We start from the raw sequence: 230,686 nt of genomic DNA, 5'->3' as shown, positions 1-230,686 counted from the left end.
GAGCTAAATGTAGATGCATCTGAATCAATATCAATATATTCCATCCATAGCGAATTGTTGTTCGCCGTTCCATTATAAGGTGTATTTGCCTCGCTGGGATTTGCTTCTGATGCTCTATTTAAGATATTGTTGCCAACGAAGATGATATCACCTCGTATCTCAATATTGTCTCCAGCGAGTCTAGGGGAGAAAGGAACAACTTCTTGTGCGTACGTTCCTATTGATACAAAGAGAAAGACGAGAAAAAAAAGCGGGTAAACTCTTTTGACTCTAAATTCTGGTTTCATTTTATGCAGTTTGGTTTGGTTTAACGCGCATAATCCAAATTTGATCTTCATAAGCGTCGTTTAGTTTGGAGTAGTAAGAGACTAATGCATTCGTCCAATCTTGATGTTTCTTTAAGTAAACATACCGATAGTTATTTTCGGGATTTATGAAGTAACTGGCATTTAGACCTTTGGCATTTAGTTGTCTTACAAAGCGGTTGGCATTTTCAGGTCTTTCAAAAACATTGGCTATAATGTAAAAGCCTGAGCCTAATCCATCAATGTCGTAGGTTTTATAGTTAACTCCACCATTGTTGTTTTGAACAGGTTGATTTTGAACATTTTTTTGTAAAACACCATCATCATAGTTAGAAGCGCTTGTGGTATTGGATGCATATGCGGTATCGGTGTAAGCACCCTTGACCTTCATAACCCAGGTATCGCCAGAATATGCCCCGTTTAAGCCTGTTTTATAAGCGGTAATTGCCTCGTTTTTATTTTTGAAATCTTTTAAATAGACATAGTTAAGCCCATTTTTAGGGTTGGTAAAATAATCTGCTTCAATCCCTTCAGCACTTAGTTTGTCAATGAATTTTTGCATGTATTTGGTGCCTTTGTATACATTGGCAATCAAATAATGTCCACTTTCAACACTAGGAATTTCAAATGATTTAAAACCGTAAGATTTTTTGGATCCTGTAGAAATTTTGTCTTTTTTGGTGTTTTCTGCATAAGTTTCTTTTGGAGAGACTTTAGCAGGAGTGTTCATATCTTTTAGACTACTGATTTTTTTAGATGTATTTGAATTCGTTAATCCAGAGTTTGCGACAGTTGGTTCTTTAGTGCTATTAACAGAATTGTTCAAATCTTTCAATTTGATTACTTTTTTTGAAGCGGTGGTGTTCGTTAGTCCCGTATTGGCCAATGGAGATTTTCGTGGACTATTAATAATGTCAATACTGTCTAAGTTGGCGAAGTACATTTGCTTGGCTTTTTCTTCCAATTCTGGATTTTCGCCATTCGTCTCTCTTTTCACCATGCGCATTACGGTAGCAAACCTGCGCTCTAGATCTCCTTGTCTTGTTTTTTCAATGGAATCTTGTCTATACAATAGCTCATCAATAATGCTATTGTTTTCAGCTAATTTTTTCTCCAGCTCATTTATTTTAAGATCTTTTTCAGTAAGGGATAATTCTTCTAGAGGCACTTCATCTTCTTCATTGCTTACAAGCAAATCATTGTCTTTCTCAAGCATTACACGATCCTCGGTTAGGTTTGGTGTAAATGAATAAGCCAATGATATTTCATGGGTAACACCAAAGTTTTCAAAGGTGTTTGAAAGTCCTTTTTCAACAGTATATCCAAGTGAAATCCTTTTGTTTAGGTTAAACCCCACACCTGCTGCAGCACCGTAAAAATCATCATATCCCGCTTGCAGCCAACCTAATTTAGGGACGTCTAGAATTAAACTTCCTCCTAAAGTAATATCATTCAAAGGGTCGGTACGCACCCTGGCCAACGGCATTAGACGAGCGTTTTCAAGAATACCGGCACTATTTTTAAACTGATGGGTATATTGTAAATGACCAGTATATGTTTTTTCTCCAAACTCCGTTAGGGACTCATTGGTTTTTAGATTATAATCGAATAAATTATCTGCTAAAACACCAAAGTCAAAAGCCCCGTACGAGATATTAAAACCAGGTTGAAATGTAATCAAAGCACTATTATCTAAACCGTTCAAAAGGGGGTCGTCATCAACAGGGTTTGCTCTATTTTGGTTGAACCCACTATTGTAGTAAGAGAAGTTACCACCAAAGGTTAAGTTGCTTTTCTCACTTAACTTTACGCCGTAAGCATAGTTGGCCAATAAACCAAAGTTATCAATGAGACCTTCTCGTTGTGTATATAAACTTAACCCTACCCCACTTCTATCTCCAATACGACCACTATAACTTAAAAAATAGGTTTGATTGTTATCATTGAAAGATACCGATTGGTTTCTATGAAATAGATTAATATAGGACTTATCTTCTCGAACAGTTGAAAATGTCGGATTCAATAAAAATCTATTGAACTTTACTAAGTTTTGAGAAGGAACATCATATGCCACAAAAGGGGTTTCTTCTTGCGCAACCAATTGGTGGGCAAAAAGGATAATGACAGTTATGAATAGGTAGTTATACTTTCGCATGGTTATATTATCGAATAACAGTTATGGTACCCTGTCTAAGGGTTTTTCTAGCATTCTTGATTTTATAGTAAAATATTTGGTTCTTTTTGGTAAAAGCCACACTTGACTGCGGCCAGTTATTTTCATAACCATTCTCGTTGATTATTTCTTCTCCTTTTTCATTGTAAATGATTACGGATACCTCCGTATTTCTTGAATAGGTATTTGGAATAACCCATAAATCGTTGATACCATCACCATTCGCAGTAATAACGTTGGGTATTTCGAAATTATCACGATACGAAACGGTGAAACTTCTTGTTATTTGGCAGGCACCAACACTTGCTAAAAGCAAATAGTTTCCTTCATCTGTTAAAGTAACTGAGTCAGTGTTTGATAAAAGATTATTTCCTTCATCATACCATTCGAATGCACTGGCCCCTGTGGCCGTAACCGTTTCAGATTCTCCCTCTGGGAAAACGATAGCGTTACCGCCATCTATTTCAACAATAGAGGCATCAAAATCGGTAATTACGATTTCATTGGATTGTATAGGACATCCGTCGGAGCTAATGGAAAGCTGATAAGTTCCTGTTTCAATGGCTGCAAGTTCAGTGTCAGTTGTGGAAACGGTAACACCATCTCTTGTCCATGTATAGCTTTCGCCAGTCAAATCTGTAGTAGTGGAAATAGATACCGTCACACCGTCACATAATTGCAGATCAGTACTAGAAATTGCTAAAGTTTCATCAGAGGTTAATCTAATCCCTAAAGGATTTGAAGTAGTATTAAAAGTTGTAATGCTTCCTTCAACGGTATAGAATCCATTGTCAGAAACATCGTTTAAAGTAAGCTGGTCAGATGTAAGCCCAGGTAAATTAGTTCCATCTTTTATCCATTGATAGGTAAAAGCAGTGCGTAAAGAACTGGTCACATCAGAACGGTTTCCACCGGAATCCAGAGCGTTTATTTGAAGAACGGTTAAAGTGACATTATCGGATGAACAATCACTGTAGGTTCCTACGTAGTCAATGATTACTTCAAAGTTATTAGGAAGGACCAATGTTGTTTCTTCCGAATTCTTTGGAGGTAATGTACAAGCACCACCATTTTGAGTCACTTCGGCATAGTAAGTTCCAGCTTGATTAGCTGTAATCGACGCTGAAGTTTCACCGGTAATTGCTACACCATTTCTAAACCATTGATAGGTAGGGCTAAGTGCTGTTGTACTTACAGTAAGGTTTTGATTTTGGCCTGGCAATAAAACAAGGCTCGCATCATTACCGCGAGATACGGTATAATCTGCGGCACTAGATATTGTAATGGCATTCGATTGTTCGGCACAAATTCCAACACCTTCAATTCTTACCGAGTAATCTCCTTCAAAACCAGTAACGGAACCGTCAACCACATAAGATGAATCGTCAACAGTAGGCCCAGAAACAATGTTTGCTCCGTTGAACCATGTATATAAATAGCCCATACCGCTAATATTGGCATCAAGAGTAACAGTTTCTGTTGCGCAAAGTGTAGTTTGAGAGGGTGGGTCAATGGCCACCCCTTGTGAGGTAGCAACAACAATTTCTATAGTATTCGAAAGTGTATTGGCTGAACCCGAACATATAATTCCGTAATCTATTTCAACATAGTATAACCCAGATTCAGATACGGTCAAAGCATTTGAAGTTTCAGATAAAAGCGTCCCGCTTCGATACCAACTATACTGATAGGTATTTGCATCGGGCACATTATGGGTTTCTATACGAATGCTGCTTCCATCGCATACCTGGAGTGTTCCCCCAGGAGGAATGACACCACTCCCATCTTGGCTCACGAGAATAGGGTTATTATAACCAATAAAATACATGGAAAAAGGATCTGAGCTGGGGCTTGTAACTGAAGGACTTGTACTTCTTACCCTAAAGCGATAATTATCACCCTGCACATCTTCGGGTAGGGCAAAACTAAAATCAAAATCAAATTCAGTGTTCTTGTCCGTTGCACGATCTAGTTCTCTAGCAGAGCTAAAATTTCCATTGGCATCTGATAGTTCTAGAATAAATTCGTTGTCACCGCTGACCAAAGGTGGATTCCAGGTGAAGTTCACATAGTACTCGTTAAAACTTGCTGAGGCGCAGGCTGCAGTCCATGCAGAATTTCCAGCGAGATTAGGATTGTCTGCTGGAGTAGGTTTGTTCAACACTTGAGCTTGGGTGTTAGGTGCAAGTAGGGTGCACATAACCAGTGTTAAAAATACGCCGTAAAATGAAATAGTTTTCATAGGCATTGTTAGCTTTGGGGCCAGGCAAGAAAGATTTGGAAATTGTAGGTTTTCTAGCTTGACGGTTTTAAGATTTGTTAGCACCTAGTTTTCACTAAGTTGTATATAATAACAAATATTGCGATTATGAGTCTGCCTTAAAACTTATTGTTGTGGGGCATACCAAAACTGTTGTGAAATAACTTTATTTGTATGGAGTACCGTTGAAATACATGCATTACAACGCATTTTTGCTACATTTGCCCGATATTTCAAAGGCCATGGAAGAGACCAAAAAATCATTGAATTTTATTGAACATATTGTCGAAGAAGATTTGGCAAATGACTATTCAAAGGATAGTTTACGATTTAGATTTCCGCCTGAACCAAATGGGTATTTGCACCTTGGTCATGCTAGTTCTATTTGCTTAAATTTTGGATTGGGAGAAAGCTATGACGCCCCTGTAAACTTAAGGTTTGATGATACCAACCCTGAAAAGGAGGAAAAGGAATATGTGGATGCCATTAAGCGTGATGTTGAGTGGATGGGCTATAAATGGGACAAAGAATGTTATGCTTCCGATTATTTCCAAGAGCTCTATGATTGGGCGGTAATGCTCATCAAAGAGGGCAAGGCGTATGTAGATAGTCAATCTTCAGAAGAAATGGCCGATCAAAAGGGAACGCCAACAAGGCCGGGGACTGCAGGACCATATCGAAATCAGTCTGTTGAAGAGAATTTAGACCTTTTTGAACGAATGAAAAATGGCGAATTTGAAGAGGGCAAATATGTTTTAAGAGCTAAAATTGATATGGCTTCATCAAATATGTTAATGCGTGATCCAATCTTATATCGGGTGTTGCACAAGGCACACCATCGTACAAATACCGATTGGTGTATTTACCCCATGTATGATTGGACCCATGGTCAAAGTGATTATTTAGAGCAGGTGTCCCATTCGCTTTGCACCTTAGAATTTTTACCTCATAGAGAATTGTACGATTGGTGTTTAGACCAATTGGTATCAAAGGATAAACTAAGACCTAAACAACGAGAGTTCGCTCGAAGAAATTTAAGCCATACCATTGTTAGTAAGCGTAAGTTGCTAAAACTGGTAGAAGAAGGTGTTGTCAACTCTTGGGATGATCCTCGTATGCCAACTATTTCTGGATTAAGAAGAAGGGGCTATACCCCTGAGTCTATTCGAAACTTTGCTGATACCGTAGGTATTGCCAAAAGAGAAAATCTGGTGGATGTTTCTTTGCTTGAATTCCATGTTAGAGAGCATTTAAATAAAATTACGCCAAGGGTTATGGCTGTTTTAAATCCTTTGAAGTTGGTGATTACCAATTATCCTGAAGGAAGAGAAGAATGGCTAGATGCTGAAAATAGCCCGGAAGATGAGTCGCTTGGCTCTAGAAAAGTTCCTTTTTCTAGCGAACTTTATATAGAACAAGAAGACTTTAGAGAAGAGGCAAATAAAAAATTCTTTCGTTTAAAATTAGGTAAAGAAGTACGCTTAAAAAATGGTTATATCATTAAAGCGGAAAGCTGTACGAAGGATAAAGACGGTAATATAATAGAAGTGCAATGTACATATGACCCTAAAAGTAAAAGTGGTAGTGGAACTGAAGAAAGTTTGCGAAAAGTAAAAGGCACCCTGCACTGGGTTTCCATCAAGCATGCCATAGAAGCAGAAGTGAGAGTATATGACAGGTTATTTACAGACGAAAACCCCGATGGTCATAATGACCGTGATTTTATGGAATTTGTAAACCCAGATTCTTTAAAGGTAATTACTGGATATTTAGAGCCAAGTTTAAAAGATGTAAAACCAGGAGAGCGTTTTCAATTTCAGCGCTTGGGATATTTTAATGTGGATACTGATACTACTTCTGAAAAATTGGTTTTCAACCGGACAGTAACCCTAAGGGACACTTGGGCAAAACTTCAACAGAAAAACTAGCATAAATATTTCTTATTACAAGCAGCACAAACAATTGTTTTTGATAATACACAACAAATCGGATAACTAAAGTTTCTGGGGTTTTTGAAAACTTTAGACCTAACAGTATATTTTACTTTTCAAAAAAGGCTTAGAGGTCTTTAAAACACGTTCCGGTTTAATAATAAAAGAAAAACCCCGATGAACTAATTTCAGCGGGGTTTTTACTGCTTTTTGTTTATAAATATCTAGTCATTGTTTTTTTTTGGAACATTAGTTTTCTTCATGGACTCCCCTATCATATTGCTTGCGGTGAAGGAGGCTACCATATTGTTCAACATATCACTGCCGGCCTGCGGGGAATTAGGCAATAGAATTAAATTGGTGTTGGTCTCTTCTCCGATGGATTGCAGCGTATCATAGTGCTGCGTAACCACAATTAAAGCAGACGCCTCTTGTGAATTAATCCCTACCTTATTTAATACTTCAACAGACTCTTCAAGGCCTCTTGCAATTTCACGTCTTTGGTCTGCAATACCTTGCCCTTGTAAACGCTTACTTTCAGCCTCGGCCTTTGCTTTTTCAACAATAAGAATACGAGCAGCATCACCTTCAAACTGCGCAGCAATTTTTTCACGTTCTGAAGCATTAATTCTATTCATAGCTTCTTTTACTTGAGCATCGGGATCGATGTCAGTTACTAGGGTTTTAATAATATCATAGCCGTACTCAAGCATAGCATCTTGTAACTCACCTTTTACGGCGATTGCAATGTCGTCTTTTTTGACAAAAACGTCATCTAATTTCATTTTAGGCACTTCCGCACGCACAACATCAAAAACATAAGAGGTGATTTGATCATGAGGATATTCTAATTGATAAAAAGCATCATAGACCTTATTTTTAATAACAACGTATTGCACTGATACTTTCAATTTTACGAAAACGTCATCTAGTGTTTTAGTCTCTATGATGACATCTAATTGTTGAATTTTAAGCCCAACTCTTGCAGCAATACGTTGCACAAAAGGAATCTTAAATTGAATACCTGATTGTCTTACACTGGTAAATTTTCCAAAGGTTTCAATAATAACAGCTGTTTGCTGTTTGACAATAAATACCCCGGAGAGTATGGTGATAATGACAAAAAATATAATCGGAATCCAAATATAAGTGCCCATAATAATAGTGTTTTAAGTTTAAGTGTTTAAAATACAAAAGACAGTAATAGATAAGTAGTATTTAGCTAAGAATTGTTACAGTTGTCATTTTTGAAGGTATTTTTATGAAAATTAGAATGAATACAATTTGGTTAAAAAATAATCACCTTTCTTCTGAATTACGCAACCAACAACGCTTGAGAGTACCTATAGGTAAACTCCTCATCATGAAAGACTCGTTTTGCGTTTTTTCTTTAATCTTAGTTTTGGTTACTGCTGGTTGTGAAGATTGCAACGATTGTAAAGATTTAGTAACCAAGAATATTTTGGTGTTAGACGAGAACGGCGAGAATCTTTTGTTTGGGCAAAACGCTATTTATAATCCGCAAGTCGCGACCCTTACGGTAAATAGTGAGTCGCAGTTGTTATTGATTAATGAGGAAGCGCAAACATTGCAGTTTTTTTTTGGAAGATGATATTGTAGAATACACCTTACTATTGAACGAAAACACTACGAACACTATTTCCTTTGATTTATCTGAAAGGAAAAGTGAACGTTGTTGTGGCACACAAACCTTTTCCACTAGTACCAGTTTAAACGGAGCTATAGTTGACAACAGCGATACAATCATTATTGTCAAGTAGTTATCCTTTTTTAGGAAACCTTGGTCCTTGTGGGAAAACTCATGCGTTTATGGTATATTTAAAGAAGTAAAAGAACGCTTCTAAATACCATCCAAAATGAAAAAAATTACCACTTCCATTTTCTTTTGTCTTCTTCTTTGTTTTTCGTTTAATTTAAAGTCGCAGTATCAAGGGTCCGCAAAGCAAACCACGATAGACACTAGCTTTTATCAAGGCCTTAAATGGCGCAACATAGGTCCAAAGCGTGGGGGTCGATCATTAGGTGCCGCAGGCAGTCCCAGTCGACCGAATGAATATTATTTTGGGGCTACTGGTGGCGGGTTATGGAAAACTGTGGATGGCGGCAATGAATGGAAACCAGTTACGGATGGCCAAGTTACAAGCTCATCTGTCGGTGCAGTCGCGGTGGCAGAGACCAATCCTGATATTGTTTATATCGGTATGGGCGAAGTGCAACTAAGAGGAAGTATCACACAAGGCGACGGTGTTTATAAATCTACCGATGCTGGTAAAACTTGGAAACATCTAGGCCTTAAGGAAACACAGGCGGTTTCAAGAATACGAATTCATCCTACAAATCCTGATGTAGTATATGTGGCGGCTTTGGGCCATCCATATGGAGATAATGAAGAACGTGGTGTTTTCAAAAGCACAAATGGAGGAGAAACATGGGATAAAGTATTGTATGTAGGTCCAGAAGCGGGTGCTGTAGATTTGATTATTGACCGTAACAATCCTGAAGTGCTTTATGCAACGACTTGGCAGGTTCAACGTAAAGCTTGGAAAATGTGGGGCGGTGGCGGCCAAAGCAAATTGTGGAAATCCATGGATGGTGGTGATAACTGGATAGATTTAACGGCAAATGCAGGAATGCCAGAAGGCCCGATTGGTAAAATTGGGGTAGCAGTTTCCCCTGCCGATTCCAATAGGGTTTGGGCAATCGTTGAAGCCAATGAAGGCGGCGTGTTTCGTTCTGATGATGCAGGCAAAACATGGGAACGTACCAATGACGAGCGTAAATTGAGACAACGCGCTTTTTACTACTCAAGAATTTATGCCGACCCATTAGATAAAGAAACGGTATATGGATTGAATACAAGAATGTATATGTCAAGCGATGGTGGCAAAACTTTTGATTCTATTATTCAAACCCCACATGGCGATAACCACGATCTATGGATAGACCCAAACAATCCCAAGCGAATGATTAACTCCAATGATGGGGGTGGAAATGTGACTATAAATGGTGGCAAAACTTGGACGGAACAAGATTTTGTCACAACACAGTTCTATCATGTGATGGCCACTAACGATGTGCCGTATCACGTAGCGGGCGCACAACAAGACAACAGTACATTGGCCATGCCAAGCGATGGTTGGGGGCATATGCTAGCTAGGGGACCCAATAAAGGATGGTACTATGCCGTTGGGGGTGGAGAGAGCGGCTGGATTACGCAGCATCCAGAGGATTTAGATATATTTTATGCAGGAAGCCAGGGCGCCTTATTGACTCGCTATGATCGAAGCAATGGACAATCTAGGGATATTCAAGTATACCCAAGGTTCTTTTCTGGCGAACCGGCCGATGCTTTACCTGAGCGTTGGCAATGGACGTTTCCCATTATGTTTGCTCCGCAAGATTCAAAGGTGATGTACACCTGCTCACAGCATGTTTGGAAAACAACCAATGATGGTCAGACCTGGGAAATGATAAGCCCTGATTTGACCTATGCTGACCCTAGTACTTTAGGCAAGACGGGAGGAGTCATTACTATGGATATGAATGGACCAGAAATTTATGCAACGGTTTTTGCCTTGGCGCCTTCTTTTCATGATATCAATACCATTTGGGCAGGTTCCGATGATGGTAAAATACATATTACTCGAGATGGAGGCCAGAATTGGGAGGACATTACCCCAGCCGATTTACCTAAATTCTCTAGGGTAAGTATTATTGATGAATCTCAACATCGTCCGGGCACGCTATATGTTGCCGCAAATAGATATCAAGTTGATGATAGACAGCCCTATGTGTTTAAGACCCATGATTACGGAAAAACTTGGACTAAAATTATCAACGGAATTGCTGATGGGCACTTTGCTAGGGCGGTTCGAGAAGACCCCGTTAGACAAGGACTTTTGTTTTTAGCAACGGAGCACGGAGTTTATTTTTCTGCCAATGATGGGGAACAATGGCAGAGCTTGCAATTAAAATTACCGGATACGCCAATCAGAGATTTAGTGGTAAAAGATAATGATGTGGTTTTAGGTTCGCACGGACGAGGGTTTTGGATATTAGACGACATTCAACCTTTACGACAATATACCGACGCTATGAAAGACCAAACTGCGGTACTTTTTAAACCAGCAGACGCCATTCGTGGGATTCAAGATGCCAGTATTCAATACTACTTAAAAGAGCAATTGGACACCATTACTTTTGAAATATTGGATGCAAATGATAAAGTCATCAATACCTTTACGGGAAGCAAACCAAAGTATAAAGTAGATAAGAATATTCCTTGGTGGAGACGTGGAGGTTCTTCTAAACCAACCACAGCGCAAGGCATCAATACGTTCACTTGGGATCTGCGTTATCGAGGAGCAACGGAATTTGAAGGCATGATTATTTGGAGCGCCCGCCCAACAAGAGGGCCAAAAGCGCCTTTGGGAGATTATAAAGTTCGTATGAGAACTGAAGGATATGAGAAAACCTATCCCTTCTCGGTATTGATAGACCCCAATTTAAAGGGCATTACCAAAGAAGATTTAGACAAACAATTTGCTTTGGCCAATAAGATTATGCAGAAGACCACTGCTGCCAATGAGGCGGTTATTCAAATACGAGAAATAAAAAGCGCTATTAAAGCCGGTCAAGAAAAGATTCCAGCGAACACCTTTAATAATAAGATAGCCCCATTTTTAAAGGACATTAGCGCCGTAGAAGAGGAGCTTTACCAGGTGAAAAATCAATCAGGACAGGATCCATTGAACTTTCCTATTAAGTTGAATAACAGATTGGCCTCACTTAGGCGCAGCTTGGAAAGTGGCGATGCGAAACCAACCGATGGGGCGTATAAGGTTTTTAAAGAGCTATCAGCAGAATTGGAAACTCATTTAGGCAATCTCAGTGCGGTTTTAAAGAAAGATTTACCTGAGGTGAATACGATTTTAGAAGCTAATGGAGTCGCCACTGTAAAACTCTGAAATTTAGGTTTTACTAAGCATTTATAGTTGGCTTGAACATATAGCAGATATATGATCAATGATGATATACAGTTGTTAGCAGCAATCGAATAAAAAGAAATGAAAATAATATTAGCGAGAACAGTAACAATAATATTTTTTGTTCTCGCAATGATACATTTTTATTGGGCACTTGGCGGTCAATGGGGATTTGAAAGCACCTTGCCTAGCAATGAACAAGGAATTAAAGTACTCGATCCAAAAACGATTGACAGCATAATGGTTGGATCAATACTACTTCTGTTTGGAATCCTTTACTTGTTTTCGTTGACACTATTGAAAAACAAAATTTTAAATTTAATTCGAAATAATGGGCTTTGGACTATTCCAATAATTTTTATAATTAGAGCTATTGGTGATTTTAAGTACGTCGGTTTTTTTAAACAAATTAAAGGAACAGCATTTGCAAATTTGGACACAACTTTTTATTCACCTTTATGCCTAATTATTGGGTTAATGGGTATTTTACTTATCAAAATAAAAAATAAAAAGGCTAACGATATATGAACCCATTGACTCTCATAGAAGAAAATACCAAGTAATGAATTTGACACCGAAAGATGGTTTCCCATACTATTTTGAATTAGCAAAGAACAATTCAGTACAGTTTATATTCAAGGAAATTACAACTATAGAGACTTTGCAAAATATTAGTGAAGAAAAAGCAAGATTTCGCTATAGACCTGATAAATGGAATATCAAGCAAGTAGTCGGACATATTACAGACCACGAAAGGATTAAAATGTATAGAGCTTTTCAATTGAGCAGAAATGAAAGCGTGGAACTTTGGGGATATGATCAAGAATCATTGGTAAAGAACGGTAGATTTAATGAACTAACAATAAAGTCTTTATTGACTGACTTTTTTAATGTTAGACAATCATCAATTAGTTTTATTGATACTTTATCCGAACATCAATTAAATATAAAAGGCATGGCTCGACAATTTGAGATAACCCTTGAAGAATTTCTTAGGTCGATTGTTGGGCACGAAAAACACCACATAAAGATAATCCAAGAAAAATATCAATTGGAATAAATTACGAGAGCTAGAAAGGTGTATGAAGTAATGCTCCCTTTTGATCCCAATCCTCATATACTAGCAGTTAAGCTTCATTATAACCAAATACTACCAATGATAAAATTCTTTAGAAAAATTAGACAAAAACTACTATCTGAAAATAAATTCAGTAAATATCTGATTTATGCAATTGGCGAAATTTTGCTTGTTTTAATAGGAATTCTTTTAGCTTTTCAAGCAAATCAATGGAAGGAAGATAAAGCCGAGCAAGAATTAGAAATCAAATTAATTACAGAAATCCAAAATGGATTAAAAAATGACTTAATTGACGTAGAAGTCAACCATGAATTTCATAAAAAAATACTTAAAAATCAATACAAAGTTATTGACTGGCTGCAAAACGATTTAGAATTTCATGATTCTATAACATATCAATTTTCAATGGCGACAAAAAGGACTTCCTTTCTAGTTTCAAAAGCACCTTTTGAATCATTGAAAGAATTTGGACTAAATAGAGTATCAAATGATTCCATAAAACATAAAGTAATTAGACTGTATGATGTTTTATATCCCACTTATGAAAGAGTAGTTTCACATTACTATAATCATGACGATAAACTTCTTGATGCTGGCATTAATTATTTTTATGGATGGGATATGTCACCAACAGTTTATGCTACAAAACCCAGGAATATTCCGCAATTAAAAAACGACCATGTCGTTTTAATGCGATTTAAAAACCTGACAAATTTTAATATTTTTTTGATTGGCGTAAACGCTCAAATGGAAAGATTGATAACTGAAATTATTGATTTAATTCAATTAGAATTGAATGAATAATAACAATAGCTATAATTGATTGTGGTTTTTTGCCACATCGAAATAAAAGCTTAAATCAAACGCCTGGGTTCCGATGGAATCATAACCTAGACGGTTATCCGCATTATAATTATAAAGCCTAAATCATCTTAACTATGGAACTTAAATTAAAGAAACCAATATTGCGATTAGTTGTTATCTTTCATATCGTAATTGGGTTAAGCGCTATTAATGCTCAAGAACATGTCGACCCTTTTAAATCTGATACTATGGAAATAGCCTTTATCATGTTTGATGATTATGAGACTTTGGATGTCTTCGGCCCAGCAGAAATTTTCGGTCGCCTAGTCGATAAATACAATCTTACTTTTTATTCGCTTAAGGGAGGGGTAATAACCAATAGACATGGGGTTCCGATTATGACCCAGAAACTTGCAACAATCAAGAGCCAACCAAATATTATTTTGGTGCCCGGGGGAATGGGCACTCGAAAAGAAGTTGATAATACTGAGCTTTTGACTGCCATAAGAGAACTTTCTCTAGCCAGTGATTATGTGCTTTCGGTTTGTACAGGAAGCGCGCTTCTTGCCAAATCAGGGCTTTTAGATGGAAAACAAGCTACCTCAAATAAAAGAGCTTTTTCATGGGCCTCATCTCAAAGCGCGAACGTAGACTGGGACAAAAAAGCGAGATGGAAAGTAGACGGAAAGTATTACACATCTTCAGGTGTTAGCGCTGGTATGGATATGTCACTAGGCTTTATTTCTGACAGGCATGGGATTGATTTTGCCAGAAAAGTTGCGAAAGAAATTGAATATAACTGGATTGAAGAAAAGGATAACGATAATTTTATTGCGGAATAGATAACGATAAAATAAAATTTTAGCTGGCATTTATCCTAATTCAGAAATAGCCTTCTCAATCCGTTCCAAACAAGCTTCTTTCCCTATCATTGCTAGAATATCAAAGAGGTGAGGCCCTTTTAAGTCCCCTACAATGACCAAACGCAATGGCCCCATCACTTTACCAAAAGAGAGTTCATTTTCAGTAATCCAAGCCTTGATTTTGGTTTCAAGATTGGTTGAGCTAAAGTCTTCTGTATTGTTAATGATTTCTGCAACTTTTTGCAGATAAGCAGGAGTTTCTTCTTTCCACTGTTTTTTAACCGGTTTTTCAGCGTAGCTTTTTGGGGCCTCAAAGAAGTAGCTGCTCAGCTCCCAAAAATCAGATACAAAATCTGCTCGTTCTTTAATTAGTCCAACCACTCGCGCAACGTAATTGTCATTCCGAACGGAGAGAGGAATCTGCTTATCGTCTAGCACCGACTGAAACAAACCAGCTAATTCTTCATCTGTTTTTGATTGTAGATATTGATGGTTGTACCATTTGGTTTTTTCTGGGTCAAAACGAGCGCCAGATTTATTTACGCGTTCCAGACTGAAAGCCTTGATAAGCTCTTCTAATGAAAATAGTTCTTGTTCAGTTCCTGGGTTCCAGCCTAGCATAGCCAAAAAGTTGACTACGGCTTCCGGGAAATAGCCCGCCTCACGATACCCTTCCGATTCAGTCCAAGACAACGGAAAAACCGGGAATCCACCTTTTTCACCATCACGTTTGCTCAATTTCCCTTTTCCAGTAGGTTTCATGATTAAGGGTAAATGTGCGAATTGGGGGGTATCCCATCCAAAGGCATCATACAACAAATAATGCAATGCTAATGATGGCAGCCATTCCTCTCCACGGATTACATGCGAGATTTGCATCAAATGGTCATCTACAATATTCGCCAAGTGGTAGGTAGGCATACCATCACTTTTAAAAAGAATTTTGTCATCGAGAACATTGGTGTCAATTTCAATAAAGCCACGGATGAGGTCCTGAAGTTTCAACTTTTCATCTTGTGGAGATTTGAAGCGTATGACATAAGGGTCTCCTGAGGCTATTTTTTCTTTTCTTTCTTTATTAGAAAGTGATAGCGAATTATCCAGTTTTAATCGATTGTGCCAGTTGTAAATAAAAGTCTTGCCCTTGACTTCATAATCTTTGCGGTGAAAATCCAATTTCTCAGGCGTATCAAAAGCATAATAAGCCTTGCCCTTTTCAATAAGCTCCAAAGCATATTTTTCATACAGATGTTTCCGTTCGCTTTGTCGGTATGGGCCGAAGCCTCCATCTTTTTCCACACCTTCATCAAATGGAATTCTGCACCAATTCAATGCTTCCACAATATAGGCCTCCGCACCTTCAACATATCGATTTTGATCGGTATCTTCAATTCGCAAAACGAAATCGCCACCGTTTTTTTTTGCAAACAAATAGTTGAACAAAGCGGTGCGAACCCCACCAATATGAAGCGGCCCTGTTGGACTGGGTGCAAAACGGACTCTAACTTTTTGACTCATTGCTTAAAATTGAGCAACAAAGATAGTATTTGTGTTAGGCATATAGAAACCGATTAAAGGGGGCTATATGGCGTTTTTAACAAAATGTTTTCTATAATTTTTGGTGCTTCGGGCTATCTTGGTTGTAAATCAATAGATGTTGAGCAGTTTTGAGACCATTTTAGGTAAGTTAAACGCCTTTACCAGAAAGTATTATTCTAAGCTTCTAGTAAAGGGCGTATTGCTATTCTTAACCTTAGGGTTATTGTTTTTCTTAACCATAACCACAGTTGAATATTTTTTATGGCTAGGAACAACTGCAAGGTTGGCACTGCTTTTAGCCTTTATTCTGATAGAGCTCTTTTTGTTTTATCGCTACATTTTGGTTCCCTTATTTTATTTGTTTAGGGTTAAAAATGGGATTACAAATCGCCAAGCTTCACTTTTAATAGGCAAACATTTTTCGAATGTTGATGATAAGTTGGTCAACCTTCTGGATTTGGCAGAAAACAACAAAGAATCTGGTTTATTGTTGGCTGCAATTGAACAGCGTTCGGAAGAGATGAAACCCATTCCGTTTGCAAAGGCGGTTGATTTTAAAGAGAATTTGAAATATGCAAAGTATGTCTTGGTACCGATTTTAGTTGTTGGTGCACTATGGGTTTCTGGCGACATTTCAGAATTTTTTGGCTCATATAACAGGGTGATTAATTATGATGTGGCTTATGAGCCACCTGCCCCGTTTTCATTTGTCTTGCTGAATGAAGATTTAAACCTTCTTGAAGATCAAACCCTCACATTAGAACTAAATACGGAAGGAAAAATTAAGCCTGAGGATATTTCTATTGTAATCGATGGCGGAGAATTGTTGATGCAAAAAAGTAAGGGAGTATTTTTGTACAAGTTTCAACCGCCTTTAGAATCTACAGCGTTTTATTTTACCGCCAATGGTTTTGATTCTAGAACGTATAGCCTAAATGTAGGCAAGGTTCCTGCGATTCAGGGTTTTGAAATGGTATTGAACTACCCTAGGTATTTAGGGAAGCAAAATGAGCGTCTTAAAGGTACAGGAAATACCACAGTACCCGAAGGCACTCGTGTTTCATGGAACATCAAAGGAGTTCATACAGATGCGATAGATTTTGTAGCCAATGACACGGTTATTGGCTTTGTCAAGAACACCGACGAATTTGTTTTTTCAAAGTCAATTTATAACAATTTGAATTATGAATTGGCAACAAGCAATGATAATGTCAATAATTACGAAACCTTGGGTTATCAAATAGATGTGGTGAAAGATGCGTATCCGACCCTTAAGGTTGAGCAAACTTTAGATTCATTAGATCCTAATCTTTCTTATTATTCAGGAATAGCTTCTGATGACATTAAGCTATCTAAAATAAGAATGGTTTATTATCCCAAGGGAAACCCAGATGACTTCATAAACTTGTTGTTGGTGGTCACCAATAATACTATAGAACAGTTTTATTACACCTTTCCCTCAGGAGTGGAATTGGAAACGGGTAAGGACTATGAACTGTATTTTGAAGCTTTCGACAATGATGGTTTACGAAATGGAAAATCGGTGAAAAGCCAAGTGTTCAGCATTTCTGTTTTAGATGATAACCAGTTGAAAGAGAAAGAGTTAGATGCGCAACAGTCCATTCTTCAGAATTTAGATAAGTCTTTGGAAAATTTTAAGGAGCAAAAAGAAGCGTTAAAAGAAATTAACGATAAACAGAAGGAAAATACCAATCTAGAGTTTAATGACCAGAACCAAATCAAAGATTTTTTGCAAAAACAAGAACAGCAAGAATCTATGATGGAAAAGTTTAGTAAGCAACTTAAAGATAACCTTAATAAAAGGGGTAAGAATGATGAATTGAATCTACTCTTACAAGAACGTTTAGAACGCCAGGAAAAGGAAGCTTCAAAGAATAAAAAACTTCTTGAAGAGCTCAATAAGATTGCTGATAAAATAGAAAAAGAAGAATTAAAAAAGAAACTTGAGGAACTAGGCAAAAAGCAAAGTAATAGCGAACGTAGTTTAGAACAGTTGTTGGAGCTGACCAAAAGGTATTATGTTACCGAAAAGGCTTCGCAACTTTCAAAGGAGTTAGAAAAATTATCTGAAGAGCAGAAGGCACTTTCCGAAGAAGAAGAATCTAAAAATGAACAGGAAAAATTGAATAATGAATTTAATGAATTGTCAAAGGAGCTAGATGAACTTAAAAAAGATAATCAAGATTTAAAAAAGCCTTTGGATTTAGATCTTAGTCCCCAAAAGCAAGATGGGGTAAAGCAAGATCAGAAAGATGCTTTAGAGCAAATAAACAAGCAGAAAGGTTTGCAAGAACCTTCGGAGGATAACGAAAGGCAAGAAGCTGGTAATAGAGCTAAGCAAAAACAAAAATCTGCAGCTCAGAAAATGAAAGAGATGAGCGAGAGCTTGCAGCAAAGTGCTTCGTCATCTGGAGGTGGTTCAACGATTACTGAAGATGCCGAAATGCTTCGGCAAATCTTAGATAATTTAATAACATTCTCTTTTAAACAAGAAAACCTTTTTGATAAGATTCAAGAGTCTGATGGAGAAATAGAACAATTTTCGACGACGGTTCGAGAGCAAAAAGAACTAAGAGGTTTGTTTGAGCATGTAGATGATAGCCTTTTTGCATTATCACTACGTAGGGCAGAACTCTCAGAATTTGTCAATGAACAGATTACCGAAGTATATTATAATATAGACAAGTCATTAGAAAGTATTGCGGACAATCAGATCTATCAGGGTGCGTCGTATCAACAATATGTATTAACTGCTTCAAATAGTTTGGCGGACTTTCTAGCTAATTTATTGGATAATATGCAACAAAGCATGCAGCCAGGACAGGGACAAGGTCAAGGAGACGGGTTTCAATTGCCGGATATTATTGAAGGGCAAGAATCTTTGCAAGAAAGGATGGAACAAGCTGGCAAAAAAGGAGAAATTGGTCAAAAGGGGCAACTGGGAAAAGAGGGTAAAGAAGGCCAAGGGCAGAAAGGCAAAGACGGTAAGGAGGGCAAGAATGGTAAATCTGGAGAAGATGGAAATTCTGGAAGTGAAGGCAAGAATGAAGACGGGCAAAGTGGCGGAACAGCTGGCGAAAAAAGTGGGGAAGGCCAGAACGTCAATGCTAAAGGAGGCAAAGGGAATGGACCTTCTGAGGTAGAATTAAAAGAGCTGTATGAAATATATAAAGAACAACAAGTAATTCGACAGAAGTTGGAGGAGCAGTTAAAGAACATTCTTAGGAAGGACAAACAAGATTTAGCTAAAAAACTGGTCCGTCAAATGGAAAATTTCGAAAATGAGTTATTGGAAAATGGTATCACGCAGCGAACAATAAGCAAGATGAATACCATTCAACAACAGCTGCTAAAATTAGAAAATGCAGCTTTAAAACAGGGGAAGAAAAAAGAAAGGGAAAGCAAGACAAATAACAATCAATTTCAGAACCCTATAACTACAAAACCTTCATTGCTTGAGAACAAAAGCAACACTATTGAAATTTTAAATCGACAAGCGTTACCTTTGCGCCAAAATTACCAAAAGAAGGTGAAGCGATATTTCGAAAATGAAGATTGAATTTCATTACGAGACTGATTTTAAGCTTGATGTTGAAGAAGGTTATTCCGATTGGATAAGTAGAATTATTGCAAAGGAGAAGGCTGTTCTTGGCGAGCTTAATTATATTTTTTGTAATGATACGTATTTGCTCAATGTGAATGAGCAGTATTTAGGTCATGACACATTCACGGATATTATCACTTTTGATTATGTAGAAGGTAATACAATTTCTGGTGATATTTTCATCTCCATCGAAAGGGTAATTGAAAATGCAGCTAAGTACGAAGTTGGGTTTGCAGTCGAACTTCAGAGGGTTATGAGCCACGGTGTTTTGCATCTTTTAGGATACAATGATAAAGCCGAAGAGGAGCAGACCTTAATGAAAAGTAAAGAGAACGAAATGATGGAATTGTTCCACGTGGAACAATAGGAAGTTATGTTTGAAAAGGAATACGATGTTATAGTAGTTGGAGGTGGTCATGCAGGAGCAGAAGCAGTTGCAGCAGCGGCCAATATGGGCTCCAAAACGCTTTTAGTAACCATGAATCTACAGACTATAGGACAGATGTCTTGTAACCCTGCAATGGGTGGGATCGCAAAAGGTCAAATAGTGCGCGAAATTGATGCACTGGGTGGTTATAGTGGAATTATAACCGACAAATCTGCGATACAGTTTAAGATGCTGAATAAATCTAAGGGACCTGCAATGTGGAGCCCAAGAGCGCAGAATGATAGAATGCGGTTTGCAGAAGAATGGCGCTTGGCATTGGAACGTACACCAAATGCAGATTTTTATCAAGAGATGGTTTCTGGATTATTGGTTGATGATAACGTGGTGGTTGGTGTAAGAACTTCTTTAGGAATTGATATAAGGGCAAAAGCGGTTGTATTGACCAACGGCACTTTTTTAAATGGCTTAATTCATATTGGTGAAAAACAATTTGGCGGAGGTCGTGCAGGTGAAAAGGCAGCTACAGGCATAACAGAACAGCTCACGGATTTTGGCTTCGACAGCGGACGTATGAAGACTGGAACTCCACCTAGGGTAGATGGTAGATCTCTTGATTATTCTAAAATGATTGTGCAGCCCGGAGATGTAAATCCTGAGAAGTTCTCTTATTTAGATACTCAAAAACTAAAAGAACAACGGGATTGTCATATGACACATACGAGTGCTTTGGTGCATGATGTTTTGCGGGAAGGTTTTGACCGTTCTCCAATGTTCAATGGAAGGATAAAAAGTATAGGTCCAAGGTATTGTCCTTCAATAGAAGATAAGATTAATAGGTTTGCTGATAAAGATGCGCATCAGATTTTCGTTGAACCAGAAGGGTGGCATACGGTTGAAGTCTATGTGAATGGATTCTCAACTTCATTGCCAGAAGATGTTCAGTACAAAGCATTAAAATCTGTAGTAGGGTTTGAAAATGTAAAGTTCTTCAGGCCAGGGTATGCTATCGAATATGATTATTTTCCACCAACACAATTAAAGCACACTTTAGAAACAAAGCTAGTTGAGAACTTATATTTTGCTGGTCAAATAAACGGAACTACGGGTTATGAAGAAGCTGCTTCTCAAGGCTTGATGGCGGGCATAAATGCACATTTAAAAATAAATGAGGCAGCACCTTTTGTCTTAAAAAGAGATGAGGCATATATTGGGGTTTTGATAGATGATTTGATTACAAAAGGCACAGAGGAACCTTATCGTATGTTTACTTCTCGTGCCGAATATCGAACCTTGCTACGTCAAGATAATGCTGATTTAAGATTGACTCCTAGAAGTTATGAATTAGGATTAGCAAGCAAAAAACGTTTGGATCGGATGGAGGAAAAACTAAAAAACTCAGATAAGTTTGTTGAGTTTTTTAGGAATACAAGTTATACTCCTGAAGAGATGAATCCTATTTTAGATGAAGTTTCATCGGCAAGCGTAAAACAATCTGATAAAATGTTCAAGGTCTTTTCAAGACCAAAAGTAACCATGGAGCACATGCTCAGATTAGATGCTGTTTCTGCTTTTGTCAATGACAATAATTTAGACACTGAGGTTTTAGAGCAAACAGAAATCCAGGTGAAATATTCCGGATATATTGCCAAGGAGAAAAACAATGCCGATAAGCTTTTAAGGCTTGAGAATATTAAAATTCCAGATGGTTTTGATTATTCTAAATTGAAATCATTGTCTTATGAGGCAAGGGAAAAGCTTGAACATATTCGCCCTGTTACTATTTCTCAAGCTTCTCGAATTAGCGGAGTATCTCCTTCCGATATAAGTGTATTGCTCGTGTTTCTGGGAAGATAAAATTCTCTTTGTTCCACGTGGAACATTTTTTTGGCTTAGTTTTTGATTCTGATATTTCCGACTAAATCAAAACCAAAAATGAGAAAATTCTTCTGTATTTTTTTAGGATTGCTGTTTCTTCATTCTTGCATCCCCATAAGGATAGCCCCGAACATTTCAGATTATAAAGTTGTAAGAGGCAAACGTTTTAAAAGAGGGCTTCCTAAGAAAACCACTTTTATTTTTGAAGACCCTAAAGAGGCGAATCAGTTTTATGAGTATGTGAACATAAAATATGACCTTGAAGATTATTATGTGGATGTACAAGTTCCTTTTAAAGTAGGAGAAAAAGAGTTTTTCTTTTCTTTTTATGAGGTTGAGAAACAAAATAAAGCAGTCAATTTGATTCCATTGGTTTTTGATGTGGCAGCAAATGCGACTTTACAAAATGAAGATTTTGAAACTTATGCTGCCAATGAAGACACAACCATATTAAGAAATGGGCAATGGTATATTGCTGTAGAAGTTTTTAGTGATGAAGAAAAAGATTGCTTGCATGAAGATTCAGATTCAAGGGATATAGTTTTGCCGTATCTTCGGGCATTGAAAAACGAATACCTTTCTACCCATAATTACAATGAAGTTGTATTTAAAAACTAAGGACTTTTCTATTTCTAATGAGGTTTTTGAATTGTATTATGATGAGGCTTTTGACATGCTCATCACAAAACCAAAGCCTAAAAGCCTAAAATCATATTATCAGAGCGAAGTCTATATATCGCACACCGATTCTAAAAAGTCTATAGTTGACAAACTGTATCACCTTGTTAAAAATTACAGTTTAAGAAAGAAGCTAAACCTAATCGAATCATTTTATAGTGCCGAAAAAACAGTTTTGGATATTGGTGCGGGCACTGCAGATTTTTTAGTTGTTGCTAAAAATGCGGGTTGGAAAACTACTGGAATTGAACCCAATGAATTGGCAAAACAAAAAGCCTCGGAAAAAGGAATACAACTTTTGCCATCATTAAAAGAAGTAGAAGGAGAAAAATATGATGTAATAACCTTATGGCATGTATTGGAACATCTTGCAGATTTAGAAGGAGATATAGAACGTATTTGTCAATTGTTGAATGAAAATGGAACTTTGGTTATTGCAGTTCCTAATTTTAAATCATATGATGCCCTACATTATGGAAAGTTTTGGGCAGCTTATGATGTGCCACGCCACCTTTGGCATTTTTCGAAAACAGCTATAGAAAAACTTTTTCAAAAGAATCATATGAAATTGGTTTCGATTAAACCAATGCTGTTTGATTCTTTTTATGTTTCGCTATTATCAGAAAAATATAAAAAAGGCAGCCAAAATATTTTCAAAGCGTTTTTGACTGGACTAAAATCTAATTTAAGGGCAAAAAAAACAAAAGAATACTCTTCTCATATCTATATCCTTAAAAAAAGCAATTAACTAAGCTTATTGCTATTTTCATGACACAGGATATATAAAGCCTTACAAAGTTTTCAAAACGGTCTTAAACCGCTTTATACCGATTATGTTTTTATAATCAAAATGCATGGTTGTTTTTAACAACAATAGTTTTTTTCTATGATAAGCTTGAGTTAATTAAAATTCAAACTTTATTATATATGTAACAGCTTTTTATATTTTTGCCGCACGTAAAAAACGAAAAGATGAAAAAGTTAGTACTGGTTGTTACTGTTCTGTTTTTAGCTTCATGCCAACAAGATAAAATAGGATACGTTGATAACCTTAAAATGATGGAGGGCTATCAAGAGAAAGTTGATGTTGAAGCCAAATTCAATGAAAAGCGTGATGCCCTGGCCAAAAAGAGCGATAGTATTTCTCAAGCTTTTCAGATAGAGTACCAAGCCTTACAGGCAAAACGTCAATCTCAGGCAAAAGCTCAAGAAGAATTAGGTCTCCTACAACAGAAAAGTCAGTTTATAGGGCAGCAATTGCAACAAGAGCAGCAGCAGCTTCAACAAACCGGTCAAACAGAATTGGATAGTGTTGTAAGTAAGGTAAAAAGACAGATTAGAGCATATGGTAAAGCAAATGGCTATACCTATATTCTTGGAGGAGGAGATGGCGGTAGCGTACTTTATGGTGATGATGCTAAGGATTTGACCTCAGAAGTTCTTAAAATACTAAACGATAGCTATAAAAAATAGTCATCTAAATATCTTAAGAAATGAAGCCTTGGTTTAAAAACTAAGGCTTTTTTATTGCAACAAAAACAATAGAAAAACACTGGGAATCAAATAGATAACTATAGTTTTGGCTCCTTCATAATCTTTTGCGATTCGCTGGCCAAAGAACAACATCAGTAGTGCCAAACATGATACCAATCCGCCATAAAAGGCGAAAGACTTGTCGTCAAACAGAAGCAGATGCACTACCCCTATGAGCGATAAAACCCCTGCCGAGATTTCCACTACGGTCACCACGCCTAACAAAGGAGCTACGATGTTTTTAAAAGCAGACTTTGAGAAATGGCCTGTCAACCAAGAAAGGTTGCCTTTCCAGTCCTTTATTTTGTCAATTCCGCTTTGTAAAAATGTGATTATCAAAAAGATAAGTAAAATAGTTTCTATGGCATTCTCGTAAAAGTGTAAGTGCATTTTATATAGTTTTAGGCGGCCTTCGTATGCAAGAGGCGGGTTAGTTTTATGGATAGGTCCGTAAAGATGATTTTAGAGTTTCCATTACGCTCTACATGAAAAATAGCTTCTTCCAGCTCTTTGGTAATATCAAGAATATTGTTTTCATGAACAAAAGGAGCAAACTTTTTCAAGTCAAAACCGTCGACATGAATTTTGGCATAGACCAATTCCTCTGCTTTAAAGTTTAGCAATAAAGCCTGTCTGATGATTGAGATACAATAACTAAGAAACTTTTTTTGAACTTCACGGCCATTTTTTGCCACTTCTTCGCTCCAAGATAGTAGGTCATGAATAGCAGCTTTATTGCCTTTGGCCTTAAACGCGCTTCGCACCCATTGCACAAACCATTTTTCAAAAACCAAATCTTCAGAGTCATTGCTCATTAAATCCAAAGCTTTATTGAAGTTACCATTGGCCTCATGTGCAATACGGTTGGCTTCCGCCTTATCCATTCCTTTTTTAATCAAGCCCTCAACGATTACCTCTTCGGCTAAGGGGGGGAAATGCAGGATTTGACATCGTGACTTTATGGTAGTGATGATTTGCTCTTCATCTTCGGTAAGCAATAGTAATGCGGTCTTTTCTGGTGGCTCTTCTATGAGCTTGAGCAGTTTGTTAGATGCGGCAATATTCATTTTCTCCGCCATCCAAATGATAAAAACCTTATAACCGCCCTCATATGATTTAAGCGCTAATTTCTTGACAATATCTTGTGATTCGTCGACACCAATTTGTCCTTGTTTTTTTTCAATACCAATGGACCTGTACCAATCAAAGAGATTGCCGTAGGGCTGTTCTTTAACAAACTTTCGCCAATCGGCTAAGTAGTTGTCACTAACAGCATGACTTTTTACTTTATCTGAATTAGATACTGGGAAAGCAAAATGCAGATCGGGATGGGTTAAAGAGGCGCATTTGGCATTACAAACTTGGTTTTCACCCTCATTTTCTCCACTAGTGTTTTGACAAAGTATATATTGGGCGTATGCAATAGCTGTGGGTAAAACCCCAATTCCCTCTTGACCCACAAAAAGCTGTGCATGCGGAATACGCCCGGCATCTGCACTGGTAGTTAAATGTTTTTTAATATGATGGAGGCCTAAAACCGAATTGAACAACATAAATCAAATATACACTATTTAAAAAACCACAAAATGATTAAAATTTAGCGTTTTACTAACTTCTTTAGAGCGCTTGAAATCTTTACTTTTGGCATTCAAACCGAGTAACCTATGAAAACACTTGAAGATTTCTATTTTGAAGACAAAAAAGCATTAATACGAGTTGATTTTAATGTGCCCTTGGATGCTGAGTTCAATGTAACCGATACCAGTCGTATTGAAGCGGCAAGACCAACTATTCTAAAAGTGTTGGAAGATGGTGGCAGCGCGGTTTTAATGAGCCACTTGGGCAGGCCCAAAGGAACTTTTAACGATGACATGTCTCTAAAACACATTTGTAATACCGTATCAGATGTCATTGGGGTACAGGTAAAATTTGTAGAAGATTGTATAGGTGAAAAAGTTGAAGAGGCGGTTGCCAACCTTCAAAGTGGGGAGATTTTACTCTTGGAAAATCTGCGTTTTTATAGTGAAGAAACCAGTGGCGACAGTGGCTTTGCAGAGCAGCTTTCAAAATTTGGAGACATCTATGTGAACGATGCCTTTGGTACGGCACACAGGGCACATGCTTCCACAACCATTGTGGCAAACTATTTCCCTGAAAGCAAATGTTTTGGCTATCTTTTGGCCAAAGAAATCAAAGCTATTGAAAAAGTAATGCGGACTGGTGAAAAGCCGGTGACCGCAATTTTAGGGGGTGCCAAAGTTTCTTCAAAAATCACCATTATAGAAAACATTTTAGATAAAGTTGACCATTTGATTATTGGCGGCGGAATGACCTATACGTTCGTAAAAGCAAAAGGAGGCCAGGTCGGCGATTCAATTTGTGAAGACGATAAAATGGAATTGGCATTGGATATTTTAAAGCAAGCCGAGGCTAAAGGTGTGGAGGTACATATTCCCATTGATGTTTTAGCTGCCGATGACTTTAACAATAACGCAAATACACAAACAGTTGCTGTAGATAGTATACCTGATGGTTGGCAAGGCTTGGATGCTGGTCCGGCTACCTTGGCACACTTTAAAGAGGTCATTTTAAAATCAAAGACCATTCTTTGGAATGGGCCGGTTGGTGTTTTTGAGATGGAGAGTTTTGCCAATGGCACCATTGCTGTTGGTCACGCTATTGATGAGGCGACCCAAAACGGAGCTTTTTCACTGGTTGGTGGTGGTGATTCTGTTGCTGCGGTAAAACAATTTGGTTTTCAAGATAAGGTAAGTTATGTTTCTACCGGTGGTGGAGCCATGTTAGAGAGCTTAGAGGGCAAAACCTTACCAGGTATCGCTGCAATATTAGGCTAGTAAAGACGTTATCGATTAACGGACTTTATCCTAATTTTTTATGGTTTTAACCCAAATCCTTTATTTTCTAAAGAAAAAACTGCATTTTCGTTAGTCCCAAACCCAATTCATGACCAAAATGAAACAATTACATCTTCAATTTTGGGCTACGACGCTGTTTTTCACTGCAAGTGTTCTCCATGCCCAACAGATTGATACCATTGCCACAAAAAAGGCAGATACGGTTAGCACCGGTATTTCAAACGCTACTTTGAATAGCAATGCCATTGAAGACACGGCATTGAACATTCCAGCAATTGAAAACAAAAAAGAAGAAGAAAAGCTTCAAGACCTCGTTGAAGCTTATCAATACGATAGCTTGTGGCTGGCCGAGCTTCATAAAAACGCGTCGCTTTTTGATGAAATGTATGCTGAAGTCAGTGAATTAGAAGTTGATAAAAACTACGTTTTTGACTTGCCAACGGATACCCTAAAAGCAAGGCTTAAGCTGCTGAATGAAAAAACACCTTTTAATATTTCATACAATTCTTCATTAGAAAGTGTCATTAAATCCTTTTTGACTAGAAAACGCGATTTAATGCAAAGGATGTTGACCACCAGTCAATTTTACTTTCCGTTATTTGAGCAAGAATTGGATAATTATGATGTTCCCCTAGAGGTAAAGTTCTTGTCAATTGTGGAGTCGGCATTAAACCCAAAAGCGAGGTCACGAGTTGGGGCAACAGGGCTTTGGCAGTTTATGTTCGCTACAGGCAAAATGTACGGGTTAAATGTAAGCAGTTATGTTGACGAACGCAGCGACCCTATAGCTTCCACAACGGCAGCTGCAAAATATTTAAAAAAACTTCATGATATTTTTGATGATTGGGATTTGGCATTAGCTGCCTATAACTCAGGTCCTGGAAATGTAAACAAGGCAATCAGACGTTCTGGAGGATATAAGAACTATTGGAACATAAGACGAAACCTACCCCGCGAAACGGCAGGTTATGTGCCTGCGTTTTTAGCGACTATGTACATTTTTGAATATGCCGAGGAACATGGTTTAAAGAGAATCAAAGTTGAAAGGCCTTATTTTGAAACAGATACCATTCATGTTAAAGAGCTTATCACTTTTGACCAAATTTCAAAATTAGTTGATATATCGGTTGAAGAACTTGAAGTTCTGAATCCTGCCTACAAATTGAACATCATTCCTAAAATGAAGGATAAAAAATATGCCCTTCGATTGCCAATAAAGCATATTGGTCAGTTCGTAAATAATGAAGAGGCTATTTATGCTTTTGCGAAAAAGCAGCTCGATTCCATTGAAAAACCATTACCTCGATTGGTGAACAGTAACGATAGAATTCGTTATAGAGTTAAAAGTGGGGATTATTTGGGCAAAATAGCCGAACGATATGGGGTTGGGGTCAGTCAGATAAAAAATTGGAATGGACTTCGAAGCAACAACCTTAGAATAGGGCAACGATTAAGTATTTATCCCAGAAAATCGGTTCCTTCTGTAGCATCGGTTAAAAAGACGGCAAAACCTAAACCGAAAGCACAGTTACCAAAAGACCCGTCAAAGGTTCATGTGGTAAAGTCGGGGGATTCCCTTTGGACCATTTCGAGAAAATACCCAGGAATTACGATTGAAAATTTAAGAGAGTGGAACGGAATTAGCGGTAGAAACCTTAAACCGGGGGATAAGCTTCGTTTGTGCAATTGCTCTTCGTAAAGCTTCTATTTTACAGAATTTTTTAGTGTATTTCTCATTCCCTAACCAAAAAGGGTCTTCTGCTCATTGTAGTGCATTTTGTTTCTATAAATTGATTATTTTAGAACCATATGCAAAAGATAGTAATAGTACTAGTTTTGGCCTTTTTAGCCTTGAGTTCTTGTAAGCAGAGTTCTAAATCAGAAAGATTTCTTCCACCATCGACTGGCGGGGTTAATTCTTTGATGGTGGTGATGGACAATGAGCTATGGAAAGGAGCTATAGGCGACAAGGTTAGAGAGCATTTTGCCGCAAGGGTGTTGGCCGTTCCACAAAGTGAGGCTATTTTATCGCTGGTTCAGATACCTCCACAAGTATTTAGAGGGGCCACCAAAAATTCTAGATCGGTACTCTATATAGCTGAAGATTCGATTTCTATAGGACACATTAAAACAGACTTATATGCGACTCCTCAAAAGGTGGCAGTGGTCAAAGGCAGAAATTATGCAGAATTGGTAGCCAATATTGATTTGGTAGCTCCAAAAGCCATAGAAGCTTTTAGAAATAATGAAATCAATGAAGCTCAACGCAGGTTTAAAAAATCGCTAAACAAAGAACAAGACCTCAATGAAGAGTTTGGCATTTCGCTAAATGTACCTTCTGTTTACAGTGTTGGAAAACATGAAGAGAATTTCGTTTGGATGGATAGGCAAATCCTTAAAGGTAATATGAATATCATCGCGTACGAAATGCCTTGGGATAGCTTTACAACAGATTCAACCTTTGTAAGAGATATAGTGAAAATGAGAGATTCGGTAGGCAAAAAATACATTCCTGGACCTGATGTACCTGGAAAGCGAACCTATATGATTACAGAGAAAGCATTCGCCCCTTATGTTTTTCCGGCCGAGATAAGCGGACGAAAAGCCGCAGAAGTAAGAGGCATATGGGAAATTAGCGGGTATCCAATGGCAGGTCCGTTTTTAACCTATATCATCAATGATGAACCAAATAACAGAAAATTGGTTTTAGAAGGATTTATTTTTGCGCCATCTGCAAATAAGAGAGATGATCTTTTAGAGCTTGAGGCTATTTTGAAAACAATTAGATTTGAATAGAAAGATTCTTTTCCAATAACAAAAAGCCCGACTGTAAAACAGTCGGGCTTTTTAATTCTTATTTCAATAAGAGTTACATACTCACAATAACAAACTCTGAACGTCGATTTTGTTGGTGTTTGCTCTTTTCGCACTTTACACCATCGGCACAGTCGTTAATAAGGTATTGTTCCCCGTAACCAACAGCACTATAAATCTTTGATTCATCTATTCCTTTAGAAAGTAGATAGTCTTTTGTTGCTTTTGCCCTTTTATCAGAAAGCGTTCTGTTATATGCTTTTGAACCACTTGCATCGGTATGCGACTCAATTTTTATGACCATGTTTGGATATTGATCCCATATTTTGACCAATTTGTCCAATTCTGTTTTGGCATCTTCTCGAATTGAATATCCATTAAAGTTAAAGTAGATGTTATCCGTTTTTAGCATTTTGACACCATTATCTGAGATAATCATTTCATCCAACCTCTTTAAGTTCACATCAACGGAGACGATATCGTCATTGCCTGTGGTAACAGGTTTAATATCTTCTTGGAATTCATCTGTTTTTGTAGCAATAGTATACGTGCTATTTCTCGGCATATCTTCAAAAACAAATCGACCTTCACTATCACTCTGAACTTCTTTTAATGGTTCGTTATTAGCACCTAAAAGGGTTACAGAAGCATTTGGCATTGGCTTTTCTGTAATTAGCTCTTTAACTATCCCAACAATACTAGTGTTTTCCTTAATTTCTTCCTCTTCTTCAACAGGAGTTTCTTTAAAAGCATAGATGTCGTCATCGCCTTTACCACCTTTTCTATTCGATGCGAAATATCCATTCATTCCGGTATCATCTGCAATATAAGAGAAGTCATCCCTATTGCTATTAATAGGCTGGCCCATGTTCACTGCAATTTCAAAGGTATTATTGGCATATCCTGACTGATAAATATCTAAGCCACCAAGACCAAGCTCCCTATCAGATGAAAAGAACAATTTGTTATCAGTTACAAAAGGAAACATTTCACGCTTACTAGTGTTAACAGCTTTGCCTAAATTTCGAGGTTCAGAATATTTGCTATTTGCTAAAATATCCACAACGTAAATATCTGTTGCGCCAAAACCGCCGGGCATATCAGAAACAAATAAAAGTCTCTTACCATCTGGGCTCATGGCTGGATGACCGGTAGAATACTCTTCGCTGTTAAAAGGTAATTCTACAGGTTCAGTCCATTCACCATCAACCAAATCGGAGCGATATAGTTTTAAATGGCTAATACCGTTTTTGGCACGCTTTAATTTTTTACCATAATTATTCCTTGTTAAAAAGATGGTTTTATTATCTGGTGTAAAAGTAACCGCAGCTTCGTGGTATTTTGAATTTACTTTCTTCGAGAATTTTTTAACATTACGCAGGCTTTCTTTTTTCTCTCCTACTTCACCAACATATAGATCCAGAAAGGGTTGGTCGTTCCATTTATACCTTCTGGTATTTAAAAAAGCGGAGTCCTTCGCAGATGCAAAGACCAATTGATTTTCATTATGGAACATTGGTGAAAAATCTGAATACTTTGAATTGGCATCCAGGTTTTTAATTTCTATATTTTGCATCATTTCTTCCGCAAGTTGTTTAGCTTGCTTTCTCTTTGATAGCTGCCCTTCCGTAGTAATGTTCTTTTCATTAAAGATGCGAAGAATTCTTTTTGCTCTATTGTAACGCCCTGTGCCTTTTAGGGTATGTGCATACCTAAAATAATCAGAATCGGAGACATCATCTTTATATATATCAAAAAGTTTACTGTACCAGAAATGGGCCTTTTCCATGTTCGAATTAAAGTAATGTGCGTCCCCAGCACGCTGTAACAAGTCTTTTGAAAAACCACTAACATTCTTTTTGAGGCCGATGTCATAAAGCTCAGCAGCCTCGGAATACCACATTTTATCAAAATAGCCATTGGCCTTATTTATCAATTTTTCAACATAAGAGGCTCGTTCTTTGCCCTTTAGTCTTTTTTTAGATAAAGCCTTGAGCTCATTGATTTCTGAAGTTTTAGAATTGGTGTAGGCATTGTTTTCTATACCAGGTTCTATTTCTTCTTCAAATTGAATTGAGGTTAACGTTTGAGATTTTAATCCGAAAAACGAAAAACAAGCTAAAAGGAATACTATTTTTTTCATAACCTAGGGAGGTTAAATTTGTAGTGCTCTTTGTTTTATGGCAAAGAACAACGTTAGATTTAGTTCGCGGTTGTTTTACAACTTAAAACCAAATGTAAACCAATAGAAAAAGGCGACTAATTTTTTGTTGTGAATGATGCTCATTACGAAGTAAATAGCGAAAAGAAGTAGTTGTGTTAAAAATAGCTTAATGAAAGAAGCAGATAAAAAGAGGCAAAAAAAAGGATTTAAGCCTTAGGCTCACTGCCATCTTCTAATTTTTCATCTTCTTTTGAGGCGTCTTTAAACTCTTTGATTCCGCTACCAAGACCACGCATTAATTCAGGAATTTTTTTACCCCCAAAAAGAAGAAGAACTATAACAACGATTAAAGCAATTTGCCATGGACCAACAAGACCTAGAAATATATATAAAGATGTCATATCATGAACAATTTTAATGAAATGTAAAAGTAGTAAAAAAACACGCAAGTGTTCGGCTTACTAAAAACGTAATTACATAAAATAAATTGTTGTTAGTTAAGCCAGAATGTACTTTTGCTAAATGTTTCACAAATTAATTTAACCAGTTGGCATTTTAAAATCTAAGATTATATTTGTTGTATATGGCTAAAAAACCAAAAAAGGGAAAGGAAATCAAGAAAAAGCTGCTGCACAAGTATCGCCTAGTGATACTTAATGAAAACACTTTTGAAGAAAAGATTTCTTTTAAACTTAGCAGACTTAACGTTTTTGTCACTGGCACGCTCTTTATTATTGTTTTAATTGGCTTTACCACTTTATTGATCGCCTTTAGCCCGCTTCGAGAATATATTCCTGGGTATTCTTCTACAAGATTGAAAAGACAGGCCACCGAACTTACGTATAAAACAGATTCTTTAGTTACTGTTTTAAATTATACCAATAAGTATTTAGAAAATGTGCGATTGGTTTTACGTGGTGATATCGAGAACAATGAAATGAATAGAGATTCCCTTTTTGAGCGCTATAAACTAGATCCTTCAAATATAAACTTGGCACCAATACAAGAAGACTTGCAACTTCGAGAGGAGGTTGAATTAGAAGATAAGTATAATTTATTTGAGCGTACTTCTGAGAACTTGGGCAATATATTGTTTTCTCCTGTTAGCGGTACCATCTCACAAGGTTATGATTTAGAAAAAAAGCATTTTGCTGTTGACGTGGTTGCACCACAAGACTCACCTGTGAAATCTGTTGCGGACGGGATCGCTATTTTTTCTGAATGGACAGCAGGCACGGGTTATGTTATTATTATCGAACATAAAGATGATTTGATTTCGGTTTATAAACACAATGGTTCTCTTAGTAAAGCTCAAGGTGAAATAGTAAAGGCTGGAGAGGTAATCGCATCTGTTGGAAATACGGGTGAGCTTACAACAGGGCCCCATTTACATTTTGAGCTTTGGGTAAAGGGAAAACCTGTTAACCCACAAGACTTTATTGACTTTAACTAGTTTCAATGTCCTTAAAATCCTTCGCAGCAAAGCTATTTGCTAAACAAATCTCAAAAAAAAATGCAGTTTGGATTACCAATCCGATACAAGCGCAGCAAAACGTTTTCCATTTTTTGATAAAAAATGGTAGGAAAACGTTATTTGGGCAAGATCATGATTTTGATTGCATTTCATCATATGAAGATTTTGTTGCAAAAGTGCCAATACGCGATTATGAAGCCCTTAAGGGATATGTAGAACAAATAGTAAATGGAAAAGAAAATGTGCTTTGGCCGGGCAAACCAACATACTTTGCAAAAACCTCGGGAACGACCTCAGGTGCCAAGTATATTCCCATAACAAAAGAATCCATTAAGAATCAAGTCGAGGCTTCTAGAAATGCCATCTTGAACTATATTCATGAAACGGGCAATGCTGATTTTGTAGATGGAAAAATGATTTTCTTGCAGGGAAGCCCAATTCTTAAAGAAAAGAATGGCATAAAGCTTGGCAGGCTTTCAGGCATATCAGCACACTATGTGCCCAACTATTTACAGAAAAACCGTTTGCCAAGTTGGGAAACCAATTGTATCGAAGATTGGGAAACCAAGGTCAATGAGATTGTAAGGGAAACTGAGCACGAGAATATGACCGTTATTGCAGGCATACCGTCTTGGGTTCAAATGTATTTTGAGAAACTTCAAGAAAAAAACAAAAAGAAGGTAGGCGAACTTTTTGAAGATTTTCAACTTTTCATTTATGGCGGGGTCAATTACGAACCTTATCGTGCTAAATTCGAAAACCTGATTGGGCGTAAAGTGGATAGTATTGAACTTTTCCCCGCAAGCGAAGGCTTCTTTGCTTATCAAGAAAGGCAACATGAGAAAGGGATGCTTTTACTTTTAGATGCAGGTATTTTTTATGAGTTCATTAAAGCGGATGAATTTTTTGATGAAAATCCGCAAAGACTTACCATAAAAGACGTTAAAGTAAATGTCAACTATGCGATGATTATTAGTACCAATGCGGGTTTGTGGGGATATAACCTTGGAGATACCGTTCAGTTTATTTCATTGAAACCGTTTAAAGTAATCGTTTCAGGTCGCATTAAACACTTTATTTCAGCATTTGGCGAACACGTTATTGCTAAAGAAGTAGAAGAAGCAATGCGTTTGGCCATTGAGGCAACAGATGCAATGGTAAACGAATTTACTGTTGCTCCACAAACAAATCCCGATAGTGGCTTGCCCTATCACGAATGGTTCATAGAATTTGAAAGAGAACCCGATGACGAAGAAAAATTTATTACTGTCTTGGATCAAGCCATGCAAGACCAGAATAGCTATTACTACGACCTAATTGTTGGCAGTATCTTACAAAAGCTTAATGTTACTAAGATTGTGCAGAACGGATTTCTAGAATATATGAAATCACTCGGAAAATTAGGAGGTCAAAATAAAATTCAACGACTTTGCAATGACAGAAAACTAGCCGACGGTCTTCAGAAACATAAACTTAATCCAAAAGGTTAGAGCATTAAGTTTGGCTAATTGGTGTATTTTTGCATGGAAAATCATACATGGCCAGTAAAATTAAAGAAACTACCCGAGCGCAGGAATCAACAAATGCTATAGAACGACTTTACGTAACCATGAGACATTTGTTGAACAGGGGTTTTTATAAACCTTCTGGAGTTTCGGGGAATGCCCTTAGAAGCGCCCTTTTGGTGCTCCGCCCAGAGATTTATGGTAGTGTTGCTGAAGAAAAAAGCGAACTTAATGGACTAATATATGTTCTCGAAAGATTACCTGAAGGAATAGAAGAGTGTCGCTTTATAAACCTGACCTCTGATGAAGGGTTTTCTAAATCACACTTAAAACCAATAATCCCTCCAAAACGACGACGAAATTGCTATCGTATTGATGATGAGCAAATGAATATTGAGATTACCAGAGGCAGGTCTGATATTTACGACATCCTAACTCATCTAACCTTTTTATTCATTGAATCCACCAAAATTTGTGAGAAGGTATTTTTTGAAGAAACCCAAACCACTTTAAGGGATTGGGACAAATTAGAAGCTTATATAAAAAATGAAGACCCTTCTGATGCGGAACGTGAGGTCGCTCTGATTCATACAGCAAATATTCTAGGCCGTTCTTTTGAAGAGGTAGTAGAAATACATGAAAAATTATCAACTCAGAAAGTAGAAGATCGCTTTTTGAAAATTATTTTTTGGCTAGGCAAATTGGCGATTGAAGAAGAAACTACCGGTAGCAAAAGGACAATTACATTTAGTCCTCTGCTCCGCGAGAGACTTGGTCATCACATTCATGGTGAACGCTGGGCTCAGATCATTAAGGAAACCTTGGCGAAACATGACCTACTTGAAAGACCTATTCATATTATAAGTGCCAATATGCATAGTGTTATGAATTCTTTGTTTGCTAAAGTTGCATTGAAAAAAGAACTTCAAAACTTAAATGCTTTAGAGATTTATGAATCATTGAGTTTGACGGAAAATGAAAACCTGAGAAACAAGGTTATCAATTTTGCCAAAAAGAATGGAATGATTTATATAGATGATAAATCAGGGGCGAATATTGACGTTCAGATTTTTGACATGGCCAAAGTTGAAAAAGGAGGATGTTGTTATGATTTTAAAACGGACTTACAGACAGTAGAAAAACCCGTTATATTTGTAATGGATTACGCATTTGGCGAGCAAGCCTATGAAACCATTGACGAGCTGCTCAGGCCATACAAAAGTAAAAATGAAGCTATTTTTCTGAATGTGGATTCATTATCTATCATGGGCAAAGCAGGTATATTAGAAGGGGGCAAAGGGGATTTAATGATTCCTTTGGCGCATATTTTTGAAGGAACAGCCGATAATTACCCTTTTAAAAATGAATTGTGCACAAAAGACTTTGAAGGATATGACCTAAAAGTTTTGGAAGGTACCATGGTGACAGTATTGGGAACATCACTTCAAAATAAAGATATTTTACAATTCTTCTATGATTCCACCTGGAATGTTATTGGATTGGAGATGGAAGGAGTACACTATCAGAAAGCAATCCAATCTGCATCAAAAGTTAGAAAAAGCATTAAGAATGATGTTAAAGTAAGATATGCATATTATGCGTCTGACAACCCATTAAAAACAGGTAGCACTTTAGCTTCTGGTGGTTTGGGTACAACAGGAGTAAAACCAACATATTTAATTACAGATAAAATTTTAGAACAAATATTTGACCAACTATGACAGATAATCAAACAAACAATACTAATTCCGATGAAATAGATTTGGGACAGTTGTTTCAATTGATTGGGAGGGGTTTCAACAAACTTTTTAATTTTATTCTTAAGCTGTTTTTATATTTTAAGAAAAACGCCTTAATTCTCTTAATTCTTATTGTTGTTGGTGCTGCAATAGGATTTGGCTTAAGTCAGATAATTACTAAAAAGTTGAAAACGGAGGTTATTGTAAAACCTCAAATGGAAAGCAAAAACTATTTGTATGATGTCATTAACGAAGTTCAATCAAACATAAGGGCCAAAAACTTAGATTTTTTTAGAAGTATCGGGATTGAAATGGACAATTTAGATGGGCTAAAAGTTGAAATTGCACCTATAGATGATGGTAAGGTTAGTTCTGAAAGTGAAATGAAGTTTTTAGAACTTTTGCAGAGCTTTGAAAATACGGATGCTGTTACTGATATTGTTCGAGCAGAATTACAGAATAAAAGCTCATTTAATCATAGGATAACATTCTTTTATAAAAATGCTGAAAATGGGAAAATTTTTGCGCAAAAAGTTATGGAGTACATTAATTCAAACGATTATTTTGGCGGCCTAATTGAAATTTATCGTGAAAATGCCCAAACCAGAATTACAGAAAACAAAGCATTACTAAAACAGGTCGACGAATTAATATCTAATTATTCAAAACAGATGGCACAGAAAGGTGTTTTGTCTGGGTCAGAACGAATAGTATTAGACAATCAAGAGCGCATTAATATTACTGGATTATTTACACTTAAAAACAATCTGATTAAAGATATTGAAGCAAAAAAAATAGAATTAAAACAAAGGACAGAAGCAATTAAACTCTTAAATTTTGGTAGATCACAAGAGGTCCAAAAATCGGTTTTTGGAAAAACCATAGTCTTAATCCCTTTAACTTTATTGGCTGGGTTTTTTATAGCCTCGGTTTTAATCTTTCTAAATAAAAAGTCCAAGGAAATATAGTATTTCATTGAAAATCAAGCAAAAGACTAGGATTATAACAAACTTCATATGTTAAAAAGGAAGAACCTTATCGTTTTTGGCACCCGCCCTGAGGCTATAAAGATGGCACCATTGGTCATGGAGTTTCTAAAACACCCAGATGATTTTGTAACCAAGGTATGCGTAACAGCGCAGCACAGGGAAATGCTTGATCAGGTATTGTCTTTTTTTGAGATAAAGCCCGATTACGATTTGGATTTAATGAAACCCAATCAAAATCTTTATAGCTTGACTGCTGATATCATAATTGGATTAAAACCGATACTGGAAGAGTTCGAGCCAGATTATATTTATGTTCATGGTGATACAACCACAACTATGGCAACCAGTATAGCGGGTTTTTATTCAAAATCTATAGTTTGTCATGTTGAAGCTGGGTTAAGAACCAATAATATGAAATCTCCTTTTCCTGAAGAGATGAACAGGTGTGTTACCGGAGTTCTATCGACTATTCATTTCTCTCCAACAAAGACGTCGAAAAAAAATTTAGTATTAGAAAATAAACCAGAAGCTTCAATTGTAGTTACAGGCAATACCGTTATTGATGCTTTAAAATACAGTGTTAATAAAGTAAAATCAGTAGATTTTGCAGATAATGAAATAAATCAACTCGAAGGCATACTAAATAAGAATAGAAGAATAGTTTTAGTTACAGGTCATAGAAGGGAAAATCATGGGCAAGGATTTATTAATATTTGTAAAGCACTTAAAAAAATCGCCCTTGACAATGAAGATGTTCAAATAATTTACCCAGTTCATCTTAACCCAAATGTGCAAAAACCAGTTTACAATCTTTTAAAAGAAATAGAAAACATCACCCTGATAGCACCTATTTCGTACCCTGCATTTGTTTGGTTAATGGAAAAATCCTATATGATAATAACAGATAGTGGGGGCGTTCAGGAAGAGGCACCAAGTTTGGGAAAACCTGTTTTGGTCATGAGGGATACTACTGAAAGACCCGAGGCCGTGGAAGCTGGAACTGTAATATTGGTAGGAACTAATCAGACAAAAATTGTTGAGGAAACCCAAAAGCTTTTAGATAATTATGAATGGTATAATCAAATGAAAAGACTTCATAATCCATATGGAGACGGTAAAGCTTGTAACAGAATTGTTGAACACATTTTAAAAGATGAGAATGAGCGATAAACCAAGGGTTGTTATGATAGGCTTAGGTTATATTGGCCTTCCCACTGCTGCGTTAATTGCAAAAAGCAAAACTCAAGTCCATGGGGTGGATATTAATCAAACAGTTGTTGATACCATAAATAGAGGTGAAATACATATTGTTGAACCTGAATTGGATGAAGCAGTTTCTGAAGCTGTAAAAGAGGGCTATTTAAAAGCTTCGACAAAACCCGTTGAAGCCAACACTTATCTTATAGTTGTTCCAACCCCATTTAAAGACAAAAATGAACCTGATATTTCATTTGTTGAAGCGGCAACAAGGGGTATTATCCCACTTTTAAAAGAAGGTGATCTTTATATTATTGAATCAACTTCACCGATTGGAACTACCGAAAAAATGATGGGACTCATTTATGAAACACGCCCAGAACTAAAAGGAAAATTGTTTATTGCTTATTGTCCAGAAAGGGTTTTACCGGGTAATGTAATGTACGAACTAGTGCATAATGACCGTGTTATTGGTGGCATTGATGATAATTCTACAGAAAAAGCTATAGCTTTTTATGAAGAATTCATTGAAGGTGATTTACATAAGACTAATGCACGAACAGCTGAAATGTGCAAACTTGTTGAAAATTCTTCTAGAGACGTACAAATAGCTTTTGCCAATGAGTTATCATTAATTTGTGATAAGGCTCATATTAATGTTTGGGAGCTTATTGAGTTGGCAAATAAGCACCCCCGAGTAAATATATTACAACCAGGGTGTGGTGTTGGAGGTCATTGTATTGCTGTAGACCCATATTTTATAGTTGCTGATTATCCTATGGAATCAAAAATTATTGGAACAGCTCGAGAAATCAACAACTATAAATCCTTCTGGTGTGCTGAAAAGGTTAAAACAGCAAAATTGCAATTTGAGATTAAGCATGGTAGGAAACCTAAAATAGCTTTAATGGGATTAGCTTTTAAACCAAACATCGATGATCTTCGAGAATCCCCAGCTAAATATATAGCCCAAAAAGTTCTACAAAACGCTAATGATGAGGAATATTATATAGTCGAACCTAATATAGAGAACCATAAAGTTTTTAAATTGACCTACTATCAGGAAGCTATAGATAACGCTGACATCATAGCGTTTTTAGTGGCTCATGACCAATTTAAAAATTTAGAATTATCAAGAGAAAAAGTTGTTTTAGATTTTTGTGGTGTATTGAATTTATCTTAAAAAGTTATTTAAAAATCATAGGGCAAAAAGAATTAGACGGCGATAGTGAATATGAATTATTTTTTCTAGAAATCTTAATATAGCTTTATTAGAGGAGTTTGACCTAAAACCTTGAAAAGAAATGGTTAGTTATAAAGTTAAGAACCTAATTCTTGTAAGAAAAAAGAGTATAACTTATTAAACCAATCTTTATGTAAGTAATATTGAAGAAGATTATGATGAACTCTAAACAAGCGTCAGTAGATTATTAGTGTAGAAATAAATCTTAATGATTAAAACGATAAAGTCACTCTCATTACTTTCAATGGGTTCTCTAATTAGTAGTGGGAGTACGTTCCTAATTTTTACAATATTAGCAAGACAAATAGGACCAGCTGCGTTTGGAATTTTTTCTTCCGCTTTGGCGACAACAAAAATATTTTCTCTAATCTCAGGATTTGGGATTGCACAAGTTTGGTTAAAGCTTTTTGGTAAAGAGGGATGGGGCGGTATTAGATGGGTTAAACCATCATTATATTTTGTCTTAATTTCAATTATTTTTGTTTCCTTGGTTATATTGTTTTTAAACCTCTTCAATTTTAATGATGATACAACCAAAAACTTACTTTTATTATTTATTTTTTTCATTTATGGCAATGTATCTGTACAGCTTATTTCATCAAAACTTCAACTAGAAGAAAAGTACAATCAAGTGGCTTTTTGGCAGCTCCTGCCAAATTTATCTAGACTAATTTTAGTCGTTGCTGGCTTTTATTTGTTCGATATCTCTTTAAGCGTTATTGATATTGGAATCATATATGCTTTTATTGGAATGGTTTTAACAATAATAGGGGTTAAACAATTATTTAATATGGGCAGGGGTAGGTTTGAATTAAAAGGGCATGGTCTTAAAAGAAATATAAAAGAATTAAAACCAACCATAAAAGAAGTTGTTAGTGAAGCATGGCCTTTTGGAATGGCCACCATTTTTGCATTTATATATATTCAGAGCGACATCATTATGGTCAAATATATGTCTGGAGATATCGAAGCAGGTTATTACAATGTTTCTTATGTAGTTCTTTCAGCATTATTAATTATTCCGACTATTTTATTTTCCAAGTTTCTAATGCCTAAATATCATAGATGGGCCAATTACTCTAGGGAAAAATTTTATAGGGCTTATAAACTTGGAAACTTGACTATGATTTTAGCTGGATTTTCTATTATGTTGATTTTATTGTTTTTCTCTCACATATTTATTTCAATTATTTTTGGAGAAGAATATGAATCTTCAATTCAGTTAATGAAAATATTATCATTAACATTACCGATCTCTTTTGTTGCCTATAGCCTGGGAGCAACACTTGTTACTAAACAGCACATGAAATTAAAGGTGTTGTTAATGGGTACAGTTGCTATTTTTAATATAGTATTGAATATATTTTTGATATCATACTATGATGCTATGGGTGCGGCTATAGCTACTGTCATTAGTAATTTATTACTCTTAACCTTGTATTATTTCGCTGTTAAAAAAAGAGTTTTTAGAAAAACACTAAAAGAATGAATGTTATTTGGAGAAAGATTAGACCATTAATTAGGGGTGGTTATAGGATTTTCAATGGGTTTAATGGATTTATGTATGATTTTAAAAGATTTTTATTTTATGGTGGTTGGGTTGAGAACCTTAGCGATAAGGAAACTCGAAATTATAATTCTGTAATGGCTTACCATGGCTTAGAAAAAAGTTTAAGTTATAAAAAAAGAAACCCAACGTCCGGGTGGAAAAACGCAGAACGGGTATTTGCAAGACTTAAGATAGCTAACTCAATTGGTGAATATGGGTATCATGATAAGGCTGCTAAACAGGTTTTACAGAAGTTTTTAGACCTTCCGCCAAATAAAGACTTGGCTAAATCAAAAGAGATGCGTTTAGCAATGAATAAGATGGATTTTGAATCTAAAGAGGAACATGGCGCATTAGTATATCCAGAAACTAGCTTTAGAAAGGGTATTCTGAACAAACCAGAAGACTTCTTTTTTTCAAGATACTCTTTAAGAGAATTTAATGGAAAAGTTGTTAGTGATGAATATGTAAATAGGGCAATTAGGCTGGCAATGAAAACACCATCCGTATGTAATAGACAGGCTTGGCATATTTTTCACACAAGCGATAAGGATACAATTCAAAAAGCATTACACTATCAGAATGGTAATAAACCATTTGGTGTTAATGCACCAAACTTATTGATAATTTCTACAGATTTAAAAGCTTTTTTTGCAGGGGCAGAACATTATCAGCATTGGATTGAAGGTGGTCTTATTTCTATGTCCATAATGTACGCTTTGCACTCTTTGGGAATAGCTTCATGCCCTTTAAATTGGAGTCAAACACCTAAAATGGACAAAGCATTAAGAAAAGTTGTTAATATTAAGCCTAATCAAACTGTTATTATGATGATGATGGTAGGATACCCAGATGATGTTAACAAGGTATGTAGTTCAACAAGAAGACCGTTAGATGAGGTGCTAAGTAAATTAGAATTAAAATGAAAATAGGATTAATAACAATACATAACGTTACAAACTATGGGGCCATTTTACAGGCTTATGCCACCATTCAAGCTCTTTCTAAATATGGGGATGTTACTGTGATTAATTATCAAAAGAATCATTTGTCTCACCACATGGACCTTTTTAGGTTTAAAAAGTCCATTCGTGGAATCAAGATGCTGGGACATGATGTTTTAAACTTTTCGTCGCGTTCCAAAATGCTATCTAAGTTCAATAAATTTATAAAACAGAATATGGTTCTTAGCGAAAAAGTTAAGCGAGAGGAACTTCTAAATAAAATTGATATGGGTTTTGATCTTTATATCTGCGGTAGTGATCAAATATGGAATCCTGAAATTGTAAGTTCTAAAAACATATTAGACCCAATATTTTTTCTATCATTTGCGCCTAAAGGTAGTAAAAAAATATCATATGCCTCTAGTATTGGCCACCACCAATTTACAAATAGTGAAAAACCTAAGGTTAAAGAATGGCTAGAGGATTTCAATAAAATTTCAATAAGAGAAGCGGATGGACGACAAAAGTTACTGGAAATCTTACCCGATAAAAAAGTACAACAAGTTTTAGACCCTACTTTATTGTTTTCTAAAGAAGAGTGGCTGCAAAAACTTAATATTCCAGTTAAACAACCAAAAGAAAAATATATCCTTGTTTATTCTGTGCCGCGAACAGAACTCATAAGAAAGGCTATATTGTTTTTCTCTAAGAAATTAAATTATAAAGTTTATTCAATCGATAAGGGCTTAATTCCAATGCAAAAAGTTGATAATCAAATTAATAAGGCGGGACCTAAGGATTATATAGAACTTTTTGCTAATGCAAGTTTCGTAATTACCGATTCTTTTCATGGATTGTGTTTTTCAATTAATTTTGAAAAACCTTTTGCGGCAATCTCCTCGAAAAAAGTTGGAAATAGGCAAGAAAATTTATTAGAATTAATGAAGATTGATGATAGACTTATGCGCAATGAAAAAGACTTTTATAAACTCAATACTAATCTTGAAAATGTTGAAGGGCAAAGAAATATTTTGAGAGGTCTTAGAGAAAATTCACTTAATTATTTAGAATCATCAATAATCAGTTAAGAGGAGATATCCGCTTTCACTAAATATTCTAATTTCTTTTTTAAATTGTTAGCTACAGTACTCTGGCTATACTCTTGTGCTGTTTTTAGAGCTGATTGACAAATTCTGAGTCTTTCTTCTTGGCTCATGTCGATATATTTCTTTATTTCCTTTACTAATGCTTCAGAATCTTTGGGAGGAAATAAAAACCCGTTAACGTTATGCCTAATGTAAGTTGAAGGGCCAGCGATATTAGAGGCTATAACGGGTGTACCACATGCCATGGCTTCAATTCCTGTAAGCCCTAAGCTCTCAGCTTCACGATACGTAGGGAATATATATAAATCTATACTATTATAGATATTAATCAATTCATTCTGAGGGACAAATCCTAAAAAATCTATCTCTTTTTTTAGGTTGTCTTTTTTTATTTTAGAGAGAATCTCATTTTCACTCTCTCCTTTTCCAACAATTATAGCTTTAATTTTAATCTTATCCCTTTTTAAAATTAAGATTGAATTTAGAAATATTCTCCATCCCTTATCTTCAGTAAGCCTCGAAACAAAACCTAGGGTAAGAGTTCTATCTCTGTCTTTTTTTAATGGAAGAGTATGAAATTTTTGCAAATCAACGCCGCCAGATGGACTAACAAATACCCTATTTTTGGATATGAAAGGATAGAGGCTTAGCACTTTTTCCTTAAAATATATCGTTGGAACTACAAGCAAATCTATTCTAAGAAGAATTATTTTTGCAGCTATATTTAGAAGTTTTTGATTTTTTAAGCCAATGATATCACTTCCATGGACATTAATCACAAGAGGTCTTCTTTTGAGCATGATAAGAGGCAATAGGATTGGAATGTGATGAGTTAAATAATGTAAATAAATTAAGTCATATTTAAAGCCAAAAAATATTTGGATTATTTTTAAATAATGAACAAGATATTTGAATAACTTTTTTAATGGAGATTTGGTTTTCCCTCTTATTAGCACAGAACGACTAAAGTCAACTTCTTGTTTTTCTAATTCTAATCTAAAGTTTTTAACGAATATGCCAAATAATGGATCATTATCGGATGGAAACATGTTAGAAATAAGGAAAAGGCGCATGGTTTTCTCTAAAAAATAAGTTTATTCGTCTTAAAAGTTAATGTCTTTTTTTAAAGACAAGGAAGTTAATGCTTTATTTATAGACAATCATCCTTTATTCTTTTTTAGATTATTACTAAAATACCCTAATAGTAGGAATAGGTAATACACATGATTTTCTCAAAAAAGGCTTTATTGTCTAAATAACATCCATTATTAGTAGCTTTGGACACATTTAAAAATGGTTGACCCTGTTGAAAATTAGATTGTACTCATTAGATAGAATAATTCTATTCCTTTTAAGTTATATCGTACTTATTGATATGATTAATGGGTTTGTCATATTAAATTATGGAAAGCTACCCATTAGCCAGTTGTTTAAGCTAGTTCTAATATTTTTGATTTTTTTAAGGTTGTTAAAATCAAAAGACATATATTTTATTGCTGTTTTATTAATTGTATTTCAGATTGGACCCCTATCTGGTTTTATGAAAACAGGAGACTTTTCGGCCCTTTTTAATGACATAATTGTTTCTGCTAAGTGGTTCAATGTACCGCTAAGTTTTTTTTACTTTAAAAACCTATTTCAGGGGCGTTATTTTCCCGACCTTAATAAAAAGATAAAACTTATAATATCAAGATCTTTTGGGCTCATTGTATTTAATATTTTTTTAGGAGCACTTGGTTTTGGGATGGCTTTTTACAATCATGGCTTTAACAACCCAATAGGAACGAAAGGATATATATATGCTGGAAATGAATTAACCATCTTGACTTTGGCTTTAGCCTTTATAATAGGGATTTACGTTTGGCAGAAAAAAAACTATAAAATGTATGGTGCGTTTTTCCTTTTTTTTCTCACACTATCTTTTTTCATTACTTCCAAAACCATTATTGGAGGAACAATATTAGTTTTTATGATTCCGCTGATTTGCTCAATTAAATATAGCATAAAAAAGAAATGGATTAATTTGATTTGGATAGCTGGTTTTTTTGGTATTCCAGTGCTAAGTGTTTTGATGTATGTTGGAATTACAGAATCTGGTATTATTGATAAATTGGAAAATTCCTTACTGCGTAATGACAACAACATAATTACTGTTATTCTCTCAAATAGAAATAATTTCATCGAAAAAGGATGGGATGCGTATAAGAACTTCCCTTTTGAGGGAAAATTATTTGGGTATGGGCAAAATTATCATCTCGAGTTATCTGGTCATTTAGCAGAAATTGATTTTTTATCATTATTGTTTGCCTCAGGAATTTTTGGCTTAGTAACATTACTTCTTACTATTTTTTATTGGCACATGAATGCTAGAAACTTAAAACGTAATAAAAATGGATACCATTACGCAAAATTTATATTAGTATTTCTTTGGTTTCTTATAGTGGTGGCAAACTTATCTGGACATATTTTTGGCTCCGGGATAGCGGGCTTTTTCATTGGGCTATCTCTATCACTCATGTTTTTTAAGACTAATAATAGGTTAGATGCGTAAATATTTCAGCCTTGAAAAAACAACATATTACTGTCTTTTTCTAGCCGTAATATTTCTTCCTTTAAAGACTTCATTTAGTAATCTTTGGGTCATAATTTTAATCTGTATTAGTGTAGGGTCATTGTTAACAGGGAAACGAATAAACAGAGTTCTTATTCAGAGACCAATATTATTTTTAGGATCAACAGTTGTTTTATTTCTACCATTTATTATTGGCACACTTTATTCACCATACTTAGATAAGGCAATGCTACAAATAGGCAAATGTATTTTTTATTTATTGTTGCCTATTTTATTGTTGAGAACAGATATATCTAAAATTAAAACCTTAGAATGGGCAACAAAAGGGCTGGTGTTTGGATCGGGCATTAGCATGCTTTATTTGCTATCAATTAATACCTACAGATTTATTTATGCAAATTTGCCGTTGCTTAAGCTGTTAAGCTATGATTATGTAGGAATGAAATTTATAGAACCTCTGGGCAGCATGCATCCTATCTACCTTGGAAGTTATTTTTTATTAATGCTAACTTTATTATGGAGAACTACGTATAATCTTAAAAAAGGAGTAAAAATAGGCTTAACCATGTTAGTAGCCTTGAGTTTATTGTTCTTAAATTCAAGGGTTATTTTTTTCATAGGAATACTATTACTTATTTTTTCGGCTTTCAAATACTTATCAGTTCAGAAAAGCATGATAGCTTTAGGTATCATTTTATTATTCACTTTATTTGGGAGTTTTTTTTTAAAGAACACATATGTTTATAATAAGCTTGTTAATGGGACCAGATGGGAACTTAATGATAATGTTGCAAGTACAAATACTAGTTCTAATATAACAGCAGATTCAAGAATGTCAAGATGGTTAGTGAGTATTAATTTAATAGAACAAAGACCTATTTTTGGCTATGGCTGTGGCTCAGCGAGATTATTATTGAACCAAGAATATAAAGTAAGAGCTATGCGAACTTCCCTTTCTAACAAGTATGATTCGCATAACCAATACTTAGGTTATAGTATCGAATTTGGGTTATTTGGGTTAAGTTTTTTGTTAATATATATAGGGTTCAATTTATATTTATCTTTTAGGATAGATGATTTTCAACTTACTGCTTTTATAATAATTATCGCCATAATATGTTTATTTGAAAATTATCTTATTAGAAACATGGGTATTAATTTCGTGGCACTTTTTGGAACAATCTTTTTAATTAACAATAACAAAAATGATTAGAAAGTTTTTTTATTTTATTTATATAATCTTATTGAAGGATACCCCGGAAGATTATAGGCCTTACGCTTTGTTTTTTCCAAGATTAAGAAATTGGATGGTTAAAAGGTATCTAAAAAAATCAGGAAAGAAAATAAGGGTAAAGAAAGGAGCTGAAATCTCTTTAAACTCTACTATTGGCAATAACACAGAATTAGGAACAAGATGTATGATACAAGCCAATGTATATATCGGGGATGATGTTATTATGGGGCCAGACGTCAAAATATACTCAAGAAATCATAAGTATAGCAATTTGGAAATACCAATAAGATTGCAAGGCAAAGATTATTTTAAAACCTTTATAGGCAATGATGTTTGGTTAGGGGCAAATGTCATAGTTACTGCAGGGTGTAAAGTTGGGAATCACGTCATAGTCGCCGCTGGAGCGGTAATTACTAAGGATATTCCTGATTTTGCAGTCGTAGGCGGTGTTCCTGCCAAAGTAATAAAATTTCGGAATGAGCAATAGGGTTTCTTTGATTTATTTACTTGGAGCTGGAAGAAGTGGTACAACCTTGCTTGCAACTGTCTTGAACAACCATCCAAAAATCAAGACATTAGGGGAGATGCATCAGTTTTTTGAGCATTTAGAGCATAGTAGACCCTGTTCTTGTGGCGTTCCGCTTAATGTGTGCGATAATTGGTCTCCAATTATCGAAGAGCTAGGTTATACTAAAAAGGATGTAGTTGATATAATTAAACTAACCAAGAAAAAGCAAAAACATAAGAACATTCTAACCTTATTGTTATTTAATAAAAGTCAACCAGAGTATATCAAAATTCAAAATTCAATTTTTGAAAAGATAAATAATAAGCTAGGGGACAAATGGCTTTTAGATTCATCAAAATATATAGCCCGTTATTTAATGCTAAAACAGAGCGAAATCAATAAAATAAAGGGAATTTATATGGTAAGGGATGTTAGAGGAGTAATAAACTCCTTTTCAAAAAAAGTGCAGACCACCAAAACACCAGTATCTACAATTGTATATTATTATTTAATCAATTTCTTTGGTCAGATAGTTTGTTGGTTAGATAAAGATGTTATTAAAGTGAAATATGAGAATTTCACTGAGAATACGGAAGAAACATTAGTTGAAATTTACAATCATATCTTTGATTTAGATTTACAGGGATATCAATTAGAAGAAACATATGAAATTCCGCACATTGTTGGGGGTAATAGATTAAAAAGTAGTGGCAAAATAAGAATAAAAATAGATGATAAATGGAAAAAGAATATATCTAGGCCAAAACAAATAATTTACTATATTTTATCTTTCCCGTTAATGATTTTTAATAGGTATAAAGTTTAATAATGAATATTTTTATTACACTGGATTATGAGCTTTTTTTTGGAAAAAATAGTGGTTCCTGTGAGAAATGCATTATTGAGCCAACTAATGCTCTACTAAAAATAGTTGATCTTTATCAAATAAAATTTACATGTTTTGTTGACGCAGGTTATTTAGTAAGATTGAATAACCAAAAAGATGAATTTCCGCAATTGGCTAAAGACTGGAATAGAATAACCGACCAAATAAAATATTTATCAGCAAATGGTCATGGTATAGAACTACATGTCCATCCACATTGGGAAGATTCTTTTTTCAATGGAAAAGAATGGATTTTTGATACATCACGTTATAAACTTTCAGATTTTAGTGAAGAGAAAATATTAGATATTATAACAAGATATAATTCTATCCTAAAGGAAATTACAGATATAGCGCCAGTTGCGTTTAGGGCAGGTGGTTGGTGTGCGCAACCTTTTAAGAAAATAAAAAAGGCGTTAGAAGCTAATAATATATTTATAGATAGCACCGTTTATCCGAATGGTTTATACAAATCAGAACATCAGTTTTTTGATTTCAGCCGTGTTTCTCAATTTTCAACACAATATCGGTTTTCTGAAGACTTAACTGTTGAAGATCCCAATGGAAAGTTTACAGAAATACCTATTAGTTCAATTAAGGTTAACCCATGGTTTTTTTGGCGTTTTGTAATTATAAAAATATTCAAGAAAAAAAAGCACATTCCTTATGGTAATGGAAACGCAATATCCTTGTCAAAAAAACAGATAATACGGTTGTTGAGTAAATCTTCATATAGTGTTGTCTCAATAGATGGTTTTAAGGCAAGTTATATACTCCGAGCATTTAAAAAATATCAAAAGAATACTGATAAAGATGGTAATTTTGTTTTGATAGGCCATCCTAAATCATTTACTCCTTACTCCCTTTATAAAGTAAAGCAATTTATAAAAACCTCAGCAAAAATTAATAATTATACAACATATAGAGAATTATTTAAAAACTGATTTTAATTAGTCTTAAAAGCTGCGGTCACGCCTTGGTTGAAAAATTATTTTCACTTACATTAAGAAATGGACAAGATAAAAATAGTTGGTAGTTATATTCATAATCTTAACATGCAAGAGACTTTGAAGGTAGTTGAGGATTCTATTTCTCAAGGTAATCATCTCCATCATGTAGTTGTAAATGCGGGTAAGATTGTAGAAATGCAAAAAGACGTTCAGCTAAAACAAAGTGTGAACAATAGTGATTTAATAAATGCTGATGGACAAGCTGTAGTTTGGGCTTCCAGAGTACTTGGTAAGCCGTTAAAAGAAAGAGTTGCTGGAATAGATTTAATGGAAAACTTGGTGGAATTAGCCCATCAAAAACAATATAAGATCTTTTTCTTTGGAGCTAAGGAAGATGTCCTTACTAAGGTTGTCGAGAATTACTCTGAAAAATATTCCCCAAATATTATTGCTGGTTATAGAAACGGCTATTTCAATAAACATGATGAAGAACAAATAGCAGTTGATATTTCTAATAGCGGGGCAAATATTTTATTTGTTGCTATTAGTTCGCCAACAAAAGAGAATTTTTTGTATCAAAATAAGGCAATACTAAAGAAAGTGAATTTTATCATGGGTGTTGGAGGAAGTTTTGATGTTGTGTCTGGAAAAGTCAAAAGAGCTCCTCTTTGGATGCAAAATGCGGGCTTGGAGTGGTTTTATAGATTTATTCAAGAACCCAAACGAATGTGGAAGCGCTATCTAGTTGGAAACAGTAAGTTTATTTTTTTATTGATTAAAGAGAAGTTAGGCTTTTAATATCTTTACTCAATCTAACCTCTAGAATGTTTTTTAAACAACATCGATATTCAAACCTAATTACCCCTGTTTCATACGGAATAGATTTAAGTATCATAAATCTTTTTCTTTATGCACTTCCTATTAATTTTCAGACCCCTTACCTGATTCATACATACATATCTCTATGTTGGATAGTTTTATCGACCAAAAACGAATTTTATGGAATATATCGTTTTACCAAAGTGGCATATATTTTACGTCTTATATTTACCCAATTCGTCTTTTTCTTCTTGATACTTTATGCTTTTATTGGGTTCTTTAAGCAGCCTGTGATAAGTAGACTTGCCCTTGGCCAGTATTTCATTTATGTATTCATTGCTATTTCATTTATTAAGTTTTTGAGTTATTTATTGTTGATGGAATATCGGGAACGTGTCAAAGGTAATTTGCGTAACGTAGTGGTTATAGGAGAGAACAAAAAAACGAATCAATTGGTTACTGTTTTTAAAGAAAGAAGTGAGTTTGGATATAGTTTTTTGAGGCAGTTTTCTCCTAAAAAAGAAAATTTCGATTTAGAAAATTGCTTTCGGTTTATCATTGATAATATGGTGGATGAAATTTATTGCTCCATTTCTGAGCTAAAAAATGATGAATTGACACAATTTATAAATTTTGCCGACAACAATTTGAAAACCCTAAAGTTCATTCCTGATAATAAGAATGTCTTTTCAAAAAAATTGAAGTTTGAGTATTACGATTATATACCCGTACTCTCATTACGAGATATTCCACTTCATAATCCTATTAACTCTTTCTTGAAAAGAAGTTTTGATGTTTTATTCTCACTAGTGATAATTTTAGGTCTTTTGTCTTGGTTAACGCCAATATTGGCAATTTTTATTTCATTAGAATCTAAAGGACCTGTCTTTTTTAGACAAAGGCGAAATGGGGTTGACAATAGAGAGTTTTATTGTTACAAGTTTCGATCAATGGCTCCAAATAATGATGCAGACAATTTTCAAGCCACCAAAAATGATATGCGTGTCACTCGGTTAGGTAAGATTTTAAGAAGAACAAGTATTGATGAACTGCCGCAATTTTACAATGTGCTTTTTGGCACGATGTCTGTTGTTGGGCCAAGGCCTCATATGGTCAAACATACTAATGAGTATTCTGACAAGGTTGACAAATATATGGTGAGGCATTTTGTAAAACCGGGCATTACTGGTCTTGCCCAGGTTAGGGGTTATAGGGGCGAAATAGAGTATAATGCTGATATTTTAAATCGTATTAAGTTCGACATATTTTATATTGAGAACTGGTCATTGTTCTTGGATATCAAAATAATTTTTCAAACCGTTCTTAATGCAATAAAAGGAGAGGCTAAAGCATACTAAAAAATGAAAAGAACCCTAATAACCGGCGCAGCAGGCTTTTTGGGATCACATCTTTGTGATCGATTTATAGCAGAAGGTCATTATGTTGTTGGAATGGATAACTTAATTACCGGAGATTTTAAGAATATTGGACATCTTTTTGAAAATGAGAATTTTGAATTTTCGCATCATGATGTGACTAAATTTGTTCATACCCCTAGCGACTTAGACTATATTCTTCACTTTGCCTCGCCTGCAAGCCCTATTGATTACTTAAAGATTCCTATTCAAACCTTAAAAGTTGGGTCGTTGGGGACTCTTAATTTGCTTGGCTTAGCAAAAGAAAAGAATGCTAGAATTTTAGTAGCTTCTACTTCCGAAGTTTATGGGAATCCCTTGGTACATCCCCAAAATGAAGAATATTATGGTAATGTGAGTCCTATTGGTCCTAGGGGCGTTTATGATGAGGCAAAAAGGTTTATGGAGTCAATTACCATGGCTTATCACCGCCATCACGGATTAGAAACACGTATTGTCCGTATTTTCAATACCTATGGCTCTAGAATGCGATTAAATGATGGCCGTGTAGTTCCTGCTTTTATGGGTCAGGCATTACGCGGTGAAGACTTAACTGTTTTTGGAGATGGCTCGCAAACAAGATCGTTCACTTATATTGATGATCAAGTTGAGGGAATTTTTAGATTGCTTATGAGTGATTATGTAGAACCAGTAAACATTGGTAATCCCGATGAAACGACAATCAAGGAATTTGCAGAGGAAATAATCAAACTCACGGGAACCGATCAAAAGATTATCTATAAACCATTGCCACAAGATGACCCTTTGCAAAGACAACCTGATATTACTCGTGCTAAAGAAATATTGGGGTGGCAACCAAAAGTACACCGCTCTGAAGGGCTTAAGAAAGTCTTTGAATATTTTAAATCTTTATCCTCGGAAGAATTACAAAAAAAAGAACATCGTAATTTTTCAAAAAATTCGTGACGTAAGAATTTTTCAAATCCTATTTTTGCCAAAATTTAGATAATGAACATCCTTATTTTAGGTTCTGGTGGTCGGGAACATGCACTAGCTTGGAAAATAGCCCAAAGTCCTATTCTGAATAACCTTTTTGTTGCTCCAGGCAATGCAGGGACTGACGAAATTGCAGAAAACATTCTCATTTCAGTAAATGATTTTGATTCGATAAAGAAAGTAGTGCTAACTAAGAGTGTGGATATGGTTCTTGTTGGTCCTGAAGACCCTTTGGTAAATGGAATCCATGATTTCTTTTTGAATGATAAGGAGTTAGAAGATATTTTGGTCGTTGGCCCTCAAAAGCTTGCAGCAACCCTCGAGGGGAGTAAAGAGTTTGCAAAAGAATTCATGATGCGCCACAATATTCCTACTGCCGCCTATCAAAGTTTTGGGAAAGATGATTTAGAAAAGGGATATCGCTTTTTAGAGTCATTGACACCTCCTTACGTACTCAAAGCAGATGGACTTGCAGCCGGAAAAGGCGTACTGATTTTAAATAATTTAAATGAGGCAAAAGAGGAACTCAAAACGATGTTGGTCGATGCCAAGTTTGGCGCAGCTAGTGCAAAAGTGGTTATAGAAGAGTTTTTAGATGGAATCGAGCTGAGCTGCTTTGTTTTGACCGACGGCACAAACTATAAAATATTACCAGAGGCAAAAGACTATAAGCGCATCGGAGAAGGTGATACTGGCCTAAATACTGGCGGTATGGGGGCTATTTCACCGGTTCCCTTTGCGGATAGGGCCTTTATGGACAAAGTAGAAGAGCGTATTGTAAAACCAACTATAGAGGGCTTAAAAAAGGATGATATTCCTTATGTTGGGTTTATATTCATCGGATTAATTAAAGTTGCAGGTGAACCTAAGGTAATCGAGTATAATGTTCGTATGGGTGATCCTGAAACCGAGGTGGTGATTCCTCGTATCAAAAATGATTTGGTTACGGTTTTTGAAAGCTTAAAAAACCAATCTTTGAACGAAATAAATTTAGAAATAGACGACGACAGGGCAGCGGTTACCGTGATGACAGTTTCAGGGGGCTACCCAGAAACCTACGAAAAAGGAAAAGAAATTACAGGTCTTGAAAACACCAACGATTCAATACTATTTCACGCAGGTACGACTAAAAAAGAGGATAAAGTGGTAACCAATGGAGGTCGCGTTATAGCAGTAACATCCTACGGGGAGAGTTTCAAAGAGGCCTTGTCGACTTCATATAAAAGTCTGAATCAATTTGATTTTGAAGGGAGATACTATCGAAAAGATATTGGATTCGATTTATAAAACAAAAAACTTAAAGGGACGAGACTATAAATAAGAATGTGAAGTAATGCTCTTATCTTCTTCGCTATTATCATTAAAGATTTTCAATTGGCCCATCCAATAAACAAAAGCCACTAAACCAATAATCATAAACAACCAGTTCACCATATTTGAAGACCACCAGCTTTCCATAAACCTAAGTAAATCAAAGGGTGCGAAAAGAACATTTACAAATAAGTCTTCTATACCGTAAAAAAATGCTTTCATCTTAGCTATATTTATATTGCAAAAATACGAAAAGCATAAATGATTTCAAGTTTTTTTAGTAAAACAAAACCTATTAACTATTTAGTCATTTTAGGCTTTTGCATATTGATTTATGTAATTCTTATATTGGTTTCATCACAAGACTTATTTGAGAACAATCTCTTTCCGCAAAAATCCACTAGCCTTTTCTTTATATTACTGACGTTTTTTGCAATAAACCCAACACTTAAAGCCGATAAACTAGCCGAATTAAGCTCATTTACCATGCTTTTTTATGCCATGCTACTAGCTGTATTTTTACCGGCTTTGCTCAGTGATAAAGCTATCGTTAGCAATTTTTTGATTTTGATGGCATCGGATAAAGTTTTAGCATTAAAATTTGATAAACGTGTTATCTATAAGATTTTTGAAGCTTCCTTATTTGTTTTTTTGTCCAGTATTTTGGTGGAATGGACTTTAGTGTTTTTAATTCCAATTTTTTTTGGTATTTATATCTATTCAGCAGCTCAGCTCAGAAATTGGTTGATGCCGTTTGCGGCATTAGTGGTTTTCATAATGGGTGTTATGGCGTATATGGCTCTCTTTAATGATTGGAGTTTTGTTGAAAACCATTATACCTTTACAATAAACACCAGTTTTGACTACGGCACATACATAAACATTGTTTGTTATTTGATTCTGACCTTGACAATCATCTTCATAACCTTAGTAAAACTTGGCAATCGCGGTATTGGCCGTATACTTTCCTTGCGTATCCTGTTAGCTTATTTTGTAGCCGCATTTTTGGTAATTTTCTTATCAAGAGAGTACGGTCGCTATGTAGTTTTATATACTTTTTTCCCCACCTCTGTTTTTTTGACCAATTATTTTGAGACGATTAGAAACAAAAGATTTAAGGAGGCTTTACTTAGCATTCTTATAATTGGTTCTTTGGTTATATCAGTTTTCCACCTGACTCAATAATGTATCTTTGCAAAAAATTCAATCATAATGTTCAGTACGACAGCGAATAAGATTTTTCAAGAAACCATTGAGGTATATCATATTGTTGATAGCGTTGATCAAACCTTTCAGAATCCTTACGATAAAAACAGTATAGAACATCTTTTATACCGCAAAAATTGGATTGACACGGTACAATGGCACTATGAAGATATTATTAGGGACCCAAATATCGACCCTACTAATGCACTGGCCTTAAAGCGAAAAATAGATGCTAGCAACCAAGATAGAACAGATCTTGTGGAATATGTAGATAGTTATTTTTTAGAAAAATATCGAGATGTTGAAATTGCAGATAATGCAGGAATTAATACAGAAAGCCCTGCATGGGCCATTGATCGTTTATCTATTTTGGCCTTGAAAATTTACCACATGCAAGAAGAGGTTGACCGAAAAGATGCAACACAAAGCCATATAGAAGCCTGTTCAAAAAAGTTGAGTATTCTCCTAGAACAGCGAAAAGACCTATCTACTGCTATTGATATTCTTCTTGACGATATTGCGACTGGCAAAAAGTATATGAAAGTCTATAAGCAAATGAAGATGTATAACGATGATGAATTAAACCCAGTTTTGCGTGGGCAAAAAGGCTAATATTAATCACATTTTGATTATCCGCCTGTCTGCAATGGGCGATGTAGCTATGCTGGTTCCATGTGTTTTGGCACTTACCGAAAAGTATCCATTGCTTAATATCACCATTCTTACCAGAGAAAGATTTATGCCCATTTTTGAGAATATTCCTAGGGTTTCTTTTTTTTCTGCTGAGGTAAAAACTAAACATAAAGGGATATTGGGTTTGTACCGTTTATATAAACAGTTATCTGCTTTACAAATAGATGCTGTAGCGGATACTCACAATGTATTACGCAGTTCTATTTTAAAACTTTTTTTTAAGGTTAGGGGTATTCTATTTGTTCAGGTCAATAAAGGCAGAAAAGAAAAAAAATTACTTGTTCAAGAGAAAGACAAAGTTTTCAAACCTTTAAAGACCACTCACCAACGCTATGCTGATGTTTTTAAGAGACTCGGTTTTCCTATCACCCTTTTGAACGATAATGTATTGGTAAAAGTAGCTTTGCCGAAACGGATTTTACCCTTGGTAAATGAGTCGGAAAGCTTAGTGGCCATCGCCCCTTTTGCAGCTTATAAAAGTAAAATGTACCCTTTGATATTAATGGAAGAAGTAATCAAAAAGATATCTCAGTATTCAAATGTCAAGATACTATTGTTAGGTGGAGGTAAAAAAGAAGTAGAAATCTTAGACAAGATAGCTGAAAAGCTTGGAGACAATGTTGTCAATGTGTCTGGCAGATTGTCTTTTGAACAAGAGCTTGCCCTTATTTCGAATTTAAGGGTAATGTTGTCCATGGACAGTGGTAATGGTCATTTGGCCGCTAACTACGGTATACCTGTGATTACACTTTGGGGAGTTACCCATCCCTATGCCGGGTTTGCACCTTTTGGTCAATCTGAAGAGAATTCTCTTTGTGCAGATAGAAGTCAATATCCTTTAATTCCAACTTCAGTATATGGGAATAAATTTCCTGCAGGATATGATAAAGCAATGGAGAGCATTAGTCCAGATGATGTTTATCAAAAAGTGGTTAGTGTACTGGAGAAAAATGATTAAGCTGTTATTTTTTGTGATATTGAATGAAAATAGTAGCGCAATTGTTGTAAGAACTGTTGACTTAAAGTTCTTGTATTACCCTCTACCATTAAGGTTCTAATGCCAAAATAAGACGAAATAACGTGATTTGCGGCACTTTCACAATCAATATGATGGTTTACATAACCATCTAACTGTCCTTTTCTAAGTAGTGTGCCCAAGTTAATCTCCCATATTTTTAAAATATCCAATAGATATTTATTAATTCTAGGATTTCGGTTATTGAATTCGTTCATGAAGTTAGATAGCATAAAACCATAATCAGTCGTGCTTTTTGTAACCTTGTCCATTTCATTTTCAAACATGTCAAGTATCAGAGAAAAGGGGTTTTGTTTGTACGAAACAGGCTCAATCAACAGGTCTAGGGTACGCTGTAATATTAAGTTCTGGGCGATACTGATGAAAAAATCTTCTTTTGATTGAAAATGATATTTGAAAACTGCTTCAGTAGTTGATAGGTCTTTGAGAATATCGGTAAGTGAGGTATTGTAATAGCCTTTCTTATAAAAAAGCTCAAGGCCTTTTGCTCTCATAAGATGGAGCATTTTACTATTTTCTAAATTGATTTCCATAAGATTTGGTTTCTATGAATTCGTATACTAAGTAGGTTTGTTTTACAAAGTTCAGAATTACGAATTGTAGGATAAATCTTATGGGTTTATCGGTATTTAAAATCGATGTGAGGTCATAAAAAAGACGATTTAATGAAAATTCACAAATGACCGTTTCAGATTACCGATAAAAATTGTTTTTAAACGAAGGCTTAGATTATTTAGCCAATTGATTTCTAAAAGAGCTCAAAGTTAAAATGAAACCTTTTGGTTTGAAATTAGAAAGATTTCAATTAATTTAAGGATACACTTGAAATTCATATACCTATGACATTTTTGGAGTTTTATAATATTGTTTTAGGGCAAAATAAGACTGACAGAGACTTGTCTTTTCCAGTAGAAAAGGTATTCTTTCAAAAAGGGCATGTTATTACGGCCTATGAAGAAGTTGAACATTCAGTATATTTCATCAATAAAGGAATAATAGAGTTGAGTATCAAAAGCTATATGACAGAGAAAGTTATAGACTTTTTTTTTGACAATGAAATGGTTGCTAGCTTAACTTCATTTCTTCAACAGACCCATAGTGATGTAAAATTGACTGCTTTGACGAATTGCGAGTTGGAAATGGTCAAATATGAACATTTGGATAAGGCTTATGAGCATGATTTGGACATTAACCAGTTCGGAAGAAAAATCATGGAAGGAGCATATATTCGAAAATCAAACAGGGAAAAAGCCTTACTTACCAAAACAGCAGAAGAGATTTATGCAGAAATGTTCAAAACGCATCCAAACTACATTTCTCAAATACCAGTTAATAAAATTGCCAAATATCTAGGGATTCACCCCGAGAGCTTGAGCAGAATACGTAAAAAATTAAATTCCTAACATAGGTCAAGTCCATTTTTTAGTAAAAGATTTTATGCACAACTAGTTTTGCACCAAAATTTTAAACTAAAAAATTATGGAAAATTTCATCAATCAATTGCCCTCGCCATGGGCAATACTATCAGACCCTATTTCTTTAATCGTGTATGTCATTTTTGGAGGATTGTTTCTTTGGGAAACACTGGTTCCAGCTAGGCAATTACCTAAAATACGCTATTGGAAACTAAAAGGGTTACTTTTCTTTCTGGCATATATGCTGCTAACCACCTATATTCCGTTATTGTGGGATGGTTTTCTGGCACCTTATCAAATTATGGATTTAAGCTCTTTAAGTGTACCATTACAGGTGGTCTTAGGTGTTATTTTATTCGAATTGGTACAATACGGATGGCATATAAGCATGCATAAATCTGATTTTCTTTTTAGGGTATCGCATCAGATGCACCACAGTGCCGAACGATTGGATGTGCCCAGTACTTTTATGTTCAGTATAAATGATATGATTGGGCTTTCTTTTGTAGGATCATTAAGTTTTACCCTGCTTATGGGGCTATCACCACAAGCGATTACCATCATTATCCTAGGCTTAACCTTCTTAGGGATTTTTCAACATGCGAATATTAAAACACCAAGGTGGCTGGGTTATATTGTTCAAAGACCTGAAAGCCATTCGCTGCACCATGCGAAAGGAGTACATCGGTATAATTATACCGATTTGCCTATAATCGATATGATTTTTGGGACGTTTAAAAACCCAAAATATTTTGAAAAAGAGACAGGATATTATTTGGGAGCCTCCGAAAAATTTTTAGATATGTTACGTTTTAAAGACGTGACCAAGAAATCTTAATACCTTTAAAGAATGAAACCGCTCAGAATTACTATGGGCGGTTTTTTAATATTTAGCAACAACCCCCGCCATCATAATGAAAGGTAGATTCGCTGATAAAAATATCTTCTCTTCCTAAAGAAGCAAGTGCCCCAGCGGTTTTGTCACAAACGGCCAAAGGTTGATTTTTCAATAAGACATGTCCCTTTTTATCATCTAAGTAATCTTCATGACCATAGTAGATAGCTGCTTTTCCAGTAAAAACACAAGGCCCATCTTCTGGCATGGGGTCTTTAATGGCAGCAACTTCGATAGATTCAATATAGATTAATTCTTCTGTTGGATATGCCCCAGGTGCTAAAACGCGATAAGGCTTTCTGGCTCGAATTTCGATAGTTCCGAAACCAACATCAGTTAAAGCTTTTATGTATTGTTTTATGGGTAAACTTCCGCTTAAACACAATGCTCGTAACCTATCATCGTTTTTTAGGGTCTCATTCATTTCTTGCTCACAGGTTGGATCGCTCATAACCAATTTACCATGTGGCTTTAAGACACGGTACATTTCTTCAATGGCACGCTTTAAGTCTTCTTCTTTAAAAATATTGAACAAGCAGTTCTGTGCAGCCACGTCAATACTGTTGTCTTCAACAGGAAGGTTTAAAGCATCTCCTTTTTTAAGATCAACAAATTCTGATTTAAACCAGTCATTTTCCTCCTCTGCTATTTTAAAGTTTTTTCTGCTAGCTTCCAGCATTTCGTCAACCACATCTACTCCGACAACACCCCCTTTTTGACGGTTGAAATAAGAGAACTGCAATAATTCCATACCGCCACCAACGCCTACATAAAGCATTTTAGGATTATTGGACAAATCTCTCGCATGAACGGTGCTTCCACAGCCATAGTTCATCTCTTGCATGATTCTCGGAATTTTAAGTCCTGGCAATTCCCAAATAGGATTTGTAGTACAGCATAATCCAACATCTGGGGTTAACGCCGCTTCTTTATATAAATCGTTTGTTGCTTCTAAATAACTCATAATCTTTTTCTTAAATTTTTGTCATGTCTAGCGCAGTCGAGCAGACATGACTCACTTTCTATTTTATGCTACCGTCCCTTGACAACTACTGCCTGCGCCAGCTGTACAGCCGTAACAATGTTGGGATATAATAATATTTCTGTCGTTTAATAAATCTTCATTATAATCTTTAATATGCTTCACTTTGCTCGCTACTTTTAAATCGAGCATTTGGTTAAAATCGCAATCGTACAACCAGCCGTCCCAACTAATCGAAATAGTGTTGGTGCACATAACATTTGCCACAGCAGCAGGATTATAGGCTTCAACCAAAGCATACATATAATCCTCATAATTTTCTGATGCAATTAAGTAATCCAAAAATCGGGCGATAGGTAGATTGGTAATGGCAAATAGATTGTGAAACTGAATGCCAAAATCTTCATCCAGAGCCTTTTTAAAATCTTTTTCCATAGCAGCTTGGTCTCCTGGTAAATATGCTCCAGAAGGATTGTAAACTAAGTCCAATCGTAAATTATTACCTGGCATACCATAACCTCTAGCATTGAGTTCTTGTAGCGCTTTAATCGATTTGTCAAAAACACCATCACCTCGTTGTTTGTCTGTTTTGCCACGGGTATAGTGCGGCATGGAGGAAATAACATGAACATTGTGTTTTTTAAAGAAATCAGGGAGGTCGTAATATTTCTTGTTCGCTCTTATAATCGTAAGGTTAGAACGCACGATAAAGTCTTTGATTCCTGCTTTAGCAGCTTCCTCGACGAACCAACGAAAATCAGGATTCATTTCTGGTGCTCCTCCAGTTAAGTCTAATGTATACGCTCCAGTATTTTTAATGACTTCTAGGCAAAGTTGCATGGTCTCACGGGTCATAATTTCCTTACGGTCCGGCCCGGCATCAACATGGCAATGCTCGCAGACTTGGTTGCACATGTACCCTACATTTATCTGTAAAATTTCAAGTTTTTTTGGCCGAAGTGGAAAATGACCAATTTCAGCAATCTTATCCTTAAAATAGGGCAGCTCACCATCTGCGAAAATACCGCCATCCAATATCTGCAGTTGCTTATTGCTTGCTGCCAAATCATTATCTCGTGCCTTAAGAGATTTTTGCATTGGCTTCTTTTTAGGTAAAATACTTTCCATTACATTGATAGTTTATTGTACTTGTTCATCATCTGTACGCCATGTACTAGGGTAGCCCCACTCTCTATAGCCGCACCCGCGTGAACGGCTTCCATCATTTCTTCTTTTGTAATGCCCTTTTGCAGACCGTCTTTTGTATAGGCATCTATGCAATAGGGGCATTTAACCACATGGGCCACTGCCAATGCGATTAAAGATTTTTCTCTAGCACTTAGTGCGCCTTCTTCGAAAACCTTACCGTAATAGTCAAAGAATTTTGTTCCGAGCTCTTCACTCCATTCCGTAATTTTTCCAAATTTTCTTAAATCGGCTGGGTCGTAGTATGAATTTGCCATGTTTATGTAGTTATATGTTTTTTGAAATTACTCTATTTAGTACGCTAATTGATGATAGCGCAAATACTATTGCATCACTTTAAAAGAGACCTAGAGTCATCAATAAACCGAATTGCAATGTTTAATGAAATGAAATAGAATAAGGAGAACCCTTATTAAAGAAATTAAATTGAATTAGTAAGCTACAAAATGGATTGCTCTCCGAAAAATAGCTAGTCAGATTTGTAGTGAGTCTAGCAAAAATTAACTGTAACGAAATAGAGACAGACTTAATAAAATTCAAAAGGATGCCAACATCTTTTTTTGTGTCAATATCATGTAAAAGAGGAAGTTGATAAATACAGGAATTATTGCCTGCTAATAATTGCGAAATCTTTTGGAACAAGCTAAACCTTTGCCAAGGCAGTCTAATAAAGAGCTCAGGGCTAAAGTCTTGTTTTTGAAGGCCCATCAAATAAAAACCTCCATCCGTTGTAGGTCCAAGCACCGTTTTACCATGAAGTAATTGGGTGTTGGCTTGTAGTAAATGTTGTGTTTTAAGTTGTGGGCTATCATTACCAATAGTAATAACATTGTCAAAGCCCATATCATAAATCTCTTGAATGGCATTAACAAAACGCTCTCCAAAAGAGTTTCCGGTTTGTTCTTTCTCACTAAAATGAAAATAGGGCAATCCGGAGTGTTGAACTTTGCTCAAAGTTTCGCGGTTAAGCACCTGAAAAAGCTCTGGGTTTTTACTAAACTTTTTATGCAATAGTTCTTCTGCGGCAGATTGCGCGAAAATTAGAATTGCAGTTGCTTTGTTCTGAGTGTTCAATTACTCCATTTAAAGGTTACCTAAACTTACGATAAAATAGTTGAATGGGTTTGGTCGAAAACAAAGTTAAAAGATTACTGAATCCTATGAAAAATTAACAAACAGTGTAATTTTACCACAAAATTTGAAAATGAAGGGTTTTAGTGTTCCAAACGATAAAATAGGTCTGGTACTTTCTGGAGGGGGAATCAGGGGAATGGCGCACATTGGGTTAATTAAAGCACTTCAAGAACGTAATATTGAACCTACACAAATTGCTGGAAGCAGCGTTGGCGCTTTAGTTGGTGCGCTTTACGCCAATGGCAATAGTACTGATGATATGTTGAATTTTTTTAAGGAAACTCCAATTTTTCAATATAGTTTTTTTGCTATAGGAAAACCCGGACTCATTGATACCGCCAAATATTACCCCCTTTTTAAGAAGTATTTTGTTCAAGATAGTTTCGAAGCCTTAAGCAAAAAAATGTATGTTGTAGCAACTGATCTACTGAAAGGAGAGGAAGTATTATTTGCCTCCGGGGAATTGATTTACCCCCTTTTAGCTTCGGCGGCATTGACTCCTGTTTTTAGCCCTATTGAAATTAACAAAACACTTTATGCGGATGGTGGTATTATGAACAATTTTCCAAAAGAGTATTTAGACGATACTTGTGATTATATTATCGGCAGTAATGTTTCCATCGCCGAAGAACTTAAGAAGAAAGACCTGAATAATGTCCTACAATTGGCAGGAAGGGTGACCGGTTTAATGATTTATGCTTCAAACAAAGAGAAATTATCGCAATGCAATTTGTCCATCGAACCCAAAGAGTTAGAGGCCGTAGGGATGCTTGATAAAAAAGGGATTAAAAAGGCGTACACCCTTGGGTATGATTATGGCAGCAAGGCTTTAGACAAAATAATGTTATAAACGGTGTTCTAATTTTCAAAATACCTTGATGGCGAAGTTCCCATTAAGTTCTTAAATGATTTATTGAAAGTTGTCTTCGAGTTAAAGCCTGCTTCTTGTTCGAGAACAAAAATTATTCGAATTAACATTTTGATTTTAATGATTCTTTTAAGCCGAACCTAAAAAGGGAAGTAAATTATCTTTGTAATTGTTTCCGATAGGAATCTCTCTTCGACCTATCTCGACATCATTTTTGGTGTACGCTGTGATTTTTTGACTATTTACGATATAAGAACGGTGCAAACGAATAAACCGATTATCCAAGCGCTTTTCAAAATTTGAAATGCTTTCTTTTATAGTGAGTGTATCTTCCTTTAAGTGAATTTTAATATAATCTTTAAAACTCTCTATATACAGAACACTATCAAAAACCACTTTGATTTGCTTTTTGGCCTTGTTCACAAACAAGAATTCACCACAATTGGAACCAGTGGAAAATGTTTCATTGGTCTTGGAGGGGTATTGTAGCTTTAGAAACTTCTGGATTGCAGAAAAAAAACGTTCAAAAAAAATAGGTTTTAATAAGTAGTCCAAAGCATTTAGTTCAAACCCATCCACAGCATAATCTCGGTAAGCCGTCGTAAAGATAACAGGAGGTTTATAGGCTAAATTTTTAAAGAAATCCGTACCTTTTAATAAAGGCATTTCAATATCTAAAAACAATAAGTCGATTTTGTGATTGCTTAAAATATTGCTAGCATCAATAGCGCTTGCGCAAGAAGCTACCAACTCAAAACCAGGTATTTTTTCAAGATAGCCTTCAAGTAATTCTCTGGCCAACGGTTCATCATCAATAATAATACATTGGTAACTCATCCCATGGCCAGTTTTAAGTTGGCGGAAAACGAATTTTTGCCGTTCTCTATAATAAGGTCATATGTTTTTGGATATAGTAGTTCTAATTGTTTTTTAACATTCTGAAGTCCTATGGATTCTTTTTCGATCGTATTTTCAGAACTAGTCGGCTTTGTATTCTCAACGGTAAAAAACAGTTCTTTGCCTTTCTTTCTAATGTTGATATCGATACGTGCCTGTTTTATCTCATCGGTCACTCCGTGCTTAAAAGCGTTTTCAATAAAAGTGAGCAACAATAAGGGGGCTACCTTTTCTTCACCGGTTACACTTTTACTGAACGAAATATTGACTCTATCCGCATAACGTATTTTTTCTAACGAAATATAGTTTTCAATGAGTTCGATTTCTTTGTTCAAAAGAACATAAGGTTCATTACAGCGATAAAGGATGTAATCCAAAATTTCCGAAAGTTTTTGAATCACCTTGGGCGCATCGTCTGACTTCTTTAAGGCAAGGGCATATAGGTTATTCAAGGTATTGAACAAAAAATGTGGATTCAATTGATTTTTTAACGCTAAAAGTTCTGCTATTTTCTTTTGCTCGTTCAACTTTAGTAGACGTTGCTTTTCTACGTACAATTTTAAGACCGATAACAGAATTGTTGGGTATAGCAAATACAAACTTTTGAAGACAAATTCGTTTATATTGGTCAGCCTACCCAAAAAAGAAGCATCGCTAAAGCGTTTTACATAATTTGCATAGGTTAAAGGATAGGTCGGTTCAAAATAGTTCATATAGATTAGGGTACAAACCACATAAAACCCCAATAAGGTAACTATAATAGCACCGATAAAAGCCACCTGTTTGCCTTTGTTCAAAAGAAAGGGCACCAAAAGCTCGAGTATGACAAACGCCATCGCTATTTGCAAGATCGCGCGAATGCTATAAGTGATGATGAGTTCCTTGGTCGTTGCGTAATACCAACTTGAAGTAGAGGCAGAAAACGCAAAAATTAAAATGCCAAATACGACATACTTTAATTTTGAAGTCTCTAAGAAATGCTGCATTCTTTGCCACATAATAACTGCTTTACAGTAAAGGTACAAATCTAAAGAGGTGTTTCTTGCAATACCAGACCAATAGTGCATTACCGCTGACAAAAGTTCGATTTCCGTGGACAAAACCATCCATCCCCATTTTTAGCGTTTTTATCATCGCTCAAAGCCTTTCCAACCATCTTTTCCATAAGGGGTTTCATCTGCCGCTACCTTGGGTGGAATAAAAATATAATCTCATGAAAAACAACATGGTAAAAACTAAAAAAAGTAACTGTAATTTTATTCTTTGTCTCTTCTTCTGTGTCATTGCATTAACTGCAGGTGCTCAAGAATCCACTTGGAAAATTGACTCGAATCATTCCAAAATCAATTTTGAAATCTCATACTTTAAGGTGGGAACCATTAAGGGCGCTTTTGAAGCCTATTCAGGTTCGTTCACTCAAAAAAACGATGCCTTTTCAGATGTCACTATTTCAATACAGACTGCTTCAATAAATACGAATCAGAAAGATCGTGATAAACATTTAAGAACAGATGAATTCTTTAATGCTGAAGAACACCAGGAAATCACTTTTACCAGTACGGAGATTATCAAGACCGGTAAGGATACTTATGAATTAAAAGGAGATTTTACCATGAGTGGTATTACCAAACCAATTGTTTTAAAAGCTACGGAAAAAGGGAGTTACATACATCCCAGTTTTAAAACCAGTAATATGTTCATGACCATTACTGGAGTAATTCAACGAGAGGCATTCAAAGTAGGTACAAACTATCCTCCTGCAAAATTCGCACTTGGAAAAGAGGTGTCGCTGATAGCAGAAATTCAACTTACAAAAGAAGAGTCATAAAATGAAACAGTTATTTCTTTTTATAGGTCTTTTGGCCACTATTTCGTCTTTTGGCCAAGGTGTCATTTCTGGGACGGTGTTGGATAAGACCTCACAAGAAGCCATACCCTATGCCAATGTGGTCGTAAAATCAGGAGATGTAATCACTACGGGTGGTATTACCAAAGCTAATGGCACTTTCGAAATTAGTGATGTCGCATTTGGCACCTATGCTGTTGAGGTACAATTTATTGGATATAAAACCCTTATAACTAATGTAACTCTAAGTAAAACGAACAAAAAGCTAAGCTTAGAGAGGCTCTATATTGAAGAGGATGCCGTGGCATTGGAGTCGGTAGAAGTAGTTGCTGAACGTTCGACCATCGAGCAAAAGATTGACCGCAAAGTAATTAATATAGGAAAGGATTTAACCACTGCAGGTGCTTCAGCAAGTGATATCATGGGGAATATTCCTTCGGTCAGTGTTGATCAAGATGGTCAAATTTCGTTTCGGGGCAATGAAAATGTGCGTATTCTAGTTGATGGCAAGCCTACGAATATTAGTTCTAGCGAATTATTACAACAGATTCCCTCTACTTCCATAAAAACCATTGAACTGATAACGAATCCTTCTGCCAAATACAATCCAGAAGGTATGAGCGGTATCATCAATATTACATTAAAAAAGAATGCTTCCTTGGGCTTTAATGGGTCGATAAACATGGGCATTACCTTTGGCAGAAAAACACGCTATAACAATTCATTAAACCTAAATTACAGAGCTGGAAAAGTTAACTTTTACGGTAGCTATGGTAATCGTCTAGGCAAAGACATTACTGATGGAGAAATCGTTCGTTTCCGAGAAGGTACCGGCCAGTTCATTGAAAGTATAGGGGACCGCACCTCGCACCTCTTCAAATTTGGGTTGGATTATTTTATAAATGACAAGAACACCTTTTCGGTATATACCAATCAAAATAAATTTGATGTTGTTTTAGATGCAACCCGGAATATTCTTTTTTTTAATGACCCCAGTGCAGATTTCAACCAATTTGATTTGACGAATCGAGACAACACCAATGCTACTTACAATGCCGATTTTAAGCATGAATTTACCAAAGAGGGCCATTCGTTGGAGCTGGAGCTGGATTACGATGCCTTAGAGAGCGATACGAACAATGACTTTGATTTTAATGGAGCTACGCCAATAGCCAATTACGATGAATTTATTGATGATACGCGTTCCAATACCACGATAAATCTGGATTATGTGAATCCGATTTCAGAAAATTCAACTTTGGAAATTGGCATGGAGACACGCTTGCGCCGTACCGAAAACACCTATATCACCGACAGACTAGATTTTGCAGATTCCGATTTTAGATACGATAGGGATATTCACTCGTTTTACACCACTTTTAGCCAGCAATTGAACAAATGGCAATATAATATCGGTCTGCGATTAGAAGACTATAATGTAGATACAGAATTTAACGAAGTAGGGCAAGCTCAATTCACTTTTACAGACAAGTTATTCAATGTTTACCCTTCCGGGTTTTTAAAATATTCACCAGATGAAGCCCGGAAAAATTCGTACCAGCTTAGTTTTAGTAGAAGAATCGACCGTCCCTCTTTGAACCAAATCAATCCTATTCGGCAGTTGAGCACTCCTCAAGTTATTATTACGGGGAACCCCAGTTTGGTGCCACAGTTTACCAATTCCGTGGAGCTTAACTACAGCAGAAAATTGAACAAAGCGAGCTTTACAATTGGTGGGTTTTATAGACGAATCAATGATGAAATCAACCGTAGAGGGTTTTTTGATGAAGACAACCCAACGGTATTGATTATCGACTACGATAACTTTGACAGTAATAGTGCTTACGGATTTGAGTTTTCATCAAATTATCGCCCTACAAATTGGTGGAGTCTCAACGGTAGTTTTGATGTGTACTCAAGAACGCAAAAAGGGGTAATAGAAGGTGAAAGCGTTGAGGTCAACAACACTTTAATGAACGCCAAGGTCAATAACAGTTTTAAGGCCACCAAAGCCGTTACTTTTCAACTGTTCACGTTTTACAGCGGACCACAGGAGATTCTGCAATATGAGTTAAAAGAGAATTTTTTCATGAACCTCGGTGCACGGTACAGTTTTGCGCAAGGTAAAGGAACGTTTAGTTTAAACTTCACTGATATATTCAGATCGCAGCGTTTTGCTTTTCGAACTTTTCGAACGGTATTTCAAGAAGGTCAGTTTCTGCGTGATTCTCGAACACTTTATGCCGGACTGGCTTATCGTTTTGGTAGCGGAAAAAACAAAAGTGTAAAACGAAAGAAGCGCGATAAGAATGAAAAGGCGGATAAGCTTCTGTGAACCACTCTCTAAATAATCTAATTAAATGGTTGTGTATTGCAATCTCTTTTGGCTTCAGCAGCCTTAACCCTCATTTTCAATTCTAGTGAAAAATTTCTTTCCACGGAATCACAAAAGGGAGAATTAAGCACCAAATAAAGAAAAAGATAGCCATTCCCTCAGGAAATTGTTTTTTGTTGATTAAACTGGGCAAAGCCACAAAAATCAACCAGCTTCCTTTATAAATCAACTGGAACAATAAGACCAATGCCATTTTCTTAGGGTAGAAAAGACCAAGTATTGATAAAATAAAAATTGCGCCCCACAGACTTCCCACCAAACGAATGCTCTCGGAATACTGTACAGCATTGGAAAAAACGCTTGAAACCGCTTTTTTTGGAAAGAACAAACTTGTAATGCTTATCCAGCCGGCAACCAAGATATTTGCGAGGTATATGATTTTAAGGCCTAGCATTACACATTGTCATAGTCAATCTTCAAAGTCGAGGTGGTTGCATGTGCTTGACAGGTCAATATCAAGCCTTCTGCAACTTCGGCATCTGTTAATATTTGGTTTTTCACCATTTCTGCCTTCCCTTCGGTAACTCGTGCAATGCAACTACTGCAAACACCACCCTGACAAGAATATGGAGCGTCAATATCTTCTTTGAGCACAGCATCCAATACCAAGGTTTTTTGGTCTATTGTTAATGAAAAGGTTTCCTCATCAACGACCACCTCTACTGCAGTTTTACCATCTAAAGATTCAGCTAGGGAATCGTCTGTTTCAGAGCTTGTAAAAAGTTCAAAAAGAATCTTATTTTCTTGAACACCATTGGCTTTTAGAGTATCAGAAACCGTATTGATCATTTGTTCCGGACCACAAAGGTAGAACGCATCAAAATTAAAGTCTTTGAACTTGTTTTTGGTGATAAGATTAACGGTTGAGGTTTCTATGCGGCCAAAAAGACAATCAGGCTCTGAAGAGCGACTATACAACCATTGCGCAAAAAAACGATTGGTATATTTATTTTGTAGCGCTACTATGGCTTCACGATACATGGCTTCTTCAGGGGTTTGATTACCAAAAACCAAAACAAATTTACTTTGTTCATTATTTTCTAAAACGGTTTCGGCAATACTCATGATAGGGGTAATTCCACTTCCGGCTGCAAATGCCGCAATGGTTTTTGAGGCTCCATCTTTTTCGAAAATAAAGCGCCCCTCAGGTTGCATAACCTCTAAAACATCCCCTGCTTTTATAGATTCGTTGGCATAAACAGAAAATGTACCACCTGGTACTTTTTTAATCCCTACGGTCAATTTTCCTGACGAAGGTGCTGAGGAAATGGAATATGCCCTTCGGACCTTTTCTCCATTTACAGTATGCTTTACGGTAATGTATTGGCCGGCAGTAAATGAAAAAGTAGCTGCCAATTCTTTAGGAATGCCAAACGTAAGTGCTACGGAATTTGGTGTCAATTTATCAACAGCACTAATGGTGAGGGCATGAAAATCACTCATAAATTCAGTTTTGGTTGCAAAACTAAGGATTCATAGGATTTTTAAGGCAGTTTTGTACAAATTGAATGTGCTTTGTAACAAATCATTAACTTTCGATACCTACAAAAGAACAAATTAACCAACGACATGTTCAAACGATTTATTGATTTGCAATGGAAATCTTTCTTCAGGTCCTCTTCATTGGGGAAGAGCTTGGGGATTAAGATTTTTATGGGCTTTATGATGGTTTATCTCTTGGTAAGCCTTGGCGGCCTTGGCGCCGCCCTCTACTTTATTCTTCGCAAATTAGTACCTGATGAAGGCCCTATCTGGGTAGTGAGCCAATATTTGATTTTTTGGTTTTTAGCTGAATTGCTTTTTCGTTTTTTTATGCAAAAACTTCCGGTGATGGATGTTAAGCCATTGCTCATCAACAACATCAAGAAATCTAAAATTGTCAATTATGTGCTGGGGCGTTCTATGTTTTCTGGCTATAATTTACTTTCCTTGATGCTCTTCTTTCCTTTCACAATTGTGTTGACATTTAAAGGATACCCTGCTTTGAATGTTTGGGTCTGGTTTTTGGCCATCATGGTTCTAGTGTTGTGCATCAACTATATCAATTTCATTATCAATAAAAGTGACAAGGCCTTTACAATTATCGCAGCAACTACTATACTGCTGTATGCATTGGATTATTTTGGCATTTTGGGAGTAAAAGCCATTTTTGCCCCTATTTTTCATGCACTCTATGCATATCCGATTACTATTTTGGCGCCTATCACATTGTTGTTCGCTGGCTATGTTATTAATTATAAGTATTTAGAAAAGGCCCTTTACCTAGACCATGCGCTGAAGTCAAAATCAAAGTCTGTTGAAACCTCTGAAATGGCCTGGACCAAGCGCTTTGGTGCGTTGGCACCATTCCTGCAGCTTGACTTAAAGTTGATTTGGCGCAACAAACGAACCAAAGCACAAGTGTTTATTTCACTGCTCATGGTGTTTTATGGACTTATCTTTTACACCCAAGAGATTTATGCGAATATGGTCTTTATGCACGCCTTTCTTGGAATTTTCATGACGGGAATCTTTCTTTCAAATTTCGGACAGTTCATTCCCGCTTGGGACAGTGCTTATTATGGCATGATGATGTCACAGAACATTCCGCTTAGACAATATTTAGAATCTAAAGTGCTGTTGATTACGGTCAGTGTTGTGGTCATGTTCTTTTTGACGATTCCGTATGTGTATTTCGGATGGAACATCTTGGCATTGAATACCGCCTGTGCCATTTACAATTTGGGCGTTAATATACCTGTAATTCTCTATTTTGGTTCGTTCAATAAAAAACGAATTGAATTAGATCAAAGCGCCTTTGGTAATATGCAGGGCACCAGTGCCACACAGTTTTTAATTATGGTTCCGGTCTTGATAGCCCCGATTGTGTTATTTGGTCTGCTGGATTTCTTAATTGGATTCCACGTAGCGGTAGCCGTGACCATAGCCTTAGGAGTCATCGGATTGGTGTTTCGAAACAAACTGATGGATAAGGTCGCTGAACAATATGCCAAGAAAAAATATGGCATGCTCGCTGGATTCAAAGAAAAAAACAACTAAAAAGTTTATAGTTACAATATGATATCAATAACCAATCTTTCAAAGACATACGGCTCGCAAACCGTCTTGAATATAGCATCACTTGAAATTCCGAAAGGACAAAGTTTTGGGCTAGTCGGTAATAATGGTGCTGGTAAGACGACCTTGTTTTCGTTACTGCTTGATCTTATTCAATCGACTTCAGGTCATATTATTAATAATGACGTTCAAGTGAATGAGAGTGAAGACTGGAAACCGTTCACATCCTCATTTATAGACGAATCATTTTTGATTGGCTACCTCACCCCCGAAGAGTACTTTTATTTTATTGGTGAATTACGTGGTAGAAACAAAGCGGATGTTGACACCTTATTATCAGAATTTCAAGATTTTTTTCATGGTGAGATTTTAGGTCAAAAGAAATACTTGCGAGATCTATCTAAAGGAAATCAGAAAAAAGCAGGCATTGTGGCGAGTTTTATTGGCAGTCCAGAGGTCGTGATTCTCGATGAACCTTTTGCCAATTTGGATCCTACTACCCAAATTCGATTGAAGGGTATTATCAAAGAACTGACAGCAAAAGAAGAGGTGACCGTTTTGGTTTCAAGTCATGACCTGCAGCACGTGACAGAGGTATGTGAACGTATCGTGGTATTGAACAAAGGCGAAATTGTAAAAGATATTAAAACTTCAGAAGAGACCTTAAAAGAGTTGGAAACCTTCTTTGGCGGTTAACCTATAGTTTATTTTGATTCGAAAAAAGACCATATTTCTTCAAACGCGATGGAATCTGTTTGTTGATTGGCCCAACCATGACCTACATTGGCTGCTATAAAGTAGACGACTTCGGCATTGGTGTCGCAATTGCTGTAGCTAAACGATTCTAAAGAGATTCCTCCCCAATTATGGTTTGCTTGCACAGCAGTTTGGCCACAGTTATAACTATTGGCCCAATTTAAGGCACTGTTTTGTGCCGACATAAATTCCCCAACCGGGGATGTACCGCCCTGTATAGGGATTAAATTATCGATTGCGCCATTGACCTGAAAAACGGAAAGTGTTGACAGCGGCGCTAAGTTGCCGGTACTTATTGATTGTTGACTAAAGAGTGGGGCAATGGCCTTAAAGTGAGGAGTCGATTTCCCCAATACGTTTACCATACCCGCACCGTTAGAAAAGCCTAGGGCGTACATTTTTGAAGTGTTCGCTTCTGTATGGCCTTCCAGTTGTTGCACAATCAGGTTTACAAATTCCACATCATCTGCAGAGGTGGCTTCTGAACCCAAATTCCAATAGCCACCCTTACTGCCATCATTAGAATGTCCGTTAGGGTATACACCAATAAAAGCGCCTGAATTGATCAGTTCATTTAAGGTTGATTGGTTCAAGAATTGACTGCCAGTACCACCCGATCCATGAAAAACAAATACTAAAGGATACGTTTGAGACGCATTAAAATTTTGAGGAGTTTGTACATAAACCGTTCTAGGAACCAAAACGCCATCAATAATCTGATTAACATTGATTTCGTTGGTACCACTAGTTAAATTTGCAATAGTTTTTTCTTCTAAAATTTTATCATCATTGACACAACCGCAAAGTAAAAGTAAGCAAGCTAAAATTGTAAAACGTTGCATAGGCAATACCTAGAATTCAAAAAACTAAAGGTTATCTATCCTTACAGTGTTGCCATTATTTCGTAAAGTGGTCACTGCGGTCTGTCCAGCTCCGGTGGGTACAGCATCTGGTGATTGTCTCATGTCTATATCTGCTCCGGTCAATATGGGGTTAATTGCTGCCAACTGTTCCAAAAGCCCATTGACGCTTGCAACATCCAAAGAATTGTCACTAAAGTCAATGTCTTCACTATCTAAGGTTGTTAGATTTGGTAGCGATAATGTTTCCAAGGTGGTGTTATTATTAATATATAAGTCACCTATATTAGACAAACTTGGTAATGATAATGTTTCCAAAGTGGAGTTATCCATAATTTCTAACTCGTCAACTATGTTGGACAAACTTGGTAATGATAATGTTTCCAAGGAGGTGTTATTCATAATTTCTAAGTCGTTACCTAAATTAGACAAACTTGGTAATGAAAGTGTCTCTAAAGAGAAATTAGCTGTAATTTCCAAATTACCACTCTCATCTATACCAACCGAAGTAAGCAACGGAAATTCTATGGTCGTAAGTGTCGCATTATCATCAATCTCCATTATGCCTTCTACCGTTTCCAATGAAGTAAATTCGAAGCTGTTTAAAAGAGGATTTTTCTTAATCCTAAATGCGAAACCTCTGGAGATTTCATATAGCGGACATTCCAAGCTGGTTAAAATGTCAAGATTAATAACTTCAAAATTACTGCCAGTAGATTTCAATGATGGAAGTTCTAAGCTCGCCATAGCATCAAGACCATCAAATTTTAAGGTGCCGCCGGTCGCTTCCAGTGCAGAAAGATCTAGAGTTGTCAAAGTCTCATTATATCTAATTTCCAAGTCGTCATTTACGTTGGTCAACATAGGCAACTCTATAGTTGTTAAGGCATCATTATCTTCAATAATTGCATCTACAAACACTTTAGTTAAGGTAGGCAGTATCACGGTCGCAAGCGCAGCATTATCTTCGATAATAAGGTCAATGAGTTCTAGAGACCCCGTGTAAGCCGTCATATCCAAGGTAGTAAGTTGTGTTGTATTTGAAATGGTAATATACTGGGTATCTGACCCAAAATCGGCTGAAATAAGATCAACAGCCTCGTCATCACTGATATCACCAGATAAAAAGATATAGGTTTTTCCAGAATTATCCACTCCATCCTGTCCGTCCGCTCCGTCTTCGCCATCGGCTCCATCTTGACCATCAGCTCCTTCTGCTCCGTCTTCGCCATCTTCCCCATCTTGTCCGTTTTCACCATCAGCTCCGTCTTCGCCATCAGCTCCATCTTGTCCGTTTTCACCATCAGCACCATTAATGCCATTTATACCGTCCAAACCATCTATGCCATCTTCTACAGAACAGCTTTGGTATGAAAAGGCGAGTAATACTATAATGAATAGGCCTGTAATTTTCTTAAATAACACTATATTTCCCATCTTGATTGATTTTTAAGTAAAACAGATAAAACCTATTGTTATTGTAAGAAAAAACTTATAAATATCATTATGTTGCGAAACTTTATAATCTTGTTGGCTACTCTATAAAATGTGTGGAAACAATAATTTAGTAAGACTTTGATTTACCTCATTATCAAGCTCATTTCAGAGCAATTCTTTCTTTTTGATAAGACCAAAACCTAAAAATTTGAAGCGATGTTTAAAGTGCAAATATTTTTTTTGCACTTTACCGATAAACACCATACTAAATGGGGCTTTTTTCTGTTATGCATAGGTAGGAAAGATTAATAAATTGAAGCTTCACATAAAACTTTTGATTTCCGCTATAGTCGGATTGCTAATGTTTAATGCGTGTTCGGTAAAAAAGGACAAGTTCATTAATCGTAATTGGCACGCTTTGAACACCAAGTACAATACCTTGTACAATGGTAATATTGCCTTTGAAACCGGTCGGCAAGAATTGAACAACTCATACCGCGATGACTTTTGGGAGGTACTGCCTATAGAACGACTCGAAGTAACTGATGAAATCAAACTAGACTCAGAAGATAACAATCCAAACTTCGTAATTGCTGAAGAAAAAGCGACCAAGGCCATACAAAAGCACAGTATGGTCATTAAAGATGAAGAGCACAATCCGCAAACAGATGAAGCATTTTTATTGCTCGGCAAGGCGCGTTATTTTGATCAACGCTACATTCCTGCTTTAGAGTCTTTCAACTACATATTAAGAACTTATAGAAAGAGCGATAAGTTTAACGAAGCCCGAATTTGGAGGGAGAAAACCAATATGAGGCTTGACAATCCTGAATTGGCCATCAAGAATTTAAAAAACCTGTTCAAATATGATGAGCTCAAAGATCAAGAATATGCTGATGCCAATGCGGTCATTGCGCAATCATACTTAAACTTAAAAGCTATTGATACGGCCATTCAAAAATTAAAGATTGCACAGAGCTATACCAAAAAGAATGAGCAGCGAGGGCGGTATCTGTTCATTATAGGGCAATTGTACAATCAACTGGGCCTTAAAGACAGTGCCAATTATGCCTTTGACAAAGTGATTGCCTTAAACAGAAAATCGCCTCGCGTGTATATGATCAATGCGCATCTTAAAATAATTCAGAACACAAAATTGACAGACTCTAATTATGAAGAAATGTTCGAGTATCTCACAGAATTGGAAGAGAATCGAGAGAATCGACCTTTCTTAGACAAGATTTATCGCCAAATCGCTAAATTTCATTTAGAAACCGGGTCAGATAGTTTGGCCATTGCCTATTTCAATAAATCATTGCGAGCCACGCAGCAAGACCGTAAGCTGAATTCAAAGAACTACGAGAACTTAGCGGAGTACGATTTTGACCAAAACGAATACAAAAGCGCAGGGGCCTACTACGATAGTGTGCTTACCAACCTTGTTGAAAACACAAGAAAGTACAGGGCTATTAAAAAGAAATTTGACAATCTAGAAGATGTCATCAAATACGAAGACATTGCCCAATATGCCGATAGTGTGATTACGGTCTACGAAATGCCCGAGCAAGAACGAATCACATATTTTGAGGAATATATTGCCGAACTGCAACGAAAAGCAGCAGAGCTAGAAGCTGAAAAAGAGAAGAAGGCAAGTGCTGGCTTTGCGGCTTTTGCAGATTCTAAGGGGGGCAAAGAAAATAAGGGCAAGTTCTATTTTTATAATATTACTAGTTTAGGCTATGGCAAAACAGATTTTAAGACCCGTTGGGGTGATAGGGAATTAGAAGATGATTGGCGTTGGAGCGACAAAAGCAAATCATTGCCTTCAGAAGCTACGGGCGACTTGGTCGTATCGGATAGCATTGCTGCACCATTGACCGAAGAAGAAAAATATTCAGTTGATTTTTATTTGGAACAGGTTCCTACCGATGTAGCGGTCGTAGATAGCTTGAGAACCGAGCGTAATTTTGCCAATTACCAATTAGGGTTGATCTACAAAGAGAAGTTTAAAGAAAACCTGTTGGCGGCTGGTAAACTAGAAAGTGTTCTAGATGCTGATCCAGAAGAAAGGTTGATACTGCCTTCTAAATACAATTTGTACAAAATCTATGAAGAAACGGGAAGTCCGCTGGCTCTTGATATGAAGCAAAACATTATCAATAATCATCCAGATACGAGGTATGCAGAGATTTTATTAAATCCGCAGGCAGTATTGGCGAACAATGCTGACAGTCCTGATAAAAAATATGCCGATTTGTTTCAACTGTATAAAGAACAGCAGTTTTTAAAGGTAATTACATTGTCAGAAGAAAACATCAATACGTATACTGGCGACCCCATTGTTCCAAAATTTGAAATGTTGAAGGCCAATGCCATTGGTAGGTTACAAGGTTTTGAACCCTTCAAAGAAGCGCTTAATTATGTGGCACTGACTTATCCGAACAACCCAGAAGGGAAAAAAGCAGAGCAGATGATTGCTGAGCAATTGCCGAAATTGGCGATAAAAGAATTTTCGCCCGAGACAGGATCAGTAGGCACTGGAAATTGGAAGGTGGTCTTTCCTTTTAAAAACAATGAAGGAAAGAAGGCTGCGAAGTTGAAAAAAAGACTTGAAGAATCTATTGTTGATTTGAAATATAAAAACTTGGTTTCAAAAGACATTTATACTTTGGAAGACCAGTTTGTAGTGGTTCACGGATTCAAATCAAAAGATTTCGCCTTAGGGTATGCCGAACTCATAAAAAACAATAGGGACTATCGGATTAAGGATGAGAATTTTGTAATTTTATCATCCAACTATAAAATTATCCTAGTACATAAAAATATAGACGATTATAAATCACAAATTTTAACCCCAAAAACCTCAAATTAATGTTTTCAGATAAACAAAAGCCTATGGAAAGTTTCGGCAGCCAGCCAAACAGAATTGAAAAAAACACCGTTATCAAAGGTGATATTACTTCACAAGCAGATTTTAGAATTGATGGTAAACTAGAAGGTAATGTAAAGACTTCTGGTAAAGTCGTAATTGGCAAAGACGGCTTAATCAAAGGTAAAGTAGAATGTGTCAATGCCGATATTGAAGGTAATTTTAATGGCGAACTATATGTCTCAGAATTATTGGCATTAAAAAGCTCTGCAAAAATTGAAGGCACTGTGAATGTAGCAAAGCTTGCTGTTGAACCAGGCGCAACTTTTAATGCTTCGTGTACAATGGGCAAAGGAACTCCCGCATCATCTGGTGCCACTCATAAATTGCAGTCCAACAAGGTAAATGAGCCAGCAAAAGTCTCCTAAGAAGAACAATTTTAAGAATGTTGCAATGCTTTCGGGCATTGCATTTGAAATGGGGGCAATCATTTTTCTTGCCGTAAAAGGTGGAAATTGGTTAGACGAACACTATCAGACAGAAAAGAGAATATTTACGGTAATTGCCACTTTGTTAGGAGTAGCTATTTCTATTTGGGTAGTTTTGCAACAGCTCAAAAGAATTAAATACTAATGTCTGAATACAAATTACCGATTAAGTTTGCCAGTATACTTTTTATAGTTCTTGTTATTGTTTTCGGAATTCACCTTTTCTTGTTGAATATTCAAGGGGAGCCGCTTTTTGAAAACCTTTTAGTGCTGTCTTATGTTGTCAATTTTCTTTTGGCAGTAATTATTTTCGTTGTGCTTTTCCATTACCGATATAGGCTTCAAAATGCTATTGGCTTCCTTTTTATGGGTGGCAGTCTTATTAAGTTTATTGCCTTCTTTCTGATTTTTTATCCCAGTTACAAAAGTGATGGGGATATTCAGCGATTAGAATCAATAGCTTTTTTTGTTCCTTATTTGTCAGCATTGGTTTTAGAGACATTTTATACCTCAAAAATGTTGAACGGACTTCAAAAACCAGAAGATTAATATGAGAGCTTAAAGCCCTTGAAAATAAACTTGCAAAGCTTTTTTCTTTTTAAAGGAATGACTTACATTTGCACCGATTTTGAACGACCCATAGTTTAAGGAAAATGCGAAAAACATTTTTGAAGAATTTTCTTCTTATTGCCGTACTTATTTTAGGTCAATTTTCCTTTGCCAAAGAAAAGGATGAAAAACATGGTGATGAAGGCCATGGGAAAGACCTAAAAACTGAAATCAAGGAATATATTCAACACCACTTACAAGACTCACACGACTTTTCTTTGTTCTCTTACACCAAAGATGACGGTGAACATAAATATGTTGGTTTCCCTTTGCCTGTAATTTTATGGGATAATGGTTTAAAGGTTTTCTCTTCATCAAAGTTTCATCATGGAGAGACTTTAGCCGAAGTTGATGGCAATCATTACAAGTTATATCATAGTAAAATATACAAGACAGATGCTGAAGGTAGCATAAACTATGATGAAGAACATCATCCTACCAATGTTAAGCCTATAGATTTTTCAATCACTAAGAATGTAGTGATGATAATTATTACGGGTTTATTGATGTTATGGCTCTTTACAAGCTTGGCTAAGTCTTATGCAAAAAATGAAGGAATACCTACGGGCGCCGGGCGTTTCTTTGAGCCTATCATACTTTATATTAGAGATGATATCGCAAGACCAAATATTGGTGAGAAACGTTATGGGAAGTATATGCCTTTCTTGTTGACCATTTTCTTTTTCATATGGTTTTTGAACATGTTTGGAATGACCCCGCTTGGAATAAATGTAACAGGAAATATTGCCATTACTTTTGCCTTGGCACTTATGGTTTTCTTGATTACGAATTTCACGGGAACAAAAGACTATTGGATGCACCAGTTCAATCCTCTTGGGGATTCAATGCCTTGGTATGCTAAAATCCCTTTGTACATTATTTTGGTTCCTATTGAAATATTAGGACTGTTTATCAAGCCCTTTTCATTGTTGATTCGTTTGTACGCTAATATGCAAGCAGGTCATATTGTTTTAATGAGTTTGATTGGGTTGATGTTCATATTTAAAAGTTGGTTAGGAAGCCCGTTGTCATTTGGGTTGGCATTTGCCATCTCATTGATTGAAATTTTAGTAGCATTATTACAAGCATATATTTTTACCATGTTGAGCGCCCTGTATTTCGGATTTGCTTCTGAAGAACATGAGCACGATCATGAACACGAGGCAGAGTTGTCTCACTAATTAAGTTGTCGTCCTGAGCTTGTCGAAGGATGGACATTGAAAAATTGAATTTTTAATTTTTAAACTAGATAGATATGGAAATTCCAGTAATGGTAGGTGCAGGTTTAGTAGTTATTGGTGTTGGTATGGGTATTGGTAGAATCGGTGGTTCTGCTATGGAAGCCATCGCACGTCAGCCTGAAGCTTACGGAAAAATTCAAACAGCGATGTTGATTGCAGCAGCGTTGATTGAAGGTATCGGTTTCGCAGCTTTATTTGCTGTGTAATCAAACATCTAAGGCAAAAGGCTGCAACGGTTGGTTGCAGCCCTTGCTTTGTTTAAAAATTCAAACTATATAAAATATAGATTATGGAAAAGTTATTAGAAGAATTTTCACTAGGATTGTTTTTTTGGCAGACACTTCTTTTCGGACTGCTACTTTTCTTGTTGTGGAGATTTGCTTGGAAGCCAATTCTTAAAGCGGTAAATGATCGTGAAGATGGCATTAAAGACGCACTGGCAGCAGCTGAAGATGCAAAGAAAGAAATGCAGAATGTTACTGCTGATAGTGAGAAGTTATTGAAAGAAGCAAGGGCTGAGCGCGAATCAATGCTAAAAGAGGCGAGAGAAATCAAAGAAAAAATGGTTTCAGACGCTCAAGAACAGGCAAAAGCAGAAGGTGATAAGATGCTAAAGCAGGCTCAAGCGGCTATTGAAAGTGAAAAGAAAGCTGCCGTTGCTGATATTAAGGCTCAAGTAGCAACTCTATCAGTTGACATTGCGGAGAAAGTAATCAAAGAAGAATTGTCCGATAAAAAGAAGCAACTAAAATTAGTTGATGATATGTTGGGCGATATCAAATTGAACTAATCGATATGAACGAAGCTAGAGCAGCCATCCGATATGCAAAGGCAACTTTAGATTTCGCTGTTGAGAAAAAAGCAGCGGATAAGGTCGACAAGGATATGCGCAATATTGCCACTGTAATTTCTGAAAGTTCAGAATTGCAAAACGTATTGTTAAGTCCTGTTATAAAAGGTGCGTCAAAGAAAAATTCTTTGAATGCTATTTTCAAAGGCAGTAATGAGATTACCTTGGGCCTTATTGATACGCTAACAAGTAACAAGCGTATTGAAATGCTTCAACAGGTGGCTTATAAGTATATCATCCTTTTTGAAAAAATGAAGGGTGAAGATATAGCTTATGTTACATCGGCAGTTCCGTTGACAGCAGATATAGAAAAGAAAATATTGGCGCAAGTAACCAAACTTACAGGTAACAAAGTGACCATTGAAAATAAAGTTGATAAAAGTGTTGTTGGCGGATTCATTCTTAGAGTGGGCGATTTACAATACGATGCCAGTGTGGCAAACAAACTAAACGGATTAAAACGAGAATTTACAAATAGTCTATAAAAATGGCAGGAGTAAAAGCAGCTGAGGTATCAGCAATATTAAAGCAACAATTATCGGGTTTTGAGGCAACAGCTTCTTTAGATGAAGTGGGCACCGTTCTTCAGGTGGGTGATGGTATTGCACGTGTCTATGGTTTACGAAATGTACAGTATGGTGAGCTCGTGGAGTTTGATGGTGGGCTGAAAGGTATCGTACTGAACTTAGAAGAAGATAATGTTGGTGTGGTATTATTGAGCCCTTCACGTGATGTGAAAGAAGGTTCTGTTGTAAAACGAACACAAACAATCGCATCTATTAATGTAGGTGAAGGTATCGCTGGTCGTGTGGTGAACACTTTAGGTATTCCTATCGATGGCAAAGGTCCTATTTCTGGCGAAACCTATGAAATGCCACTGGAGCGTAAGGCACCGGGTGTTATCTTTCGTGAGCCAGTAACTGAGCCCTTACAAACGGGTATTAAGGCAATTGATGCCATGATTCCGGTAGGTAGAGGACAACGTGAGTTGGTTATTGGTGACCGTCAAACGGGTAAGACAACGGTTTGTATTGACACCATTTTGAACCAAAAGGAATTTTACGATGCAGGTGAACCTGTTTATTGTATCTACGTTGCTATTGGACAAAAAGCTTCAACAGTTGCAGCTATTGCCCAAGTTTTAGAAGACAAAGGCGCTTTGGCTTATACCACTATAGTGGCGGCAAATGCATCTGACCCCGCTCCAATGCAGGTTTATGCTCCATTTGCAGGTGCTGCTATTGGAGAATACTTTAGAGATACAGGTAGACCAGCTTTGATTATTTATGATGATTTATCGAAGCAAGCGGTTGCTTACCGTGAAGTATCACTGTTATTAAGAAGACCACCGGGACGTGAGGCATACCCAGGAGACGTTTTCTATTTGCACTCAAGATTATTGGAACGTGCCGCAAAGGTCATTAATGACGATACCATTGCAAAAGACATGAATGACCTTCCAGATTCCTTGAAGCCAATGGTAAAAGGGGGTGGTTCTTTAACAGCCTTGCCTATTATTGAAACACAGGCAGGTGACGTATCAGCATATATTCCAACTAACGTAATTTCTATTACGGACGGACAGATTTTCTTAGAGCAAGATTTATTCAATCAAGGCGTACGTCCTGCAATTAACGTTGGTATTTCCGTATCTCGTGTTGGTGGTAATGCGCAGATCAAGGCGATGAAAAAAGTTGCAGGTACTTTGAAATTGGATCAAGCTCAGTTCCGTGAATTGGAAGCTTTTGCCAAATTCGGTTCTGATTTGGATGCGGCTACTTTAAATGTAATCGAAAAAGGGCGTCGTAATGTTGAGATATTAAAACAAGCTCAAAACGATCCATTTACCGTCGAAGATCAAGTGGCTATCATTTTTGCGGGTTCTAAAAATTTGTTGCGTGATGTGCCGGTTGAAAAGGTAAAAGAATTTGAAAGAGATTTTATCGAGTTTTTAAATGCTAAACATAGAGGGATATTAGATACTTTAAAAGCTGGTAAATTAACCGATGAGGTTACAGATACCTTGACAGAAGTTTGTAAAGACCTTTCGGGTAAGTATAGAAGCTAGATAAGAGTATTGAGTAAACAGTATGCAGTATGAAGTAGGGTTAGTGTAAATCTAACTACTAAATACTAATTACTAAATACTATAAAAAATGGCCAATCTTAAGGAAATACGAAATAGGATAGCATCGGTTTCATCGACCATGCAGATTACCAGTGCCATGAAAATGGTATCTGCTGCTAAGTTGAAAAAAGCACAAGATGCTATTACTGCAATGCGTCCATATTCTGATAAGCTAACGGAGCTTTTACAGAGTTTGAGTGCCAGTTTAGATGGAGATGCCGGCAGTAAGTATGCTGATAATCGTGACGTAAAAAAGGTTTTAGTTGTCGCAATTACGTCCAATCGGGGGTTGTGCGGTGCTTTTAATACAAACATTCTCAAACAGTGTGCTGCTTTATTGGAAACCTACCAAGGTAGGCAAGTTGATTTTATGGCCATTGGAAAAAAGGCCAATGACATATTGGTGAAGAAGAATACCGTTGTTGCCAATCATAGTTCAATCTATGATGAATTAACATTTGAGAATGCAGCCACTATTGCAGAAGACTTAATGTCGAAATTTACCACAGGTGAATACGATAAAATTGAGCTGGTATATAATAAGTTTAAGAATGCGGCAACACAGATTGTAATGACGGAGCAATTTTTGCCGATTGTACCTATGGAAGGTGATATTTCAGGATCGGCAGATTATATTTTTGAGCCTTCCAAGCCAGAGATAGTTGAGCAGTTAATTCCAAAATCTTTAAAGACACAATTATTCAAAGGGATTAGAGATTCATTTGCCAGTGAGCACGGAGCACGAATGACCGCAATGCATAAAGCAACTGATAATGCAACCGAGCTTAGGGACCAATTGAAATTGACGTACAATAAAGCTAGACAAGCTGCTATTACCAATGAAATATTAGAAATTGTTGGTGGTGCTGAGGCATTAAACAATTAGGCGAAGTAAAACTGAGCCAAATTTTTCAGGTTCATCTAGGTATAGAATAATTAAAAATAGTATCCGTACTAATTTTTAGCCCTGCATTTGATGTGGGGCTTCTTTTTTTAACGACTTTTGCGCATCAATGAAATCAAAAAAGACCGCGTTACTTTTCATTTTTATAACTGTACTGGTTGATGTTATTGGCATAGGTATCATTTTACCAATAATTCCTGATTTTATCATGGAATTGACTGGTGAGGGAACTGCTTCAGCCGTAATTTATGGGATGTGGTTGACCACAGCTTTTGCCGGAATGCAGTTTTTGTTTTCACCGGTTCTAGGCGAAATATCAGATCAATTTGGCCGAAAGCCAATTCTTTTAATATCCTTATTAGGCTTGAGTATTGATTATTTAATTCATGCCTGGGCACCGACCATTACATGGCTCTTTATTGGAAGATTCTTGGCAGGAATTACAGGGGCAAGCTTTACCGTTGCAACCGCATATATTGCTGATATAAGTACGATTGAGGAAAAAGCCAAAAATTTTGGGCTTATCGGCGCTGCATTTGGCCTTGGTTTTATCATAGGCCCGGGTATTGGCGGTTATTTTGGTGAAATTGATATCAGACTACCATTTTATATTGCCGCTGGGCTAACATTCGCTAACTTCTTATTTGGCTGGCTTGTGGTTCCTGAGTCTTTAAGTAAGGAAAACAGAAGAAAAATAGAATTCAAGAAGATGATTCCGGGTGTTTCATTATTCGCACTTCGAAATTATAAAGGGGTACTGTTACTGATATTAGCTTTTTTTCTGGCCAATTTGGCAGGTCAAGCGCTACCTTCTGTATGGTCATACTTTACAATAGAACAGTTTGATTGGAATCCGAAGCAAATCGGTTTCTCTTTAATGGTAGTAGGGTTGCTTGTTGCTTTTGTACAAGGGTTTTTAGTGGGCAAAGTGGTAAAATGGTTTGGAAAACGAAAGGTGGTCACATTTGGGTTTTTGTTTTGGACTGTAGGAATGTTCTTATTTTCGCAAGCTTCTGAACCCTGGATGTTGTATGCATTTCTGATTCCCTATGCCTTAGGTGGAGTAGCGGGACCTACAGTGCAAGGCATTATTTCTAATCAAGTATCACAAAAAGAACAGGGGATTTTACAAGGTTCTATTACGGGCTTAGTCAGTATTACAGCTATTTTAGGTCAATTGGTATTTGCTCCCGTATTCTATTATTTTATTAGACCTCAAACTTCATTTTACTTTCCTGGAGCGTCTTATGCATTAGCGGCAATCTTTCTAGCTATTGCATTGTTATGTGCATTTATTGCCATGAAGAGAATCACTATCGAAGAAGTTAGTTCGGGAAAAGAAATCACCTAAGCCTTTTTCCTCAATGGAGAATCAATATTATTTTCTAAATGGATGTCAATGTATTTTTGATTGAGCTCATCAGAGTCGCCATATTGCTTTCTTAAACCGTCAAGTTTAACTTTCAACGTTTTCGCGATTTCTGAATATGCAGGGTCATGATACACATTTTTTATTTCGTAAGGATCGTTTTTACGGTCATACAGCTCCCATTCATCTACATCGTAATAAAAATGAGCTAATTTAAACTCGGTGGTCACAATACCGTAATGGCGTTTAACTTGATGTACCGCTGGGTATTCGTAATAATGATAGTAAACGGCATCTCTAGTCCAATCAGCCTTATTAGAGGTCAACAATGGAATTAAGCTTTCACCCTGCATGTCATCTGGAGATTCAATTTGAGCTGCCTCTAACATTGTTTGAGCAAAATCTAGGTTTTGGACCATTTCATCATTGGTGATGCCCGCTTTAATTTCATTCGGCCATCTTACTAAAAGGGGTGTTTTAAAAGATTCATTGTATATAAAGCGTTTGTCGAACCAACCATGCTCTCCAAGATAAAACCCTTGATCAGAGGTATAGATTACAAGCGTATTATCAGAGAGCTCATTAGTATCCAAATAATCTAAAACACGTCCAACATTATCGTCCACAGAAGAAATACACGCTAAATAGTCTTGCATATAACGTTGATATTTCCAACGCATTTTGTCTTTTTCGCCCATCTTGGGCCAGTTTTCTTCAAAGTCTTTGTTGATTTTATCTAAAATGGGCTCATAAAGGGCTTTTTGCTCATCGGATATTCTATTGGTGTAAGGATTTTCGAACCCCCCTTTATATTCTGGGACCACCGGTTGCGGATTCATTTTTTTAGTGAGTTCCGGACGAATTTTACTATCATGATTGTACATCATATGATGAAGCAAGTTCATTTCAGCGGTTTTCGCCGCAGAACCTCTATTTTCATAAGAATCAAAAAGGGTCTTAGGTTCAGGAAAAGTCTTACTTAAAAACTCCTCAAACTTATCTGGTCTAGGCCACCATGGCCTATGAGGAGCCTTATGCAAATACATAAGCATGAAAGGCTTGGTCGTATCACGCTTTTCATCGAGCCAATCTAGAGTGATATCGGTAATTACATCGGTGACATAGCCTTCTTTTCTAATGGTATCCCCAGTTTTAATAATAAAATCAGGGTTGATATAATTTCCTTGTCCGGGCAATATCATAAAATCATCAACTCCTTTTGGGTTATTGCCAAAATGAAGCTTGCCAAACATAGCGGTTTGGTAACCAGCGTCTTGAAACAATTCAGGAAAAGTAACTTGAGTAGTATCAAAAGGTCTTTGGTTATCAGTTTTTCCATTAATATGCGTATGTTTCCCAGTCAAAATAGTTGCTCTTGACGGTGCGCAGATAGAATTAGTAACACAAGCATTTGTAAAAGTGATGCCTTCAAGAGCAATTCGGTCAATATTTGGTGTTTCAATAAGATTGCTACCATAGGCTCCGATAGCCTGGTAGGCATGATCGTCAGACATTATGAAAATAATGTTAGGTCGTTTTTTCGGTTCAATTTCTTTTTTCTGCTGGCAAGAAAAGAGACCTAACACTAATAGTATTAAAAAAAAACAGGATGGATGCCGTTTAAAGCGTATTATTTGACCGAGATTTTTCATAGCTATAAGATAGTAAGATTCAAGCAGATGGAAAAAATGCTTTTATTTGGCACTAATTTTGGTTTCATATCTTTATAACCTTAGAAATAGTGACCTATGAAAATCTTTAACTATACAATTTTAGCATTGGCTTTTTCTTTATCAGCATGTTCATCGCAAAAGAAATTAGTAGAAACTCCATTTGAAATGGGCCAGGCTACATGTCAAAGCTGGGCTGGTGGCCGACCTGAAGCTGGTTCGGGAATTAATCTCGAAATTCCGCTTTTAAGTGAAAAAATAGGTGAAATGAAGATGCAACGGGCTTTTTTTAGAGGAATGGTGGCAGATGTTACGCTTGATTCAAATGAGGGTAAACAGGTGGCAAAAGCAAGCTTTAAAAAGCAAGCTTCAGGAAAAATGGATATGGTGATGCACGCTGACTCAAAAGAGGAAGTAGGCAATCAACCTCCAAAGAAAGAAGAGAAATTTCCGTTTGAATTAGGTAACGACCAATGTGTTGTTAGCTATTTGGATGGTGATACGATTAAATATTTTATGATTGAAGGTATAAAAGAGAAAAAACCACTTATTTATAAATAAGCCATATGCCCTTCTTTTCAAGAAGTTAGATATTGACTACTTTTATTAAAAATACAGCCCCCGAAGTATTGCTTCGGGGTTTCTTTTAAAAGCAACCTTTCTATTGAACCCGCTTAAGAAGCTTTTCAAACAGACTGCAATTTATGGCTTGGCAACGGTTTTGCCGAGAATGTTCTCTTTCTTGCTGGTGCCTCTATACACCTCTGTTATGGCACCAGGAATGTATGGGGAGGTTCAATTGATATTTATGTGGTTTGTTGTCTTCAATGTTTTTTTGGCCTATGGTATGGAGACTGCATTTTTTCGTTTCTATAAAGAGTCAGATGAAAGAGAACAAGTGGTATCGACCTCCCTGATTTCATTACTTGCAAGCTCGACCTTATTTTTAATAATAGGTTTTCTTTTCAAGGATGATGTTGCACGAGTATTGAACTTTGACGGCGCTTACGTAAAATACGTTTTGCTCATACTGTTTCTTGATACCTTGGTCATCGTACCCTTTGCATGGTTGAGGGCAAATGAAAGGCCTATGCGATATGCAATAATTAAAATTATTAATGTTGCAGTTAACTTAAGCCTGAATGTCTTCTTTATCTTATTGTTGCCTAAAATAGCCGTTGATAACCCAGATTCTTTTTTAGGCAGCCTTTTTATTCCTGGTTATGAAATAACATATATTTTAATTTCAAATGTTACTGCTAGCGCACTTACCCTTCTTTTGACAGCGAGATTGTATTTTAGAAAATCCTACGTTTTTGACTACCAATTGTGGAAAAAGATGATGGTTTATGCACTTCCTGTAATGATAGCGGGTATAGCCTTTAGTATTAATGAAGTTTTTAATCGCTATTTGTTGACAGAGCTTTTGCCTGAGGATATTGCTAAGTCAGAAATGGGTAAATACGCGGCATGTATAAAGCTGGCAATGTTCATGACGCTGTTTGCAACAGCATTTCGATTGGGAATTGAACCTTTTTTCTTTAGCCATTCCGACACTAAAAACCCTCAAAAGGCCTACGCCCAAATCACCAACTATTTTGTGATTTTGGGAAGTCTCATCCTGCTTTTTGTTGTTGTATTTTCAGATTTGCTAAAACTGACAATGGTAAGGGACGAAGCTTATTGGGATGCCATGTCAGCAGTTCCTATAGTGCTTTTGGCAAGTTTTTGTTTAGGTATTTACCATAACCTTTCGGTTTGGTACAAGATAACAGACAGAACCAAATTCGGGGCTTATATTTCTTCTATTGGTGCGCTTTTGACCATCATTATTAATCTTGCGTTTATTCCTGCCTATGGTTATATGGCTTCTGCTATTGCCACTTTGGTTGCTTATGGTAGTATGATGACCTTATCCTTTTATTTAGGCAAAAAATATTACCCTGTTCCTTATAACATGCGTAAAATTTATTTTTATGGGGGTATTTCTATTTTGTTTTCTTTGCTCTCCTTTTATGTTTTTAACCGAAACTTAATAACAGGTAGCCTTTTGCTTTTAGTATTTTTGGGCCTTATTTATAAATTGGAGGGAGATAAACTAAAAACTATATTTTTTAAACGTGCAGATTAATATCATCAACAAATCGAAACATCTATTACCACACTATGAGACCATAGCTTCAGCGGGAATGGATCTAAGAGCCAATATTACAGAATCCATAACGTTAAAACCCTTAGAAAGGACCATTGTAAAAACAGGTCTGTTTATCGAATTACCTATTGGGTTTGAGGCGCAAGTTCGGCCGCGAAGTGGGTTGGCAGCAAAAAAAGGGATTACTGTTTTAAATGCACCAGGAACTGTAGATGCCGATTATCGAGGAGAAATAGGGGTAATACTGGTAAACCTTTCCAATGAAGATTTTACTATTGAAAACGGGGAGCGGGTTGCACAAATGGTTATTGCCAAGCATGAACGTGCAGATTGGAATGTAGTTGAAGAGCTTTCTGAAACTACTCGTGGAGAAGGAGGTTTTGGAAGTACGGGCACTAAATAAGAACTAAAACACTAATTACTAGTTAATATGAAAATAATAGTCCCAATGGCCGGCCGAGGCTCAAGATTACGGCCGCATACCTTAACAGTTCCAAAACCCCTAGTACCTGTTGCAGGCAAACCGATTGTTCACCGACTGGTAGGTGATATTGCAAAGGTATTACGAGAACCCATTGAGGAAGTTGCTTTTATTTTGGGGGACCCGGCTTTTTTTGGTGATGATGTGGTAGTCAGTTTAAAAAGTTTAGCGGAAGGATTAGGAGCTAAAGCTTCTATTTACCGCCAAGACGAACCTTTAGGAACCGGTCATGCCATAATGAGCGCTAAGGCTTCTTTAAGTGGCCCAGCGGTAATTGCTTATGCCGATACTTTGATTCGAGCGGAATTCAATCTTGATAAAGATGCCGACAGTGTCATTTGGGTAAAACAGGTAGATAAGCCTGAAGCTTTTGGAGTTGTTAAGCTAAATGATAACAATGAGATAGTCGAGCTAGTTGAAAAACCACAAGAATTTGTTTCTGACTTAGCGGTTATTGGTATTTATTACTTCAAGGATGTTGGAGTTTTAAAAGAGGAACTACAGTACGTTTTAGATAATAATGTCATTAATGGTGGTGAATATCAGATTAATGATGGTATTAAGCGTATGATGGCCAAGGGAAAAAAGTTTGTTACGGGCCAGGTAGATGAATGGATGGACTGTGGTAACAAAAATGTAACCGTAGAAACCAATCAACGCATGTTGGGCTTTTTAGAAAAGGATGGGGAAAATCTAGTAAGCGATTCGATACGAAAAAACAATGCCAATATTATAGGGCCATGCTTTATAGCGGAAAATGTTGTATTGAAGAACACTACGGTCGGCCCTTATGTTTCTATTGGCAGAGGCACGGTCATTGAAAACTCAACCGTTAAAAATAGCTTAATCCAAAGTGATAGCATTATTAAAAATGCTAATTTGGATAATGCCATGATTGGAAATCATGTAAAATATGATGGAAATTTCGAGACTATAAGTATTGGAGATTACTCGGTTTTAGAATAGCGAGGGTTCTCTTAAATCTTCCCTAAAAACGAAGACTTTTAGAGTTCTTCATCCAAGGTGATATGGTTATGGCGAGGTGAAATTGATTATAATGAAAAAGACTATCTTTTTATGGGTGTTTCTCGCAACTGGATTTGTTTCACATATTGCTTATGGCCAAGAAGAAAAAATCATAGAAACGGAAGAAAGCGCAGAAGTTTTTCTTGAAGAATATACTGATGAGTTTCAAGAAACTTTCTTCGAAGCCTTAAAACAAAAGGGGATTCAGAACTACGACAGGGCAATTAACCTGTTCTTAAAATGTAAGCAGCTTGACGCTGAAAATAACGTAATCGACCACGAGCTATCAAAAACCTATTTTCTTGATAAAAAGTACGTCTCCGCACAAAAATATGCCATTGAAGCCATAAAGGCAGACACTGATAATTACTGGTATTTAGACAATCTAATTGCCATACTTGAGGCACAATCGAATACCATTGAAGCTATTCAAAATCAAATACCATTTAATGAAGATAAACTGCAAGAAAATTTAGCACTTTCCTATTTTAAGCGAAAAAGATATACCAAAGCTTTAAGTATACTGAATGGTATTTCAAATTTAAAATTTAAAGAAAATCTTACTTTAAAAATCAATGATTCGCTGAATAAAACAGTAGTGAATACTAGTATTAAGGCTCCTGAATCTGCAGTAGAGCAGAATGATGATCTTATTGAACAACTTAAGGGAACAATAGAAGGCTTAATAACCAAAAAAGAGTATAAAGAGTTGGAAATAACTGCCAAAGAAGCTCTTGAAACTTATCCCCTACAACCTTATTTCTATTATGTCTATGGTTTATCTATGAAGGAAAATAATAAGACAAATGAAGCTATTGAAATTTTCGAAAGTGCTTTTGATTACTTATTTGACGATTCTTTATTGGCCAACAAGATTTATAAAGAATTGGCTGCTGCCTATACGACCATGGGCAATACTTCGAAGGCAAATGAGTACCTTAGTATGATAAAACCTGGATTTTAATATGTTTGCCCCAGTCAAAATCTTAAAAAGTATTATCCTTTTACTTTTACTGACTTCTATAGTTTCCTGTAAATCAGCAAAAGTGATTGCAGATGGTGAGATAGATGCTTCTATATCTTCTAAAAAAATCATTCAAAACCATTATCAGAACCAGCTTAATTTTAAAACATTAAGTGGTCGTGTAAAGATTGATTATTCCAATGGTGAAGATTCACAAGGAGTGAGTGTTAGTTTGCGAATGAAAAAAGATGAGGTAATATGGATTAGCGCCCCTCTAGGCATCGTAAAAGTGCATATTACACCAGATAAAGTGTCCTTTTATAACAAACTGGAGAATGAATATTTTGATGGCGGATTCACTTATTTGAGCAGCATTCTTGGAACAGATGTTGATTTTGAACTTGTGCAGAATCTTTTGATTGGCAATGCAGTTTTAGATCTTCGCGAAGAAAAATATACTACTGCCGTTTTTGAAGATAAGTACAGTTTAAAACCAAAAAAAAAGAATGAGCTTTATAAGATTTTGTTTTTTTTAGAACCAAAGAACTTTAAGATAGCCAAGCAACAAATCTCTCAACCTTTACAGGATAGATTTTTGAATATGGACTATTCGTATCAAGAAGTAGCCAATAAAGTAATCCCTAATACGATTAAAATAAAAGCAGTAAGTGATAGTAAAATAAACAATATTGCTTTGGAATATAAAAGCATGGAGTTTGACAAAGAATTGAACTTTCCATATAGAATACCAAAAGGTTTTAAAGAAATTGTTTTGAAGTAAGATGGCAATTAAGAAATGGTATCATATTGTTTTAGGGGTATTTACGTTTTTTTTGAGCTCAATTAGCTTTTCACAAACTACAGAACAAAAAGCTTTAGAAGCTAAAAGAACAAGGCTTCAAAAAGAGATTAAGGAGATGAACAGGCTGCTTTTTGCCGAAAAGAAAGAAAAAGGCAATGTCTTAGAACAAATGGATGCGCTTGACCGAAAAATAAACATCAAGCAAGAACTCATTCGTGTAACCAATCAACAATCAAACTTATTAAACCGGCAAATAAATTCTAATGTTCGTAGTATTGGAAAACTTAGACAAGATTTAGAACTCTTAAAAAAGGATTATGCACAGTTGATTCAAAAATCATATCAAAACAAATCTCAAGAGAATAGATTGATGTTTTTGTTGTCATCTCAGAATTTTTATCAGGCCTTTAAGAGATTACAACACATGAAGCAGTATGCTAAATTCAGAAAAAAACAAGGTGAAGATATTATCATAAAAACGGAAGAACTTGCCCAATTGAATAAAGACTTGGTTTCGCAACGAAAAATTAAAGACCAGCTTTTGGCAGAAAACAAGAGGGTTAAAAATCAGCTATACCAAGAAATTTCTTCACAAAAAGATCTTTTACAAAGCATTAGACAAAATGAAAGTAAATATGCTACTGCAATTAATGAAAAAAAGAAAGAAACAAGAAGGATCAATCGAGAGATAGAAGCTTTGATTAGAGCAGCAATTACAAGTTCAAACAAAAGATCAGGGAACAATAGTTCAGCTAAGTTTTCGCTGACACCAGAGGCAAAGTTAATAGCAAATAATTTTACAGCAAATAAAGGAAATTTGATTTGGCCCGTAGAGAAAGGTATCAAGAGCCAAGGTTTTGGTGTTTATGCAGATAAGGTATACCCAGGTATCAAGCACGAGAATAACGGAGTTACTATTACCACAGATAAGGGCACACAAGCAAGAGCTATATTTGAAGGTGAAGTCATTACTATATTTACTAATAAAATGGGAGTTAAGGGGGTTTACTTAAGGCATGGCAATTATATTAGTATGTATTATAATTTGGCTAAGATTTATGTGCAAAAAGGCGATAAAGTTGCAGCCAAGGAATCATTGGGCGAAATATATACCAATCGGTTTAGCGGTGCTACAAAGCTTAAGTTCTACTTGTACGAAGACACACAGAAGTTAAATCCTGAGGACTGGATATATCAATTATAAGAAATGAAAGAAATAACGGATTTACAAGGAACATTCGCACTTCACAATGGAGTGAAAATGCCCTATTTTGGCTTAGGAGTATATCTATCAGAAGATGGCCAAGAAGTAATCAATGCTGTTCAATGGGCATTGGAATCAGGATATCGTCATATAGATACTGCAGCAATTTATAATAATGAAGAAGGCGTAGGAAAAGGTATTCGAGAGTCTACAGTAGCGCGTAAAGATATTTTTGTGGTCAGTAAAGTGTGGAATACAGATCAGGGATATGATAGCACCCTAAGAGCATTTGATGATAGTTTAAAGCGATTGAACTTAGATTATCTTGACTTATACTTGGTGCACTGGCCTGTTAATGGAAAATATAAAGACACTTGGAGAGCTATGGAGCGTTTATATAAAGAAAAAAAGCTCAGGGCAATCGGAGTGAGCAATTTCATGCAACACCACCTAGAAGATTTGCTAGAAAATGCTGAAATAGTTCCTATGGTAAATCAAATGGAGTTCCATCCTTTTTTAGTGCAGCAAGACCTGATTGATTTTTGTAACTCAAAAAATATCCAATATGAGGCTTGGTCGCCCATGATGCAGGGCAAAATTTTTGATCTGGATGAATTCAAAGCGCTCTCGAAAAAATACGGCAAATCAATTGCACAAATAGTGCTTCGGTGGGATTTACAGAAAGGCGTGGTCACTATCCCTAAGTCATCTAAAAAAGAGAGAATCATAGCGAACGCCGATATTTTTGATTTTGAATTATCTTCTGATGATGTAGCACTTCTTGATGGTTTGCACAAGGACAAACGTTTTGGACCTGACCCTGACAATTTTGATTTTTAAGGTTTGATAATGTTATTTTAACCTGTAAATCCGCAACCAACAAATTTTCTGTCCTCTAATAAGCATATGAAAAAGGTTCTCTTTTGTTTATTTGTGCTAATTCTTTTAGCTTTTAAGTGTGAAGAAGAAATTCAGTTTCAAGACAATCAACGACTTCTTTTAAAAGCAAGGTTAGTTAATTCTGAAGGAAATTTATTTGAAAATATTCCAGTTGAGGTATTCGCATCCAGAGAGTATTACTTTCAATTGAACGATCAAATTAGAAATGATTTTGATGAAATTATAGGCAGTGGTTCTAGTAATGAAAATGGCGATATCTCTATTACAGCTCTAAAACCTAGAAATGCATCAAATATCTATGCGCTTTTCAATTTTAAGGGTTCGCAAGCATTTCAATCGGAATTTGCCCCCTTAATTGTCAACTTTATCAATGACAAAGAGTTACGAAACAACACCTATGATTTAGGCACCGTAGTGTTAGACAAAGTTCAACCTTTTGAATTGATTGCCTTAAGAAAGACAAACCAAACAGATACATTACAATATAGTTGGCGATACAATAGAGGTGTAAAAATTGAAGGCAGCAATCCAATAGACAACTATTATTTTTTTGATAATGATGTAAGAGAAAGTGGTTTTAATGAACTTTTACCCACTGATATCTTAAAGGAAAACACTTTTAATGTCATAGAAAGTGACACCATAATTTTTGATTATCAATTGATTAATAATGGTGTCATTGCCTCTGAACAGCTTCAAATAATTGTTAATGAACAATCTGGCTCTTTTGAATTTGAGTTTTAAAAAAATGGGCGTATTATTTCTCGTGCTTTTGTCTTATGCGTTAAATGCTCAAGAAGATGAAGAGATGAATGAAAAACCTGGTTATTATTACGATGTTATTGGACAAGGAAAAATAGGTTTTTTAGTGCCTTCCGCTTATGGTAATAACTTTATTGCTGATGGGTATGACACTTGGAATGGAGTAAATATTGAAGCCCAAGTAAATGCTGGCGAAAGACTTCTACTCGGATTACAATTTCAAGCATTTAAAGGAAGGGTTATGGATCAAGAATTGGTTGGTCCGATTAACGCAAGTAGCATTACCCATTTTTTTGTTTCTGCAGGATATTCTTTACTGGAAAATAAGAATGATTTTCAAATAGAAGCAACCATTGGGTTTGGCAGCGCTACCCTAAGAAATGAGAGGGATTTTCGACGCTTTAACGATACTGGCTTTGCGATGATGGCAAGTTTGAACTTTTCTTATCGCTTAAATTATTGGTTAGGATTTTATATTGGACTTCAAAATAATTGGGATTTTTGGTCGATAGAGCGCCCCTCAGAGCTTGATAGTGTTTTTGGAAATACCTCTATTTTTTCACCATCTGTCGGGTTAAAGTTTTATGTGCTCTAACCCATAAATAAGGCACGTAGTTCAGTAGCTTCGGTAGGTTTCATTTTTCCTGCCAAGACTAAACTTAATTGTTTTCTCCTTAAGGCTGCCACAAAACGTTCCTTTTCAATTTCAGTTTCTGGGGTTATTGGAGGCACTTCGGTTGGGTTTCCGGTTTCATCAACAGCCACAAAAGTGTAAATGGCCTCGTTTGCCTTGGTTCTTTCGCCCGTAAAACGGTCTTCCATCCAAACATCAATAAAGATTTCCATTGAAGTTCTAAATGCTCGAGAAACGGCTGCTTCTACGGTAACAACGCTTCCTAATAGCACGGAACGATTAAAGGCCACTTGTTTTACAGAGGCAGTCACAGTTATTCCTATACTATTCCTTATGGACGCTATACTGGCGGCGCGATACATTCAAGCTAAAAACTCTCCTAAAAAAGAACGCATTATCGTCAATATCGAAATTAATGAGTTTTAACTTGCTTCAGCAGATATGAAATTGTTGGATGACATAGTTAGATGCCAACACTTTAGTCTTTACCCTGATAACTTTTAATAGTTTACGATAAATTAATCTGGTTCCAGCTTATTTTTAGTTTCTTTATATAGTTATGAGAAAGGTTGTTGTATTCTTAACTTTGATTCTAGCCTTTTCAAGTTGCACTAGAGATTCAGAATTACTATTTGATGAGGATAGGCAATTAATTGTGGAAGGTCAGATTACATCTTCTGTTGATATTGACTTAAGCATGATTCCAATAAATGTTACTGCTTTCAGGTCTGCTGGTTGGTTTACCGGAGGCGGAGATTTTGTAGTATTAGGTAGTGGATTTCTAGACGCATCCGGAAACTACAGAATTGTTTCAACTTTTCCTGAAAATGCAGATGAAATAAACCTTGAAATCAATTCATGGAGAGAAAGGGTCTTTATTGACAGTATAAGTCAAATATATGTTAATGAGATTGAAAACCTTCCCTTCAATAACTCAAGATACAGCATGCCCTCATTTAATTTGGAGCGGTTGGAATTATTTGAGATTGAAGTGCGAAAAAACTCAAATACCTTAGATACTTTGGGCTTTTCGATTACTCATAATTCTTCTCTTCAAAGATTTTCAATTGATAGGGAGGGAAATTTATTTGAATTTGACGGTGGCAGTTCTGTTGGTTCAAGAATCGACCCTGATGATGCGCCAAACATCTATAAAATGGATATCATAGAAAACAGTGACATATTCATTCATTATTCAATTCGAAATAAGGGTTTGTTGGAACAGGGGGAATTTATTGTGCCAACGGATGGACAAGAGAGCCGTTTCGTCTTTGAATATTGATTCTCTTAGAATAGATAACTAACCCATAAATAAGGCACGTAGTTCAGTAGCTTCGGTTGGTTTCATTTTTCCTGCTAAAACCAAACTCAATTGTTTTCTCCTTAAGGCTGCCACAAAACGCTCCTTTTCAATTTCAGTTTCTGGGGTTAATGGTGGCACTTCGGTTGGGGTTCCGGTTTCATCTACGGCCACAAAAGTGTAAATGGCCTCGTTGGCTTTTGTTTTTTCGCCCGTAAAACGGTCTTCCATCCAAACATCAATAAAGATTTCCATTGAGGTCATAAATGCTCTTGAAACAGCTGCCTCTACGGTAACAACGCTTCCTAATGGCACGGAACGATTAAAGGCCACATGGTTTACAGATGCTGTAACTGTTATTCGCCTGCTGTGCCTTCGAGCAGCAATACTAGCGGCGCGATCCATCCGAGCCAATAATTCGCCCCCAAACAGGTTGTTTAAAGGATTGGTTTCACTTGGCAAGACCATATCGGTCATTATGGTTCTTGACTCACTTGGTTTTTTTGCGCGCATCTTTGAAATTTTGCGCAAAGATATTGAAGTTGTAGATGGGATTAGACGGAATAAGAACTATTTCTCTGAAAGAATCCAAACATCTGGCGAGATGGTGCGCTTAATTTTCCGGTACAGTTTTAAGGCTTCAGTATTATCACTAAAACTAGAATAAGATACTTGGTGCAGACCATACTTGTTGGCTCCGATATAACTAGCATCATACCCCTGCCGTTTTAGTTGTGCCACTTTTTTGTTAGCGTTATCTCTTATTCTGAATGCACCGGCAATTACATGATGCAATGGGCCTTTCAGCTTTTCTTTTTTATTGATTTCTATATGTAAAGAAGGTAATTCAATAGGTGCACTATCAAAAAAAGTAGCCTCTTGAATATGTCGCGAAACCTCTTCTTGTGCATTTTGATTTACCAATTGTTGCTTCTGCTGATTTTGATTATAAAATTGGTATCCAGAAATACCCATAGAAAACAATACCAAGCCAACTGCCGCATATTTTAAATAAGAGCGAAAAGAAGTTTTCTCTCTTTGCTCAGGGGTTATAATGAAAGGAATTAGTTCTTCAAGCTCTTCTACTGCTTCCTTCAACGTTTCACGGATTATTGGTGTAGCTGCAAAAGAAGCCAATCCGAATGAAGAGGTTAAATAATTTACTTTTTCTTCAGGATTAAATTGGACTTTGCCCTCTGAATTGAGAAATAAGGTCCCTATGCCAAATAATACTACTTTATCGCCATTTTGTAAGGTTTCTTTCCAGTTTTTCGAAGTAGTATTTATTTCTTCCAACATATCTTCATAAGAAAGCTTTTTAGCCTTTGAAATATGGGAAACCAGTAGCCCATCATTCTTTGAAAGTTGTTCGTTAAATGAAATGGTTTTAGTGGGCGGATATAAGGTATTTGAACTAGTATCAAGTTTAGCAGAGGCAGAATGTGCAAGAAAAGCACCAAATTCAGGCATAACTACACAGTTATATCTATATAGCAATTCTTTGATATAGTGTTCTACTCGCATAAAAGCAAATATTACAAAAAAACCACAAGGACAAAATAGTCCTGATAACTTTTTATTAACATTCTAATTTGTGTATTTTGTGAAAAACATAAGCTGTAGTATTGATGTTAAAAAATGAACTTATTGCCTTACTAAGACTACAGAGAATTCCTAATATAGGTGATGTTATAGCAAAAAAATTATTAGATAGGTGTGGTTCTGCGACAGTCATTTTCGAAGAAAAAAAACAACACTTATTAAAAATTGAGGGTGTCGGTGCTTTTACACTAAGTGGTCTTAAAGATGCTGAGCACCTAGAGGCGGCAGAAGCAGAATACCAATTCATTAAAACAAATGATATTGGGTACAGCTATTTTTTAGATGACGATTATCCAAATGGATTGAAGCACTGTATAGATGGCCCCATTCTATTATTTAGATCAGGAAATATTGATTTAGATAACAAGAAGGTCATAAGTGTTGTAGGTACACGTAACATTACAAGTTATGGTCAAGCCTTTTGTGAGCAATTTATTGAAGATATTGCCCCGTTAGACCCTATTATTGTTAGTGGATTTGCATATGGAGTCGATATTACAATTCAGCGTGCAGCAATGGAACAAGGCTTGCAAACCATAGGCTGTTTGGCCCATGGGTTGAATCAAATTTACCCTAAAGTACATAAGAAGTATGTAGCCCCTATTGAAAAAAATGGAGGGTTTTTAACAGAGTTCTGGAGTAGCAGTAACCCAGAAAGGGAAAATTTTTTAAAACGAAACCGAATTATAGCTGGTCTTACCGAGGCAACGATTGTTGTAGAATCTGCCGAAAAAGGGGGTAGTTTGGTTACAGCTGACATTGCTCATAGTTATAATCGCGATGTTTTTGCCGTACCTGGCCGTACAACAGATAAATATAGCTTGGGTTGTAATAACTTAATCAAGCAGCAAAAGGCACAATTGCTTACTTCAGCGGGTGATTTAGTCTACTTATTAGGGTGGGAGGTCGATAAAGTGCAAAAACCGCCTGCTCAAAAAGAGCTTTTCATTGAACTCGATGAAACAGAAAAGTCTATCTACCAATACTTACAATTAAACGGCAAACAATTACTGGACACCGTGGCTTTGGCATGCAACTTGCCAATTTTTAAAGTTTCCTCCACACTATTGAACATGGAGATGAAAGGTGTGATTCGTCCGTTGCCTGGTAAATTGTTTGAAGCCATCTGAAAAACACCTTTTCAAAAACAACGACTTATCGATTTTTTTGAGACAGAATGGGCGTTCTAGGTAAAAATACCTTTAAGCAGTAGGTTTATGTTTTTAGACCGTTCAATTTGTATTTACTCCATCAAGAATACAAATACAATGCTGAACTACTTAGTAATTAGAAACAAAAAACCTTCGACGAATATACAAATGGACTAAAACATCTTAATACCCAATCTTACTCCGAACTCTAGCAAGTACTTCATCAGCAACTTTTCGAGCTTTTTCTGCGCCTAAAGCCAAAGCATCATCTACTTCTTTGAGGTTGTTCATGTAATATTCAAATCTCTCGCGTGGTTCTTCAAATTTTTGAAGTAGTACCTCATAAAGCGCCTGTTTTGCATGCCCATACCCAAAATTACCTGCTAAATAATTGGCGCTCATGGTCTCAATTTCTTCTTGAGCAGCTAAAAGCTTGTACAGCGCAAAGACATTGTCATTGGTAGGGTCTTTTGGGTCTTCCATAGGAATACTGTCGGTAACAATACCCATTAATTGTTTGCGTAGTTTTTTCTCCGTCTGAAAGATATTTATGGTATTACCTTTACTTTTGCTCATTTTCTGACCATCAGTTCCAGGAACGTACATAGTGTCTTCCTGTAATTTAGTGTCAGGCATTACAAAGGTTTCACCAAACTGAGCATGAAACCTTGACGCAACATCACGTGTCATTTCTAAATGTTGCGATTGGTCTTTGCCTACAGGAACAATATCGGCATCATAAAGAAGAATGTCAGCAGCCATTAACATTGGATAAGTAAAAAGTCCTGCATTCACATCTTCTAATCGGTCTGCTTTATCTTTAAAAGAATGTGCAAGGGTCAAACGTTGATAAGGGAAAAAACAACTCAGATACCAAGCAAGTTCCGTCACTTGTGGCACATCGCTTTGACGATAAAAAACGGTTTTTTCAAAATCCAATCCAAAAGCTAGCCAAGTAGCTGCAGTAGCATAGGTATTATTTCTTAAGGTTTCGCCATTTTTTACCTGGGTAAGGGAATGCATATCTGCAATGAACAAAAAAGATTCATTTTCAGGGTTTTGGGCCATTTCAATCGCAGGTATAATTGCGCCCAAAATGTTACCCAAATGCGGAATACCTGTACTTTGTATACCTGTCAATATTCTTGCCATGCGATTAGTTTAAGCAGTAAATGTAACAATCGCAAAGGGATTAGAAAAGAAGAGAAGCTTAGTTTTATAAAGAAAACAGGAGGTTTATTTTTTAAACAAACTGGCGATAAAAAGAATTACTAAAGCGCCAATCACCCCAGTGATGAGGTCGCCCAATATTCCTGAACTAATATGAATCCCCAAAATGCCAAAAAGCCAATTTCCGACAGCCCCACCTACAATACCCAATATAATATTGACAAGGGTTCCAAAGCCGCCGCCCTTCATGATCTTTCCAGCGAGCCATCCAGCCAAGGCTCCGATTAATAAAGCATATAATATTCCCATTTTTATGTTTCTTTTTAGTTAGGTATTTAAAGATAGTTAAAAATTCTACTTTTGAAATCGTGCTGCAATTCATAAAAAACATAGGACACCTAGTATATCGCATATGGTTTTATATTCTTGTTGCGCTTCCTATCCTAATTTTCTTCCCTTTTTTGTTACTGACGACTTTAACAGAGAAAACATACACACAGTTCTTTTGGCTAGCACGAAATCTATGGGCCAAAACTATATTGTATGGAATGGGATTTATTCCAAAAATACAGTGGAATCAAAACCTAAATAAGAATGAGAGTTATATGTTGGTTGCGAACCATACGAGTATGATTGATATTATGTTGATGCTCTATTTAAGCAAAAACCCTTTTGTTTTTGTCGGGAAGAAGGAGTTGGCGAAGATTCCCTTATTTGGGTTTTTCTATAAACGTGTTTGTATTTTGGTTGATAGGGATGACCCAAAGAGCAGAACAGCTGTTTACCGAAGTGTTCAAAATAGATTAAACAATGGGTTAAGTATCTGTATTTTTCCTGAAGGCGGAGTTCCTGATGAAACCATAATGTTAGATAAATTTAAAGATGGAGCGTTTAGAATGGCCATTGCTCATAATATACCAGTCGTTCCAATTTCATTTTTAGATTGTAAAAAACGGTTTTCTTGGAGTTTTTTTAGCGGTGAACCTGGTCGTCTTCGGGTTGTTGTCAATGAGTTTATTTATACTCAAATACTGGGTTCTGAAGACACCTCAACCCTTAAAGAAGAGGTTAGGGCTATGATTTTAGAAGACTTAATTTAATGAAAATTCAGTAAGGATAACTAACTATTCTACATTTAAAATTTAAAATTTATACCACTATAAACCCCAATGCTATATGGTCTAAAACGTCCGGCAGTTTCAGAAAAAGTATTCAACTGGTATTTAAAAACGGGTTCTAAGTTCAATTGTATTTTAGAAGAAAAATCATAGTTGAAACCAAGCCCCACATTGGTACTAAAGTTGACGTTATTTACGTTGTTTGCACTACCCATTTCGGTTACTAGACCTCCCGATTCCAAAGAGACCGAATTATCTATAAGAAAAAGAGAGCTAACACCACCTATAACATTTACACCAAATTTTTTGTCGATAAGGGCATAATTTAATTCTAAAGGGACTTCTAAATACCCCATTTGCTGCACCATACGCCCCTCTAATGCCGGACTTGCAGCATTAAATTCAGAAAAAGCAACGTCATTTGTTGCAGCTTGACTTCTTGACTTACTTTCAACCACCAAATTTCTCGATGCTTGTGAATAGCTAATGTTATCTATAAGGTCACTAGTGGAGGCCTGCAAAGAAGAAGAGAAAACCACATCATTGGTATCATAGCCAAAATCGACCTTATGAACACCAGTTCTAATACTCAATTTTTTGCTTACACCATAAGAAACTTGCAGGCCATAGCTCAAATTAAGACTACCAGATTTCGAATTGGTTGCAAAATTAGAGTGAATTGGTGATCCTTGACCCTGAGCATCAAAATATACAGGCGCTACAGAAGGCCCCATTGCCCATCTATTTTGGTTTTTTTCAATGATTACTTCTTTTTCATCTTGATTTTGTTCAGCTATGGCATCATAAATAGATTTTTTAGTACCATTTGTCTTATCAACCTGTCCAACAGCATTTTCTTCATCAATTTCTAGACTATTTTGATTTTCAATCTGAGAATTTTTCAAAGATGATTTTTCATTTAGAGTACTGACTTCCGCTATAGCTTGTTGATTAGAAATCGTATCATTCTGTATTTCCGCCATCTGAAGTCGGTTCGATAGCTCTTTTTTAGTCTTGATATTATCATTGCTGGCAACTAAACCTTGCTGCTGATCTTTATTATCTTTAGAAATAGTCTTTTGTGTACTTTTAGCTAATGAAGTTTTGCTTTTTTCAGTTGAATTACTCGTTACTTCAACAGGCTGCACACCTTCTTTTTCTTCAGAAATAGGTGAAATTTCTTTCATATCATTTTCATTATCTGTTTTTGTATTCTGTATATCTGTAATAATTATAGTTTCATTTCCTTCGTTAGAACCAAAAGGATTCACCACATAAAATAGTATGGCAAGTAATGCCGCGACACCTCCTAATTGCCACCAAATAGGTACTACTCTATTCTTTTTATTCTTGTCTAAAGAAGCTTCAATTTTTTTCCAAACACCTTCTTCAGGAACTTCATTGAAGTTCTTGAGATTGTCTTTGAATAGGTTATCTAAATTATTTTTTTCCATCCTTAAAAGATTAAGCAATGTTTATATTTTCTTTTTCTATTTTTTCTTTTAAAATCATTCTAGCTCGCGCTAAGTTCGATTTTGATGTTCCGGTCGATGTTCCGAGCATCTCGCTAATTTCTTTATGAGAATGACCATCCATTACATAAAGATTAAAAGTGAGACGATATTTATTGGGCAATTCTTGAATATAGGCTAGCAAACGTGATAGGCTTATATCGCTTTCTTTTACTTCAACATCCATTACTTCGCCATAATTCTCTGTAACCACATCCAAATGCCTTTCTTTTCTGTATTTCTGTAAAACCGTGTTGACAGTAATTCGCTTTATCCATCCTTCAAAGGAGCCTTTGTGATTAAACTGACCAATTTTATCAAAAATGGTCATAAAGCTGTCATGAAGATTATCTTCGGCCTCTGTTTTATTGCGCGAATATTTAAGACACATTCCGAAAAGAATACCGGAATATTTTCGGTATAATTCTTCTTGTGACTTTCGTTGCCCTTTTTTACAGTTATCTATGAGTTCTTCAAGACTCAAAATAGTTGGTTAGGTTAAAATTAATTGACACCTTCAGGTATAACAGGAATAACATATTCGAGGTATATAGGGTTTCCATTTTCATCATCCCCAGAATAAAATCTTAAAGTATACGAGCTCGTATTTAATGCTATGAATTCAAATGAGGTATTAACCTCATCTTGCATTAAAGCACATTCATCCATTTTTAAGAGTGACCCTATGGCGACAATACTCCTTGTATTTAAATCAACTTCAAATACGTCAAAACCTTCAAAAAAAGTACAGTTGTCTGGCCTCTCATAGGTTACCTGAATATTATGGCTGGTATTTTGCTCAAAACTCTCTGGTAAGGCTACAGCAGTAATTTTAAGAGAGATGAATTGAAAATTCTCTCCTGATTCTATATCACAACCATAGAAAGAAAAAACAACCATTAGGCCTAGAATTGCGAATACCTTCTTCATCATAACCGATTATACTTAAATATATAGATGTAAGTATAACGCTAGGGTTGCGTATTTAGGGTGCTATAAAGTAAGAAAACAAAACAGATTTATTCTTTCACTGTTTTAATTGCCTCTTTAATTTTTGCTTCCAACTCTTCAGATAGTTCTGGGTTGTCTTCAAGTAAGTTTTTAACGGCATCTCTACCTTGCCCTAATTTGGTGTCGCCGTAACTGAACCAAGAACCACTTTTCTTTACAATTTCATAGGCTACGCCAAGGTCAAGAATTTCGCCAACTTTTGAAATTCCCGCACCATACATAATATCAAACTCAGCCGTTTTAAAGGGTGGAGCTACTTTGTTTTTAACAACCTTAACCCTTGTTTTGTTGCCCAAAACCTCACCTTCTGTACTTTTTATCTGTGTAGATCTGCGAATATCCAATCTCACTGAAGCGTAAAATTTTAGTGCATTACCTCCGGTAGTCGTCTCTGGATTACCAAACATAACACCAATTTTTTCACGTAATTGGTTGATAAATATTACGGTACAATTGGTCTTGCTAATAGAACCAGTTAATTTACGAAGTGCTTGTGACATTAAACGTGCATGAAGCCCCATTTTTGAATCGCCCATTTCACCTTCTATTTCACTTTTTGGGGTAAGGGCCGCAACTGAATCGACAATTACAATATCTATTGCCCCAGAACGGATTAGGTTATCCGCTATTTCCAATGCTTGTTCTCCATTATCTGGTTGCGATATAATCAAATTATCAATGTCAACTCCTAATTTTTTTGCATAAAAACGGTCAAATGCATGCTCTGCGTCTATAAAAGCTGCAATTCCCCCATTTTTTTGAGCTTCAGCTATGGCATGAAGTGTCAAGGTCGTTTTACCTGAAGATTCCGGACCGTAAATTTCGACAACCCGACCTCTAGGGTATCCACTAACACCTAAGGCTATATCTAGACCTAAAGAGCCAGATGGAATTACTTCAACATCTTCAATCACACTGTCGCCCATTTTCATGACAGCACCTTTTCCATATGTTTTATCTAGTTTATCTAGGGTAAGTTTTAATGCTTTTAATTTTGCCTCGTTCTCGTTGCTCATAATTAGAAAAAAGTTAGACGACTAAAATAGTATTTCTTTGTCATTTTTGGGCAGCAACGCAACCAATTAAAAAAAATACATCCTTATAAAGGCTAATTCAAATACATATAAAACTTTAGGTTTTAAAGTTTCAAGACCACTTGATACGACTTTTATCTATGAAAAGGAAAAATAGTGGTCATAAGGCATCCTCCCCAGGATGCCTTTTTATTTTAATGTCTATTTTTGTAGGGTAATTTATTTTCAACTTAAACTATTGGTATAGCATGCAACTGTACAATACATTAAGTGCGAAAGAAAGGGCAAAACTCATTGAGCAAGCGGGCCAAGAACGTCTTACAATCTCTTTCTATGCATATGCGCACATCAAAAACACACAAATTTTTAGAAATCATCTATTTATTCATTGGGATCAAATGGCTGTTCTTGGCAGGATTTATATTGCTCATGAAGGTATAAATGCCCAGCTGTCTATACCAGCCGAAAATTTTGAAATTTTCAAAACCCATTTGGATAGTATTTCTTTTTTGGAGAACGTTAGACTGAATATTGCTATCGAGCAAGACAACAAATCATTCTTAAAATTAAAAGTTAAGATCAGGCATAAAATTGTTGCTGACGGTTTAAATGATGAAACTTTTGATGTTACCAATAAAGGTGTTCATGTAAATGCCGCGAAATTCAATGAACTAATTGAAGATCCAGATACTATTTTGGTTGATATGCGCAATCATTATGAAAGTGAAATAGGACATTTTAAGAATGCCATTACCCCTGATGTTGATACGTTTCGAGACTCTCTTGATATTATTGAAGAAGATTTGGCTGACCATAAAGAGAATAAAAAACTAGTCATGTATTGCACTGGTGGAATCCGTTGTGAGAAGGCAAGCGCCTATTACAAACATAAAGGCTTTAAACAAGTATACCAGCTAGAAGGTGGTATCATTGAATATACCCGACAGGTTAACACAAAAAATCTGGAAAATAAATTTTTAGGCAAAAACTTTGTTTTTGATCACCGGCGTGGTGAACGAATTTCTGATGACATCATTGCGAGTTGTCATCAATGTGGCAGCCCTTGTGATACTCATGTTAACTGCGCAAATGAAGCATGTCATCTTCTTTTTATCCAATGCGAAAGTTGCGCAGAAACCATGAACAATTGTTGCTCTGATAGTTGTAAAGAGATTCATGAGCTCCCTTTTGAAGAACAGAAAAAGCTTAGAAAAGGAAAGCATGCGAGCAATAAAATATTTAAGAAAGGGCGTTCAGAGGTACTAAAGTTTAAAAAGTAACATTTAGCAACAACTTAAATTATGCTATCTTTACTATTGAGTTAAATATGAACCCTTTTTAAGGAATTTTGTTCAAAAACTTCCTTAAGTCAAGATATATAATATGGGATGTAGCAGTTGTTCAACTGGTAAGGATGGACAGCCGCGTGGATGTAAGAACAATGGTACTTGCGGCACAGATGGTTGTAACAAGCTTACAGTTTTCGATTGGCTTTCTAATATGTCGCTTCCAAATGGTCAAAAACCCTTTGATTGTGTAGAAGTCCGTTTTAAGAATAGCAGAAAAGAATTCTTTAGAAACACGGAAAACCTTTCTTTATCCATTGGTGACATTGTCGCCACTCAAGCAAAATCTGGCCATGACGTTGGCATGATAACCTTAACGGGAGAGTTGGTAAAAGTTCAGATGAAGCGAAAAAAAGTAGCTTTTGACAACAAGGATTTGCCAAAAATTTATAGAAAAGCCTCACAACGAGATATTGATATATGGCAGAAATGTCGAGATAAAGAACCTGAGATTCAAAAGCGTTCTAGAGAAATTGCCATAGCATTAAAGCTAGAAATGAAACTCAGTGATGTTGAATTTCAAGGGGATGGGTCTAAGGCCACTTTTTACTATACCGCAGAAGATCGCGTTGATTTTCGTCAACTGATCAAAGATATGGCCAAGGCCTTTAGCATTCGTATCGAAATGCGTCAGATAGGGTATAGACAAGAAGCGCAGCGACTTGGGGGAATCGGGTCATGCGGGCGAGAGTTATGTTGCTCTACTTGGCTTACAGATTTTAGATCGGTAAGTACAGCATCTGCGAGATATCAACAATTGGCACTGAACCCTCAAAAATTAGCTGGTCAATGTGGAAAGCTAAAATGCTGCCTCAATTATGAGCTGGATATGTACTTAGATGCACTTAAAGATTTTCCTTCTCAAGACTCCAAATTACAAACAGAAAAAGGAGTGGCTTTTTGCCAAAAAGCAGATATTTTTAAGGAAATGCTTTGGTTTTCATATAAGGACGATCCTGCAAATTGGCATGCTCTCCATAAGGACCAGGTATTGGAAATACTTGAACTGAATAAGATAAATAAAAAAGTCACCAGTCTAGAAGGATATGTGGTTGAGACTATTTCTGAAGAAAAGTTAGTTTTTGAAAACGTAGTCGGTCAAGATAGCTTGAATCGATTTGACAAACCCAAAAAGAAAAAGCGCAATAACAAAAGGAACAATAAGAAAAGAAGGTCAAAAAATCATAAAGCAACTGCAAAAAATGGCTAATAAGATTTTCTTTATACTATTTATTTTTTTAATCCAGGCTTGTGAGACCAACTTGGAACATTCAGAATATAAAAGCTTAAACAATGGTATTTGGAAAGCTGATAATACGCTAAATTTCAATTTTTCACCATCAGACTCTCTTTCTAAACATCATATTTTTATCAATGTTAGAAATGATAACTCTTATGAGTTTAGCAACCTGTTTTTGATTACAGAAATGGAGTCTCCCAATGGAGAAACAGTTATAGATACTTTAGAATTTGAAATGACTCTACCAGATGGTTCATGGCTGGGCAAGGGCATGGGAAGCATCAAAGAAAGTAAATTGTGGTTTCGTGAAAACATCGTTTTTGCTGATTCTGGCGTATATAATTTTAGTATATCTCATGCTATGAGAAAAAATGGAGCTGTTGGCGGTATCCAAGAATTAAAAGGTATTACGGACATTGGTCTCCAAATTGAAAAAACACCCTTCCCCTAATGGCACAGGCTAAAAAAAAACAGAAGAAGAGTAATTTTAAGTTTATCAAATGGTTCTGGATTTTATTTGGTTCAGGCATTTTGGCGGCAGCATTAATCTTTCTATTAGCTTCATGGGGAGCTTTTGGTGAAATGCCTGAATATGAATATTTAGAAAACCCGGAAACCAATTTGGCCACAGAATTCATTGCATCAGACGGGGCAACTCTAGGGAAGTTATATCTTGATGATAACCGAACCCCTGTTGACTATAAAGATTTACCAAAAAACTTAGTTGATGCATTGGTTGCAACTGAAGATGCACGTTTTTTTAATCATGCCGGTATTGACGCTAGAGGGACTTTAAGGGCATTTGTTTACTTGGGTTCAAAAGGTGGAGCAAGTACAATTTCACAACAACTAGCGAGGCAGCTTTTCGTAGGAGTACGTTCTAGAAACAAGTTTCAAGCGGTAACCCAAAAAATTAAAGAATGGGTATTGGCAACGCGCTTAGAACGCCAATATACCAAAGAAGAAATTATAGGGATGTATTTCAATATTTACGATTTTGGCAATAACGCTGATGGCATCCGTTCTGCCTCCCGTATTTATTTTGGTAAAGAACCTAAAGAACTTCGAATTGAGGAATCTGCTATGCTTGTTGGAATGTTTAAGAACTCGTCATTGTATAATCCACGTCCAAGCAGAAATCCAGAAGGAACAAAAAATAGGCGTAATGTAGTACTTGCACAAATGGCTAAGTATGGCTATCTAGATCAAAAAACGAAAGATTCTTTACAAAAGCTGCCATTAAATCTAAATTATAATCCTGAATCGCATCGTGAAGGCTTAGCGACTTATTTTAGAATGTATATGCAACGTTGGTTGAACCGCTGGGTGAAAGCAAATCCGAAACCAGATGGTGAAACCTACAATATTTATAAAGACGGATTAAAGATTTTCACTACGCTTGATTCTAGAATGCAAAAGAATGCAGAAGATGCTGTAGAGGCACATATGTCAAGGCTACAAACTGAGTTTTTTGTTCAAAACACACCAGAACGTAATCCGACTACTCCGTTCTTAGATCTTGAAACCTTTGAGATTGATAATATTATGGAAAGGGCCATGAAAACATCAGATCGATGGAGGGTGCTAAAAAGTCAAGGGAAATCTGAAAATGAAATAAGATCATCGTTTAACAAAGAAACAGAAATGATAGTTTTTGATTGGAATAGTGATTCTTATGAAAAAGATACTATAATGACCCCACTAGATTCTATCAGATATTATAAGACCTTTTTACGCACGGCCATGATGTCTATGGAGCCACAAACGGGGCATGTAAAAGCTTGGGTTGGAGGTGTTGATTACAAGCACTTTCAATACGATAATGTGATTCAAGGGGCGCGACAAGCTGGCTCAACTTTTAAACCTTTTGTCTATGCAGCTGCCATTGACCAGTTGAGATATTCTCCATGTGACTCTTTACCTGACTCTCAATACTGCATTGAGCCTTTAAAGCATGGAAATATGGAGGCATGGTGCCCAAAAAATTCAGATGGAAAATATTCTGGCAAGAACAAAACTCTAAAAAATGCTTTGGCAAATTCAGTCAATACGGTAACAGCAAGGCTTATAGATGAGGTTGGACCAGGCTCGGTAGTTTCAATTGCAAAGAATATGGGGCTCTCTCGAGAGATTCTTGAAGTACCTTCCATCGCATTGGGGGCCTTAGATGTAAATGTTTATGAAATGGTAGGGGCCTATGGCACATTTGCAAATCAAGGTGTTTATGTTAAACCTGTCATGATTACAAGAATTGAAGATAAAAATGGTACGGTATTGTATGAGTACGTTCCTGAGACTAAAGATGTTTTAAGCAAAGACGTAGCGTATACTATGGTGAACCTAATGGAAGGAGTCACTGAGTATGGCTCAGGTGGGCGTCTTCGTCATTCTTTTGCAAAGGAACAGACTGTTTACAAAGAAATTGTGACCGGATATCCTTATGAATTGACCAATCCTATTGCCGGTAAGACGGGCACCACCCAAAATCAAAGCGATGGATGGTTTATGGGTATGGTCCCAAACCTTGTTACCGGAGTATGGGTAGGAGGTGATGACCGTTCTATACATTTTAATAGGTTACTTTATGGTCAAGGAGCATCGATGGCCTTGCCAATATGGGCTTTATACATGAAAGCAAATTATGCCAATGAAGAGTTGGGTATTTCAATGGATGCTTTTGAAGAACCAGAAGATTTATCTATCAATGTGGATTGTACCAAGATTATTGAAGACATGAAAAAGGAATTGGATATAGAAGATGATTTAGATGAATTAGATTTCTAATATACTAATGTGTCATGATAAAAAAAACAGTTTCTAATGCATCGGCTGCTTTAAAGGGAGTGGAAGATGGAATGACATTTATGTTGGGAGGTTTTGGCCTCTGTGGTATCCCTGAGAATGCGATTGCTGAATTGGTAGCATCGGGAATAAAAGATATTACCTGTATTTCGAATAATGCCGGGGTAGATGATTTTGGTTTGGGACTACTTTTACAGAAGCATCAAATAAAAAAAATGATTTCTTCTTATGTCGGAGAGAATGACGAATTTGAACGTCAAATGTTGAGTGGAGAACTCGAAGTGGAATTGACCCCTCAAGGAACTCTAGCTGAAAAATGCAGGGCTGCGCAAGCGGGGTTTCCTGCTTTTTATACTCCTGCAGGGTATGGAACCGAGGTGGCTGAAGGTAAAGAAACTAGAGAGTTCGATGGGAAAATGCATATATTGGAGCGCGCTTTTAAGGCAGATTTTTCCTTTGTTAAGGCTTGGAAAGGTGATGACGTCGGGAATTTAATTTTCAAAGGAACGGCACGTAATTTTAATCCTTGTATGTGTGGTGCAGCCACGATCACTGTTGCTGAGGTTGAGGAGTTAATGCCGGTAGGAAGTTTAGATCCAAATGAAATACATATTCCAGGAATTTTTGTAAACCGCATCTTTCAAGGAACTAATTACGAAAAAAGAATAGAGCAACGAACCGTAATAGCAAGATAAATGTTAGACAAAAACGGAATTGCAAAACGAATTGCTCAAGAAGTTCAAGATGGTTATTATGTAAACCTGGGTATCGGTATTCCTACTTTGGTGGCCAATTTTGTACGTGACGACATCAGTGTTGAATTTCAGAGTGAAAATGGAGTTTTAGGTATGGGCCCATTCCCTTTTGAAGGCGAAGAAGATGCAGATATTATCAATGCTGGCAAGCAGACTATTACCACTTTGCCGGGAGCTTCTTTTTTTGATTCTGCTACTAGTTTTGCTATGATTAGAGGAAAGCATGTTGATTTGACCATTTTAGGTGCCATGGAGGTTGCCGAGAATGGAGATATCGCTAATTGGAAAATCCCGGGTAAAATGGTAAAAGGTATGGGAGGAGCCATGGATTTGGTAGCATCAGCTGAAAATATCATTGTTGCCATGATGCATACGAATAAAGCAGGACAAAGCAAACTTTTAAAACGTTGTTCTTTGCCACTTACTGGAGTCGGCTGCGTAAAGAAAATAGTCACCAATTTGGCCGTTTTAGAGGTTACAAAAGATGGTTTTCTACTTTTAGAAAGAGCTCCCGGCGTTACTGTAGAAGAAATTCAAAAAGCTACAGAAGGTAAATTAACAGCTATTCTTAATGTACCAGAAATGAAACTTTAAATAGCTATTTTATCGATGAAAATAAACCATTCGTTTCATTCACAACATTAAGAATCATATTCACAACAAAAAGTTTAGTATCAGGTTTTTATGAAGTTATTTTGTAGTTATCAAATTTTTCCCCAAATTAACCCTATAAAACCTCGAGTCAATGATTTCTGAATTTCACCATGAATCTGTAGAAGAAGAAATACAGATTTACCGCAATGATTTTTACAGCGGCGTTATGAGATTGGTTAGAAAACTATTTATGTTATAAACCAAACAACTCAACAAAAACACAAAAGGTCTGATAAACATATCAGACCTTTTTTATTTTTAGTATTTTCATCACTTACGTGGAAATTACATTCAAACTTTGTAGTGAAAAAGATTTAGAACAACTGATAAAGGTTTCTAGAGAAACATTCATAAGTTCTTTTGAGAAGGACAATGACCCTAAAGATTTCAAAAACTACATCACCCATGCATTTTCGAAAGAAGTATTGCTTGAACAACTAAGAGATAAGGGTTCTGATTTCTATTTCGTTCATAATCAAAAAAACCTGTTGGGGTATTTTAAAATCAATGAGTTTGGAGCTCAGAGTGAACTTAAAGAAAGTAATGGGCTTGAATTAGAAAGGATATATGTTATTGAGAGATATCAAGGGAGTAAAATTGGCCTAAAGATTTTAGAAAAGGTCTTTGCTTTAGCAAAACAGAAAAGCAAAACATATATTTGGCTTGGGGTTTGGGAACAGAATGAACGAGCTATTAAATGGTATCAGAAACATAAATTTAAAAAGTTTGGCACGCACCCTTATTTAATTGGCAACGATGAGCAAACGGATTGGTTAATGAGAAAAGAATTATAAAATGAAAAGGTATTTGTTTTTATTAGTAGTTGGATTGCTGTTTTTCAATTTTGGGAATAGCCAAGCGTATTATTTTCCTGAAAGAAATAGCAATTGGGCGACGAAGGTTGAAGCCAGTAATTCTTTTAATCAGATAGCGCTGGAAGAAGCCGTGCGATTTGCCAAGGACAATGAGTATTCAGGGTCAAGAGATTTACGTATTGCCATTTTAAAAGGGTTTGAAAGAGAACCTTTTCATAAAATTCTTGGACCTACTAAAAAACGAGGAGGTCCAGCTGGCATGATTTTGAAGAATGGGTATTTGGTGACCTCTTGGGGGGATACAAAAAGAGTGGATATGACTTTTAGTGTTACCAAGAGTTTTCTGAGCACAATGGCAGGACTGGCAGAAGACCAGGGATTAATTAAGGATATTGATGACAGAGTGGGGGATTATATCTGGGATGGTACCTTTGACGGGGAACACAATTCAAAAATCACTTGGGAGCATTTACTTCAGCAAAACTCGGCTTGGTCAGGTGAATTGTGGGGTGGAAAAGATTGGGCGGACAGACCTCCACGAGAAGGTGGGGTCCATGACTGGAAATTTGAAAGGCCAAAAGAACCAGGTACTGTTATGGAATATAACGATGTACGTGTAAATGTATTGGCCTATAGTTTAACCCATGTATGGCGTAAGCCAATGCCCATAGTATTAAAAGAACATATTATGGATAAAATAGGCGCTTCTACTACTTGGCGCTGGCATGGTTACAATCATGCTTGGACGGAAATTGACGGTATAAAAATGAAATCGGTGACTGGGGGGGGGCATTCTGGTGCTGGGTTATTTATTTCAGCAGAAGATATGGCTCGTTTTGGGATGTTGTTTTTGAATGATGGTAAATGGAAGGAAGACCAATTGATTTCTAAAGAATGGATTCAAAAGGCGATAAAACCCTCAAAACCTAATGTGAACTATGGTTATATGTGGTGGCTTAACAAAAAGGGAAATCGTCATTGGGAAGGACTATCTGAAAATATTTACTATGCAGCAGGGTTTGGAGGTAACTTTATTGTAATTGATCAAGAAAATGATTTGGTTGTGGTTACTAGGTGGCTAGAACCTAATAAAATTGCAGAGTTTATGGGTTTGGTCAACGACGCAATAGATTAAATCCTATTTAAAATTTCGGCTGCTTTGTCTAACGTTTCCTCTGTTTTGGCAAAGCAAAATCGTAGTTGTTTATTATCTTGATTGTCTAGGTTAAAGACAGATATGGGAATGCTCGCAATCTTGTATTCTTTTATTAATCTTTCAGCGAAAGAAATATCGTTTTCATCCGTAATAGAAGAATAATCTAAAATTTGAAAATAGGTACCTGTACATGGACTGATTTTGAAACGAGAATTTTGGATTGCATTTAAAAAATAATCCCTTTTTTGCTGATAAAACGTATTTAACCCTATATAGTTTTTTGGGTTTTTTAGGTATTGCGCAACACCGTGTTGCACAGGATGGTTTACGCAGAATACGACATATTGGTGGACTTTTCTAAATTCCAACATGAGCTCTTTCGGTGCTGCGCAATATCCCATTTTCCAGCCGGTGACATGAAAAGTCTTTCCAAAAGAAGCACAAAGAATACTCCTTGAAGCTAAGCCTTGAAATTTAGCTGCACTTTCATGGGTCTTGCCATCAAAAACCAGATGTTCATAAACTTCATCACTTAGCAAAATGATATTGGTATCCTCTAGGATATACTGAAGCTTCAACATATCTTGTTCCGAAAGAATTGTTCCAGTGGGGTTATGCGGTGTATTGATAATGACCATTTTGGTCTTTGGGGTAATAGCGGCTTTGAAATTTTCCCAATCAATTTTGAAATCCGCATCTAGCAATTGAATGGGCACAATGACTCCGCCGCAGAGTGTAATGGCGGGCTCATAACAATCATATGCTGGCTTAAATATGATAACTTCATCGTTGGGCTTTACAAATGTCGAAATCGCCGTAAAAATACCTTGAGTAGCACTAGCAGTTATGGTGATTTCATTTTCTGGATTATAGCTGTGCCCATAGAGGTTCTCAATTTTCTCAGAAATAATTTCGCGCAGTGAATAAATACCTTGCATGGGAGCATATTGATTGTAACCTTCTGAAATAGCTTCTTGTACCAGCTTAAGCAATTTGGAGTCCGCATTGAAGTTTGGGAACCCTTGAGAGAGATTTACGGCATCATATTGATATGCCAATTTTCCCATAGTAGTAAAAATGGTAGTTCCTACTTTGGGTAGTTTTGATTCAATTAAATTCATAAGACGTTAAATGCTCAATAACCGAATTTAAACATTCCTCAAGGTTTTTATAGACCTCTTTTTCCCAAAATCGAAATATGGTATAGCCCATTCCCTTTAATTCGGCATTCACTTCTTGATCGCGTTGAATATTTCGTTCAATTTTTGGTATCCAAAATTCACGGTTGGTCTTTATTTTGGCTTTTCGCTCCTCCCAATTATGACCATGCCAGAATTCTCCATCTATAAAAATTGCGGTTTTATACTTTTTTAAAAGGATGTCTGGTTTTCCAATAAGTTTTTTATAATCGATTCTATAACGATAACCAGCAGCCCAAAGCGCCTTGCGAAACACCAATTCAGGCTTGGTATTCTTACAGCGAATTTTGCTCATTATCTTAGAACGTTTTGGAGTAGTATAAAACCCAGATTCTTCATTGAATCGGGGTACTTTGATACGTTCTTCTTGATTTGGATAATCAGTCATAAGCATGATAGATGACCACGGTATTATCAGCGAGATTATCAACATTAATGGTAAATCCGTCAACGTTAAATGAAGTTAGGGTAGCTGTTGTTAACCCTAAAAGATCACCATTTTGATTTCCGTAGCGAATACCAATGCAATGACTACTTGAGGCATACCTAGAAATGTCATTAATGGAATTACCAGACGCACCGATAAAAATTGTTTGTTGCACAATACTACCACTATCATTTCGGGCAAAGCCGTTTGTTGTTCCAAACGAGTTAGGCAAGCCAGATTCGTTATTGCGAGTGCCGTTGTCAGAATTCAGGTTTAAAGTTTCAACATTAGCATTTGCGACAAAACTTATTTGCGTTGGCTGAAAAGGCAATCCAGAAATGGTTTGAGTTCCTGTTGCTGAAATTATGAAAGTCCCCATATAAACATTTGGATTGTTATTGTTGGCAATTTCTTCCCATGATGTACCATCAAATTTGTAAACCTTATTAGTATCGCTTGCATAGGCCAAGGAACCCTGTTGAGCATCGGTTATGGCAGTAATTTCAGAAAGGGAGGCATACGGTAAGCCAAAAACAGAGCCATTATCGAGCTGCGCATAGCCCAAATAGGTGGCAAAGATGAAAAGAGAAAGTAAAAAATTATTCGAGCGCTTCATAACCAATCAGTTTCGAATTAAATATAAAAAACCCATCACAAAAAAGTGATAGGTTTCATGATTATTCGTTATGAGGGATTACCCTTTAACGCTCGCAGCCAAATACTCACGATTCATTCGTGCAATATTCTCCAACGAAATTCCTTTAGGGCACTCTACTTCGCATGCACCAGTATTGGTACAGTTACCAAACCCTTCCAGGTCCATTTGTTTCACCATGTTCAATACGCGGTCTGCGGCTTCTACCTGGCCTTGTGGCAATAGGGCGAACTGTGAAACTTTAGCTGAAGTGAATAACATAGCGCTGGCATTTTTGCACGCTGCAACGCAGGCACCACAACCGATGCAGGTGGCTGCATTGAATGAAGCATCAGCAGCATCCTTTTCAATAGGGATTGCGTTTGCGTCTACTGGGCGACCAGAGGTGTTTACTGAAATATAACCCCCAGCTTGTTGTATTCTATCGAATGCAGTTCTGTCTACAATTAAATCTTTAATTACTGGAAAAGCCTTTGCTCTCCATGGTTCAATAACAATGGTATCACCATCATTAAAACTGCGCATATGCAATTGGCAAACCGTAATGAGAGAATCTGGTCCATGGGGGCGGCCGTTGATCATTAACGAACAAGTACCACATATGCCTTCTCTACAGTCATGGTCAAACTCGATGGCTTCTTCACCTTTAGCAATTAAATCTTCATTTAGAATGTCGAGCATTTCTAAAAAAGACATATCGCTTTCAACATTGTCAAGTGTATAGTTGACCATGCTTCCTTTAGAGGAAGCATTTTTTTGACGCCAAATCTTTAAATATAATTTCATCTGTAATTTTTTAAGTTTTAAATATGTCAGATGTAATTCGCCAATAACCCAAATTCAAAGATTGAGAACTTAAGAGTGGCTCATTTCATAGCAATATTATTTGTAAGAGCGTGTTTTTAATTTAATGTTTTCATAGACTAAATCTTCTTTATGGAGCTTAGCCTTACTTGGTTCAGGATTATATTCCCATGCAGAAACAAATTTGAAATTTTCATCATCACGCAGGGCCTCTCCTTCTGGGGTTTGATATTCTTCTCTAAAATGACCTCCACAAGATTCATTTCTTTCGAGGGCATCTTTAGCAAATAACTCGCCTAATTCTAAAAAGTCCGCCACTCGACCAGCTTTTTCCAATTCTTGGTTTTTAGCATCGGCCTCACCAGGTATTTTTACATTTTCCCAAAAATCAGCGCGTAATTCAGCTATTTCTTTCATGGCTTCTTTTAAGCCTTTTTCATTTCTCGCCATCCCACATTTATTCCACATGATTTTACCCAATTTCTTGTGGTAATAATCAACAGAATTAACACCCTTTGCTGACATTAGTTTTGAAATTCTATCTCGAACATTTTGTTCCGCCTTATCGAATTCAGGACTTTCAGTTGAGATGGGCCCTGTTCTAATATCATGTGATAATTGGTCACCAATGGTATATGGTAACACAAAATAACCATCTGCCAGACCTTGCATTAAAGCAGAAGCACCCAATCGGTTGGCGCCATGATCACTAAAATTGGCTTCGCCAGCGGCATAACAACCTGGAATGGTAGTTTGTAGATTATAATCAACCCAAAGACCTCCCATCGTGTAATGAACGGCCGGATAAATCATCATCGGGGTTTTGTACGGATTTTGATCTACAATTTTTTCATACATCTGAAATAGGTTTCCATATTTGGCCTCGACCACTTTTTCTCCTAATTCTCGGATTGTATTGTCATCAGGATTTTTCATGCCTGAAGTCAACGCTTTTTCGCGACCATAACGCATTATGGCAGCCGAAAAGTCTAAATAAACGGCCTCTCCCGTTTTATTTACACCAAAACCGGCATCACAACGTTCTTTTGCAGCTCTTGAAGCTACATCGCGAGGCACCAAATTTCCAAAGGCAGGATAACGGCGTTCCAGATAGTAATCGCGATCTTCTTCCTTTAGTTCGGTCGGTTTTAGTTTTCCTTGTTGAATGGCTTTTGCATCATTAATATTTTTAGGAACCCAAATACGACCATCATTACGCAATGATTCTGACATCAAAGTTAATTTCGACTGATGGTCACCTGAAACAGGAATACAGGTTGGGTGAATTTGGGTAAAACATGGATTTGCAAAATGAGCACCACGTTTATGTGCTTTCCAAGCTGCCATTACATTGGCACCCATACAATAGGTGGAAAGGTAAAACAGGTTTCCGTATCCGCCTGTGGCCAAAACCACGGCATGACCTGAATGTCTTTCGATTTCGCCGGTCACCAAGTTTCGAGCAATAATCCCTCTTGCTTTTCCGTCTACCAAAACCAAATCCAACATTTCATGTCGTGTGTACGATTTGATTTTTCCACGTTGTATTTGACGGTTCATTGCAGCATAAGCTCCAAGTAAAAGTTGTTGTCCAGTTTGGCCTTTAGCATAAAAAGTTCTTGAAACCAAAACCCCACCAAAAGAGCGGTTGTCTAAAAGACCGCCATATTCACGCGCGAAAGGGACTCCTTGAGCCACACACTGATCAATGATACTTGTTGAAACTTCGGCCAAGCGATGCACATTGGCTTCTCTAGAACGATAATCACCACCTTTGATAGTATCGTAAAATAAACGGTAAACACTATCGCCATCACCTTGATAGTTTTTGGCGGCATTGACCCCACCTTGTGCAGCAATAGAGTGGGCGCGTCTTGGAGAATCTTGATAACAAAACGTTTTTACATTATAACCTAACTCAGCTAAAGTAGCCGCAGCTGAGCCACCAGCAAGACCAGTGCCAACAACAATGATGTCAATATTTCGTTTATTGGCCGGATTGACCAAGTCAATTTCGTTTTTATGTTTTGTCCATTTATCGGCCAATGGGCCAGATGGAACTTTAGAATCCAATATTCCCATAATTAATGTGTAATTGGGTTAAGGTGGTGGTATATAGCAATAAATGCAAAAGCCAAAGGAACAACCACGGCGAATAGTTTTGTAAAAGATTTTATTGCCGGAGTGTATTTGTTGTTAACACCCATGCTCTGGAATGACGATTGAAAACCGTGCCATAAGTGAAGGCTCAGCAATATAAAAGAAACTACATAAATAATAGTTCTCCAAAAAGGGGCGAATTTTTCTACGGTCTCCGCATAGTAACGAGTTGGGTCTTCAGGATTCGCTTCAATATATTTATAGGCCATTTCATGAACCCAGAAATCATAAAAATGCAATCCTAAGAAAGCAAGAATAACCAAACCGGAATATATCATATTACGTGATACCCAGGGCGCATTAGCACTACCTTGATATTTTGCATAGCTAATGCCCCGAGCCGCTCTATTTTGAGCCTCGAGCACAAAGCCCATGACAAAATGAACAATGACTCCAATAATCAAAATTGGTTGCATGGCATATTGAATTATGGGGTTGTAACCCATAAAATGTGAAGCTTCATTGAAAAAATCAGGTGAAATTACCGAGGCAAGGTTAATGGTAACGTGCAATACAAGAAAAATCACTAAAAAAAGCCCTGAAAGTGCCATTACTACTTTTCGAGCAAGTGAAGATTTTATCAATCCACTCATTAGTATTTGGTTTTGCCAACAAATTTAAAGCACAGGCTAGTTTTTAACAAGCTTTCAACAAGGCAATCCAGCTTATTTAGAAACATTATAAGCAAGTAAAGAAAACGTTTGAGTAAAGCCTTTATATAGCGCTGTTCATATAAATGATTCTTAAACAAAAGACATTGTTAACTCACTATGAAATTTTAAGGATCACTAGTTGAATTCTAAATTTTTGCCCGATATTGACTTCTTATTCGAAAACTGTCGTGAACTAAATATGGATATTGCCCTACTTTCGTTAAGCTTAAATGTGCACTCCACCAGAAGAATTGCTCAAGAGGCGGAAAAACTTGGACATTATGTTGAATTAATAGACCATACCAAATGTTCTGTTAAGCTAGGCGATGGAAAGCCAAAAATTTTTTTAGGAGAAGAAGATGTCACCAATGAATTTGATGCGATTATCCCAAGAATTGGCGCCAAAGTGACTCGACATGGCGCTGCTATCGTCAAGCAGTTTGAAATGAACGGTGTTTTTAGCACAGCACGTTCTTTAGGAATCACAAGGGCAAGAAACAAGGTGCGCACGCTTCAAATAATGGCACGAAAAGGAATTCCGATACCTGAAACCTTATTTTCCATCAATCCTGATAACATTGGTGAACAGATTCGATTGTTAGGCGGCCCACCAGTCATTATTAAATTACAAGAAGGAACTCAAGGTTTAGGGGTAATTTTGGCAGAAAGCAAAAAATCTGCCAAGTCCATTATTGACACTTTTTATAAAATGGACACCAGTATTTTGCTGCAAAAATATGTTGAAGAGGCCAATGGAGAAGATATTCGAATTATTGTTGTAGGCCGGAAGGTAGTTGCAAGTATGAAAAGAAAGAGTGAGATAGACGAATTTCGCTCTAATGTCCATCGTGGGGGCCAAACAGAAGCTATAGAGCCAACACAACGCGAAAAGCATATAGCCTTGAATGCAACAAAATATTTGGGCCTTGGTGTTGCAGGGGTAGACTTAATGCGATCAAGAACGGGCCCTGTTTTGATTGAAGTGAACGCATCACCTGGGTTAAAAGGCATAGAGGCTGCCACAGGGGTTAACGTTGCAAAACACATTATTCAATTTGTTGAAAAAAATGCGCTTAGGAAAAGAAAAAAATAAAACCATTGTCATCAATGGAGATGAGATATTGCCAGGGCAAAGAAAACTGGTAAAAATCAATATATCCCGCCTGCCAACAGGGACATTGATTGATATTCCTGTTCATGTTTTCAATTCAAAAAAAGTTGGCCCTACCATTTTACTTCAGGCTGGTTTGCATGGCGATGAAATAAATGGCGTTGAAACATTAAGAAAAATGTTGGAAAATGGGGATTTCAAAATTGATAAAGGAGCTGTGATTGTTGTTCCTATTCTAAATATTTTTGGATTTATTCATTTTTCTAGAGATGTGCCAGATGGAAAAGATGTTAACCGGAGCTTTCCTGGGAGAAAAACAGGCTCATTGGCAAGCAGAATTGCGTATCATTACACTAATGAAATTTTACCACAAATAGATTTTGGAATAGATTTACATACTGGCGGCGGTCAACGTCATAATTACCCTCAAGTTCGCTATACCTTAGATGATGAGATTAGTGAAAATATAGCAAATACATTTAATGCACCATTTTATTTTCCATCTAAATTGATAACGGGTTCTTTTAGAAAAGCGGCCCATAAAATGGGTAAACCAATTATTGTTTATGAAGCCGGTGAGAGCATGCGTTTTGATGATGAAGGTATTGAAAGGGCAATTGTAGGGATAAAAAATGTGCTCTCTAATTATGATATGCTATCTAAAACACTTGAATCACCAAAGACTGTCTCAGTCAGATTTCAATCAACAAAATGGGTAAGAGCATCAAGAGCAGGAATGTTTATTCCGATTGTGAAAAATGGTAGCGCAATTACAAAAAGTCAAGTATTAGGGGTCATTACTGATACTTTTGCTAAAAAAAGTAAGAAAATAAAATCCCCATTCGATGGTTACGTATTCTGTATTAACCACCAAGCTGTGGTTAATCAAGGGGATGCCTTATTTCATGTAGGTTCTTAGTCAGCTAGCTCTCTTTTCTTTTCAATTTTGGCTAAACTCCATCGTATGGCTTCCTCCAAATCAGTAAATTGTTTGATAGAGGTTTTGAAGAACATACGCTCCATTACTAAACTAGCAAAACTACCCTTGGTATTGCCAACAACAGAATAAAAGCTTAACCGATTTCTATTCGTATAAAATTTGACCCAGTCTTTTGGAACAACAAAGTAATCATTAACTCTGTTCGAAATATATGCGATTGGTAAATCTTCACCAAAAACATCATGGGCAGCATCAATGGCTTTTTTGCCCATTTCCCAACCAAAAGTGACACCTTCGTTGATTTCAGATATCACCAAACCATCGAAGAAATAAAAAGTACCAAATTGGTATTCTCTAATCTCTTTGATGTTCTTAAAAAAAGGTATACTCTTTACCCTTTTCATTGTGAAAAATTTAGTTTAGTTGGAAAAATAAATATAAGAATAATTGAGATATTATAGGTAAAGAAAAGGTAAGCTGATTATGGCGAAAATTCCTATAAATATTGCAGATTATATCATTTTCAATTTCTTACTTTTCCATATTCCTTAACTGAATTCCTAGTGCTTTTGTTGAAAGTTGGACTTCAATAAGCGATAGAATTAAAGACACCATTAAAAAGACAAGGCTTACTCCAAAAATGATATTTGCCCATACTTTAAATTCTACATAAACCAAAAACATAGTGACCGCTGCCAATAAAAAACTGATAATTGCCGTAGCTTGCATGTTTTTTATAATTTCTAATCGCTTACGCAAAGAATCAATCTGTTTTTTTAAGGGATTTTCCTCAGATTCCTGAAATTGTTTGTGCAATTGTCTAATTAAATTGGCAATGGCCAAATAACGCGCATTATAAGCAAGCATGGTCAATGAAATTGCAGGAAATAAAAGGGCTGGTATGCTTAAGGTAAGGTTCATCGCTTTATGAAATTCAATTTATTTTTGTTAAAGTGAAACTAGTGAAAATCAAAGCATCATTAATTGATAAAATGACAATTATATTATCAAAAAATTGTCAATCACATAAATATTATGTTTATTTATTGTTAAGTAACCATTAAAACAATAAACATGGAAGAGTATTTACCGTTGATTATTCAACTAGTTTCAGGTGCCGTTGGAGGAAATGTAGCAGGGAAACTATTACCAAAATTAAATTTAGGAACCCTAGGAAATTCGATTTCAGGAATTCTAGGTGGAGGACTAGGAGGCACGTTGCTTGGCATGCTTGGCTTAGGAACCGATGGAGGAATGGATATTGCTGGAATTATTGGCAGCATTGCTGGCGGCGGAGTAGGTGGTGGTGTAATTATGGCTATTATTGGCGCCATTAAAGGAGCCATTTCAAAATAATTAATTAACCAACTCTAAACTTTAGGGGGCTTGTATAAGCCCCTTTTTTATGATTTTATCTTTTTGCCAGATTCTAATTGTAACTCACTTTTTTTGAGTTGATCATTTAATTTTTGTACTTCAACTTTGATGAAAGTTTGAAACTTTTTCTCAGCGTTTTTTAGTCTTATATTTAGTATTTGATATACTTCACGTTGTTGGTCTGTTGGTTTGAAATCTGCTCCGAATCCGCCAATATCACTGGCTAAAGCACTTATTCGACCATATAATTTCATTGGGGAACGAAAAGCATCTTCTCGAGCACCGGTCAAATGAATATCGTATAAGGCTCCAACAATAGTTTCTGCATTGACTAGTAATCGGTTGGCTGTTTCAATATCTTTTTTGTCTTTTAATTGTGGCAGTATTTCTTGTAGTTCGGCTCGAATGTCTTCAATATCATTGATCATGGTAACCGCAAGGTTCATGGCATCACGAAGCTCCAATGAAAAAGTAACTTGGTCTTTAATATCAACAATTGTTCCTTCCGTACTTGGATCTTTTAACACGCTCAATTCTCTTATAAACTCTTTTTCTCCAATGATAAGTTTTACTTTATAATTATCGGGCACCACTCGCGGGCCAAATTGTCCACGCCATAAGTCTAAATCCCAGGTGACAAGGGGTCGCCAACCCTCGCCATTTAATTGCACCCAAGGCCTACCTGGAGGTGATGTTTTTAATTGAGGCTTATAGGTAGGCTCATAGCGCAGATCCCAAACGGTACGGTGCACTCCTTCAGAAGACTCTCCCTTCAAGGTTCTTATTACCTCATCTGATGAATTCAAAATTTGAATCTCAACTTTTTGGTCAGTGCTATCTTTTAAAAAGTAATTGATATAAGCACCGTAAGCTGGGTTTCTGCCAGAATTTAAGCTAGGCCCATCTGTTTTGATAGCCTGTTGGCTTTGAAAACGATACGCTTCTCGTAAACTAAATAAATGGGCAGCTTTATTATTAGACTCATCAAACTCTCTGAGAGCAGAAATGTCATCCAAAATATAATAGCCCCGGCCATAAGTGCCGATGACCAAATCATCAAAACGTTCTTGAATTTCTAACCAGTAAATAGGTGCTGGTGGCAGATTATTGCGGAGTCGCATCCAGTTTGCACCATCATCGTAGCTGAGGTATAGTCCATTATCTACCCCCAAGTAGAGCATGCCCTCTCTTTTTGGGTCCTCTTTGATAACATGAGCAAAACTATGGACGGACTTGGGAACACTTTCACTTATCTTTTTCCATGTTTTACCGTAATCTTCGGTTTTATATACGTAAGGGTCAAAATCACCCATTTGATGTAAATCTACCGTTATATAAACCGTTCCTTTTTGGTAACGTGAGGGTTCAATATTGGCAATGGTGCCCCATTTTGGTAAATCTGGGATGTTGTTTGTCATATTGGTCCAGCTTTTACCGCCATCTCTGGTCAGTTGTACTTGTCCGTCGTTACTGCCTGTCCAAATTACTCCAGGTTCTAAAGTGGATTCTTCAATACTAAATAAAGTGGCACCATCAAAAGTCATTAGATTATCTGTGGCAATACCGCCAGAACTTTGCTGATGGGTCTTATCATTTAAAGTCAAATCAGGGCTAATAACCTGCCAACTTTGACCATCATCATCACTTTTGTGCACAAATTGACTCCCTACATAAACCCGATGATTCATATGTGGCGAAAAAGACAGGGGAAAGTTCCAGTGCCAACGGTATTTTAGTTTTCCTGGTTCCCACCCGTAACCCGCCTCCGGCCAAACGCGAACATCACGAGCATGCCCAGTTCGGGCATCGTATCGTTGCAATCCCCCATCATAACAACCAGACCAAACAATATTATTGTCTAAGGGATCTGGTTGGGCGAATCCGCTTTCACAACCTCCCACCCCTTTCCATAAACCCAACGGAATGTAGCCTTGACGACTATTGCTCGGGCCCTTGTATGAGTACCCATCTTGCCTGTTGCCATAAACATTATAGGGAATTTGGTCATCAACTGAAACATGGTACATCTGTGCAATGGGCAATACAATTCTTTGGTATGATTTTCCTCGATTTGAGCTAATACTTGCCCCACCATCGTGAGCAACCATAATACGGTTGGCATTGGTAGGGTCCAACCAAATATCATGGTTGTCACCACCAGCACTATAACCAGATTTTAGCGTTTTACCGCCATCTTTGGAAACACTAAATTTTACCGAAGCAAAATAGAGTTCATTGGGGTCATCGGTGGAAACAGCCATTCTGGTATAATAAGGTGCACGTTCGTTAATATCGTGGTTTCGGGTTTGTAGTGTCCAGTTTTCTCCGAAATCTTCAGAACGGTACAACGCCGGACTATCAATTTCAAAAAGCGCATAAACGATATTAGGTTGTGAGTGTGAAATAGCGACAGCAGTTTTACCAACCGGATTTTCTACCCCTCCAGGAAGTCCATTTTCTGAAAGTGCTTTCCAATTCGCACCACCATCCATCGAGCGATAAATTCCGCCGCCTGCTCCGCCACTTCGCAATCCCCAAGTATTAATGTGTATAGACCACATGGCGACCATAAGTTGGTCAGGATTATTTGGGTTTAATGCCATATCTGCTGCACCAGTACCTTCATCAACAAATAAAATATGCTTCCAAGTTTTTCCGCCATCTGTTGTTTTGTAAACCCCTCGATCTTGTTGAGGGCCATAGGTATGACCTAATGCAGCTGCATAGACAATATCAGGATTTGTTGGATGTATTAGAATACGCCCAATACGCCCTGTTTTTTCCAACCCCATATTTTTCCATGTTTTTCCAGCATCTTCAGATTTATAGATGCCGTCGCCCATGGCATGGGCTGGGCGAATCACAAAGGTTTCTCCTGTACCGGCCCAAACAATATCAGGATTGGACGGTGTAATTGCCAATGAACCAATGGAAGAAGCCTCTTGGTCATCAAAAATGGGTTCCCAATTGATACCACCATCGGTCGTTTTCCATAAACCCCCCGAAGCAGCGCCGATATAAGTAATCATAGGATCGCTTTGCACTCCTGCAATGGCAATAGTTCGATTGCCCTCGGGGCCGATGAATCGGAAATCAAATTCTTTAAATGCGGATAAGTCGTTTTGCGCAAATATTGTCAAAGAAATTAGGGCAAAAAATAAGAGTAGCTTGAATTTCATAATGATGTTCGTTGGTTGGAAAACAGTTCTTAAATTTACGGAACCTAATACTTATTTTAATAAAGTGCTTTGTTATTTTGTCAGTTCGAGTGAAATTCTCAAAGAATTTAATATCGAGAACCTTTTAAAAATTAGCGCTTCTCGATACAAATTTTGTTAGTAAACTCTCAAAATTCACTCGAAGTGACTCCGAAAATTAGGCTACAATGCCATTAATTATAACTATGAAATATCACCAAATACCTAATCAACTTTTTATCAAAAACCGTAAAAAGTTTGTAACTCAAATGAAGCCAAAAAGTATAGCTGTCTTCAACTCTAATGATATTTATCCCATAAGTGCGGACAGTACGATGCCTTTTGAACAGCATAGTGATATCTTTTATTTGAGTGGGGCAGACCAAGAAGAAACCATTTTGTTGCTGTTTCCTGATGCAATAGAGACCAAACATAGAGAGATCCTTTTTGTCCGTGAAACTAATGCCCATATTGCGGTTTGGGAAGGGGCGAAGCTGACCAAAGAGCAAGCCACTAAAGTTTCGGGTATTCAGACCATTTATTGGTTGACAGATTTTGATAAGGTATTTTTTGATTTGATGACCGAAGCAGATACAGTCTATTTTAATACCAATGAACATTACCGTCAGGCCGTGGAGACGCAGACTCGTGAAGACCGTTTTATAATCAAGTGTAAGCAAGATTTTCCAGCACATCAATGGGCAAAAAGCAACCCTATTTTACAAGAGATTCGGGGGGTAAAAGAACCAGAAGAGTTGGAGCTGATGCAAACCGCTTGCAACATCACTGAAAAAGGATTTCGGAGATTATTGGGTTTTGTTAAACCCGGAGTTTGGGAATATGAAATTGAAGCGGAACTGTTACATGAATTTGTGCGTAACCGTTCAAAAGGGTTTGCCTACACGCCTATTATCGCCTCGGGGAACAATGCCAATGTCTTGCATTATATTGAAAACAATCAGCAGTGTCAAGATGGTGATTTGATATTGATGGATGTTGCAGCAGAGTACGCCAATTATTCCAGCGATTTAACGAGAACAATTCCCGTTAGTGGAAAATTTACCCAACGTCAAAAGGAGGTGTACAATGCGGTACTTAGAGTAAAAAATGAAGCAACCAAATTATTGATGTCCGGTGTTATTTGGGCTGAATACCATAAAGAGTGCGGTAAGTTGATGACCTCTGAGCTGTTCGGGTTAGGACTTTTGGATAAAGCCGATGTTCAAAATGAAAATCCTGATTGGCCGGCCTATAAAAAATACTTCATGCATGGTACCAGTCATCATATAGGTTTGGACACCCATGATTATGGAGCTTTAAAAACTCCAATGAAGACCAATATGGTCTTTACCGTAGAACCTGGTATTTATATTCCTGAGGAAGGTTTTGGCGTTCGCTTGGAAGATGATGTGGTTCTTCAAGATAGTGGCGAGCCGTTTAACTTAATGGCGAATATTCCTATTGAAGTTGAAGAAATAGAAGAGTTGATGAATTCTTGATAGTCATTTCGAACTGGCATATCGAGCGCAGTCGAGATAGAAGTGAGAAATCTCAAACATCCTTTTTTTTTAAAAGATTTCTCAATCGCTTTGCTCATATCGAAATGACGAACCATTTATTTACTTTTAGTATTAGCAATCAAAAAAGCAATCAAAGCCGGCAATACCCAACCCATTTGAAATTGGCTTAACGGAATCCAATTGGCAAAACCAGCAATCGATTCACCGAGACCCACACTGCCCAAAAAATCAGGAATGCTAAAAACAATCGTTGCCACAACCACCCAGCGAAACACCCTTTGTGAAGCGAATTTATCTGGAACAACGTTCAGCAATATCAACACAATGGTAATCGGATAAATAAACATTAGTGCAGGTACGGCAACAGCAATGATGTAATGAACATCAAACTGCCCCATTAAAATGCCCAAAACACATCCTACAATCGAAGTGATGAGATAGGCGTTTTTTGAGTTTTGGAATCGTCCTTTTACAAAGTCAGCGGTTCCTGCTACGATACCTACGGCTGTAGTAAAGCAAGCCAAGCTGACCAGAATACTTAAAAGGATATTGGCCGTATTGCCCAAAGTTTTAAGACTAAGACCACTTAGCAAAGCTGTGCGTGAAATATCTGAATCAAATTCATTGTGCATCAAAGCCCCGGTCAAGACCAAACCCGTATAGATTAAAAATAAACCTAGACCCGAGAACAATCCCGCTTTAGCGATGGCCTTTTTTTTCTGTTCATAAGGTATTTTATCATTTTTAAGGTTGATGGATATAATAATTACACCACCAACGACCACTGCCCCTATGGCATCAAAGGTTTGGTAACCTTCTAGAATTCCACTAGTAAAAGGACTGTCGAATTGTGATACGCCAAAATTGAACTCAAAGCCAAATATTGCTTGGGCTATGATGCAGACCAAAATAATGATAACGGCAGGAGTCAAAAGCTTACCAACAATGTCCAAGATTTTAGAACGGTTGATTACAAAGACAAAGACCAATATAAAATAGATAATACTGGTCAATAAAGAAGGAGAACCGAAAAAAGGCTCAATTCCCATTTCATGGGTCACCGATGCCGTTCTTGGTGACGGTAAACTTATAGATATGGCATACACTAAATAACAATAGACCAAACTAAATGTGGGCGAGACTTTCTTTGCAAAATCAAACATGGTGCCTTGAAGTTTAGCATGGGCCAAAATCCCAAAAATGGGAATCAAAACTGCTGAAAGACAAAACCCTAAAGTAACTAACCACCAGGTATCTCCTGATTTAAAACCAAGTTGTGGCGGCAGAATGAGGTTGCCAGCGCCAAAAAACAATGAAAAAAGTGCGAATGAGACTACAAGCACATTTCTTTTGGTAATCATAACCTAAAAAATATTTGGAAAGATAGGTCAAATTTGTATATTGAAATCGGCAACAGTTCGTCGGATTTTTTATTCGTTTAGTCGATTTTGTGCATTTCATCGAAAAAACAAAAAATACTTGTAATAGAGGAAAATAAAGTGGATTTCAGAATCGTTGCCCTTTAAGTAAACCAAACCAAAATTTTGAACGTATCATACTGAAACAATAATACTAACTATTGCATTTCTCGACCCCAAATCGAACTATGCAAAACACGACTACCAAGCTTATGAAAAAAACCATTACCCCCGATGGCAACAAACTTACTGGAATCTTCTGCAATTTCTTTGGACATCATTTTGTAGTTTCTAAAAAAGTAACAGAACACATTAAGGAATATCGTTGCCAAAATTGTCAAAAACAAGTTACTACCGATGAAAGAGGTAAACTATCTGCGCTCACTCCCCAATTGCAGGAAATCAATAATACGCTAGAAGATATGTATCAAAAGCGTAATCGAAAATCTGCCAGAACAATCGAACGTAAGCACGTAGCTTAAAAAGAATTCCAGCCTTGAGCTGTTATAGGTATTTTAGAGCCATTCCTGGAGATTAGGTGTGCACCCTCATTCTTATCTGTCATGTGCCCCAAGACCGTAAGATTAGGATTGCCCTTGATTTTCGGGAATTCTTTTTGGTCAATGGTGAATAGCAATTCATAGTCTTCTCCACCACTCAAGGCTATCATCGAACTGTCAATCTTAAATTCTTCCGAAGCCGAAATTACGGTTGGATCCAACGGAATTTTATCTTCATAAAGATTACAACCTACATTGCTTTGCTCACATAAATGAAGAATCTCTGAAGATAGGCCATCACTGATATCGATCATAGCAGTCGGGCTTACCTCTAGTTTCTCCAACAACTCAACAATATCTTTTCTGGCTTCTGGTTTTAATTGCCTTTCTACGATATAGGAGTAAGGTTCTAAATCAGGCTGGTTTTGAGGGTTTACCTTAAAAACCTCTTTTTCTCTTTCTAAAACTTGAAGTCCTAAATAAGCTCCTCCCAAATCTCCACTTACCACCAATAAGTCATTTTCTTTAGCTCCCGAGCGATAGACGAGTTTTTTTTCTTGTCCAACACCCAAAGCAGTAATACTAATGAGCATACCTGTAGTTGATGAGGTGGTATCTCCGCCAATTAAATCAACACCATACATTTTACATGCTGCTCGTACCCCTTCATAAAACTCTTCTAATGCCTCTAATGGAAAACGGTTTGAAACCGCAAGTGACACTGTAATTTGGGTTGCTATGGCATTCATAGCATAAATATCCGATAGATTAACAATAACCGATTTATACCCCAAATGTTTTAAGGGCATATAACTTAAATGAAAATGCACACCTTCAATAAGCAAATCTGTTGAGACCACCGTTTTTTGATTTTTAAAATCAAGAATTGCGGCATCATCACCAATTCCTTTTAAAGTAGATTCTTGTGTAAGTTCAAATCCTTTGGTCAAGTGTTTTATCAATCCGAATTCGCCAAGCTTTTCCAAAGCCGTTCGCGATTGGTTTTTATCTTCTATCATCTGGCAAAAATAAGCCGAATACTTTAAAATTGTATCTTTACTAATGACCCATTAATTGCTATGAATATGTTTAATCGATTTTTCTTTCTTCTCGCACTTTTAGTATTCATTTCTTGTGGTAGTGATAATGGTTCAAATGTAATTGTCATTGATGATGACCCAGTTGGTATGACTGATGATGGTATTATGTTTGGCAATGACGATGATCCAGGGGTTCCAAATTTTGTTCCCTGTGAGAACGGAATGGCAGGCAACTTTCCTTGTAATGGATTTGATTTATTGGGTACCATGTCACTTTCTCGATTTTCTGCTCAGAGCGCGAACGATATTTGGGGCTGGACAGATACTACAACAGGCAATGAATATGCCTTGATTGGTTTGAATAACGGAACCGCTTTTGTTGATATCACCGATACGGAAAACCTTATTTATTTAGGGAAACTAGCGTCAGCTGGTGGGTCAACCATTTGGCGAGATATAAAGATTTATCAAGACCATGCCTTTATTGTAGCTGAAATTTCTGGCCACGGCATGCAAGTATTCGATTTGACAAAATTGAGAAACGTTACCAATCCTCCACAGAATTTCGCACAAGATGCTCGTTATACAGGGATTGGAAATGCACATAATATTGTTATTAATGAGGAAATGGGATTTGCTTACCCCGTTGGTACCGCAAGAAATGATGCCTTCAGCGGAGGAGTCCATTTTGTTGATATTCAGAACCCAACTTCACCAATGGGAGTTGGAGGATACGGGGATAATGGGTACACCCATGATGCACAGGTAATCACCTATAATGGACCTGATATGGACTATACAGGGCAAGAAATTTTTATTGGAGCCAATGAAAACCAAATAGCAGTTGCCGATATAACTGATAAGAATAACCCTACTGAAATTTCCACATTGAGTTATAGCAATTTGGGTTATACACATCAAGGTTGGTTTACAGAGGATCAACGGTTCTTTTTACTTGGAGATGAGCTTGATGAAACAAGTTTTGGATTCAATTCAAGAACCTTGGTTTTTGATATGCAAGATTTAGATAATCCGATATTGCACACCACATATTTAGGTCCAACTACCGCAATTGACCATAATGGATACGTTTTAGGAGATGAATTTTATTTGGCAAACTATACTGCTGGAATTCGACTTTTGGATATTTCAGACATTGAAAATCGAAACATTTCGGAAATTGCCTTTTTTGACACTTTTCCTTCTAGCAATACCCCTAGTTTTGATGGTGTATGGAGTGTATATCCATATTTTGAAAGCGGAAAAATACTGGTAAACGACTCTAATACTGGTCTTTATATTCTTAAGAAATCAGAATAGTATATTGAAGGTTATGAGAAAGATATTCGGTTTTTTGAGTGTTTTTTTATTGTTTGCCTGTTCTTCTGATGATTCAGGAAATGATTCCTCAAACAATGATGACGATTTGAGAGATTTTGGAAGTGTGGCCTGGATTCAAAATTTTGGCGGTTCTGGTAATGACACACCACGCTCTGTAATGCCTACTTCCGATGGAGGTTTTGCTGTATTCGGTTTTACCAATAGTACGGATGGAGATTTGGCAGACAAATCCTTAGCGGTAAATGACTATTGGTTTTTAAAATTTGATACTGAAGGAAGTTTACAATGGAACAGAACCTATGGTGGTAGTAAAGATGACCGTGGGCAACAGGCGATTCAAACTTCAGATGGGGGTTATGCAATTACTGGTTATGCCATGAGTGATGATGGCGATGGAAGCAATAATGAGGGTTTTCATGATAATTGGATTTTAAAATTAGATACTTCAGGTAATATTCTTTGGGAAAAGAGCTTTGGATTTTCTGGGCACGATCATTCATATGATATTATTGAAACTGTTGATGGAGGCTTTTTCTTTTCGGGGTTTTTAGATGTGACTTCCTCCAATGGCGAAGGCAGTACAGATAAATCAAGGGAAACAGCTCATGGAGTTGGTGAATTTTGGGGAACACGAATAGATGCTAATGGTGATTTAATATGGCAAAAATACTTTGGAGGAACGAATAATGACCGTTCTTTTGGGGTAATGAATGCTAATGATGGGGGTTTTATTTTGTCGGGAGCTTCTGAAAGCGATGATTTTGATATTTCTGATCCAAAAGGAAGTTATGATTATTGGGTGGTAAAGGTGGATAAAAACGGTAATTTAGAATGGGAAAAGTCTTTTGGCGGAACAGGAATCGATCAATCTCATGATATTGTAAAAACAAATGATGGCGCCTATGCCATTATTGGAAACACCTTCAGTCGCGATGCTCAAGTTTCAAAAAATAATGGCGAATCGGATATTTGGTTGGTCAAGTTTGATGATAATGGAGAATTGCTTTGGGAACAAAGTTATGGCGGACCTGCTTTTGATGCTGCACACAGTATAAGCTTGGCCAATGATGGCGGATTTATCATATCCGGAAATTCCAAAAGTTTTGGGAATGACGTTACGGCGAATTTTGGCGAAAATGACCTTTGGATTATAACAACCGACCCCGACGGTAAAATTAAATGGCAAAAAACTATTGGCGGCACCGGTTTAGATTTCGGTTACGATGCCTTTGAAACAGTAGATGGAAGTCTAATTTTTGTTGGAGAAACCGAGAGCACTGACTTTCCAGAAATTGAACATAAAGGAGGCCTTGATTTGGTGGTTTTAAAGATTGAATAAGCTATAAAATTCCAGTTTTCAACCTCAAATTATTCTGTTTAACTTTTCCATAGAGAAAGCTTATCAAAATATACGTTATAATAATGTTAGGAAATAGGTTATAATACGTTCTAAGACCTATATTTGTAAGCTATTTAGAATTAATCTTAGTAATAATGATAAAAGTATCTGAGACTGCAAAACAAAAAGTGGTGGCGCTAATGACAGAGTCTGGTTTTGACGCTAGTACAGATTACGTGCGTGTTGGTGTAAAAAGCGGGGGATGCAGCGGACTATCATATGAACTTGATTTTGATAAGAATCATGGCGAAACCGATAAGATTTTTGAGGATAATGCAGTTCGAATTATAGTTGATAAAAAAAGCTTTTTATATCTAGTTGGCACCACTTTAGAATATTCAGGGGGGCTTAACGGAAAAGGATTTGTATTTAATAATCCCAATGCACAACGTACTTGTGGTTGCGGAGAGAGCTTTTCATTATAAATTAAATTGTTGATTGCTTATTGTTAATTGACTAATTGAGAGAACATGGCGTATACAGAGGAAGAATTAAAAAAAGAGCTCGAAACCAAAGAGTATGAATATGGTTTCTATACCGATATAGAATCGGACACTTTTCCTAAAGGCTTAAATGCAGATATTGTTCGAGCAATTTCTAAAAAGAAAAATGAACCCAAATGGATGACGGAGTGGCGATTGGAAGCCTTTAGAATATGGGAATCCATGGAAGAACCGGAGTGGGCGAATGTACATTATCAGAAGCCAGATTTTCAAGCAATAAGTTATTATTCGGCACCAAAAAAAGCAGACCCTAACAAATCGTTGGATGATGTTGATCCAGAATTGTTAGAGATGTACAGAAAACTGGGCATCTCTGTTGATGAACAAAAGCGATTACAAAATGTAGCAGTTGACATTGTTGTTGATTCCGTTTCCGTAGCTACAACGTTTAAGAAAACCTTGGCCGAAAAAGGAATCATCTTTATGCCAATCTCTGAGGCAATCCAAGAACATCCTGAATTGGTCAAGAAATATATGGGTACTGTTGTACCTAAAACGGATAATTTTTATGCAGCCTTGAATTCAGCTGTTTTTACAGATGGTTCATTTTGCTATATTCCCAAAGGGGTAAGGTGTCCAATGGAGCTTTCCACCTATTTTAGAATAAACGAGGGCGGAACAGGTCAGTTTGAACGCACGCTAGTTATTGCGGATGAAAGTAGTTATGTGAGCTATTTAGAAGGTTGTACAGCACCTTCAAGAGATGAAAATCAACTGCATGCTGCTGTAGTAGAGTTAATAGCATTGGACGATGCGGAAATAAAATACTCAACGGTACAAAACTGGTTCCCAGGCGATAGCGAAGGCAAAGGTGGAGTATACAACTTCGTAACAAAAAGAGGGTTGTGCGAAAAGAGTTCTAAAATTTCTTGGACACAAGTAGAAACAGGTTCAGCCGTGACATGGAAATACCCTTCATGTATTTTGAAAGGGGATAATTCAGTTGGCGAGTTTTATTCCATTGCGGTTACTAATAACTACCAGCAGGCAGATACTGGAACGAAAATGATTCATCTTGGAAAGAATACCAAGAGCACTATTATTTCTAAAGGGATTTCCGCGGGCAAATCACAAAATAGCTATAGGGGATTGGTACAAATAGGTTCTAGAGCAGAAAATGCCCGTAATTTTTCTCAGTGTGATTCCTTATTAATGGGCAATGAATGCGGCGCACATACATTTCCTTATATCGAGGCAAGAAATAAATCAGCTCAGATAGAACATGAGGCTACGACTAGTAAAATAGGGGAAGACCAGATATTTTATTGTAATCAAAGGGGTATAGACACAGAAAAAGCCATAGCACTAATTGTAAACGGATTTAGCAAAGAGGTTTTGAACAAACTGCCTATGGAGTTCGCTGTCGAGGCGCAAAAACTATTGGAAATAAGTCTTGAAGGATCTGTGGGATAACCGAAAATCCTTTGAAAAATGGAATTGTAAAATACTTAAGCTGATTTTGGGAAACCACTCAAAACACCAAAATATTTAAAATAGAACAATGTTAGAGATTAAAGATTTACACGCTAGTGTAGAAGACAAAGAAATATTAAGAGGAATTAATCTTGAAGTCAAATCTGGCGAGGTACATGCCATTATGGGACCAAACGGTTCAGGTAAAAGTACGCTAGCTTCTGTTATAGCAGGAAAAGAAGAATTCGAGATTACTAGAGGTTCTGTTGTTTTAGAAGGAGAAGACTTAGAAGATACAGCTCCTGAAGAACGCGCTCATAAAGGTATTTTCTTGTCCTTTCAGTATCCGGTTGAGATTCCTGGTGTTTCAGTGACCAATTTTATGAAGACCGCAATCAACGAATCTCGAAAAGGTAGAGGTTTAGAAGATATGCCGGCAAATCAGATGCTGAAACTTATACGCGAAAAATCGGAGCTCTTGGAAATTGATAGAAAATTTTTATCTCGTTCGTTGAATGAGGGTTTTTCTGGAGGAGAGAAAAAACGTAATGAAATTTTTCAGATGGCAATGTTAGAACCCAAGGTGGCCATTTTGGATGAAACCGATTCCGGACTAGATATTGATGCACTTCGTATCGTGGCCAATGGGGTCAATAAATTGAAGAGTAAAGACAATGCTGTGATTGTGATCACACACTACCAAAGATTGCTAGACTACATCGTTCCTGATTTTGTGCACGTACTCCATAATGGTAAAATTGTGAAATCTGGTGGTAAAGAATTGGCAATGGAACTAGAGGAAAAAGGTTACGATTGGATTAAGCAGGAAACGGTGGCTTAATAAAGTTTCTTTTGTTTCTAGTTTCAAGTTATGGCAACTATCAAACGTTTTGAAGATTTAGAAATATGGCAAGAAGCTACACGACTTTCAAAATCTATTATAAGTATTTCAAAGAATACTGATTTAAAATCGGACTTTAAGCTAAGAGATCAAATCAAAGCTTCCTGCGGTTCAGTAATGGATAATATTGCAGAGGGTTTTGAAAGAGATGGTAATTTAGAATTTCGACAATTTCTATCAGTAGCTAAACCATCAGCTGGAGAAACAAGGTCCCAATTGTATCGTGTTTTTGACAATGAATACATGAATGAGAAAGAACTATTGCAATTGAATTCTGAATATGAAGCCTAAAGCAGAAGAATTGCAAATTTTATGAATTATTTGAACAAAAAAGATTTCAAGGGCAACAAGTTTAAGGAAGGTGAACCTGAAACTTTGAAACCAAAAACATGAAACTGAATATAATGGATTTAAAAGAGAAATTGATTTCTTCCTTTATGGCATTTGAGAACAATGTAGATGTAGAACATCCTGTTCATGATGTCCGTACCGAAGCGATAAAGAATTTTGAAGAAAAAGGGTTTCCTACAAAAAAAGAGGAAGCATGGAAGTATACCTCCCTGAATAGTCTTCAGAAAATAGACTTCAGTATTTTTCCAAAGCAAGAGAATACTTTAGAATATAAAGATGTAAAACGCTATTTTCTTCACGAAATAGACACCTATAAAATTGTTTTTATAGATGGCATTTACAGCTCTTTCCTGTCAGAAACCACGCACGATGGTGTTGATATTTGCCTCATGAGTTCGGCATTGACCAAACCTATGTACAAACAAATCATAGATGTCTATTTTAATAAGGTGGCCTCTAAAGATGAATCGCTAACGACTTTAAATACAGCATTCAGTCGCGAGGGGGCCTATATCTATATTCCAAAGAATAAGATGCCTAAAAAACCGGTTGAAATCGTTCATTTCGCCACGGGTAATGAAGCATCTTTAATGTTACAACCTAGAAACTTAATTATTGTTGAAGAGAATGCTGAGGTACAGATTATAGAACGGCATCAAAGTTTGACCACAAATGCCGTATTGACCAACTCGGTAACTGAGATTTTTGCGGCCCAAAATGCCATAGTAGATTATTATAAAATACAAAACGATACCAGTGGGGCTTCGTTAATTGATAACACCTATATCAATCAAAAAAGTAAGAGTAATGTCAATGTGCATACTTTTTCTTTTGGAGGAAAACTGACGCGAAATAATCTAAACTTCTATCAGAATGGAGAGTATATGGACTCTACCATGAAAGGAGTGACCATTCTTGGTGAAAAACAACATGTAGACCATCATACTTTGGTGCATCATATAGAACCAAATTGCGAAAGTCATCAAGACTATAAAGGAATTTATGGTGAGAATTCTACAGGAGTTTTTAATGGGAAAATTATCGTAGATAAAATTGCCCAAAAGACAAATGCCTTTCAGCAGAACAATAATATTCTTATTAGTGATAAGGCCACAATCAACACAAAACCACAGCTAGAAATTTTTGCAGATGATGTAAAGTGCTCTCACGGCTGTACCATAGGTCAGCTTGATGAAGACGCACTATTTTATATGCAGTCAAGAGGTATTGGTAAAAAAGAGGCCCGTGCTTTATTAATGTATGCTTTTGCAAATAACGTTTTAGAAAGTGTGCGTATTCCTGAGTTAAAAGCGAGAATCAATAAGTTGATAGCTAAAAAATTGGGAGTAAACCTTGGGTTTGACCTTTAATTAAACTTTTATAAGCGTGCGTTTTAATGTAGAAAGGATTCGAACTGATTTCCCAATCCTAAACCGAGAGGTCAATGGTAAATCTTTGGTGTATTTAGACAATGCCGCTACCTCACAAACCCCTAACCAGGTTATTGATGTAATTGTAGATTATTACCGCCGGTTAAACGCCAATATTCATCGTGGTGTACATACCTTATCTCAAGAGGCAACTGATGCGTATGAGGAGGCGAGAATCAAAATTCAGAAACACTTTAATATTGCTAAATCGCATGAAGTCATCTTGACTTCTGGCACTACACATAGTATTAACCTTGTAGCTAGTGGTTTTTCTTCTTATTTAAGTAAGGACGATGAAATTTTGGTCTCTGCCATGGAACACCACTCTAATATAGTGCCTTGGCAAATGCTTTGCGAGCGCACAGGAGCAGTTCTAAAGGTCATCCCCATGAATCAAAATGGAGAATTGGTGATGGAAGATTTTCATAAGCTCATATCTGAAAGAACGAAATTGGTCTTTTGTAATCATGTTTCCAATGCGTTGGGCACGATTAATCCTATTGAGGAAATTATCAAAGCTTCACATAAGGTAGGCGCAGCTGTTTTGGTCGATGGTGCACAGGCAGCACCGCATATCAAAGCAGATTTGCAAGCTTTAGATGTCGATTTTTATACGATTTCTGCTCATAAAGTTTGTGGGCCAACTGGGGTAGGAATGCTCTATGGCAAAGAATTTTGGCTAAAAAAATTACCACCTTATCAAGGTGGTGGTGAAATGATTGCCGAGGTTACTTTTGACAAAACCACTTACGCCGATTTGCCACATAAGTTTGAGGCTGGAACACCCAATATCTGTGGGGGAATTGCTTTTGGTGCAGCTTTGGACTATATGAACAGTCTAGGTTTTGATGATATTGCGGTTTATGAGCACGAACTTTTGGAATATGCCACATCAGAATTGCTAAAGATTGAAGGCCTTAAAATTTACGGTACAGCTAAGAACAAGACCTCGGTAATTTCATTTAATATTGAACATATTCATCCGTATGATATTGGAACCATTTTGGATAAATTAGGAATTGCTGTAAGAACTGGACACCATTGTGCACAACCGATAATGGATTTTTATAAAATTCCCGGTACGGTAAGGGCAAGTTTTAGCTTTTATAATACCATGGAAGAGGTGGACGTTTTGGTGGAAGGGGTAAAACGAGCGAAAAATATGCTGCTCTAATACACAACTTAACATTTTCCCAATCTTTTGATTAACAGTTAGCCTAATTGTATTTTTGCATAAATTTCAGCTATGAGTATTGAGTCAATACAGAATGACATAATAGACGAATTCAGCATGTTTGATGACTGGATGCAACGCTATGAATATATGATTGATTTGGGCAAGGCATTACCACTAATTGACAATCAATACAAAACAGACGATAATATTATCAAAGGTTGTCAGAGTAAAGTTTGGGTGCACGCTGAACTTGAAGACGACAAACTAGTATTTACCGCAGATAGCGATGCAATCATCACAAAAGGTATTATTGCCATATTAATACGGGCTTTTAGCAATCAAAAACCGCAAGATATTATTGATGCAAATACCAATTTTATTGATCAAATAGGGTTGAAAGAACACTTATCACCTACCAGAGCCAACGGTTTGGTAAGTATGATTAAGCAATTAAAATTGTACGCGGTTGCCTATCAAACACAATTAAATTAAAAATGAGCGAAGAAACAACTATAGATACGGTAGAATTAGGAGATAAAATAGTTCGGGTTTTAAAGACAATTTATGACCCAGAAATTCCTGTTGATATTTATGAACTAGGATTAATCTATGATGTCTTTGTAAATGAAGATAATGATGTTAAAATTTTGATGACATTGACTTCTCCTAATTGCCCCGTTGCTGAGACACTACCTGTTGAAGTTGAGGAAAAAGTAAAATCTTTGGATGCTGTAAAAGATGCTGAAGTAGAAATTACTTTTGATCCACCTTGGACGCAAGATTTAATGAGTGAAGAAGCCAAATTAGAGCTTGGGATGTTGTAAACTAATCTGTTGTCATGTTGAGCGCAATCGTGACCTCTATGAATTGATAAAATGGAAAAAGAAATAGTAAATAGAGTAGCACAAAGTAAATTGGTGACTTTTGATCTTGAAGATTTTTATCCAGAAGGAGAAAGAATCGTTTTGGACATTAAGGACTGGCTTTATGAAGATATCATTCTTAGAGAAAAAGAATTTCGCACCTTTATTGATTCGCAAGATTGGAGACAGTATAAAGGTGCCTATATCGCGTTGACTTGTTCTTCTGATGCGATTATTCCTGGATGGGCCTATATGTTAGTAACTTCAAGATTAACTCCTTTTGTAAAAAAAGTGATGGTTGGCAATTTAGAGCAGCTTGAATCTGCGATTTATCAAACTATTCTAGAGAACCTTGACATTTCTGAGTTTGAAAATAAGCCGGTTATTATAAAGGGATGTGCCAATAAACCAGTTCCTCAGAATGCTTATTTAATGGCTATGGCAAAGATTCAAGCCGTTGCAAAAAGTGTAATGTATGGAGAGGCATGCTCATCAGTACCGCTATTTAAGAGAAAGTAAGCTTTTCTTTTACAGCTATGTGACAATTCTTACTTTTACGGTTCTAATACACTAAACATTATACACAAATGAAAAAAATTGTACTCGCTTTTGCATTAATGTTTGTGGCGTTAAATATTAGCGCTCAAACAGAAGAGGAACTTAAGGCTACTTTGGCTACTAAAAAAGACTCTATTGCAGCTATTCAAGGTCGGGCTGACGCTTTACAAGCGCAAATAGATGCCTTGCCCGGCTGGAAAGTAGGAGCTTTTGGAACCATCGGAGGTAGCTTATCAAATTTTAGTAATTGGTATGCCCAAGGTTTTCCAAACAACTCTGCTGGAAATATCGGTTTTACCGTAAATGGTTTTGCCAATCTTCAACAAGAAAAGTTTTTTTGGAGAAACGCATTGACCACTAACCTTAACTGGGTGAAGCTGGACGATGAAGATGATCCGAATGACGATGATGGATTTAGACAAGCGACGGACGTTTTTAATATATCCTCGCTTTATGGACGTAAATTAAGCGATAAATGGGCAGTTTCTGGTTTAATGGAATATAGAACAACTATTTTGAGCAACTTCAATGATCCTGGATATTTAGATTTGGGGGTTGGTGCTACTTGGACACCTGTTCAAAACTTGGTTGTTGTGATACATCCCTTAAACTACAACTTTGTCTTTGCCGATGACGATACGGTTTTTAACTCCTCATTGGGGGCAAAAATTGTAGCAGATTATACAAGACAGTTAGGCGCAGTGGCATTTAAGACAAACCTATCGATGTTTCAGAGTTACGAATCTGGTGATTTAAGCAATTGGCAGTGGACAAACTCATTTTCATATACACTTTGGAAAATGATCGGTGTCGGATTTGACTTTGGATTACGTAATAATGCCCAGGAAGCTTTGAACTATGAGCTTAATACGCTTGGAAACACAGGAGCCACTTTTGATAATATCGATAATGACCTACAGACCTATTGGACCTTAGGATTAAGTTATAATTTCAACTAGAGCATAGAAACTAAGATAAAACAAAAAGCCTCTGATTTTAAATCAGAGGCTTTTTTAGTTAGGTTATTTAGTTCAATTTGTTTGGTAAACAATAGCCTTGGGGAGAACTATTGTTTTTATCTATTACCAAATGTATGTCATTGAAATATAGCTGCTAATTTTTTGATGTATAACCCCAATAAATTGTAGAGAAATTAAATTCAAGTTTTTTCTGACAGAAAAACTAGTATTCATCTAAATGTTCTGGATACAAAAAATTGTTATAGGGGAAACGCGTTACATGAATGTCACGAACTTCATTATATACCCGTTTTCTAAAGTCGTCAAGATTCTCTTTATTCAAGGCTGAAATAAAGAGCGCTCTGTCACCTATTTTATTGTACCAAGTCTTTTTCCATTCTTCTAAAGTAAAATGGATTTTGGTCTTTTCGGTCACCAAATCATCTTCATCAATAACTTCTGGTTGGTATTGATCTATTTTATTGAAGACCATTATCGTTTTTTTATCAGCACTTTTAATTTCATCTAAAATCTTGTTGACCGACTCAATATGCTCTTCAAATTGAGGATGTGATATATCAATAATGTGAAGTAATAAATCTGCTTCGCGGACCTCGTCTAAAGTACTTTTAAAACTTTCTACTAATTGGGTGGGTAGTTTTCTTATAAAACCGACGGTATCGCTTAACAGAAAAGGCAAGTTGCCCAAAACTACTTTTCGAACCGTGGTATCAAGCGTAGCAAATAGTTTATTCTCCGCAAAAACGTCACTTTTACTGACAACGTTCATAAGGGTTGATTTGCCCACATTGGTATATCCAATTAATGCTACACGTACCAAAGAACCACGATTACCACGCTGGGTCTCCATTTGACGATCAATCTTTTGGAGCTTCTTTTTAAGTAGTGAAATTCTATCTCGAACAATTCGCCTATCTGTTTCAATCTCAGTTTCCCCAGGTCCCCGCATACCGATACCCCCTTTTTGACGTTCTAAGTGAGTCCATAAGCCAGTAAGTCTAGGTAGTAAATATTGGTATTGTGCTAATTCTACTTGAGTGCGTGCGTAGCTTGTTTGAGCGCGTTGGGCAAAAATATCAAGAATCAAACTGGTACGGTCAATGATTTTACAGCGTAGCATTTTTTCGATATTTCGTTGTTGCGCAGGCGAAAGTTCATCATCAAAAATAACAGCACCTATTTCATTGGCCTTTACAAATTTCTCAACCTCTTCCATTTTTCCGCTTCCTATCAACGTCTTGGGGTTGGGAACATCCATGCGCTGTACAAAACGTTTTAAAACTTCGCCACCTGCAGTATAGGTCAAGAATTCCAATTCATCCAGATATTCTGTGACTTTGGTCTGGTCTTGGTGCTGGTTAATCACTCCAATTAGCACCGATTTCTCATAGTCAACCGTCTTTTTTTCTAGCATAAAATTCTTTAATGTGCAAAGCTACATAATGTTTGCAAGTCGTTTTTTGTATTTTTCACTTAGTTTAATATGATGAGAACCCTATGAAGAAGAAATTACTTGGCATAACTAAAGAGGTTTCAAAAGAAGGATTTAGATATCGGGGTATTCAAACTACGCGTCTAGAAAACCTAACTGATGCGGTATTCGGTTTTTCGATTACGTTGTTGGTAATTTCTTCTCAGGTACCCACAACATATATTGAACTTCAAGCCTCTATGTATAGCTTTATAGGCTTTATTTTTTGTACTATTCTTTTATTGGGCTTATGGAACAATCACAGTAACTTTTTCCTATACTACGGCTTAAATGATGCAAAAACAAAAGTGCTTAATGCTTTATTCCTATTTGTATTGTTGTTTTATATCTATCCGTTAAAATACCTTTTCTCTTATATCGGTACCGCTATATATGCCATAATAAAAAGAAATATGGGTGATACTTCTGAAGCTCTTCAAACTGCTTTGCGCAATCTAGATGCGGCAGATTTGAATGTCGAGCAATGGGAAGATCTTATGATTCGTTTTGGCCTAGGGTTGTTCTTTATATACTTAATAATTATTCTTATGCATCTGAATGCACTTAAACAGGCTAAGTATCTTAAGTTAAATCTAAAAGAAATATATATTACGAAGACTTTTATACGCGAATACTTCTTGCTAATGTCAATAGCGATAGTATCTATTTTGGTTGTGATCATTTTCGGAGGTCGAGCAGCAGGCTATTCAGGTATGGTGTACTTGCTCACACCTATTGTGATTCCACTTTACAAAAAATATAGAATTCGCCAAATGGTGGACTTAGACCAGAATTAGAATGCCAATTACACATTATTCTAAAATTTAAGCTGATTTAAAAAGACTTTATGGAAAAAGAAAAGTTTTCGAATCGTTTCACAATTGCTTTTTACAATCTCGAAAATTATTTTGACACTACAAATGACGCCTATGTGTTAGATGATGACTTTACTCCTAAAGGGTTCAAAAAATGGAATGAAAAAAAGTTCTACAAAAAATCAAATAAGCTTGCTAAGGCAATTGCCCATATAGGTGAAGGAGATTCTGAATTACCACCGGTTTTATTGGGTATTGCCGAAGTAGAAAACGGAAGTGTAATTGAAAAACTATTGACTACAGATGAGTTAGAAGACATTAATTATGATTATGTGCATTTTGATTCGCCTGATGAAAGAGGAATTGATACAGCACTAATTTATCATAGAGATTATTTTGAAGTAATAGCAGTGGAGACGATACCTTTGCTTATTAATTCTCAGAACGGAAATCGTGATTTAACAAGAGATATTTTATATGTGAAAGGAAAGCTTAATAGAGAAGAAGTTCATGTTTTTGTAAACCATTGGCCGTCACGCAGAGATGGCGCTGATCAAACAGCATATAAGCGTATTGAAGCAGCGAAGACCATATTAGAAAAAGTTGGGTCGTTACAAGCTGAAAGTAGTGAGTTGAATATTATTCTTATGGGGGATTTTAATGACGATCCAAATTCAGAGAGTATTAAAACATTAATGGATTCTGGCTTGTTTATCAATCCGATGCAAAAGTTACTATCTCCAAATAGTGGTAGTGCAAACTATAAAGGAGCGTGGAGTCTTTTTGACCAAGTTATCTTTTCCCATAGCTTTTTGAACTTTGAGAGGGGTACCCATAGCTTTAAAAAAGCTGAGGTGTTTTCGCCGGAGTTTTTAAAAGAATGGAAAGGTAAATACAAAGGAAACCCTTTCCGAACCTATGCAGGTAAAAAGTACATTGGCGGATATAGCGACCATTTTCCTGTTTATATAATCCTTAAGCTTAATTCATAAAAGAAAGAAAAATACTACACAACACAATTTTATAGTTTCACAACAAGTCAACGTATTAAATCATGCTATTCATCGAAATAATTAAGGTTTTTATCGATAATAATTGAATCGAAAATACATTTGTAGTCCAAATCTTACTTATACAAAATTATGGATTGCAAAAAACCTACTTTGGGGAAAGGCTTTTTTTCACTTTTCATCTTCACATTTTTGATTTCATTATTGGCTACCGGTCAATCTAGCGAACAACGTAAGTTGATTGCGAATTCTTACGATGCTATCAAATTTGAGGAGCTTATTTCAAGTTTTAAAAAAGAAGCTCAGATTCAAGAGCAACAAGTACAATCATTGGCTAAGCACAATCAATGGCAATTGAGTAAAAAAGAACTTGATGGTACCGTAGTTGCTCTGAATTCAATAGGTACCGATGGTACACCCTTGTTTTACACCACGTACATGAATCCAACAAGTAAAGTTTCTAGAGCTGACTCTTTTTATAAAGGGGGAGCTTTAGACGCAGATATTGCCGGTTTTGGGATGCAAGTTGGTGTATGGGATGCAGGGACTGCCTTGACCACACACCAAGAGTTTGATTATAGAGTTATAAATGCAGATCATAGTCAAGAAATAGATTCACATGGAACAATGGTTACGGGAACACTTGTTTCCTCAGGAGTAAGAGAAAAAGCAAGAGGGATTGCTTTTAAAGCGGAGGCCAGGACCTATAATTGGACCCGAGATAAGATTGAAGTGGCGGAAGCTGCAGCTAACGGGCTTCTTTTATCCAATCATTCTTACGGTATTAAAACGGACCGCGTTCCAGATTGGTACTTTGGCAGTTACATAAAAGTATCACAAGATTGGGATAAAATCATGTACAATGCACCTTATTATTTAATGGTGAGCGCAGCTGGGAATTCTCAAAATTCATATGATAACGAACGTCCTAATTATGGAAAATCACAAGATGGTTTTGATTTACTTTTGGGCTTTACTACGGCAAAAAATGGATTGGTCGTTGCCGGAGCGGATGTAAAACTGACCAACAATGGCGGCCTCAAAGACGCCACAGTCTCTAGATACAGTAGTTTTGGACCAATTGATGACGGGCGTATTAAACCAGATTTGGCCGGAGATGGATCATTGATATACTCCACCAGTTCTAACAATAATTCAAGTTACCATAGTGCCATGGGAACCTCAATGGCCGCACCAGGGGTAACAGGTTCTTTGTTATTGTTACAGCAATATCATGAAGAATTATATAGTTCATTTATGAAGGCATCCACCTTAAAAGGTTTGGCATTACATACCGCAGATGATGTGCAGGCACCCGGCCCTGATTATAAAATGGGATGGGGCGTCCTTAATACTCAAAGGGCTGGAGAGGTATTAAAAAACAAAGAATACAGTAGTATAGTAAATGAAGAACGTTTAAATGATGGTGACAGTTACTCTATTACTGTACAGGCAAATGGAAATGAACCCCTAATAGCTTCAATCTCTTGGACCGATATTGAAGGCACATACATCAACAGAGGTGATTTTAATGCAACTACTGCTGCATTGGTTAATGATTTGGATATTCGAATTACTAAGAATGAAGAGACTTATTTTCCATGGAAGTTAAGAGCTGCTCAAGCGGATGCCGAAGCAATAACTGGAGATAATGTTGTAGACCCTTTTGAACGAGTTGACGTAACTAATGCCTGGGGCGAGTATACGATTACAGTATCGCATAAAGGAAAATTACAACATGGAGCGCAAGCTTTCTCTTTGATAGTAACAGGAGCAAAATTGACACCATGTAGTTTAAGTGAAGCACCTGAGAACTTAGAAATTGAGATGGCAAATGAAAGTGGTTGTACCTTAGTTTGGAACGCTGAGGAAGATATCTTATATGAACTTCAATACAAAGAAACGTACGCCAATAATTGGATGACTATAACCTCATGGGAGGGACAAACAATTTTAGAAGACTTATCAATGGGAGAAATTTATAGGGTTCGAGTAAGAGCAGTATGTTCACAAAATTTGACTTCTGAATTTTCCGAAGAATTGCAATTTGAATTCAATGGGGCCGACACTGAAGCATTGTTTTTTGAACCATTATCATATACAGAAGAATTGTCAATGCACCTTTATCCAAATCCGGCAGTTGAAGAGCTTCATGTGTCGGCGGATATTTCAAAAGATGCCTATTATACTATAAGAAGTACATCAGGAAATACCATTAAGAGCGGTAATGCCAATGAAATTATTGACGTTGCTGACTTATCATCCGGGCTTTATGTAATTACCCTTCAAGATTATAGTGGTATTAAAAGCGCTAAATTTTTTAAGGACTAACTGTAGTAATAGGATAAAATAAAAGTCATTTCAAAAAAATTTGAACCAGAGTTCACACTTTTTTAATCTGTTCCTCGGTCAATAAATCATCACCTCTTAGTTTAAGTAAAACTTGTGCTGTGGTTACCACATCCAACTCGCAGTAAATGATAATTCTATCTAAATCTTGCTCTTTGTAGAATATATCACGAACCATACTACCATCCATATCATCCTTAGGGGATGGAATGCCAAGTACATTGGCCATTAATTTAAGTGACGTATAGTGCTTGTAGTCGCCAAACTTCCAAAGTTCCATGGTATCTAAATGTGGAATCTCCCATGGCTTTTTCCCGAATAAATCGAGTTTATAGGGCAGTTTTATACCGTTGATGAGCATTCTTCGAGCAATGTATGGAAAGTCAAACTCTTTCCCATTATGGCCACAAAGCAAATGTTTGGCATGGTTAAAATGTTCTTGTAAAAGGTTTTTAAAGTCTTTTAAAAGTTGAATTTCATCACCATGAAAAGAAGTAACCCTAAAGTTTCTATTTGCTCCTTTTTCTGTAAAATAGCCCACTGAAATGCAAATGATTTTTCCAAACTCTGCCCATATTCCAGCACGGTCATAATATTCTTCTGGTGTAAACTCTTCTTTTCTTTGGTACTTAGATTTTTGCTCCCACAATAAACGTTTTTCCCGCGACAATTCTGAAAACGTATTAGTTTCGGGAACTGTTTCAATATCTAAAAACAAAATATTGACTAAATCTAGTTTATAAAGCATGAAGTAAAATACTAAAATGCATTGATCTAAAATGTATTACGTGAATTAAATTGTATATTAAAAGTCATATTGCTATGCAACGAAATGAGAGTTCCTCATTTCAACAAGAAAGAAAAGAATATCAGAAGATGAGATTAAAAACTAGCGTATGGGCAGTCTTTGCCCTATTGGCCATGGGTTGCTCTAGTGATGACAACGTTATTCAAGAACAGGAAGAAACACCAATTGCAAGTTTTCAAGTTATTGGAGAAGATGCGAATTCTGTTTTCCAGTATGCTTACAATGCTGAAAATGAAACAGAGGAATTCATCAATTTGACTACTGAGATTGGGGTTTCAACGGGGTATCTAACCTTACGGCAAATAGATGAATTCCTTTCTTTTTATTCGTTCAGCCAGGGAGCATTTTCCTTGGATATAAAAAATATAAGAAGCGGTGCAGTTGCCAATTATGTTGATTTTTATGTTGATGGGCCAGAACGTTCGCTGGTTTGGGGGACCAATACCCTGACCAATGTATTTTTTGGATATTTCCAGCCGGGCAGTTCTAGAGTTCTTGGGCTACAAGATGTAGAAATTCAAAATCAGCAAAGTGTAGATGTGACTATAGATTTTGATATCAACCTTTTATTTCAACCTATTTTATTTGATGAGAAAGTCTATATTTCCTTTTTAGATAATAAAGGAAATTATAAACTTACAGTATATGATACTACAACTAAAACCCTTGGAACAATTCTTAATTTTGATACTACACCTATTAGTATTTTAATAGATGAAACTGGCAATCTGGCGGTTGTTAAAAATGGAGCTAATGCTACTATTGAGCTTTACGATGCTGATAGCCTTTTCTTTATTAGTATGGTTGAGTTAGGTTTTAACAGCAGTTTTTCGCCCGGTCCGTTAGATGGTGCAGTATTACAAAATAATAAATTGTATTATCCTTTACCTTTTGTACAACCTGCTCGTTTTTCTGCTGGTCCGGCAATTTTTGATTTAGAAACCCAAGAGAATTTTGCAATTGATTTAGTTGCTATCGCTGATACTGTGGAGGAAGAAATAGGGAAAAGAATTACAATAAGCACCCAAGTCTTTAGTAGTTCAAAAAATAGGTTTTTTGTTGGGTATGCTCTTTTAGAAACAGCTATCGAGGGCGGTGTTTTACAAATTTCTACAGATGGGGAATTGATAAGCAATACATCCTTTCCGTTTTTTCCAACGGATATCGTTTTTGACTAAAAAAGACGTTGTTGTTTTATTGGGTTTTCATGGTCAATCTTTTGTTTAAAGTGATATGAAAATTCTAACAAGGCACTTTGAAAAGATAGTATGCGGCTTCTGAAATTTAATTGAGTATCTTGAAAATGTTATAAAATATAGTAACATTGCTGACTTTTTTTAAATCCAAGATTTTCCCTATTCTCCTGGTAAATTTTATCGGGATACTCGGTTACAGTGTGGTGATGCCCATATTAATTTTTATTGTGACCGATTTTGGGGGAAATGGTTTTATTTATGGAATATTGGGTGCTACCTACCCTTTTTTTCAGTTCATAGGTGCACCCATTTTGGGAAGGTTGTCCGATAAAATTGGCAGGAAAAAGGTGTTGATACTTTCCCAATCAGGTACTTTTTTAGCTTGGGTGTTATTTCTCCTGGCTTTTGTATTACCCGAGACCGAGCTATGGAGACAACATACTGAACTCGCGGGTTCTTATATTATGACCTTGCCACTTATAGTTATTTTTTTGGCCCGCATTTTCGATGGTTTTACTGGAGGAAACATATCAGTGGCCAATGCGTATATGTCCGATATTTCGACCGATAAGGACCGCAACCAAAACTTTGGTAAAATGGGAGCCTCGACCAGCCTAGGTTTTGTCATTGGTCCTGCATTTGCAGGTCTTTTAGCCAGCACTATGCTAGGCGAAGTTTTGCCCTTGTTGATTGCGACGGTGATATCTTTAATTGCAATATTCGTAATAGGTTTTAGACTTGAAGAAAGTGTTCCGTGTATTGTTGATACTGGCAATGTGTCATTAAAGAATGTACGACGGTTTTTTCAAGTGGAGCACAAAGACTGCTTTACAGAAGGCAGTGAGACGCTAAAATCAGAAAATAAAAAAGGGCTAAAACAAGTTTTGAAAATAGAGGGCGTACCGATATTGTATGGCATTTATTTTCTCACTTTTTTTGGTTTTAGTCTTTTCTATGCCGGCTTGCCCATTTATGCCAGTAGCGCATTGAACTGGTCTGCCATAGATTTAGGTATATTTCTCGCCTATTCCAGCTTGATTATGTTTTTGGTACAGGGACCATTATTGAACCGGCTTTCCAAAATCTTCTCCAGTCAATCATTGGTGCTCATCGGTTCCCTTTTATTAATGCTTAGTTTCTTTTTAATGTCAAAACAGCAAGTGGCTTTATTGTATGTAGCTATCACCTTCATGTCTTTGGGCAATGGGCTCATGTGGCCAAGTTTTCTGGCACTCCTATCCCGTACTGGCACCAGCAGCACTCAGGGGGCTATTCAAGGGTATGGAACTTCTATGGGGAGCATTGCCAGCATGTTTGGATTGGTTATTGGAGGTCTATTATTTGAAAAAATAGCTACTTCGGTTTTTATTATAGGCAGTTTCATTTTTCTTCTCATTGCTCTTTTACTTGCTTTAAAACTTTTAAGAAACAAAAAGGTAGAAGTTTTGCAACCTACCTGATTTAAGTGTGCATACATACAAACCTTGTCCACCGTATAGATTGGATTTTGGTTATTTTCGAAGTGGTTTTGGCTGACAAAACCACCCTTTTGTAGGCAGCAGTGACAAGTATGACATTGTACCCTCCATATCTTATACTTATGGATTCATGTTATTGAATAGTTACCTTTTCCAAATTCTATTTTAAATAGCTACTCTTCAACATAATTTATGCAGCTAACTAAGCTTGTTAAAAATTTCATTAATAATATTTATTTAATCTGTTACAATTGCAGAAAGTATAGAAGACTAGTATTTTTAATAAAAAACAATGGGCAATTATCAATATCCGTTTTTTCCTTTGAAAGAATGGGAACCCACAAAAGAAACATTACATCGATATATTCAAATTGTAGGGAAGATTCGCTTGGCCAATATGCCAAGAAAGAACCATTGGTGGTTCATTACGCTTTATGTTAATAGCAGAGGACTTTATACCGATTCGATTTCCTATAACGACTTTACTTTTGACATTCAGTTCGATTTTGTAAATCATCAGCTCCAAATACATACCAGCAAAGGAGAAAGTAGTTTTTTTGAGCTTAAAGATGGCTTAGCTGTTGCCGATTTTTATGCCCGGTTAATTCAGGAATTAGGAGTATTGGGGATAGAAACCAAAATTATAGGAAAACCCTATGACCTTTCTGATGAGGTGCCTTTTGATCAATGTACTATGCATAAAAGCTATGATGCCGATAAAGTGAACCAAGCATGGCGGTTGTTGGTCAATATCGACCAGATTTTTAAAGAATTTAGCGGCCGTTCCTATAGCAAGACCTGTCCGGTACATCTCTATTGGCACCATATGGACTTGGCAGTCACTCGCTTTTCAGGAAAAAAAGGGCCTCCAATGCCTGATGCAGGGCCAGCTGACAGAGATGCCTATTCGCATGAGGTCATTAGTTTTGGGTTTTGGTTTGGTGATAAGGACGTTCCAAATCCTGCTTTTTATTCTTATACCTATCCATCGCCTGAAGGAATTGATCAGGAGCAGATTGCCCCATCAAGTGCGGATTGGATAGATGCCAATGGAAGCCCAATGGCATTTTTGGATTACGAAGAATGGAGAAAGCTGGAAAACCCTAAAAAAGCATTGCTCGATTTTCTGGAAAGTACGTATCAAGCTGGAGCAAAACTTGCAGAATGGGACATTGGTAATTTGACAGTTGGTGAAATTTAAACGGGTCCAACAATATGATTTTGCTGAAGAAGTATTGACAAGTCTTAAATAAATAGAATCAACAATTATAGTATAGAACATTATGGAAATTGTATTGCATAAAGCAGCTACAAGAGGCCACGCCAATCACGGTTGGCTAAATAGTTACCACACCTTTAGCTTTGCGAATTATTATGACCCAGAGCGAGAAAAGTTTGGGGTATTAAGGGTACTAAATGATGATGAAGTGTCCGCAGGAATGGGCTTCGGAAAACATGGGCATAGTAATATGGAGATTATTTCAATTCCTCTTGAGGGAGATTTGGAGCACGAGGACAGTATGGGCAACAAGACCGTTATACGTGCTGGCGACATTCAAGTAATGAGTGCGGGTACTGGGGTTCAACATAGTGAGAAGAATAAAAATATGGACCGAAAGGTCAAGTTCCTACAGATATGGGTCATTCCCAACAAGGTCAATGTTCAGCCCAGATATGACCAGATTGCTTTAGATGTAACCGAAATGGAAAACACGTTCAAGCAAATCTTGTCTCCAAATAGGGATGATGAAGGTGTATGGATTTATCAAAACGCATGGTTTCATTTGGGGCATTTCAAAGAGGCCCATACTACCACTTATGAACTAAAAGAGGTATCGAACGGGCTCTATGTTTTTGTGCTGGAAGGTGAATGTAACATTGAAGGTACTATTCTTGTAAGTAGAGATGGATTGGGAATAAGAAATGCTTCATCTATCGATTTTGAGTTCACCTCATTCACTAAAATTCTGCTCATGGAAGTGCCAATGTCAAACTAAGAGGATCTTTTAAAGAGTATTGTAAACCCAATTTTTTTGAAAGTAAGAGTCAATGGACCTAAGTAAATTATAAAGTCTAGAACAAGCTTTGCTGCTTTACGGGGTTTTCATGATCTAATAACCACTTTTTTCGATGTAAGCCTCCCGCGTATCCTGTTAGGTCACCATTACTGCCAATCACACGATGGCAAGGAACCACTATCCAAAGTGGATTTCTACCATTTGCTGCCGCAACGGCACGAATCGCTTTGAGATCGCCCAATGTTTTCGAAAGGTTTAAGTAGGAAGTTGTTTTACCATAAGGAATTTCGAGCAAGGCATTCCAAACCCTTTTTTGAAAATCAGTGCCCTGAGGGTTTAGTTTAAGGTCAAAAATCGCTCTTTTTCCTTCAAAGTATTCAGTAAATTGATAAACGGCGTCTTCTAAAACTTCAGGAATGATATCAATAGGTTTTTCATCATCAAAAACAGTTACGGAAGCTAAGCCATTTGCGTCTCCCTCAAACTGTGCATAACCGATGGGTGTTTTTAAGTAGGCTGTTTCCATTATTCAACTTCGTTTGAGCCTTCAATTAACCCTAAGCGTTTGGCTCGTGCCTCCCAGTTTTTTCTAGCTAAGACCTGAAGATCTTCTACATTGTCTAATTCATCCATGATTTCAAGGCCTAGCAATGTTTCAATAACATCTTCCATGGTTACCAAACCACTGACAGAACCATATTCATCAACGACGAGAGTAACATGTTCGTTCTTATCAACAAATTTTTCCAATAATTCAGGAATAGGCTTAACTCTATTGGTTACTAAAATTTCGCGTTTGATGGTGCCCAAGGTCTCCGCTCCTTGTTTGTTTATAATAGCTTCTAATAATTCATCTTTTAGGAAAAACCCCGTGATATTGTCGGCTCGATCTTTGAAAACAGGAATTCTGGAAAACCGTAAAGGCCTATTGGCCTCAAAAAACTCCTGAATGGTGGTATCTTCTGAAGCGATTTTCATGACTGTTCTTGGTGTCATGACATCTTTTGCCTGTATTTCACTAAATGTCAAAAGATTTCTGATTACCGTAGATTCTGATTCTTGAAAAACACCTTCTTCTTCTGCAATATCCGTCATTGCCGTAAAATCTTCTTTACTAAAAACACTGCCGTGATGCCCTTTACCACCTACTAACTTCGTAAAAAGTTGAAGCACCCATAATAAGCCGGTCCATTTCATAAGGAAGACCATCGCTTTTAATGCTTTTGCCGTGAAATTGGACAATTGTTTCCAATAGGTGGCACCAATGGTTTTAGGAATGATTTCTGAAGCCACTAGAATTAATATGGTCATTAAAGTAGAAACCACACCTACCATTAAATCTTCCGTAAACTCAATTCCGAATAGGGACCGATTAGCGGATCCGTATAGTTCTGCATAGGCAACTTTTGCTTGAACACCAACCAAGATAGCACCAACCGTATGCGCAATGGTATTTAAAGTGAGGATGGCTATTAAAGGCTTGTCTACATCTTTCTTAAGATTTTCTAGTTCGACAGCATAAGATTTGCCTTCCTGCTTTTTTACATTAACAAAAGTTGGGGTAATACTAAGCAGTACCGCTTCTAAAATAGAACACAGAAAAGAAAAGAAAATAGAGATTACGGCGTAAAATATAAGGAGACCCATAGTTGGCTTCTAGGTGGTACTAAGGTAATCAAAGGAATATAACTAAAGAAAGATTTTATTCAAGAGCTGTATAAAAAATATCTTGTAAACTGGTTCTTATGTTCAATTTATAAAGGTTTCGGTGACTTCTACTAGGGTAAACCCGATTAGAAAGAAAAATAAATACCAATTGGTTTTTAGGATCTGCCCATACCAAAGTCCCGGTAAAACCAGCATGGCCAAAGCTTGACGTGCTTGATTGTGGTGAAGGGTAAGCCGCTGAAATTGAAAGGGTGTCATTACCTAATAGCGGTTTGTCAAACCCGAGGCCTCTACGATTTTCATTGGTGGGATATTGTATTTTGGTGAATTCTTGTACTGTTTTTTCTGAGATAAATCGTTTTTTGTTGAATTCACCATAGTTTTGGTACAATAGCATCATTTTTAAGATATCGTTCGCGGATCCAAAAAGACCTGCATTTCCTGAAACCCCTCCTAGCAATGCCGCATTCTCATCATGTACATAAGCTTTTACTAATGATTTGCGCCAAAACGTATCTATTTCAGTGGGTACAATGTTATTGTTATATGCTTTGTTACTAGGATTGAAACCTAAAGTTGAACAACCCAAGGCTTGATAAAAATTTTCTTGAAGATAGGCTTCGTAAGATTGATTGGTCAGTTGCTCAATGACTTTAGGAAAGATTAAAAAACTAAGCCCTGAGTATTTATATATCTTTTCTTCAGACACTTCGGACTTGTTGACAATGCGATACAGCTTGTCTTTAAAACGTTTGTTCACGAACTGATTTTCATAAGCTTTATCAGAATATTTATGGCTTTGTTTCGAAGCAATAAAGCGTTTCTTTGGTTTACCACCTTTGGTCGCTTTATTTAAGAAAACGATATAAGGAACTAATCCGGCTTGATGGGCCAATATTTCTCTTAATGTGATGCTCTTTTTGTCCTTTTTTTTGCGCCAAGGCTTCCAATATGTACTAAAAGGTATATCTAAATTGACCTTTCCTTCATCGACTAGTTTCATTAAAACGGGTAAGGGGCCAAGAATTTTAGTGACCGACGCCAAATCGTACAAATCGGTCAAACCAACCGGTTGAACACTATCGTAAGTATGAAAGCCATAGGCCTTATGAAAAATTACTTCATTTTTATGGGCGACCATGACTTGCGCACCAGGAAACGCTTCTTGCGTTATGGCAAAGTTCATTAGCGAATCAACTTTGCTCAAAGTTATACTATCGAGCGAGGTGGTCTGTGCATTAAGGGAATAAATTAAACCAATTAGTATAAAAAGTAAACTTTTAGTCTTCAAGGCAATAGATTTCAGATTATCCTAAAATACGGATAAAGTCTTTTGCAAAATAGCTTGCTATAATATTGGCTCCCGCTCTTTTAATAGCGGTCAATTGTTCTAGCATAACCGCATCATGGTCTAACCACCCTTTTTCTGAAGCGGCTTTTAGCATTGAATATTCTCCTGAAACTTGATAAACGGCAAGAGGAACATCAACCTCATTTCGTATTTCGCGAACAATATCTAAATACGCTAGACCTGGTTTTACCATCACAATATCTGCACCTTCATCAATATCCATTTGGGTTTCTCGAATAGCCTCAAAGCGATTCGCATAATCCATTTGATATGTTTTTTTGTTTTTTGGCACATTTTTGATATTCACTGGTGCGGAATCTAGAGCGTCACGAAAAGGACCATAAAAAGCACTTGCATATTTAGCTGAGTAACTCATAATGCCCGTGTTTAAAAAGCCTTCATCTTCCAAGGCCTCTCGAATGGTAAGTATACGACCATCCATCATATCGCTTGGGGCAACAAAGTCAGCACCGGCTAGTGCATGACTAACACTCATTTCTGCAAGTACTTCGCTGGTTTCATCGTTTAAGATTTGCCCATCAGCAACGATACCATCATGACCATAAGATGAAAACGGGTCTAAAGCAACATCTGTCATCACCAACATCTCAGGACAAGCATTTTTTATTGTCTTTATGGCACGTTGCATCAGCCCATCGGTATTTAATGCTTCAGTACCCTTATTGTCCTTTAAAGTATCGTCAACTTTTACAAAAAGAAGTATAGCACAAAGCCCCATATGCCAGAGTTCCTTTACTTCTTTTTCAAGATAATCTAAACTCATGCGGTAATAGTTAGGCATGGACAAAATTTCTTCCTTGACATTTTTTCCTTCCACAACAAAAAGAGGTACTAAAAAGTCATCTGAAGTGACTATTGTTTCACGAACCAGTTTTCTAATGGATTCACTAGCTCTAAGCCTACGGTTTCGTATTAATGGATACATATAAATACAGTTATTACTTTAAACTAAATACTAATTTCTCCAATAAGATAAGGTACAGCTTTCCCTGAAATCTTAACCCGTTCCCCTAAATATTCACATTGTAAGTCTCCGCCTCGTTTAGAAAGCTGCTTTGCTGTCATTTTGGTCTTATCTAAAACCTTTGACCAATAAGGTATCATTGTGGTATGTGCCGAACCAGTTACGGGATCTTCAGGAATTCCACATTGTGGAGAAAAAAAACGAGAAACAAAATCTACACGTTTTCCAGGTGCGGAAACGATAACCCCTCGACAATCTAGTTGGTCTAATAAGTGAAAATTTGGGGTAATTTCTTCTATTTCTTCTTGAGAATTATAAATCAATAGATAGTCGGTTTTACCTTTTAGTGTGCGTCTTGGTGTTAAACCAATAGCTTTATTGATTTCTGTATTTCCTTGTAAGGCAACAAGTTCGTCGGTAGGAAAATCCATGGTCATTAAGCCACTTGTGCTTTGTGTTACCAATAATTCACCGCTTCTTGGAGAATAAAAACGAATGGTATTTTCTGTATAGCCATGATAGTTGTAAATGACATATGCAGAAGCTAAAGTTGCATGTCCGCATAGGTCGACTTCTGTTTCTGGTGTAAACCATCGAAGTTCAAAAGTGCTATTCTTTTGAACGATAAACGCAGTTTCGGCTAAATTGTTTTCTTCCGCAATCTTTTGCATTAAATCAGTGGCTAGCCACTCATCAAGCAGACAGACCGCTGCCGGATTTCCGCCAAAAACATGGTCTGAGAAAGCATCTATTTGGTAAATCTTCAATTTCATGTTATAAATCTAATCATTAAACCCAGGCTTTTGGGGTTTTTAATACTTGAAGTAATTTTTCTTCTTCACTACCTTTTTCAGGATTATGGCCGTATTTCCATTGCACATGGGGTGGTAAGCTCATTAAAATACTTTCAATACGTCCATTGGTGCGAAGGCCGAACAAGGTGCCTTTGTCGTGGACCAGATTAAATTCGACATAACGCCCCCTCCGAATTTCTTGCCAATTGCGCTGTTTTTGATTATAAATGAGGTCTTTACGATTCATAACAATTGGTATATAACTGTTTAAGAAACTATTTCCTACTTCAGTCACAAAATTGAACCAGGCTTGCATGTTCATTTCTTCATTTGCCTTACAATAATCAAAGAAGAGACCACCAATACCTCTTGCTTCGTTTCTATGGGCGTTCCAAAAATAGTCATCACAGCGTTTTTTATAAGAAGTATAAAAATCTGGATGGTGTTTGTCACAAGCTTCTTTGCAAATCCTATGAAAATGTTCTGCATCTTCTTCAAAAAGGTAGTATGGTGTCAAATCTTGACCACCACCAAACCACTGGTCAACTAGTTTTCCTTGCTTATCATACATTTCAAAATAACGCCAATTCGCATGTACCGTCGGAACCATTGGGTTTTTTGGATGGAGCACCAAGCTTAGCCCACAGGCAAAGAAATCGGCATCTTCTACATCAAAATAGTGCTGCATGCTTTGAGGCAATGCTCCATGAACTGCTGAAATATTGACGCCACCTTTTTCAAACACATTCCCATTTTCGATAACTCGAGTTCGGCCACCACCGCCCTCTGGCCTTTTCCAAATATCTTCTTGAAACTTGGTCTTTTCATCAACCTTTTCAAGTTTTGAAGTTATCTTGTCTTGTAATTCTTGTATGTAAGAATAAAATTGATCTTTCATTGGTAATCGGTAATATGCACTAAGTTATTGATGTTTTTTGGGAGTTCTTCTTCTTTTGAAATCTTTATGGAGTCTTTGGTCATCTCAAGAAATATAAGAAGTACTTTTTCCGTTGATTGCTTAGAATTATTTAAAAAAACTGTTCTTCCAATCTTATTGTTGTGCAAATCCATAAGTCTTGCTAAAGGCCTATTCTTAAAGGCGTTTTCGTGCCAATCTGTTATTGCCGAGGTCCAGTTCATGATTTTCTTGTTACTTTCAGACCATTTGGTACATTTTCTAGCAATTAAGTAATTCCAATACGCATGACGAAAGGCGTTGGCTGGAGTATTTTGATAATGCGCAGTGCCAAAATGTTGGGTAGAGACTTGCAAGCAAACCTTTGTAGCCTTGAAGGTTGGCCAAAGAAACAAGGGGTGTTTGATACAAAGTCTTAGCAACATCCAAAATGAAGCTAAATCAATTCGCTTTATTATAGCAATTACATTCACTTTGGATTATATAACTCATACAATTCCATATCGACAAACTCTCCATTATACTTTTGATGGGATTTTAATAATGTCTTCCGAAATATAAACCCATTCTTTTGAGCTATTCTAATACTCCCAATATTGGTTCTATGTGATATAATTTGAAGTGTATTCAATTTTATTTCATTAAAGGCCCAGATAATAATTTTTGATACAACTTTTGAAGTTAGCCCCTTGCCTTCGTATTGATAACCTATACAAAAAGCTAACTCACCTTGTAGAGGTACTTTCTGTAGTTCTTTTACATAAATTAAGCCTATGATAGTACGATTGGTATTTTCTTTAACCGTAAAAAGGTATTCTTTTTGATTTTGAAATTGTTTGACCTTATTGTTTACAAAGATTTCAGATAAGGTAGGGGTTAAATTGGCTTTTAAAGTCAGTGGAAAAAATGCCTTTAATCTATCTGTGTTGGAAACAATAAAATCGCATATCCTCCAAGCATCTTTATGTTGGATAGGAGCGATACTGTAATTTTCAAAATCGATTTGCATCTTGAGTTATTAAAGCGCTTTGTATTCTTTTACGGCCTCAACAAAAGCTCCGGCATTTTCTAATGGAATATTGGGTAGAATACCATGACCTAGGTTTACGATATATTGGTCTTTACCAAATTCACTGATCATTTGGTGCACCATTTTTTTAATTTTCTTTGGGGGAGATAAAAGTCTAGAGGGATCAAAATTACCTTGCAAGGTGATTTTACCGCCACTCAAATATCGAGCATTTCGTGCCGAACAAGTCCAATCAACACCTAAGGCAGCAGCTCCAGATTTAGCCATATCGCCCAATGCAAACCAACATCCTTTTCCAAAAACAATCACCGGAGCTTCATCTTTTAGAGCATCAACTATTTGTTGAATGTATTGAAACGAAAATTCTTGATAATCAGTCGGAGAAAGCATACCTCCCCACGAATCGAAAACTTGAACCGCGTTGACACCCGCTTTGACTTTTTCTTTGAGATAGGCAATTGTGGTATCTGTTATTTTTTGCAATAATTGATGGGCAGCTTCAGGTTGTGTAAAACAGAAGCCTTTTGCTAAGTCAAAATTTTTGCTACCCTGGCCTTGCACGCAATAACAAAGAATGGTCCATGGAGAGCCTGCAAAACCAATTAGGGGAATATCATCATTCAATTTTTCTTTGGTCATTTTTATGGCACCCATCACGTAGCCTAAGGTATCATCGATGTTAGGGACTATTACGCGATTCAAATCTTCAGCTTTACGAATCGGATTAGGTAAATAGGGACCAAAATTTGGTTTCATTTCCACCTGAATATTCATCGCTTGTGGAATCACCAAAATATCACTAAATAAGATTGCGGCATCCATACCGTACCGGCGTATTGGCTGAACCGTTATTTCTGAAGCCAGTTCAGGTGTTTGACAGCGCGTAAAGAAATCATACTTTGCTTTGATTTCCATGAATTCTGGTAAATAGCGACCAGCTTGGCGCATCATCCATACGGGAGGTCTTTCAACCGTTTCACCATTTAAAGCCCTTAAGAATAGATCGTTCTTAATCATTGTAACTGCTATGTTTAATTACTTGTACTAATACATTTTCAATAGTCGGTTTATTGGCAATTATTACCTTTTCGGTATATTTTTTTGCTTCTTTGGCTGTTGTTTCTCCAATACAAAAGGCGATGCTGTTTTCTAAATCGTTTTGTGCAACAAAAGCTTTAACACCACTAGGACTGAAAAACATAATAATATCAAATTGTCTGTTAAAACGTTTTTCAATTAAAGAAGTTTGATAAACCTCTACTTCTTTATACTGAACATTATATTTTTTTAACTCTTGTGGTAACTCATCCCTTCTTAAATTTCCGGTAAAGTATAAAAATGACTTTTCTTGGTGTTTTTCCACAATTATTTTGCCTAAAGCATTTGCATCGGATTCTATTTCTATAACTTTAAATCCGTTCGCTTCTAATAAGGCTTTTGTTTTAGTACCTACGCAAAAAACTTCTTTTTGAACAGCTTTAATCGCAGAAATATTCTTCAAGTAAGAGTTAACTGCATTTTGGCTTGTGAATAGATAATAATCAAAACCAGTGTTTATCAAAAAATCTAAATAGTCAATTTTTATGGCATCATATTCCACAAAACCAACTTTAGCATTGAGTAATAATTCTTTTTGAGAAACCGACAGTTTTTTAGTGGACAGAATTGTTGAGTTCATTTTTTATCTCATCCATTAATTGTTTCCCTCCGCTTTCTAAAACTTCGTAGGCACAGCTTTTTCCAAATCCCATAACTTTATTAAGTGACCTTTCTTTTGTTACTTCTACAGAAGTGCTTCCATCTAGTGCATGCAGACAACCTTTAAAATATACCGTTTTGTTTTTTATCTCTGCCAAAGCGCCAATGGGGGCGGTACAACCGCCTTCAAGGGTTCGTAAAAACTCACGTTCTACAAGAGTTGTTATATTGCTATTTTCATGATTTAATTCAGAGCAAGCCTCAACTACCGCTTCATTTTTTTCTAATGCAACAATCAACATAGCACCTTGAGCAGGTGCAGGTAACATCCAATCTAGTTCAAGGGCGTCTTTGGGTAAAAGTTTGATGCGTTCTAAACCAGCTTTTGCAAAAACAGCACCTTGCCAGTCGTTCTCAATTAGTTTTATCAATCGAGAATTTACATTTCCTCTTAAATCGACGACTTTGTGTTTAGGGTATTTTGCCAACCATTGTGCTTTGCGTCGTAAACTTCCTGTGGCAATGGTTCCTTCGTTATCCAGAAAATCAGTGCCCTTATGAACAAGAATGTCATTCGTATCTGCTCTTTCTAAAACAGCGGTTTTTACAACTCCTTTTGGCAATTGAGTTGGCACATCTTTCATAGAATGCACTGCAATGTCAATTTCTTCTTTAATCAAAGCAACATCTAATGTTTTGGTAAATATCCCGGTAATACCCATTTCGTATAAGGGCTTATCCAAAACCAAATCGCCAGTGGATTTTACAGGAATCAAAGCAGTATTATGCCCAAGAGCTTCTAATTTATTTTGAACCGTAGTAGCTTGCCACAATGCTAGTTCGCTATCACGTGTGCCAATGCGAATTACATTTTTCATTTGCTCTTCAGTTCTAATTGAAATACTTTTTGAATAAGGGCAAGGCTATCTTCTGTATCGGCATCAGATTTTCGCAAGTGGTTGGCAAATTGCTTTGTTATTTTTTGAATGATACGTTCTGATACAATTTCTGCTTGTTCTTGGTTAAAGTCGCTCAGTTTTTTTGAGTGAAAGTCGAGCTCTTCTTCTTTCATGGTCATCAATTTATTTTTCAACGCATTAATGACGGGGGCAAACTTTCTGCTCTCCAACCATTTGATAAAGTCATCTTTTACTTCTTCAATAATAGAATATGCTTTGGGAATGTATTCTTTTCTTCTGTTCAGGTTTTCATCAGTAATCTGCGATAGCTGATCCAAATGTACTAAAGTGATATTCTCTAATTCTATCACATCATCTGAAACATTCTTTGGTACGGATAAATCTAAAATCAAGAGTGGTTTCTTAGTATGTAAAAGTGATTTAGATACCGTTGGAAGTTGCGCGCCTGTGGCCACTACTAAAATGTCTGACTTACGAATCTCGGTCTGCAGGTCTCCATAATCTTTGACTACCAAATGAAACTTGCCAGCTATAGCTTCTGCTTTCTCTTTGGTTCTATTGATAAGGGTAATATGGGAATTACCAGTATGCTTTATAAGATTTTTGCAAGTGTTTCGACCAATTTTACCCGTACCAAAAAGCAAGATATTTTTTTCTGACACATTAGGGAACGAATTCAAAATAAATCTTACTGATGCAAAAGCGACTGAGGTAGCACCGCTCGAAAGCTCTGTCTCGTTTTTGATGCGCTTGCTTGCTTGGATAACTGAATTACACAAACGCTCTAAAAAAGGATTGGTCATTTGGTGCTTTTTGGACCTTGAAAAACTTTGCTTTATTTGACTTATAATTTCAAAGTCTCCTAAAATCTGACTATCCAGACCGGTGCCTACTTTGAAGAGGTGGTCAATTGCATCGTGATTTTTGTATACATATGCGACTTCCTGAAATTCTTCAACAGTACCTTTGGTATGTTCACACAGCAATTTGATAAGTTGGTAAGGATGTTGAGCAAAACCAAATAGCTCGGTTCTATTACAGGTAGAAATGGTGAGAAGCCCCTCAATGCCCTGTTGTTTGGCATCAAGGATAATCTTGTCTATTTTGAGAACATCTAAACTAAACTTTCCACGAACTTCTGCTTCAGCCTTTTTATAACTCAAGCCAACGGCATAGAAAGATGGATGTTTTGAAATATGATAGTTCTTCATTCAGCTCAAACCTGTTGGCAAAAATAATTTGCTTAAGAATTAAAAAATAACGCTAGCGGTACAAATTGTGTCGCATTATGCTGAACAAATTTAAATTATCGTCAAAATGTTTGAAAAACACTATTTTTATTAAGCTTTTTGAAAAATCTATATTTGTTTAGAGTGATTCTAAATAGTATTTTTATTCCATAAAAAGTAGAATATATGAAAGAAAATGTCGCTATAGGTTCCTACGATGAAGTGTTGATTGATGAAGGCTTCTATGTACTTAAAATTCAAAATGATACGAAAGACTTTAAAACCGTGGTGCGAGATATAGATAGTACCTATATTCAATTTCATTTTGCATTAAAAGGAAGTATAAAATTTTTGTTCAATGATGGAGGGTACGCCCTTGAGGTTTCTGAAGAAAACTCACTTTTGCTGTACAACACGCAAAAAGACTTACCCATGAATGTGGTTTTGCAGCCCAATTCATGGATGCTCTCTGTAGTAATGACCATTAGAAAGTTCCATTCCCTATTCTCTAATGAAGCAAATTATATCCCCTTTTTAAGTGATGTTTCAGGAGAAAAAAAATACTACTCGCAGGAAGTTTTGACCCCAGCTATGGCTGTTGTTTTGAGCCAATTAATGAGCTATAACCTTCATCCATCGATTAAGAGATTGTATGTAAAGGGCAAAATTTATGAGTTGATATCATTGTATTTCAATAAGGCTGAAGATGCTGATTTAGAGCAATGTCCTTTTTTGGCTGATGAAGATAATGTGCACCGCATTCGCCAAGCTAAAGAAATTATAATTGCACGAATGACGGAACCACCAACGCTTACTGAATTGTCTGATGAAATTGGCCTCAGCCTTAAAAAATTGAAAGAAGGTTTCAAACAGATTTATGGAGACTCGGTTTTTGGATTCCTTTTTGATTATAAGATGGAATATGCTCGAAAAATGTTAGAAACAGGCAAGCATAACGTCAATGAAGTTGGGCATAAAGTAGGCTATAGCACCGCAAGTCATTTTATAGCATCCTTTAAAAAGAAATATGGCATTACCCCAAAAAAATATTTAACTTCAACAGCGTAAAAAAATCAACCCATGCAATTCATCAAATCAATTTTCATCATTTTTTTCAGTGTCTCCATGTTTTCTTTTTCTCAAGAAGAAGCAGATCCTGCTCCTAAAAAAAGACCAGACTTCGTACTGGTTTTCACAAAAACGGAAGGATATCGGCATGAAAGTATTGCAACTGGTGTCAAAGCATTAAGGGAATTAGGACGTCAAAATAATTTCATTGTAATTAGAACTGAAAGTGCCGAAGATTTTACTGAACGCAACTTAAAAAATTATCAATTGGTCGTGTTTTTAAGCACCACTGGCAATGTTTTAGATAGTGAAGAGCAGAATGCTTTTGAGAATTACATTAAATCTGGTGGGGGCTATTTAGGCATACATGCCGCCGCAGATACTGAATATGATTGGCTTTGGTACGGCAAATTGGTTGGGGGGTATTTTGATAGTCACCCGAACAACCCCAATGTTCGCAAAGCAACGGTTCAGCGCATAGACAAACAACATATATCTACAATACATTTGCCTGATTCTTGGGTTCGTAATGATGAGTGGTATAATTATAAAAACCTCAATAGTGATATGACCGTCGCACTAAATTTAGATGAAACCAGTTATGAAGGTGGAACAAATGGTCAAAATCACCCCATTGCTTGGTATCATGAAGTGGAACAAGGGAGGTCGTATTATACTGGCGGTGGCCATACGAATGAGTCTTTTGCAAACCCTGATTTTAGACAACATCTTTTGGGTGCAATCACATGGTGCTTAAAGCGCTAGCATTGTTTTTAAGTGGCGCTTTTTCTGATTTTTTAAAATGACCTAAGGCTAAATACCTTGCGAATACGTATATTTTAGTAGGTAATCCCCACTATCATGAAATCTACATATTTCCATGTCTTTTATGCAATTATTCTTTTGTTTTCTTTTTCTTGTTCTGAAATGGAGTCTCCACCTTTGGAGGAAGACCGCGAAGAGCAAATTGATGAAGAAGGTTCTGATGAGGAAAGTCCAGCTAGGGATAAATCGGTACTTATTTTTACAAAGACTTCAGGGTTTGATCATAATACAAAAGAAGAAAGTGTCGCCATGGTTAGGAAAATAGCCGAAGAACTAAATTTTGAAGTTGAGGTTAGTGACAGCTCCTCGATTTTTGATAATCAGGATGGCATCAACAATTTCGATATTGTTTTCTTTACAAATACTTCGGGTAATACTTTAAATGCTTTGCAACGAACAAATGTGGAAGCCTACGCCGTGCAAGGAGGTAATTTTGTATCTAACCACGCAGCAAGTGATTCATATGGGCATAGCACGGCAAGTACTGTATCAGGCAATGGAAAAGGAGTTTGGGATTGGTATGCCGAAAATGTTACAGGTTGTAGTGTAAGAAATAACCCTAATCATACAAGTTCTGGTTTTGGGGCTACAGTAACCATAGAAAACCAAAATAGTGAACTTACATCTGGTATTTCTTTTCCATGGAATGATAATGAGGAATGGTATTATTGGGAAGGTGGTTATATAGCCGGTCCGTTTACAGAACTTTTAAGAGTTTCGGATACAGGATCTAATTCTTATGATGATGCAAGGATGACCTCTCACTACTGGGAACGCTCAGATGGTGGAATAAGTTTTTATACCAGTATGGGTCATTCAAAAAATAAATATTCTGATACTGAGTTTGTGCGATTGATGACTAATGTATTTGACTTTATGTTGAATTAGGTCAATTCAAAATTGGTCTTGCCACAATAATCCCAATATTATTTTTTACTTTCTTTAAATAATCTACCAAAGGTTCTTCTGTGATTTTTACTTCACCAGAAATAGAAGCATGTAATAAATGGATTCTTCCATTAGGCTTTTTTAACGCTATGCCTGTATGGGTCACATCCAATCCTTTGATTGAAGTTGCCAATGCAATAATATCACCAGATTGAATTTGAGTTTCTTGGTCGTTAATTAAATCTTGAGGTAAGTAACACAGTTCTTTTTGGGCCAATTCGGCTTCAGTTTCCAAAATTCGCTCAAAGTTGACATCATCAGCTAAAAACGGATACAAATGGCGATGTGTACCCATAAAGTTAATGGCTTTTTGTAGTTCAATCCCCCCTAAATCGGTTGTTATATTTTTGACCAATCCTTTTTCCTCATTATTGCGAATCCAATCCGTAAAATAATGAAGACGAGAGGGATATCCATCTAAAACACCATTTCTATACCGAATGGTTTTTAAATTATCAGTAAAATTTTCAAATTCTTGCTGATTTTGTTTTTGAAGTAGTGCAAAAGCTAAAACGTTTTCGACAAAGGTCGTGCAATCCAGACCTCTTAGATTGACAACAAGTGATTCTGTTTTTCCAATTTCCAAAGTTTTTTCAACATAAGGTGTTCCTAAAAGAGATTTTCCGATAGCGACTATACTATCATTGGAAGAAGCGGCTTGTATTTTTTTTAAAGCTTCAATTTTAATATTGAATAGCGCGCTGTCTGCAGGTGAACAAGTAATTTGTGCAAAAGAAATTGCACTAAGACCCAGAAAAAAAAGCAAAATATAACTGCGAATCATATTACTAAAATACATCAAAAGCTGTGATTGGCTTTTTCTATATCAGAATAATAAAACTTATTCATTCTTTTAAATGTAAAATCAAGTGGCTATCGTATTTTTAAGGTTTAAAAACAAAACCAACTTCACCGCTATGAAATGAGCCATCACAGTTTTGAATATTTGTTAAAGTGTTTAATGGCGAATTACATCTCACAGATAAAGCATAATAAAATATATAGATGAAAGGAGTTTTACTGGTAAATTTAGGTTCACCTGATAGCCCTACCGCTAAAGATGTCAAACCGTACTTAGATGAATTTTTGATGGATGGTCGCGTTATTGACGTGCCACCCTTGCTAAGAAACCTATTGGTTAGAGGTATTATATTGCAGACAAGGCCCAAAAAATCAGCCAAGGCGTACTCAAAAATTTGGTGGGAAGAAGGCTCTCCACTTATTGTCATTTCTGAACGTTTTACCAAAAAATTACGTCTACAGACAGAACTTCCAATTGCTTTGGGCATGCGCTATGGCAGCGGAAGTATCAAAGAAGGGTTGGAAGAATTAGCTGATCAAAATGTAGAAGAAGTATTATTGGTTCCCATGTACCCTCATTATGCTATGTCTTCGTATGAAACTGTTGTGGTAAAGGCCATGGAAGAGCAACAAGCACATTTTCCAAAAATGAAGTTAACAACGATGCCAGCTTTTTATCGCAGTCCAGAATATATTAAGGTATTATCGGAAAGCATTGCTGAAGGCCTCAAAGATTTTGAATACGATCATATTTTGTTTTCGTACCATGGTATTCCCGAACGTCATATTCGCAAGTCAGACCCTACTAAATTTCATTGTAAGATTGACGGTTCTTGTTGTTCAATAAATTCAGTGGCACACCATACCTGTTACAGACATCAATGTTATGATACGACAGAATTGGTAAAAGCTCATTTAGGTCTACCAGAAGAAAAAGTGAGTAGTTCTTTTCAATCTAGACTTGCTGGTGATCCCTGGCTAAAGCCCTATACTGATTATGAATTTGAACGTTTTCCGAAAGAAGGGAAAAAACGTTTAGTCGTCATTACCCCTGCTTTTGTTTCAGATTGTTTAGAAACCCTTGAAGAAATTGCCATGGAAGGCAAAGAACAGTTTGAAGAAGCGGGAGGCGAAGACTACAAACACATTCCATGTTTAAATGATAGTGATGCCTGGGTAACATTGATGGCCAAATGGATTCACGAGTGGGAGCGAGAAGAAAAACTTCCCATATAAGGATTACGTATAGTGCTCTTTAGATGTTATCAATTCTAATTAATCCACTATTTGAGCCGCAGCTTTACTTATGATTTTCCATTTTCCTTCCAGCTTTTTCAATAGAAAAATATCTATAAATAGCATATTGCTTTTTGGAATGGAGATTTCTGCTTTTGCCATAGCAATGTTGTTTGATACATCTATGGTCAAGATTTTACCATACCTGCCATTGAATACGCCCCTTTCCCTTTTTTCAAATAAAGCCCCGTATTCTTTAGGAGACAGTAGCCAGATTTCTTGATCTTTTTTTGACAAGAATAAAGAAGCTTCTTCGTAAAAAGCTGATTCAATAAGCTTTGGATAACTATAAGATGACCCTTGAATATACCTATTCAAAGTTTCTGTAATCTGTTGTTCTTCAGTCTGCGAAAACAGGGTGATAGTTATAAATAGCAAGCTAAATAGGGTAATGTACTTTTTCATACTGATGTTATTTGCTTATTGGTTTTATTCTAATGATTTTACCGTCTTCTTCGTCGGTGAGCAAGTATAATTTACCATCAGGACTTTGTCTAACTTTTCTTGAACGCACGCGCTCATCAATAAAAAGCTCTTCAGCACTTTTAATGGTTTTACCTTCTATATGAAACCGCCATAAACTGCCTCTTGAGAGTCCAGGTACAAATAGGTTGTTTTTCCATTGTGGGAATTCATTTCCCGTATAAAAACATAGACCTGTTGGCGCTACTGTATGCAACCAAAACCAAGTTGGAGGACTTAAGGTAGCTTCATCTACTTTTGGCGGTTTGTAATCTTTGCTCCTCAATTTTCCGGTTGTGGAGTTTGGCCACCCATAATTGGCACCAGCTTCTAGAATGTTGATTTCATCACCTTGTATTGTTCCATGTTCTGTAAACCAAAGGGTATTGGTTTCTGATTGCAGGGCAATGCCCTGAGAATTGCGGAGTCCGATGGCATAAAGCCCAGGAATTGCCCCTTCGCCAAAATCAGGATTATCTTTAGGAATACTGCCATCATCATTGAATCTAAAGATTTTGCCTCTTTTGTCTTTTATGTCTTGGGCTATAGGAACCGGTGGTTCATCACGTTCCCAAAAAAGCCGTTCTCCAGTAGTTAGGTAAAGCTTTTTATCTGAACCAAAAACCATTCCACCGCCATAATGATAATTGTCTTCAGTAAATGGGTCAGCGGTAAATATTTCTTTAAGGTTTATCAAAGAATCAGCTTGTAATTTGGCTCGAACAAATTTAGTCGCGCGACCAACCCCTATCTTCTTTGATGCATAAGAAAGATAGATAAGCTGATTTTTCTTAAACTCTGGATGGGTAATTACTTCATACATACCTGAATTATCTCCAAAATGAACAATACCAATACTGTCCGTAAGATCTTTTGGAAAGCCCTTAACGACTTCCTTTGTTTTTTTGGATAAATCAACCAAAAGAAGCTCGCCATTCTTTTCTGTGACTAAAACCTTTTCTTCAGATAGAAAAGCTATACTCCAAGGCTTATTAAGACCCGAAATGATAATTTCTTTTTCAGGTAAAGGAAGAACAGCGGCGATAGGCTCTTTTCTAATACACCCGACACAGATTATAAATGAAAGTAGAATGACTATTCGCATGACCTCGTATTTGCTGCAAACCTTGATTGATTTTCATCAAAATCCTTTAATAAACATGAATCTTAAAACGATTTTAACTAAAAGCCTTTCTATATGATGAAGGAGTTTGTTTTGTGGCTGATTTAAAAGTTATATTAAAAGAAGTTACATTGCCAAAGCCGCAGTCATAGGCAACAGTAGCGATTTTTTCTTTAGAATATGGTTGCGAAACCAGTAGTTTTTTGGCCTTTTCAATTCGAAATGAATTCACAAATTCAGAAAAGTTTTTACCCTCATTTTCATTTAGGGCCTGGGATAAATTTCTGGGAGATACCTTCAATTTTTCAGCAACTTTATCTAAAGTCAAACTACTTTCCAAAAATAACTCTTCGTCTTTAAAAAGCTTTTTAATCGATCGTATCAAAGAAGAAGCAGTAGCTACATCTAGCTGTGAATCTTGATATTTTAAAAGTGAAAAGGTATGCTTTCGCAGTAGCAGAAAAGAAAATACATAAACCAATAACGAAAAGAAAATAGCGCCTCCAATATAAAAGGGAATAATGCCAGCAAGATGTCCAATATAAAAACTCCAAATTAAACTTGTTCCAACAATCAAATTTCTATACCAACCCACCAATTTGGAATTTGAAGAGCTGCTAAAACGCATTAAGAGTTTAAAAGAAAGCACTAAATAGTATGCTAAGTGAATAAAAACAGAAATGTAGATTACATAAGATATAAAATCAGCTGTATTTGGAATAAATGGGGAGGCACAGAAAAAAACGAAAAATGGACCCAAGTGGTAATAGTTAATTCGTGAGAAACTACTTTTTTCTTGAAAAAGTGATTTTCCATAAAACCATAACATTGGTCCAACTAACAAAATACCTGAAATACCTATGTTTCTCATCCATGGTGAGATGTCTAGGTATACATTAAGAACTGATTTCCCAATTCGTATTGTAAGCCCTAAGATGAGCAATGATAGAAATACATTCCCTTTTTTGTTTCCCTTTTTTAGGGTGAATAAATAAATTGATAGAAAAAGTGCTTGTACAAGACCTAGGCAACTAAGAACAAGTATAATACTATCTTTATCCATGGGCTAAAAATATAAAGAAGACTTTAAATACAATTAACTTCTTATTTTTAAAAAATATTCAACTAGAACACATGCGAAACTTTTTGATTCCTGTTTTACTTTTCTTATTTGCGTACGGCTGTGCTGAAAATCATAAACCAATGGAGAAACAAACCTTATTTGTTGGCACTTACACAGATGGTTCATCTGAAGGAATTTATTCTTTTCAATTTAACCCTGAAACGGGTACCTTAGATTCACTTGAGTTAAAAGCCAAACTGACTAATCCATCTTTTTTAGCTATTTCTAAGGATAAGAAAAACTTATATGCCGTTCAAGAAACTGCAGATTTCGATAGTCTTGGTGGAGGTGTTACGGCATTTGCAATGGAAAATGAAAAGCTAAGACTCTTAAATAGTAAAGGTACGGCAGGGGCACATCCTTGTCACGTAGCATTATCGGAAGATGGACAATTAGCAGCCTCTAATTACACTGGGGGTAATTTGGCAATTTTTGATTTGACTTCTGATGGCAGCATTACCGACCGCCAAGTTATTGATCATAAAACCAATGACACTTTAGTGACTCCACATGTACATAAAGCACATTTTAATTCAGATGGTCTTTTTGTAGCTGATTTAGGACTCGATGGACTAAAACGATATCAAAAAGAACCCCATGGTTGGATTCCGGGGCACCAAGCCTCTATTGATATGGCCGAGGGTGCAGGTCCAAGGCATTTTGTGTTTAGCAATGACCAGCAATTTCTTTATGTCATTAATGAATTGAACTCAACCATTGTGTCATTAAAGCGTGATGATGCGGGCAGTTATAATAAGGTAGAAACGCAAAGCACTTTGGCTTCAGATTTTGAAGGGGATAGTTTTTGTGCTGATATTCATTTGTCGGCAGATGGTAAATTTTTATATGGTTCCAACCGTGGTGAAAATACGATTGTCGTTTTTTCTGTGAATCAAGAATTAGGGAAATTGACTACTGTTGGTCGAACTTCGGTTCATGGTGATTGGCCTAGAAATTTTACAATTGATCCAACAGGAAATTATCTTTTGGTAGCGAATCAACGTAGCAATAACATTACAGTTTATAGTCGCGATGCAGAAAAAGGCACTTTAACCTTTTTAAATGAATTAGAGATGGGAAGCCCGGTTTGTTTAGTCTTTAAAAACGATTAGCCAAAGAAGAGCTGGTTTAAATAACGCCCTGGTGCTAAAGTGAAGCTGCCCGCAATAATTATGGCGCCAAAATAAAGTAATATCATTTTTCGTTTGTGTGCTCGAACATTTCCTTTTCTAATGGCGGTATAAGCTGTTGGCACGGTATAAATAGTCAAAAAGCTAAAGAGATGAATCCAACCGAAATGACCAATAAATTGGGGGCCTACTAAAGCGGGCATAAATAATGTTATGAGTGCTGTAGTAAGCATCAAAACCATGTAGATTTTCCCCAAAGTCCTATGAATACCAGTTCCCTTTTTGGCTAACAAAACATAAGCCCCTAAAAATACGCAGGGTACCACTGTAATCAGGTGGGCAAACATCAAGTATTCGTATATCATGTAAGTCTGTTAAAAGTGGAGCTACTTAACCTTTGCCGAAGTATCTGCAATAACTTTCCATTCCCCATCGAATTTTTTAAGGATAAGCATAAAAATACCATTCGTGTCACCGACATCTCTAGTCAAATGATATTCACCCATTACGGAATAGGCTCCTTCGTTTATAATAGAGACATCATTATAGACAAACCTTAGATTACCAAAATGTGCTTTGGTCGGATAGCTTTTTTTAAAGCGGTCCAAAGTACTTTGCCAACCTTTTATGACGCCACCAGCGCCATAGAATTTTAGCTCCTCAGATTTCCAATACCCTTGCATAAAGCTTTCAATATCATAATTGTTCCAAGCATTCATTTGGGCGTCTAAAACTGCTATTATGGCCTTTTCATCATCAATCTGTGAAACATTTTGAGCGCGAGTGAAAACGGAAATAAAACAACATAACAAGAACAGTTTTTTCATAGGGAAAGGATTTATAAAATGAGTCCTAAAAGTAAGAATTATTTATCCGGATTATCCTTGAGCGAAAAAAGCAATTACTGCAATAATCAAAATCCCAAAAAGAATAGTAAAGAAGATTTTCCAAGAGCTATAGGGGCGTGAACCTGAAATAGTGCCATTTTCACCATTGATAAAAAAGTTATATTCTTTGCCGTTATACCGATAGGCACTTACATAAACGGGCAACAGAATATGTTTAAAAGTCTCTTGAGATAATTTCATGTCCATGCTGTTTACTCTTTGCGTGTCACCCCCAATATGTTGCCTGCACCAACGTTCGGCAATACGTTCCGCTTCGCCTTTTGCCGAAAGATGACCTTGTGCTAGGGGAATTGTATATTTTTCGGTAACAAAACCCCTTAAAAAACTAGAGTTAAAAGGTTGTAATAATTTCAAGTTCCAACGGGCAATTTTTGAAGGTACGCGCCCTTTTCGTTGTTTGGAGGCTTCCACCAAAGTATCATCCACAAAACCAGAAATGTTGCCAGATGTGGCATACCATCTAGTCTTTCGAACCCGCTGCGATACCATTTTGCCCTGGCTATTTCGAACCCTTTTGGTTTCATAATAGTATTCCCCGCGCTGTCCAGAATATGATGCCCGCAATTGTGCATCAAAGGTCCAATAGGGGAGGTACAATCCTTTCGTAAATTGAGGGTCTAATGCTGCTTTCTTTAGTTTATTTGGAGCGAACCAAAGGCTGCTTACCCAACGTTTAAATATCTGAAACGATTTTTTTTGGTCAATTTGAAAAGGGAGCACAGCTCCAGGTAAAATCCACTCTTCTTTATAGGTGTCTTCTAAGACCAAGGGCATACTGCAATACACACAATGGAGCGATTTATAATTCTCTTCAATATGCTGATTGGCACCACAATTTTTACAATGAAGCATCGAAATTTCTTCACTGTGTTTTTGTGCACCCATTTCTTTGAGATAGGTGTATAGTTCAAATTCCTTAAAACCCTTTTCGTCAAGGGTGATTTCTTCTTGATGCCCACAATACTCGCAGCTTACATTTTTAGTGCCTGGTTGGTACTTCAGCTCCGCCCCACAATTGATGCAGGGTTTTTTAAGTTCAGTCTCTTGGGTTTTTTGCTCCAATTCAGTTATAGGTTTTCTTTCTACGAGAATAAATGGAGGAAGCTTCGGTTGGTACTCATTCCGTATAGCGGAATGGCGAAGTTCCGCCATTGGTTTTCTTGGGTTATGCCAAAGAAAAATTCCTGCGGAGAAAGTGTCCTTTTTAGTTTCCTTTTTGGACAAGCAAAAAGGAATAAAATCAAATATTATATACTTTTCTGTTCATTTTCTTTGTTTTCCCAAAGAAAACGGAACCAAAAGAAAGGGAACTTTTCACTATGTATTTTTTGCCATTAGCAAAAACCAAGATTGTTTCCCTAAATTTTTTCCAAGGTTTCAAAAATTTTAAACGGAATCCAATCTTTATACTACGGAAAAGAAAACCATCCTGCTTTTTACGCTCCAGGCAAGGGAGGTGGTGTACTACCTCCTAAAAATGATTTCAATTCTTCCACCTCTTGCAAAGCGCTCCAATTTGCCATGCCTTGTTTCCAAACCAAACTTTCTTTATTGATTGTTCTGTTAGCGAATAAGGCTTTAAGCTGGTCTATACCAACCGGCCCTTGTTGCGTTCCATTGACTGCATAAAAATATTGAACTGCAACTGGCATTGGTGGTGGCATCGCACCACCCGCTTGGGCAATGGGTTGTTGACCACCCATTTGCGGACTCATGAGTCCACCCATTTGTTGGGCAAGTACAAAGCCCATTCCCATTCCCATTCCGGCACCAGCGGTGCCACCTTCATTTTTAGCTGCTGCTTCAATAGCCTTGGCGGTTTTGAATTTGGTCAGTTTATCCAAATCCAGTTTGTCAATACGGCTGTACTCAAAGATTTCTTTCTTCAAGTCTTCAGGCATAGAGACATTTTCAATATAGAATTTCTCTAAAGAAATGCCTACTGATAAAAACTCCGGCTTCATGACCTCTTGACACGTATCTGAAAGTTCAGAGGTATTGGCAGCATAAAGTTCTATAGGTAAATTTGCCTCACCAGCGGTATCGGTAAAGCGCGTAGCAATGAGACTTTTTAAATGCTCATTAATTTCAAAATTGGTGAAGTTATTATCGGTACCTACAATATCAACAATGAATTTTCCTGCATCAGATATTTTAAAGGCATAGGTTCCAAAAGCACGTATTTCTACCAAACCAAAACGTTCATCACTTAAGGTTATCGGATTTTTAGTCCCCCATTTTTCATCAGTAAATAAATGGGTGTTTACAAAATAAACTTCTGCCTTAAAAGGCGAATTAAAGCCATATTTCCATCCCTTTAAAGTAGTTAATATAGGTAGGTTTTGAGTGGTGAGATCATAAGTTCCAGGGGTAAATACATCCGCTAATTGTCCTTCATTGACAAAAACGGCGGTTTGCCCTTCACGAACAATCAATTTTGCCCCATTCTTTATTTCATTTTGGTAACGCTCAAACCGATGTGCAATAGTATCCTCTGTATAGTCGAGCCACTCGACAATATCAATAAACTCATGGCTGAGCTTCTCTTTTATTTTACTAAAAATATCCATGATCAGTGTTTTTAAAATTTGTGTTCTAAAGCTATGAAAAAAGGATGGTTCCTTTATTCAAATTATTAGTATAAAATTCCTATTAATGTTACATTTAGCGAACAAAGTAATCTCTATGAAGCGTCTATTGGCTACACCTATAATTTTAATCAGCATATTGTTTTTTGGCTGCAAGACCAACACCAAAGAAGTCAAAGAAGATACTATTAATGTAGACCGCATTGAAATGAACCTTGAACAGGCAAACAATTTGGCAAGCTTGCCATTAGCCTGCGTTCAAAAAGAATATCCGAATAAAACAGGGCATACCTTAGGCAGTGAAGAAGATTTGGCTGGCCCTCAAACCTTGCACCCCGCTTTTTATGGATGCTTTGATTGGCACTCCGCGGTACATGGGCATTGGTCGATGGTAAAATTATTGAAGACCTATCCTGATCTTGAAGAAGCTGACCGTATTAAAATGGTTTTGAGCACCAATTTAGCCAAAGAAAATATCATGCAAGAAGTGACCTATTTTCAAGGAAAACACAACAAGAATTTTGAACGAACCTATGGCTGGGGATGGTTATTAAAATTGGTGGAGGAATTACATACTTGGAATACTCCTTTTGCGAAAGAGCTGGAGCAGAATTTACAACCACTTACCGATTTGATATCAGAAAAATTGATTGACTATTTGCCGAAATTGCAATATGCAGTCAGGGTAGGCACACATAGTAATACCGCTTTTGGATTGTCTTTTGCTTGGGACTATGCAAAAACCGCCAACAATGAAGCCTTAATGAACAGTATTCGAGAAAGGGCACTTTATTTTTACGAAAAAGATACGGCTTGCCCAATAGGATGGGAACCTAGTGGCGCGGACTTTTTATCACCTTGTTTTGAAGAGTTGGATTTAATGCGTCGTATACTTTCAGAAGAAGCGTTTCTATCATGGATGGCAAATTTTTTACCAGAACTACGGCAAGCAGATTTCAAACTTGAAGTTGCCCGGGTCGGTGATCGAGAAGATGGGCAATTGGTGCATTTAGACGGTTTGAACTTTAGTAGGGCATGGGTTTTTTATGGTTTGGCAAATCAATATCCTGATGTTTACGGACATTTAAGTCAGTTGGCGAATACCCATGTAGCGTATTCTTTTCCGAATTTGGTGGGGGATAATTATGAAGGTGGCCATTGGCTAGGTTCTTTTGCTATTTATGCTTTGGGCACGTCGTAAAGTAATGTGTAAGCTTACCAAAATCCGGTTCCAGGTTCTCCCTTAAATGGACCTGCGAGATTATCGGTGATCCAACCGGCATAAAATTGTCCGGGTTGGGGACGTGCTTTTTCCCCATCCACAAAACAATCAAAGTACTGCGGATAAAAAGCAAAATGCCCTTTAATGGCTTTAAATTCAGAAAAAGGGTTGTCGTAACTCCAGGCAATGGCCCTTGAGGGGTCTGTTTTAAGTGCCCAATATTTTGCCGAACCTTTCCACTCGCATAACGACTTTTTATTGGGTAACGGTACCAATTGATTTTGATTCACATCAGCCGGTGGCAAATAATAACTTGGGGGATGCGCAGTTTCCATCACCGCATTGGCATTAGTGGTTTTTGCAACACAAATTTTATCGGAGTATACGGCGATTTCTTGATGTACTTTTTCTAGGGCCGGAGGTCTGGGAAAATCCCAAACAGAAACCTGTCCGTTTTCAGGCTCTTGAGCAAATGAGGGTCGATTTTGACCCTTAAACTGCCATTTATTTCGAGCTTTTATTAGCCAATCGGGCACTTTTTTTTCTTTGTTTCCCAAGAACTTAAAATTGAATTACGGTACTAAAGATAAGGGTCAATCAGTTTATCTTCGTAAAAAATTATTGCTTTGGATAAAAATGTATTGGGTACCGAGCTACAGGCGTGCTGTTACGAACCAAAAACAGGTTTTTATCGTGATGGATTCTGTAGAACGGGTACGGAAGATATAGGGACGCATGTAGTCTGTGCCATCATGACGGAGGAGTTTTTGGTATATACTAAAGAACAGGGGAACGATTTGAGCACGCCCATAGCGCTATATCAATTTCCAGGGCTCCAACCCGGAGATAAGTGGTGTCTATGTGCCTCTCGCTGGAAACAAGCTTATAAGGTAGGAAAGGCACCTGAGGTAGTACTTGAAGCAACGCATGAAAAGGCATTGCAAATAGTCGATTTTGAGATGCTATTAGAACATAAATATGTAAAAGATTAATTTGCCTTGATAACGGCTATAGCCTCAATTTCAACACCCCAACTTTCAAGCCCTAAGGCTTCAACGCCCACTAAGGTACTTGCAGGCATATCGATATCGCCCAAAAGCTCTTTGCGAACCGCGCGAAAAGCAGGCAGCATATCTGAGGAATAATCTACGATATAGGTATTGTATTTTACGACATCATCAAAAGTGGCACCAGACTTTTCTAACATCTGAAGTAGTTTTTGCACTGCATCACGAAATTGGGCCTCAAAAGTTTCACCTACACCCACTTGACCAGAAAAATAGATGGTTTTTACTCCGTTAGCTTCTACAGATACTGCTTCAGAATATCCATTATGGGGGTCAATATATCTTTTGGTTATAGTGGTTTCTTGCGCCGCATTTTCATTGGTAAGTGGGGCTTGGTCATTACAACTTAGAAAGAGAACGATAAGGGCAAAAGAGTATATTTTCATTGTTTTTGATTTTACTTCAAGATAATGTTTTGTTGGTGAACCTGAATTATATTTTACTGGGCAGTACCCCAAATTTTGCTTTGAAGCTTTTTGTAAAATAGGACATATTGGAGTAGCCCACTGAATAGGCAATTTCAGAGACAGAACCCACTTTTTGGTTCAGCATGGTTTTGGCGCTATTCAATCGAATCTCATTGACCAATTGCCCTGCAGATTTATTGGTTAAGGCCTTTAGCTTCCGGTGTAGTTGAGCACGGCTAAAGCCCACTTTTGAGGCGATATCTTCAACGGATAATAGTTCATTATCAATATTGTCATTGATAATTTTCACTACTTTTTGTAAAAATTTATCATCTACCGAACTTAAGTTTAGATCAGAAACTGTAATTAGGTCAAGTGATTTAAAATGGTCCCAAATTTTCTTTCGAGCAGCAATCAAGTTTTTGGCTCTTAGCAACAACTCATCCGAATCAAAAGGTTTGGTAAGATAGGCATCGGCACCCTGGGTGAGCCCGGCCATCTTATTCGATTGACCGGCCTTTGCCGTCAGCATAACTATGGGCACATGACTGGTTTTCACATTGTTTTTAAGAGCACTACACAGTTCGTAACCATCTTTTTTGGGCATCATTACGTCACTGATGATTAGATCAGGAATATGTTCAAAGGCCATACGCTCACCTTGCAGTCCGTCATTGGCGGTCAACACCTTATAATAGGGCTCTAAAATTTCAACGATAAAACTTTGCAGGTCTTGGTTATCTTCCACCAGCAGCACTACCTCTTCGTTATTTGGGAATACAATTGGTTCTCCAGTTTTTAGAACTTCTATTTTCAATTCATCTTCCTCAGTAATGTGCGCTATCTCTGGTTCTTTATCAACACGGACAGATTTAGGTAGATTTTTTAAGTCAATCGGAAGTCGAACCTTAAAGGTAGTGCCCCTATTCTTCTCGCTATGCACGCTTATTTGTCCGTTATGCAAGTTTACCAGCTCTTTAGTCAAAGCTAGACCAATACCAGAGCCCTTGGCCTCTGTGCCTTCTACGCGATAAAACCGATCAAAAATTCGGTCGATTTCCTTTTTATCTACCCCATTACCAGTATCACTAATTTCAAGCAAGAGATTTTTTGAGGTAAGGTTAACGTCTATATAAACGGCCCCACCTTCCGGGGTGTATTTAAAGGCATTCGACAAGAGGTTATTCGCAATTTTTTCAAGCTTGTCTTTGTCAAAATAGGCAGTATCTGATTCCTCTGAAAAATGGGTGTTCAGGCTGATATTTTGCCGTTCGGCCATGCTTTCAAAAGAAAATGCATGGCTACGTAAAAACTGTATGATACCACCTTGGCTTAGATTCAGGTGCAAATTTCCGCTTTCAACCTTTGAAAGGTCCAACAACTGATTGACCAAGGTTTGTAAGCGCAGCGTATTCTTTTTGATTAGCTTAAAAGACTTCTCGGGGAGCTGAACAGCACTGTCTTTCAAAGTGTCTGATTGTTTTTTGGCTTGCTCTAAAGGCCCGCTGATTAAGGCTAAGGGGGTTCTGAATTCATGGCTAATATTGGCAAAAAAGCGTGTTTTTATTTCATCCAAATCCTTCATTCGTTGTATTTCTGCTAAGGACTGTTCGGTTTTTAAGCGTTCCAATTGGTTTTGAGCATTGAGTTTTTGGCTTCGGTATGAAATTCCAAAAGAATAAATCACTATCTGTAAAAACATACCTGTAACATAGGGGTCTAATCGAAACGGAGGTTGCATTACTCCCATTGACCATAAGGTGCCAATAATCAAAAATATACTGGCAATAAGGGACCCTGCACCAAAATAACGAGCGAACAGGTCATTTTTAAACGTGAGAATAATGGATAAAACCAAGCTTCCTACAGCGTACAAAAATAAGAACAGGTAATGAAGGGAATGGGGCGCCGTAAAATATGCTTTGGTATTAAAGAGCAGAGCATACAGAATGGAGAGTATGATTTCGCCTAAAATGAAAAAGGCTAATCCCAGAATAAACTTATCAAGTATCGGGAATTTCTGTTTTGAGTTGATAAACGAACGGCCAAAGAACCAAAAGGTAAAAAAGAGACCGTTTGCTATAAACATCCAAACTGGGAAGCGCAGGGTTGGCAGTTTGTCGAGAATTAATCCGATGGTCATGGCCTGTGTGAGCATACAGAAACAAATCCAAACTGAAAACCAGAGGTAAACCCGTTCTTTCAAATAGAGAAATTGAAGAAAAAAGTAGAGAAATATAATAAAGGTGACTCCGAACATAAAAGCGTTGAATATCCTGTGGTATTGATAAGGCTCGTGGTAAAAGCCTTGGTCAGGACTGCGGGCACTTAAATTAAAATAGGCCGGATACCCAATACTATTCCCTTGCGCCTTGATAATTAGGGTTACGACCGTATTGTTGGGTAATTCTTCCAAGATGATGCTATTCAAAACCCAACTTCGGGCATTGGCTCGTTCTTTTTTCGGGTATTCTACCCCTGTTTTTTGATGAAATAATAATTCACCACCAACATAGGCGTAGACATCTACTTTACCGTTGCTTTTTGTCCACGCTGGTGGGCCAATCATAATGTCTTCAAAGTGCAGCGTCCATCCAGTCAATGAATCCAAAGCCATGAGTTGCAATTTACCCCAATAGGTCAGGTTGGTTTCCAATAGTTGGGGCAATTGGTCGCCTCGAGTGTAAGGCAGGTGTTGGTCTCTAAGCAGGCGTTGCACTGTGAGTTGGTCGGCGCTATCGGCATACACTTTTAAATAGGAGTTGACATCATGCACCGGATATTTTGGATCCAATTCATAGACATCTTGACCCGAAATCAAGTTCAGAAAAAACAAAAAGCCTGAAAAGAGAAAAATGTAACGTTTCATAATAGTGAACCAAAAAGGTACTGAATTTTAAAGTTGGTTTTGATGTATGACGAAGTTCGCGGGTTAGTTTGATAGCTCTTAACGGTCAGGTTGCATCAAATAACACATTTGTTTCATGTAGGTATAATTGATACAAAACAGCTAAAACCTGCAACCTCAGGGACATTGAAAATCAATCACCTAAAATAGTTTTGACCTCGAACAAATGACAACACAAGGTTGTGCTAAAATTTAAATACGATGGACAGAAAACGATTTTTAAACCAATTAGGTGGAGCAGGCTTACTGACATTTTTACCCTTAAGCTCAGCAAAAGCATTTATTAAAAATAATCCACTATCAAAATTCTTTACAAAAGCAAAGATTGTTCGTGATGATGAAGGTACCCAACTGCGAATTTTTGGCAATCCACAGTTTCATAAAGTTGTAGGCACGGATACAGGCGAGCAAGTCTTTGAATGGGTTGATGATTTGGCACCTGGCTCTGGCATACCCCCTCATGTACACACCAAAGAAGATGAAATTTTTAGGGTACTGCAAGGCGAGGTAGAAGTAATGGTTGGGGATGATGTTATGGTATTAAAGGCGGGCGATATGGCTTTCGCACCTAAAAATTTAGTGCACTCATGGAAAGTTGTTGGCGAACAAAAAGCAAAAATGTGGGCGAGCGCTTTTCCATCGGGTATGGAACATATGTTTCATGAGCTGCATAAGATGCCTGCTGGCCCACCAGACCTTAAAAAAGTGGCAGCAATCTGTGAAACCTACGGAATTCAATTTGTTTAACGATAAGAAGTTCAATTAATAACTAAAATTTAAAACCTGTGAATTATGAAAAATGTAAAACAAATAGCACTACATGCTATCATGGCACTACCAACCTTGTTAATTTTCGTCGGCTGTGACAATTATAACGGCGATTCGCCAGTTGCTTGGGAAGTTGAGGTAGAACAGTTAAAAGCGGCAACAGCCAAGTATGCAGATATTAGTGTGGCGACCGATGAGGGCTTTTTTGATGCATCTGGCTTTGTGCCGAACATGGGGCACCATTATCTTTTGCCAACCAGAGTAGATCAAACCTTTGTTTTAGAAGAGCCAGAAATTATTTTGTACGCTCCAGATGAAAATGGGGTTATGCAATTTGTTGCTGTGGAATATGTGGCCCCTATTGCTGATTTAGATAACCCAGGTACCCCGCCAGAAGGTTTTACGGGTGATGAAGATGAATGGGAAATTAACCCCAACCTAAGCCAATGGCAATTGCATGTTTGGATAGTTAAAGAAAACCCAGACGGAATTTTTGCGCCACTTAACCCAACAGTTGGTGACGGCAATTAATTGTTTTATTTGATTTAGTCTTTTAATGGCGCCCTTTGATAAAAAGGGCGCCATTTTTTTAGAAGATGTATTTTACAGCTGTGCGAATAAAAAATTGCCTTTTTTTGAATAAGGGTTTGTATGACAAACCGACAAAGTAACCAATGAATTATAAGCGCATAAAAAACAGGTTCAAAGCCAGTGATGTTTTCTTTGGTATTTTCATTTTGGCACTCCTAATTCCACAAACCAGAAAACCCATTCAAGTAGCGGTGAACAAGGTCAAGGTCTTGGTATGGTCGCCAAGTGCGAAGGCAGCAGAAGATCAAGCCCAGTTGCCCCCTTTTGACTATCATGTAAAGACTTTAGATGGGCAGCTTAAAACTATCGAAATAGGAAAAGGCAAACCTACTTTTATTAGTTATTGGGCCACTTGGTGTGCGCCTTGCTTGGCCGAACTGCCCAGTATTGAAAAGTTATACGCTGAATATGGCGAGCAAATCAATTTTGTTTTGTTGACGAACGAACAACTGGAAACTTTAGAAGCCTTTCTTAAAAAGAAGCCGTATGCCTTACCGATTTTTACCACCAGAATGGCTCCACCAACGTTGCTATTAGAGAATAGTATTCCAACCAATTATTTGATTGACCAAGATGGAAAGATTATCATTAAAGAGACTGGTGCTGCAGATTGGAATAGTGAAAGTGTAAGAAGAACTATTGATACCCTTCTGGAGTAGTTCTCAGTTGCCAATTACCATTTACAAGACAAATCATAAAACTTAGAGATCAATTTTAACATTTTACAGAATTTTCTGTAGTATATGTTGCGATGAATTGTTAAATTCAAAAGCCCATTAGGTTCGCAAATCTTGATTCCCCCGAGTCTTGATATGGTACTACCAATGAGCTTGTTTGGTTTAACTAACTCAAAGGTGAAATAACAAAGTGCTAGGGCTATAAACAATACCCATTAACCGGTATTTTTTATATAGAAGACAAAAAAATCCCTACGAATAGGGATGTTCTTTAAAAAGATTAAAACCAATATTTGAACCAAACCAAAAAACTATAAATTATGAATGACAAGATTAACCCTCATGAATTAACCCTTACTATTAGCCTGGCTAAAGAAGATCAAAAACGAATGCAGTTAGTATATGCCTCCCAGCTTTATGGTACTTTTTTTGGAGTCTTTGGCTCTTTTGAGATTGATTATTCAGATAAGGAAAAGCTTAAAATTAAAGGAGTTCATTTGCGCCTTATCAATTATAAAGGAGTGATAAATCTTGGAATAGCTGGAGTTGCAAAAACTCTTGAGAGAATACCTAATTCTGATGGCCAGGATGAGCTTACGCTTCACTTCAAAGTTCAAGCATTGCGCAAACCTGATGTTTTAAGATATTATGGATTCACTAATGAAGAAGAAATAATGAATGGAGAAAGATTGATTTTTAGAAGAAAGTTAATCAATTTAAATGCGGATCCAACTACTGGTTTGAATGGCGGTGGTGTTTACGATTCTGAGTTTTATGAAAGGGATGGGCTATATAACAGAAAAAGAGCATTGAGAATGGATGATGAAGAAGAAACAGGTTGGGGGTATGACCAACATACTGGAAGGAGACATAAACCAAAGAACATCCCAGAAAGCCTTACCACTAGATCATTTGACAAAATTGAATTTGGGGAAGGAGAAATAGTTAGTAAATTTTCCTATGTGAACTCCAAAGGAGATACTTTCGAACCTAAGGCACTTGGAGGTAGGTGTCCTAAAACATTGTCTATTGCTAAATATTAGATGCTACATATTCTGTTGTTTTGTATTTTTTTTTCCGATTTTTCTAATAAGTCAGAATATTTCTGACAAGTCAGAGAAAAAGTATTTTGACCTTTTAAAAAGGTTACAATTTCAAGAGGCGATTGTATTAGTCAATTCTGGCAATAAAAAGGATTCAAATGTCTTAAAAATTCAATTGGCAGAGCTTTTGTATGATGCTGGTCAAAATCTAAAGGAATCCTATTTCAATACTCAAGAATTACCGGAAAATAAATTTGAAGCAGCACTTTTGTTTTTAAAGAATGGCTTTACAGGCCTTTATTATCATTCAACAGATACTATAGCCTTTTCAAATTTTGAAAAGGCTTATATTTTAGCAAAAGAACTTAACTATAAACCATTATTAAAACAAGTTATACTAGCCAAGTTGGAATTGTTTTATAATGAAATGCTTCAAAGCAACAATTTACATATTGATTATCTAAAGGAGTATGAAGCATTGGTAGAAGATGATATTGATCGCTTTCATTTTTATTTGTTCCAATCAATTTTTAGAGCGAAGTCCATTTTTGAAATTGAGAAACTTTCATCTCAAAATGTTAATGAACTCATTCGACTTTTTGAAAACTCTGAATTGGAATGGCCTAATCCTATACTAGCAAAATATTATTATGAAATTGGTATCCATGCAACATTTGACAATAACTTAAAGTTAGGCGATAGTAATTTTAATCTTGCCATAAATAATGCAAATGCTCCGTTTCTCAAATACATTAAGTATGGTTCATATCTAAGAAAAGGAATACTTAAGGCTAAAGACTTAGATTATGATGAAGCTCTAAGACTATTAAAAATAAGCGCAGTTCATTATGACAAACAAGATTCATTGAAAAGTAGCTTTTATACTAATAGATATGCCGCTGAATTTTATCAAGGACTAAAGAAATATGATTCTGCCCTTTTTGTTTTGAAGAAATCAATTCAACTAGAGAATGAAATACAATTTAGAGAAAATACAATGGAAATCTCTAGACTAAATGCCAAGTACCAAACCGTCGAAAAAGAAAAACAGATTCTTGAAGAACAACAAAAAGTTCGTGCCAATCGCAACTGGCTCATCGCTGCTGGTATAGTTCTTTTTCTAGGCGCTGGTATTGCCTTACTCTTCCAAAAAAACACCACAAAAAAACGCCTTTTGGCTGAACAAGAAACGATACTTAAACAGCAACGTGTCGATAACCTGCTCAAAGAACAGGAGTTGGTCAGTATTGATGCTATGATTGCAGGACAAGAAAAAGAACGACAGCGTGTGGCCAATGAACTGCATGATGACTTAGGCAGCCTAATGGCGACCATAAAATTGCATTTTGACAATGCCAAAATCAGTAAAAAAGACCCTGCACTGCAAAACGCCCAAAAACTCTTAGATCAAGCCTACCAAAAAGTGCGAGGTATGGCCCACAGTAAAAACTCTGGGGTCATGAGCGATCAAGGGCTATTGCCAGCCATTAAAAAAATGGCGCAGGTGATTACCGAGACCAATGCTTTGGAAGTGGTGGTTGAAGCTTTTGGTATGGGCGACCGACTAGAAAACTCTTTAGAACTCAACCTCTTTCGAATGGTACAAGAACTGGTTGCCAATACCATTAAACACGCAGAGGCTACTAAGGTGACCATTCAATTCACCCAACATGAGGATAACCTGAATATCATTATTGAAGACAACGGCAAAGGTTTTGACCGTTCAAAAATTGAAACCGATAAAACAGGTATGGGCTTGACCACTATTGAAAAACGTGTGGAACATTTAGAGGGCAATTTTACCATAGACAGTATTTTGGGCAAAGGCACCTCTATTTTAATAGACATACCCGTATGATAACCGTAGCGATAGCCGAAGACCACCAAGCCCTTATTGATGGGATAAAATCATACGTAAAGTATGAAGAGGACATCTCCGTGATTGGGCACGCCAATGATGGCGAAGAATTGCTCCATTTAGTACGGCTTAAACAACCTAAGGTAGTGCTCTGCGATATTCGTATGCCCAAGTTAGACGGTATTGAAGCCACCAAAATCATTTTAAAAGAACTGCCCTATACCAAGGTAGTGGCCTTTACCATGTTTGACCAAGATGATGCCGTAAAACAAATGCTGGCCGCTGGTGCACAGGGCTATATTTTAAAGAATAGTAGTCTTGACATTGTATTGGAAGCCATACGCTCTGTTGCGAGTGGTAAAACTTATTACGACAAAAAGATACACCTGCCCGATGCTGAAAAAAACAGCTCTAAAAGTGTGTTGTCTTCTCGAGAGCGCGAGATTCTACAACTGATTGCCAAGGGCAGAACCAGCCACCAAATTGCCGAAGAACTTTTTATTGGTAAAAGCACCGTAGATACCCACCGTAAAAACATGATCCGTAAGCTCAACTTAAGCGGAGCGGGGGAGTTGCTACGCTATGCGGTGGAGAAGAAGTATGAGTTTTAGAAAATACCCTTTAATGGGTATTGAATACCCATTAAAGTATACTAATCTTAGTAATCTAAATAAGAAAAACTATGAAACTTAACAAGCTACTATTTTTAATGGTCAATTTACTAATAATGACCCAAGGATATGGTCAGAAAGTTGATTCAAACCTAAAGAAAAAAACAGTCAACGAGTTATTTATTGCAGAAGAAGTAGAACTGGAATACATTAATGAAAAGCATAAATTCAAAAGACCTAAAGTCAAAATCGGGAACAATAAACCATATAAATTTAAAATAGGTGGAATTAATACAGCTTTGATTAAAGCTTCTTTATCAGCAGAAAGCAAAGAATTAGTTTCGCAAAGACCTGAAACCTTAAAACCTTATATTGATATATTAGAATCATTTGCTGTAAATCAAGCTGCAGGCGAAAACGAATGCACATTTAGTGGAAATGAATATGAAAAGACTTATCAAACTGCAAGGTGCGCTATATTGGAGTTGGAAAGATTAAAAAAGACTTCAACCAAGCTTTATGAAGAACTTAAAACTATTAAGTTGAACCAAATAGTGGAAACCAAAGCAATGGCTTCACAAGCTCAAAAAGAACTTTTAGATAATGAGCTTAATAATTGCAAGTGTATTGAATTGTCTAATAAAGAAAAAGAGACCCCTAAAACCTTAGAAAACATAGTTGATTCTATAGAAAACAATTCAGATGAAAGCAAAATCAAAAAAGCCCTTACAGAATATAAAAAGTCAATTTTAGAACGAATTGAGTTAATAGAAGCCATTAAAAAAATGATGGAACATGAGTTCTCAGGAAAGATTAATTCAGATTTTGAAAGTGCTCTAACAAATAAAATATTAGAAAACTATGCATTAATTAAATCACAATCAGAGAATATAAATTCTAAAAAATATCTTGGATATATAAACTTTATTGAAAATGCGGCATCTGCTGCTGATTTCAAGAAAATTGATTCAAGGTATTTTAGTAGAACTGACCTTTTAGAAGCAAAAGTGGTTTTGCAAAATGCTTTTACCAATGATACAATACTCAAGGAAACTTTGAATGTTTATTCTAGAGGGGATGGCAGTTTACGTCTAAGATTTTCTTCTGGATTCTTTTATAATGACATTGTAGAAAACGCATATTATTTAGAAAACAGGGATGATGATACCAAGAGCGTTTTAAAAGAAGGAAAGCAAAATTTTGATGTTGCGATTGGAGCACAGACTCATTTGACAATCAAAGCCGCAAGCTCATTCGATTTTGGGATAAATTTAGGAGCAGCGGTATCTCCTTTGGATGGAAAAACCCGTTTTCTGATGGGTGCTGGATTTCTTTTTGGAAAAAAGAGAGAGCTTTCTTTGAGTGCAGGAGCTGCAGTTGCGAGAATAAAGGTGCTTTCAGACTCGGTAGATGAGATTAATGGAGATTTAACTGTGCCTATTACCGCTGAAGCAGCACCAATTGTAGATAAGAATAAATGGGGTATGTTTATTGGATTAACCTATAACTTTTCAACTAATAAAAAATGAAAAGAAGAACCCTAGTTATTAGCAGTGTACTTTTTTTAAGTGTTTTTTTTCTATTATTTAAATCATGTCTTGAACAAAAAAAAAGACCTAAATACTCGCTTGAGGACCTAGCCAAAAAGGATTCTAACTTAGTAAAGAAAATTTTAATAGAACTCGAAGAAAGAGACTATTCAAAGCAAGTGTTAGTCATGCAAACACAATGGAAACTAGATACAATTATAGTTAAGGATGACAAAACAGATTATCATGGCTTAATTATTAGAGATAGTCTTGCGTTTGCTAATTTCACATCCCAAGAATTAGTCGATTTCTTATACGAAAGAATTGAAAATCGCCAAGATTACTATCTAATTAATAAACCTAAAGTTTTGAAAAATTTTATGGGAGTGGCTCAGGCTATTCCAAAGCATAAACTTGTAGGAAATACATTAAAAGGAGCTCGATATGATGAACGTGTTTTTTATGAAGAAGGAAGTATCTATAAAGGCTGCGCGCAGCACTTTCATAATCAATACTGCGTTGCTGATTTTTCTGCATTTGCTATATCTAAAAATCAGTTGTTGACAGTAAGTCATGGAAAAACAAAAAAAGAATTAAGTGAGTATAAATATGTCTTTGACATGTTTATACGTGCAAAGGATTCTGAAAACAATATTATTGAAAAAGAGAATACCTATCAAGCACTTTCCATAGATATGAATGTTTATGATACTGTAAACCGAATCGACTTTGCAGTGATAACAGTTGATAAGAATATACCTGAAGAGAGAATATTGAACTTTAATCAAGATGTAACTATTCCGTTAAAAAGCAGAATGTATTCAATCGGTGCTTCTGAGGGTTTACCTTTAAAGTATTCTCCAGATGGTATGTATATCAATAATTTAAATGAATTTGTAATGAATACTTCGCTAAATGTTTACGGCGGAAATTCTGGAGCTCCTGTGTTTAATGAAGCTCACGAAGTTGTAGGAATGGTCTTAAAAGGGCAACCTAAGAATACTGTTTTACAATCTTGCGTTATTTCTACTTGTTTTGAAGGGTGTCCAGGTGAGTATATTCTTAATTTAAATAAGGTTGATGAGTTGAGACAGTTTATTCTAAAATTGGAATCGTAAGTTTTTATTTTGTGAGGCAGTAAATTATTATAAATTGTTCTAGTTAGATTGCGATGTAAGTTAGTTTGACTTTTAAAATACTTTTAAGAAATCTTAGGTAGTTTTTATCTATTCCTTTTAGTTGGTTAGGTCCAGCGATAATTAATTCTACTTTTTTATTGCTAGAATTTTCCAAGTTATAATAATAACCCATTAATTGTCCTAAAGATTCTTTAATACAACGATTGACTGATTGATAGGGTTTTACTTCAAAAATGATAATTGTATTCTCGTCTTCAAATTTCAAATCAATGTAATTCTCTTCCATGATTAAATGACTTTGGAGATGCCTCTTTGATAAAATTTCAAATAGTTTATTTTGAAGTCGGCTATGTTTTTTCTTTACGAAAAGTCTTTTAGCAAGTATATTTCGTATTTCTTTCTCTTCCGATATTGATTTTACTCCTTTTCTTCCTATTTTTTTTCTGACGCCAATTATATCGGATGATGAAAAATCAAGTTGGGCGTAGGAACTGCGGTATTTATTCAGGTTAGAAATCACTTTTATAAACTTCTCATCTGAAACTGATTTAATTTTTGGGTGGTCGTGCTTTTCAAGCAAATCGTCAATAAGAACTCTTTCGTTATTTATAAAATCTTTGATAATAATTTGTAATTCAGAGATATCATAAAGACTTTTCCCAAGAATTTTTGACCATTCGTTTTTACGGTTTTGTACAGGGTCTACCCCCAAATTATTCGCAATGTCTTTTAATAATGGCAAAGCAGAAAGGTCACTTCTCGAATTAAGAACTAGTCTTAGTTGAAAAGGTGCTTCTAAACTGAAGAACAAGGCTATTTTAGGAACTTTTCTATCGCCATCAAAACCTGTCCAAAAAGTGAAGCAGTTATAATCTGGGCCGTTTAAAAACCATTCTTTCTTCTCTAATTTTTTGTCACGATTGGTTTGTCTAGGTAAGAAATTTACTTTTTGTTCAATTAAAAACTGAAGCAAATGTTCATGAATTTCGGTCTTTATCATTTTAATTACTTTATCCCAAAAAAGGAGGCCAAAGTTGAGAACAATCCTTTTTTTTCAATTACAGTCTCTTGATTTTCAGGTTCTTCGCTCGGTGATTTTTGACCTGGTTCCTGACCTATATACCGGAGTTCGTTTTTTGCTAACCTTAAAATTTGTTCGATATATTCGTAACAGCCTTTTGGGAACCATATGGGAATAATACCATACTCCAATAAATACGAATTACGGTTTATCAGTTCATTTTCGTCCTCTGGCATGGATTCTAAAGAGAAGTGTGGTGGACGGTCCGTATCGCCCATAGCTTCTTTTACAGCGTGAAATACACGCATGGTCCTATCTTGGTAAAGGCTACAACCTAGAAATAAAAGGCTACTGGTTTTGTAGTGATAAGAGAGCAGTTTAGGGATTGGTTTTTTTAAGTCTAATGCGTCTTTTCCATAAGCTTCATCATATTGGTCTTTGCCTAGAATGCATTGAGCAGGTTTATCAATATCGCCATGCAATTTGAAAATAGTAGTTTTTTTAGGTTCAGGTAGTTCGGCAATATTTGAAATACCGATAAGTTGAACAGTATTTTCTGCTCCTGTTTCAAATGCTTGCTCAATAAGTTGGTCGTAGTTGGTAGTTATAATGGTATCATTAAAAAGTTCACTGAGTCTCAGGGTGGTATCGGTGAGTTTACCGGTTTTGGAAAAAACATCTTTTAACTCTTGAATGAACGTATCGCGAAATCCTTTTTTTTCAATTTCTTCAATGACTTGTTCATATTGACCCTTACCCAACATTTCATCAATATCCGCGGTGGGAATACCCGATGTTCTGCCTTGTTGTCGCAGATGTGCTCCCCAAGCAGGGAAACCACCTTCTACAGAAAGTCCGGCGCCCACAAATGGCACCACAGAACGATTGACCAAGGCTTTTACCAATTGCTCAAAACGGGATTCGTTTTTTTCATACCAATGTTCATCTCCGAACAAGTCGCCGATATACGTTTTGGCTAAAATTTGTTCTTTTTGCTCTTCCCTAAATATTTTAAATACTTGATTGTATGCTGCAGAGTCGCTGGAATAAAGAGCTTTGCTAGGTTGGGCCAGACCTTCAATCTTATTCTCTATTCGTATATCCTGAGCCTCATCACTATCTAACCATTCGTTAAAATCAGTAAAAAATTCAAACAATTCATGTTTGTCTTCATCACACCAAATTTTGCGTTCTTGGTGAACAATTTTATCGCTATCTGTATATGTGTTCTCCAACACACTCATTGCACAGCTTTTTCAACCAGGGTTTTTGATAAGAGATTTTGCAATTTTTGCGATACAGTAAGGTGATTACTTAAAGCGTCACAGAGCCCGATTAACTCATCAATTTTAACAGCTATTCTTTCTTGTTCTTCCAAAGGTGGAAGTGGAAATAATATTTCTCTTAAGGGGTCTTTCGATACACTTTTAAATGTGGTACCTGTGCCCAAGTCATAAATTGACTGACTATTTGCCAATAAAAAATAGTGATTGTATTTAAAATGGATAAAAGGTCTTATTGCCGCAACACCCCGACCAACACAGGCACTTGAACTTGCAATATTTGTTCTCCCAATAGATGCCCTAATACAAAGAATTAGGTCACCTTTCTTGCACATTTTAGTAGGTTCGGAAGTATATTTTATTTTCTTAGTCAGGCCAAAATTTCCATCGGAAAATTCAACAGGGCCGTTAATGAGGATTTCGCCTATACCTTTAGTGTTATAACTTGATGATGGCGGACTTTGCCCCATTTCAATATGCACTATATCATCTAATCTAGCCCAAACCCAATTGGGAGGAAGTTGATATGGAAGTTTTTTTTCCTTAATTGGCGGAAGTTTTTTTTCTTTTCTAATTTTACCTTCTTCAATCAACTTGGCTTTTTCAGCAGCTATTTTTTTCAATAAATCATTTGCAGGTTTACCATTAGGGTTTTGTTTCACCAATTTACCCATAATGCTCAATTGCAAAATGATTTGTTTGAGTTGGTCAATACTGTCTTCGGTACAGAAAAGCACATCAAAATGGTTTGACATTCGCTCCCAAGCAGCTTGTAACTCCTCTGCATTGGAGGCTTGAGTAAGGGCTTTAAGCAGGGTTTTGACCAGTAGTTGGTGGGTCTTTAAATTTGTTGTGCGTTCTTTTTCCAATTCGTCGCATAAGACCATCAATTCATCTACCTTCGCTACGATACGTTTTTGTTCTTCAAGTGGTGGTAAACTGATTACTATTGGGTAGATTTTTTTTCCGGAAATTACTGGTTGTGCTGTTGCACTTTGATTAACTTTTAAATCGGTTCCCTTTAGCAACCATACTAAAAAATTAATATCAATATTTTTTTCCGAAAAATATGTTCTAAAAGCATTATCTGTAACCCATGCTTCTTCTGGTGTTATATGTATTGAACCACAATAATATCCAACTCTTCCAATAACCAAAGTCGGTTTTTTAACGTTAGAGATATTGTGATACCCTGTTATCCCATTACCTCCGAATACTGGGATACTTCCATTTTCATTCATCTTTGAAGATGTCAAACCATCCCCGGAAGAAATCCTTATAATTTGATGAAGCCTTATAAATTGCCACCCTTTAGGTAAAGAAATTTGCTTTTCTGAATCCGAAATATTTTTTGAAACGATTGATTTAAGTCCTTCTTTTCCCCTTTCTATTTTAATTCTTTTCAATAACTCAATAGCTGGTTCATCCTCATTACTCTGGGAAGTCAACTTCCCATTGAGTGCAAGCTCTAAAATCAATTCTCTCAACCGCGCCAAACCTTCATGACTTATATTTTCAATGCTTTTAAGTCGTCCTTTTGACTTTACGCCCTGAGCATCGGTCCAAGTATCAAAACTATTCAGTAAGGTTTTAGTCACTTCCAAAGCCATTAATTTTTTAAAGATTCTGCAAGAATCGCTTTTAATTGTTCGCGTAATGAAGTAATCTTTTCTTGCTCTTTTTCAAACTGTTGTAACAATTCCTCTGGGTCATAATCAATCACTTCTCCAATATGTGGATTATCAATATCCAGATTATAGTTGTTATCAATAATGTCTTGTACTGGTACTTGCCAAGCTTGTTCGGTGGTTTTCCGTGTTTTAAAACCATCTTCTTCTTTGCCCCACCAGTCAATTTCAGTTTGAAATTCTTCAAAACGCATGGGTTTCGTCTTGTTGTAGTTTTTAACACCTTCTGGGTAGGGGTGTTTGTAATACCAAATGTGTTTGGTAGGTTTTCCTTTGGTAAAAAACAGAATGTTAGTGTTGATGCTCGTATATGGATTAAAGACTCCCTTAGGCAATCGTACAATCGTATGAAGATTACATTCGGTCAACAATTTCTCTTTAATTCTATTTTTGATACCATCCCCAAAAAGAAATCCATCAGGCAATACCACTGCAGCGCGTCCTTCATTCTTAAGTAAATGGATTATAAGGGTCAAAAACAAATCGGCAGTCTCACGGGTTCTAAAACTAGAGGGAAAGTTGTTTTCAATACCATCTTCCTCCATTCCACCAAAAGGAGGGTTGGTGACAATAATGTTGACCCGATCTTTTGGTTTATAATCACGCATGGGCCTGCTCAAAGTATTGTCATGTTTGATATTAATAGGCACATCTATACCATGTAAAATCATATTGGTGGTACAGAGCATATGTGGTAAGGCCTTTTTTTCAACGCCGAAAATCGTTTTCTGCAATTGTTGCTGGTCGGTTGGACCTTTTACATAGTTGTCTTTTTTGTGGTCGATGACATTGGTCAAAAAACCACCAGTACCGCAGGCTGGGTCAAGCACGGTTTCATGGAGTTTGGGGTCAACCCTGTTTACAATAAATGAAGTAACGGCCCTTGGGGTATAAAATTCCCCAGCATTACCGGCACTTTGTAAGTCCTTAAGTATTTGTTCATAAATACTACCAAACGTGTCTCTGTCTTTACTCGCATTAAAGTCTATCTCGCATATCTTGTTGACTACCTGGCGTAAAAGCGTGCCGGACTTCATATAGTTATAGGTGTCCTCAAAAACGTTTTTAATGACTAAGGCCCTTTTGCCATCTTCACCATCAATATTGAGTCTTTCTTTTAAGGTTGGAAAAAGCACGTTGTTGACAAAGTCCAACAGCTCATCGCCAGTAATACCTTCTTTATTCTTAGCCCAACTTCGCCATCTTATATACTCGGGCAAGGGTGAAACAAAATCTTCTTCAATCAATTCAATTTCGACTTCCCGATCATCTATAATTTTTAAGAAAAAGAGCCAGACCAACTGGCTAATTCGTTGTGCATCGCCATCGACACCCACGTCTTTGCGCATAATGTCCTGTATGGACTTAATTACTCCTGATACATTACTCATGCAGTAGTCTTGTCGTTAAAAAGTTCGTCTTCTAATTCTTTTATGGCGGTATTATACCCTTCTTTACCACCAAAAACGTCATTGATTATCTCTACTGGGGTCCCTATTTCACTAAACTGACTTAGCTTTAAGACTTTGGTGTTTTCAATTCCTTTTACCCCCTTGTCGGCGTATAATTCCAATAGTTGTAATAAAACGGCTCTTGCTTGTTCGCCATATTTGGTAAAGTAATTACGTTTTTTAACGTTGTTTGCCCTTTCTTTTCTGGTCAAGGGTGGTTGACCATAGGCTACATGACAAATCAGGTCAAAACCTCCGTACTCTTTACCTACCAATTCCGCTAGATTCTCGAGAATTACACCATGTTCTTCTAGTAAGTCAATGATGACTTTCTTTTTATCTGCATTTGACCATTTTACCAAGAAATCATCGAGTGAGGCGTATTCTTCGGTGACCTTCTTTTTGGTGAAATCTTTATACGATTCGGTTACTAACTCGCCATCGGCACCTAAATATTCAATCAATTCATTTTTGATTTTTGCAGTTACTCCACCTAAATAAATCTTACAAGTTCCAGTTCCACCATCGTCATCATCACCCTCTGGAAAATCCCCATCATCACCTTCTGGAGGGTCTGGTGGAGTCGGTGGGTCATCTTCATCTGGTTCGTAAATAACTACAGGTTCTCCATCAAATTCAGGATCTTTGAAAAGCTCAGTAGCTTTTTTAAAATCCATAATAGTGAAGAAATATTTATTGAAATCTTCATCAATTCTGCTACCTCGACCAATAATCTGTTTGAAGATGGTCATGGAGCGTATGATCTTATCCAAAACAATCAACTTGCAGGTCTTGGCATCAACACCAGTGGTCATTAACTCAGAGGTAGTTGCAATCACTGGAAATTTACTTTCAGGATCAATAAAATTATCTAGCTCCCCTTTTCCCTCAACACTGTCCCCCGTTATGCGCATCACATACCTTGGATTATCTATAGCCAATTTGCCAGCGGCGTTTACAATCGCTTTGCGCATTCGCTCAGCATGGTCTATATCTTCACAAAAAATAATGGTCTTTGCAAATGGGTCAGTAGCGTTTAAGAGTTGCATTACCCTTTTGGCTACGAGTTTGGTTCGCTGATTGAGTACCAGAATACGGTCCATATCCGTTTGGTTGTATTCCCTATCTTGAATTTCATTACCCAAATCATCAATCATTCCCTTTTGAGGTGTCCAGCCATCAACATCACGGTCAATATCAATTTTTATGACTTTGTATGGAGCAAGGAAACCATCTTCAATTCCTTGTTTTAAACTGTAGGTATATACAGGGTCATTGAAGTAGGTAATACTTGATACGTATTTTGTTTCTTTAGGTGTGGCCGTTAAGCCTAAATGAATGGCATTTTCAAAGTAATCCAAAATTTCACGCCAAGAAGAATCTTCGGCGGCACTGCCTCGATGACATTCATCAATAATGACCAAATCAAAGAAATCAGGAGTAACGTTTTTGAAAATTTTATCCTCTTCATCTGGACCGGTTAAAGCTTGATAGAGCCCTAAATGGATTTCGTAAGCTGGGTCAATCTTTCTATTTTTAATTTTAGTCATTGCTGGACCAAAAGGTTTAAAGTCGTTGACCAAGGTTTGGTCAGCAAGAATGTTTCTATCCACTAAAAAAAGAATTCTTTTGGCTTTTCTAGACTTCCATAATTTCCAAATTATTTGGAAAGTGGTATAGGTTTTTCCTGTACCTGTTGCCATTACCAAGAGGATTCTTTTTTGTCCCCTAGCAACGGCCTCAATTGTTCTGTTAATGGCTTCAAGCTGGTAATATCTCGGTTCTTTACCTGAGCCGTCCAAATAATAAGATTGCAATATCAAATCTTCATGAGAGTCTTCAATATCATGATACTTTTTATACCTTTTCCATAACTCAACTGGACCAGGAAAATTTTGTAACGGAAACTCTGTCTCAATATCTTCACCGCCCTTTGGTACTTTATTGTGAGATGCAAAAGCATCTCCGTTAGAACTAAATGCACTTGGCAATCCTAAAATATCAGCATATCCAAGAGCTTGTTGCATACCATGACTAATCGTATGATTGTTATCTTTTGCTTCAACTACGGCAATTCTTGTCCCCGGTTTCCAAGAAAGGATGTAATCTGCGAATTTCTTTTTTTTCTTGTTTCGAGCTGACATTTGGCCTCTTACAATTACGGGGCCTGGGGTTAAGGTAACCTCTCTACGAACCTGTTTGTGCTGTTCCCAACCAGCGTGTTTGATGGCCGGAGTGATGAACAAATCACAGATGTCGCTTTCGCTCAATTTTTTTTTATCCTCCTTGTCCATTAGTCAATTCAATTGATTTGAAAACATTGGTACCTAATCTTCTTACCTGCAAATGTTGGGGGGTTATAATGGTTCCACCAAAATAACCATTCCCTGGCGAACAAAAAACAGATAAGTGTAAATTAGGGTTTAGCTATACTAAAACTGGGGTTTTAGTGTAAGGACACAAGAATTGTCTTACAGTTATTTTAAAATTTGCTTATCAGTTTTTAAGAATAGGGTTTTGTCTCCGAAGATTCTGTTGTCCTACTACTGGGTGACGGAATATAACTGGAAATCATCGCTTTACAAAAAATAGTAACTTGGTAATGGTAAAGCAACCCAACCTATGGCCAATAATAGTACCTCTAAATCTTGGATAAAAATTCTAATAGAACTCGTTGAGGTCTTTTTTAAGAGCTCTCGTTCCAGCAGCAGGCCCCGAACATGGCACCAACACGTGGTACCTTATGAACAGGGTTGGGCGGTTCGTAGAGAAGGCAACAAACGCATCACCTCAAAACATAGAAAACAATCCACAGCCATCAATAAGGCCAAAACCATTGCAAGAAAGCACCAAGCTAATGTCATCATCCATAGAGCTGATGGTACCATCCGCGATAGAATAAGCTTTGATTGAGGGGTATGCGGTCTATGCGTGTTGTCAGTTCGAGTGATTCGCTCCAAGCGAATTGTATCGAGAACTTTTTAGAACACGCAATGCTTCTCGACCTGCCTGCCGGCAGGCAGGTACAATTTTTTCGTCCACTTCGACTTCGCTCAGTGACCACCTCAAAAATTCACTCGAAGTGACATTTGGTGGTTTTGTACTTCGGCGGGCTCAGCAGAGCTATTGATAAACTTTGGCACATGCGACGCTTCTCGATACAAATTTTATTCGCTTACTCACAAAATTCACTCGAAGTGACAAATTTTTTATAAAAATGAAGAAGGGGTTAATCTTATCTTCGCCAAAAATTTTCTATGCTTAAAGCAGTATTGTTTGATATGGATGGGGTCATTATAGACTCAGAGCCTTTGCACCAAAAGGCATACCATGGCATGTTTAAAGAAGTGGGGATTCAAGTGCCGGCCACCTTATATGAAAGCTTTACGGGGCAGGCTACCCTTAATATCTGCAAGCAGTTGGTGCAGTATTTTAAATTAAACAGAGCACCAGAGGAATTGGTCAACATAAAGCGCGGCATTTTTAAAAACTTGTTTTTTAATGACCCAGAATTAGATTTGATAACAGGGGTTCGCGAATTGATCCAAGAGTACCATTCTAATAGTATCACCATGGTATTGGCAAGCTCAGCTTCTATGCCCAACATCAATAATGTTTTTACCAAGTTCGATTTAGACCCATACTTTACCGCAAAACTGAGCGGTGCAGATTTAAAGGCCTCTAAACCCCACCCAGAGATTTTTATAAAAGCAGCGGAAGCATCTGGTTTTAGCCGAGAAGAATGTATGGTCATTGAAGATTCTACCAATGGCATTAAAGCAGCCCATGCAGCCGGAATATACTGTACGGCCTTCAAGAGTCCACATTCAAAAAATCAAGACTATTCCTTAGCCAATAAAGTAATTTCTTCTTTTGAAGAGATACGCTATAACGCAATACCCAGCTTTTTTCAAAGTTAATGTGTGGTCGCTGAGGCTCTCAAGTGCGGTCGCTGAGGTTCTCGAAGCGACGTTGATGAAATTTTGGGCTGAGGCGATTTCGAGTGCCTCAATCACCTGTTCATTTTTGTTATTCTCAAGTGTGGTCGCTGAGGTTCTCAAGTGCGGTCCCTGAGGCTCTCGAAGCGACAATTATTTTCTATCTCGATAAGCGATAGACAATTCAGGCAATTTATTTTGATTTCCTGCTATCAGGGCCTCTTTCTTTTTACGACTCCAACCCTGTATTTGCTTTTCCCTATAAAAGGCTTCGTCAATACGTTGGAATAGTTCAACATAAACTAGTTCTACGGGGAGTCTTTTTTTGGTATGGTTTGCACCTTCTCCATTTTGATGTTGCGTCAATCGCAATTCTAGGTCTTTTGTACTTCCTGTGTAATAACTTCCATCGGCACATTCTAAAATATAGGTATATCCTTTCATGCTTCTATGACATAATCTTTTGGAAAGATACAGCATTGTGGCTTCGAATGCTTCGAGGACCTCAGCAAACTCCTCAGCCACCGAACGATATTTATTGTCTGAGGCCCTCAAGTGCGGTCGCTGAGGCTCTCGAAGCGACGTTGATTAAGTTTTAGGTTAAGGTGATTTCGAGTGCCTCAATCACCTGTTTGTTTTTGTTGTTGGAGGCTCTCAAGTGTGGTCGCTGAGGCTCTCAAGTGCGGTCGCTGAGGCTCTCAAGTGCGGTCGCTGAGGCTCTCGAAGCGACATTAGTTCGAGTGGTGTCCTGAAAAAGACGTTGCACTTCGGCGGGCTTAGCATAACTATCGAGAATCAGAATTTTTAGATTAAACCTTGTTCTCGATACTTTTTCCTCTGGAAAAACTCGAACTGACATTTTTAGTTTAGTTAGAGAGGCGTCCTGAAAGTGAAATTGTACCCAGAATAGTCTTTTAGTTTTTAAGCTTACCAGCTTTATTTAGCATTTGCAGAACTTCTTTTTTAGGTAATGCTTTGATGGTATGCTCATTGTAACCAGTCATGGTTTCAGCCGCAAAAAGGGAATTTAAAATGGCTTCTTCCGTAGCTTCAATCGTTGCTAAAAACAGGGGGGTCATCGCTTCATTTCTCAAGGTTGAAACCGTCTTGAAACTTTTTTCAGAACGATAGGGAATTCTACAGCTTTCCGCAGTAGACACGGCAATTACATAATCGCCACTGCCATTACTTGCGATGCCACCTGTTTTAGCAAGACCGAGCATGGCCCGTTTGGCCAAACGCTCAAGATTTCTGCTGCTTAAGGGAGCATCGGTGATTATGACCATCATACATGAACCATCGGCTTCGTATTTAAAGCTATCGGAATAACGCTCTAGCTTTTTACCGATCTGAACGCCATTAATTTCAAGCACGCCCCCAAAATTGCTCTGTACCAAAACCCCTAGGGTGTAACCACCAGCCTTTTGTGGAAGTACACGTGAAGCCGTTCCTATTCCACCCTTATAGCCAAAACAAATGGTGCCCGTTCCGGCACCAACATTACCTTCCGTTACAAATCCGTCATCCGCATTGATAATAGCATCTAAGACGGCTTTTTGATTAACATGGCGCCCACGAATATCATTGAGGTACCCGTCATTGGTTCCGCCGACCACGGCATTGACCGAACGCACATTTTCATTGCCCGGTAGTGCCAAAGTATAACCAACAAGGGCATCTACAGCCGTAGCGACATTAAGCGTATTGGTCAAAACAATAGGTGTTTCTATGTTTCCTAGTTCTTTTACTTGTGAGTACCCAGCTAGTTTACCAAAGCCATTGCCAATATAAATGGCTGCGGGAACCTTGTTTTGAAAAATATTACCTTCATGTGGTAAAATAGCGGTAACCCCCGTTCGCACAGAATCCCCTTTAATAATCGTGCTATGACCTACTTGAACCCCATGAACATCTGTTATGGCATTTAGTTGGCCAGGTTTTAAAACCCCAATTTCAATTCCGTAATCTCGAACACGTTTTTGCCGTTGCGAAAAGGTATGTTGCGCAAAAATTAAAATTGTTAATACGATGTATTTCATAATTTACAACCTTGATAATTCTGCCTCGGCCGCCAAATATCCAAAACCGGCCCAATTTCCTTCGCTCAACAGTGCTTCATAAAGCGCTTTGGCCTTTTCATCATCGCCAGTATAGTGGTGCCAATGTGCGATACCATAGCGCACGGCCTCACTAGCCCCCGCTGAGCCATTGCCTACTAGACTATCTTCGGCTACCAAACCTTTGTAAAACAACAGTAATTGATGGTAGCCATCGTTTTCAATAATGTCCATTTCTTTAGTAATTGGCTCTAAAACTTCATTTGCTTCCTCTAGGTTTTCCATTCTTCGCAAAATCATATATAACCAGTGCGAAGCGGCAACACGCATATCGTCATTGGTGGAGGCGTTATAGCATTGCTGAAAATTTTCTAGGGCTTTTTCCCAATTTGCTTCTAGGTAATAAGCAAGCCCTAAGTGATAATAAATATTGGTGTGCAAACTTGATACGGGCTTGTTCAAGCGGTTGGGAATTCCGTCTGGTTCAATTTGATCTTCGGTTCCATCAATTAGTTCAACAGCATTTTCAAAATCAGTTATAGCTTTATCCAATTGACGGGTACTGATATAACGGTGTCCACGATGGCGATAGAAACGGGCATCTTTTGGAAATTTTTTGATGCCTTCACTAAAAACGGATATAGCGTTTTGAAAGTCTCCTAAATAGGCCCTGCGCCTACCCACCCAAATGAGTTTTTCTGCATTCGTGCTATCAAGTTGGTATTCGATTTCAGCGTTTAAATAGTTATTTATTTTAGCAGAATCTTTGGCAACAAGTTGTTTGCTGAGCAAGGCTTTGCCTAGTAGAGATTTTCCCTGAAGGGTATCTATTACAAGTGTATTTTTTCTTGGAGAATCCACTTGTTTTTTACAGTTCGTAACGGAAATAAAAATTAGAATGAGAAAGCATAGTTTTTTCATGGTCGGTAGTATTAGAATCTGATAAAAATTACAAATGCAAATTGTATCTTAAATACTAAAATAAGAATTCCTTTTTTGCTTACATTTAGAAGGACTAATTCAAATAGCGAGTTTTAAGCAAACTCACCAACCAAAAGGATATTATAATGAAAACTCTTCTATCTAAAGCTGGCATGCTCTTGCTGGCATTTTGCATGTTTACAATTTCAACAAATTCACAACGAAGAAAATCAAGTACAACACCTAAAGTTCCATCTGAGCTCTATTCAAGTTTAGAATACCGCTCAATTGGTCCGCATAGGGGTGGGCGTTCCGCTGCGGTAACCGGCGTACCTGGTGAGCCTAACTTGTTTTATTTTGGTGCTACCGGTGGTGGGGTATGGAAAACCTTAGATGGTGGCCGCTCTTGGCAAAATATTTCTGATGGTTATTTTGGCGGTAGTATTGGTGCAGTTGAAGTAGCCAAAAGCGACCCTAATGTTATTTATGTTGGTGGTGGTGAAAAAACCCTCCGTGGCAATGTATCAAGTGGTTACGGTATATGGAAAACGGAAGATGCCGGTAAGACCTGGACCTCGGCGGGCTTAAAAAATAGCCGTCATGTGCCCCGTATCCGTATTCATCCTAAAGACCATAATACGGTATATGCCGCAGTTTTAGGTAACATTTATAAACCAACTCAAGACCGAGGCATCTACAAATCAACTGATGGCGGAAAAACATGGAGCAAAAAATTGTTCATCAATGACCAATCGGGTTTTGTTGACTTAACTTTTGACCCCAATAATCCAAGAATTTTATATGCTTCTTCTTGGCGGGCGCAGCGTACACCATACTCCTTAAGCAGCGGTGGCGATGGTTCCGCCCTTTGGAAAAGTACCGATAGTGGCGAAACATGGACAGAGATTTCTAAAAATGAAGGATTTCCAAAAGATACCTTGGGAATTATAGGTGTTTCCGTTTCGCCGGTCAATTCCGAACGTGTTTTTGCCCTTGTTGAAAACAAGGAAAAAGGAGGGCTCTACCGTTCTGACGACGGGGGTAAGACTTGGACGCAAATCAATAGTGAGCGCAAATTGCGTCAGCGTGCTTGGTACTACACCCGTGTGTATGCTGATACCGAAGATGAAGACGTGGTCTACGTGATGAACGTACGCTATCATAAATCTACCGACGGTGGTAAAACCTTTAATACCTTCAACGCACCCCATGGAGATCATCACGATTTGTGGATAGCCCCTGAAAATAGTAAGCGAATGATTATTGGCGATGATGGTGGAGCACAAGTTTCTTACGATGGGGGTGAAACATGGAGCACCTATTACAATCAACCCACAGCACAGTATTATCGGGTTACTACGGATAATGCCTTTCCATATCGTATTTATGTGGCGCAGCAAGACAATTCTACCCTACGTGTAAATCATCGTTCAGATGGTAGTTACATCACAGAAGATGATTGGGAACGTACCGCAGGTGGAGAGTCGGCCCATTTAGCTATTGACCCTACTAATAATGATATTGTTTATGGCGGTAGTTATGGGGGATTCTTGACTCGGGTGAACCATGAGGCTGGTACCGTTCGTGGAATCAATGTTTGGCCTGACAACCCTATGGGATATGGAGCAGAAGGTATGAAGTACCGCTTTCAGTGGAACTTCCCTATTATTTTTAGCAAACACGACCCAAAAAAGCTATATACCTTCTCTCAACATGTGCATATGTCTACCAATGAAGGACAAAGTTGGGAACTTCTAAGTGGTGATTTAACCCGAAATGATCCAGATAAGTTGGTCAGTAGTGGTGGCCCCATTACACAAGACAATACGGGAGTGGAATATTACTGTACCATTTTTGCAGCTAATGAAAGTCCTTTAAAAGAGGGTCTTATGTGGGTAGGTAGTGATGACGGATTGATTCATATTACGAGAGATGGCGGTCAAAATTGGGAGAATGTGACTCCGACCAATATGCCTGAGTGGAACATGATCAATAGCATAGAGCCATCAGCTTTTGACGAAGGTACTTGCTATGTGGCAGCTACGCGATATAAGTTGGGAGATTTTGCCCCATACCTTTACAAGACTACGGATTATGGGCAAACATGGTCAAAAATAACGAGCGGTATAGAAAGTGAGCACTTTACAAGGGTAGTTCGTGAAGACCCAAAACAAAAGGGTCTTTTGTACGCGGGTACGGAAACGGGAATGTACATTTCTTTCAATGATGGAGCGAATTGGGAAAAGTTTCAACTGAACCTTCCTATTGTGCCGATTACCGATTTGGCGATTAAGGATAATAATCTAATTGTCGCTACCCAAGGACGAAGCCTTTGGCTAATTGATGACTTAACGGTAATACATCAAACCAATGCTTCAGATAGTGGTACTGCCATGAAGTTGTTTGCACCTAAAGACAGTTACCGAACCAAAGGTCGGGCGGCAAGTAAACCAAGTTTGACTGCCGGTCAAAACCATCCAAATGGCGTAGTAACGCATTATTACGTTAAAGATATGTCGGAGAAAGATAGTATTAGTTTGACCTATACGTCAATGGCCGGCGATACATTGGCCAATTTCAGTACTTTTTCAAAAGAAAAGAAGAATAAACTAAAAGTTGAAGAAGGCGGAAACACCCATGTTTGGAATACCAGGGGTATCGGAGCCGATAAGTTGCCAGGAATGATATTTTGGGCTGCAGGTTTTGATGGTGCCAAAGCAGTACCAGGCAGTTATAAGGTACATCTAAACAAAAATGGTGTTACACAGAGTCAAACGTTTAAGATTCTACCTGATCCGAGAGCCGAAGTGTCTGTTGCTGATATGCAAAAACAATTTGACTTTATTACTAGTGTCAATGAGACGGTCAATAAAGCACATGAATCTATTAAAAAGATTCGTGCCATTACTGAAAAATTGGATGCTTTTAGCAAACAGTATAAAGACAATGATGCCACAAAAGAACTGGTTGAAAAGGCTAAAAATATGAAGGATGGTTTTGCTGAAATTGAAAAGGCATTGTACCAAACAAAGAATAGAAGTAATCAAGACCCGTTGAACTTCCCAATTCGCCTGACGAACAAGCTTGCCCACCTGAACAGACTTGTCGGTATCGATGATTTTCCTCCTACGGATCAAGATGTAGCAGTTAAAAATGAAATGACCACAAAAATCAATGCGCAATTAGATGCTTTTGATGCAATGGCAACCAAAGAAATGAAAGAATTTAATGCGCAGTTCAATGCGTTGAACTTGCAGTATTTAAGTGTAGAAGACTAGTACTAAAATAATAAATGTTTAATGGCTCCTTTACTACTATAAAGGGGCCTTATCTTTTCTAGAACCGGAGATAATCTTCGTTCTCTTGTTGTAACTAATTATGACGACACCAAAAGCGTTTTATAAATCACAAATCAGCAAATTTCAGCGAGAACAGACTCAGGTAAAAATTAAATTGAATACCTCAAGTACGGTTAGGCTTCTTATTTTTTTGTTATTGATTATTCTAACTTACTTTTTTTGGGGACAGTTGGGCATACTGATACCATTAATTTCAGTAATGGCAGTAATTTTTGTGTTACTTCTATTGAGGCACAATAAAATCAAATATCAGAAAAACTTGTTAGCTGTTTTATTGGAAAGGAATCAAATGGAATTAAGAGTTCTGCATCGCGATTTTTATCACTTGCCTAAGGGCGCGGAATATAAAGAAAGCCACCATTATTTTAGTCAAGACATTGACCTTTTTGGCAGGGGTTCTTTTTTTCAATACCTAAACAGAACAGCACTTAAAACTGGAGCAGATGCCTTAGTGCATGAATTGCTTTCGAATACTATTGAACAGATAGACAAAAAACAAGAAGCTATTAAAGAATTGGCTTCCTTCAGCAGCTGGACACAAAGATTTAGTGCTGTCGCCACCTTGGTCAAAACCGAAGTAAGTGCTGAAAGCGTGGTTCAATGGTTACAAAAGTATAAGTGCTTTGTTCCGAATAAGATTAAGCTTTTCAGCGGACTTTTTTCACTGCTCTCGATTATAGCTTGGACAGGCTACTTTCTTGATTTTTTATCAGGTTATGCCGTTTTTCTATGGTTTTTAATAGGCTTGGGAATCACTGGAAATTATTTAAAGCAAATAGGAAAACTTGCTGTGCATACAACACAAATACAAAGCACCTTTAGACAGTATGCGGAACTGATCAAACTGTTGGAAACAAAAGAATTTTCAAGTGCGCTCTTAAAAGAAAAAAGAGCAACCATTATTCATCAAACCGAAACCAGTTCTAAAATTGTACACAAATTCTCAAAGTTATTAGATGCACTTGATCAAAGAAATAACATTTTGATAAGCATTTTTGCAAACGGATTTTTATTACGGGATTTATATGTGTGCAAGAATATTGAAAACTGGATTGAAACCTACGGACAATTGGTACCCGTGTGGTTTGAAACAATTGCCTTTTTTGATGCCTATAACAGTTTAGGAAACTATGCCTTTAATCATCCCAATCAGGTATACCCAAAAATAGTTCGTGACAGTAACATCACAATGAATTGTATGGGCGCTGTACACCCTCTTCTAGACCCAAGTTCAGCTATTCCAAATGATTTTAAAATTTTGAAAGACGAATTTTTTGTGATTACCGGAGCCAATATGGCAGGAAAAAGTACATTTCTGCGTACCGTTGGCCTCCATATTGTAATGGCTAATATGGGGCTTCCTGTTTCTGCTAAGGCTATGGATTATTCGCCCATAAAATTGATTACTAGTATGCGAACTACCGATAGTCTTACCGATGATGAGAGTTATTTTTTTAGCGAACTAAAACGCCTCAAAATGATAATCAATGCGATTGAAAAAGAATCTTATTTTATCATTTTAGATGAAATATTAAAAGGTACCAATAGTACGGATAAGGCAGTAGGGTCCAAAAAATTCATAGAAAAGCTGGTCGGGTTAAATGCATCTGGTATTATAGCTACCCACGATTTGAGCTTATGTACGGTTGCTGATAGTACAAATGAGGTTAAAAATTATTACTTTGATGCACAAATTAAAAATGACGAACTCTTTTTTGATTATAAGTTCAGAGAAGGTATTTGTCAAAATATGAACGCCAGTTTCTTGTTGAAGAAAATGGGCATTGTTTAAAAATTGAAACACTACTACCAAAATATAAGATGAACCAAATGAAAAAAGTATTTTTAATTGCAGGCTTTTTAGCATGTACTGCTGCTTTCGCGCAAACTGCTGAAGATTATTTCAAACCCTTAAAATTCAGAAACATCGGTCCTTTTAGGGGCGGGCGCTCTGTTTCAGCCTCAGGTGTCGTTGGCGACCCAATGACCTATTATATGGGAACCACTGGTGGTGGATTATGGAAAACAGAAGATGCCGGACAACGCTGGAACAATATCTCTGACGGTTATTTTGAAATGGGATCGGTAGGTGCTGTTGCTGTTTCAACCCACAATACCAACGTCGTTTATGTAGGTATGGGAGAACATGCTCCACGTGGGGTAATGACCTCTTATGGCGATGGTGTTTATAAATCGACCGATGCTGGAAAAACATGGAAACATATGGGTTTGAAGGCAACCCATCATATTTCACGTATCATTATTCATCCTACTGATCCTGATATTGTTTATGTGGCCGCTCAAGGGCAATTATATGGACCGAACAAAGAACGAGGGGTTTATAAATCTACAGATGGAGGAAAAACTTGGAAAAACACCCTTTTTGTGAATGAATTGACAGGAGCTTCTGAACTTTCGATGGATGCCAATTATCCAGAAGTGATGTATGCAGCTATGTGGGAACACCAACGTAAACCCAATATGGTAGTAAGTGGAGGCGAGGGAAGTGGCCTTTATAAATCAACGGATGCGGGTGAAACTTGGACAGAGATGACCGAAGGGCTGCCCGAAGAAAAAGGAAAAATGGCAATTTCTGTGAGCCCTGCAAATTCTAATAAGGTTTATGCCTTGATTGAAAGTGATAGCAATAAAGACAAAGGCGGACTCTTTGTTTCGAACAATGCAGGAAAATCATGGAGCATGGCAAGTGGCGATAATCGTTTGGTGCAACGGGCTTGGTATTATATTGAACTTTTCACAGATCCACAAGATGAAGACATCATATATGTCTTGAGTGCTCCGGCCCTTCGATCTCTTGATGGTGGAAAAAACTGGGAACGCATCTCGGGAACACATGGTGATTATCACGATTTATGGATCAATCCAAAGAATTCATTGAATATGGTCATCGCTAATGATGGTGGGGCCGCAGTTACTTTTGATTTTGGAAAAACATGGTCTTCGCAAGTAAATATGCCCACAGGGCAGTTTTACCGTATCAATACCGATAATCTCTTTCCGTATAATATTTATGCCGGTCAACAAGATTATTCTTCTGCAATGGTGGCAAATATGTCCGTTGGTAGAGGTGGAATTACCATGTCTGATTTTAGCCCCTCTGCGGGTGGAGAAAGTGCCTTTTTAGCCTTTGACCCAGACAATCCTAGATATGTGATGGGCGGGAGTTATTTAGGAACCATCAATGTACTGGATATGGAGTCAAAAGCTACGACAAAAGTTATGGCCGCACCTATTCAGTATTTAGGAAGAGAAGCAAGAAACATGAAATACCTCTATAACTGGAATGCTCCTACGCTGCGTTCACAGCATGAAGAGAATACTTTTTATCATGGCGCACAACTTTTATTAAGAACTCGTGATATGGGAGTGACCTGGGAAGAAATGTCTCCTGATTTAACACGGGATATCGATGCAAAACAAGGTAATGGTGGTGGTCCATATACCAATGAAGCGGTTGGAGCGGAAAATTATGGCACACTGGCCTATGTAATAGAGTCTCCTCATGAAGCTGGTGTTTTTTATACAGGAAGCGATGATGGCTATGTACATATTACAAAGGATAACGGGGAGAGCTGGCAGAATATCACTCCAAAGAATTTGGGTGAAACTTTAGTAAATGCCATTGAGGTTTCTCCTCATGATAAGGCAACGGTTTATATTGCGACCACAAAATATAAATTCAATGACCATACGCCAGCGATTTATAAGAGCACGGATTACGGACAAACTTGGACGAACATCAATTCTGGTATTCCGAATGGAGCATTTACCCGTGTGGTTCGAGAAGACCCAATGCGTAAAGACCTGCTTTATGCTGGTACCGAAAAAGGACTATACCTTTCGTGGAATGGTGGTAAAAACTGGAAGCAGTTTCAACTGAACCTTCCTAAAACCCCGATTACGGATATTAAAATTCATGAAGGTGATTTGATTGTCGCTACTTCAGGGCGTGCATTTTGGATATTGGATGATTTGACACTATTGTCTCAGTACGAGCCTTCTCAAACAGCAATGAAGTTGTACAAACCCAATGATGCTATGAACGGTTCATGGTATAGCCCTATGAATGGGAATACCGATAACTTTGATGGTATGAGCACGTTGTCAGGGGTAAATCCCGCAAACGGACTGGTGCTCTATTATGAACTTCCAAAGTTGAATGATTCCATTGCAATTACCATGGATATTTTGGATGCATCCGGAAGTACAGTTCGAAGCTTTTCTTCTGAGAAGGACAAAAACTACAAACCCCATAACGGAGGAGGACCCAGACCTGCGCCAACCCTATCAAAGAAAAAAGGATTAAACCGTTTTATTTGGGATATGAGAACCCCTATTCTTCCTGGAATCCCAGGTACGTACATAGAATCAAGATTTTCAGGTCATGTAGTACCACCTGGAACGTATACGGTACGCCTCAAGGCTGGGAATGAGGCAAAGACCGTCGAAGGTAAAATTGTGGCTATGCCCACTTACAGTACAACTGCAGAGCATTACGCAGAATACCACACGTTTATGATGGATATGGAACAGCGTTTGACAGAAATGCACAACACTGTAAATACGCTGTATAAAGTGCAGGCACAATTAAAGGACGTCTTAGAGGATGTTAAAGACGAAACTGTCAAATCTGAAGGAGAAAAACTTTTAGAAGAATTGGATGCATGGGACAAGGATATGATTCAACGTAAGTCTAAGGCGTATGACGATGTGGAGAATTTCCCTAATAAATTCAGCGCAGAATACTTGTTTTTAATCGACGCTACAAATAGCGTGATTCCGAGAGTCAATCAACCTTCTAAAGACCGGAAAAAAGAGCTTGATGCGCAATGGTCGGCTTTAAAAGCAAGGTCAAATACTTTAATGAAGACTTCAATTCCTGATTTCAACAAAAAACTTTGGGATGCAGGTATCGGAGCAATTAGGATTTAGGTACTTGTAATTGGTTGATGGTAATTCAAATGCTTAATTTTACCATCAACCAATTTCTAAGAATCAATTGGAATACTACAATTACATAAAATCGTTACATCTCATTTTTGTAGTTACTTGGTTTGCCGGTCTGTTCTATATTCCAAGACTATTTATTTACCATATTGAGGCGAATGACAAACAATCTCCCGACAAAGAGATTTTAACCGCCCAATTAAAGGTAATGACCAAACGGTTGTGGTTCATCATTGCATGGCCTTCGGCTATACTTTGTACACTTTTTGCAATATGGTTGTTAGTATTGATGCCAGCTTGGTTGGAACAGCCTTGGATGCATGTGAAATTAGGGTTTGTGGTTCTATTGATTCTATACCACCTAAAATGCCATCAAATTTTCAAACAATTTCAAAGAGATGAGGTCAAATATACATCAAGCTTCATGCGTGTTTGGAATGAAGTGGCTACCATAATTCTGTTTGCAGTGATTTTTCTAGTGGTGTTAAAAAGTGCCTTTAATTGGATTTACGGGTTTATTGGCATTATAGTTTTAGGAGTGCTATTAATGTTGGGAATCAAACTTTATAAACGTATACGCGCAAAGAACCCCAATGCTTGAAAACCAAAACACAAATTCAAGAATCAAATACAATTGGCCCATTGATAATTTGAGTTTGAACTTCTTTTGGTTCGATTATTGCTAACTTTAGATTCAAATTCCTAAACATTTGTTGAAGAAACTTTCCCTTAGATCACGCATATTTTTCACCATGATTCTTTTGGTGCTTATTGCTTCGGTTTTGATGGCAGGGGTTACCTTATTTCAATATCAAGAACAATCACAAGACTATCATGAGAATAGGTTAGAGCGTAAAGAAGAACAGATATTACAAAGTATTAGTTATGTGCTTCGTGAAACAACTTACGAACCAACTACGGCAAATCTAGAATATATTTTTAGGGATGAAATTTACAAGATTGCTGATGTACAAAATGTGAACTTTAACATCTACGATTTAGAGGGTGGTTTGATCAGAAGTTCTAAACCTGCTTTTGAGGCAGACTCGGTTTCAAATTGTTTGGATGCTGAGGTTTTGAACAACCTATTGAATAGCCCGGACAAGCGATATATAGAAGAGAAAAGTACAGCTGGAGATAATTACCAGGCCACGTACAAGTATATCACAGATTTAAAATTTAAACCAATTGGTATAATGAACCTGCCCTATTTTGAAGATAATTCCTTCAATGATATGGAGCTTCGTGAGTTTTTCTATCGTTTGGGCGGTGTTTATCTTTTAATGTTGATTTCAGCGGTGGTACTGGCCTATTTTATTTCTAAATATATTACTCGTTCACTACAAACGGTTGCCGATAAAATGAATGCTACCAACCTAACCCATCGCAACGAAAAAATACTCATAGAGAATCCTTCAGAGGAGATAGGAAAACTTATAGACTCGTATAACGGTATGATTGATGAATTGGAGGAGAGTGCAGCAAAACTGGCCCGTAGCGAACGTGAACAAGCCTGGCGAGAGATGGCAAAACAAGTAGCCCACGAGATTAAAAATCCCTTAACGCCAATGCGTTTGACGGTGCAGAGTTTTGAACGAAAATTTAACCCTGAAGACCCAGAAGTTGAAGGCAAAATTAAAGAGTTCTCTACTACCTTGGTACAACAAATTGATACGATGAGCAATATTGCTTCGGCATTTTCCAATTTTGCGGACATGCCAGCACAGCAAAAAGAGACTTTAAATGTGGTCAAAGTATCAAAATTGGCATTGGATATTTTTAATGAATCTTACATTCATTTTATAGCAGATGAGGAGGAGATTATTGCAAAGCTGGATCGCACACAATTAATACGTATTGTAACCAATTTGGTCATGAATGCCATTCAGGCCATGAGCAATCAGGAACATCCGCGAATTTTAGTGACCGTAGCCTCAGAAGGGAGCGAAGTTAAAATCTCCGTTGCAGATAATGGTATCGGCATCGCTGATGAATTTAAGGATAAGATATTTGAACCGAAATTTACCACAAAGTCTAGTGGTATGGGATTAGGCTTAGGAATGGTCAAAAATATAGTTGAGAACTATAGAGGTAGTATTGATTTTACTTCTCAAATAGGTAAGGGAACCGTTTTTACGGTAAGATTTCCAAAAGAATAAGTTATATCGAATTTGAACACGTATAAATCAAAATATCCAAAACAGTTGAACTTAAAAAAGAACGATTGTTTTTTAAAGAACAAAGTACATTTCAGCTAACATCTAACACTCAAAAATGGAGTATCACAACATCTATATCGAAGAAGAAAACTACCTGGCAACAATAACTATAGATCGCCCTAAGAAACTAAATGCGCTCAATAAAGCCACTATTGAAGAGTTGCACGAGGCTTTTAAAGAATTAGATGCAGATGAAAATATCAAAGTTGTTATTCTTACTGGAAGTGGGGAGAAGGCTTTTGTAGCTGGAGCGGATATTTCAGAATTCGCTCATTTTTCGGTAAAAGAGGGAGGAAAACTCGCAGCTAAGGGACAAGAAATGCTTTTTGATTTTGTGGCTAACCTTTCAACACCGGTGATTGCTGCAGTAAACGGATTTGCTTTAGGTGGAGGACTAGAGTTGGCCATGGCATGTCATTTTAGGGTTGCTAGTAGCAATGCCAAAATGGGTTTGCCAGAGGTTTCTTTAGGGGTTATTCCTGGTTATGGAGGAACACAACGCTTGCCTGAATTGGTAGGTAAAGGTCGTGCTATGGAAATGATTATGACCGCGGGAATGATTTCAGCAGAAAAAGCCTTGGCATATGGTTTGGTGAATTATATAGTGGAACAGGAAGAACTATTGCCCTTATGTGAGAAGTTGGCAAGCAAGATATCGAATAACTCCTCCGTAGCGATTTCTCAGGCAATAAAAGCAGTAAATGCGGGTTATAGCTTTAATACCGATGGCTATGCCGCGGAAATTGAAGCCTTTGGTGCTTGCTTTGGCACAGATGATTTTAAAGAGGGTACAACTGCCTTTTTAGAAAAACGAAAAGCTGACTTTCCGGGTTCATAGTCAGGTTACCCAAACCTGCAAAAATGAAGCAAATACTACTTTTTTTCACCGTTCTAGGTGTGAATTTGGCCATTTTGGGTCAAAAAATGCCCGTTTCTTATGATTTTGGCGAAAAATTGAATGATAGATATCGATATTCGAACTTGGTAACTATCGATGATGATGGTGATGGAGGCTATATCATGGTCAGAGCCTACTTTCAAGGTCTTATTTTAAAGCCTAAAGGGTATATCATTGAACATTATAATAAAGACTTAGAGCTCGTATCAGAATACAATTATAAGTTAAGAGGGCTTCAATTCGTTGATGGTTTTATCAAAAATGGCCAATTACGGTTGATTTTCTTCAATTATAACTTTGAACGCGGTTTTTACGAGTATCAAGCGCATACTAGTAATTTGGTGAATTTTGATTTCAAACGAGAACAATTACTCAAATTTGTAACACCTGCTGTTGAAGGTGCATTTGGAAAGAACTATTACAACAGGGATTTTAAAAAGGGATTTTCTACCACCTTATTGTTTAACCCTGAAAAGTCAGGTTTTATAATCAGCACCCATCATAGAAAAGGCAAAGAGAACAAGCATACCATTCATTTGTTCGATTCAGATTTAAATAAACGTTGGGAGAACGACTTTTCTGCCGAGGTTGAGGAGAAAAACTATGCTTTCGAGAATATTGCCTTATCCAATAATGGCGATGAAGTTTATATTTTAGGCAAGGCCTATTTTAAAAAGAACCGATTTAAAGCCGAAGAACGTAAATTTCAATATGAGCTTATTAAGATTGGTGGTGGAGTTGCGAAAACGCAGTCATTTGATAATCCAGGTAAGTTTTCAGAGGGCTTATATCCTATCCTAAATTACAACAAATTATATTGTGTTGGTTTTTATGCTGACCGAAAAGACAACCGTTATAATGGACTTTCTTTTTTTGAGTTGAATCCTTCATCTTTAGCTATCCTAAACAAAAAATACAATCCTTTCACACAGCAGTTTATGGATGATAAGTTTGGCCGTGACGACGAACAAGTAATCAATAATTTAGTTTTTAAAAATGTCGTACTTACCGATGAGAATACTATTCTGTTCAATGCTGAAGAATATTTTGTTACGACCAGCATGCAAAGTACAGGCGCAGGACAACGAGTGCGCGTTGAGCGTTTTCATTACAATGATATTGTTAGTGCTAAAATGGATACTAACGGAAGAATGATTTGGGCTCGAAATATTAACAAGGCCGAAGTTACTCAAGGTGATGGTGCATATACTTCATACAGTTCGTATACAAAGGATGGTGACACCTATTTTTTCATTAGTACGGCGGCTGAAAATCCACAGTTGATTAATGGTGAACGTTTGGTATTCAAGCAGGGTTTAACAGGTAATCGCAACGTGTTTTTGATTTCATTGGACGAAATAGGGAAACTGGATTATGAGAAAGTTATTGATGCTAAGGATGCACGACTTCCATTGATGGTCTCTAAACCGCTTATTGATGTTAATGAAGACGAACTTCTTTTTTATGCCAAACGAGGTACTAAAAAACAATTGGTGAAAGTAGAATTTAACTAATAGTAAATGAAAATGGGAAGAACACTTAAAGTAATCGTATGCGCAGTTTTAACACTAACAATTATAAGTTCATGTAGTAATTCTGATGATTCACCTGGCGAATCTCCGGTAACCGGTAATTGGCGCGTTGCTACAATTAAGGTTTCGAATGCTACTCTGGGTCAATTAGCACCAGATAATGAGAATATTACCATTGATTTTGGTTCGAACGGAGAATTTAGCGGAAGCACTTCAGTAAATCAATTTAGCGGTACTTATGAAACGGTTTCGAATAGTCTGACCATGTTGTCTTTTACAACAACAGAAGTTGCAGATACTCAGTTTGGAACTGCTTTTTACGAAGCAATTACTAATGCCCAGGTGCCTAATACTACCTTTGCCCAATTTGGATTCACCTTTGATAGCGGCGAACTTATATTGACGTTTGGCGACGGAGGTCAAATGGTTTTGGAATAGTAAAAATGTCTTTATTATTTAACAAGTTCAATATTCTTTAATAGGATATAATCCATAAATTTGGAATAAATCCTATTTAATTGAATCAAAAAGAATTTTTGAAAGGTCGTGGTGCACAACAAAATGTGCATAACAGATTTGAACGTCACGTATATGAAATGCGCGATGATTTTCTTGAGTTTTGCAGGATTGAAGGAGAAGAAGCTGATAATAACAAGACTCAATACATTCCCATTTTTCCCAAAACCATTGTGAACAAGGTGACGAGTCCTGATGTTGGAATGGCCTATAGCATGAATCCATACCAAGGCTGTGAACATGGTTGTATATACTGTTATGCCCGTAATGCACATGAATTTTGGGGGTATAGCGCGGGTTTGGATTTTGAGCGTAAGATTTTGGTCAAAAAAGATGCGCCCAGATTGTTGGAAGATAAACTGAAAAGCAAGCGATGGAAGGCAGTTACAATTGTCATGTCTGGAAATACGGATTGCTACCAACCTGCTGAAAAGAAGTTTCAAATTACCAGAAAGTGCTTAGAAGTATTTTTAAAATATAGGCATCCTGTCGCGATAATTACAAAAAACGCGCTGGTACTTCGAGATTTAGATATCATAAAAGAACTTTCAAAACACCATTTAATAGGCATAAATGTATCAATAACCTCTTTGTCTGAAAAAACCAGACGATTATTAGAACCGCGAACAGCAACTATTAAAAAGCGTCTCGAAACTGTTCGTGTACTTTCAGAGAATGGAGTTCCTGTAAATGCTATGTTGGCTCCAATGATTCCTGGTATCAATAGTCATGAACTGCTGCCTTTGGCCAAAAAGGTATCTGAGTATGGTGCTTTATCTTTTGGTTTTACCGTTGTTCGATTGAATGGGGCCATCGGTCAGATTTTTACAAATTGGATTAAGAAGGCCATGCCAGATCGGTCAGAAAAGGTGTTACATCAAATTCAAGACTGCCATGGCGGAACTCTAAATGATAGTCGTTTCGGAATTAGAAGTCGAGGTGAGGGAAAAATAGCAACACAAATACATGATATGGCGAGGTTGGCTAGGCAGAAATATTTTGAGGACAAAGTTTTCCCTAAACTCAGAACAGATTTGCATGAACAGTTCAAAGATGGTCAAATGAGATTATTTTAAATAAATTTATAAAAGATTGTCCAAAATCAACTTTAATCTTCGTCATGACCATGAAAACAAATAATAAACCAGTTTGTCATGGACGAACATAAAACTAAAATCGATGAGCAATTTTTTGTATTTATTCCGTGGAGGAGACGAGAATTTCAACCAATTATCGCAAGAAGAAAAACAAGCGCACATGCAAGTATGGGGCGAATGGATGGGAGGTTTAAAAGAAAAAGGCCAGCTATTGGATGGACTCCCCTTGGGCGCGGATGGAAAAGTAGTACATAATAGGGGCGAGGTAATTACGAATGGCCCTTTTGCAGAGGGCGCAGAAATGGTCGGGGGTTATTTAATCGTATCTGCCAAAGACTTGAATGAAGCTGTTGAAATCTCTAAAGGATGTCCAATCTTTGATTATGAAGGCAGTAATGTTGAAGTAAGGGAAATCATGACAATGGATACCCATTAAAAATTAAAATTAGAAACTATAAGGCCTGATGAAAATCGGGCTTTTGATTTTTCATGCAGAACCAAAACCTTTCTAATACAATTGATCACTTATTCAGGAACGAATACGGAAAGATCGTATCTATTTTGACCAATAAATTTGGTATTGCTTATTTAGAAAAGATAGAAGATGCTGTACAAGATACTTTTCTAAAAGCGATGCAAGTTTGGGCCTTTAAAAGTGTACCTGATAATCCTACTGCATGGTTGTTTAGAGTTGCCAATAATTCCCTGATTGACTATTTAAGACGTAGTAAAAAAATAAATTATGTTGATGATACTTCTTATTTTGAAGAGAGTAGTTCTGAAAAAGTGATGAAGCTGGCTGATGAAATAAGCGATAGTCAACTTAAAATGATATTTGCTTGCTGTCATCCCTCTCTTTCACAAGAATATCAGCTGATTTTAAGTTTGAAATTAATCGGCGGTTTCAGTAACAAAGAATTGGCGGAAGCCTTGTTAAAAAAGGAAGAGACCGTTGCTAAGTCATTTACTCGTGCCAAAAAGAAATTTAAGCAAGAGGTCCAGTTTTTAAGCTTTCCAATACAGATGGGATTACAATCACGTTTGTTTGTGGTACTTCGCGTTATTTATTTGCTGTTTACAGAAGGGTATTCATCGACATCGGGCTCTCATATTTTAAAAAAAGATATTTGCTATGAGGCTTTACGTTTGGCCTTACTGTTAAGGGAAAACGAATATTGCCAACATCCCAATTTAGAAGCTTTGATTGCTTTGATGTGCTTTCATGCATCTCGTTTTGATGCAAGATTGGATGAGAAAGGAGAATTAGTAACACTTCAATTTCAAGACCGCTCAAAATACAATCAAGAATTATTTGGAATAGGAGTCCGTCATCTTGAGAACTCTGGCACAGAGGGCAATTTACCATCGAACTATCATTTAGAGGCGGCCGTATCGTATTATCATAGCTCAGCCAAAACCTTCACTCAAACTGATTGGGAAAGCATTTTACATTTATATGATTTACAGTTGAGACAACAGTACTCACCCATAGTGGCTTTGAACCGCATTGTACCTTACTCGAGGGTAAAAGGAGCAAAAAAAGCATTGGTTGAATTGGAAAAATTGGAAAAACAATCCAATTTTACTACTCACGGTCTTTTCTATGCCATAAAAGCAGAGCTTTTAAATGAAATAGGTCCTAGAGAAGAGTGCAACTCAATTTTACGGAAAGCCATTGGCTTAAGTGAAAATGATTTGGTAAAAAGGCATTTAGAAAAGAAATTACGGTGATGATAAGTATAAAGGACGTTTTAAGGCCCTTTATACTATATTACTGTTTAGTTTATTCCCTCTACTTTTTTGATTGGCCTAATCTCTATTCTCCAAATTCCTTCTTCGAACCTTGGGTCACCTTTGGTAATTTCTATGGCTTCATTTAGGTCTTTTGCCAAAAGATGATAGTATCCAGAAATGACTTCTTTGGTCTCATTATATGGGCCATCGACAATCTTTCCATTTTGATACGAAAGAATTCTGCCTTCCATTTCTAATGGTTGAGCTGATTTCATTCGTCCTTCATTAGTTAAGCGTTTAATAAAGCTTCCAACTTTTTCAATATGATTCTGCATTTGTTCAGGAGACAAATTGGCTTTGGGGTTTTCTTCACTTCTGATAAGTAACATAAATTCTTTCATGAGTATGTTTTTAAATTATTAATATAACAGTACTACAATCGAGTTTACGAAATAGGGACGGTATCAATTAGTTTTTTTTCTAATAACTTCAAATCTCTCTTATTCTTGGCCAATGAAATTGCTTTTTTTAAGTGTTGAATTGTCATCTTTAGATTATTTTCTCTCTTATAAAGTTCTGCTAAAGTTGTGTGAAAAAGATGATAGTTACCGATATCTGAATTTAAGTTGATGCTTTTTAACTCCTTAATTGCAATTTCACTTCCTTGAGCATTAGATAAGGCAACCGCTCGATTTAAACGGATAGTTGGTGAATCTTCAATGGCAAGAAGCGTATTGTAAAGAGAAAGTATTTCCTTCCAATTGGTATCCTTAAACTCTTTTGCAATGCAATGATTGGCAGAAATAGTCGCTAAAATGAAGTATTTTGAAATTTTACCTCCTTTCATGGCCTGATTTAGATATTGAATGCCTTTAGCAATCAAGTTGCTATTCCACTTGCTCCGATTTTGTTTTTCCATTTCAACAATCAAATTATCATCATTCATTCTTGCCTCAAAACGAGAGGCATTTAAATGCATAAGGGCCAAAAGCGCATAAGAATCGCTTTTTTCTTTAATTGTTTTGTTGGCAACCAATATCTTGATGAGCCTTATTGCTTCAAGGCATAAATCAAACCGAATTAATTCATTTTTTTGAGTAGGACTATAGCCTTCATTGAAAAGAAGATATACCGTTTTTTGTACTATGGGGAGGGATGTATTAATGTCTTTAGGAATTTCAAAGGATATGTTATTTTGGCGGAGTTGTTTTCTACCCCTAACCAGTCTCTTATTTATAGTTTCCTTGGTAGAAAAAAAAGCATTGGCTATTTCTGTGATACTAAAACCACAAAGTATTTTTAAAATTAAAGCAATCTGATAATTTTCAGAAATTGAAGGATGGCAACAAACGAACATCATTTTTAACTGCTCGTCCAATATCATTTCATCGGAAAAGGGTAGCTGCTTGAACTCTAAAGGGTGTTTTTCTGTTGCTGTTCGATACTGTTGCTCATATTTTTTTCGCTTTAGTATGTTGAGCGTCAAATTTTTTGCAGTCTTATAGAGCCAAGCTTTTGGGTTTTCAGGCACTCCGTTTTGCCGCCAAATATCCGTAGCTTTTAGTAAGGTCTCTTGAACAATATCTTCAGCGGTTTCCACATTGTTCACCCCAATATACCTTGTTATTACAGAGACTATTTTACCATATTCATTTCTAAAAAAATGCTCGGTTAGATGCCCATTAAATTTTTTATCAGATTTGTTCATCTATTATGGCAAATGCTAACAAATGTATACAACTAGAACCCATAGAAATGTTTTTCTGAATCAGCTTAATTCCCAACCTTTTCGATATTTCCGAGTCACCCATTCATTGGCTTTGTCATAGTTGGTAATTTTCATGTTATCACCATCCCACAATAACTTCCTTCTCCCTGGATAAGCATAAGGATCCCAATCCCCAACTTTTTTGCCCTCCTTAAGGGTTTTGTACTGATAAGCTTTAACAGCCAAGTTCCCCATAAGTACCGTTTCTGTGAGCGGACCTGCTTTGGCAAAGTCGGAAGAAGTTGTTGCTCCATCTAAACAACCATCTACAAAGTTGGCAATATGTCCGTTCATACTTCCTGGCACTCTGGGATATTTTGGTGTGGGAGACTTATATAAACCCATCATTTCAGATGGTAACAATCTTGCATTCATAGAATAAGTGTCGGTAACCAAAATGCCCTTATCTCCATACATAATGGTGCCACCTCCAGAACTGCCAATAGTTTCGTCATCTTTAAGTTCATCGGGCAGATCGGGCTTAAGACCACCATCATACCAGTTCAATTGAATATTACCATGATGTTCATGTTCAAACTTTAAATGTATTTTAGATGAAGGTGGGCAAGAAGGACTGTAATCAGCTTCTACAAAATCGCCTACCCAAACCGTTGTGCAACTCGCTTCTGCCTCAGTAGGATACCCTAAATCTAAAACACTAAAAGGGGTTTCCATAATATGGCAACCCATATCGCCTAGGGCTCCGGTACCGAAATCCCACCAGCCTCTCCATTTAAAAGGTAGGTAAGCAGTATTGTAATCACGCATAGCAGCTGGGCCTAACCATAAATCCCAATCCAATTCTTTTGGTACGGATTGTTTCTCTACGGGAATAGGTACGCCTTGTGGCCAGACAGGTCGATTTGTCCAACAATCAATCGTGTGAATTTTGCCTATAATTCCAGACTCTACCCATTCACGTGCAATCCTACTATCATCGCTCGATGCACCTTGGTTTCCCATTTGAGTGACAATACCGTTCTCTGCAGCAACTCTGGTCATCATTCTTGCTTCTTGAATATTGTGAGTTAATGGTTTTTCTACATAGGCATGTTTTTTTTCACGCATAAATGGTAGTGCAATAGTTGCATGGGTATGATCAGGCGTCGCGACCATAACCGCATCAATATCTTTTAAATGTTTATCATAAACTCTTCTAAAATCTTTATATCGTTTAACATCAGGGAATGTATCAAAAGTGTCTTTAGCTCTTCTATCATCGACATCGCAAAGTGCTACAAACTTTACCTTGCCTGTTTCGTGAAGCCCTCTTATAACCCCACTACCACGTCCGCCGACTCCAAAAGCCCCAACGTAAAGGGTATCGCTTGGTGGAACATGATTTTTTCCTAAAACAAAACTGGGAACAATGGTAAAAGCTGCAGAGGAAGCAGCTGCATTTTTAATAAACTTTCTTCTTTGCATTCTGACTGAATTTCATGATGCCTTGAAGATACAAAAAAGGATGAATTTTTAGACTTTTGTTTATTAACGCTTACCGTTCCACTCACCATAAAATTGTTCTAAGTAATCTAACATATATTGGTGGCGTTGTTTAGCTATTTTTTTGCCGGTCACGGTATTCATTTTATCTTTTAGCAATAGCAATTTTTCATAAAAATGATTGATGGTGGGTGCAGAAGACTTCTTATAGTCTTCTTTGGTCATATTGAGATTGGGAGCTACATCTGGGTCATACAAAGCTCGATTTTTGAAACCACCATAGTTGAAAGTTCTAGCAATACCTATTGCCCCAATGGCATCTAGGCGATCCGCATCTTGCACAACTTCTAACTCTTTTGAAGTGAATTTTTTATCATTCTTTTCCAAAGAGTTTTTAAATGACATATTTTTTATAATCGCTACAACATGTGCAATGGTTTTTTCATCAACTGCTATGGAGTTTAAAAAATCTTTGGCGAGCCTTGGTCCGATAGTTTCATCACCATCGTGAAATTTAGGGTCTGCAATATCATGCAGCAAAGAAGCGAGTTCAACCACCAAAACATCTACATCTTCTGACTGACCCAAGAGCTTTGCATTTAAAAAGACGCGGTGCGTGTGAAACCAGTCATGGCCACCTTCAGCATCTTTTAAAGTCTCTTTTACAAAACCTCTGGTTTTTTCAACAAATTCAATTTTAGCCATTTTGCCAAATGATATCGTTTATAATAATTTGTTCCACTTTAGAAATCAGCTCTTCAGCATTTCCTTTATTTTCGATTGGCTCATGAACTTTGAATTTTAAGTAAGCTCCAAGGCCCATGGGAAACTGACCAAAGCGCAATAATTTCCATGAATTATTTATAGTGATAGGTACGATAAGAGCAGAAGGCGCTTTTTTCATCAACATTTTTAATCCCATAGGTTTAAATGCTTTAGGCTTTCCAGTTCTACTTCGAGTACCTTCAGGAAAAATGACAGCACTTCTATTATGTTCTTCAATATAACTACCCAATTTTGCAATGGCCATAATGGCCTGTTTGCCATCTTTTCTATCAATAAGCGCTGAACCTCCGTTTCTTAAATTATAGGAAACACTGGGAATTCCTTTTCCTAGTTCTTTCTTCGCAACAAATTTTGGATGGTGTTTGCGCATATACCATATAATTGGTGGAATATCATACATACTTTGATGGTTGGTTACGATGATAAGGGGTCTATTCATAGCGATATCATAAGGATTTTTAAATTGATAACGGGTGCCCATTAGATTAGTACATCGCATTAAAAACCAATTCAAAATACTTACAATTCTTTTTTGGGCTTGGTACCCAAATAAGTTAAGCGCTATCCATTGAATAGGATGGAATATGACTAATGTCAATCCGAAGAAAACAAAGAAAATTAGAGTGATAGGGTATGAAATTAATTTCATCATGGTACAAAACTAAAAAACCACTTCAATATGAAGTGGTCTATTTCGGAGATTTATTTTTAATCTCATACTTTTTGAGAAAGCATGAAAACCCTAACAATGCTCATTATAGGCTTCCATCAAGTTTTCAGCAATCATTTCGGCTGGCCTACCTTCAATATGGTGTCGCTCTATCATATGAACTAGTTCACCATCTTTAAACAGAGCCATACTCGGTGATGAAGGCGGGAAAGGTACCATGGCAGCTCTTGCCGTATTTACAGCTTCAGTATCTACACCAGCGAAAACAGTAGTAATATGGTCTGGTTTTTTTTCATTTTGTAAACTTAATTTTGCAGCCGGTCGGGCATTTGCAGCAGCGCAACCGCAAACAGAGTTTACAACAACTAAAGTAGTGCCATCTTGTTTTAAAGCATTTTCAACTGCTTCACTTGTATATAATTCTTCAAACCCAGCAATAGCCAAGTCGTTTCTCATAGGTTTAACCAATTCTTCAGGATACATAGTCTATTTTTTAATATGTTCAAAGATAGGGCTTTTGTCGTTTTTTTTAAAGGACTTAACACGGGATTCGCAATATAGTATTATTGTAAACCGCTATATTTGAGATTCAAATATTTTGAAGTATGATTAAATGGTTAGGAGCCATTATTGGATTTTCCATTCGAGGACTTGCAGGAGCAGTACTTGGGTTTTTGGCCGGAAGCTTTTTAGATAGTTTAGGTGGGGGTAGTTCACGTGGGCCAAGGTCTGTTTTTAATGATTTGACACGGCAGAATGTTTCGCCTGCCGATTTTGAATTAAATCTGTTATCGCTATGTTCTATAGTCATAAAGGCGGATGGACAAGTAAGTCAACGCGAACTGGATTATGTTCGACAATATTTCTTGAGCACCTATGGTAAGGAAAAGGCAAATGCTATTTTTAGGACCTTTAACGATGTTATTAAAAAACGGGAAGTCTCCGCGCAACGAATTTGCCAATACTTGAATCAAAGAACCCGATATGAGGTACGATTGCAATTACTTCACTTTTTATTTGGAATTGCCCAGGCCGATGGGCAAGTAAGTTCAGCTGAAGTAAATAAACTAAAAGAACTTGCGGGATATTTAAGAATAGGGAATATTGATTTTGAGAGCATTATGGCAATGTTTATTAAGTCGGCCGATAATGCGTATAAAATTCTTGAAATTCAAAAATCGGCCACTGATGATGAGGTAAAAAAAGCCTATCGGAATATGGCTAAAAAATATCACCCCGATAAGGTAATTACCGAGAATGAAGCGATTAAAAAGGGTGCGGAAGAAAAGTTTAAGGAGGTGCAGAAAGCATATGAAGCAATTCAGCAAGAAAGAGGGATTAATTAAGTAATTTTAATAGTATGCAAGATTTTTGGTTTTACATAAAATTAGGTCTTGAGCACGTTTTGGATTTGGGTGCTTATGACCATATTCTATTTCTGGCTGCCTTAGCTATTCCTTTTACTTTTAAGAATTGGAAACAAGTAGTGATTTTGGCGACTATTTTTACCATCGCCCATTGCGCATCACTTGCTTTTTCGGTTTATGGAATTTTTTCTGTTGATGTTGGGCTTATTGAATTTTTAATTCCTGTTACTATTGCTTTGACAGCTTTGCTAAATTTTCTTCGAGTTTTCAAAAAAGAACGCTCCACTGGAATATACTTTCAAGCCCTAGCGACAACTTTCTTTGGTTTAATTCATGGTTTTGGTTTTTCAAACTACTTTAATATGCTGATGGCCGAAGAAGAAAATAAATTCGGTCCATTGTTAGGTTTTGCGACAGGGATTGAATTGTCTCAGGTGACCATAATTTTGGTGGTTCTTGTTGTTGCCTATCTAGTTCAAGAGGTGTTTAAGATAAAACAACCCACTTTTATTGGCGTTACGTCGATTTTAATCCTTCTGGTAACAATACCCATGTTGATAGCGACGTTCCCTAACTAAGGCAATCGTTAAAATTAATCGAATTAGGTTGTGTGGGTCTTACAAAGCAGGTATATTTAAATATCATCCTCAAAATGTTTCATGGAAGAAACTAAGCAAGAAAAATATGACAAGGCCTATTTACGAATGGCTAGGGAGTGGGGAAGACTTTCTTATTGCAAGCGTAAACAAGTAGGTGCAATCATTGTAAAAGACCGAATGATTATTTCCGACGGATATAATGGTACCCCCACAGGATTTGAGAATTATTGTGAGGATGAGGAAGGTGATACCAAGTGGTATGTATTACATGCTGAAGCAAATGCCATTTTAAAAGTTGCTGCTTCAACTCAATCATGCGAGGGGGCAACTCTTTACATTACATTATCCCCATGTCGCGAGTGTAGTAAGTTGATTCATCAATCTGGTATAAAACGTGTGGTATATCAAAATGCATATAAAGATAATTCAGGGCTTAAGTTTTTGGAGCGAGCTGGAGTCGAACTTATGCATTTGCCAATTTTAGAAGAAATGGTATAATCCATTTAGCCCCAAACTATGAAAAAGAAATATAGCTATATTCTACCTACCTTACTTGCACTTGCCGTGGCACTGGGCATTTTTATCGGAGGTAAACTTCATTTTAATGACACTCCAGAAAAACTATTTTCTACAAATTCTAAGAAAGATAAGTTAAACAGGCTTATAGATTATATTGATTACGAGTATGTCGATGAAATTAACACTGATAGTATCGTTGATGTTACAGTGAATAATATTTTAGGAAAGCTGGATCCCCATTCTGTATATATTCCTAAACATGAAATGGAAGCTGTATCTGAAAACATGAAAGGCGATTTTGTGGGCATCGGAATTCGATTTAATATGTTCCGTGACACGGTGACCGTTGTTCGGACCATAAAAGATGGACCAAGTTATAAGAAAGGTCTACGTGCTGGGGATAAAATACTATTGGCAGATAATGACACACTTTTTGGTAGGCGTATCCCAAATTCAAATTTGGTAGAACGATTAAAAGGCAAAGCAGGTACCAAAGTAAAACTTAGAGTATATCGAAAATCTGAAGAGAGAACTTTTGAGGTGACGATCAAAAGAGATGTGGTACCAATAAAAAGCGTTGACGCCAATTTTATGTTGACAAATGACCTAGGGTATTTAAAAATCAACAGATTCGCTGAATCTACTTTTAAAGAATTCAAAAGCGCCTTACTCAGCCTTCAAAAACAAGGAGCTAAGAAGTTAGTTCTTGATTTAAGGGACAACCCTGGCGGCTATCTGGGGATTGCAGAAAAGATGGCTGATGAGTTTTTAAAGGATGGCAAACTCATTTTGTTTACTAAAAACAAAAAAGGAAACATTAAAAAGGCCTATGCAACTAGCCGAGGCAGTTTTGAAGATAACCCAATTTATGTATTGATTAACGAACGCTCAGCTTCCGCAAGTGAAATTATTGCAGGCGCATTACAAGATAATGATATAGGTACCATTGTAGGACGACGCTCATTTGGAAAAGGACTGGTTCAGCGAGAAATGGATTTGGGAGATGGTTCTGCGGTAAGGTTAACCGTATCTAGATACTACACTCCAACAGGTCGTTCTATTCAAAAGTCATATGAGAAAGGACATAAAGATTACTATCAAAAATTTATGGAAAGGTATAGTAGTGGTGAATTGATTTCTGTGGATAGTATCAAAGTAGCCGACTCATTAAAGTTTACCACACCCAAAGGTAAGGTGGTTTATGGTGGTGGCGGAATCATTCCTGATATATTTGTACCGATTGGTACTTTAGATGAAGAACGTATCGAGAGCTTGGATTCATCAGGCTATTTTTCCGACTTTGTTTTTCGATTTTTAGAGCAGGATCGAAGCAGATTTTTGAATTATCCCAAGCATGAATTCATTGAAGAATATCGGGTCGATGATATTATTTTTGAGCGTTTTATTGATTATTTGCTAAACAGGAATTTGAAATTAGATTTCTATGGTAATGAAGAAAAAATTAAAACCTACATTAAGGCTAATATAGCGGAACAATTGTATTCTCCAAACCTAGGTGTACAATTAAAGAGCGGCCAAGATCAAATGCTTAATAAGATTTTAGATTTGGATACTGAAGTTATGCAAATAATGGACGAAGCTTTGATTCAATCTAAGGACTAACCCTACTTAATTCTTAAGTTTTTCCGAAATCTTTCTTGAAGTATTAAAAATCAAGAGAATTACGATAGCGCATAAAGAAGCCAAAACCCCAATACAAGCAATTAAGCTATCTCCCTCAAACAAGTTATTAAAATCTAACAAGGTGATATTATAAATGGCCAAAGCCAATGCAATTGCCACTAAAACTATAATAAAAGTCTTGCTCATATAATTTTGAAACTAAAACAACTGATTAACATTTGTGGCAAAAAGCTTTACCGCAATGGCTAGCAAAATTACACCAAAAACTTTTCGTAGCACACTCAAGCCATTTTTGCTTAATACGCGTTCAATCTTTTTTGAAGATTTCAAAACGAAATACACAAAAATAATATTGATGACAATGGCCACTATAATATTCTCGACGTAGTATTCCGCTCTAAGGGCCAGAATAGAGGTTAATGTGCCAGCACCAGCAATTAGTGGAAAGGCAATGGGAACCACAGAAGCACTCTCAGGTTCTTCATCTTTATAAAGTGTAATGCCCAGAATCATTTCAATAGCTAAAAAGAAAATAACAAAGGCTCCAGCAACAGCAAATGAGTTTACATCAATACCAATAAGACTTAGAATGCTTTCTCCAACAAATAGAAATGCAACCATAAGACAGGCAGCAACAATTGATGCTTTTTCAGATTGTATGTGGCCAACCTTATTTCGTAATGAAATAATTATAGGGATACTACCTAAGATATCAATGACCGCAAAAAGCACCATGCTTGCTGTTGCAATTTCTTTGAAATTAAAGTTCATTTGAAACAATGTTAAATGATGTGCAAATTTACGTTGAAAAGAGCTCGTTGGATTACAGAACTGATGATTAAATTTGTTGTTATTAAATAGTAGTATGTTTCAAATTGATAACACCTTAATTTCAGAAGAGCTTCTTGAAAACGATTTTGTTTGCAATCTGAATACCTGTAAAGGAGCTTGTTGTGTTGATGGTGAATCCGGAGCGCCTTTAGAGGATAATGAAACCGAAATTTTAGTGGATATATTTGCTAAGGTCAAACCTTTTTTAAGACCTGAAGGAATAGCTGCAATTGAAGAACAGGGAGCCTTTATTAAAGGCGAAGATGGAGAGTGGGAAACACCATTGGTTAATAAAAGTGAGTGTGCTTATGTTATTTTTTCAAGAGAAGGTGCCGCTAAATGTGGATTGGAAGAAGCTTACAATAGAGGTGCCACCTCATGGAAAAAACCGGTGTCATGCCATCTATATCCGGTTCGAGTAAGAGAGTATACAGAATTTACTGCGGTAAATTACCATAAATGGGAAATTTGTGACCCAGCCTGCAGTTTGGGTTCCGAATTGAAAGTGCCAATCTATAAGTTTGTAAAAGAAGCTTTGATTCGAAAGTTTGGTGCTAATTGGTATAAAGAACTTGAAAAAGTGGCACTAGAATTAAATACTAAACCATAGGTATTTCAAGTATTATTTTAGTGCCCCTTGATTTACCGTTGTCTTCAAATAAATCAATAATATCAATATTAAAATCATATTGATAATCCTTGGCAAAATTAGCCAATCGTTCTTTGGTAATATCAATTCCAACCGATTTTCGTTTGAGAATCCTATTCTCTTTTATTTCTTCAGAGACCTTACGGCCAACACCATTATCAACTATACTTATTTGTAGATGGATGTCATCTTTCTTTTTAACCGTTATCCATAAATTCTTTTTTCCTTCCTTCCCCGAAAGTCCATGCCAAATAGCATTTTCCAGAAATGGCTGAAGCACTAGTGAAGGTATTTTAACTTGATCAACATTGATATCATCTTCTATTTCAATTACATATTCAATTTCGTTAGAAAATCTTATGTTTTCAATATTCAAATAAAGCTCTACCGTTTCTAATTCTTCTGACAAAAGGGTTTCTTTCAGTGAAGATCCTTCTAGTATTCTACGAACCAGTTTAGAGAATTTATTTAGATAATGAACCGCATTTTTTTTATCATTATTTATGATGTATAGTTTGATTGAATTTAAAGAGTTGAATAAGAAATGAGGATTCATTTGACTTCTCAGCATATGTTGTTCAAGCCCTAAAACCCTTTTTTCATAATTGGATTGGTATTGCCTATACATGATAAAAAGAATGGTGCCAATTAACCCAATAATTAGAGTGCTCACTAAAATTGTCGTTTGATTTTTTCTCAGTCGTAACCTTACCAACTCGTTTTCTTGAGCCAAAACTGAAATTTGACTGTTTTTTTTCTCACTTTCATATCTAAGTATCAAGTCATTGATGTACCTAAGGTTTCTTTCATTGGTAATTTCTTCGTCAATTTCTTCGGCGTTTTTAAAGTAGTCGAGTGCGGCTTTTAGGTTGCCCTTTTTAATTTCTAAATCAGAAAGATGTTTGTTGGCGTACATTACCAAACTTGGTACACTACTTTCAATGGCCATTTTTCTACCATTCACTATATTTTTTTCTGCTTCCGGCAATATGCCAACTTCCATTTGGGCCCAACCCGTGTTTATTAGAATTGAAGAAGTAAGAGACTTGTCTCCATTTTTGACAGCAGGTTCTTTTAATGTTTGTAATAAAACCAAGGCTGCATTAGGCATATTTTGTTTTAGATAGATTTGCGCTATACTGTTCTTACATATTAATCTGCCATAATTGTTATTTATTTCATCATTTAGGGCTAGAGATTTTCTGTAAAAATCCAAGGCGATTTCTAGCTCTTCTTTTTGCTCATAACACTTACCAATATTTTGATTGTTAA

The 230,686-nt window shown here is 36.9% G+C and carries 219 protein-coding genes (2 of these 219 running past the window's edge); 133 read left to right on the top strand and 86 right to left on the bottom strand.

Features of this window, described 5'->3' with window-relative positions:
- The 3 genes in view from RM706_RS04520 to RM706_RS04510 are tightly spaced (at most 7 nt apart) and all read right to left on the bottom strand, a layout consistent with a single transcriptional unit that may run on beyond the window.
- Positions 1 to 338, bottom strand: the 5' portion of a protein-coding gene (locus RM706_RS04520; protein ID WP_311349837.1) for a T9SS type B sorting domain-containing protein. It extends 14,323 nt beyond the left edge of the window; only the first 338 of its 14,661 coding nucleotides appear in the window; its start codon is at positions 336 to 338; its stop codon lies beyond the left edge, outside the window.
- Positions 289 to 2,460: a PorP/SprF family type IX secretion system membrane protein gene (locus tag RM706_RS04515; RefSeq protein ID WP_311349836.1), complete on the bottom strand. Its 2,172-nt coding sequence runs from the start codon at positions 2,458 to 2,460 to the stop codon at positions 289 to 291. Before RM706_RS04515 ends, RM706_RS04520 begins: the two co-directional genes overlap by 50 nt.
- Before the next feature lie 7 nt (positions 2,461 to 2,467).
- Positions 2,468 to 4,720 carry a T9SS type B sorting domain-containing protein gene (locus tag RM706_RS04510; RefSeq protein ID WP_311349835.1) on the bottom strand — a complete coding sequence of 751 codons (2,253 nt, stop codon included), beginning with the start codon at positions 4,718 to 4,720 and terminating at the stop codon, positions 2,468 to 2,470.
- A 260-nt stretch (positions 4,721 to 4,980) separates the two neighbouring features.
- Here RM706_RS04510 and RM706_RS04505 point away from each other — a divergent pair, with 260 nt between their 5' ends.
- Positions 4,981 to 6,666: a glutamine--tRNA ligase/YqeY domain fusion protein gene (locus tag RM706_RS04505; RefSeq protein ID WP_311350453.1), complete on the top strand. Its 1,686-nt coding sequence runs from the start codon at positions 4,981 to 4,983 to the stop codon at positions 6,664 to 6,666.
- Positions 6,667 to 6,893: 227 nt separating this feature from the next.
- Here RM706_RS04505 and RM706_RS04500 read toward each other — a convergent pair whose 3' ends face one another.
- On the bottom strand, positions 6,894 to 7,826 hold the full coding sequence (locus RM706_RS04500; RefSeq protein ID WP_311349834.1) for an SPFH domain-containing protein: 933 nt from the start codon (positions 7,824 to 7,826) through the stop codon (positions 6,894 to 6,896).
- A 206-nt stretch (positions 7,827 to 8,032) separates the two neighbouring features.
- Between RM706_RS04500 and RM706_RS04495 the strand changes: the two genes are divergently transcribed.
- From RM706_RS04495 to RM706_RS04470, 6 genes are all read left to right on the top strand, one after another.
- On the top strand, positions 8,033 to 8,281 hold the full coding sequence (locus RM706_RS04495; RefSeq protein WP_311349833.1) for a hypothetical protein: 249 nt from the start codon (positions 8,033 to 8,035) through the stop codon (positions 8,279 to 8,281).
- A 265-nt stretch (positions 8,282 to 8,546) separates the two neighbouring features.
- On the top strand, positions 8,547 to 11,657 hold the full coding sequence (locus RM706_RS04490) for a VPS10 domain-containing protein (protein ID WP_311349832.1): 3,111 nt from the start codon (positions 8,547 to 8,549) through the stop codon (positions 11,655 to 11,657).
- Between the two features lie 99 nt (positions 11,658 to 11,756).
- On the top strand, positions 11,757 to 12,203 hold the full coding sequence (locus tag RM706_RS04485) for a DUF3995 domain-containing protein (RefSeq protein WP_311349831.1): 447 nt from the start codon (positions 11,757 to 11,759) through the stop codon (positions 12,201 to 12,203).
- A gap of 34 nt (positions 12,204 to 12,237) precedes the next feature.
- Positions 12,238 to 12,735, top strand: a complete 498-nt coding sequence (locus tag RM706_RS04480) for a DinB family protein (RefSeq protein ID WP_311349830.1) — start codon at positions 12,238 to 12,240, stop codon at positions 12,733 to 12,735.
- Positions 12,736 to 12,831: 96 nt separating this feature from the next.
- Positions 12,832 to 13,557, top strand: coding sequence for a DUF6090 family protein (locus RM706_RS04475; protein ID WP_311349829.1), 726 nt, complete (start codon positions 12,832 to 12,834; stop codon positions 13,555 to 13,557).
- 134 nt (positions 13,558 to 13,691) lie between these two features.
- Positions 13,692 to 14,399: a DJ-1/PfpI family protein gene (locus RM706_RS04470; protein ID WP_311349828.1), complete on the top strand. Its 708-nt coding sequence runs from the start codon at positions 13,692 to 13,694 to the stop codon at positions 14,397 to 14,399.
- Between the two features lie 30 nt (positions 14,400 to 14,429).
- On the opposite strand, the gene gltX is transcribed toward RM706_RS04470, so the two are convergent.
- Positions 14,430 to 15,938, bottom strand: coding sequence for a glutamate--tRNA ligase (gltX, locus tag RM706_RS04465; protein ID WP_311349827.1), 1,509 nt, complete (start codon positions 15,936 to 15,938; stop codon positions 14,430 to 14,432).
- Between the two features lie 136 nt (positions 15,939 to 16,074).
- Here gltX and RM706_RS04460 point away from each other — a divergent pair, with 136 nt between their 5' ends.
- The 6 genes from RM706_RS04460 to RM706_RS04435 all read left to right on the top strand — a co-directional run bounded on the left by RM706_RS04460 (position 16,075) and on the right by RM706_RS04435 (position 23,998).
- Positions 16,075 to 19,539 (top strand): hypothetical protein, encoded by a 3,465-nt coding sequence (locus RM706_RS04460; RefSeq protein ID WP_311349826.1) that lies wholly within the window; start codon positions 16,075 to 16,077, stop codon positions 19,537 to 19,539.
- Positions 19,529 to 19,951: an rRNA maturation RNase YbeY gene (gene ybeY, locus RM706_RS04455; RefSeq protein ID WP_311349825.1), complete on the top strand. Its 423-nt coding sequence runs from the start codon at positions 19,529 to 19,531 to the stop codon at positions 19,949 to 19,951. Before RM706_RS04460 ends, ybeY begins: the two co-directional genes overlap by 11 nt.
- A 6-nt stretch (positions 19,952 to 19,957) precedes the next feature.
- Positions 19,958 to 21,826, top strand: coding sequence for a tRNA uridine-5-carboxymethylaminomethyl(34) synthesis enzyme MnmG (gene mnmG, locus RM706_RS04450; protein WP_311349824.1), 1,869 nt, complete (start codon positions 19,958 to 19,960; stop codon positions 21,824 to 21,826).
- 78 nt (positions 21,827 to 21,904) lie between these two features.
- Positions 21,905 to 22,465: a hypothetical protein gene (locus tag RM706_RS04445; protein ID WP_311349823.1), complete on the top strand. Its 561-nt coding sequence runs from the start codon at positions 21,905 to 21,907 to the stop codon at positions 22,463 to 22,465.
- Positions 22,443 to 23,273, top strand: coding sequence for a class I SAM-dependent methyltransferase (locus RM706_RS04440; protein ID WP_311349822.1), 831 nt, complete (start codon positions 22,443 to 22,445; stop codon positions 23,271 to 23,273). Before RM706_RS04445 ends, RM706_RS04440 begins: the two co-directional genes overlap by 23 nt.
- Positions 23,274 to 23,497: 224 nt before the next feature.
- On the top strand, positions 23,498 to 23,998 hold the full coding sequence (locus RM706_RS04435; RefSeq protein ID WP_311349821.1) for an OmpH/Skp family outer membrane protein: 501 nt from the start codon (positions 23,498 to 23,500) through the stop codon (positions 23,996 to 23,998).
- 51 nt (positions 23,999 to 24,049) lie between these two features.
- Here RM706_RS04435 and RM706_RS04430 read toward each other — a convergent pair whose 3' ends face one another.
- Both RM706_RS04430 and RM706_RS04425 read right to left on the bottom strand, forming a co-directional pair.
- Positions 24,050 to 24,448, bottom strand: coding sequence for a DoxX family protein (locus tag RM706_RS04430; RefSeq protein WP_311349820.1), 399 nt, complete (start codon positions 24,446 to 24,448; stop codon positions 24,050 to 24,052).
- 11 nt (positions 24,449 to 24,459) lie between these two features.
- A complete protein-coding gene (locus RM706_RS04425) occupies positions 24,460 to 25,611 on the bottom strand; it encodes a DNA polymerase III subunit (protein ID WP_311349819.1) in 1,152 nt (383 codons plus the stop codon).
- 111 nt (positions 25,612 to 25,722) lie between these two features.
- On the opposite strand from RM706_RS04425, the gene RM706_RS04420 reads away from it, so the two are divergent.
- The 3 genes from RM706_RS04420 to RM706_RS04410 all read left to right on the top strand — a co-directional run bounded on the left by RM706_RS04420 (position 25,723) and on the right by RM706_RS04410 (position 29,730).
- Positions 25,723 to 26,913 carry a phosphoglycerate kinase gene (locus RM706_RS04420; protein WP_311349818.1) on the top strand — a complete coding sequence of 397 codons (1,191 nt, stop codon included), beginning with the start codon at positions 25,723 to 25,725 and terminating at the stop codon, positions 26,911 to 26,913.
- A 118-nt stretch (positions 26,914 to 27,031) separates the two neighbouring features.
- Entirely contained in the window at positions 27,032 to 28,633 is a 1,602-nt protein-coding gene (locus RM706_RS04415; RefSeq protein WP_432264967.1) for a LysM peptidoglycan-binding domain-containing protein, read from the top strand.
- A 110-nt stretch (positions 28,634 to 28,743) separates the two neighbouring features.
- Complete coding sequence (locus tag RM706_RS04410) at positions 28,744 to 29,730, top strand: DUF4837 family protein (RefSeq protein WP_311349816.1); 987 nt, start codon at positions 28,744 to 28,746, stop codon at positions 29,728 to 29,730.
- Positions 29,731 to 29,803: 73 nt separating this feature from the next.
- Here RM706_RS04410 and RM706_RS04405 read toward each other — a convergent pair whose 3' ends face one another.
- Positions 29,804 to 31,891: an OmpA family protein gene (locus RM706_RS04405; protein ID WP_311349815.1), complete on the bottom strand. Its 2,088-nt coding sequence runs from the start codon at positions 31,889 to 31,891 to the stop codon at positions 29,804 to 29,806.
- Between the two features lie 227 nt (positions 31,892 to 32,118).
- Positions 32,119 to 32,313, bottom strand: a complete 195-nt coding sequence (locus RM706_RS04400) for a Sec-independent protein translocase subunit TatA/TatB (protein ID WP_311349814.1) — start codon at positions 32,311 to 32,313, stop codon at positions 32,119 to 32,121.
- Positions 32,314 to 32,495: 182 nt separating this feature from the next.
- On the opposite strand from RM706_RS04400, the gene RM706_RS04395 reads away from it, so the two are divergent.
- The 9 genes from RM706_RS04395 (at position 32,496) to RM706_RS04355 (ending at position 43,640) form a co-directional block, all read left to right on the top strand.
- Positions 32,496 to 33,365, top strand: coding sequence for a M23 family metallopeptidase (locus tag RM706_RS04395; protein WP_311349813.1), 870 nt, complete (start codon positions 32,496 to 32,498; stop codon positions 33,363 to 33,365).
- 5 nt (positions 33,366 to 33,370) lie between these two features.
- Positions 33,371 to 34,876 (top strand): GH3 auxin-responsive promoter family protein, encoded by a 1,506-nt coding sequence (locus RM706_RS04390; protein WP_311349812.1) that lies wholly within the window; start codon positions 33,371 to 33,373, stop codon positions 34,874 to 34,876.
- A 47-nt stretch (positions 34,877 to 34,923) separates the two neighbouring features.
- Positions 34,924 to 36,612 carry a DUF6909 family protein gene (locus tag RM706_RS04385; protein WP_311349811.1) on the top strand — a complete coding sequence of 563 codons (1,689 nt, stop codon included), beginning with the start codon at positions 34,924 to 34,926 and terminating at the stop codon, positions 36,610 to 36,612.
- The gene (locus tag RM706_RS04380; protein ID WP_311349810.1) at positions 36,609 to 37,598 is read left to right on the top strand and encodes a hypothetical protein; all 990 of its coding nucleotides are present in this window, start codon (positions 36,609 to 36,611) and stop codon (positions 37,596 to 37,598) included. Before RM706_RS04385 ends, RM706_RS04380 begins: the two co-directional genes overlap by 4 nt.
- A 48-nt stretch (positions 37,599 to 37,646) precedes the next feature.
- Positions 37,647 to 38,789: a non-hydrolyzing UDP-N-acetylglucosamine 2-epimerase gene (gene wecB, locus RM706_RS04375; RefSeq protein ID WP_311349809.1), complete on the top strand. Its 1,143-nt coding sequence runs from the start codon at positions 37,647 to 37,649 to the stop codon at positions 38,787 to 38,789.
- Positions 38,779 to 39,999 carry a UDP-N-acetyl-D-mannosamine dehydrogenase gene (gene wecC / locus RM706_RS04370; protein ID WP_311349808.1) on the top strand — a complete coding sequence of 407 codons (1,221 nt, stop codon included), beginning with the start codon at positions 38,779 to 38,781 and terminating at the stop codon, positions 39,997 to 39,999. The genes wecB and wecC overlap by 11 nt, the downstream gene beginning before the upstream one ends.
- Before the next feature lie 268 nt (positions 40,000 to 40,267).
- Entirely contained in the window at positions 40,268 to 41,548 is a 1,281-nt protein-coding gene (locus RM706_RS04365; protein WP_311349807.1) for a flippase, read from the top strand.
- Entirely contained in the window at positions 41,545 to 42,534 is a 990-nt protein-coding gene (locus tag RM706_RS04360) for a nitroreductase family protein (RefSeq protein WP_311349806.1), read from the top strand. Before RM706_RS04365 ends, RM706_RS04360 begins: the two co-directional genes overlap by 4 nt.
- Positions 42,531 to 43,640 (top strand): polysaccharide pyruvyl transferase family protein, encoded by a 1,110-nt coding sequence (locus RM706_RS04355; protein ID WP_311349805.1) that lies wholly within the window; start codon positions 42,531 to 42,533, stop codon positions 43,638 to 43,640. Before RM706_RS04360 ends, RM706_RS04355 begins: the two co-directional genes overlap by 4 nt.
- Here RM706_RS04355 and RM706_RS04350 read toward each other — a convergent pair.
- Positions 43,637 to 44,707, bottom strand: a complete 1,071-nt coding sequence (locus RM706_RS04350; RefSeq protein ID WP_311349804.1) for a glycosyltransferase family 4 protein — start codon at positions 44,705 to 44,707, stop codon at positions 43,637 to 43,639. The genes RM706_RS04355 and RM706_RS04350 overlap by 4 nt on opposite strands.
- Before the next feature lie 416 nt (positions 44,708 to 45,123).
- Here RM706_RS04350 and RM706_RS04345 point away from each other — a divergent pair, with 416 nt between their 5' ends.
- The 9 genes from RM706_RS04345 (at position 45,124) to purD (ending at position 54,286) form a co-directional block, all read left to right on the top strand.
- Complete coding sequence (locus RM706_RS04345; protein ID WP_311349803.1) at positions 45,124 to 46,209, top strand: O-antigen ligase family protein; 1,086 nt, start codon at positions 45,124 to 45,126, stop codon at positions 46,207 to 46,209.
- A complete protein-coding gene (locus RM706_RS04340) occupies positions 46,202 to 47,443 on the top strand; it encodes an O-antigen ligase family protein (RefSeq protein WP_311349802.1) in 1,242 nt (413 codons plus the stop codon). Before RM706_RS04345 ends, RM706_RS04340 begins: the two co-directional genes overlap by 8 nt.
- Positions 47,436 to 47,951 (top strand): acyltransferase, encoded by a 516-nt coding sequence (locus tag RM706_RS04335; RefSeq protein WP_311349801.1) that lies wholly within the window; start codon positions 47,436 to 47,438, stop codon positions 47,949 to 47,951. The genes RM706_RS04340 and RM706_RS04335 overlap by 8 nt, the downstream gene beginning before the upstream one ends.
- The gene (locus tag RM706_RS04330) at positions 47,941 to 48,798 is read left to right on the top strand and encodes a sulfotransferase (RefSeq protein WP_311349800.1); all 858 of its coding nucleotides are present in this window, start codon (positions 47,941 to 47,943) and stop codon (positions 48,796 to 48,798) included. The genes RM706_RS04335 and RM706_RS04330 overlap by 11 nt, the downstream gene beginning before the upstream one ends.
- Before the next feature lie 2 nt (positions 48,799 to 48,800).
- Positions 48,801 to 49,802: a polysaccharide deacetylase family protein gene (locus tag RM706_RS04325; RefSeq protein ID WP_311349799.1), complete on the top strand. Its 1,002-nt coding sequence runs from the start codon at positions 48,801 to 48,803 to the stop codon at positions 49,800 to 49,802.
- Between the two features lie 66 nt (positions 49,803 to 49,868).
- A complete protein-coding gene (locus RM706_RS04320; protein WP_311349798.1) occupies positions 49,869 to 50,606 on the top strand; it encodes a WecB/TagA/CpsF family glycosyltransferase in 738 nt (245 codons plus the stop codon).
- A gap of 26 nt (positions 50,607 to 50,632) precedes the next feature.
- Positions 50,633 to 51,985, top strand: coding sequence for an undecaprenyl-phosphate glucose phosphotransferase (locus RM706_RS04315; protein WP_311349797.1), 1,353 nt, complete (start codon positions 50,633 to 50,635; stop codon positions 51,983 to 51,985).
- 3 nt (positions 51,986 to 51,988) lie between these two features.
- Positions 51,989 to 52,969, top strand: coding sequence for a UDP-glucuronic acid decarboxylase family protein (locus RM706_RS04310; RefSeq protein WP_311349796.1), 981 nt, complete (start codon positions 51,989 to 51,991; stop codon positions 52,967 to 52,969).
- A gap of 42 nt (positions 52,970 to 53,011) precedes the next feature.
- Positions 53,012 to 54,286: a phosphoribosylamine--glycine ligase gene (purD, locus tag RM706_RS04305; protein WP_311349795.1), complete on the top strand. Its 1,275-nt coding sequence runs from the start codon at positions 53,012 to 53,014 to the stop codon at positions 54,284 to 54,286.
- A 24-nt stretch (positions 54,287 to 54,310) separates the two neighbouring features.
- Here the strand turns inward: purD and RM706_RS04300 are convergent, their stop codons facing one another.
- The gene (locus RM706_RS04300; RefSeq protein ID WP_311349794.1) at positions 54,311 to 54,532 is read right to left on the bottom strand and encodes a DUF6341 family protein; all 222 of its coding nucleotides are present in this window, start codon (positions 54,530 to 54,532) and stop codon (positions 54,311 to 54,313) included.
- 39 nt (positions 54,533 to 54,571) lie between these two features.
- On the opposite strand from RM706_RS04300, the gene RM706_RS04295 reads away from it, so the two are divergent.
- From RM706_RS04295 to RM706_RS04285, 3 genes are read left to right on the top strand one after another with little or no spacing between them, the layout of a single operon-like run.
- On the top strand, positions 54,572 to 55,495 hold the full coding sequence (locus RM706_RS04295; protein ID WP_311349793.1) for a hypothetical protein: 924 nt from the start codon (positions 54,572 to 54,574) through the stop codon (positions 55,493 to 55,495).
- 27 nt (positions 55,496 to 55,522) lie between these two features.
- Positions 55,523 to 56,128: a DUF4254 domain-containing protein gene (locus tag RM706_RS04290; protein ID WP_311349792.1), complete on the top strand. Its 606-nt coding sequence runs from the start codon at positions 55,523 to 55,525 to the stop codon at positions 56,126 to 56,128.
- Complete coding sequence (locus tag RM706_RS04285) at positions 56,112 to 57,167, top strand: glycosyltransferase family 9 protein (protein ID WP_311349791.1); 1,056 nt, start codon at positions 56,112 to 56,114, stop codon at positions 57,165 to 57,167. Before RM706_RS04290 ends, RM706_RS04285 begins: the two co-directional genes overlap by 17 nt.
- Here the strand turns inward: RM706_RS04285 and RM706_RS04280 are convergent.
- A complete protein-coding gene (locus RM706_RS04280; RefSeq protein WP_311349790.1) occupies positions 57,164 to 57,778 on the bottom strand; it encodes a TetR/AcrR family transcriptional regulator in 615 nt (204 codons plus the stop codon). The two genes, RM706_RS04285 and RM706_RS04280, sit on opposite strands and share 4 nt — an antisense overlap.
- A 306-nt stretch (positions 57,779 to 58,084) precedes the next feature.
- On the opposite strand from RM706_RS04280, the gene RM706_RS04275 reads away from it, so the two are divergent.
- Both RM706_RS04275 and RM706_RS04270 read left to right on the top strand, forming a co-directional pair.
- Positions 58,085 to 58,648, top strand: a complete 564-nt coding sequence (locus RM706_RS04275) for a Crp/Fnr family transcriptional regulator (protein ID WP_311349789.1) — start codon at positions 58,085 to 58,087, stop codon at positions 58,646 to 58,648.
- Positions 58,649 to 58,724: 76 nt separating this feature from the next.
- Positions 58,725 to 59,498, top strand: coding sequence for a sterol desaturase family protein (locus RM706_RS04270; protein ID WP_311349788.1), 774 nt, complete (start codon positions 58,725 to 58,727; stop codon positions 59,496 to 59,498).
- 52 nt (positions 59,499 to 59,550) lie between these two features.
- Here RM706_RS04270 and arsM read toward each other — a convergent pair whose 3' ends face one another.
- The 4 genes from arsM to RM706_RS04250 all read right to left on the bottom strand — a co-directional run bounded on the left by arsM (position 59,551) and on the right by RM706_RS04250 (position 62,817).
- Positions 59,551 to 60,519: an arsenosugar biosynthesis arsenite methyltransferase ArsM gene (gene arsM / locus RM706_RS04265; RefSeq protein ID WP_311349787.1), complete on the bottom strand. Its 969-nt coding sequence runs from the start codon at positions 60,517 to 60,519 to the stop codon at positions 59,551 to 59,553.
- A gap of 63 nt (positions 60,520 to 60,582) precedes the next feature.
- The gene (arsS, locus tag RM706_RS04260; RefSeq protein ID WP_311349786.1) at positions 60,583 to 61,665 is read right to left on the bottom strand and encodes an arsenosugar biosynthesis radical SAM (seleno)protein ArsS; all 1,083 of its coding nucleotides are present in this window, start codon (positions 61,663 to 61,665) and stop codon (positions 60,583 to 60,585) included.
- Positions 61,665 to 62,000, bottom strand: coding sequence for an arsenosugar biosynthesis-associated peroxidase-like protein (locus RM706_RS04255; RefSeq protein WP_311349785.1), 336 nt, complete (start codon positions 61,998 to 62,000; stop codon positions 61,665 to 61,667). The genes arsS and RM706_RS04255 overlap by 1 nt, the downstream gene beginning before the upstream one ends.
- A 121-nt stretch (positions 62,001 to 62,121) precedes the next feature.
- A complete protein-coding gene (locus RM706_RS04250) occupies positions 62,122 to 62,817 on the bottom strand; it encodes a TIGR04282 family arsenosugar biosynthesis glycosyltransferase (RefSeq protein WP_311349784.1) in 696 nt (231 codons plus the stop codon).
- Positions 62,818 to 62,947: 130 nt separating this feature from the next.
- Between RM706_RS04250 and RM706_RS04245 the strand changes: the two genes are divergently transcribed.
- The gene (locus RM706_RS04245) at positions 62,948 to 63,727 is read left to right on the top strand and encodes a patatin-like phospholipase family protein (RefSeq protein ID WP_311349783.1); all 780 of its coding nucleotides are present in this window, start codon (positions 62,948 to 62,950) and stop codon (positions 63,725 to 63,727) included.
- Positions 63,728 to 63,735: 8 nt separating this feature from the next.
- Here the strand turns inward: RM706_RS04245 and RM706_RS16515 are convergent, their stop codons facing one another.
- Genes RM706_RS16515 through RM706_RS04235 form a run of 3 tightly spaced genes read right to left on the bottom strand, consistent with a single transcriptional unit; the run spans position 63,736 to position 65,748 of the window.
- Positions 63,736 to 63,855: an AraC family transcriptional regulator gene (locus RM706_RS16515; protein WP_432264962.1), complete on the bottom strand. Its 120-nt coding sequence runs from the start codon at positions 63,853 to 63,855 to the stop codon at positions 63,736 to 63,738.
- 19 nt (positions 63,856 to 63,874) lie between these two features.
- Positions 63,875 to 64,582: a LytR/AlgR family response regulator transcription factor gene (locus tag RM706_RS04240; RefSeq protein ID WP_311349782.1), complete on the bottom strand. Its 708-nt coding sequence runs from the start codon at positions 64,580 to 64,582 to the stop codon at positions 63,875 to 63,877.
- Positions 64,579 to 65,748, bottom strand: a complete 1,170-nt coding sequence (locus tag RM706_RS04235) for a sensor histidine kinase (RefSeq protein ID WP_311349781.1) — start codon at positions 65,746 to 65,748, stop codon at positions 64,579 to 64,581. Before RM706_RS04235 ends, RM706_RS04240 begins: the two co-directional genes overlap by 4 nt.
- A 107-nt stretch (positions 65,749 to 65,855) precedes the next feature.
- Here RM706_RS04235 and RM706_RS04230 point away from each other — a divergent pair, with 107 nt between their 5' ends.
- Together RM706_RS04230 and RM706_RS04225 are read left to right on the top strand one after the other, a co-directional pair.
- A complete protein-coding gene (locus RM706_RS04230; RefSeq protein ID WP_311349780.1) occupies positions 65,856 to 66,470 on the top strand; it encodes a YceI family protein in 615 nt (204 codons plus the stop codon).
- A gap of 1 nt (position 66,471) precedes the next feature.
- A complete protein-coding gene (locus RM706_RS04225) occupies positions 66,472 to 68,823 on the top strand; it encodes a TonB-dependent receptor (protein ID WP_311349779.1) in 2,352 nt (783 codons plus the stop codon).
- 82 nt (positions 68,824 to 68,905) lie between these two features.
- On the opposite strand, the gene RM706_RS04220 is transcribed toward RM706_RS04225, so the two are convergent.
- Together RM706_RS04220 and RM706_RS04215 are read right to left on the bottom strand one after the other, a co-directional pair.
- The gene (locus RM706_RS04220) at positions 68,906 to 69,277 is read right to left on the bottom strand and encodes a hypothetical protein (protein WP_311349778.1); all 372 of its coding nucleotides are present in this window, start codon (positions 69,275 to 69,277) and stop codon (positions 68,906 to 68,908) included.
- The gene (locus RM706_RS04215) at positions 69,277 to 70,326 is read right to left on the bottom strand and encodes a 2Fe-2S iron-sulfur cluster-binding protein (RefSeq protein ID WP_311349777.1); all 1,050 of its coding nucleotides are present in this window, start codon (positions 70,324 to 70,326) and stop codon (positions 69,277 to 69,279) included. Before RM706_RS04215 ends, RM706_RS04220 begins: the two co-directional genes overlap by 1 nt.
- A 126-nt stretch (positions 70,327 to 70,452) precedes the next feature.
- Between RM706_RS04215 and RM706_RS04210 the strand changes: the two genes are divergently transcribed.
- Positions 70,453 to 71,922 (top strand): DUF5687 family protein, encoded by a 1,470-nt coding sequence (locus RM706_RS04210; RefSeq protein WP_311349776.1) that lies wholly within the window; start codon positions 70,453 to 70,455, stop codon positions 71,920 to 71,922.
- Between the two features lie 18 nt (positions 71,923 to 71,940).
- Positions 71,941 to 72,636: an ABC transporter ATP-binding protein gene (locus RM706_RS04205; RefSeq protein WP_311349775.1), complete on the top strand. Its 696-nt coding sequence runs from the start codon at positions 71,941 to 71,943 to the stop codon at positions 72,634 to 72,636.
- 8 nt (positions 72,637 to 72,644) lie between these two features.
- On the opposite strand, the gene RM706_RS04200 is transcribed toward RM706_RS04205, so the two are convergent.
- Both RM706_RS04200 and RM706_RS04195 read right to left on the bottom strand, forming a co-directional pair.
- Entirely contained in the window at positions 72,645 to 73,538 is an 894-nt protein-coding gene (locus RM706_RS04200; RefSeq protein ID WP_311349774.1) for a CE1 family esterase, read from the bottom strand.
- Between the two features lie 24 nt (positions 73,539 to 73,562).
- Complete coding sequence (locus RM706_RS04195) at positions 73,563 to 74,993, bottom strand: hypothetical protein (protein ID WP_311349773.1); 1,431 nt, start codon at positions 74,991 to 74,993, stop codon at positions 73,563 to 73,565.
- A 361-nt stretch (positions 74,994 to 75,354) separates the two neighbouring features.
- Here RM706_RS04195 and porW point away from each other — a divergent pair, with 361 nt between their 5' ends.
- The 11 genes from porW to RM706_RS04140 all read left to right on the top strand — a co-directional run bounded on the left by porW (position 75,355) and on the right by RM706_RS04140 (position 85,433).
- On the top strand, positions 75,355 to 77,865 hold the full coding sequence (gene porW / locus RM706_RS04190; RefSeq protein WP_432264966.1) for a type IX secretion system periplasmic lipoprotein PorW/SprE: 2,511 nt from the start codon (positions 75,355 to 75,357) through the stop codon (positions 77,863 to 77,865).
- Positions 77,865 to 78,290, top strand: a complete 426-nt coding sequence (locus tag RM706_RS04185) for a bactofilin family protein (protein WP_311349771.1) — start codon at positions 77,865 to 77,867, stop codon at positions 78,288 to 78,290. The genes porW and RM706_RS04185 overlap by 1 nt, the downstream gene beginning before the upstream one ends.
- On the top strand, positions 78,268 to 78,495 hold the full coding sequence (locus RM706_RS04180; protein ID WP_311349770.1) for an AtpZ/AtpI family protein: 228 nt from the start codon (positions 78,268 to 78,270) through the stop codon (positions 78,493 to 78,495). Before RM706_RS04185 ends, RM706_RS04180 begins: the two co-directional genes overlap by 23 nt.
- Complete coding sequence (locus RM706_RS04175; RefSeq protein WP_311349769.1) at positions 78,495 to 78,899, top strand: hypothetical protein; 405 nt, start codon at positions 78,495 to 78,497, stop codon at positions 78,897 to 78,899. Before RM706_RS04180 ends, RM706_RS04175 begins: the two co-directional genes overlap by 1 nt.
- 104 nt (positions 78,900 to 79,003) lie before the next feature.
- Positions 79,004 to 80,140, top strand: a complete 1,137-nt coding sequence (gene atpB, locus RM706_RS04170; protein ID WP_311349768.1) for a F0F1 ATP synthase subunit A — start codon at positions 79,004 to 79,006, stop codon at positions 80,138 to 80,140.
- 74 nt (positions 80,141 to 80,214) lie between these two features.
- Positions 80,215 to 80,406, top strand: a complete 192-nt coding sequence (gene atpE, locus RM706_RS04165) for an ATP synthase F0 subunit C (RefSeq protein WP_311349767.1) — start codon at positions 80,215 to 80,217, stop codon at positions 80,404 to 80,406.
- Between the two features lie 83 nt (positions 80,407 to 80,489).
- Positions 80,490 to 80,990, top strand: a complete 501-nt coding sequence (locus tag RM706_RS04160; protein ID WP_311349766.1) for a F0F1 ATP synthase subunit B — start codon at positions 80,490 to 80,492, stop codon at positions 80,988 to 80,990.
- A gap of 5 nt (positions 80,991 to 80,995) precedes the next feature.
- Entirely contained in the window at positions 80,996 to 81,535 is a 540-nt protein-coding gene (gene atpH, locus RM706_RS04155; protein WP_311349765.1) for an ATP synthase F1 subunit delta, read from the top strand.
- A 2-nt stretch (positions 81,536 to 81,537) separates the two neighbouring features.
- Complete coding sequence (atpA, locus tag RM706_RS04150; protein WP_311349764.1) at positions 81,538 to 83,118, top strand: F0F1 ATP synthase subunit alpha; 1,581 nt, start codon at positions 81,538 to 81,540, stop codon at positions 83,116 to 83,118.
- 88 nt (positions 83,119 to 83,206) lie between these two features.
- Entirely contained in the window at positions 83,207 to 84,064 is an 858-nt protein-coding gene (atpG, locus tag RM706_RS04145) for an ATP synthase F1 subunit gamma (protein ID WP_311349763.1), read from the top strand.
- Positions 84,065 to 84,191: 127 nt separating this feature from the next.
- Positions 84,192 to 85,433 (top strand): MFS transporter, encoded by a 1,242-nt coding sequence (locus tag RM706_RS04140; RefSeq protein WP_311349762.1) that lies wholly within the window; start codon positions 84,192 to 84,194, stop codon positions 85,431 to 85,433.
- Here the strand turns inward: RM706_RS04140 and RM706_RS04135 are convergent.
- Positions 85,430 to 87,103 (bottom strand): sulfatase family protein, encoded by a 1,674-nt coding sequence (locus RM706_RS04135; RefSeq protein ID WP_311349761.1) that lies wholly within the window; start codon positions 87,101 to 87,103, stop codon positions 85,430 to 85,432. The genes RM706_RS04140 and RM706_RS04135 overlap by 4 nt on opposite strands.
- A gap of 96 nt (positions 87,104 to 87,199) precedes the next feature.
- Between RM706_RS04135 and RM706_RS04130 the strand changes: the two genes are divergently transcribed.
- From RM706_RS04130 to RM706_RS04085, 10 genes are all read left to right on the top strand, one after another.
- Complete coding sequence (locus RM706_RS04130; protein ID WP_311349760.1) at positions 87,200 to 87,682, top strand: hypothetical protein; 483 nt, start codon at positions 87,200 to 87,202, stop codon at positions 87,680 to 87,682.
- Positions 87,683 to 87,785: 103 nt separating this feature from the next.
- Complete coding sequence (locus RM706_RS04125; protein WP_311349759.1) at positions 87,786 to 89,252, top strand: lipopolysaccharide biosynthesis protein; 1,467 nt, start codon at positions 87,786 to 87,788, stop codon at positions 89,250 to 89,252.
- Positions 89,242 to 89,676 carry a dUTP diphosphatase gene (gene dut / locus RM706_RS04120; protein ID WP_311349758.1) on the top strand — a complete coding sequence of 145 codons (435 nt, stop codon included), beginning with the start codon at positions 89,242 to 89,244 and terminating at the stop codon, positions 89,674 to 89,676. Before RM706_RS04125 ends, dut begins: the two co-directional genes overlap by 11 nt.
- Before the next feature lie 27 nt (positions 89,677 to 89,703).
- Positions 89,704 to 90,720 (top strand): sugar phosphate nucleotidyltransferase, encoded by a 1,017-nt coding sequence (locus RM706_RS04115; protein WP_311349757.1) that lies wholly within the window; start codon positions 89,704 to 89,706, stop codon positions 90,718 to 90,720.
- 91 nt (positions 90,721 to 90,811) lie between these two features.
- The gene (locus tag RM706_RS04110; protein WP_311349756.1) at positions 90,812 to 91,744 is read left to right on the top strand and encodes a tetratricopeptide repeat protein; all 933 of its coding nucleotides are present in this window, start codon (positions 90,812 to 90,814) and stop codon (positions 91,742 to 91,744) included.
- A gap of 1 nt (position 91,745) precedes the next feature.
- Positions 91,746 to 92,525, top strand: a complete 780-nt coding sequence (gene lolB1 / locus RM706_RS04105; RefSeq protein WP_311349755.1) for a lipoprotein insertase outer membrane protein LolB1 — start codon at positions 91,746 to 91,748, stop codon at positions 92,523 to 92,525.
- Position 92,526: 1 nt separating this feature from the next.
- Positions 92,527 to 93,750: a murein hydrolase activator EnvC family protein gene (locus RM706_RS04100; protein ID WP_311349754.1), complete on the top strand. Its 1,224-nt coding sequence runs from the start codon at positions 92,527 to 92,529 to the stop codon at positions 93,748 to 93,750.
- Between the two features lie 3 nt (positions 93,751 to 93,753).
- The gene (locus tag RM706_RS04095) at positions 93,754 to 94,590 is read left to right on the top strand and encodes an aldo/keto reductase (RefSeq protein ID WP_311349753.1); all 837 of its coding nucleotides are present in this window, start codon (positions 93,754 to 93,756) and stop codon (positions 94,588 to 94,590) included.
- Positions 94,591 to 94,656: 66 nt separating this feature from the next.
- On the top strand, positions 94,657 to 95,394 hold the full coding sequence (locus tag RM706_RS04090) for a hypothetical protein (protein WP_311349752.1): 738 nt from the start codon (positions 94,657 to 94,659) through the stop codon (positions 95,392 to 95,394).
- Positions 95,360 to 96,007 (top strand): hypothetical protein, encoded by a 648-nt coding sequence (locus RM706_RS04085; RefSeq protein WP_311349751.1) that lies wholly within the window; start codon positions 95,360 to 95,362, stop codon positions 96,005 to 96,007. Before RM706_RS04090 ends, RM706_RS04085 begins: the two co-directional genes overlap by 35 nt.
- Here RM706_RS04085 and RM706_RS04080 read toward each other — a convergent pair.
- On the bottom strand, positions 96,004 to 96,408 hold the full coding sequence (locus tag RM706_RS04080; RefSeq protein WP_432264961.1) for an acyl-CoA thioesterase: 405 nt from the start codon (positions 96,406 to 96,408) through the stop codon (positions 96,004 to 96,006). The two genes, RM706_RS04085 and RM706_RS04080, sit on opposite strands and share 4 nt — an antisense overlap.
- Before the next feature lie 197 nt (positions 96,409 to 96,605).
- On the opposite strand from RM706_RS04080, the gene RM706_RS04075 reads away from it, so the two are divergent.
- Positions 96,606 to 97,328, top strand: coding sequence for a hypothetical protein (locus tag RM706_RS04075; RefSeq protein ID WP_311349750.1), 723 nt, complete (start codon positions 96,606 to 96,608; stop codon positions 97,326 to 97,328).
- 18 nt (positions 97,329 to 97,346) lie between these two features.
- On the opposite strand, the gene RM706_RS04070 is transcribed toward RM706_RS04075, so the two are convergent.
- Both RM706_RS04070 and RM706_RS04065 read right to left on the bottom strand, forming a co-directional pair.
- On the bottom strand, positions 97,347 to 97,859 hold the full coding sequence (locus tag RM706_RS04070; RefSeq protein ID WP_311349749.1) for an acyl-CoA thioesterase: 513 nt from the start codon (positions 97,857 to 97,859) through the stop codon (positions 97,347 to 97,349).
- A 57-nt stretch (positions 97,860 to 97,916) separates the two neighbouring features.
- Positions 97,917 to 98,870, bottom strand: coding sequence for an HU domain-containing protein (locus RM706_RS04065; protein WP_311349748.1), 954 nt, complete (start codon positions 98,868 to 98,870; stop codon positions 97,917 to 97,919).
- A 104-nt stretch (positions 98,871 to 98,974) separates the two neighbouring features.
- Here RM706_RS04065 and dprA point away from each other — a divergent pair, with 104 nt between their 5' ends.
- Entirely contained in the window at positions 98,975 to 100,078 is a 1,104-nt protein-coding gene (dprA, locus tag RM706_RS04060; RefSeq protein WP_311349747.1) for a DNA-processing protein DprA, read from the top strand.
- 204 nt (positions 100,079 to 100,282) lie between these two features.
- On the opposite strand, the gene trpS is transcribed toward dprA, so the two are convergent.
- Complete coding sequence (gene trpS / locus RM706_RS04055; protein WP_311349746.1) at positions 100,283 to 101,251, bottom strand: tryptophan--tRNA ligase; 969 nt, start codon at positions 101,249 to 101,251, stop codon at positions 100,283 to 100,285.
- 84 nt (positions 101,252 to 101,335) lie between these two features.
- Positions 101,336 to 101,578: a GlsB/YeaQ/YmgE family stress response membrane protein gene (locus RM706_RS04050; protein WP_311349745.1), complete on the bottom strand. Its 243-nt coding sequence runs from the start codon at positions 101,576 to 101,578 to the stop codon at positions 101,336 to 101,338.
- A 59-nt stretch (positions 101,579 to 101,637) separates the two neighbouring features.
- Here RM706_RS04050 and RM706_RS04045 point away from each other — a divergent pair, with 59 nt between their 5' ends.
- A complete protein-coding gene (locus RM706_RS04045) occupies positions 101,638 to 102,369 on the top strand; it encodes a lysophospholipid acyltransferase family protein (RefSeq protein ID WP_311349744.1) in 732 nt (243 codons plus the stop codon).
- A 35-nt stretch (positions 102,370 to 102,404) separates the two neighbouring features.
- Here RM706_RS04045 and RM706_RS04040 read toward each other — a convergent pair whose 3' ends face one another.
- The 4 genes from RM706_RS04040 to recA form a co-directional block, all read right to left on the bottom strand.
- Positions 102,405 to 103,841, bottom strand: a complete 1,437-nt coding sequence (locus RM706_RS04040) for an outer membrane beta-barrel protein (protein WP_311349743.1) — start codon at positions 103,839 to 103,841, stop codon at positions 102,405 to 102,407.
- 10 nt (positions 103,842 to 103,851) lie between these two features.
- Positions 103,852 to 104,382 (bottom strand): RNA polymerase sigma factor, encoded by a 531-nt coding sequence (locus RM706_RS04035; RefSeq protein ID WP_311349742.1) that lies wholly within the window; start codon positions 104,380 to 104,382, stop codon positions 103,852 to 103,854.
- A gap of 20 nt (positions 104,383 to 104,402) precedes the next feature.
- A complete protein-coding gene (locus RM706_RS04030; RefSeq protein WP_311349741.1) occupies positions 104,403 to 104,828 on the bottom strand; it encodes a hypothetical protein in 426 nt (141 codons plus the stop codon).
- A gap of 89 nt (positions 104,829 to 104,917) precedes the next feature.
- A complete protein-coding gene (recA, locus tag RM706_RS04025) occupies positions 104,918 to 105,925 on the bottom strand; it encodes a recombinase RecA (protein WP_311349740.1) in 1,008 nt (335 codons plus the stop codon).
- 266 nt (positions 105,926 to 106,191) lie between these two features.
- Here recA and trhO point away from each other — a divergent pair, with 266 nt between their 5' ends.
- The 8 genes from trhO (at position 106,192) to RM706_RS03985 (ending at position 114,690) form a co-directional block, all read left to right on the top strand.
- Positions 106,192 to 107,223 (top strand): oxygen-dependent tRNA uridine(34) hydroxylase TrhO, encoded by a 1,032-nt coding sequence (gene trhO, locus RM706_RS04020; RefSeq protein ID WP_311349739.1) that lies wholly within the window; start codon positions 106,192 to 106,194, stop codon positions 107,221 to 107,223.
- A gap of 103 nt (positions 107,224 to 107,326) precedes the next feature.
- A complete protein-coding gene (locus RM706_RS04015) occupies positions 107,327 to 108,499 on the top strand; it encodes a PSP1 domain-containing protein (RefSeq protein WP_311349738.1) in 1,173 nt (390 codons plus the stop codon).
- Complete coding sequence (locus RM706_RS04010) at positions 108,492 to 108,980, top strand: gliding motility lipoprotein GldH (RefSeq protein ID WP_311349737.1); 489 nt, start codon at positions 108,492 to 108,494, stop codon at positions 108,978 to 108,980. The genes RM706_RS04015 and RM706_RS04010 overlap by 8 nt, the downstream gene beginning before the upstream one ends.
- Positions 108,980 to 111,313, top strand: a complete 2,334-nt coding sequence (locus RM706_RS04005; RefSeq protein WP_311349736.1) for a penicillin-binding protein 1A — start codon at positions 108,980 to 108,982, stop codon at positions 111,311 to 111,313. The genes RM706_RS04010 and RM706_RS04005 overlap by 1 nt, the downstream gene beginning before the upstream one ends.
- Positions 111,314 to 111,327: 14 nt before the next feature.
- Positions 111,328 to 112,026, top strand: a complete 699-nt coding sequence (locus tag RM706_RS04000; RefSeq protein ID WP_311349735.1) for a CoA transferase subunit A — start codon at positions 111,328 to 111,330, stop codon at positions 112,024 to 112,026.
- Positions 112,027 to 112,680, top strand: coding sequence for a CoA transferase subunit B (locus tag RM706_RS03995; protein WP_311349734.1), 654 nt, complete (start codon positions 112,027 to 112,029; stop codon positions 112,678 to 112,680).
- Between the two features lie 338 nt (positions 112,681 to 113,018).
- Positions 113,019 to 113,534, top strand: coding sequence for a GNAT family N-acetyltransferase (locus RM706_RS03990; RefSeq protein WP_311349733.1), 516 nt, complete (start codon positions 113,019 to 113,021; stop codon positions 113,532 to 113,534).
- Between the two features lies 1 nt (position 113,535).
- On the top strand, positions 113,536 to 114,690 hold the full coding sequence (locus tag RM706_RS03985) for a serine hydrolase domain-containing protein (RefSeq protein ID WP_311349732.1): 1,155 nt from the start codon (positions 113,536 to 113,538) through the stop codon (positions 114,688 to 114,690).
- Here RM706_RS03985 and RM706_RS03980 read toward each other — a convergent pair.
- The 6 genes from RM706_RS03980 to RM706_RS03955 form a co-directional block, all read right to left on the bottom strand.
- Positions 114,687 to 115,832, bottom strand: a complete 1,146-nt coding sequence (locus RM706_RS03980) for a methionine aminotransferase (RefSeq protein WP_311349731.1) — start codon at positions 115,830 to 115,832, stop codon at positions 114,687 to 114,689. The two genes, RM706_RS03985 and RM706_RS03980, sit on opposite strands and share 4 nt — an antisense overlap.
- A complete protein-coding gene (locus tag RM706_RS03975; RefSeq protein ID WP_311349730.1) occupies positions 115,819 to 116,298 on the bottom strand; it encodes a very short patch repair endonuclease in 480 nt (159 codons plus the stop codon). Before RM706_RS03975 ends, RM706_RS03980 begins: the two co-directional genes overlap by 14 nt.
- Positions 116,291 to 116,953: a hypothetical protein gene (locus tag RM706_RS03970; RefSeq protein ID WP_311349729.1), complete on the bottom strand. Its 663-nt coding sequence runs from the start codon at positions 116,951 to 116,953 to the stop codon at positions 116,291 to 116,293. The genes RM706_RS03975 and RM706_RS03970 overlap by 8 nt, the downstream gene beginning before the upstream one ends.
- A gap of 78 nt (positions 116,954 to 117,031) precedes the next feature.
- The gene (locus tag RM706_RS03965) at positions 117,032 to 117,778 is read right to left on the bottom strand and encodes a succinate dehydrogenase/fumarate reductase iron-sulfur subunit (protein WP_311349728.1); all 747 of its coding nucleotides are present in this window, start codon (positions 117,776 to 117,778) and stop codon (positions 117,032 to 117,034) included.
- Between the two features lie 96 nt (positions 117,779 to 117,874).
- Positions 117,875 to 119,878: a fumarate reductase/succinate dehydrogenase flavoprotein subunit gene (locus tag RM706_RS03960; protein ID WP_311349727.1), complete on the bottom strand. Its 2,004-nt coding sequence runs from the start codon at positions 119,876 to 119,878 to the stop codon at positions 117,875 to 117,877.
- Between the two features lie 2 nt (positions 119,879 to 119,880).
- A complete protein-coding gene (locus tag RM706_RS03955; protein WP_311349726.1) occupies positions 119,881 to 120,549 on the bottom strand; it encodes a succinate dehydrogenase cytochrome b subunit in 669 nt (222 codons plus the stop codon).
- Positions 120,550 to 120,748: 199 nt separating this feature from the next.
- On the opposite strand from RM706_RS03955, the gene RM706_RS03950 reads away from it, so the two are divergent.
- Positions 120,749 to 121,702, top strand: coding sequence for a RimK family alpha-L-glutamate ligase (locus tag RM706_RS03950; protein ID WP_311349725.1), 954 nt, complete (start codon positions 120,749 to 120,751; stop codon positions 121,700 to 121,702).
- On the top strand, positions 121,677 to 122,639 hold the full coding sequence (locus RM706_RS03945) for a succinylglutamate desuccinylase/aspartoacylase family protein (RefSeq protein ID WP_311349724.1): 963 nt from the start codon (positions 121,677 to 121,679) through the stop codon (positions 122,637 to 122,639). Before RM706_RS03950 ends, RM706_RS03945 begins: the two co-directional genes overlap by 26 nt.
- Here the strand turns inward: RM706_RS03945 and RM706_RS03940 are convergent.
- Together RM706_RS03940 and RM706_RS03935 are read right to left on the bottom strand one after the other, a co-directional pair.
- Positions 122,636 to 123,064, bottom strand: a complete 429-nt coding sequence (locus RM706_RS03940; protein ID WP_311349723.1) for a hypothetical protein — start codon at positions 123,062 to 123,064, stop codon at positions 122,636 to 122,638. The two genes, RM706_RS03945 and RM706_RS03940, sit on opposite strands and share 4 nt — an antisense overlap.
- A gap of 127 nt (positions 123,065 to 123,191) precedes the next feature.
- Positions 123,192 to 123,581 carry a DUF2721 domain-containing protein gene (locus tag RM706_RS03935; RefSeq protein ID WP_311349722.1) on the bottom strand — a complete coding sequence of 130 codons (390 nt, stop codon included), beginning with the start codon at positions 123,579 to 123,581 and terminating at the stop codon, positions 123,192 to 123,194.
- Positions 123,582 to 123,734: 153 nt separating this feature from the next.
- Between RM706_RS03935 and RM706_RS03930 the strand changes: the two genes are divergently transcribed.
- On the top strand, positions 123,735 to 124,016 hold the full coding sequence (locus RM706_RS03930) for a hypothetical protein (RefSeq protein WP_311349721.1): 282 nt from the start codon (positions 123,735 to 123,737) through the stop codon (positions 124,014 to 124,016).
- 47 nt (positions 124,017 to 124,063) lie between these two features.
- Here the strand turns inward: RM706_RS03930 and RM706_RS03925 are convergent, their stop codons facing one another.
- Complete coding sequence (locus RM706_RS03925; RefSeq protein WP_311349720.1) at positions 124,064 to 127,216, bottom strand: WD40/YVTN/BNR-like repeat-containing protein; 3,153 nt, start codon at positions 127,214 to 127,216, stop codon at positions 124,064 to 124,066.
- A 224-nt stretch (positions 127,217 to 127,440) separates the two neighbouring features.
- On the opposite strand from RM706_RS03925, the gene RM706_RS03920 reads away from it, so the two are divergent.
- Positions 127,441 to 128,733 carry an aminopeptidase P family protein gene (locus RM706_RS03920; RefSeq protein WP_311349719.1) on the top strand — a complete coding sequence of 431 codons (1,293 nt, stop codon included), beginning with the start codon at positions 127,441 to 127,443 and terminating at the stop codon, positions 128,731 to 128,733.
- A gap of 116 nt (positions 128,734 to 128,849) precedes the next feature.
- On the opposite strand, the gene brnQ is transcribed toward RM706_RS03920, so the two are convergent.
- Positions 128,850 to 130,115, bottom strand: coding sequence for a branched-chain amino acid transport system II carrier protein (gene brnQ / locus RM706_RS03915; protein ID WP_311349718.1), 1,266 nt, complete (start codon positions 130,113 to 130,115; stop codon positions 128,850 to 128,852).
- A 269-nt stretch (positions 130,116 to 130,384) separates the two neighbouring features.
- Between brnQ and RM706_RS03910 the strand changes: the two genes are divergently transcribed.
- On the top strand, positions 130,385 to 130,654 hold the full coding sequence (locus RM706_RS03910) for a DUF1660 family phage protein (protein ID WP_311349717.1): 270 nt from the start codon (positions 130,385 to 130,387) through the stop codon (positions 130,652 to 130,654).
- Here RM706_RS03910 and thiL read toward each other — a convergent pair.
- Positions 130,651 to 131,691: a thiamine-phosphate kinase gene (gene thiL / locus RM706_RS03905; protein ID WP_311349716.1), complete on the bottom strand. Its 1,041-nt coding sequence runs from the start codon at positions 131,689 to 131,691 to the stop codon at positions 130,651 to 130,653. The genes RM706_RS03910 and thiL overlap by 4 nt on opposite strands.
- A 66-nt stretch (positions 131,692 to 131,757) precedes the next feature.
- Between thiL and RM706_RS03900 the strand changes: the two genes are divergently transcribed.
- From RM706_RS03900 to RM706_RS03845, 12 genes are all read left to right on the top strand, one after another.
- Positions 131,758 to 133,032, top strand: coding sequence for a choice-of-anchor B family protein (locus RM706_RS03900; protein ID WP_311349715.1), 1,275 nt, complete (start codon positions 131,758 to 131,760; stop codon positions 133,030 to 133,032).
- Positions 133,033 to 133,045: 13 nt separating this feature from the next.
- Positions 133,046 to 134,392, top strand: coding sequence for a hypothetical protein (locus tag RM706_RS03895; protein ID WP_311349714.1), 1,347 nt, complete (start codon positions 133,046 to 133,048; stop codon positions 134,390 to 134,392).
- Positions 134,393 to 134,547: 155 nt separating this feature from the next.
- Positions 134,548 to 134,877, top strand: a complete 330-nt coding sequence (locus RM706_RS03890; RefSeq protein WP_311349713.1) for a HesB/IscA family protein — start codon at positions 134,548 to 134,550, stop codon at positions 134,875 to 134,877.
- Positions 134,878 to 134,922: 45 nt separating this feature from the next.
- Complete coding sequence (sufB, locus tag RM706_RS03885; protein ID WP_311349712.1) at positions 134,923 to 136,368, top strand: Fe-S cluster assembly protein SufB; 1,446 nt, start codon at positions 134,923 to 134,925, stop codon at positions 136,366 to 136,368.
- 88 nt (positions 136,369 to 136,456) lie between these two features.
- Positions 136,457 to 137,209 carry a Fe-S cluster assembly ATPase SufC gene (sufC, locus tag RM706_RS03880; protein WP_311349711.1) on the top strand — a complete coding sequence of 251 codons (753 nt, stop codon included), beginning with the start codon at positions 136,457 to 136,459 and terminating at the stop codon, positions 137,207 to 137,209.
- 30 nt (positions 137,210 to 137,239) lie between these two features.
- On the top strand, positions 137,240 to 137,560 hold the full coding sequence (locus RM706_RS03875) for a four helix bundle protein (RefSeq protein WP_311349710.1): 321 nt from the start codon (positions 137,240 to 137,242) through the stop codon (positions 137,558 to 137,560).
- A gap of 113 nt (positions 137,561 to 137,673) precedes the next feature.
- On the top strand, positions 137,674 to 138,990 hold the full coding sequence (sufD, locus tag RM706_RS03870) for a Fe-S cluster assembly protein SufD (RefSeq protein WP_311350452.1): 1,317 nt from the start codon (positions 137,674 to 137,676) through the stop codon (positions 138,988 to 138,990).
- Positions 138,991 to 139,006: 16 nt separating this feature from the next.
- Positions 139,007 to 140,224 (top strand): aminotransferase class V-fold PLP-dependent enzyme, encoded by a 1,218-nt coding sequence (locus RM706_RS03865; RefSeq protein WP_311349709.1) that lies wholly within the window; start codon positions 139,007 to 139,009, stop codon positions 140,222 to 140,224.
- A gap of 72 nt (positions 140,225 to 140,296) precedes the next feature.
- Positions 140,297 to 140,719: a SufE family protein gene (locus tag RM706_RS03860; RefSeq protein WP_311349708.1), complete on the top strand. Its 423-nt coding sequence runs from the start codon at positions 140,297 to 140,299 to the stop codon at positions 140,717 to 140,719.
- A gap of 2 nt (positions 140,720 to 140,721) precedes the next feature.
- Complete coding sequence (locus RM706_RS03855) at positions 140,722 to 141,051, top strand: SUF system Fe-S cluster assembly protein (RefSeq protein WP_311349707.1); 330 nt, start codon at positions 140,722 to 140,724, stop codon at positions 141,049 to 141,051.
- 51 nt (positions 141,052 to 141,102) lie between these two features.
- Positions 141,103 to 141,609: a DUF2480 family protein gene (locus RM706_RS03850; RefSeq protein ID WP_311349706.1), complete on the top strand. Its 507-nt coding sequence runs from the start codon at positions 141,103 to 141,105 to the stop codon at positions 141,607 to 141,609.
- A 68-nt stretch (positions 141,610 to 141,677) separates the two neighbouring features.
- The gene (locus RM706_RS03845; RefSeq protein ID WP_311349705.1) at positions 141,678 to 142,607 is read left to right on the top strand and encodes a DUF3078 domain-containing protein; all 930 of its coding nucleotides are present in this window, start codon (positions 141,678 to 141,680) and stop codon (positions 142,605 to 142,607) included.
- 223 nt (positions 142,608 to 142,830) lie between these two features.
- Here RM706_RS03845 and hflX read toward each other — a convergent pair whose 3' ends face one another.
- Positions 142,831 to 144,042 (bottom strand): GTPase HflX, encoded by a 1,212-nt coding sequence (hflX, locus tag RM706_RS03840; protein WP_311349704.1) that lies wholly within the window; start codon positions 144,040 to 144,042, stop codon positions 142,831 to 142,833.
- A gap of 83 nt (positions 144,043 to 144,125) precedes the next feature.
- On the opposite strand from hflX, the gene RM706_RS03835 reads away from it, so the two are divergent.
- The 3 genes from RM706_RS03835 to RM706_RS03825 all read left to right on the top strand — a co-directional run bounded on the left by RM706_RS03835 (position 144,126) and on the right by RM706_RS03825 (position 148,255).
- Positions 144,126 to 144,896: a TMEM175 family protein gene (locus RM706_RS03835; protein WP_311349703.1), complete on the top strand. Its 771-nt coding sequence runs from the start codon at positions 144,126 to 144,128 to the stop codon at positions 144,894 to 144,896.
- Positions 144,897 to 144,946: 50 nt separating this feature from the next.
- Positions 144,947 to 145,906, top strand: a complete 960-nt coding sequence (locus RM706_RS03830; RefSeq protein WP_311349702.1) for an endonuclease/exonuclease/phosphatase family protein — start codon at positions 144,947 to 144,949, stop codon at positions 145,904 to 145,906.
- A gap of 150 nt (positions 145,907 to 146,056) precedes the next feature.
- Positions 146,057 to 148,255 carry a S8 family serine peptidase gene (locus RM706_RS03825; RefSeq protein ID WP_311349701.1) on the top strand — a complete coding sequence of 733 codons (2,199 nt, stop codon included), beginning with the start codon at positions 146,057 to 146,059 and terminating at the stop codon, positions 148,253 to 148,255.
- A 52-nt stretch (positions 148,256 to 148,307) separates the two neighbouring features.
- Here RM706_RS03825 and RM706_RS03820 read toward each other — a convergent pair whose 3' ends face one another.
- Positions 148,308 to 149,021, bottom strand: a complete 714-nt coding sequence (locus RM706_RS03820) for a 3'-5' exonuclease (RefSeq protein WP_311349700.1) — start codon at positions 149,019 to 149,021, stop codon at positions 148,308 to 148,310.
- A gap of 74 nt (positions 149,022 to 149,095) precedes the next feature.
- Between RM706_RS03820 and RM706_RS03815 the strand changes: the two genes are divergently transcribed.
- From RM706_RS03815 to RM706_RS03800, 4 genes are all read left to right on the top strand, one after another.
- Entirely contained in the window at positions 149,096 to 150,259 is a 1,164-nt protein-coding gene (locus RM706_RS03815; RefSeq protein ID WP_311349699.1) for a YncE family protein, read from the top strand.
- Positions 150,260 to 150,405: 146 nt separating this feature from the next.
- The gene (locus tag RM706_RS03810) at positions 150,406 to 151,737 is read left to right on the top strand and encodes an MFS transporter (protein ID WP_311349698.1); all 1,332 of its coding nucleotides are present in this window, start codon (positions 150,406 to 150,408) and stop codon (positions 151,735 to 151,737) included.
- 310 nt (positions 151,738 to 152,047) lie between these two features.
- Positions 152,048 to 152,956, top strand: a complete 909-nt coding sequence (locus RM706_RS03805; protein WP_311349697.1) for a DUF5996 family protein — start codon at positions 152,048 to 152,050, stop codon at positions 152,954 to 152,956.
- An 82-nt stretch (positions 152,957 to 153,038) separates the two neighbouring features.
- Entirely contained in the window at positions 153,039 to 153,752 is a 714-nt protein-coding gene (locus RM706_RS03800) for a pirin family protein (protein WP_311349696.1), read from the top strand.
- A gap of 76 nt (positions 153,753 to 153,828) precedes the next feature.
- Here the strand turns inward: RM706_RS03800 and RM706_RS03795 are convergent, their stop codons facing one another.
- The 12 genes from RM706_RS03795 to hemA form a co-directional block, all read right to left on the bottom strand.
- Entirely contained in the window at positions 153,829 to 154,299 is a 471-nt protein-coding gene (locus RM706_RS03795) for a methylated-DNA--[protein]-cysteine S-methyltransferase (protein WP_311349695.1), read from the bottom strand.
- On the bottom strand, positions 154,299 to 155,420 hold the full coding sequence (locus RM706_RS03790; RefSeq protein ID WP_311349694.1) for a CNNM domain-containing protein: 1,122 nt from the start codon (positions 155,418 to 155,420) through the stop codon (positions 154,299 to 154,301). The genes RM706_RS03795 and RM706_RS03790 overlap by 1 nt, the downstream gene beginning before the upstream one ends.
- A gap of 55 nt (positions 155,421 to 155,475) precedes the next feature.
- A complete protein-coding gene (locus tag RM706_RS03785; protein WP_311349693.1) occupies positions 155,476 to 156,627 on the bottom strand; it encodes a serine hydrolase domain-containing protein in 1,152 nt (383 codons plus the stop codon).
- 121 nt (positions 156,628 to 156,748) lie between these two features.
- Complete coding sequence (hemB, locus tag RM706_RS03780; RefSeq protein WP_311349692.1) at positions 156,749 to 157,738, bottom strand: porphobilinogen synthase; 990 nt, start codon at positions 157,736 to 157,738, stop codon at positions 156,749 to 156,751.
- A 23-nt stretch (positions 157,739 to 157,761) separates the two neighbouring features.
- Positions 157,762 to 158,550, bottom strand: a complete 789-nt coding sequence (locus RM706_RS03775; protein ID WP_311349691.1) for a PhzF family phenazine biosynthesis protein — start codon at positions 158,548 to 158,550, stop codon at positions 157,762 to 157,764.
- Between the two features lie 16 nt (positions 158,551 to 158,566).
- Positions 158,567 to 159,469 carry an oxygen-dependent coproporphyrinogen oxidase gene (gene hemF, locus RM706_RS03770; RefSeq protein ID WP_311349690.1) on the bottom strand — a complete coding sequence of 301 codons (903 nt, stop codon included), beginning with the start codon at positions 159,467 to 159,469 and terminating at the stop codon, positions 158,567 to 158,569.
- A complete protein-coding gene (locus RM706_RS03765; RefSeq protein ID WP_311349689.1) occupies positions 159,466 to 159,960 on the bottom strand; it encodes a DUF6973 domain-containing protein in 495 nt (164 codons plus the stop codon). The genes hemF and RM706_RS03765 overlap by 4 nt, the downstream gene beginning before the upstream one ends.
- Complete coding sequence (locus tag RM706_RS03760; protein WP_311349688.1) at positions 159,957 to 160,496, bottom strand: GNAT family N-acetyltransferase; 540 nt, start codon at positions 160,494 to 160,496, stop codon at positions 159,957 to 159,959. The genes RM706_RS03765 and RM706_RS03760 overlap by 4 nt, the downstream gene beginning before the upstream one ends.
- 9 nt (positions 160,497 to 160,505) lie before the next feature.
- A complete protein-coding gene (gene hemE / locus RM706_RS03755; RefSeq protein ID WP_311349687.1) occupies positions 160,506 to 161,534 on the bottom strand; it encodes a uroporphyrinogen decarboxylase in 1,029 nt (342 codons plus the stop codon).
- Positions 161,527 to 162,195 carry a uroporphyrinogen-III synthase gene (locus RM706_RS03750; protein WP_311349686.1) on the bottom strand — a complete coding sequence of 223 codons (669 nt, stop codon included), beginning with the start codon at positions 162,193 to 162,195 and terminating at the stop codon, positions 161,527 to 161,529. The genes hemE and RM706_RS03750 overlap by 8 nt, the downstream gene beginning before the upstream one ends.
- On the bottom strand, positions 162,170 to 163,093 hold the full coding sequence (gene hemC, locus RM706_RS03745; RefSeq protein WP_311349685.1) for a hydroxymethylbilane synthase: 924 nt from the start codon (positions 163,091 to 163,093) through the stop codon (positions 162,170 to 162,172). The genes RM706_RS03750 and hemC overlap by 26 nt, the downstream gene beginning before the upstream one ends.
- On the bottom strand, positions 163,090 to 164,346 hold the full coding sequence (gene hemA, locus RM706_RS03740) for a glutamyl-tRNA reductase (RefSeq protein WP_311349684.1): 1,257 nt from the start codon (positions 164,344 to 164,346) through the stop codon (positions 163,090 to 163,092). The genes hemC and hemA overlap by 4 nt, the downstream gene beginning before the upstream one ends.
- 204 nt (positions 164,347 to 164,550) lie before the next feature.
- On the opposite strand from hemA, the gene RM706_RS03735 reads away from it, so the two are divergent.
- From RM706_RS03735 to RM706_RS03725, 3 genes are all read left to right on the top strand, one after another.
- A complete protein-coding gene (locus RM706_RS03735; protein ID WP_311349683.1) occupies positions 164,551 to 165,432 on the top strand; it encodes an AraC family transcriptional regulator in 882 nt (293 codons plus the stop codon).
- A gap of 12 nt (positions 165,433 to 165,444) precedes the next feature.
- Complete coding sequence (locus tag RM706_RS03730; RefSeq protein ID WP_311349682.1) at positions 165,445 to 166,197, top strand: ThuA domain-containing protein; 753 nt, start codon at positions 165,445 to 165,447, stop codon at positions 166,195 to 166,197.
- A gap of 96 nt (positions 166,198 to 166,293) precedes the next feature.
- Positions 166,294 to 167,145 (top strand): ThuA domain-containing protein, encoded by an 852-nt coding sequence (locus RM706_RS03725; RefSeq protein WP_311349681.1) that lies wholly within the window; start codon positions 166,294 to 166,296, stop codon positions 167,143 to 167,145.
- A 1-nt stretch (position 167,146) separates the two neighbouring features.
- Here RM706_RS03725 and RM706_RS03720 read toward each other — a convergent pair whose 3' ends face one another.
- On the bottom strand, positions 167,147 to 168,004 hold the full coding sequence (locus RM706_RS03720) for an N-acetylmuramoyl-L-alanine amidase-like domain-containing protein (RefSeq protein WP_311349680.1): 858 nt from the start codon (positions 168,002 to 168,004) through the stop codon (positions 167,147 to 167,149).
- A gap of 206 nt (positions 168,005 to 168,210) precedes the next feature.
- Between RM706_RS03720 and hemH the strand changes: the two genes are divergently transcribed.
- Positions 168,211 to 169,242: a ferrochelatase gene (gene hemH, locus RM706_RS03715; RefSeq protein WP_311349679.1), complete on the top strand. Its 1,032-nt coding sequence runs from the start codon at positions 168,211 to 168,213 to the stop codon at positions 169,240 to 169,242.
- A gap of 39 nt (positions 169,243 to 169,281) precedes the next feature.
- On the opposite strand, the gene RM706_RS03710 is transcribed toward hemH, so the two are convergent.
- From RM706_RS03710 to RM706_RS03700, 3 genes are all read right to left on the bottom strand, one after another.
- Positions 169,282 to 169,707, bottom strand: coding sequence for a nuclear transport factor 2 family protein (locus tag RM706_RS03710; RefSeq protein ID WP_311349678.1), 426 nt, complete (start codon positions 169,705 to 169,707; stop codon positions 169,282 to 169,284).
- A gap of 7 nt (positions 169,708 to 169,714) precedes the next feature.
- Positions 169,715 to 170,869: a PQQ-dependent sugar dehydrogenase gene (locus RM706_RS03705; RefSeq protein ID WP_311349677.1), complete on the bottom strand. Its 1,155-nt coding sequence runs from the start codon at positions 170,867 to 170,869 to the stop codon at positions 169,715 to 169,717.
- Positions 170,870 to 170,942: 73 nt separating this feature from the next.
- Positions 170,943 to 171,950, bottom strand: coding sequence for a helix-turn-helix domain-containing protein (locus RM706_RS03700; protein ID WP_311349676.1), 1,008 nt, complete (start codon positions 171,948 to 171,950; stop codon positions 170,943 to 170,945).
- Positions 171,951 to 172,021: 71 nt separating this feature from the next.
- Between RM706_RS03700 and RM706_RS03695 the strand changes: the two genes are divergently transcribed.
- Entirely contained in the window at positions 172,022 to 173,122 is a 1,101-nt protein-coding gene (locus RM706_RS03695; RefSeq protein ID WP_311349675.1) for a lactonase family protein, read from the top strand.
- Here the strand turns inward: RM706_RS03695 and RM706_RS03690 are convergent.
- The 4 genes from RM706_RS03690 to RM706_RS03675 all read right to left on the bottom strand — a co-directional run bounded on the left by RM706_RS03690 (position 173,119) and on the right by RM706_RS03675 (position 176,618).
- Positions 173,119 to 173,505 (bottom strand): DUF2306 domain-containing protein, encoded by a 387-nt coding sequence (locus RM706_RS03690; RefSeq protein ID WP_311349674.1) that lies wholly within the window; start codon positions 173,503 to 173,505, stop codon positions 173,119 to 173,121. The two genes, RM706_RS03695 and RM706_RS03690, sit on opposite strands and share 4 nt — an antisense overlap.
- Before the next feature lie 21 nt (positions 173,506 to 173,526).
- Positions 173,527 to 173,967, bottom strand: a complete 441-nt coding sequence (locus RM706_RS03685) for a YybH family protein (RefSeq protein ID WP_311349673.1) — start codon at positions 173,965 to 173,967, stop codon at positions 173,527 to 173,529.
- A gap of 51 nt (positions 173,968 to 174,018) precedes the next feature.
- Positions 174,019 to 175,272 carry a TFIIB-type zinc ribbon-containing protein gene (locus tag RM706_RS03680; protein WP_311349672.1) on the bottom strand — a complete coding sequence of 418 codons (1,254 nt, stop codon included), beginning with the start codon at positions 175,270 to 175,272 and terminating at the stop codon, positions 174,019 to 174,021.
- Positions 175,273 to 175,484: 212 nt separating this feature from the next.
- Complete coding sequence (locus RM706_RS03675; RefSeq protein WP_311349671.1) at positions 175,485 to 176,618, bottom strand: SPFH domain-containing protein; 1,134 nt, start codon at positions 176,616 to 176,618, stop codon at positions 175,485 to 175,487.
- Positions 176,619 to 176,733: 115 nt separating this feature from the next.
- Here RM706_RS03675 and RM706_RS03670 point away from each other — a divergent pair, with 115 nt between their 5' ends.
- Positions 176,734 to 177,837 (top strand): DUF2891 domain-containing protein, encoded by a 1,104-nt coding sequence (locus tag RM706_RS03670; RefSeq protein WP_311349670.1) that lies wholly within the window; start codon positions 176,734 to 176,736, stop codon positions 177,835 to 177,837.
- A 14-nt stretch (positions 177,838 to 177,851) separates the two neighbouring features.
- On the opposite strand, the gene RM706_RS03665 is transcribed toward RM706_RS03670, so the two are convergent.
- A complete protein-coding gene (locus RM706_RS03665; protein WP_311349669.1) occupies positions 177,852 to 178,415 on the bottom strand; it encodes a DUF427 domain-containing protein in 564 nt (187 codons plus the stop codon).
- Positions 178,416 to 178,484: 69 nt separating this feature from the next.
- Between RM706_RS03665 and RM706_RS03660 the strand changes: the two genes are divergently transcribed.
- Entirely contained in the window at positions 178,485 to 178,850 is a 366-nt protein-coding gene (locus RM706_RS03660; RefSeq protein WP_311349668.1) for a DUF2237 family protein, read from the top strand.
- Here RM706_RS03660 and RM706_RS03655 read toward each other — a convergent pair.
- Both RM706_RS03655 and RM706_RS03650 read right to left on the bottom strand, forming a co-directional pair.
- Complete coding sequence (locus tag RM706_RS03655) at positions 178,847 to 179,311, bottom strand: Rid family hydrolase (protein ID WP_311349667.1); 465 nt, start codon at positions 179,309 to 179,311, stop codon at positions 178,847 to 178,849. The two genes, RM706_RS03660 and RM706_RS03655, sit on opposite strands and share 4 nt — an antisense overlap.
- A 46-nt stretch (positions 179,312 to 179,357) precedes the next feature.
- Positions 179,358 to 182,201: a hybrid sensor histidine kinase/response regulator transcription factor gene (locus tag RM706_RS03650; RefSeq protein ID WP_311349666.1), complete on the bottom strand. Its 2,844-nt coding sequence runs from the start codon at positions 182,199 to 182,201 to the stop codon at positions 179,358 to 179,360.
- A 240-nt stretch (positions 182,202 to 182,441) separates the two neighbouring features.
- Between RM706_RS03650 and RM706_RS03645 the strand changes: the two genes are divergently transcribed.
- From RM706_RS03645 to RM706_RS03610, 8 genes are all read left to right on the top strand, one after another.
- Entirely contained in the window at positions 182,442 to 182,987 is a 546-nt protein-coding gene (locus RM706_RS03645) for a cupin domain-containing protein (protein WP_311349665.1), read from the top strand.
- A 45-nt stretch (positions 182,988 to 183,032) separates the two neighbouring features.
- The gene (locus RM706_RS03640) at positions 183,033 to 183,539 is read left to right on the top strand and encodes a hypothetical protein (protein ID WP_311349664.1); all 507 of its coding nucleotides are present in this window, start codon (positions 183,033 to 183,035) and stop codon (positions 183,537 to 183,539) included.
- Between the two features lie 143 nt (positions 183,540 to 183,682).
- Entirely contained in the window at positions 183,683 to 184,258 is a 576-nt protein-coding gene (locus RM706_RS03635) for a TlpA family protein disulfide reductase (RefSeq protein WP_311349663.1), read from the top strand.
- Positions 184,259 to 184,596: 338 nt separating this feature from the next.
- Positions 184,597 to 185,319, top strand: a complete 723-nt coding sequence (locus RM706_RS03630; protein WP_311349662.1) for a hypothetical protein — start codon at positions 184,597 to 184,599, stop codon at positions 185,317 to 185,319.
- 175 nt (positions 185,320 to 185,494) lie between these two features.
- Positions 185,495 to 187,177 carry a sensor histidine kinase gene (locus RM706_RS03625; RefSeq protein WP_311349661.1) on the top strand — a complete coding sequence of 561 codons (1,683 nt, stop codon included), beginning with the start codon at positions 185,495 to 185,497 and terminating at the stop codon, positions 187,175 to 187,177.
- Complete coding sequence (locus tag RM706_RS03620) at positions 187,174 to 187,788, top strand: response regulator (RefSeq protein ID WP_311349660.1); 615 nt, start codon at positions 187,174 to 187,176, stop codon at positions 187,786 to 187,788. Before RM706_RS03625 ends, RM706_RS03620 begins: the two co-directional genes overlap by 4 nt.
- 71 nt (positions 187,789 to 187,859) lie before the next feature.
- Positions 187,860 to 189,317, top strand: coding sequence for a hypothetical protein (locus RM706_RS03615; protein WP_311349659.1), 1,458 nt, complete (start codon positions 187,860 to 187,862; stop codon positions 189,315 to 189,317).
- Complete coding sequence (locus RM706_RS03610; protein WP_311349658.1) at positions 189,314 to 190,435, top strand: S1 family peptidase; 1,122 nt, start codon at positions 189,314 to 189,316, stop codon at positions 190,433 to 190,435. Before RM706_RS03615 ends, RM706_RS03610 begins: the two co-directional genes overlap by 4 nt.
- 43 nt (positions 190,436 to 190,478) lie before the next feature.
- Here RM706_RS03610 and RM706_RS03605 read toward each other — a convergent pair whose 3' ends face one another.
- Genes RM706_RS03605 through hsdR form a run of 5 tightly spaced genes read right to left on the bottom strand, consistent with a single transcriptional unit; the run spans position 190,479 to position 198,193 of the window.
- Positions 190,479 to 191,456, bottom strand: coding sequence for a hypothetical protein (locus tag RM706_RS03605; protein WP_311349657.1), 978 nt, complete (start codon positions 191,454 to 191,456; stop codon positions 190,479 to 190,481).
- A gap of 5 nt (positions 191,457 to 191,461) precedes the next feature.
- The gene (locus tag RM706_RS03600; protein WP_311349656.1) at positions 191,462 to 192,721 is read right to left on the bottom strand and encodes an SIR2 family NAD-dependent protein deacylase; all 1,260 of its coding nucleotides are present in this window, start codon (positions 192,719 to 192,721) and stop codon (positions 191,462 to 191,464) included.
- Entirely contained in the window at positions 192,718 to 194,358 is a 1,641-nt protein-coding gene (locus RM706_RS03595; RefSeq protein WP_311350451.1) for a restriction endonuclease subunit S, read from the bottom strand. The genes RM706_RS03600 and RM706_RS03595 overlap by 4 nt, the downstream gene beginning before the upstream one ends.
- Before the next feature lie 11 nt (positions 194,359 to 194,369).
- A complete protein-coding gene (locus RM706_RS03590; RefSeq protein WP_311349655.1) occupies positions 194,370 to 195,839 on the bottom strand; it encodes a type I restriction-modification system subunit M in 1,470 nt (489 codons plus the stop codon).
- Positions 195,836 to 198,193 carry an EcoAI/FtnUII family type I restriction enzme subunit R gene (hsdR, locus tag RM706_RS03585; RefSeq protein ID WP_311349654.1) on the bottom strand — a complete coding sequence of 786 codons (2,358 nt, stop codon included), beginning with the start codon at positions 198,191 to 198,193 and terminating at the stop codon, positions 195,836 to 195,838. The genes RM706_RS03590 and hsdR overlap by 4 nt, the downstream gene beginning before the upstream one ends.
- 328 nt (positions 198,194 to 198,521) lie before the next feature.
- Between hsdR and RM706_RS03580 the strand changes: the two genes are divergently transcribed.
- Complete coding sequence (locus RM706_RS03580; RefSeq protein ID WP_311349653.1) at positions 198,522 to 198,812, top strand: DUF2188 domain-containing protein; 291 nt, start codon at positions 198,522 to 198,524, stop codon at positions 198,810 to 198,812.
- A gap of 344 nt (positions 198,813 to 199,156) precedes the next feature.
- The gene (locus tag RM706_RS03575; protein WP_311349652.1) at positions 199,157 to 199,819 is read left to right on the top strand and encodes an HAD family hydrolase; all 663 of its coding nucleotides are present in this window, start codon (positions 199,157 to 199,159) and stop codon (positions 199,817 to 199,819) included.
- Between the two features lie 171 nt (positions 199,820 to 199,990).
- Here the strand turns inward: RM706_RS03575 and RM706_RS03570 are convergent, their stop codons facing one another.
- The 3 genes from RM706_RS03570 to RM706_RS03560 form a co-directional block, all read right to left on the bottom strand.
- Complete coding sequence (locus RM706_RS03570) at positions 199,991 to 200,362, bottom strand: GIY-YIG nuclease family protein (RefSeq protein WP_311349651.1); 372 nt, start codon at positions 200,360 to 200,362, stop codon at positions 199,991 to 199,993.
- 389 nt (positions 200,363 to 200,751) lie between these two features.
- Positions 200,752 to 201,876 (bottom strand): DmpA family aminopeptidase, encoded by a 1,125-nt coding sequence (locus RM706_RS03565; protein WP_311349650.1) that lies wholly within the window; start codon positions 201,874 to 201,876, stop codon positions 200,752 to 200,754.
- A gap of 3 nt (positions 201,877 to 201,879) precedes the next feature.
- Complete coding sequence (locus RM706_RS03560) at positions 201,880 to 202,815, bottom strand: tetratricopeptide repeat protein (RefSeq protein WP_311349649.1); 936 nt, start codon at positions 202,813 to 202,815, stop codon at positions 201,880 to 201,882.
- 146 nt (positions 202,816 to 202,961) lie between these two features.
- Between RM706_RS03560 and RM706_RS03555 the strand changes: the two genes are divergently transcribed.
- The 11 genes from RM706_RS03555 to RM706_RS03505 all read left to right on the top strand — a co-directional run bounded on the left by RM706_RS03555 (position 202,962) and on the right by RM706_RS03505 (position 219,135).
- Positions 202,962 to 206,093, top strand: coding sequence for a WD40/YVTN/BNR-like repeat-containing protein (locus RM706_RS03555; RefSeq protein WP_311349648.1), 3,132 nt, complete (start codon positions 202,962 to 202,964; stop codon positions 206,091 to 206,093).
- A gap of 280 nt (positions 206,094 to 206,373) precedes the next feature.
- Positions 206,374 to 207,966: a MutS-related protein gene (locus tag RM706_RS03550; protein ID WP_311349647.1), complete on the top strand. Its 1,593-nt coding sequence runs from the start codon at positions 206,374 to 206,376 to the stop codon at positions 207,964 to 207,966.
- 38 nt (positions 207,967 to 208,004) lie between these two features.
- Entirely contained in the window at positions 208,005 to 211,127 is a 3,123-nt protein-coding gene (locus RM706_RS03545; protein ID WP_311349646.1) for a VPS10 domain-containing protein, read from the top strand.
- A gap of 67 nt (positions 211,128 to 211,194) precedes the next feature.
- The gene (locus RM706_RS03540) at positions 211,195 to 211,743 is read left to right on the top strand and encodes a CopD family protein (protein ID WP_311349645.1); all 549 of its coding nucleotides are present in this window, start codon (positions 211,195 to 211,197) and stop codon (positions 211,741 to 211,743) included.
- 151 nt (positions 211,744 to 211,894) lie between these two features.
- On the top strand, positions 211,895 to 213,301 hold the full coding sequence (locus tag RM706_RS03535; protein WP_311350450.1) for a sensor histidine kinase: 1,407 nt from the start codon (positions 211,895 to 211,897) through the stop codon (positions 213,299 to 213,301).
- A 115-nt stretch (positions 213,302 to 213,416) separates the two neighbouring features.
- Entirely contained in the window at positions 213,417 to 214,199 is a 783-nt protein-coding gene (locus tag RM706_RS03530; protein WP_311349644.1) for an enoyl-CoA hydratase/isomerase family protein, read from the top strand.
- 23 nt (positions 214,200 to 214,222) lie between these two features.
- Positions 214,223 to 215,773, top strand: a complete 1,551-nt coding sequence (locus RM706_RS03525) for a hypothetical protein (protein ID WP_311349643.1) — start codon at positions 214,223 to 214,225, stop codon at positions 215,771 to 215,773.
- Positions 215,774 to 215,785: 12 nt separating this feature from the next.
- Positions 215,786 to 216,229 (top strand): META domain-containing protein, encoded by a 444-nt coding sequence (locus RM706_RS03520; protein WP_311349642.1) that lies wholly within the window; start codon positions 215,786 to 215,788, stop codon positions 216,227 to 216,229.
- An 80-nt stretch (positions 216,230 to 216,309) separates the two neighbouring features.
- Positions 216,310 to 217,383 carry a PA0069 family radical SAM protein gene (locus tag RM706_RS03515; RefSeq protein WP_311349641.1) on the top strand — a complete coding sequence of 358 codons (1,074 nt, stop codon included), beginning with the start codon at positions 216,310 to 216,312 and terminating at the stop codon, positions 217,381 to 217,383.
- Between the two features lie 103 nt (positions 217,384 to 217,486).
- Positions 217,487 to 217,840, top strand: coding sequence for a YciI family protein (locus RM706_RS03510; protein WP_311349640.1), 354 nt, complete (start codon positions 217,487 to 217,489; stop codon positions 217,838 to 217,840).
- Positions 217,841 to 217,893: 53 nt separating this feature from the next.
- Positions 217,894 to 219,135, top strand: coding sequence for an RNA polymerase sigma factor (locus RM706_RS03505; RefSeq protein WP_311349639.1), 1,242 nt, complete (start codon positions 217,894 to 217,896; stop codon positions 219,133 to 219,135).
- A 47-nt stretch (positions 219,136 to 219,182) separates the two neighbouring features.
- Here the strand turns inward: RM706_RS03505 and RM706_RS03500 are convergent, their stop codons facing one another.
- The 6 genes from RM706_RS03500 to RM706_RS03475 all read right to left on the bottom strand — a co-directional run bounded on the left by RM706_RS03500 (position 219,183) and on the right by RM706_RS03475 (position 224,288).
- On the bottom strand, positions 219,183 to 219,539 hold the full coding sequence (locus RM706_RS03500; RefSeq protein WP_311349638.1) for a YciI family protein: 357 nt from the start codon (positions 219,537 to 219,539) through the stop codon (positions 219,183 to 219,185).
- A gap of 44 nt (positions 219,540 to 219,583) precedes the next feature.
- A complete protein-coding gene (locus RM706_RS03495; protein ID WP_311349637.1) occupies positions 219,584 to 220,846 on the bottom strand; it encodes an RNA polymerase sigma factor in 1,263 nt (420 codons plus the stop codon).
- Positions 220,847 to 220,906: 60 nt separating this feature from the next.
- Positions 220,907 to 222,331 (bottom strand): Gfo/Idh/MocA family protein, encoded by a 1,425-nt coding sequence (locus RM706_RS03490; protein ID WP_311349636.1) that lies wholly within the window; start codon positions 222,329 to 222,331, stop codon positions 220,907 to 220,909.
- Positions 222,332 to 222,394: 63 nt separating this feature from the next.
- The gene (locus tag RM706_RS03485; protein ID WP_311349635.1) at positions 222,395 to 223,054 is read right to left on the bottom strand and encodes an HD domain-containing protein; all 660 of its coding nucleotides are present in this window, start codon (positions 223,052 to 223,054) and stop codon (positions 222,395 to 222,397) included.
- Entirely contained in the window at positions 223,047 to 223,787 is a 741-nt protein-coding gene (locus RM706_RS03480) for a lysophospholipid acyltransferase family protein (RefSeq protein WP_311349634.1), read from the bottom strand. The genes RM706_RS03485 and RM706_RS03480 overlap by 8 nt, the downstream gene beginning before the upstream one ends.
- A 90-nt stretch (positions 223,788 to 223,877) precedes the next feature.
- Positions 223,878 to 224,288, bottom strand: coding sequence for a BrxA/BrxB family bacilliredoxin (locus RM706_RS03475; protein WP_311349633.1), 411 nt, complete (start codon positions 224,286 to 224,288; stop codon positions 223,878 to 223,880).
- A gap of 122 nt (positions 224,289 to 224,410) precedes the next feature.
- Here RM706_RS03475 and RM706_RS03470 point away from each other — a divergent pair, with 122 nt between their 5' ends.
- The 4 genes from RM706_RS03470 (at position 224,411) to RM706_RS03455 (ending at position 227,913) form a co-directional block, all read left to right on the top strand.
- Positions 224,411 to 225,151: a TerB family tellurite resistance protein gene (locus RM706_RS03470; RefSeq protein ID WP_311349632.1), complete on the top strand. Its 741-nt coding sequence runs from the start codon at positions 224,411 to 224,413 to the stop codon at positions 225,149 to 225,151.
- A 14-nt stretch (positions 225,152 to 225,165) separates the two neighbouring features.
- Positions 225,166 to 225,750, top strand: coding sequence for a HupE/UreJ family protein (locus RM706_RS03465; protein WP_311349631.1), 585 nt, complete (start codon positions 225,166 to 225,168; stop codon positions 225,748 to 225,750).
- An 81-nt stretch (positions 225,751 to 225,831) separates the two neighbouring features.
- Positions 225,832 to 226,269, top strand: coding sequence for a deoxycytidylate deaminase (locus tag RM706_RS03460; protein WP_311349630.1), 438 nt, complete (start codon positions 225,832 to 225,834; stop codon positions 226,267 to 226,269).
- An 18-nt stretch (positions 226,270 to 226,287) separates the two neighbouring features.
- The gene (locus tag RM706_RS03455) at positions 226,288 to 227,913 is read left to right on the top strand and encodes a S41 family peptidase (protein ID WP_311349629.1); all 1,626 of its coding nucleotides are present in this window, start codon (positions 226,288 to 226,290) and stop codon (positions 227,911 to 227,913) included.
- Between the two features lie 6 nt (positions 227,914 to 227,919).
- Here the strand turns inward: RM706_RS03455 and RM706_RS03450 are convergent, their stop codons facing one another.
- Both RM706_RS03450 and RM706_RS03445 read right to left on the bottom strand, forming a co-directional pair.
- Entirely contained in the window at positions 227,920 to 228,120 is a 201-nt protein-coding gene (locus RM706_RS03450; protein WP_311349628.1) for a hypothetical protein, read from the bottom strand.
- Positions 228,121 to 228,132: 12 nt separating this feature from the next.
- On the bottom strand, positions 228,133 to 228,705 hold the full coding sequence (locus tag RM706_RS03445) for a MarC family protein (RefSeq protein WP_311349627.1): 573 nt from the start codon (positions 228,703 to 228,705) through the stop codon (positions 228,133 to 228,135).
- Positions 228,706 to 228,799: 94 nt separating this feature from the next.
- On the opposite strand from RM706_RS03445, the gene RM706_RS03440 reads away from it, so the two are divergent.
- Positions 228,800 to 229,375, top strand: a complete 576-nt coding sequence (locus RM706_RS03440) for a DUF3109 family protein (protein WP_311349626.1) — start codon at positions 228,800 to 228,802, stop codon at positions 229,373 to 229,375.
- Here RM706_RS03440 and RM706_RS03435 read toward each other — a convergent pair.
- A protein-coding gene (locus RM706_RS03435) for a tetratricopeptide repeat-containing sensor histidine kinase (RefSeq protein WP_311349625.1) crosses the window boundary here: on the bottom strand, positions 229,365 to 230,686 show its 3' portion. The gene runs 586 nt beyond the window's last position; the window shows 1,322 of its 1,908 coding nt (coding positions 587-1,908); its start codon lies beyond the right edge, outside the window — the gene reads right to left on this strand; its stop codon occupies positions 229,365 to 229,367. The two genes, RM706_RS03440 and RM706_RS03435, sit on opposite strands and share 11 nt — an antisense overlap.

This window comes from Croceitalea rosinachiae (genome assembly GCF_031846445.1).
Classification (GTDB): domain Bacteria; phylum Bacteroidota; class Bacteroidia; order Flavobacteriales; family Flavobacteriaceae; genus Croceitalea; species Croceitalea rosinachiae.
Note: the sequence above shows the minus strand (reverse complement) of the source record. Positions and strands in the feature narration are given on the sequence as shown.

What these genes read in the sequence shown, in the direction of transcription:
- RM706_RS04515 (WP_311349836.1), bottom strand. Translation starts at nt 2,460, where the DNA reads ATGCGAAAGTATAACTACCTATTCATAACTGTCATTATCCTTTTTGCC.
- RM706_RS04510 (WP_311349835.1), bottom strand. Translation starts at nt 4,720, where the DNA reads ATGAAAACTATTTCATTTTACGGCGTATTTTTAACACTGGTTATGTGC.
- RM706_RS04505 (WP_311350453.1), top strand. Translation starts at nt 4,981, where the DNA reads ATGGAAGAGACCAAAAAATCATTGAATTTTATTGAACATATTGTCGAA.
- RM706_RS04500 (WP_311349834.1), bottom strand. Translation starts at nt 7,826, where the DNA reads ATGGGCACTTATATTTGGATTCCGATTATATTTTTTGTCATTATCACC.
- RM706_RS04495 (WP_311349833.1), top strand. Translation starts at nt 8,033, where the DNA reads ATGAAAGACTCGTTTTGCGTTTTTTCTTTAATCTTAGTTTTGGTTACT.
- RM706_RS04490 (WP_311349832.1), top strand. Translation starts at nt 8,547, where the DNA reads ATGAAAAAAATTACCACTTCCATTTTCTTTTGTCTTCTTCTTTGTTTT.
- RM706_RS04485 (WP_311349831.1), top strand. Translation starts at nt 11,757, where the DNA reads ATGAAAATAATATTAGCGAGAACAGTAACAATAATATTTTTTGTTCTC.
- RM706_RS04480 (WP_311349830.1), top strand. Translation starts at nt 12,238, where the DNA reads ATGAATTTGACACCGAAAGATGGTTTCCCATACTATTTTGAATTAGCA.
- RM706_RS04475 (WP_311349829.1), top strand. Translation starts at nt 12,832, where the DNA reads ATGATAAAATTCTTTAGAAAAATTAGACAAAAACTACTATCTGAAAAT.
- RM706_RS04470 (WP_311349828.1), top strand. Translation starts at nt 13,692, where the DNA reads ATGGAACTTAAATTAAAGAAACCAATATTGCGATTAGTTGTTATCTTT.
- gltX (WP_311349827.1), bottom strand. Translation starts at nt 15,938, where the DNA reads ATGAGTCAAAAAGTTAGAGTCCGTTTTGCACCCAGTCCAACAGGGCCG.
- RM706_RS04460 (WP_311349826.1), top strand. Translation starts at nt 16,075, where the DNA reads ATGTTGAGCAGTTTTGAGACCATTTTAGGTAAGTTAAACGCCTTTACC.
- ybeY (WP_311349825.1), top strand. Translation starts at nt 19,529, where the DNA reads ATGAAGATTGAATTTCATTACGAGACTGATTTTAAGCTTGATGTTGAA.
- mnmG (WP_311349824.1), top strand. Translation starts at nt 19,958, where the DNA reads ATGTTTGAAAAGGAATACGATGTTATAGTAGTTGGAGGTGGTCATGCA.
- RM706_RS04445 (WP_311349823.1), top strand. Translation starts at nt 21,905, where the DNA reads ATGAGAAAATTCTTCTGTATTTTTTTAGGATTGCTGTTTCTTCATTCT.
- RM706_RS04440 (WP_311349822.1), top strand. Translation starts at nt 22,443, where the DNA reads ATGAAGTTGTATTTAAAAACTAAGGACTTTTCTATTTCTAATGAGGTT.
- RM706_RS04435 (WP_311349821.1), top strand. Translation starts at nt 23,498, where the DNA reads ATGAAAAAGTTAGTACTGGTTGTTACTGTTCTGTTTTTAGCTTCATGC.
- RM706_RS04430 (WP_311349820.1), bottom strand. Translation starts at nt 24,448, where the DNA reads ATGCACTTACACTTTTACGAGAATGCCATAGAAACTATTTTACTTATC.
- RM706_RS04425 (WP_311349819.1), bottom strand. Translation starts at nt 25,611, where the DNA reads ATGTTGTTCAATTCGGTTTTAGGCCTCCATCATATTAAAAAACATTTA.
- RM706_RS04420 (WP_311349818.1), top strand. Translation starts at nt 25,723, where the DNA reads ATGAAAACACTTGAAGATTTCTATTTTGAAGACAAAAAAGCATTAATA.
- RM706_RS04415 (WP_432264967.1), top strand. Translation starts at nt 27,032, where the DNA reads ATGAAACAATTACATCTTCAATTTTGGGCTACGACGCTGTTTTTCACT.
- RM706_RS04410 (WP_311349816.1), top strand. Translation starts at nt 28,744, where the DNA reads ATGCAAAAGATAGTAATAGTACTAGTTTTGGCCTTTTTAGCCTTGAGT.
- RM706_RS04405 (WP_311349815.1), bottom strand. Translation starts at nt 31,891, where the DNA reads ATGAAAAAAATAGTATTCCTTTTAGCTTGTTTTTCGTTTTTCGGATTA.
- RM706_RS04400 (WP_311349814.1), bottom strand. Translation starts at nt 32,313, where the DNA reads ATGACATCTTTATATATATTTCTAGGTCTTGTTGGTCCATGGCAAATT.
- RM706_RS04395 (WP_311349813.1), top strand. Translation starts at nt 32,496, where the DNA reads ATGGCTAAAAAACCAAAAAAGGGAAAGGAAATCAAGAAAAAGCTGCTG.
- RM706_RS04390 (WP_311349812.1), top strand. Translation starts at nt 33,371, where the DNA reads ATGTCCTTAAAATCCTTCGCAGCAAAGCTATTTGCTAAACAAATCTCA.
- RM706_RS04385 (WP_311349811.1), top strand. Translation starts at nt 34,924, where the DNA reads ATGGCCAGTAAAATTAAAGAAACTACCCGAGCGCAGGAATCAACAAAT.
- RM706_RS04380 (WP_311349810.1), top strand. Translation starts at nt 36,609, where the DNA reads ATGACAGATAATCAAACAAACAATACTAATTCCGATGAAATAGATTTG.
- wecB (WP_311349809.1), top strand. Translation starts at nt 37,647, where the DNA reads ATGTTAAAAAGGAAGAACCTTATCGTTTTTGGCACCCGCCCTGAGGCT.
- wecC (WP_311349808.1), top strand. Translation starts at nt 38,779, where the DNA reads ATGAGCGATAAACCAAGGGTTGTTATGATAGGCTTAGGTTATATTGGC.
- RM706_RS04365 (WP_311349807.1), top strand. Translation starts at nt 40,268, where the DNA reads ATGATTAAAACGATAAAGTCACTCTCATTACTTTCAATGGGTTCTCTA.
- RM706_RS04360 (WP_311349806.1), top strand. Translation starts at nt 41,545, where the DNA reads ATGAATGTTATTTGGAGAAAGATTAGACCATTAATTAGGGGTGGTTAT.
- RM706_RS04355 (WP_311349805.1), top strand. Translation starts at nt 42,531, where the DNA reads ATGAAAATAGGATTAATAACAATACATAACGTTACAAACTATGGGGCC.
- RM706_RS04350 (WP_311349804.1), bottom strand. Translation starts at nt 44,707, where the DNA reads ATGTTTCCATCCGATAATGATCCATTATTTGGCATATTCGTTAAAAAC.
- RM706_RS04340 (WP_311349802.1), top strand. Translation starts at nt 46,202, where the DNA reads ATGCGTAAATATTTCAGCCTTGAAAAAACAACATATTACTGTCTTTTT.
- RM706_RS04335 (WP_311349801.1), top strand. Translation starts at nt 47,436, where the DNA reads ATGATTAGAAAGTTTTTTTATTTTATTTATATAATCTTATTGAAGGAT.
- RM706_RS04330 (WP_311349800.1), top strand. Translation starts at nt 47,941, where the DNA reads ATGAGCAATAGGGTTTCTTTGATTTATTTACTTGGAGCTGGAAGAAGT.
- RM706_RS04325 (WP_311349799.1), top strand. Translation starts at nt 48,801, where the DNA reads ATGAATATTTTTATTACACTGGATTATGAGCTTTTTTTTGGAAAAAAT.
- RM706_RS04320 (WP_311349798.1), top strand. Translation starts at nt 49,869, where the DNA reads ATGGACAAGATAAAAATAGTTGGTAGTTATATTCATAATCTTAACATG.
- RM706_RS04315 (WP_311349797.1), top strand. Translation starts at nt 50,633, where the DNA reads ATGTTTTTTAAACAACATCGATATTCAAACCTAATTACCCCTGTTTCA.
- RM706_RS04310 (WP_311349796.1), top strand. Translation starts at nt 51,989, where the DNA reads ATGAAAAGAACCCTAATAACCGGCGCAGCAGGCTTTTTGGGATCACAT.
- purD (WP_311349795.1), top strand. Translation starts at nt 53,012, where the DNA reads ATGAACATCCTTATTTTAGGTTCTGGTGGTCGGGAACATGCACTAGCT.
- RM706_RS04300 (WP_311349794.1), bottom strand. Translation starts at nt 54,532, where the DNA reads ATGAAAGCATTTTTTTACGGTATAGAAGACTTATTTGTAAATGTTCTT.
- RM706_RS04295 (WP_311349793.1), top strand. Translation starts at nt 54,572, where the DNA reads ATGATTTCAAGTTTTTTTAGTAAAACAAAACCTATTAACTATTTAGTC.
- RM706_RS04290 (WP_311349792.1), top strand. Translation starts at nt 55,523, where the DNA reads ATGTTCAGTACGACAGCGAATAAGATTTTTCAAGAAACCATTGAGGTA.
- RM706_RS04280 (WP_311349790.1), bottom strand. Translation starts at nt 57,778, where the DNA reads ATGGAAATCAATTTAGAAAATAGTAAAATGCTCCATCTTATGAGAGCA.
- RM706_RS04275 (WP_311349789.1), top strand. Translation starts at nt 58,085, where the DNA reads ATGACATTTTTGGAGTTTTATAATATTGTTTTAGGGCAAAATAAGACT.
- RM706_RS04270 (WP_311349788.1), top strand. Translation starts at nt 58,725, where the DNA reads ATGGAAAATTTCATCAATCAATTGCCCTCGCCATGGGCAATACTATCA.
- arsM (WP_311349787.1), bottom strand. Translation starts at nt 60,519, where the DNA reads ATGAGTTATTTAGAAGCAACAAACGATTTATATAAAGAAGCGGCGTTA.
- arsS (WP_311349786.1), bottom strand. Translation starts at nt 61,665, where the DNA reads ATGGAAAGTATTTTACCTAAAAAGAAGCCAATGCAAAAATCTCTTAAG.
- RM706_RS04255 (WP_311349785.1), bottom strand. Translation starts at nt 62,000, where the DNA reads ATGGCAAATTCATACTACGACCCAGCCGATTTAAGAAAATTTGGAAAA.
- RM706_RS04245 (WP_311349783.1), top strand. Translation starts at nt 62,948, where the DNA reads ATGAAGGGTTTTAGTGTTCCAAACGATAAAATAGGTCTGGTACTTTCT.
- RM706_RS16515 (WP_432264962.1), bottom strand. Translation starts at nt 63,855, where the DNA reads ATGTTAATTCGAATAATTTTTGTTCTCGAACAAGAAGCAGGCTTTAAC.
- RM706_RS04240 (WP_311349782.1), bottom strand. Translation starts at nt 64,582, where the DNA reads ATGAGTTACCAATGTATTATTATTGATGATGAACCGTTGGCCAGAGAA.
- RM706_RS04235 (WP_311349781.1), bottom strand. Translation starts at nt 65,748, where the DNA reads ATGGTTTTGTCCACGGAAATCGAACTTTTGTCAGCGGTAATGCACTAT.
- RM706_RS04230 (WP_311349780.1), top strand. Translation starts at nt 65,856, where the DNA reads ATGAAAAACAACATGGTAAAAACTAAAAAAAGTAACTGTAATTTTATT.
- RM706_RS04225 (WP_311349779.1), top strand. Translation starts at nt 66,472, where the DNA reads ATGAAACAGTTATTTCTTTTTATAGGTCTTTTGGCCACTATTTCGTCT.
- RM706_RS04220 (WP_311349778.1), bottom strand. Translation starts at nt 69,277, where the DNA reads ATGCTAGGCCTTAAAATCATATACCTCGCAAATATCTTGGTTGCCGGC.
- RM706_RS04215 (WP_311349777.1), bottom strand. Translation starts at nt 70,326, where the DNA reads ATGAGTGATTTTCATGCCCTCACCATTAGTGCTGTTGATAAATTGACA.
- RM706_RS04210 (WP_311349776.1), top strand. Translation starts at nt 70,453, where the DNA reads ATGTTCAAACGATTTATTGATTTGCAATGGAAATCTTTCTTCAGGTCC.
- RM706_RS04205 (WP_311349775.1), top strand. Translation starts at nt 71,941, where the DNA reads ATGATATCAATAACCAATCTTTCAAAGACATACGGCTCGCAAACCGTC.
- RM706_RS04200 (WP_311349774.1), bottom strand. Translation starts at nt 73,538, where the DNA reads ATGCAACGTTTTACAATTTTAGCTTGCTTACTTTTACTTTGCGGTTGT.
- RM706_RS04195 (WP_311349773.1), bottom strand. Translation starts at nt 74,993, where the DNA reads ATGGGAAATATAGTGTTATTTAAGAAAATTACAGGCCTATTCATTATA.
- porW (WP_432264966.1), top strand. Translation starts at nt 75,355, where the DNA reads ATGTTTAATGCGTGTTCGGTAAAAAAGGACAAGTTCATTAATCGTAAT.
- RM706_RS04185 (WP_311349771.1), top strand. Translation starts at nt 77,865, where the DNA reads ATGTTTTCAGATAAACAAAAGCCTATGGAAAGTTTCGGCAGCCAGCCA.
- RM706_RS04180 (WP_311349770.1), top strand. Translation starts at nt 78,268, where the DNA reads ATGAGCCAGCAAAAGTCTCCTAAGAAGAACAATTTTAAGAATGTTGCA.
- RM706_RS04175 (WP_311349769.1), top strand. Translation starts at nt 78,495, where the DNA reads ATGTCTGAATACAAATTACCGATTAAGTTTGCCAGTATACTTTTTATA.
- atpB (WP_311349768.1), top strand. Translation starts at nt 79,004, where the DNA reads ATGCGAAAAACATTTTTGAAGAATTTTCTTCTTATTGCCGTACTTATT.
- atpE (WP_311349767.1), top strand. Translation starts at nt 80,215, where the DNA reads ATGGAAATTCCAGTAATGGTAGGTGCAGGTTTAGTAGTTATTGGTGTT.
- RM706_RS04160 (WP_311349766.1), top strand. Translation starts at nt 80,490, where the DNA reads ATGGAAAAGTTATTAGAAGAATTTTCACTAGGATTGTTTTTTTGGCAG.
- atpH (WP_311349765.1), top strand. Translation starts at nt 80,996, where the DNA reads ATGAACGAAGCTAGAGCAGCCATCCGATATGCAAAGGCAACTTTAGAT.
- atpA (WP_311349764.1), top strand. Translation starts at nt 81,538, where the DNA reads ATGGCAGGAGTAAAAGCAGCTGAGGTATCAGCAATATTAAAGCAACAA.
- atpG (WP_311349763.1), top strand. Translation starts at nt 83,207, where the DNA reads ATGGCCAATCTTAAGGAAATACGAAATAGGATAGCATCGGTTTCATCG.
- RM706_RS04140 (WP_311349762.1), top strand. Translation starts at nt 84,192, where the DNA reads ATGAAATCAAAAAAGACCGCGTTACTTTTCATTTTTATAACTGTACTG.
- RM706_RS04135 (WP_311349761.1), bottom strand. Translation starts at nt 87,103, where the DNA reads ATGAAAAATCTCGGTCAAATAATACGCTTTAAACGGCATCCATCCTGT.
- RM706_RS04130 (WP_311349760.1), top strand. Translation starts at nt 87,200, where the DNA reads ATGAAAATCTTTAACTATACAATTTTAGCATTGGCTTTTTCTTTATCA.
- RM706_RS04115 (WP_311349757.1), top strand. Translation starts at nt 89,704, where the DNA reads ATGAAAATAATAGTCCCAATGGCCGGCCGAGGCTCAAGATTACGGCCG.
- RM706_RS04110 (WP_311349756.1), top strand. Translation starts at nt 90,812, where the DNA reads ATGAAAAAGACTATCTTTTTATGGGTGTTTCTCGCAACTGGATTTGTT.
- lolB1 (WP_311349755.1), top strand. Translation starts at nt 91,746, where the DNA reads ATGTTTGCCCCAGTCAAAATCTTAAAAAGTATTATCCTTTTACTTTTA.
- RM706_RS04100 (WP_311349754.1), top strand. Translation starts at nt 92,527, where the DNA reads ATGGCAATTAAGAAATGGTATCATATTGTTTTAGGGGTATTTACGTTT.
- RM706_RS04095 (WP_311349753.1), top strand. Translation starts at nt 93,754, where the DNA reads ATGAAAGAAATAACGGATTTACAAGGAACATTCGCACTTCACAATGGA.
- RM706_RS04090 (WP_311349752.1), top strand. Translation starts at nt 94,657, where the DNA reads ATGAAAAAGGTTCTCTTTTGTTTATTTGTGCTAATTCTTTTAGCTTTT.
- RM706_RS04085 (WP_311349751.1), top strand. Translation starts at nt 95,360, where the DNA reads ATGAACAATCTGGCTCTTTTGAATTTGAGTTTTAAAAAAATGGGCGTA.
- RM706_RS04080 (WP_432264961.1), bottom strand. Translation starts at nt 96,408, where the DNA reads ATGTATCGCGCCGCCAGTATAGCGTCCATAAGGAATAGTATAGGAATA.
- RM706_RS04075 (WP_311349750.1), top strand. Translation starts at nt 96,606, where the DNA reads ATGAGAAAGGTTGTTGTATTCTTAACTTTGATTCTAGCCTTTTCAAGT.
- RM706_RS04070 (WP_311349749.1), bottom strand. Translation starts at nt 97,859, where the DNA reads ATGCGCGCAAAAAAACCAAGTGAGTCAAGAACCATAATGACCGATATG.
- RM706_RS04065 (WP_311349748.1), bottom strand. Translation starts at nt 98,870, where the DNA reads ATGCGAGTAGAACACTATATCAAAGAATTGCTATATAGATATAACTGT.
- dprA (WP_311349747.1), top strand. Translation starts at nt 98,975, where the DNA reads ATGTTAAAAAATGAACTTATTGCCTTACTAAGACTACAGAGAATTCCT.
- trpS (WP_311349746.1), bottom strand. Translation starts at nt 101,251, where the DNA reads ATGGCAAGAATATTGACAGGTATACAAAGTACAGGTATTCCGCATTTG.
- RM706_RS04050 (WP_311349745.1), bottom strand. Translation starts at nt 101,578, where the DNA reads ATGGGAATATTATATGCTTTATTAATCGGAGCCTTGGCTGGATGGCTC.
- RM706_RS04040 (WP_311349743.1), bottom strand. Translation starts at nt 103,841, where the DNA reads ATGGAAAAAAATAATTTAGATAACCTATTCAAAGACAATCTCAAGAAC.
- RM706_RS04030 (WP_311349741.1), bottom strand. Translation starts at nt 104,828, where the DNA reads ATGAAGAAGGTATTCGCAATTCTAGGCCTAATGGTTGTTTTTTCTTTC.
- recA (WP_311349740.1), bottom strand. Translation starts at nt 105,925, where the DNA reads ATGAGCAACGAGAACGAGGCAAAATTAAAAGCATTAAAACTTACCCTA.
- trhO (WP_311349739.1), top strand. Translation starts at nt 106,192, where the DNA reads ATGCAACTGTACAATACATTAAGTGCGAAAGAAAGGGCAAAACTCATT.
- RM706_RS04015 (WP_311349738.1), top strand. Translation starts at nt 107,327, where the DNA reads ATGGGATGTAGCAGTTGTTCAACTGGTAAGGATGGACAGCCGCGTGGA.
- RM706_RS04010 (WP_311349737.1), top strand. Translation starts at nt 108,492, where the DNA reads ATGGCTAATAAGATTTTCTTTATACTATTTATTTTTTTAATCCAGGCT.
- RM706_RS04005 (WP_311349736.1), top strand. Translation starts at nt 108,980, where the DNA reads ATGGCACAGGCTAAAAAAAAACAGAAGAAGAGTAATTTTAAGTTTATC.
- RM706_RS04000 (WP_311349735.1), top strand. Translation starts at nt 111,328, where the DNA reads ATGATAAAAAAAACAGTTTCTAATGCATCGGCTGCTTTAAAGGGAGTG.
- RM706_RS03995 (WP_311349734.1), top strand. Translation starts at nt 112,027, where the DNA reads ATGTTAGACAAAAACGGAATTGCAAAACGAATTGCTCAAGAAGTTCAA.
- RM706_RS03985 (WP_311349732.1), top strand. Translation starts at nt 113,536, where the DNA reads ATGAAAAGGTATTTGTTTTTATTAGTAGTTGGATTGCTGTTTTTCAAT.
- RM706_RS03980 (WP_311349731.1), bottom strand. Translation starts at nt 115,832, where the DNA reads ATGAATTTAATTGAATCAAAACTACCCAAAGTAGGAACTACCATTTTT.
- RM706_RS03975 (WP_311349730.1), bottom strand. Translation starts at nt 116,298, where the DNA reads ATGACTGATTATCCAAATCAAGAAGAACGTATCAAAGTACCCCGATTC.
- RM706_RS03970 (WP_311349729.1), bottom strand. Translation starts at nt 116,953, where the DNA reads ATGAAGCGCTCGAATAATTTTTTACTTTCTCTTTTCATCTTTGCCACC.
- RM706_RS03965 (WP_311349728.1), bottom strand. Translation starts at nt 117,778, where the DNA reads ATGAAATTATATTTAAAGATTTGGCGTCAAAAAAATGCTTCCTCTAAA.
- RM706_RS03960 (WP_311349727.1), bottom strand. Translation starts at nt 119,878, where the DNA reads ATGGGAATATTGGATTCTAAAGTTCCATCTGGCCCATTGGCCGATAAA.
- RM706_RS03955 (WP_311349726.1), bottom strand. Translation starts at nt 120,549, where the DNA reads ATGAGTGGATTGATAAAATCTTCACTTGCTCGAAAAGTAGTAATGGCA.
- RM706_RS03945 (WP_311349724.1), top strand. Translation starts at nt 121,677, where the DNA reads ATGCGCTTAGGAAAAGAAAAAAATAAAACCATTGTCATCAATGGAGAT.
- RM706_RS03940 (WP_311349723.1), bottom strand. Translation starts at nt 123,064, where the DNA reads ATGAAAAGGGTAAAGAGTATACCTTTTTTTAAGAACATCAAAGAGATT.
- RM706_RS03935 (WP_311349722.1), bottom strand. Translation starts at nt 123,581, where the DNA reads ATGAACCTTACCTTAAGCATACCAGCCCTTTTATTTCCTGCAATTTCA.
- RM706_RS03930 (WP_311349721.1), top strand. Translation starts at nt 123,735, where the DNA reads ATGGAAGAGTATTTACCGTTGATTATTCAACTAGTTTCAGGTGCCGTT.
- RM706_RS03925 (WP_311349720.1), bottom strand. Translation starts at nt 127,216, where the DNA reads ATGAAATTCAAGCTACTCTTATTTTTTGCCCTAATTTCTTTGACAATA.
- RM706_RS03920 (WP_311349719.1), top strand. Translation starts at nt 127,441, where the DNA reads ATGAAATATCACCAAATACCTAATCAACTTTTTATCAAAAACCGTAAA.
- brnQ (WP_311349718.1), bottom strand. Translation starts at nt 130,115, where the DNA reads ATGATTACCAAAAGAAATGTGCTTGTAGTCTCATTCGCACTTTTTTCA.
- RM706_RS03910 (WP_311349717.1), top strand. Translation starts at nt 130,385, where the DNA reads ATGAAAAAAACCATTACCCCCGATGGCAACAAACTTACTGGAATCTTC.
- thiL (WP_311349716.1), bottom strand. Translation starts at nt 131,691, where the DNA reads ATGATAGAAGATAAAAACCAATCGCGAACGGCTTTGGAAAAGCTTGGC.
- RM706_RS03900 (WP_311349715.1), top strand. Translation starts at nt 131,758, where the DNA reads ATGTTTAATCGATTTTTCTTTCTTCTCGCACTTTTAGTATTCATTTCT.
- RM706_RS03895 (WP_311349714.1), top strand. Translation starts at nt 133,046, where the DNA reads ATGAGAAAGATATTCGGTTTTTTGAGTGTTTTTTTATTGTTTGCCTGT.
- RM706_RS03890 (WP_311349713.1), top strand. Translation starts at nt 134,548, where the DNA reads ATGATAAAAGTATCTGAGACTGCAAAACAAAAAGTGGTGGCGCTAATG.
- sufB (WP_311349712.1), top strand. Translation starts at nt 134,923, where the DNA reads ATGGCGTATACAGAGGAAGAATTAAAAAAAGAGCTCGAAACCAAAGAG.
- sufC (WP_311349711.1), top strand. Translation starts at nt 136,457, where the DNA reads ATGTTAGAGATTAAAGATTTACACGCTAGTGTAGAAGACAAAGAAATA.
- RM706_RS03875 (WP_311349710.1), top strand. Translation starts at nt 137,240, where the DNA reads ATGGCAACTATCAAACGTTTTGAAGATTTAGAAATATGGCAAGAAGCT.
- sufD (WP_311350452.1), top strand. Translation starts at nt 137,674, where the DNA reads ATGGATTTAAAAGAGAAATTGATTTCTTCCTTTATGGCATTTGAGAAC.
- RM706_RS03860 (WP_311349708.1), top strand. Translation starts at nt 140,297, where the DNA reads ATGAGTATTGAGTCAATACAGAATGACATAATAGACGAATTCAGCATG.
- RM706_RS03855 (WP_311349707.1), top strand. Translation starts at nt 140,722, where the DNA reads ATGAGCGAAGAAACAACTATAGATACGGTAGAATTAGGAGATAAAATA.
- RM706_RS03850 (WP_311349706.1), top strand. Translation starts at nt 141,103, where the DNA reads ATGGAAAAAGAAATAGTAAATAGAGTAGCACAAAGTAAATTGGTGACT.
- RM706_RS03845 (WP_311349705.1), top strand. Translation starts at nt 141,678, where the DNA reads ATGAAAAAAATTGTACTCGCTTTTGCATTAATGTTTGTGGCGTTAAAT.
- hflX (WP_311349704.1), bottom strand. Translation starts at nt 144,042, where the DNA reads ATGCTAGAAAAAAAGACGGTTGACTATGAGAAATCGGTGCTAATTGGA.
- RM706_RS03835 (WP_311349703.1), top strand. Translation starts at nt 144,126, where the DNA reads ATGAAGAAGAAATTACTTGGCATAACTAAAGAGGTTTCAAAAGAAGGA.
- RM706_RS03830 (WP_311349702.1), top strand. Translation starts at nt 144,947, where the DNA reads ATGGAAAAAGAAAAGTTTTCGAATCGTTTCACAATTGCTTTTTACAAT.
- RM706_RS03825 (WP_311349701.1), top strand. Translation starts at nt 146,057, where the DNA reads ATGGATTGCAAAAAACCTACTTTGGGGAAAGGCTTTTTTTCACTTTTC.
- RM706_RS03820 (WP_311349700.1), bottom strand. Translation starts at nt 149,021, where the DNA reads ATGCTTTATAAACTAGATTTAGTCAATATTTTGTTTTTAGATATTGAA.
- RM706_RS03815 (WP_311349699.1), top strand. Translation starts at nt 149,096, where the DNA reads ATGCAACGAAATGAGAGTTCCTCATTTCAACAAGAAAGAAAAGAATAT.
- RM706_RS03805 (WP_311349697.1), top strand. Translation starts at nt 152,048, where the DNA reads ATGGGCAATTATCAATATCCGTTTTTTCCTTTGAAAGAATGGGAACCC.
- RM706_RS03800 (WP_311349696.1), top strand. Translation starts at nt 153,039, where the DNA reads ATGGAAATTGTATTGCATAAAGCAGCTACAAGAGGCCACGCCAATCAC.
- RM706_RS03795 (WP_311349695.1), bottom strand. Translation starts at nt 154,299, where the DNA reads ATGGAAACAGCCTACTTAAAAACACCCATCGGTTATGCACAGTTTGAG.
- RM706_RS03790 (WP_311349694.1), bottom strand. Translation starts at nt 155,420, where the DNA reads ATGGGTCTCCTTATATTTTACGCCGTAATCTCTATTTTCTTTTCTTTT.
- RM706_RS03785 (WP_311349693.1), bottom strand. Translation starts at nt 156,627, where the DNA reads ATGAACTTTGCCATAACGCAAGAAGCGTTTCCTGGTGCGCAAGTCATG.
- hemB (WP_311349692.1), bottom strand. Translation starts at nt 157,738, where the DNA reads ATGTATCCATTAATACGAAACCGTAGGCTTAGAGCTAGTGAATCCATT.
- RM706_RS03775 (WP_311349691.1), bottom strand. Translation starts at nt 158,550, where the DNA reads ATGAAATTGAAGATTTACCAAATAGATGCTTTCTCAGACCATGTTTTT.
- hemF (WP_311349690.1), bottom strand. Translation starts at nt 159,469, where the DNA reads ATGAAAGATCAATTTTATTCTTACATACAAGAATTACAAGACAAGATA.
- RM706_RS03760 (WP_311349688.1), bottom strand. Translation starts at nt 160,496, where the DNA reads ATGCAAATCGATTTTGAAAATTACAGTATCGCTCCTATCCAACATAAA.
- hemE (WP_311349687.1), bottom strand. Translation starts at nt 161,534, where the DNA reads ATGATTAAGAACGATCTATTCTTAAGGGCTTTAAATGGTGAAACGGTT.
- RM706_RS03750 (WP_311349686.1), bottom strand. Translation starts at nt 162,195, where the DNA reads ATGAACTCAACAATTCTGTCCACTAAAAAACTGTCGGTTTCTCAAAAA.
- hemC (WP_311349685.1), bottom strand. Translation starts at nt 163,093, where the DNA reads ATGAAAAATGTAATTCGCATTGGCACACGTGATAGCGAACTAGCATTG.
- hemA (WP_311349684.1), bottom strand. Translation starts at nt 164,346, where the DNA reads ATGAAGAACTATCATATTTCAAAACATCCATCTTTCTATGCCGTTGGC.
- RM706_RS03735 (WP_311349683.1), top strand. Translation starts at nt 164,551, where the DNA reads ATGAAAGAAAATGTCGCTATAGGTTCCTACGATGAAGTGTTGATTGAT.
- RM706_RS03730 (WP_311349682.1), top strand. Translation starts at nt 165,445, where the DNA reads ATGCAATTCATCAAATCAATTTTCATCATTTTTTTCAGTGTCTCCATG.
- RM706_RS03725 (WP_311349681.1), top strand. Translation starts at nt 166,294, where the DNA reads ATGAAATCTACATATTTCCATGTCTTTTATGCAATTATTCTTTTGTTT.
- RM706_RS03720 (WP_311349680.1), bottom strand. Translation starts at nt 168,004, where the DNA reads ATGTATTTTAGTAATATGATTCGCAGTTATATTTTGCTTTTTTTTCTG.
- hemH (WP_311349679.1), top strand. Translation starts at nt 168,211, where the DNA reads ATGAAAGGAGTTTTACTGGTAAATTTAGGTTCACCTGATAGCCCTACC.
- RM706_RS03710 (WP_311349678.1), bottom strand. Translation starts at nt 169,707, where the DNA reads ATGAAAAAGTACATTACCCTATTTAGCTTGCTATTTATAACTATCACC.
- RM706_RS03705 (WP_311349677.1), bottom strand. Translation starts at nt 170,869, where the DNA reads ATGCGAATAGTCATTCTACTTTCATTTATAATCTGTGTCGGGTGTATT.
- RM706_RS03700 (WP_311349676.1), bottom strand. Translation starts at nt 171,950, where the DNA reads ATGGATAAAGATAGTATTATACTTGTTCTTAGTTGCCTAGGTCTTGTA.
- RM706_RS03695 (WP_311349675.1), top strand. Translation starts at nt 172,022, where the DNA reads ATGCGAAACTTTTTGATTCCTGTTTTACTTTTCTTATTTGCGTACGGC.
- RM706_RS03690 (WP_311349674.1), bottom strand. Translation starts at nt 173,505, where the DNA reads ATGATATACGAATACTTGATGTTTGCCCACCTGATTACAGTGGTACCC.
- RM706_RS03685 (WP_311349673.1), bottom strand. Translation starts at nt 173,967, where the DNA reads ATGAAAAAACTGTTCTTGTTATGTTGTTTTATTTCCGTTTTCACTCGC.
- RM706_RS03675 (WP_311349671.1), bottom strand. Translation starts at nt 176,618, where the DNA reads ATGGATATTTTTAGTAAAATAAAAGAGAAGCTCAGCCATGAGTTTATT.
- RM706_RS03670 (WP_311349670.1), top strand. Translation starts at nt 176,734, where the DNA reads ATGAAGCGTCTATTGGCTACACCTATAATTTTAATCAGCATATTGTTT.
- RM706_RS03655 (WP_311349667.1), bottom strand. Translation starts at nt 179,311, where the DNA reads ATGAAAATATACTCTTTTGCCCTTATCGTTCTCTTTCTAAGTTGTAAT.
- RM706_RS03650 (WP_311349666.1), bottom strand. Translation starts at nt 182,201, where the DNA reads ATGAAACGTTACATTTTTCTCTTTTCAGGCTTTTTGTTTTTTCTGAAC.
- RM706_RS03645 (WP_311349665.1), top strand. Translation starts at nt 182,442, where the DNA reads ATGGACAGAAAACGATTTTTAAACCAATTAGGTGGAGCAGGCTTACTG.
- RM706_RS03640 (WP_311349664.1), top strand. Translation starts at nt 183,033, where the DNA reads ATGAAAAATGTAAAACAAATAGCACTACATGCTATCATGGCACTACCA.
- RM706_RS03635 (WP_311349663.1), top strand. Translation starts at nt 183,683, where the DNA reads ATGAATTATAAGCGCATAAAAAACAGGTTCAAAGCCAGTGATGTTTTC.
- RM706_RS03630 (WP_311349662.1), top strand. Translation starts at nt 184,597, where the DNA reads ATGAATGACAAGATTAACCCTCATGAATTAACCCTTACTATTAGCCTG.
- RM706_RS03620 (WP_311349660.1), top strand. Translation starts at nt 187,174, where the DNA reads ATGATAACCGTAGCGATAGCCGAAGACCACCAAGCCCTTATTGATGGG.
- RM706_RS03615 (WP_311349659.1), top strand. Translation starts at nt 187,860, where the DNA reads ATGAAACTTAACAAGCTACTATTTTTAATGGTCAATTTACTAATAATG.
- RM706_RS03610 (WP_311349658.1), top strand. Translation starts at nt 189,314, where the DNA reads ATGAAAAGAAGAACCCTAGTTATTAGCAGTGTACTTTTTTTAAGTGTT.
- RM706_RS03605 (WP_311349657.1), bottom strand. Translation starts at nt 191,456, where the DNA reads ATGATAAAGACCGAAATTCATGAACATTTGCTTCAGTTTTTAATTGAA.
- RM706_RS03600 (WP_311349656.1), bottom strand. Translation starts at nt 192,721, where the DNA reads ATGAGTGTGTTGGAGAACACATATACAGATAGCGATAAAATTGTTCAC.
- RM706_RS03590 (WP_311349655.1), bottom strand. Translation starts at nt 195,839, where the DNA reads ATGAGTAATGTATCAGGAGTAATTAAGTCCATACAGGACATTATGCGC.
- hsdR (WP_311349654.1), bottom strand. Translation starts at nt 198,193, where the DNA reads ATGGACAAGGAGGATAAAAAAAAATTGAGCGAAAGCGACATCTGTGAT.
- RM706_RS03580 (WP_311349653.1), top strand. Translation starts at nt 198,522, where the DNA reads ATGGCCAATAATAGTACCTCTAAATCTTGGATAAAAATTCTAATAGAA.
- RM706_RS03575 (WP_311349652.1), top strand. Translation starts at nt 199,157, where the DNA reads ATGCTTAAAGCAGTATTGTTTGATATGGATGGGGTCATTATAGACTCA.
- RM706_RS03565 (WP_311349650.1), bottom strand. Translation starts at nt 201,876, where the DNA reads ATGAAATACATCGTATTAACAATTTTAATTTTTGCGCAACATACCTTT.
- RM706_RS03560 (WP_311349649.1), bottom strand. Translation starts at nt 202,815, where the DNA reads ATGAAAAAACTATGCTTTCTCATTCTAATTTTTATTTCCGTTACGAAC.
- RM706_RS03555 (WP_311349648.1), top strand. Translation starts at nt 202,962, where the DNA reads ATGAAAACTCTTCTATCTAAAGCTGGCATGCTCTTGCTGGCATTTTGC.
- RM706_RS03550 (WP_311349647.1), top strand. Translation starts at nt 206,374, where the DNA reads ATGGCAGTAATTTTTGTGTTACTTCTATTGAGGCACAATAAAATCAAA.
- RM706_RS03545 (WP_311349646.1), top strand. Translation starts at nt 208,005, where the DNA reads ATGAAAAAAGTATTTTTAATTGCAGGCTTTTTAGCATGTACTGCTGCT.
- RM706_RS03535 (WP_311350450.1), top strand. Translation starts at nt 211,895, where the DNA reads ATGATTCTTTTGGTGCTTATTGCTTCGGTTTTGATGGCAGGGGTTACC.
- RM706_RS03530 (WP_311349644.1), top strand. Translation starts at nt 213,417, where the DNA reads ATGGAGTATCACAACATCTATATCGAAGAAGAAAACTACCTGGCAACA.
- RM706_RS03525 (WP_311349643.1), top strand. Translation starts at nt 214,223, where the DNA reads ATGAAGCAAATACTACTTTTTTTCACCGTTCTAGGTGTGAATTTGGCC.
- RM706_RS03520 (WP_311349642.1), top strand. Translation starts at nt 215,786, where the DNA reads ATGGGAAGAACACTTAAAGTAATCGTATGCGCAGTTTTAACACTAACA.
- RM706_RS03510 (WP_311349640.1), top strand. Translation starts at nt 217,487, where the DNA reads ATGAGCAATTTTTTGTATTTATTCCGTGGAGGAGACGAGAATTTCAAC.
- RM706_RS03505 (WP_311349639.1), top strand. Translation starts at nt 217,894, where the DNA reads ATGCAGAACCAAAACCTTTCTAATACAATTGATCACTTATTCAGGAAC.
- RM706_RS03500 (WP_311349638.1), bottom strand. Translation starts at nt 219,539, where the DNA reads ATGAAAGAATTTATGTTACTTATCAGAAGTGAAGAAAACCCCAAAGCC.
- RM706_RS03495 (WP_311349637.1), bottom strand. Translation starts at nt 220,846, where the DNA reads ATGAACAAATCTGATAAAAAATTTAATGGGCATCTAACCGAGCATTTT.
- RM706_RS03490 (WP_311349636.1), bottom strand. Translation starts at nt 222,331, where the DNA reads ATGCAAAGAAGAAAGTTTATTAAAAATGCAGCTGCTTCCTCTGCAGCT.
- RM706_RS03485 (WP_311349635.1), bottom strand. Translation starts at nt 223,054, where the DNA reads ATGGCTAAAATTGAATTTGTTGAAAAAACCAGAGGTTTTGTAAAAGAG.
- RM706_RS03480 (WP_311349634.1), bottom strand. Translation starts at nt 223,787, where the DNA reads ATGATGAAATTAATTTCATACCCTATCACTCTAATTTTCTTTGTTTTC.
- RM706_RS03475 (WP_311349633.1), bottom strand. Translation starts at nt 224,288, where the DNA reads ATGTATCCTGAAGAATTGGTTAAACCTATGAGAAACGACTTGGCTATT.
- RM706_RS03470 (WP_311349632.1), top strand. Translation starts at nt 224,411, where the DNA reads ATGATTAAATGGTTAGGAGCCATTATTGGATTTTCCATTCGAGGACTT.
- RM706_RS03465 (WP_311349631.1), top strand. Translation starts at nt 225,166, where the DNA reads ATGCAAGATTTTTGGTTTTACATAAAATTAGGTCTTGAGCACGTTTTG.
- RM706_RS03460 (WP_311349630.1), top strand. Translation starts at nt 225,832, where the DNA reads ATGGAAGAAACTAAGCAAGAAAAATATGACAAGGCCTATTTACGAATG.
- RM706_RS03455 (WP_311349629.1), top strand. Translation starts at nt 226,288, where the DNA reads ATGAAAAAGAAATATAGCTATATTCTACCTACCTTACTTGCACTTGCC.
- RM706_RS03450 (WP_311349628.1), bottom strand. Translation starts at nt 228,120, where the DNA reads ATGAGCAAGACTTTTATTATAGTTTTAGTGGCAATTGCATTGGCTTTG.
- RM706_RS03445 (WP_311349627.1), bottom strand. Translation starts at nt 228,705, where the DNA reads ATGAACTTTAATTTCAAAGAAATTGCAACAGCAAGCATGGTGCTTTTT.
- RM706_RS03440 (WP_311349626.1), top strand. Translation starts at nt 228,800, where the DNA reads ATGTTTCAAATTGATAACACCTTAATTTCAGAAGAGCTTCTTGAAAAC.